General features: G+C 62.9%; 204 protein-coding genes, 5 tRNA genes, 2 pseudogenes and 1 riboswitch (1 of these 212 only partly in view). Of the genes and pseudogenes, 98 read left to right on the forward strand and 113 right to left on the reverse strand.

From position 1 onward, the window contains the following. Positions 1-96: 96 nt before the first annotated feature. From pdxJ to HU719_RS19880, 11 genes are all read right to left on the reverse strand, one after another. Positions 97-819, reverse strand: a complete 723-nt coding sequence (gene pdxJ / locus HU719_RS19830) for a pyridoxine 5'-phosphate synthase (RefSeq protein ID WP_189659857.1) — start codon at positions 817-819, stop codon at positions 97-99. Between the two features lie 61 nt (positions 820-880). Next, positions 881-1,564 carry a DNA repair protein RecO gene (gene recO / locus HU719_RS19835; RefSeq protein WP_186520742.1) on the reverse strand — a complete coding sequence of 228 codons (684 nt, stop codon included), beginning with the start codon at positions 1,562-1,564 and terminating at the stop codon, positions 881-883. Positions 1,565-1,638: 74 nt separating this feature from the next. After that, positions 1,639-2,154, reverse strand: coding sequence for a DUF2878 domain-containing protein (locus HU719_RS19840; protein ID WP_186536571.1), 516 nt, complete (start codon positions 2,152-2,154; stop codon positions 1,639-1,641). Positions 2,155-2,156: 2 nt separating this feature from the next. After that, positions 2,157-3,416 (reverse strand): SAM-dependent methyltransferase, encoded by a 1,260-nt coding sequence (locus tag HU719_RS19845; protein WP_186536572.1) that lies wholly within the window; start codon positions 3,414-3,416, stop codon positions 2,157-2,159. Continuing rightward, positions 3,391-4,203 (reverse strand): DUF1365 domain-containing protein, encoded by an 813-nt coding sequence (locus HU719_RS19850; RefSeq protein ID WP_186536573.1) that lies wholly within the window; start codon positions 4,201-4,203, stop codon positions 3,391-3,393. The genes HU719_RS19845 and HU719_RS19850 overlap by 26 nt, the downstream gene beginning before the upstream one ends. Continuing rightward, positions 4,200-5,447, reverse strand: coding sequence for an NAD(P)/FAD-dependent oxidoreductase (locus HU719_RS19855; RefSeq protein ID WP_186520706.1), 1,248 nt, complete (start codon positions 5,445-5,447; stop codon positions 4,200-4,202). The genes HU719_RS19850 and HU719_RS19855 overlap by 4 nt, the downstream gene beginning before the upstream one ends. A 3-nt stretch (positions 5,448-5,450) precedes the next feature. After that, positions 5,451-6,203 (reverse strand): SDR family NAD(P)-dependent oxidoreductase, encoded by a 753-nt coding sequence (locus HU719_RS19860; RefSeq protein WP_186536574.1) that lies wholly within the window; start codon positions 6,201-6,203, stop codon positions 5,451-5,453. Next, positions 6,200-6,622: a nuclear transport factor 2 family protein gene (locus HU719_RS19865; RefSeq protein ID WP_186536575.1), complete on the reverse strand. Its 423-nt coding sequence runs from the start codon at positions 6,620-6,622 to the stop codon at positions 6,200-6,202. The genes HU719_RS19860 and HU719_RS19865 overlap by 4 nt, the downstream gene beginning before the upstream one ends. 252 nt (positions 6,623-6,874) lie before the next feature. After that, positions 6,875-7,768: an SMP-30/gluconolactonase/LRE family protein gene (locus tag HU719_RS19870; RefSeq protein ID WP_186536576.1), complete on the reverse strand. Its 894-nt coding sequence runs from the start codon at positions 7,766-7,768 to the stop codon at positions 6,875-6,877. A 16-nt stretch (positions 7,769-7,784) separates the two neighbouring features. Further along, positions 7,785-8,606, reverse strand: coding sequence for an NAD-dependent epimerase/dehydratase family protein (locus tag HU719_RS19875; protein ID WP_186520710.1), 822 nt, complete (start codon positions 8,604-8,606; stop codon positions 7,785-7,787). A gap of 67 nt (positions 8,607-8,673) precedes the next feature. After that, the gene (locus tag HU719_RS19880; protein WP_186520711.1) at positions 8,674-9,399 is read right to left on the reverse strand and encodes an oligogalacturonate-specific porin KdgM family protein; all 726 of its coding nucleotides are present in this window, start codon (positions 9,397-9,399) and stop codon (positions 8,674-8,676) included. Positions 9,400-9,745: 346 nt separating this feature from the next. Here HU719_RS19880 and HU719_RS19885 point away from each other — a divergent pair, with 346 nt between their 5' ends. The 9 genes from HU719_RS19885 to HU719_RS19925 all read left to right on the forward strand — a co-directional run bounded on the left by HU719_RS19885 (position 9,746) and on the right by HU719_RS19925 (position 20,369). After that, positions 9,746-10,900 (forward strand): mandelate racemase family protein, encoded by a 1,155-nt coding sequence (locus tag HU719_RS19885; protein WP_186536577.1) that lies wholly within the window; start codon positions 9,746-9,748, stop codon positions 10,898-10,900. A 70-nt stretch (positions 10,901-10,970) separates the two neighbouring features. Continuing rightward, complete coding sequence (locus HU719_RS19890; RefSeq protein ID WP_186536578.1) at positions 10,971-12,581, forward strand: ABC transporter substrate-binding protein; 1,611 nt, start codon at positions 10,971-10,973, stop codon at positions 12,579-12,581. 51 nt (positions 12,582-12,632) lie between these two features. After that, a complete protein-coding gene (locus HU719_RS19895) occupies positions 12,633-13,670 on the forward strand; it encodes an ABC transporter permease (protein WP_186520714.1) in 1,038 nt (345 codons plus the stop codon). A gap of 195 nt (positions 13,671-13,865) precedes the next feature. Beyond that, the gene (locus HU719_RS19900) at positions 13,866-15,476 is read left to right on the forward strand and encodes an ABC transporter substrate-binding protein (protein ID WP_186536579.1); all 1,611 of its coding nucleotides are present in this window, start codon (positions 13,866-13,868) and stop codon (positions 15,474-15,476) included. A gap of 61 nt (positions 15,477-15,537) precedes the next feature. Further along, on the forward strand, positions 15,538-16,452 hold the full coding sequence (locus HU719_RS19905; RefSeq protein WP_186520716.1) for an ABC transporter permease: 915 nt from the start codon (positions 15,538-15,540) through the stop codon (positions 16,450-16,452). Between the two features lie 11 nt (positions 16,453-16,463). After that, on the forward strand, positions 16,464-17,303 hold the full coding sequence (locus HU719_RS19910; protein ID WP_186520717.1) for an ABC transporter ATP-binding protein: 840 nt from the start codon (positions 16,464-16,466) through the stop codon (positions 17,301-17,303). A 10-nt stretch (positions 17,304-17,313) separates the two neighbouring features. Beyond that, positions 17,314-18,090 (forward strand): ABC transporter ATP-binding protein, encoded by a 777-nt coding sequence (locus HU719_RS19915; RefSeq protein ID WP_186536580.1) that lies wholly within the window; start codon positions 17,314-17,316, stop codon positions 18,088-18,090. Between the two features lie 87 nt (positions 18,091-18,177). Further along, the gene (locus HU719_RS19920; protein ID WP_186536581.1) at positions 18,178-18,546 is read left to right on the forward strand and encodes a 5-carboxymethyl-2-hydroxymuconate Delta-isomerase; all 369 of its coding nucleotides are present in this window, start codon (positions 18,178-18,180) and stop codon (positions 18,544-18,546) included. Between the two features lie 41 nt (positions 18,547-18,587). Then, positions 18,588-20,369 carry a glycosyl hydrolase family 28 protein gene (locus HU719_RS19925; protein WP_186536582.1) on the forward strand — a complete coding sequence of 594 codons (1,782 nt, stop codon included), beginning with the start codon at positions 18,588-18,590 and terminating at the stop codon, positions 20,367-20,369. A 157-nt stretch (positions 20,370-20,526) separates the two neighbouring features. On the opposite strand, the gene HU719_RS19930 is transcribed toward HU719_RS19925, so the two are convergent. Beyond that, the gene (locus HU719_RS19930) at positions 20,527-21,270 is read right to left on the reverse strand and encodes a FadR/GntR family transcriptional regulator (protein ID WP_186536583.1); all 744 of its coding nucleotides are present in this window, start codon (positions 21,268-21,270) and stop codon (positions 20,527-20,529) included. Between the two features lie 97 nt (positions 21,271-21,367). On the opposite strand from HU719_RS19930, the gene HU719_RS19935 reads away from it, so the two are divergent. The 5 genes from HU719_RS19935 (at position 21,368) to HU719_RS19955 (ending at position 24,450) form a co-directional block, all read left to right on the forward strand. Continuing rightward, complete coding sequence (locus HU719_RS19935; RefSeq protein WP_186536584.1) at positions 21,368-22,066, forward strand: FadR/GntR family transcriptional regulator; 699 nt, start codon at positions 21,368-21,370, stop codon at positions 22,064-22,066. A gap of 103 nt (positions 22,067-22,169) precedes the next feature. After that, on the forward strand, positions 22,170-22,703 hold the full coding sequence (locus HU719_RS19940) for a DUF3455 domain-containing protein (RefSeq protein ID WP_186536585.1): 534 nt from the start codon (positions 22,170-22,172) through the stop codon (positions 22,701-22,703). Between the two features lie 99 nt (positions 22,704-22,802). After that, positions 22,803-23,351 (forward strand): sigma-70 family RNA polymerase sigma factor, encoded by a 549-nt coding sequence (locus HU719_RS19945; protein ID WP_186536586.1) that lies wholly within the window; start codon positions 22,803-22,805, stop codon positions 23,349-23,351. Further along, a complete protein-coding gene (locus tag HU719_RS19950; protein WP_186536587.1) occupies positions 23,348-24,049 on the forward strand; it encodes an anti-sigma factor in 702 nt (233 codons plus the stop codon). Before HU719_RS19945 ends, HU719_RS19950 begins: the two co-directional genes overlap by 4 nt. A gap of 107 nt (positions 24,050-24,156) precedes the next feature. Next, complete coding sequence (locus HU719_RS19955) at positions 24,157-24,450, forward strand: hypothetical protein (RefSeq protein ID WP_186520726.1); 294 nt, start codon at positions 24,157-24,159, stop codon at positions 24,448-24,450. A gap of 64 nt (positions 24,451-24,514) precedes the next feature. On the opposite strand, the gene HU719_RS19960 is transcribed toward HU719_RS19955, so the two are convergent. Beyond that, positions 24,515-26,368 (reverse strand): ABC transporter ATP-binding protein, encoded by a 1,854-nt coding sequence (locus HU719_RS19960; RefSeq protein ID WP_186536588.1) that lies wholly within the window; start codon positions 26,366-26,368, stop codon positions 24,515-24,517. A 175-nt stretch (positions 26,369-26,543) separates the two neighbouring features. Between HU719_RS19960 and metE the strand changes: the two genes are divergently transcribed. The 5 genes from metE (at position 26,544) to HU719_RS19985 (ending at position 33,758) form a co-directional block, all read left to right on the forward strand. Further along, positions 26,544-28,841 (forward strand): 5-methyltetrahydropteroyltriglutamate--homocysteine S-methyltransferase, encoded by a 2,298-nt coding sequence (metE, locus tag HU719_RS19965; protein ID WP_186536589.1) that lies wholly within the window; start codon positions 26,544-26,546, stop codon positions 28,839-28,841. A 119-nt stretch (positions 28,842-28,960) separates the two neighbouring features. Beyond that, positions 28,961-29,587 (forward strand): glutathione S-transferase family protein, encoded by a 627-nt coding sequence (locus HU719_RS19970; protein ID WP_186536590.1) that lies wholly within the window; start codon positions 28,961-28,963, stop codon positions 29,585-29,587. Positions 29,588-29,657: 70 nt separating this feature from the next. Then, complete coding sequence (locus HU719_RS19975) at positions 29,658-30,173, forward strand: sigma-70 family RNA polymerase sigma factor (RefSeq protein WP_186536591.1); 516 nt, start codon at positions 29,658-29,660, stop codon at positions 30,171-30,173. After that, complete coding sequence (locus HU719_RS19980) at positions 30,170-31,117, forward strand: FecR domain-containing protein (RefSeq protein WP_186536592.1); 948 nt, start codon at positions 30,170-30,172, stop codon at positions 31,115-31,117. Before HU719_RS19975 ends, HU719_RS19980 begins: the two co-directional genes overlap by 4 nt. Before the next feature lie 256 nt (positions 31,118-31,373). Then, positions 31,374-33,758, forward strand: a complete 2,385-nt coding sequence (locus HU719_RS19985) for a TonB-dependent receptor (protein WP_186536593.1) — start codon at positions 31,374-31,376, stop codon at positions 33,756-33,758. A gap of 321 nt (positions 33,759-34,079) precedes the next feature. Here HU719_RS19985 and HU719_RS19990 read toward each other — a convergent pair whose 3' ends face one another. The 4 genes from HU719_RS19990 to HU719_RS20005 form a co-directional block, all read right to left on the reverse strand. After that, on the reverse strand, positions 34,080-35,078 hold the full coding sequence (locus HU719_RS19990; RefSeq protein WP_186523205.1) for a transketolase family protein: 999 nt from the start codon (positions 35,076-35,078) through the stop codon (positions 34,080-34,082). Next, on the reverse strand, positions 35,075-35,923 hold the full coding sequence (locus tag HU719_RS19995; protein ID WP_186537376.1) for a transketolase: 849 nt from the start codon (positions 35,921-35,923) through the stop codon (positions 35,075-35,077). The genes HU719_RS19990 and HU719_RS19995 overlap by 4 nt, the downstream gene beginning before the upstream one ends. A gap of 20 nt (positions 35,924-35,943) precedes the next feature. After that, the gene (locus tag HU719_RS20000; RefSeq protein ID WP_186523201.1) at positions 35,944-37,242 is read right to left on the reverse strand and encodes an MFS transporter; all 1,299 of its coding nucleotides are present in this window, start codon (positions 37,240-37,242) and stop codon (positions 35,944-35,946) included. A 75-nt stretch (positions 37,243-37,317) separates the two neighbouring features. Then, positions 37,318-38,067, reverse strand: coding sequence for an SDR family NAD(P)-dependent oxidoreductase (locus HU719_RS20005; RefSeq protein ID WP_186523200.1), 750 nt, complete (start codon positions 38,065-38,067; stop codon positions 37,318-37,320). 193 nt (positions 38,068-38,260) lie between these two features. Here HU719_RS20005 and HU719_RS20010 point away from each other — a divergent pair, with 193 nt between their 5' ends. Then, complete coding sequence (locus HU719_RS20010) at positions 38,261-39,181, forward strand: LysR substrate-binding domain-containing protein (RefSeq protein ID WP_186537375.1); 921 nt, start codon at positions 38,261-38,263, stop codon at positions 39,179-39,181. A gap of 108 nt (positions 39,182-39,289) precedes the next feature. Here the strand turns inward: HU719_RS20010 and HU719_RS20015 are convergent, their stop codons facing one another. After that, positions 39,290-40,561, reverse strand: a complete 1,272-nt coding sequence (locus HU719_RS20015; protein WP_186537374.1) for a carbohydrate porin — start codon at positions 40,559-40,561, stop codon at positions 39,290-39,292. Positions 40,562-40,685: 124 nt separating this feature from the next. Continuing rightward, positions 40,686-43,091 carry a glucose/quinate/shikimate family membrane-bound PQQ-dependent dehydrogenase gene (locus HU719_RS20020; RefSeq protein WP_186537373.1) on the reverse strand — a complete coding sequence of 802 codons (2,406 nt, stop codon included), beginning with the start codon at positions 43,089-43,091 and terminating at the stop codon, positions 40,686-40,688. A 296-nt stretch (positions 43,092-43,387) separates the two neighbouring features. On the opposite strand from HU719_RS20020, the gene HU719_RS20025 reads away from it, so the two are divergent. Continuing rightward, positions 43,388-44,287, forward strand: a complete 900-nt coding sequence (locus HU719_RS20025) for a LysR family transcriptional regulator (protein WP_186537372.1) — start codon at positions 43,388-43,390, stop codon at positions 44,285-44,287. 105 nt (positions 44,288-44,392) lie between these two features. After that, positions 44,393-45,607, forward strand: a complete 1,215-nt coding sequence (locus HU719_RS20030; protein ID WP_186537371.1) for an MFS transporter — start codon at positions 44,393-44,395, stop codon at positions 45,605-45,607. Positions 45,608-45,983: 376 nt separating this feature from the next. Here the strand turns inward: HU719_RS20030 and HU719_RS20035 are convergent, their stop codons facing one another. From HU719_RS20035 to HU719_RS23980, 6 genes and pseudogenes are all read right to left on the reverse strand, one after another. Beyond that, positions 45,984-46,841, reverse strand: a complete 858-nt coding sequence (locus tag HU719_RS20035; RefSeq protein ID WP_186520669.1) for a CAP domain-containing protein — start codon at positions 46,839-46,841, stop codon at positions 45,984-45,986. A 303-nt stretch (positions 46,842-47,144) separates the two neighbouring features. Further along, a complete protein-coding gene (locus tag HU719_RS20040) occupies positions 47,145-47,756 on the reverse strand; it encodes a cell wall hydrolase (protein WP_186537010.1) in 612 nt (203 codons plus the stop codon). Between the two features lie 48 nt (positions 47,757-47,804). After that, positions 47,805-48,722 (reverse strand): AEC family transporter, encoded by a 918-nt coding sequence (locus HU719_RS20045; protein ID WP_186520671.1) that lies wholly within the window; start codon positions 48,720-48,722, stop codon positions 47,805-47,807. Between the two features lie 132 nt (positions 48,723-48,854). Next, a complete protein-coding gene (locus tag HU719_RS20050) occupies positions 48,855-49,718 on the reverse strand; it encodes a LysR substrate-binding domain-containing protein (RefSeq protein ID WP_186520672.1) in 864 nt (287 codons plus the stop codon). A gap of 121 nt (positions 49,719-49,839) precedes the next feature. Then, positions 49,840-50,595 (reverse strand): methyl-accepting chemotaxis protein, encoded by a 756-nt coding sequence (locus tag HU719_RS23975; RefSeq protein WP_437179694.1) that lies wholly within the window; start codon positions 50,593-50,595, stop codon positions 49,840-49,842. Positions 50,596-50,697: 102 nt separating this feature from the next. After that, positions 50,698-51,987, reverse strand: a pseudogene (locus HU719_RS23980) (methyl-accepting chemotaxis protein); the annotation flags it as partial. Positions 51,988-52,244: 257 nt separating this feature from the next. Here HU719_RS23980 and HU719_RS20060 point away from each other — a divergent pair. After that, the gene (locus HU719_RS20060) at positions 52,245-53,564 is read left to right on the forward strand and encodes a Na+/H+ antiporter family protein (RefSeq protein ID WP_186537008.1); all 1,320 of its coding nucleotides are present in this window, start codon (positions 52,245-52,247) and stop codon (positions 53,562-53,564) included. Between the two features lie 10 nt (positions 53,565-53,574). On the opposite strand, the gene HU719_RS20065 is transcribed toward HU719_RS20060, so the two are convergent. From HU719_RS20065 to HU719_RS20110, 10 genes are all read right to left on the reverse strand, one after another. Then, entirely contained in the window at positions 53,575-54,576 is a 1,002-nt protein-coding gene (locus HU719_RS20065; protein WP_186537007.1) for a FecR family protein, read from the reverse strand. A 127-nt stretch (positions 54,577-54,703) separates the two neighbouring features. Further along, positions 54,704-55,267 carry an NUDIX hydrolase gene (locus HU719_RS20070; protein ID WP_186537006.1) on the reverse strand — a complete coding sequence of 188 codons (564 nt, stop codon included), beginning with the start codon at positions 55,265-55,267 and terminating at the stop codon, positions 54,704-54,706. Between the two features lie 2 nt (positions 55,268-55,269). Beyond that, positions 55,270-56,022 (reverse strand): GntR family transcriptional regulator, encoded by a 753-nt coding sequence (locus tag HU719_RS20075; protein WP_186520677.1) that lies wholly within the window; start codon positions 56,020-56,022, stop codon positions 55,270-55,272. An 88-nt stretch (positions 56,023-56,110) separates the two neighbouring features. Further along, a complete protein-coding gene (locus HU719_RS20080; RefSeq protein WP_186520678.1) occupies positions 56,111-56,500 on the reverse strand; it encodes a carboxymuconolactone decarboxylase family protein in 390 nt (129 codons plus the stop codon). A 209-nt stretch (positions 56,501-56,709) separates the two neighbouring features. Further along, complete coding sequence (locus HU719_RS20085) at positions 56,710-57,195, reverse strand: flavin reductase family protein (protein ID WP_186537005.1); 486 nt, start codon at positions 57,193-57,195, stop codon at positions 56,710-56,712. Between the two features lie 15 nt (positions 57,196-57,210). Continuing rightward, entirely contained in the window at positions 57,211-58,692 is a 1,482-nt protein-coding gene (locus HU719_RS20090; protein ID WP_186537004.1) for an aldehyde dehydrogenase, read from the reverse strand. Then, positions 58,689-59,522 carry an alpha/beta fold hydrolase gene (locus HU719_RS20095; RefSeq protein ID WP_186537003.1) on the reverse strand — a complete coding sequence of 278 codons (834 nt, stop codon included), beginning with the start codon at positions 59,520-59,522 and terminating at the stop codon, positions 58,689-58,691. Before HU719_RS20095 ends, HU719_RS20090 begins: the two co-directional genes overlap by 4 nt. 68 nt (positions 59,523-59,590) lie before the next feature. Then, on the reverse strand, positions 59,591-60,187 hold the full coding sequence (locus HU719_RS20100) for an amino acid synthesis family protein (protein ID WP_023535107.1): 597 nt from the start codon (positions 60,185-60,187) through the stop codon (positions 59,591-59,593). Between the two features lie 224 nt (positions 60,188-60,411). Then, the gene (locus tag HU719_RS20105; protein ID WP_186537002.1) at positions 60,412-61,452 is read right to left on the reverse strand and encodes an LLM class flavin-dependent oxidoreductase; all 1,041 of its coding nucleotides are present in this window, start codon (positions 61,450-61,452) and stop codon (positions 60,412-60,414) included. 92 nt (positions 61,453-61,544) lie between these two features. Further along, positions 61,545-62,030: a flavin reductase family protein gene (locus HU719_RS20110; RefSeq protein WP_186537001.1), complete on the reverse strand. Its 486-nt coding sequence runs from the start codon at positions 62,028-62,030 to the stop codon at positions 61,545-61,547. A 319-nt stretch (positions 62,031-62,349) separates the two neighbouring features. Between HU719_RS20110 and HU719_RS20115 the strand changes: the two genes are divergently transcribed. Then, entirely contained in the window at positions 62,350-63,750 is a 1,401-nt protein-coding gene (locus HU719_RS20115) for a purine-cytosine permease family protein (protein WP_186537000.1), read from the forward strand. A 148-nt stretch (positions 63,751-63,898) separates the two neighbouring features. Here HU719_RS20115 and HU719_RS20120 read toward each other — a convergent pair whose 3' ends face one another. Continuing rightward, entirely contained in the window at positions 63,899-65,524 is a 1,626-nt protein-coding gene (locus tag HU719_RS20120) for a methyl-accepting chemotaxis protein (protein WP_186536999.1), read from the reverse strand. Positions 65,525-65,903: 379 nt separating this feature from the next. Here HU719_RS20120 and HU719_RS20125 point away from each other — a divergent pair, with 379 nt between their 5' ends. Beyond that, positions 65,904-66,536 (forward strand): LysE family translocator, encoded by a 633-nt coding sequence (locus HU719_RS20125; RefSeq protein WP_186536998.1) that lies wholly within the window; start codon positions 65,904-65,906, stop codon positions 66,534-66,536. A gap of 111 nt (positions 66,537-66,647) precedes the next feature. Continuing rightward, entirely contained in the window at positions 66,648-68,822 is a 2,175-nt protein-coding gene (locus HU719_RS20130; protein ID WP_186536997.1) for a response regulator, read from the forward strand. Between the two features lie 3 nt (positions 68,823-68,825). Here the strand turns inward: HU719_RS20130 and pbpG are convergent, their stop codons facing one another. Then, positions 68,826-69,752 (reverse strand): D-alanyl-D-alanine endopeptidase, encoded by a 927-nt coding sequence (gene pbpG, locus HU719_RS20135; protein ID WP_186520688.1) that lies wholly within the window; start codon positions 69,750-69,752, stop codon positions 68,826-68,828. 360 nt (positions 69,753-70,112) lie between these two features. After that, positions 70,113-70,475: a hypothetical protein gene (locus HU719_RS20140; RefSeq protein ID WP_186536996.1), complete on the reverse strand. Its 363-nt coding sequence runs from the start codon at positions 70,473-70,475 to the stop codon at positions 70,113-70,115. Positions 70,476-70,639: 164 nt separating this feature from the next. Here HU719_RS20140 and HU719_RS20145 point away from each other — a divergent pair, with 164 nt between their 5' ends. Continuing rightward, positions 70,640-71,461 (forward strand): shikimate 5-dehydrogenase, encoded by an 822-nt coding sequence (locus HU719_RS20145; RefSeq protein WP_186536995.1) that lies wholly within the window; start codon positions 70,640-70,642, stop codon positions 71,459-71,461. A gap of 7 nt (positions 71,462-71,468) precedes the next feature. Here HU719_RS20145 and HU719_RS20150 read toward each other — a convergent pair whose 3' ends face one another. The 3 genes from HU719_RS20150 to HU719_RS20160 all read right to left on the reverse strand — a co-directional run bounded on the left by HU719_RS20150 (position 71,469) and on the right by HU719_RS20160 (position 72,899). Further along, on the reverse strand, positions 71,469-71,711 hold the full coding sequence (locus tag HU719_RS20150) for a hypothetical protein (protein WP_186536994.1): 243 nt from the start codon (positions 71,709-71,711) through the stop codon (positions 71,469-71,471). Positions 71,712-71,806: 95 nt separating this feature from the next. Then, positions 71,807-72,334, reverse strand: coding sequence for a lactoylglutathione lyase (gloA, locus tag HU719_RS20155; protein ID WP_186520692.1), 528 nt, complete (start codon positions 72,332-72,334; stop codon positions 71,807-71,809). 202 nt (positions 72,335-72,536) lie between these two features. Beyond that, the gene (locus HU719_RS20160; protein WP_186520693.1) at positions 72,537-72,899 is read right to left on the reverse strand and encodes a histone-like nucleoid-structuring protein, MvaT/MvaU family; all 363 of its coding nucleotides are present in this window, start codon (positions 72,897-72,899) and stop codon (positions 72,537-72,539) included. 396 nt (positions 72,900-73,295) lie between these two features. On the opposite strand from HU719_RS20160, the gene cobF reads away from it, so the two are divergent. Both cobF and HU719_RS20170 read left to right on the forward strand, forming a co-directional pair. Next, positions 73,296-74,045 (forward strand): precorrin-6A synthase (deacetylating), encoded by a 750-nt coding sequence (gene cobF / locus HU719_RS20165; protein ID WP_186537427.1) that lies wholly within the window; start codon positions 73,296-73,298, stop codon positions 74,043-74,045. A gap of 221 nt (positions 74,046-74,266) precedes the next feature. Further along, positions 74,267-75,838 (forward strand): TerC family protein, encoded by a 1,572-nt coding sequence (locus HU719_RS20170; protein WP_186520696.1) that lies wholly within the window; start codon positions 74,267-74,269, stop codon positions 75,836-75,838. Here HU719_RS20170 and rarD read toward each other — a convergent pair. After that, on the reverse strand, positions 75,801-76,688 hold the full coding sequence (gene rarD / locus HU719_RS20175; protein ID WP_186537426.1) for an EamA family transporter RarD: 888 nt from the start codon (positions 76,686-76,688) through the stop codon (positions 75,801-75,803). The genes HU719_RS20170 and rarD overlap by 38 nt on opposite strands. A 33-nt stretch (positions 76,689-76,721) precedes the next feature. After that, a complete protein-coding gene (locus HU719_RS20180; protein WP_186537425.1) occupies positions 76,722-78,308 on the reverse strand; it encodes an EAL domain-containing protein in 1,587 nt (528 codons plus the stop codon). Between the two features lie 307 nt (positions 78,309-78,615). On the opposite strand from HU719_RS20180, the gene hppD reads away from it, so the two are divergent. Beyond that, on the forward strand, positions 78,616-79,692 hold the full coding sequence (hppD, locus tag HU719_RS20185; protein ID WP_186537424.1) for a 4-hydroxyphenylpyruvate dioxygenase: 1,077 nt from the start codon (positions 78,616-78,618) through the stop codon (positions 79,690-79,692). 356 nt (positions 79,693-80,048) lie between these two features. Here hppD and HU719_RS20190 read toward each other — a convergent pair whose 3' ends face one another. The 11 genes from HU719_RS20190 to HU719_RS20240 all read right to left on the reverse strand — a co-directional run bounded on the left by HU719_RS20190 (position 80,049) and on the right by HU719_RS20240 (position 93,389). Then, positions 80,049-84,221, reverse strand: coding sequence for an autotransporter domain-containing protein (locus HU719_RS20190; RefSeq protein WP_186536006.1), 4,173 nt, complete (start codon positions 84,219-84,221; stop codon positions 80,049-80,051). Positions 84,222-84,328: 107 nt separating this feature from the next. Further along, on the reverse strand, positions 84,329-84,871 hold the full coding sequence (locus HU719_RS20195; protein ID WP_186536004.1) for a GNAT family N-acetyltransferase: 543 nt from the start codon (positions 84,869-84,871) through the stop codon (positions 84,329-84,331). After that, positions 84,868-85,392, reverse strand: a complete 525-nt coding sequence (locus HU719_RS20200; protein ID WP_186536003.1) for a phage tail protein — start codon at positions 85,390-85,392, stop codon at positions 84,868-84,870. Before HU719_RS20200 ends, HU719_RS20195 begins: the two co-directional genes overlap by 4 nt. 29 nt (positions 85,393-85,421) lie before the next feature. Next, positions 85,422-85,982 carry a phage tail protein gene (locus HU719_RS20205; protein ID WP_186519848.1) on the reverse strand — a complete coding sequence of 187 codons (561 nt, stop codon included), beginning with the start codon at positions 85,980-85,982 and terminating at the stop codon, positions 85,422-85,424. Between the two features lie 23 nt (positions 85,983-86,005). Continuing rightward, positions 86,006-86,557 (reverse strand): phage tail protein, encoded by a 552-nt coding sequence (locus HU719_RS20210; RefSeq protein WP_186519841.1) that lies wholly within the window; start codon positions 86,555-86,557, stop codon positions 86,006-86,008. A 703-nt stretch (positions 86,558-87,260) separates the two neighbouring features. Continuing rightward, the gene (locus tag HU719_RS20215; protein ID WP_186536002.1) at positions 87,261-88,592 is read right to left on the reverse strand and encodes an MFS transporter; all 1,332 of its coding nucleotides are present in this window, start codon (positions 88,590-88,592) and stop codon (positions 87,261-87,263) included. A 185-nt stretch (positions 88,593-88,777) separates the two neighbouring features. Beyond that, positions 88,778-89,218, reverse strand: a complete 441-nt coding sequence (locus HU719_RS20220; RefSeq protein ID WP_186536001.1) for a hypothetical protein — start codon at positions 89,216-89,218, stop codon at positions 88,778-88,780. A 145-nt stretch (positions 89,219-89,363) separates the two neighbouring features. Continuing rightward, entirely contained in the window at positions 89,364-89,930 is a 567-nt protein-coding gene (locus tag HU719_RS20225) for an START domain-containing protein (protein ID WP_225917348.1), read from the reverse strand. 130 nt (positions 89,931-90,060) lie between these two features. Continuing rightward, positions 90,061-90,897 (reverse strand): bifunctional allantoicase/(S)-ureidoglycine aminohydrolase, encoded by an 837-nt coding sequence (locus HU719_RS20230; protein WP_186519833.1) that lies wholly within the window; start codon positions 90,895-90,897, stop codon positions 90,061-90,063. 133 nt (positions 90,898-91,030) lie between these two features. Beyond that, on the reverse strand, positions 91,031-92,395 hold the full coding sequence (locus HU719_RS20235; protein ID WP_186536000.1) for an LLM class flavin-dependent oxidoreductase: 1,365 nt from the start codon (positions 92,393-92,395) through the stop codon (positions 91,031-91,033). Between the two features lie 13 nt (positions 92,396-92,408). Next, positions 92,409-93,389, reverse strand: a complete 981-nt coding sequence (locus HU719_RS20240; protein ID WP_186519828.1) for an aliphatic sulfonate ABC transporter substrate-binding protein — start codon at positions 93,387-93,389, stop codon at positions 92,409-92,411. A gap of 204 nt (positions 93,390-93,593) precedes the next feature. On the opposite strand from HU719_RS20240, the gene HU719_RS20245 reads away from it, so the two are divergent. Then, positions 93,594-94,487: an NHL repeat-containing protein gene (locus tag HU719_RS20245; RefSeq protein ID WP_186519826.1), complete on the forward strand. Its 894-nt coding sequence runs from the start codon at positions 93,594-93,596 to the stop codon at positions 94,485-94,487. A gap of 140 nt (positions 94,488-94,627) precedes the next feature. Next, positions 94,628-95,440 carry a substrate-binding periplasmic protein gene (locus tag HU719_RS20250; protein WP_186535998.1) on the forward strand — a complete coding sequence of 271 codons (813 nt, stop codon included), beginning with the start codon at positions 94,628-94,630 and terminating at the stop codon, positions 95,438-95,440. Positions 95,441-95,450: 10 nt separating this feature from the next. On the opposite strand, the gene HU719_RS20255 is transcribed toward HU719_RS20250, so the two are convergent. Beyond that, entirely contained in the window at positions 95,451-95,729 is a 279-nt protein-coding gene (locus HU719_RS20255) for a hypothetical protein (RefSeq protein WP_186519822.1), read from the reverse strand. A 194-nt stretch (positions 95,730-95,923) separates the two neighbouring features. Here HU719_RS20255 and HU719_RS20260 point away from each other — a divergent pair, with 194 nt between their 5' ends. Continuing rightward, positions 95,924-98,008, forward strand: coding sequence for a putative bifunctional diguanylate cyclase/phosphodiesterase (locus HU719_RS20260; RefSeq protein WP_186535996.1), 2,085 nt, complete (start codon positions 95,924-95,926; stop codon positions 98,006-98,008). A 14-nt stretch (positions 98,009-98,022) separates the two neighbouring features. On the opposite strand, the gene HU719_RS20265 is transcribed toward HU719_RS20260, so the two are convergent. From HU719_RS20265 to HU719_RS20290, 6 genes are all read right to left on the reverse strand, one after another. Further along, the gene (locus HU719_RS20265) at positions 98,023-98,286 is read right to left on the reverse strand and encodes a DUF1652 domain-containing protein (RefSeq protein ID WP_186535993.1); all 264 of its coding nucleotides are present in this window, start codon (positions 98,284-98,286) and stop codon (positions 98,023-98,025) included. A 253-nt stretch (positions 98,287-98,539) separates the two neighbouring features. Beyond that, positions 98,540-99,187 carry a DUF1345 domain-containing protein gene (locus HU719_RS20270; RefSeq protein ID WP_186535991.1) on the reverse strand — a complete coding sequence of 216 codons (648 nt, stop codon included), beginning with the start codon at positions 99,185-99,187 and terminating at the stop codon, positions 98,540-98,542. A 71-nt stretch (positions 99,188-99,258) separates the two neighbouring features. Then, on the reverse strand, positions 99,259-100,413 hold the full coding sequence (locus tag HU719_RS20275) for a cysteine desulfurase family protein (RefSeq protein WP_186535989.1): 1,155 nt from the start codon (positions 100,411-100,413) through the stop codon (positions 99,259-99,261). A 171-nt stretch (positions 100,414-100,584) separates the two neighbouring features. Next, positions 100,585-101,064 (reverse strand): DUF2269 family protein, encoded by a 480-nt coding sequence (locus HU719_RS20280; protein ID WP_186535987.1) that lies wholly within the window; start codon positions 101,062-101,064, stop codon positions 100,585-100,587. Position 101,065: 1 nt separating this feature from the next. Further along, on the reverse strand, positions 101,066-102,193 hold the full coding sequence (locus HU719_RS20285; RefSeq protein WP_186535985.1) for a saccharopine dehydrogenase family protein: 1,128 nt from the start codon (positions 102,191-102,193) through the stop codon (positions 101,066-101,068). Positions 102,194-102,287: 94 nt separating this feature from the next. Then, positions 102,288-103,214, reverse strand: a complete 927-nt coding sequence (locus HU719_RS20290) for a LysR family transcriptional regulator (RefSeq protein ID WP_186535983.1) — start codon at positions 103,212-103,214, stop codon at positions 102,288-102,290. 139 nt (positions 103,215-103,353) lie between these two features. On the opposite strand from HU719_RS20290, the gene HU719_RS20295 reads away from it, so the two are divergent. The 6 genes from HU719_RS20295 to HU719_RS20320 all read left to right on the forward strand — a co-directional run bounded on the left by HU719_RS20295 (position 103,354) and on the right by HU719_RS20320 (position 108,486). Continuing rightward, entirely contained in the window at positions 103,354-104,580 is a 1,227-nt protein-coding gene (locus HU719_RS20295) for an acyl-CoA dehydrogenase (protein WP_186535982.1), read from the forward strand. 376 nt (positions 104,581-104,956) lie between these two features. After that, positions 104,957-106,279, forward strand: a complete 1,323-nt coding sequence (locus HU719_RS20300; RefSeq protein ID WP_186535980.1) for a PAAR domain-containing protein — start codon at positions 104,957-104,959, stop codon at positions 106,277-106,279. Continuing rightward, on the forward strand, positions 106,272-106,670 hold the full coding sequence (locus HU719_RS20305; protein WP_186535978.1) for a hypothetical protein: 399 nt from the start codon (positions 106,272-106,274) through the stop codon (positions 106,668-106,670). The genes HU719_RS20300 and HU719_RS20305 overlap by 8 nt, the downstream gene beginning before the upstream one ends. A 597-nt stretch (positions 106,671-107,267) precedes the next feature. Further along, on the forward strand, positions 107,268-107,780 hold the full coding sequence (locus tag HU719_RS20310; protein ID WP_186535977.1) for a GNAT family N-acetyltransferase: 513 nt from the start codon (positions 107,268-107,270) through the stop codon (positions 107,778-107,780). Continuing rightward, a complete protein-coding gene (locus HU719_RS20315) occupies positions 107,780-108,070 on the forward strand; it encodes a hypothetical protein (protein WP_186535975.1) in 291 nt (96 codons plus the stop codon). Before HU719_RS20310 ends, HU719_RS20315 begins: the two co-directional genes overlap by 1 nt. A 110-nt stretch (positions 108,071-108,180) precedes the next feature. Further along, entirely contained in the window at positions 108,181-108,486 is a 306-nt protein-coding gene (locus tag HU719_RS20320; RefSeq protein WP_186535973.1) for a hypothetical protein, read from the forward strand. Between the two features lie 169 nt (positions 108,487-108,655). Here the strand turns inward: HU719_RS20320 and HU719_RS20325 are convergent, their stop codons facing one another. The 7 genes from HU719_RS20325 to HU719_RS20355 all read right to left on the reverse strand — a co-directional run bounded on the left by HU719_RS20325 (position 108,656) and on the right by HU719_RS20355 (position 115,476). Then, on the reverse strand, positions 108,656-109,090 hold the full coding sequence (locus HU719_RS20325; protein ID WP_186519786.1) for a pseudoazurin: 435 nt from the start codon (positions 109,088-109,090) through the stop codon (positions 108,656-108,658). A gap of 16 nt (positions 109,091-109,106) precedes the next feature. After that, on the reverse strand, positions 109,107-109,895 hold the full coding sequence (locus tag HU719_RS20330) for an ABC transporter ATP-binding protein (protein ID WP_186535972.1): 789 nt from the start codon (positions 109,893-109,895) through the stop codon (positions 109,107-109,109). Then, a complete protein-coding gene (locus HU719_RS20335; protein WP_186535971.1) occupies positions 109,892-110,908 on the reverse strand; it encodes a FecCD family ABC transporter permease in 1,017 nt (338 codons plus the stop codon). Before HU719_RS20335 ends, HU719_RS20330 begins: the two co-directional genes overlap by 4 nt. Continuing rightward, the gene (locus HU719_RS20340) at positions 110,905-111,918 is read right to left on the reverse strand and encodes an ABC transporter substrate-binding protein (RefSeq protein WP_186535970.1); all 1,014 of its coding nucleotides are present in this window, start codon (positions 111,916-111,918) and stop codon (positions 110,905-110,907) included. Before HU719_RS20340 ends, HU719_RS20335 begins: the two co-directional genes overlap by 4 nt. A 125-nt stretch (positions 111,919-112,043) precedes the next feature. Then, positions 112,044-112,241, reverse strand: a riboswitch (cobalamin riboswitch). Positions 112,242-112,314: 73 nt separating this feature from the next. Continuing rightward, positions 112,315-113,481 carry an acetyltransferase domain-containing protein gene (locus HU719_RS20345; RefSeq protein WP_186535968.1) on the reverse strand — a complete coding sequence of 389 codons (1,167 nt, stop codon included), beginning with the start codon at positions 113,479-113,481 and terminating at the stop codon, positions 112,315-112,317. Positions 113,482-113,629: 148 nt separating this feature from the next. Next, positions 113,630-114,829: a nicotinate phosphoribosyltransferase gene (gene pncB, locus HU719_RS20350; protein WP_186519776.1), complete on the reverse strand. Its 1,200-nt coding sequence runs from the start codon at positions 114,827-114,829 to the stop codon at positions 113,630-113,632. Continuing rightward, the gene (locus tag HU719_RS20355) at positions 114,826-115,476 is read right to left on the reverse strand and encodes a nicotinamidase (protein WP_186535966.1); all 651 of its coding nucleotides are present in this window, start codon (positions 115,474-115,476) and stop codon (positions 114,826-114,828) included. Before HU719_RS20355 ends, pncB begins: the two co-directional genes overlap by 4 nt. 143 nt (positions 115,477-115,619) lie before the next feature. Here HU719_RS20355 and HU719_RS20360 point away from each other — a divergent pair, with 143 nt between their 5' ends. From HU719_RS20360 to HU719_RS20375, 4 genes are all read left to right on the forward strand, one after another. After that, on the forward strand, positions 115,620-116,321 hold the full coding sequence (locus HU719_RS20360) for an NUDIX hydrolase (protein WP_186535965.1): 702 nt from the start codon (positions 115,620-115,622) through the stop codon (positions 116,319-116,321). A gap of 239 nt (positions 116,322-116,560) precedes the next feature. Next, entirely contained in the window at positions 116,561-117,421 is an 861-nt protein-coding gene (locus tag HU719_RS20365) for an RNA ligase family protein (protein WP_186519770.1), read from the forward strand. Positions 117,422-117,435: 14 nt separating this feature from the next. Beyond that, a complete protein-coding gene (locus HU719_RS20370) occupies positions 117,436-118,581 on the forward strand; it encodes an AAA family ATPase (RefSeq protein WP_186519768.1) in 1,146 nt (381 codons plus the stop codon). A 185-nt stretch (positions 118,582-118,766) separates the two neighbouring features. Further along, positions 118,767-119,723, forward strand: coding sequence for an AraC family transcriptional regulator (locus HU719_RS20375; protein ID WP_186519766.1), 957 nt, complete (start codon positions 118,767-118,769; stop codon positions 119,721-119,723). Between the two features lie 54 nt (positions 119,724-119,777). On the opposite strand, the gene HU719_RS20380 is transcribed toward HU719_RS20375, so the two are convergent. Then, positions 119,778-120,227, reverse strand: a complete 450-nt coding sequence (locus HU719_RS20380; protein WP_186519764.1) for a GNAT family N-acetyltransferase — start codon at positions 120,225-120,227, stop codon at positions 119,778-119,780. Positions 120,228-120,352: 125 nt separating this feature from the next. On the opposite strand from HU719_RS20380, the gene benA reads away from it, so the two are divergent. The 7 genes from benA to catA all read left to right on the forward strand — a co-directional run bounded on the left by benA (position 120,353) and on the right by catA (position 126,613). Beyond that, complete coding sequence (benA, locus tag HU719_RS20385; protein ID WP_186519762.1) at positions 120,353-121,711, forward strand: benzoate 1,2-dioxygenase large subunit; 1,359 nt, start codon at positions 120,353-120,355, stop codon at positions 121,709-121,711. Continuing rightward, complete coding sequence (gene benB / locus HU719_RS20390) at positions 121,708-122,193, forward strand: benzoate 1,2-dioxygenase small subunit (protein ID WP_186535963.1); 486 nt, start codon at positions 121,708-121,710, stop codon at positions 122,191-122,193. Before benA ends, benB begins: the two co-directional genes overlap by 4 nt. Positions 122,194-122,263: 70 nt before the next feature. After that, on the forward strand, positions 122,264-123,274 hold the full coding sequence (benC, locus tag HU719_RS20395; RefSeq protein ID WP_186519758.1) for a benzoate 1,2-dioxygenase electron transfer component BenC: 1,011 nt from the start codon (positions 122,264-122,266) through the stop codon (positions 123,272-123,274). A gap of 116 nt (positions 123,275-123,390) precedes the next feature. Next, positions 123,391-124,149, forward strand: a complete 759-nt coding sequence (locus tag HU719_RS20400) for a 1,6-dihydroxycyclohexa-2,4-diene-1-carboxylate dehydrogenase (RefSeq protein ID WP_186535961.1) — start codon at positions 123,391-123,393, stop codon at positions 124,147-124,149. A 61-nt stretch (positions 124,150-124,210) separates the two neighbouring features. After that, on the forward strand, positions 124,211-125,332 hold the full coding sequence (locus HU719_RS20405) for a muconate cycloisomerase family protein (protein WP_186536008.1): 1,122 nt from the start codon (positions 124,211-124,213) through the stop codon (positions 125,330-125,332). 26 nt (positions 125,333-125,358) lie between these two features. Beyond that, the gene (gene catC, locus HU719_RS20410) at positions 125,359-125,649 is read left to right on the forward strand and encodes a muconolactone Delta-isomerase (RefSeq protein WP_186535960.1); all 291 of its coding nucleotides are present in this window, start codon (positions 125,359-125,361) and stop codon (positions 125,647-125,649) included. Between the two features lie 37 nt (positions 125,650-125,686). Beyond that, on the forward strand, positions 125,687-126,613 hold the full coding sequence (catA, locus tag HU719_RS20415) for a catechol 1,2-dioxygenase (protein ID WP_186535958.1): 927 nt from the start codon (positions 125,687-125,689) through the stop codon (positions 126,611-126,613). Between the two features lie 73 nt (positions 126,614-126,686). On the opposite strand, the gene HU719_RS20420 is transcribed toward catA, so the two are convergent. The 3 genes from HU719_RS20420 to HU719_RS20430 form a co-directional block, all read right to left on the reverse strand. Continuing rightward, a complete protein-coding gene (locus tag HU719_RS20420; protein WP_186535956.1) occupies positions 126,687-128,468 on the reverse strand; it encodes a thiamine pyrophosphate-requiring protein in 1,782 nt (593 codons plus the stop codon). A 164-nt stretch (positions 128,469-128,632) separates the two neighbouring features. Further along, a complete protein-coding gene (locus HU719_RS20425) occupies positions 128,633-129,565 on the reverse strand; it encodes an RHS repeat-associated core domain-containing protein (protein ID WP_186535954.1) in 933 nt (310 codons plus the stop codon). A gap of 150 nt (positions 129,566-129,715) precedes the next feature. Next, complete coding sequence (locus HU719_RS20430; protein ID WP_186535952.1) at positions 129,716-131,140, reverse strand: aminotransferase-like domain-containing protein; 1,425 nt, start codon at positions 131,138-131,140, stop codon at positions 129,716-129,718. A 423-nt stretch (positions 131,141-131,563) separates the two neighbouring features. Between HU719_RS20430 and HU719_RS20435 the strand changes: the two genes are divergently transcribed. Continuing rightward, complete coding sequence (locus HU719_RS20435) at positions 131,564-132,973, forward strand: amino acid permease (RefSeq protein ID WP_186535950.1); 1,410 nt, start codon at positions 131,564-131,566, stop codon at positions 132,971-132,973. Between the two features lie 496 nt (positions 132,974-133,469). Here the strand turns inward: HU719_RS20435 and HU719_RS23985 are convergent, their stop codons facing one another. The 3 genes and pseudogenes from HU719_RS23985 to ptaA all read right to left on the reverse strand — a co-directional run bounded on the left by HU719_RS23985 (position 133,470) and on the right by ptaA (position 136,706). Then, positions 133,470-134,249 carry a methyl-accepting chemotaxis protein gene (locus HU719_RS23985; RefSeq protein WP_422631672.1) on the reverse strand — a complete coding sequence of 260 codons (780 nt, stop codon included), beginning with the start codon at positions 134,247-134,249 and terminating at the stop codon, positions 133,470-133,472. 123 nt (positions 134,250-134,372) lie between these two features. Continuing rightward, positions 134,373-135,422: pseudogene (locus HU719_RS23990) on the reverse strand (cache domain-containing protein); the annotation flags it as partial. 195 nt (positions 135,423-135,617) lie between these two features. Further along, entirely contained in the window at positions 135,618-136,706 is a 1,089-nt protein-coding gene (gene ptaA / locus HU719_RS20445; RefSeq protein WP_186534992.1) for a pyoverdine biosynthesis transaminase PtaA, read from the reverse strand. Positions 136,707-136,889: 183 nt separating this feature from the next. Between ptaA and HU719_RS20450 the strand changes: the two genes are divergently transcribed. Further along, positions 136,890-137,333: a hypothetical protein gene (locus HU719_RS20450; protein ID WP_186534991.1), complete on the forward strand. Its 444-nt coding sequence runs from the start codon at positions 136,890-136,892 to the stop codon at positions 137,331-137,333. Between the two features lie 191 nt (positions 137,334-137,524). Here HU719_RS20450 and HU719_RS20455 read toward each other — a convergent pair whose 3' ends face one another. From HU719_RS20455 to HU719_RS20465, 3 genes are all read right to left on the reverse strand, one after another. Next, positions 137,525-138,310 (reverse strand): sulfite exporter TauE/SafE family protein, encoded by a 786-nt coding sequence (locus tag HU719_RS20455; RefSeq protein WP_186521010.1) that lies wholly within the window; start codon positions 138,308-138,310, stop codon positions 137,525-137,527. A 141-nt stretch (positions 138,311-138,451) separates the two neighbouring features. Next, positions 138,452-140,338: a methyl-accepting chemotaxis protein McpA gene (gene mcpA, locus HU719_RS20460; protein ID WP_186537321.1), complete on the reverse strand. Its 1,887-nt coding sequence runs from the start codon at positions 140,336-140,338 to the stop codon at positions 138,452-138,454. Positions 140,339-140,472: 134 nt separating this feature from the next. After that, complete coding sequence (locus HU719_RS20465; protein WP_186537322.1) at positions 140,473-141,360, reverse strand: LysR family transcriptional regulator; 888 nt, start codon at positions 141,358-141,360, stop codon at positions 140,473-140,475. Positions 141,361-141,463: 103 nt separating this feature from the next. Here HU719_RS20465 and HU719_RS20470 point away from each other — a divergent pair, with 103 nt between their 5' ends. Continuing rightward, positions 141,464-141,892 carry a PACE efflux transporter gene (locus tag HU719_RS20470; RefSeq protein ID WP_186521007.1) on the forward strand — a complete coding sequence of 143 codons (429 nt, stop codon included), beginning with the start codon at positions 141,464-141,466 and terminating at the stop codon, positions 141,890-141,892. Between the two features lie 54 nt (positions 141,893-141,946). Here the strand turns inward: HU719_RS20470 and HU719_RS20475 are convergent, their stop codons facing one another. From HU719_RS20475 to folD, 5 genes are all read right to left on the reverse strand, one after another. After that, complete coding sequence (locus HU719_RS20475; RefSeq protein ID WP_186521006.1) at positions 141,947-142,633, reverse strand: GntR family transcriptional regulator; 687 nt, start codon at positions 142,631-142,633, stop codon at positions 141,947-141,949. 15 nt (positions 142,634-142,648) lie between these two features. Then, positions 142,649-143,350: an FCD domain-containing protein gene (locus HU719_RS20480; RefSeq protein WP_186521005.1), complete on the reverse strand. Its 702-nt coding sequence runs from the start codon at positions 143,348-143,350 to the stop codon at positions 142,649-142,651. 73 nt (positions 143,351-143,423) lie between these two features. Further along, on the reverse strand, positions 143,424-144,737 hold the full coding sequence (locus HU719_RS20485) for a C4-dicarboxylate transporter DctA (protein ID WP_186521004.1): 1,314 nt from the start codon (positions 144,735-144,737) through the stop codon (positions 143,424-143,426). A gap of 419 nt (positions 144,738-145,156) precedes the next feature. After that, entirely contained in the window at positions 145,157-149,992 is a 4,836-nt protein-coding gene (locus tag HU719_RS20490; protein WP_186537323.1) for a dermonecrotic toxin domain-containing protein, read from the reverse strand. A 147-nt stretch (positions 149,993-150,139) separates the two neighbouring features. Continuing rightward, positions 150,140-150,994 (reverse strand): bifunctional methylenetetrahydrofolate dehydrogenase/methenyltetrahydrofolate cyclohydrolase FolD, encoded by an 855-nt coding sequence (folD, locus tag HU719_RS20495; protein ID WP_186521003.1) that lies wholly within the window; start codon positions 150,992-150,994, stop codon positions 150,140-150,142. A 231-nt stretch (positions 150,995-151,225) separates the two neighbouring features. Here folD and HU719_RS20500 point away from each other — a divergent pair. The 11 genes from HU719_RS20500 (at position 151,226) to HU719_RS20550 (ending at position 160,963) form a co-directional block, all read left to right on the forward strand. Then, a tRNA-Arg gene (locus HU719_RS20500) sits at positions 151,226-151,302 on the forward strand. Between the two features lie 34 nt (positions 151,303-151,336). Next, a tRNA-His gene (locus HU719_RS20505) sits at positions 151,337-151,412 on the forward strand. A gap of 55 nt (positions 151,413-151,467) precedes the next feature. Next, positions 151,468-151,552, forward strand: a tRNA-Leu gene (locus tag HU719_RS20510). 37 nt (positions 151,553-151,589) lie between these two features. Continuing rightward, positions 151,590-151,665, forward strand: a tRNA-His gene (locus HU719_RS20515). 212 nt (positions 151,666-151,877) lie between these two features. Then, a complete protein-coding gene (locus tag HU719_RS20520; protein ID WP_186520035.1) occupies positions 151,878-152,177 on the forward strand; it encodes a DUF6388 family protein in 300 nt (99 codons plus the stop codon). Positions 152,178-152,509: 332 nt separating this feature from the next. After that, positions 152,510-153,820, forward strand: a complete 1,311-nt coding sequence (gene tig / locus HU719_RS20525; protein WP_186536068.1) for a trigger factor — start codon at positions 152,510-152,512, stop codon at positions 153,818-153,820. A gap of 91 nt (positions 153,821-153,911) precedes the next feature. Further along, positions 153,912-154,553, forward strand: a complete 642-nt coding sequence (gene clpP, locus HU719_RS20530) for an ATP-dependent Clp endopeptidase proteolytic subunit ClpP (protein WP_186520033.1) — start codon at positions 153,912-153,914, stop codon at positions 154,551-154,553. Positions 154,554-154,662: 109 nt separating this feature from the next. Continuing rightward, entirely contained in the window at positions 154,663-155,946 is a 1,284-nt protein-coding gene (gene clpX / locus HU719_RS20535) for an ATP-dependent Clp protease ATP-binding subunit ClpX (RefSeq protein WP_186520032.1), read from the forward strand. Positions 155,947-156,100: 154 nt separating this feature from the next. Beyond that, positions 156,101-158,497 (forward strand): endopeptidase La, encoded by a 2,397-nt coding sequence (gene lon / locus HU719_RS20540; RefSeq protein ID WP_186520031.1) that lies wholly within the window; start codon positions 156,101-156,103, stop codon positions 158,495-158,497. Between the two features lie 153 nt (positions 158,498-158,650). Continuing rightward, positions 158,651-158,923 (forward strand): HU family DNA-binding protein, encoded by a 273-nt coding sequence (locus HU719_RS20545; RefSeq protein WP_186520030.1) that lies wholly within the window; start codon positions 158,651-158,653, stop codon positions 158,921-158,923. 180 nt (positions 158,924-159,103) lie between these two features. After that, positions 159,104-160,963, forward strand: a complete 1,860-nt coding sequence (locus HU719_RS20550; protein WP_186536069.1) for a SurA N-terminal domain-containing protein — start codon at positions 159,104-159,106, stop codon at positions 160,961-160,963. A 60-nt stretch (positions 160,964-161,023) separates the two neighbouring features. Here the strand turns inward: HU719_RS20550 and HU719_RS20555 are convergent, their stop codons facing one another. Then, positions 161,024-162,064, reverse strand: a complete 1,041-nt coding sequence (locus tag HU719_RS20555; protein ID WP_186520028.1) for a patatin-like phospholipase family protein — start codon at positions 162,062-162,064, stop codon at positions 161,024-161,026. Positions 162,065-162,218: 154 nt separating this feature from the next. Between HU719_RS20555 and HU719_RS20560 the strand changes: the two genes are divergently transcribed. From HU719_RS20560 to HU719_RS20570, 3 genes are all read left to right on the forward strand, one after another. Further along, entirely contained in the window at positions 162,219-162,497 is a 279-nt protein-coding gene (locus HU719_RS20560; protein WP_186520027.1) for a hypothetical protein, read from the forward strand. 14 nt (positions 162,498-162,511) lie between these two features. Further along, positions 162,512-163,279, forward strand: coding sequence for a CHAD domain-containing protein (locus HU719_RS20565; RefSeq protein ID WP_186536071.1), 768 nt, complete (start codon positions 162,512-162,514; stop codon positions 163,277-163,279). An 81-nt stretch (positions 163,280-163,360) separates the two neighbouring features. Beyond that, positions 163,361-164,158: an acyl-CoA thioesterase gene (locus HU719_RS20570; RefSeq protein WP_186536073.1), complete on the forward strand. Its 798-nt coding sequence runs from the start codon at positions 163,361-163,363 to the stop codon at positions 164,156-164,158. An 11-nt stretch (positions 164,159-164,169) separates the two neighbouring features. Here HU719_RS20570 and HU719_RS20575 read toward each other — a convergent pair whose 3' ends face one another. The 3 genes from HU719_RS20575 to HU719_RS20585 all read right to left on the reverse strand — a co-directional run bounded on the left by HU719_RS20575 (position 164,170) and on the right by HU719_RS20585 (position 166,994). Next, on the reverse strand, positions 164,170-164,538 hold the full coding sequence (locus tag HU719_RS20575) for an Mpo1-like protein (protein ID WP_186520024.1): 369 nt from the start codon (positions 164,536-164,538) through the stop codon (positions 164,170-164,172). Between the two features lie 96 nt (positions 164,539-164,634). After that, a complete protein-coding gene (locus HU719_RS20580) occupies positions 164,635-166,101 on the reverse strand; it encodes a methyl-accepting chemotaxis protein (RefSeq protein WP_186520023.1) in 1,467 nt (488 codons plus the stop codon). An 86-nt stretch (positions 166,102-166,187) separates the two neighbouring features. Next, the gene (locus HU719_RS20585) at positions 166,188-166,994 is read right to left on the reverse strand and encodes a TatD family hydrolase (RefSeq protein ID WP_186536075.1); all 807 of its coding nucleotides are present in this window, start codon (positions 166,992-166,994) and stop codon (positions 166,188-166,190) included. A 122-nt stretch (positions 166,995-167,116) separates the two neighbouring features. Here HU719_RS20585 and HU719_RS20590 point away from each other — a divergent pair, with 122 nt between their 5' ends. From HU719_RS20590 to HU719_RS20600, 3 genes are all read left to right on the forward strand, one after another. Further along, positions 167,117-168,556, forward strand: a complete 1,440-nt coding sequence (locus HU719_RS20590) for an MltF family protein (protein ID WP_186536077.1) — start codon at positions 167,117-167,119, stop codon at positions 168,554-168,556. A 114-nt stretch (positions 168,557-168,670) separates the two neighbouring features. After that, on the forward strand, positions 168,671-169,105 hold the full coding sequence (locus HU719_RS20595) for a DoxX family protein (protein WP_186536079.1): 435 nt from the start codon (positions 168,671-168,673) through the stop codon (positions 169,103-169,105). A gap of 233 nt (positions 169,106-169,338) precedes the next feature. Continuing rightward, the gene (locus tag HU719_RS20600) at positions 169,339-169,647 is read left to right on the forward strand and encodes a hypothetical protein (RefSeq protein ID WP_186536080.1); all 309 of its coding nucleotides are present in this window, start codon (positions 169,339-169,341) and stop codon (positions 169,645-169,647) included. A gap of 78 nt (positions 169,648-169,725) precedes the next feature. On the opposite strand, the gene HU719_RS20605 is transcribed toward HU719_RS20600, so the two are convergent. The 5 genes from HU719_RS20605 to glcD are packed head-to-tail and all read right to left on the reverse strand — an operon-like array spanning position 169,726 to position 176,127. Next, positions 169,726-171,903 (reverse strand): malate synthase G, encoded by a 2,178-nt coding sequence (locus HU719_RS20605; protein ID WP_186536082.1) that lies wholly within the window; start codon positions 171,901-171,903, stop codon positions 169,726-169,728. A 34-nt stretch (positions 171,904-171,937) separates the two neighbouring features. Then, positions 171,938-172,342, reverse strand: coding sequence for a heme-binding protein (locus HU719_RS20610; protein WP_186536084.1), 405 nt, complete (start codon positions 172,340-172,342; stop codon positions 171,938-171,940). A 9-nt stretch (positions 172,343-172,351) separates the two neighbouring features. Next, the gene (glcF, locus tag HU719_RS20615) at positions 172,352-173,569 is read right to left on the reverse strand and encodes a glycolate oxidase subunit GlcF (RefSeq protein ID WP_186536086.1); all 1,218 of its coding nucleotides are present in this window, start codon (positions 173,567-173,569) and stop codon (positions 172,352-172,354) included. Positions 173,570-173,575: 6 nt separating this feature from the next. Beyond that, complete coding sequence (gene glcE / locus HU719_RS20620; protein WP_186536088.1) at positions 173,576-174,628, reverse strand: glycolate oxidase subunit GlcE; 1,053 nt, start codon at positions 174,626-174,628, stop codon at positions 173,576-173,578. Then, positions 174,628-176,127 (reverse strand): glycolate oxidase subunit GlcD, encoded by a 1,500-nt coding sequence (gene glcD / locus HU719_RS20625; RefSeq protein ID WP_186536090.1) that lies wholly within the window; start codon positions 176,125-176,127, stop codon positions 174,628-174,630. The genes glcE and glcD overlap by 1 nt, the downstream gene beginning before the upstream one ends. Positions 176,128-176,389: 262 nt before the next feature. Here glcD and glcC point away from each other — a divergent pair, with 262 nt between their 5' ends. Continuing rightward, complete coding sequence (gene glcC / locus HU719_RS20630) at positions 176,390-177,169, forward strand: transcriptional regulator GlcC (protein WP_186536092.1); 780 nt, start codon at positions 176,390-176,392, stop codon at positions 177,167-177,169. A gap of 11 nt (positions 177,170-177,180) precedes the next feature. Here the strand turns inward: glcC and greB are convergent, their stop codons facing one another. From greB to HU719_RS20645, 3 genes are all read right to left on the reverse strand, one after another. After that, entirely contained in the window at positions 177,181-177,678 is a 498-nt protein-coding gene (gene greB / locus HU719_RS20635) for a transcription elongation factor GreB (protein ID WP_186536094.1), read from the reverse strand. Between the two features lie 81 nt (positions 177,679-177,759). Continuing rightward, positions 177,760-180,267: an ABC transporter permease gene (locus HU719_RS20640; RefSeq protein ID WP_186536096.1), complete on the reverse strand. Its 2,508-nt coding sequence runs from the start codon at positions 180,265-180,267 to the stop codon at positions 177,760-177,762. Next, a complete protein-coding gene (locus HU719_RS20645) occupies positions 180,267-180,950 on the reverse strand; it encodes an ABC transporter ATP-binding protein (RefSeq protein ID WP_186520010.1) in 684 nt (227 codons plus the stop codon). Before HU719_RS20645 ends, HU719_RS20640 begins: the two co-directional genes overlap by 1 nt. A gap of 10 nt (positions 180,951-180,960) precedes the next feature. On the opposite strand from HU719_RS20645, the gene HU719_RS20650 reads away from it, so the two are divergent. From HU719_RS20650 to HU719_RS20660, 3 genes are all read left to right on the forward strand, one after another. Beyond that, positions 180,961-181,566, forward strand: a complete 606-nt coding sequence (locus tag HU719_RS20650) for an arylesterase (RefSeq protein WP_186536098.1) — start codon at positions 180,961-180,963, stop codon at positions 181,564-181,566. A 58-nt stretch (positions 181,567-181,624) separates the two neighbouring features. Next, positions 181,625-181,924 (forward strand): hypothetical protein, encoded by a 300-nt coding sequence (locus tag HU719_RS20655; RefSeq protein ID WP_186520008.1) that lies wholly within the window; start codon positions 181,625-181,627, stop codon positions 181,922-181,924. A gap of 87 nt (positions 181,925-182,011) precedes the next feature. Further along, on the forward strand, positions 182,012-182,989 hold the full coding sequence (locus tag HU719_RS20660) for a L,D-transpeptidase family protein (protein ID WP_186520007.1): 978 nt from the start codon (positions 182,012-182,014) through the stop codon (positions 182,987-182,989). 119 nt (positions 182,990-183,108) lie between these two features. On the opposite strand, the gene oprI is transcribed toward HU719_RS20660, so the two are convergent. Beyond that, positions 183,109-183,360, reverse strand: a complete 252-nt coding sequence (gene oprI, locus HU719_RS20665; RefSeq protein WP_003259780.1) for an outer membrane lipoprotei OprI — start codon at positions 183,358-183,360, stop codon at positions 183,109-183,111. A gap of 503 nt (positions 183,361-183,863) precedes the next feature. Here oprI and HU719_RS20670 point away from each other — a divergent pair. Further along, positions 183,864-184,145, forward strand: coding sequence for a GNAT family N-acetyltransferase (locus HU719_RS20670; RefSeq protein WP_110994199.1), 282 nt, complete (start codon positions 183,864-183,866; stop codon positions 184,143-184,145). A 61-nt stretch (positions 184,146-184,206) separates the two neighbouring features. Here the strand turns inward: HU719_RS20670 and HU719_RS20675 are convergent, their stop codons facing one another. Further along, on the reverse strand, positions 184,207-185,283 hold the full coding sequence (locus HU719_RS20675) for a 3-deoxy-7-phosphoheptulonate synthase (protein ID WP_186520006.1): 1,077 nt from the start codon (positions 185,281-185,283) through the stop codon (positions 184,207-184,209). 159 nt (positions 185,284-185,442) lie between these two features. Continuing rightward, positions 185,443-185,874: a PilZ domain-containing protein gene (locus HU719_RS20680; RefSeq protein WP_186520005.1), complete on the reverse strand. Its 432-nt coding sequence runs from the start codon at positions 185,872-185,874 to the stop codon at positions 185,443-185,445. A gap of 110 nt (positions 185,875-185,984) precedes the next feature. Between HU719_RS20680 and HU719_RS20685 the strand changes: the two genes are divergently transcribed. The 3 genes from HU719_RS20685 to cysB all read left to right on the forward strand — a co-directional run bounded on the left by HU719_RS20685 (position 185,985) and on the right by cysB (position 188,617). Further along, positions 185,985-186,932, forward strand: coding sequence for a putative 2-dehydropantoate 2-reductase (locus tag HU719_RS20685; protein ID WP_186536100.1), 948 nt, complete (start codon positions 185,985-185,987; stop codon positions 186,930-186,932). Positions 186,933-187,019: 87 nt separating this feature from the next. Continuing rightward, positions 187,020-187,517 (forward strand): universal stress protein, encoded by a 498-nt coding sequence (locus tag HU719_RS20690; RefSeq protein WP_186536101.1) that lies wholly within the window; start codon positions 187,020-187,022, stop codon positions 187,515-187,517. Between the two features lie 125 nt (positions 187,518-187,642). Then, positions 187,643-188,617, forward strand: a complete 975-nt coding sequence (cysB, locus tag HU719_RS20695) for an HTH-type transcriptional regulator CysB (RefSeq protein ID WP_186520002.1) — start codon at positions 187,643-187,645, stop codon at positions 188,615-188,617. 64 nt (positions 188,618-188,681) lie between these two features. On the opposite strand, the gene HU719_RS20700 is transcribed toward cysB, so the two are convergent. The 5 genes from HU719_RS20700 to rloA all read right to left on the reverse strand — a co-directional run bounded on the left by HU719_RS20700 (position 188,682) and on the right by rloA (position 194,150). Next, positions 188,682-189,416: a phosphoadenylyl-sulfate reductase gene (locus HU719_RS20700; RefSeq protein WP_186536102.1), complete on the reverse strand. Its 735-nt coding sequence runs from the start codon at positions 189,414-189,416 to the stop codon at positions 188,682-188,684. A 92-nt stretch (positions 189,417-189,508) separates the two neighbouring features. Next, entirely contained in the window at positions 189,509-190,852 is a 1,344-nt protein-coding gene (pabB, locus tag HU719_RS20705) for an aminodeoxychorismate synthase component I (protein WP_186536103.1), read from the reverse strand. A gap of 240 nt (positions 190,853-191,092) precedes the next feature. Further along, positions 191,093-192,073 carry an alpha-L-glutamate ligase-like protein gene (locus tag HU719_RS20710; protein ID WP_186519999.1) on the reverse strand — a complete coding sequence of 327 codons (981 nt, stop codon included), beginning with the start codon at positions 192,071-192,073 and terminating at the stop codon, positions 191,093-191,095. Next, positions 192,073-193,608 carry an osmotic stress tolerance membrane protein RloB gene (gene rloB, locus HU719_RS20715; RefSeq protein WP_186519998.1) on the reverse strand — a complete coding sequence of 512 codons (1,536 nt, stop codon included), beginning with the start codon at positions 193,606-193,608 and terminating at the stop codon, positions 192,073-192,075. The genes HU719_RS20710 and rloB overlap by 1 nt, the downstream gene beginning before the upstream one ends. A 5-nt stretch (positions 193,609-193,613) precedes the next feature. Next, entirely contained in the window at positions 193,614-194,150 is a 537-nt protein-coding gene (gene rloA / locus HU719_RS20720; RefSeq protein ID WP_186519997.1) for a retropepsin-like aspartic peptidase RloA, read from the reverse strand. 286 nt (positions 194,151-194,436) lie between these two features. On the opposite strand from rloA, the gene HU719_RS20725 reads away from it, so the two are divergent. The 5 genes from HU719_RS20725 (at position 194,437) to prpF (ending at position 201,248) form a co-directional block, all read left to right on the forward strand. Beyond that, a complete protein-coding gene (locus HU719_RS20725; protein ID WP_186536105.1) occupies positions 194,437-195,153 on the forward strand; it encodes a GntR family transcriptional regulator in 717 nt (238 codons plus the stop codon). Next, positions 195,150-196,040, forward strand: a complete 891-nt coding sequence (gene prpB / locus HU719_RS20730; RefSeq protein WP_186519995.1) for a methylisocitrate lyase — start codon at positions 195,150-195,152, stop codon at positions 196,038-196,040. The genes HU719_RS20725 and prpB overlap by 4 nt, the downstream gene beginning before the upstream one ends. A gap of 84 nt (positions 196,041-196,124) precedes the next feature. Continuing rightward, a complete protein-coding gene (gene prpC / locus HU719_RS20735; protein ID WP_186536107.1) occupies positions 196,125-197,252 on the forward strand; it encodes a bifunctional 2-methylcitrate synthase/citrate synthase in 1,128 nt (375 codons plus the stop codon). Between the two features lie 164 nt (positions 197,253-197,416). Then, entirely contained in the window at positions 197,417-200,005 is a 2,589-nt protein-coding gene (gene acnD, locus HU719_RS20740) for a Fe/S-dependent 2-methylisocitrate dehydratase AcnD (protein ID WP_186536112.1), read from the forward strand. 52 nt (positions 200,006-200,057) lie between these two features. Next, on the forward strand, positions 200,058-201,248 hold the full coding sequence (gene prpF / locus HU719_RS20745; RefSeq protein WP_186536109.1) for a 2-methylaconitate cis-trans isomerase PrpF: 1,191 nt from the start codon (positions 200,058-200,060) through the stop codon (positions 201,246-201,248). A gap of 487 nt (positions 201,249-201,735) precedes the next feature. On the opposite strand, the gene acnB is transcribed toward prpF, so the two are convergent. Then, a complete protein-coding gene (gene acnB, locus HU719_RS20750) occupies positions 201,736-204,345 on the reverse strand; it encodes a bifunctional aconitate hydratase 2/2-methylisocitrate dehydratase (protein WP_186535604.1) in 2,610 nt (869 codons plus the stop codon). Between the two features lie 402 nt (positions 204,346-204,747). Between acnB and HU719_RS20755 the strand changes: the two genes are divergently transcribed. Then, positions 204,748-205,215 carry a DUF1289 domain-containing protein gene (locus tag HU719_RS20755; RefSeq protein ID WP_186516992.1) on the forward strand — a complete coding sequence of 156 codons (468 nt, stop codon included), beginning with the start codon at positions 204,748-204,750 and terminating at the stop codon, positions 205,213-205,215. Between the two features lie 129 nt (positions 205,216-205,344). Here HU719_RS20755 and queD read toward each other — a convergent pair whose 3' ends face one another. Further along, a complete protein-coding gene (gene queD, locus HU719_RS20760; RefSeq protein ID WP_110972230.1) occupies positions 205,345-205,701 on the reverse strand; it encodes a 6-carboxytetrahydropterin synthase QueD in 357 nt (118 codons plus the stop codon). A 54-nt stretch (positions 205,702-205,755) separates the two neighbouring features. Continuing rightward, positions 205,756-206,835: a patatin-like phospholipase domain-containing protein gene (locus HU719_RS20765; protein WP_186516993.1), complete on the reverse strand. Its 1,080-nt coding sequence runs from the start codon at positions 206,833-206,835 to the stop codon at positions 205,756-205,758. 178 nt (positions 206,836-207,013) lie between these two features. Between HU719_RS20765 and HU719_RS20770 the strand changes: the two genes are divergently transcribed. The 5 genes from HU719_RS20770 (at position 207,014) to HU719_RS20790 (ending at position 211,014) form a co-directional block, all read left to right on the forward strand. Then, a complete protein-coding gene (locus HU719_RS20770; protein WP_186535551.1) occupies positions 207,014-207,322 on the forward strand; it encodes a PepSY domain-containing protein in 309 nt (102 codons plus the stop codon). Continuing rightward, positions 207,322-207,636: a PepSY domain-containing protein gene (locus tag HU719_RS20775; protein ID WP_186535552.1), complete on the forward strand. Its 315-nt coding sequence runs from the start codon at positions 207,322-207,324 to the stop codon at positions 207,634-207,636. Before HU719_RS20770 ends, HU719_RS20775 begins: the two co-directional genes overlap by 1 nt. Further along, complete coding sequence (locus tag HU719_RS20780; RefSeq protein ID WP_186516996.1) at positions 207,637-208,305, forward strand: response regulator transcription factor; 669 nt, start codon at positions 207,637-207,639, stop codon at positions 208,303-208,305. Further along, positions 208,302-209,621: an ATP-binding protein gene (locus HU719_RS20785; protein ID WP_186516997.1), complete on the forward strand. Its 1,320-nt coding sequence runs from the start codon at positions 208,302-208,304 to the stop codon at positions 209,619-209,621. Before HU719_RS20780 ends, HU719_RS20785 begins: the two co-directional genes overlap by 4 nt. A 235-nt stretch (positions 209,622-209,856) precedes the next feature. Beyond that, on the forward strand, positions 209,857-211,014 hold the full coding sequence (locus HU719_RS20790; protein WP_186535553.1) for an HPP family protein: 1,158 nt from the start codon (positions 209,857-209,859) through the stop codon (positions 211,012-211,014). On the opposite strand, the gene HU719_RS20795 is transcribed toward HU719_RS20790, so the two are convergent. After that, positions 210,988-211,854, reverse strand: coding sequence for a LysR family transcriptional regulator (locus HU719_RS20795; protein WP_186517000.1), 867 nt, complete (start codon positions 211,852-211,854; stop codon positions 210,988-210,990). The genes HU719_RS20790 and HU719_RS20795 overlap by 27 nt on opposite strands. A gap of 351 nt (positions 211,855-212,205) precedes the next feature. On the opposite strand from HU719_RS20795, the gene HU719_RS20800 reads away from it, so the two are divergent. Beyond that, positions 212,206-214,095 carry a propionyl-CoA synthetase gene (locus HU719_RS20800; protein ID WP_186535554.1) on the forward strand — a complete coding sequence of 630 codons (1,890 nt, stop codon included), beginning with the start codon at positions 212,206-212,208 and terminating at the stop codon, positions 214,093-214,095. Positions 214,096-214,321: 226 nt separating this feature from the next. Here HU719_RS20800 and zapE read toward each other — a convergent pair whose 3' ends face one another. Together zapE and HU719_RS20810 are read right to left on the reverse strand one after the other, a co-directional pair. After that, positions 214,322-215,380: a cell division protein ZapE gene (gene zapE / locus HU719_RS20805; RefSeq protein ID WP_186535556.1), complete on the reverse strand. Its 1,059-nt coding sequence runs from the start codon at positions 215,378-215,380 to the stop codon at positions 214,322-214,324. 95 nt (positions 215,381-215,475) lie between these two features. Further along, entirely contained in the window at positions 215,476-215,718 is a 243-nt protein-coding gene (locus HU719_RS20810; RefSeq protein WP_186517058.1) for a hypothetical protein, read from the reverse strand. Between the two features lie 303 nt (positions 215,719-216,021). On the opposite strand from HU719_RS20810, the gene HU719_RS20815 reads away from it, so the two are divergent. Further along, a tRNA-Gln gene (locus tag HU719_RS20815) sits at positions 216,022-216,096 on the forward strand. A 59-nt stretch (positions 216,097-216,155) separates the two neighbouring features. On the opposite strand, the gene HU719_RS20820 is transcribed toward HU719_RS20815, so the two are convergent. From HU719_RS20820 to HU719_RS20830, 3 genes are read right to left on the reverse strand one after another with little or no spacing between them, the layout of a single operon-like run. Continuing rightward, entirely contained in the window at positions 216,156-218,537 is a 2,382-nt protein-coding gene (locus HU719_RS20820; RefSeq protein WP_186535558.1) for a hybrid sensor histidine kinase/response regulator, read from the reverse strand. A gap of 10 nt (positions 218,538-218,547) precedes the next feature. Further along, complete coding sequence (locus tag HU719_RS20825; protein WP_186517060.1) at positions 218,548-219,009, reverse strand: response regulator; 462 nt, start codon at positions 219,007-219,009, stop codon at positions 218,548-218,550. A 14-nt stretch (positions 219,010-219,023) separates the two neighbouring features. After that, a complete protein-coding gene (locus HU719_RS20830) occupies positions 219,024-221,270 on the reverse strand; it encodes an ATP-binding protein (RefSeq protein WP_186535560.1) in 2,247 nt (748 codons plus the stop codon). A gap of 267 nt (positions 221,271-221,537) precedes the next feature. Between HU719_RS20830 and HU719_RS20835 the strand changes: the two genes are divergently transcribed. The 7 genes from HU719_RS20835 (at position 221,538) to HU719_RS20865 (ending at position 227,860) form a co-directional block, all read left to right on the forward strand. Then, the gene (locus tag HU719_RS20835; RefSeq protein ID WP_186535562.1) at positions 221,538-222,065 is read left to right on the forward strand and encodes a Csu type fimbrial protein; all 528 of its coding nucleotides are present in this window, start codon (positions 221,538-221,540) and stop codon (positions 222,063-222,065) included. A gap of 24 nt (positions 222,066-222,089) precedes the next feature. Then, on the forward strand, positions 222,090-222,623 hold the full coding sequence (locus HU719_RS20840) for a Csu type fimbrial protein (RefSeq protein ID WP_186535605.1): 534 nt from the start codon (positions 222,090-222,092) through the stop codon (positions 222,621-222,623). A gap of 17 nt (positions 222,624-222,640) precedes the next feature. After that, on the forward strand, positions 222,641-223,174 hold the full coding sequence (locus tag HU719_RS20845) for a Csu type fimbrial protein (RefSeq protein ID WP_186535564.1): 534 nt from the start codon (positions 222,641-222,643) through the stop codon (positions 223,172-223,174). Between the two features lie 3 nt (positions 223,175-223,177). Then, the gene (locus tag HU719_RS20850; protein ID WP_186535566.1) at positions 223,178-223,681 is read left to right on the forward strand and encodes a Csu type fimbrial protein; all 504 of its coding nucleotides are present in this window, start codon (positions 223,178-223,180) and stop codon (positions 223,679-223,681) included. A gap of 37 nt (positions 223,682-223,718) precedes the next feature. Next, positions 223,719-224,495 (forward strand): fimbrial biogenesis chaperone, encoded by a 777-nt coding sequence (locus HU719_RS20855; RefSeq protein WP_186535568.1) that lies wholly within the window; start codon positions 223,719-223,721, stop codon positions 224,493-224,495. Positions 224,496-224,564: 69 nt separating this feature from the next. Beyond that, complete coding sequence (locus tag HU719_RS20860; protein ID WP_186535569.1) at positions 224,565-226,898, forward strand: fimbria/pilus outer membrane usher protein; 2,334 nt, start codon at positions 224,565-224,567, stop codon at positions 226,896-226,898. Continuing rightward, a complete protein-coding gene (locus tag HU719_RS20865) occupies positions 226,898-227,860 on the forward strand; it encodes a Csu type fimbrial protein (protein ID WP_186535570.1) in 963 nt (320 codons plus the stop codon). Before HU719_RS20860 ends, HU719_RS20865 begins: the two co-directional genes overlap by 1 nt. A 270-nt stretch (positions 227,861-228,130) precedes the next feature. Here the strand turns inward: HU719_RS20865 and HU719_RS20870 are convergent, their stop codons facing one another. After that, positions 228,131-228,330, reverse strand: the 3' portion of a protein-coding gene (locus HU719_RS20870) for a M14 family metallopeptidase (protein ID WP_186535571.1). Its footprint extends 949 nt past the window's final position; the window shows 200 of its 1,149 coding nt (coding positions 950-1,149); its start codon lies beyond the right edge, outside the window — the gene reads right to left on this strand; the stop codon is at positions 228,131-228,133.

A 228,330-nucleotide genomic window follows, 5' to 3' on the forward strand; every position in this document is an offset into this window, starting at 1 on the left:
CCAGCCTGCGATGAGGCCAGCACAGGCTTGCGCGAAACAGTGCCCAACCGGGCGTAGGGGCGAGCTGGCTCGGAGTGCCGAACCAGCACGAGGTGATCAGCGCGAAGCGGCGATGATCAGGGCTTTCATTTCGGCGACTGCCGCCTTGAAGCCGACAAACAAGGCATGCGCCACCAAGGCGTGGCCGATGTTCAGCTCATTGATGCCTTTGATTGCCGCCACCGCCTCGACGTTGTGGTAGTGCAGGCCATGGCCGGCGTTCACGATCAGGCCCTGGCCGACGCCAAAGGCGACGCCATCCTTGATGCGCTGCAGCTCTTCTGCCACCTCGGCTGGCGTTTCGGCATCCGCGTAACGCCCGGTGTGCAGCTCGATAGCCGGCGCACCCACGCGGCGCGAGGCTTCGATCTGGCGCTCGTCAGCATCGATGAACAGCGACACTTCGGCGCCGGTGCGCGCCAGACGCTCGACGGCAGCCTTGATACGCGCCTCTTGGCCAGCCACGTCCAGGCCACCTTCGGTGGTCAGCTCCTGGCGGGTTTCCGGCACCAGGCAGATGTGCGCAGGGCGGACCTTTTCGGCGAAGGCCATCATCTCTTCGGTGACGCCCATCTCGAAGTTCATGCGCGTTTGCAACACGTCCTTGAGCAGCAGTACATCACGTTCCTGAATATGCCGGCGGTCTTCACGCAGGTGCACGGTAATGCCGTCGGCGCCCGCCTCTTCGGCGTCCAGCGCAGCCTTGACCGGATCAGGGTAACGCGTGCCGCGTGCCTGGCGCAGGGTGGCCACGTGGTCGATGTTGACGCCAAGAAGCATGCGGTTGCTGTGAGTCACGAAAGGCTCTCCTGATAGTTGAGCCACACAGCATACGTCGTGATCAGCGCTTGCGAAACAGTTCCCGGCTGACCAGCGGCTTGGGCCCCAGGTGCACCGCCAGCGCCTGGCGCATCAGGCGCTTGGCCGCAAGCAATGCACCGGGGGCGGCCCAGTCCGCGTCAGCCAATGCCAGCAGCTCGGTGCCCTTGAACAACCCGGGCTGAAACAGCTCGACCCGCTCAAGCCCGGCATCGACCAGCAACCGGTACAGGCCATCGGCAACCACCGGGGCATCATTGACGTCATGGTGCAGGGCAAAGGCGTAGCCCAACTCGTCCAGCAGCCGCCATTCGAACGCACGCAGCAGCGGCTCCAACGGGCGACCGGCAGCCAGGGCCTGCAAGGTCAGGGTGTAATGCTCGAACAGCGCCGGGTACGGCGCCTCCGCTGGCAGCAGGCGCATCAGCAACTCATTGAGGTACAACCCGCTGAATAGTGCATCGCCATGCAGCCAGGCGGCGATACCGCTGCTGTCCATACGGCCGACGTTCTTCAGCTCCCCTCGCCCGCGCAGCTCAACCTCAAGCGGCACGAATGGGCGCACCAGGCTACCGCCCTTGCCCCGCGCCCGGCGCAGCACCGCCCGTACCCGCCCCTGGGGGGTGAGCAAGTCCACCAGCGCGCTGGTTTCCTTGTAGGCGCGGCTGTGCAACACGTAGGCCGGCTGGGGGGTGGGTTGGTCCATGCGAAATCACTCGGGGCCAGAAAGAACTGTGGGAGCGGGCTTGCCCCGCGATTCGGCCAGCAGCCAGAGTGATGCTATCGCGGGGCAAGACCGCTCCCACATTCGCGACCAGACCCCACCTTCGCCAGCCAAGGCAACCCCAGCGCCCACAAAGGCGCCAGCAGCAAGCCGGTGCCCATCGCCCCCAGCGGCAACTCAACCCCTGCCAGGCGCGCGCCGGCCAGGTAGGCCAATGGCCCACCCACCAACCCCGCCAGCGCGCCGCACCACGGCACGCGGCCGGCCCAGGCCAGGCTGTGGCGCATGCCGCAGGCAAGCACCAGCCACATCAATGCCAGCCACAGCGGCAGCGGCCAGGCCTCGAATACGAACACCCCCAGCAGCCCGAGCAGGCTATCGGCAATACACCCCAGCAACGCCACGCGTAGCAGCGCCCACACCTCTTCGCGGGGGGTCGGGCACAGCCACAGGTGCAGTGCCAGGCCGACAGGAATCACCAGCAACCAGGCCGGTGTACGCGCCCCGAGCACGCAGGCCCACCAGCCGGCTTGCAGCCACAGCGCATTGCCGACCAGCCATGCCCGGCCCACGCTTATGCACCCGGCAGCGCAGCGCGGCGAGCGTGTGGCGCGGCCCACAGTAACTGCGCAACGCCGATGGCACGCTCTTCAAAACCGCCCTGGCAATAACACAGGTAGAACTCCCACAGCCGCTGGAAGCTGTCGTCGTAGCCAAGCTCGGTCAGCGCCGTGCGCGCCGTGCGCAGGTTGTCGCGCCAATGGCGCAGGGTGCGCGCGTAGTCCTGGCCGAAGTCTTCCAGGTGCACCAGGTTCAGCTCGGTCTGGCGGCTGGCGGTGTCCAGCAGCACGCTCAGCGAGGGTAGGGCGCCGCCTGGGAAGATGTAGCGCTGGATGAAGTCCACCGAGCGACGCGCCTGGGCATAGCGCTGATCGCGGATGGTGATGGCCTGGATCAGCATCAGCCCGTCAGCCTTGAGCAACGCCGCACATTGGCGGAAGTAGGTGGGCAGGTAGCGGTGGCCAACGGCCTCGATCATCTCGATCGACACCAGCTTGTCGAAGCGCCCCTGCAAATTGCGGTAGTCCTCGCACAGCACGGTGATGCGCTGCTCAAGGCCCAGCGCCTTGACCCGCGCCAAGGTGTGCGTGTACTGCGCCTGCGAAAGCGTCGTGGTGGTCACCCGGCAGCCGAATTGGCTGGCGGCATGGATGGCCAGGCTGCCCCAGCCGGTGCCGATTTCTATCAGGTGGTCCTCGGGCTTGAGTTCAAGCTTTTCGCAGATGCGCTGCAGCTTGTTCAGTTGCGCGTGTTCAAGGCTTTGCTCGGCGCTTTCGAACTGCGCTGCCGAGTACATCATGGTCGGGTCGAGCAGGCGCTCGAACAGCGCGTTGCCCAGGTCGTAATGGGCAAGGATATTGCGCCGCGAGCCACGCTGGCTGTTGCGGTTGAACCCGTGCAGCAGGCGCAGCGCCGGGCGCCCCAGGCGGGCCAGGCCGCCTTCCATGGCATCGAGCACATCGAGGTTGGCGACGAACAGCCGGGTCACCGCGCCCAGGTCCGGGCTGTGCCAGTAGCCGTGGATATACGCCTCGCCGGCCCCGATGGAGCCGTTGCTGGCCACCAGCCCCCACAGCGCGTCGTCCAGCACCTGCACCTCGGCTTGCAGTGGGCTTGCGGCGTCGCCGAAGCTCAGGGTTTCGCCCTGGCAAAGCAGGCGCAGGTGGCCATGGCGCAAGCGTTTGAGCTGAGCGATGACGGCGCTTCGGCCCAGCCCGCCGAGCAACGGGCTCAGGCCTGCCGACTTGCTAACGCTCAGGGTGTTGTTGGGCATTGTCGAGTTCCTCGTTTGCGGGGTGGCCCAGCGCCAGGTTGCCCTGGGTCGGGGTGTGGTCGTGCACGGGAGTGCGTTTGAGCAGCAGGCGCAGGGCCTGCCAGTAAATGGCCGAAACGGTGCGCAGGCTGGCCCAGGGAAATGCCAGCACATGCCTGTGTAGTGCCGTGCGGTCCAGCGGCTGGCGTTGCAGTGCCAGGTCGGCCTGGAACACCTTCGCGCCGTCGCGCCAGTTCTGCATCTGGATGCGCACGTGCGGCCCTTCGAGGGCGAAGCGCAGGCGGTACTGCATGTCCACAGGCAGAAACGGCGAAACGTGGAACGCCTTGGCCATGGCGAACGGCTGGTCCAGGTTGCCCTGCACCGGCAGCACATAGTGAAAACGCTCGCGCCACGGCGTGTTGCGCACCTCCAGCAGAATCGCCGAAAGCTGGCCGTGCAGGTCGTGGCAGAAGTAGAAGCTCACCGGGTTGAACGACAAGCCCCAACAGCGCGGCTGGGTCAGCAGGTGCACGGCGCCTTCGCAGGCTTGCCCGGTGGCCTCGGCCACCAGTTGCCGCGCGGCGTCGGCCAGGCTTGTGCCGCTGCCAGTCAGGGCTGGCAGGTAGTCGCGTTCACGCAGGCTCATCGGCGCCCAGCGCGAGCGCCCCAGCCAGCGTGACAGGCGCAACAGCGCCGGCCACTCGTCCAGGTGCAGGTACAGCATGGCGGTGCGGTAACGGAAGGCGTGGGGGCGTGGTGTCAGGCGTTGATGGCTGACCCAGCCGTGGCACAGGCTGCTGTTCACAGCTGTTCCCCAAAATGCTCGGCCACTTGCAGGGCACTAAGCACGCCGTCTTCATGGAAACCATTGCCCCAGTAAGCGCCGCAGTAGTAGCTGTGTTGCTGGCCTTGCAACTCGGCGTGGCGGGCCTGGGCGGCGAGGGCCGGCAAGCTGTACTGGGGGTGTGCGTATTCGAAGCGGGCGAGGATTTGCGCCGGGTCTATCTGCGCGGTCTGGTTGAGGCTGACGCAGAAGGTCACCGGCGCCTCGATGCCTTGCAGGATGTTCATGTTGTAGGTCAGCGCGGCGGGTGCTTCATCGCTGCCGCCCAGGCGGTAGTTCCAGCTGGCCCAGGCCTTGCGCCGCTTTGGCAGCAAGCGTGTATCGGTGTGTAGCACCACATCGTTGGCGGCGTACTGCAGTGCGCCGAGCACCCCACGCTCCTGGGCGCTGGGCGCCTCCAGCAAAGCCAGCGCCTGGTCGCTGTGGCAGGCGAACACCACGCTGTCGAAACGTTCGCTGCCTGCGGCGCTGTCGAGGGTGACGCCGCCTTCATCACGGCTTACTCGGCGCACCGGGCATGACAGGCGGATGCGCTCTGCAAAAGGCTTGCACAGCGGCTCGATGTAGCTGCTCGAACCGCCCTCGATCACCCGCCATTGCGGGCGTTGGTTGACCGACAACAAGCCGTGGTTACGGCAGAACCGCACGAAGAACTGCAATGGGAAACCGAGCATGCCGAGCGGCGCCATGGACCAGATCGCCGCGCCCATGGGCAGGATGTAGTGGTCGATGAAGCGCTTGCCGTAACCCTGCGCCAGCAGGTAGCTGCCAAGGGTTGCGTCAGGGCTGATGCGTTGGTTGTCGAGGTCTTCGATCACCTGGCGGTTGAAACGCAGGATGTCGCGCAGCATGCCCCAGAACGCCGGGCTGAGCAGGTTGCTGCGCTGGGCGAACAGGGTGTCGAGGTTGTGGCCGTTGTATTCCAGGCCGCTGCGCGGGTCGTGCACCGAAAAGCTCATTTCGGTTGGTCGCGTAGGCACCTTGAGCTGGTCGAGCAGGCGAATGAAGTTCGGGTAGGTCCAGTCGTTGTAGACGATGAAACCGGTGTCGACCGCATAGGCCTGGCCGCGCACCTGCACCTTGACGGTGTGGGTGTGGCCGCCGATGCGCGCGTCGGCCTCGAACACAGTGACTTCATGCTTACGTGACAGCAGGTGAGCGCAGGTCAGGCCGGCGATGCCGCTGCCGATAATGGCGATACGCATGGTTTATTCCTGGGAATTGCGGGCCAGACGCTGGCCCAGTTTCAGCCGCCAGCGCCCCGGCAGCGCGCCAAGCAGGCGCAATACCAAGGTGAACAGGGCCGGGAAGTTGATTTCCAGCGGTCGCCGCTGCAGGCGCGCGGCGATGTGCCGGGCGGCGCGCTCGGCGCTCCACAGTTGCGGCATGGCGAAGTCGTTGCGCTGTGTCAGTGGCGTATCGACGAAGCCTGGGTTGATCAGGGTGACGTCGATGCCCTCCTTGATCAGGTCGATGCGCAGCGACTCCAGCAGATAGCGCAGCGCCGCCTTGGACGCACCGTAGGCGCCGGCGCGTTGCAGCGCGAGCCAGGTCACCGAACTGCTGGTGACCGCCAAGTGCGGCCGCTGGCCTGCCCGCAACAGCGGCAGGGCGGCGGCGATGCAGTGGCTGGCGCCGAACAGGTTGGTGCGCAGCACCCGCTCCAGCAGCGCGGTATCGAGCTGGCCGGGTTCGAAGTATTCGCAGGTGCCGGCATTGAGCACCACCAGGTCCAGCGCGCCCCATTGCTCTCGAATATGCTCGGTGATGGCGGCGACTTGCTGCGGGTCATCGATATCGCCGACGGCCAGCAGCACCTGCTCCGGATAGCGTGCGGCCAGGTCCAGCAGCGGCTTGGCCCGGCGTGCGCTGAGTGCGACGTGATGGCCCTGTTCCAGCAGCAGGAGCGCCAGTGCCGCGCCGATACCGCTACTGGCGCCGGTCAGCCAGCAGCGGCTCATGCCAGCCTGCCTTTGAGCCAGCGAATGGCGCTGCCCATCACTGGCACATGCTCGTACAGCAAGGCGCCGGCGTCGTAGTAGTCCTGGTGAAAGTGCACGCGCTCGCGCCACTGCAGGTGGCTGCAGCCTTGCACGCTGATCGCGCGTCCGCTGTTCAGCCGCGGGTGGCTAAACTGCAAGGTCCAGCGCAGGTAGCCGTGGCCGGGGGCGATTTCGTCAGCGCCTTCGAACTGGTAGCTGATATCGCGGGCGTTGGCGTAAAGCTCGGCGAAATATTGGTGCAGGGCAGGGAGGCCGCTGAGCCGGTGCAGTGGGTCGCGGAAGGTGATGTCGTTGCTGTATAGCTCGGCCAGCCGGTCGAGGTTATTCGCGTCGAGGGTGGCGAAGCGTTCGGCGAAGGTTTGCAGGTAGGTGGACATGCTTTAGGCCTGTACAACGCTTGATTGTTGTACAGGTATAGCGCACGGCTTACCGGAAAGCTATACAGGGGATGGTTTTTGTATAGATTTTGATTCTGCCCGCTGCGCACGCGGTCAGGGTGTAGGAGCGGCCTTGTGTCGCGAAAGGGCTGCGCAGCAGCCCCGGTGATTGTGCGTGAGGGTGAGATCTTGGGGCTGCTACGCAGCCCTTTCGCGACACAAGGCCGCTCCTACACCGCGTCGCTGGGGGTTTCAGCCCCGTACCATCGGCTCCGGCAGCCCTTTGACACCAGGGTTCAATGCAAACACCCCGCCTGCCAATGGCTGATCCCGCAGATCCACCCCTTGAGGGCGAATCGAGGTCACAAACAGCGTATCGAGCTGCGGCCCACCAAACGCACACATGGTTGGCTTCTTCACCGGCAATTCCAGCGTCCGGTCCAGCTTCCCCTCGGGGGTAAAGCGCAGCACCTGGCCCGAGTCGATGGCGCAGATCCAGTAACAGCCCTCGGCATCCACTGCCGCCCCGTCCGGCCGGCCGGGGTGCGCGTTCATATCGACGAACACCCGGCGATTGTGCGGGGTGCCGCTGTCGATGTCATAGTCGAACGCCCAGATCAATTGCACGTTGGGGTGCGAGTCACTCAGGTACATGGTCCTGCCATCCGGGCTGAATGCCAGTCCATTGGGGACTGTAAGCCCGGTTAGTTGTGCCTGCAGCATTGGCACGGCGCCATCCAGGCCTTGCTCATGGCGATACATTGCACCTGCTTGCTCACCCCCCATGCTGGTTTGCAGGGTGCCGGCCCAGAAACGCCCCTGCCGGTCGCAACGCCCGTCATTGAACCGCATACCCGGCAGGGCGTGTTCGACAGCGGCGCATTTTTCGGCGTGCAGGCGCCCGTCGGCTTGCGGCGTGAGCTTGAAAATTCCGCTTTGCTGGGCTCCCAGCCAGTGCCCCTCCGGGCTGCGCGCAATGCAGCCGAGCATTTCATCGGCAGTCCAGTAGCTGAAATGACCGTCCAACTGCCAGCGATGCAGACGTCCGGCCGGGATGTCGACCCAGTACAGGGCGTTTTCCTGTGGCTGCCATACCGGGCTCTCGCCCGTGGCATTACGGGCATTGATGATCAGTTCGGCGTTCATCGGGTGCTCCTTGTGGTCAGTCGCCGAACGGGCCGGCAGCAGTGAAGGCGCCGCCTTGCAGGCGGGCGGTGGCGTCGTCGGCGGCAGCCTGGGGCTGTTGCTCGAGCTGTGTGCGAAAACGCTCCGAGCTGTCCTGTGGGTTGAAGCCAAGGTGGGCTGCGTAGCGGTTGCTCCACCACAGGTCGCGGTTGGCCGACACGCCATAGACCACGGTGTGGCCAACGTCTTCGGCCAGCAGGGCGCGCTCCACCAGGTGAGCGAGGTCGGCATAGCTGAGCCAGGTCGACAACATGCGCAGGTTGCGCGGGGCGGGGAACGAGGAGCCGATGCGCAAACTCACGGTTTCGATGCCATAGCGGTGGTAATAGAAGGTCGCCAGGTCCTCGCCGTAGGCCTTCGACAGCCCGTAGTAGCAGTCCGGGCGGCGCGGGGAGTGGGCGTCGACCAGTTCGTCCTGCGGGTAGAACCCGGTGACGTGGTTGGAGCTTGCGAAGACCACGCGCTTGATGCCGTGTTTGCGCGCGGCTTCATAGATATGGAAAGTGCCGACGATATTGGCCTGCAGAATCTCTTCGAACGCACGCTCGGTGGAGATCCCGCCCAGGTGCACGATGGCATCCACGCCTTCTGCCAGTGCCAGCACGCCGGCCTTGTCGGCCAGGTTGCAGCTGATGACTTGTTCATGGTCGCCGGCAGGTGGCGCCATGGCGCTGATGTCAGAGGCGCGCACCACATTGGCGTGGGCCTGCAACGCTTCACGCAGAATTTGCCCAAGGCCGCCGGCAGCGCCAGTCAGCAGCAGGCAGTTGAAGGGTTTTGCAGTGGGAGTCTGGGGCACGGTAAAACCTTGTCATTAATTGAAAGAACAACACCGGGCACGTTTCAAGTTGCCCGGTGACGGTGGCTTACATGAAGTTGTACTGCACCCCGATACGCCAGCGAGCCTGGCGGTCATCGGTGGTGGAGTTGACTTTGATATCCCCCACTTCCATGAACGGCGCCCATGCTTTGTTGAGCTTGTACTTGACGATCAAGTTCTGCTCGTAGTCGCTTTTCTTGTTGTCGTAGCGGATATAGTCGGTATCGAAGTAGATGTACTGATACTCGAAGGCCCAAGGGCCTTTGGGGGTATAGCCGAGCCAGCCTTCCAGGCGCGTAGTGTTCTGGTTGTCCTTGGCGCGGTCATCTTTGCTGCGGTCGATCTGGTCGCGGTCCAGGCTACGTGCGTCGTGGCGCACGCGGGTGGCGACGTACCAGGTGTCGCTGATCTTGTAGTTGTACTTCAGGCCGAACTTGTAAGTGGTCGCATCCTTGGAGCTGTCCATCTGGAAGGCGGGGGTCAGCGTCGACTTGGGGCTCAACTTGTAGTTGTAGTCCACAGTGAATTCATGGCCATTGTTGACAATGTTGTCGTACGCGACGTCTTCCCGGTCGCCGGCAGTCTTGTATTTGATCTCGGCGGCAAAGCCCAGCCCATTATCCTTGCGGTAATTGAGCTTGATGCGGTCGGAGTGAATGCTGTCGTCTTCGGTAAAACCGTGTCGGTAGTTGATGCTGGCCGAGTCTGCGCAAGCGTAGAAGGACAGGCCGAGCGTACTGACGGCAATGAGGCGGCGGAGTGTGTTGTTCATGCGATCTTCTTTTTTTGTTTTTGTTGAGGACGTTATGAGGCGTGTGGCGAAGGGTGTCGGTGTGGGTGAGGTCGCTCCGTGATTTTTCGAATAAGTTATCGTACGACTTTGCGGCTGTCTACGATTTCTTTGAATGTTGTCTGATCACTTGGAGTGATGGCTCTAGAATAAGCATTTCGAGTGCTGTGTGGTCTGGTGATTGTGGGTGTCGAACGCTGTGTAGCACAAAAATACGGCCTCTAAATCAGTTTTAAAGAGGTGCTTTTCAAAAGTTGTATGATGACGTAGGATCCTTCCCAGAGCGTGACTCCCTCGCCACAAATCCAATAAGAAGGCACAGACGTCCATGATCATCACCGCTGTAAACGTGCAGATTTTTTCCTACCCCACACGCCGCGCCGTAGACAGCGCCGGCCATGCCCACCCCGGCGACGTGACCCAGGCCAAGATGGCGCTGCTGCGCATTCGTACCGAATGCGGCCACGAAGGCTACGCGTTGGGCGCCCCCGAACTGATCCGCCCCTATGTCCTCGACAACTTCGTGCGCAAGGTACTGGTTGGCGCCAACGCCTTCGACCGCGAAAAAATCTGGCATGACCTGGCGCACTGGCAGCGTGGCAGCGCCAGCCAGCTCACCGACCGCGCCCTGGCGCTGGTGGAGCAGGCACTGTGGGACTGGGCCGGGCGCAAGCTCGGCGTGCCGGTGCACAAGTTGATTGGCGGCTACCGCGATAAGGTGCCGGCCTATGGTTCCACCATGTGCGGCGATGAGCTGCCGGGCGGGCTGTCTACCCCTGAGGAATACGGCCGCTTCGCCGAAACTCTGGTCAAGCGCGGCTATAAAGCCATCAAGCTGCACACCTGGATGCCGCCGGTGTCGTTCGCCCCAAGCGTGGCCATGGATATCAAGGCCTGCGCCGCAGTGCGCGAGGCGGTTGGCCCGGACATCGCACTGATGATCGACGGCTACCACTGGTACAGCCGCACCGAAGCGCTGACCATCGGCCGGGCCCTGGAAAAGCTCGACTTCGCCTGGTTCGAAGAACCCATGATGGAAGACTCCGCCGAGAGCTACGCCTGGCTTGCCGGCCAGCTGGATATCCCGGTGCTGGGCCCGGAAAGCCTGGGTGGCAAGCACCTGAGCCGGGCCAGCTGGGTGAAGAACGATGTCTGCGATATCCTCCGTGCCGGGGTGGCCGGGGTGGGGGGTATCGCGCCGTGCCTGAAGGTTGCGCACATGGCCGAATCATTCGGCATGGATTGCGAAATCCACGGCAACGGGGCGGCGAACCTTGCCGTGGTCGGCGCCATCAAGAACTGCACTTGGTACGAGCGCGGCCTATTGCACCCATTCCTCGACTACGACGAGGTGCCGGCCTACCTCAAGCGCCTGGTCGACCCGATGGACCAGGACGGTTTCGTGCACCTGTCGAGCCTGCCGGGCCTGGGTGAAGACATCGACTTCGACTACGTCGAGACCAATACGCTGCAGAGCTTCTGATTCGTGTCATGGCGGTGCGCGGGTTCGCGCACCGCCCGAGAGTCCAATAACTATAAAAAGGCTATCTCACATGAGCGTTCTTCCCACAGTCTGGGCGGGGGTCCTGGCCGCATCGCTGGCGCTGGCCCCGGTCTCTGCTGCATTCGCCAAAACCCCGGCCGACCAGCTGATCGTCGGCATGAGCATGATCAACCTGTTGTCCCTGGACCCGGCTGCCGCTACCGGGCTGGATGTCTCGGAGGTCAACGCCAACCTTTACGACATGCTGCTGGTGCAGGATGTGCGCCAGCCCGACAAGCTGGTGCCGGCGCTGGCCGAAAGCTGGCAGGTCAGCGACGACCGCAAGACCTTGACCTTCAAGCTGCGCCAGGGCGTCAAGTTCCAGTCCGGGAACCCGCTGACTGCCGAAGACGTCGCCTGGTCGCTGCAGCGTGTGCTCAAGCTCAACCTGGCCCTGGCTTCGACCTGGAAAGCCTACGGCTTCACCGCAGGCAACGCCGCGCAAACCCTGCGCGCCGTCGACGAGCACACCTTCGTGGTCGAGCTGCCGCGCCCAACCGACCCGCAACTGGTGCTCAACACCCTGGCCACCTCGCCCAGCGCGTTCATCCTCGACCGCAAAGTGGTGCAGCAGCACCAGAAGGGCGATGACATGGGCGGCGCCTGGCTGACCACCCACGCCGCCGGCAGCGGGCCGTTCATCCTCAAGGACTGGCGCGCCAACGACGTCATCCTGATGAACCGTTTCGACGGCTACTGGGGCGGCCCGGCCAAGCTCAAGCGCATTGTCATGCGCAACATGACCGAGTCGCAGTCGCTGCGCCTGATGGTCGAGCGCGGCGACCTGGACCTGGCCAAGGGCATGTCGGCGCCCGATATCGAAGCGCTGGAGAAGTCAGACAACGTTCGCACCCAGACTGTACAGCGCGGCACCTTGTATTACGTGGCGCTGAGCGTAAAGAACAAGCCCTATGACGATGTGCGGGTGCGCAAGGCCGTGCGCTCGCTGATCGACTATCAAGGCATCAACCAAACCGTGATGCCGCACTATGGCCAGCTTAACCAGCGCCCGCTGCCGCTTGGCCTGCCGGCGCGCCTGGATGACCCGGGTTACACGCTGAACGTCGCCGAGGCGAAAAAACTGCTGGCTGAGGCCGGCTACCCGAACGGTTTCAAGACCACCATTCGGGTGCTCACAGAGCCGCCGTTCATCAATATTGCCTCCAGCCTGCAATCGACCCTGGCCCAGGCCGGCATCCAGGCCACCATCGTTACTGGCACCGGCAACCAGATCTACGGCGCCATGCGCGAACGCAGCTTCGACATGCTGGTCGGGCGTGGCGGCGGCGGGGCCGAGCGCCATCCGCATTCGAGCCTGCGCACCCTGGTGTACAACCCGGACAACCGCGACGAAGCCAAGCTGAGCAACTTCCAGGGCTGGCGCACCTCGTTCTACAGCCCGGAGCTGAACAGCCTGATCGAGCAGGCTGAGGTCGAGCCTGACAAAGCCCGTCAAATGGCCCAGTACCAGCAGATCCAGCAGACCCTGGACACCCAGGTGGGCGCGATTCTGCCGATTTCGCAGATGACCGACACCGTGGTGCTGTACCACGACGTGCAGGACTACCAGGGCCATACCGCCGCCACCACGCGTTACAAAGACGTCTACAAGTCGCGTTGAGGGGTCGGGGCTCGCCCCGCACCCCGGTGACCGCTTTTTCAGGAGCCCGTTATGTTTGCTTCGACTGCCTCTGTGCTGGGTACTCGCGTGTCAGGTACCGCCCGCAGGGCCGGCACGGTCATGGTGACCCTGCTTGGCCTGCTGGCGCTGACCTTTTTCATTGGCCGGGTGATGCCGCTGGACCCGGTGCTGGCTGTGGTCGGCCCCGACGCCGATAGCTCCACCTACGACCAGGTGTACCGGGCCATGGGCCTGGACAAGCCGATCTGGACCCAGTTCGGCCTGTACCTGAATGACCTGCTGCACGGCGATTTTGGCAACGCGCTGCTGACTGGCCACCCGGTGCTGGATGACATCAGGCGAGTCTTCCCGGCCACCATCGAGCTGGCCACCCTGGCGATTCTGTTCGGTGTGCTGATCGGCCTGCCGCTGGGTGTGGTCGCAGCCAGTAACCAGGGGCGAATTGGCGACCATGTGGCGCGGGTCATCACCTTGTTTGGCTACTCCACGCCGATTTTCTGGGTCGGCATGATGGGCCTTCTGGTGTTCTACGCCTGGCTCGGTTGGGCAGGCGGGGCAGGGCGCATCGACCTTGCCTATGACGGCATGGTCGATGAGGTCACCGGCCTGTTGCTGATCGACACTGCGCTTGCCCGCGATTGGGATGCCTTCAGCAGCGCGCTGCGCCATATCGTGCTGCCGGCGCTGATTCTGGGCCTCAATTCGGTGGCTTACATCAGCCGCATGACCCGCAGCTTCATGCTCGAACAGCTGTCCCAGGAATACATCATCACCGCACGGGTCAAGGGCCTGTCGCGCCGCCAGGTGGTGTGGAACCACGCGTTTCGCAACATCCTCGTGCAGTTGCTGACTGTGGTCGCCCTGGCCTACGGCTCGCTGCTCGAAGGTGCGGTGCTGATCGAAACCGTCTTTGCCTGGCCGGGCTTCGGCCAGTACCTGACCAGCAGCCTGATGCTTGGCGACATGAACGCGGTGATGGGCTGCGTGCTGGTGATCGGCCTGATCTTCGTGGCGCTGAACCTCATCAGCGACGCCCTGTACAAGGTCTTCGACCCAAGAACCCGCTGACGGATCGGGGTTGCCCTGTAGGAAGCTGGATAGCGTGGGAGCGGGCTTGCCCCGCGATAGCGGTGGTGAAGGTGACAGGAGTCATCGCGGGGCAAGCCCGCTCCCACGCTAACCGGTCAACGTTGATGCTATCGGCCTGGTGCCGTGAAGGGGCGCAAAGCGGCGCCCACTGAATAATAAAAAAAGGATGCCCACATGAAGTCAATATTCCCGCCGCTGCGCACCGCCTTGCTCGGCACTGCGCTGCTGCTCGGCCCGCTGGCCGCCGTGCAGGCGAAAACCCCGGCCGATCAGCTGATCGTCGGCATGAGCATGGTCAACCTGTTCTCCATCGACCCGGCCAACGCGCCGGGCCTGGATGCCTCGGGGGTCAATGCCAACCTGTACGACACCCTGATCAAGCGCGACAACGGCAGCCCCGACAAGCACCTCGGGCAACTGGCCGAGCGCTGGACGGTGAGCGACGACGGCAAGCAGATCACCTTTTACCTGCGCCCCGACGTCAAGTTCCACTCCGGCAACTTGCTCACCGCCGAAGACGTCGCCTGGTCGCTGTACCGGGTAATGAAACTCAACTACGGCCTGGCCACCACCTGGAAGGCCTATGGCTACAGCAGCGAAAACATCCAGCAACTGATCCGCGTCGTGGACGCCCATACCCTGGTGGTGGAGCTGCCGCAGCCGACCGACCCATTGCTGGTGATCGACTCGCTGGCGGTATCGCCAAGCGCCGTGGTGGTGGACCGCCAACAGGTGCTCAAGCATGAGAAGAACGGCGACCTCGGGGCGGCGTGGCTGGTCACCAACGAAGCCGGCAGCGGCCCGTTCACCTTGAGCAAATGGAGCGCCAACGATGCGCTGGTGATGACCCGTTTCGACGGCTACTGGGCCGGCCCCGCCAAGATGAAGCGGGTGCTGGTGCGGCACATGACCGAGTCGCAGTCGCTGCGCCTGATGCTCGAACGGGGCGACCTGGACCTTGCCTACGGCATGGCGGCGCCCGACATCAAGGCCATCGAAAGCTCGGACAAGCTGCAGGTGCAGGCGCTGCAACGCGGCACCATGTACTACGTGGCCATGAGCATGAAACAGCCCGAGTTCGCCAACCAGAAAGTCCGCGAAGCGGTGCGCAACCTGATCGACTACAAGGGCCTCGACGAGCAGGTCATGCCGCACTACGGCAAGCTCAACCAGCAGCCGATGCAGCTTGGGCTCCAGGCGCGCCTGCCGGACCCTGGCTACAAGATGGATGTCGCCAAGGCCAAGGCATTGCTGGCCGAAGCCGGCTATCCGCAGGGCTTCACCACCACCATCCGCACGCTGTCCGAGCCGCCATTCATCGATATTGCCGCACGCATGCAGTCGACCCTGGCCGAAGGTGGCATCAAGGCGCAAATCATCACCGGCACCGGTAACCAGGTGTACGGCGCCATGCGCGCACGCAACTTCGACATGATCGTTGCCCGCGGCGCCGAGCGCTATCCGCACCCGTACTTCAGTCTGCGCACGTTCGTGTACAACCCCGACAACAGCGACAGCGCCGGGTTGCCCAACTTCCAGGGCTGGCGCGCCTCGTTCTACAGCCCACAGCTCAACACCTTGATCGACCAGGCCGGCGTCGAACGGGACGCCGGCAAGCGCCTGGCGCTGTATCACCAGGCGCAGGAGCTGTACGACAAGCAGGTCGGGCCGATCATGGTGGTGTCGCAGATGACCGACACCGCGGTGAGTGCCGTCGACATCAAGGGCTTTACCGGCGATGACGCCGAGGCCACCCGTTACCTGGGCGTCTACAAGCAGCGCTGAGCACCACCGGCGGTGCCTGCGGGCACCCCGGTGGCCATGATTTCACCTTGAGAACATGCCGATGATTGCCAACATGTCTTCTACCGAAACTGCCGCCAAGCGGCCGCAGGATACACCCAGCTCAAGCCTTGAGGCGCTGGGCAAGAGCAGCCTGCGCGTATTGCGCCTGCTGGTGCGCAACCCGATGACCCTGGCCGGTTTGCTGGTGGCCCTGCTGCTGATCGTGGTCGCCGCCTTCGCGCCGTGGATCGCCACCCACGACCCGGTGGTGCAGAACCTTGCCAACGCGCTGCAAGCCCCGGGCGCTGCGCACTGGTTCGGCACCGACGAATATGGCCGCGACATCTTCAGCCGGCTGGTCTATGGCGCCCGCATCACCCTTTACATCATTGCCCTGGTGACCATCATCGTCGGCCCCATCGGGCTGTTCATCGGCACCGTCTCGGGCTATTTCGGCGGCGTCATCGACACTGTGTTCATGCGCATCACCGACATCTTCATCTCGTTCCCAAGCCTGGTGCTGGCGCTGGCGTTCATTGCGGCCCTTGGCCCTGGCCTGGAACATGCCGTGGTGGCCATCGCGCTGACCTCCTGGCCGCCAATCGCGCGCCTGGCGCGGGCCGAAACCCTGTCGCTGCGCAAGGCCGATTTTGTCGTGGCGGTAGAGCTGCAAGGCGCATCGTCGAGCCGCATCATCCTTCGCCACATCGTGCCGATGTGCCTGTCGTCGGTGATCATCCGCCTGACCATGAACATGGCCGGCATCATCCTCACCGCCGCCGCCCTGGGCTTTCTCGGCCTCGGCGCGCAGGCACCGCTGCCGGAGTGGGGCGCGATGATCTCCACCGGCCGGCGCTACATGCTCGAGTGCTGGTGGCTGGTGGCAGTCCCCGGGGCTGCGATCATGCTGGTGAGCCTGGCGTTCAACCTGCTGGGCGATGGCCTGCGGGACATTCTCGACCCGCGTAGCGAATAACCGGAGGCCCTATGTCAACGCCAAAGATCCATGTCGATTCGCTCAACGTGCGCTTCGTCAACGGCAAGAAAGTGATGCACGCGGTGCGCGATGTGTCGTTCAGCCTGGGCCAGGAAAAACTCGCCATCGTCGGCGAGTCGGGCTCGGGCAAGTCCACCGTCGGGCGCAGCCTGCTCAAGCTGCACCCGGCCAGCGCGCAGATTACGGCCAAGGCCATGCAGTTCGGTGATGTCGACCTGCTCGGCGCCGGCGAACGGGCCATGCAGAAGATTCGCGGCCAGCGCATCTCGATGATCATGCAAGACCCTAAGTATTCGCTTAACCCGGTGGTAAAAGTGGGCGAGCAGATCGCCGAGGCGTACCTGGCGCACCACAAGGCCAGCCGCAGCGAAGCCCGTGAGCGGGTGCTGCTGATGCTGGAAAAGGTCCATATCCGCGACCCCAAGCGGGTCTACAACCTGTATCCCCACGAGGTCAGCGGCGGCATGGGCCAGCGCATCATGATCGCCATGATGGTGATCACCAACCCTGAGGTGATCATTGCCGATGAGCCTACGTCGGCACTGGATGTGTCAGTGCGCCAGCAGGTGCTCAGCGTGCTTGAAGAGTTGGTGGTCGAGCAGCAGATGGGGCTGATCTTCGTCAGCCACGACCTGAACCTGGTGCGCAACTACTGCGACCGGGTGCTGGTGATGTATGCCGGGCGGGTGGTCGAGTCGCTGGCTGCCTGTGACCTGCAATACGCCGAACACCCCTATACCCGTGGCCTGTTGGCCGCCTTGCCAAGCATGGACAACCGCCGCGCGCGCTTGCCGGTGCTGCAACGCGACCCCCTGTGGCTGACCTGCTGAGGTAACCGAGATGTCCATGATCCAAGCACATGCATTGAACCTGAGCTTTGGCCTTGGCGCCGGGCTCAACCAGGTGTTGCACGACGTCAACCTGAGTGTCGAGGACGGCGAATCGTTCGGCCTGGTCGGCGAGTCCGGCTCGGGCAAGACCACGGTGCTGCGCTGCCTGGCCGGGCAGTATCGGCACTGGAGCGGGGCGCTGAGCATCGGCGGGGTGCCGTTGCAGCACAAGCTGCCCAAGGAGCACTTTCGCAAGGTGCAGATGGTGTTCCAGGACCCGTATGGCTCACTGCACCCACGCCATACCATCGACACCGCGCTGCGCGAGCCATTGATCATCCATGGCCTGGACGAGCGCGATGACCGTATCAACGACATTCTGCTGAAGGTCGGGCTCAATGACAGCTTCCGCTACCGCTACCCGCACCAGTTGTCAGGCGGGCAGCGCCAGCGTGTGGCGATTGCCCGCGCACTGATTCTGCAGCCACGGGTGTTGTTGCTCGACGAGCCCACCTCGGCGCTGGATGTGTCGGTCCAGGCCGAGATCCTCAACCTGCTGGCTGACCTGCGCCAGCGCGAGAAACTCACCTACCTGATGGTCACCCACGACTTGGGCGTGGTCAGCCACCTGTGTGACAAAGTGGCGGTGATGCAGCAGGGGCGCATTGTCGAGCGCCTGGACAGCCAGGCGCTGAGCCAGGACCTCGCCAGCCATGAATACACCCGCATGCTGGTGCAAGCTAGCCGTGACTTCAGCGCCGAGACGCCCATGGCCGCCCGCGCCTGACCCATCGCCGGTAAACCTGCCCCCACAACCGTTGCTATGGCATCAGTGGGCGCGGGCTTGGCCAACCCAGATCACCAAGGACCCCTCATGCCCCACTGCACCATCGATTGCCCCACCACCCTGGCCCAGCGGGTAGGCGAACAAACGCTGCTGAGCACCGTGCACGACGCCATCGACGCCAGCGGTCTGTTCCAGCCCGGCGAAATCAAGGCCCGCCTGAATACCTTCAGCCATTACCGCTGCGGCGCCGGCCATGATGATTTTGTCCACATCGCCCTGCATGTGCTGGGCGGGCGCACCGAGCAGCAGTGCCGCAGCCTCGGCATGGCAGTAGTGGCGGCGCTGGTGGCGTTGCTGCCCGAGGTCAAGGCGCTGTCAGTGGATGTGCAGGAGATGCCCCGCGAAACCTTCGTCAACCGCCGTCAGTACCTTGAGCATCAAGGGCTGAGCGCCTGACGCCACGCATTGGTTCAAAACAACAACAAGGAAGACCCTGCATGCGCAACCCGACACTTCTCGCCACCCTGGCCATGACCTGCAGTATGCCGCTGTGGGCGGTACAAGCCCCGGTCAAGGTCCAGGTGCCAACTCTGGCCTACGATGATCAGCAGATCATCCTGGTGTGGGAAAAGCCCGCCAACCACGCCGATATCGTCGACTACCATGTGTACGCCAATGGCAAGTTGCTGGGCAGCAGCAACACCAACAACGGCGAGGTCTCGCCGGCCAAGCCGTACATCGATCGCTTCTACCAGCAGGACGTGCACAACTTCCACCACCGCATCGCCATCCACAGCTACACCGCCCAAGGCCTGAAGCCCGACACCGAATACCGCTTCACCGTGCGTTCGGTGGACCGTAACGGCAAGGAGTCTGCACCAAGCGCGGCCGTGGCTCAGCGCACCACCCCGGTGCCGGCGCTGTTCGATGTGAAGCGCTACGGCGCCAAGGGCGATGGCAGCACCCTCGACACCGCCGCAATCCAAAGCGCCATCGATGCCTGCAGCGTGGGCTGCAAGGTGTTGCTGCCGGCCGGTACCTACAAAAGCGGGGCGCTGTACCTGAAGAGCAACATGACCCTGGAAATCGCCGAAGGCGCGACCTTGCTTGGGTCTGAACGGGCCGAGGACTACCCGCGCGACGGTTATATCCAGTACCCGTATTCCACCACCGTACGCCCGGCGTCGCTGATCAACGCCTTGCCCCGTGACCCACGCAAGCACCAGGCGTTCGAGAATATCCGTATCGTCGGCAAGGGCACCATCGACGGCAACGGCTGGAAGCGCAACGCCGATGTGCGCGACGAGCGCGGCCAGCCACTGCCGTTCTACCTGCCCAGTGACAACACCCGCTATATGCACGATGGGGTGCTGGCCAAGGCGCAGGTCGAGCGGGCGGTGGCCGAAGGCATGAACGTCAAGGACGCCTATGGGCAGATGCGCTCGTCGTTGATTACCCTGCGCGATGTGACCAACGTGTTCTACGGCGGCTTCACCGTGCTCAACCCGGCGTACCACGGCATCATGAACCTGGAAACGCGCAATGTGGTGCTGGCCAACACCACCCACAAGACCTACGACGCCAACAACGGTGACGGCATCGAGTTCGCCAACAGCCGGGGCGCGATGGTGTTCAACAACTTCTTCGATACCGGCGATGACTGCGTCAACTTTGCCGCCGGCACTGGCGCCGATGCGGTGCATCAGAAAGCCCAGGAAGATGCGTGGATCTTCAACAACTACTTCCGCAAGGGCCACGGCATGGTGGTTGCGGGCAGCCACACCGGGGCGTGGATTCAGAACATCCTGGCCGAGGACAATGTGTCGGATGGCACCGATGCCGGCCTGCGCATGAAAAGCACCAACTTCATGGGCGGCGGCGCACGGCATGTGACCTTCCGCGATTCGGCGATCCGCAACACGGTCAAGCAGGCGTTCATCTTCACCCTGGACTACAACGACCCCAACGCCAAGCTCGATTACAAGCGCTCGACGGTGGCGGGGCAGTTCCGCGATATCAACGTCAGCGACGTCAGCGTGGAAAACGCAGGCACGGCGGCAATCGAGGTCAAGGGTGACAGCCAACAAAATGCCTTCCACCAGGGCCTGGTGTTCGAGCGGGTACGCTTCAGTGGGCCGGCGCCGGTGAAGATCGAGGGCTTGAAGGATTCACGCTTCGACAACCTGCGCTTCAGCGAAACTACCGGCGCCAATCCATGGCAGGTGAGCAATAGCCAGGGGTTGGCCTTCAGCGATGTAGAGCCTGCGCCCAAGCCCTGAGTGAAATGCGCCAGCCTGTTGTGGCCTCATCGCAGGCTGTCGCCAGCTCCCACAGGGACCGTGCACAGCCGCGATATTGAGGCCTGGCTCAGATCACTGTGGGAGCTGGCGCCAGCCTGCGATTGGGCTGCAGCGCAGCCCCATGGGCCGATCTGCCTTACTCCCCGTAGAACGCCTGCACCTGCTGCGCCTCGCGCAGGCGCATGCGGCTGTTGCTCAGGTGCAGGTACATCGCGGCGCGTGCGGCATCTACCTGGCGGCTGGCGATGGCATCGAAGATCTGCTGATGCTCCACATTGATGCCCGCCAGGTAAGTGCTGCGGCTGCTTTGCCCGGTGTAGGCCGAGTTCATGCGGGTACGCGGGATCATCTTGGTGCCCAGGTGCTTCATGATGTCGATCAGGTACTGGTTGTCCGCCGCCTTGGCGATCTTCAGGTGGAACTGAAAATCGGCATTGGTGGTGCTGCCGGACTTCTCCGGCCCCTGCATCAACGCCTCCAGCGCCTGGGCGAGCTCTTCGAGCGCCTGCGGCGTCGCGCGCTCGGCGGCCATGCCGGCGGCCTGTACCTCAAGGCTCAGGCGAAACTCCAGCAAGTCGAGTACATCTGACAACAGGCCAATGGTGGCCGGGCCTACGTTGAAGCTTTCTGGCGCCGGCATATCGAGCACGAAGGTGCCGACACCATGGCGCGTCTCAACCAACCCGGCAGCCTGCATGCGCGACAGTGCCTCGCGCACCACCGAGCGGCTGACGCCTTCGGCCCGGATGATCGATGCTTCAGTGGGCAACTTGTCGCCGCGTTTGAGGGTGCCTTCACGCATGCGCTGGGCGAAGCGTTCTACCAACTGCTCGGCGAGGCGACGGGGCTTTTGCAGGGCGCTAGGGGTTTGATCCGGCATTGTTCTGCTCGAGTGTGAACAATGGCCAGTATAATGGCTTTTTTGCGTAAAGCTGCGGGTATAATCGAGCATCTTCCTGTATCGATGGCCTTTTGCAATGCCAGCAGCGACCCCCGATAGACGTCTTAATCTCGCCCAGCAGCTTGTCCACGACCTGTCGCAGCAGATCCTTGCCGGCGAGCTGCCAGCGGGCACCAAGCTGCCCACCGAAGATGCCTTTTCCAAGGCGCGAGGGGTCAGCCGCACGGTGGTTCGCGAAGCCATGTCACGGCTGCAGGCAGAAGGGCTGGTGGAAACCCGGCGCGGTATCGGCACCTTTGTGGTCGACGCCATTCCGGCCGGCGATTTTCAGGCCGCCAGCCCCGGCAAAGGCAGCGCTTATAACGCCGTGGCCATCATCGAACTGCGCCTGTGCCTGGAAGTGGAAGCGGCGGCCATCGCTGCCCAGCGTGCTGGCGCCGAACAGTTGCAGGCCATGCGCGCCGCGCTCGATCAGGCCCACGACCCGCAGCAAGCGCCTTGCACCCGCACCGACTTTGCGTTTCATCTGCAAATAGCCCAGTGCACGGGTAACAGCTTCTTCATCGACAGCATGACCCACCTGGGCAATACCCTGGTGGCGGCGGGTGAGCAGGCGGTGCCGGCGTTAGGTGATGCCATGCAGGTGCGCGAACGTGAGCAGGTATACAGCGCGATTGCCCGCAAGGACGCCGACGCTGCGCGCGCGGCGATGCGCCTGCACCTGACCAATTGCCTGGGCCGTGCACGCGCGGTGGTAGAGGCCGGCAACAGCTGATTGCGCAGCCCGAAAACTTTTTTGCATCCAGTTGGGCTGCTGGCGGGTAGTGATAGTCAGGCGGTGTATTACCGCCTCACCCTAACTTGCCAGGAGTTTCGCGATGACCCGCACATTCGCCCCATACCTGCTCGCTACCGGTTTGCTCGTTGCGCTCGCCCAGCAAAGCGCCCACGCCCAGGCCGCCGTGCCGGATGCGGTCAAAGTACCGGAAGGGCACAAGATCATGCTGGAAACCGTCGGGGTCGGTGAGATCACCTACGAATGCCGCGACAAGGCCAATATGCCCGGCCAGACCGAATGGGTCTTCGTCGGCCCCAAAGCCGTGCTCAACGACCGCAGCGGCAAGGCCGTGGGCGATTACTTCGGCCCGCCTGCCACTTGGCAGGCCAAGGACGGCTCGAAGGTCACCGGCACGCAGCTGGCCGTAGCGCCTGCGGCCAAGGCCGACTTGCCGTACCAACTGGTCAAGGCCAACCCGGCCGAGGGCAAGGGCGCGATGCAGGGCGTAAGCTACATCCAGCGCCTGGCGACCAAGGGCGGGGTAGCACCCGCGAGCGGCTGCACAGCGCAGAGCAAGGGGACGCAGCAGGTGGTCAAGTATCAGGCTGACTACGTGTTCTGGGCGGCCAAGTGACGGCGTTGGCCACTGCGCGCTGATTAATCATCTACGCTCCTCGGCATGCCCCGGCGCAACCGCCGGGGCATCAGTTGCCGCCCAAGGAGTGTGCGCGTATTGAACCTGCCGGCCCCCCCATTTGATTTCCAGGTATGCCTGGCTGCCTGCGCGCAGGGCGACCGGCGAGCGTTGCAGGCACTTTATGACCACGAGGGCGCGCGTCTGCTTGGCGTTGCACGGCGTATCGCCCGGGATCACGCCACCGCCGAAGACATTCTGCACGATGCGTTCATCCGCATCTGGACGGGCGCCGCCAGTTTTGACCCAGCGCGCGGTTCGGCACGAGGCTGGGTCTACAGCATCACCCGCCACCTGGCGCTGAACTTTGTACGCGACACCCGGCGTGAAACGCCATTGGATGACCACGAGGTAACGGCTGTGGCCAGTCTTTTCGCAGGCTTTGACGAGCCTCAGTTGTGGACGGGCTCTGCGCGCATAAACCGCTGCGTCGAGCAACTGCAACCGGCGCCCCAGCGCTGCATCCTGCATGCCTATGTCGATGGTTGCAGCCACGCTGAGATCGCCGGTTTGCTGGGCGCGCCGCTAGGTACGGTCAAAGCCTGGATCAAGCGTAGTCTGCAGGCCCTGCGCGAGTGCATGGCATGAACCAGGGTTCTGCAAGCAAAGACCCCGAAGCGTTGCAGACGCTTGCGGGCGAGTATGTGCTGGGCACCTTGGCGGCTGACGAGCAGGCCGAGGTAGTGCAACGCCTGGCCCACGACCCTGCGTTGCAGGCCGCTGTCGATGCCTGGGAGCAGCGTTTGTTGCCGCTTGCCGAGCATGCCGCGCCGCAGCCCCCCAGCCCGCGGCTGTGGAGCCGTATCGAGCGCAGCCTCGGCCATCAGCAGCAGGTGCCGCGCACGCCTTGGTGGCAGCGCCTGGCGCTGTGGCAGGGCGCAAGCGCCGCAGGGCTTGCTGCCAGCCTGCTGCTGGCGGGTTTGCTGCTCACCCAGCAAGCTCCGGCGCCGCGTTATCTGGTGGTGCTGGTGGCGCCTGGTGACAATGCCGCCGGCTGGGTCGTGCAAGCCAGTGATGCGCGCAACATCGAGCTGATTCCGCTGGGCCAGGACCAGGTGCCCGAAGGCATGGTGTTGCAGTTCTGGACCAAGGGCGAGCAGTGGCGGGCGCCGGTATCGCTGGGGTTGGTCAAACCTGCGCAGCAGTATCGGGTACCGCAGCAGGATTTGCCGCCCCTGGAGCCGAACCAGCTGTTCGAGCTCACCCTGGAGAAAGCAGGTGGCTCGCCAACTGGAAGGCCGACTGGGCCGGTGAAGTTTATTGGTCGGGCGTTGAAAGTGATTTGAAGCGAGCGTTGCTTGCTTGACGGGGAACAGGCGCCACGCCAACATCGCCCGTTTGCGCCATTGCTGCTGCGATGGTTGTTCAACGCCGCCAATAAGTGAAAGGACTCATGATCCCCGACAACCACCCCTGCATTGTGTTCGTACCCCCGCTCAGGGTTGTGCTCCAGCGCGCCGAACAGGAAAAGGGCGCACCGCTTGTGGAAGCGGAAGTGATCCAATTGTGCAACAAGGCCATGTGCATGACCGTGCCGTTTTCGGCCGGCGTGGAGATGGTCCACGAACTGGGTTACGTCGATGTCGTGCCCGAGGACTGCTGGAAAGACTGGCAGCGGCATCGCAGGCAGATCAACGGCGAGCCGGAACCGGGTTTGTGGACGTGGTTGCGTGGGCTATTCAAGTAAGCCACCGCTTGTAGGAGCGGCACGCGGCCGCTCCTACAAAGATCTGTGAAGTCCGAATACACCGCTATTCAACGCCCTCAACCACCCCTTGGTCCTCGCCCAGAAACCCACCACTCTGGTGCTGCCACAGCCGCGCATAAGTACCATTGCGGCCCAGCAGTTCGGCATGGGTGCCTTGCTCGATGATGCGCCCTTCATCCATGACGATCAGCCGGTCCATGGCGGCGATGGTCGACAGCCGGTGGGCGATGGCGATCACCGTCTTGCCTTGCATCATTTCGTCCAGGCTCTCCTGGATCGCCACTTCGACCTCCGAATCCAGCGCACTGGTGGCTTCGTCCAGCAGCAGAATCGGCGCGTTCTTGAGCATTACCCGGGCAATGGCGATGCGCTGGCGCTGGCCACCGGAAAGCTTGATGCCGCGCTCACCGACCAAGGTGTCGTAGCCGCTGTGGCCCTGTTTGTCGCTGAGCTGGTTGATAAACCCATCGGCCTGAGCGTTGGCGGCGGCGCGCTGGATCTGCGCATCGGTGGCGTCGGGGCGGCCGTAGGCGATGTTGTCGCGGATCGAGCGGTGCAGCAGCGAGGTGTCCTGGGTGACCATGCCGATAGCGCTGCGCAGGCTGTCCTGGGTGACGTCGGCAATGTTCTGCCCGTCGATGCGAATACTGCCGCTGTCAACGTCGTAGAAACGCAGCAGCAGGTTGATCAGCGTCGACTTGCCAGCGCCTGAACGGCCCACCAGCCCGACCTTTTCGCCAGCGCGAATAGTCAGCGAAAGGCCATCGAGCACCTGGCGCTCACCGTTGTAGTTGAAGCTCACGTTGTCGAACTGCACGGCCCCGCCACGGGTTTCGAGCAAGGCTGCGTCTGGCTTGTCCTGCACCTTGGGGCCGCGGGTGAGGGTCTGCATGCCGTCCTGCACGGTGCCGATGCTTTCGAACAGCGAAGTCATCTGCCACATGATCCAGTGCGACATGCCGTTGATGCGCAGGGCCATGGCAGTGATTGCCGCCACCGCACCGGTGCCGACCTGGCCCTGGTGCCACAGCCACAAGGCGTAGCCGCCGGCGCCCATGATCAGGCCCACCACCAGCGCCTGGTTGACGATTTCGAACTGGCTGACCAGGCGCATCTGGCGAAAGCCGGTGAGCTTGAAGTCTTCCATGGCCGCGCGGGCGAAATGCGCCTCGCGCCTTGAGTGGGAGAACAGCTTCACCGTGGTGATGTTGGTGTAGGCGTCAGAAATACGCCCGGTCATCGACGAGCGCGCGTGGGCCTGCTCCTGGCCGACCTTGCCCAGGCGCGGCACGAAATACAGCATGGCCAGGCCGAACAGCGCCAGCCAGGCAAGAAACGGCAGCATCAGTTTGAGCGCAAAGCCGCCGGCCAAGGCAATGATGGCAATGAAATACACGCCGATGCCCGGAATGATCTCGATCATCGTGAACAGCACTTCACGCACGCCCAGCGCCGTCTGCATCACCTTGGTGGTGACGCGCCCGGAGAACTCGTCGGAGAAGAACGACAGGCTCTGGCGCAGCATCAAGCGGTGGAAGTCCCAGCGCAGACGCAGCGGCAGGTTGATCGCCAGCACCTGGTGCTGAACCATGGTGCGCAATGCAACCAGGGCAATGCTGACTACCAGCACGATACCGATGCCCCACAGCACCCGCTGCTCCTGGCCATCGGCCGCGCCGCCGGCCTGCCAGGTGGACAGCAGGTCGACTACCTGGCCGAGAAAGGCGAACAGCCAGGCCTCGTACACCGACACCGCAGCACTCAGCAGCGCAAAGGCGAGGATATAGCCGCGCGCTCCGCGGGTGCAGGCCCACAGGAAGCGAAACAGCCCCATGGGCGGCGGCGGGGCCTCGTCGGGTGGGAAGGGGTCTAGCCGTCGTTCAAAGGCGCCAAGCATCAAGGTCTCCGGATTGATCAGGGGATGGGCGACAGGATAGCAAGATGCGATTTGCAACACTGCGCTTGAACATGAGCAAAACTACGATTGCTATCAAATAATATGAGTTTGTCTCATTAGAAAGCTTTGCAGAGAATGGTCGCCATTGAATGACTCGATGGAGCGACAGAACAACATGGCACTGGCACACAACCTCGGTTTCCCACGTATTGGCGCCGACCGCGAACTGAAAAAAGCCCTTGAGGCCTTCTGGAAGGGTGAACTGGACGAAGCTGGTTTGCGCCAGGTTGGCCGTGAACTGCGGGCAAGCCACTGGCAGGCGCAGAAGGACGCCGGCATCGAGCTGCTGCCGGTTGGTGACTTTGCCTGGTACGACCAGGTGCTGACCCATTCGTTGACCTTCGGCGTGGTGCCGCAACGCTTCCAACGCCCCGAAGGCGCCAAGCCGACGCTGCAAACCTTGTTCGACATGGCCCGTGGGGCCAACGACACCGACGGTTGCTGTGGCGGCGCCCATGCGCAGGAAATGACCAAGTGGTTCGATACCAACTACCACTACCTGGTGCCAGAATTCAGCGCCGATCAGCACTTCGCCCTGAGCTGGGAGCAACTTTTCGAAGAGGTCGACGAAGCCCATGCCTTGGGCCATGCGGTGAAGCCGGTGATCATTGGCCCGCTGACCTACCTGTGGCTGGGCAAGAGCAAAGGTGCGGGCTTCGACAAGCTCGAATTGCTCGACCGCCTGCTGGCGCTGTACGACGAAATCTTCAACCGCCTGGCAACCCAGGGTGTGGAGTGGGTGCAGATCGATGAGCCGATTCTGGTACTCGACCTGCCGCAGGACTGGAAGAACGCCTTCGAGCGAGCCTACAACATCCTGCAGCGTGCGCCGCTGAAAAAGCTGATCGCCACCTACTTTTGCGGGCTCGAAGAGAACCTTGGCCTGGCCGCCAATCTGCCGGTCGATGGCCTGCATATCGACCTGGTGCGTGCGCCTGAGCAGTACCCGACCATTCTCGACCGGCTGCCGGCCTACAAAGTGCTGTCGCTGGGCCTGGTCAATGGCCGCAGCATCTGGGCCTGTGACCTGGAAAAGGCCGCCGATGTGCTGCGCCACGCCGCCGAGCGCCTGGGCGAGCGGCTGTGGGTGGCGCCGTCCTGCTCATTGCTGCACAGCCCGGTGGATCTGGCCCGCGAAGACAAGCTTGATGCCGAACTGCAAAGCTGGCTGGCCTTTGCCGTGCAGAAGTGCCAGGAGGTTGCCGTGCTGGCCAAAGCCGTCAATCAGCCTGAAGCGCCCGATGTACTGGCAGCGCTTGCCCGCAGCCGCGCCGTCCAGGCTAGCCGTGCGGCGTCGCCGCGCATTCACAAGCCTGCCGTGCAAGCGCGCGTGGCTGCCATCAAGCCGGCTGACAGCCAGCGCAACTCGGCCTTCGCCCAACGCATCGCCAAGCAGCGCGCCGGCCTGAACCTGCCTGCCTTCCCGACCACCACCATTGGCTCGTTCCCGCAGACCACGGCGATTCGCCTGGCGCGCCAGGCGTTCAAGCAAGGCAAGCTGACCCTGGGCGACTACACCGAGGCGATGCACAGCGAGATCCGCCACGCCGTCAAGATTCAGCAAGACCTGGGGCTGGACGTGCTGGTGCATGGCGAGGCCGAGCGTAACGACATGGTCGAGTACTTCGCCGAGCAACTCGATGGCTATGCGTTCACCCGCTTTGGCTGGGTGCAGAGCTACGGCTCGCGCTGCGTCAAGCCTGCGCTGATCTTCGGCGACCTGAGCCGCCCGAACGCGATGACCGTAGAGTGGATCCGCTACGCCCAAGGCCTGACCGACAAAGTCATGAAAGGCATGCTGACGGGGCCAGTAACCATGCTGATGTGGTCCTTCCCGCGCGAGGATGTGAGCCGTGAGGTGCAAGCCCGGCAACTGGCCCTGGCGATTCGCGACGAGGTGGTGGACCTTGAGGCCGCCGGCATCCGTATCGTGCAGATCGACGAAGCGGCGTTTCGCGAGGGCCTGCCGCTGCGTCGCAGCGCGTGGCCAGCCTACCTTGAGTGGGCCACCGAAGCCTTCCGCCTGTGCGCCTCGGGGGTGCGTGACGAAACCCAGATTCACACGCACATGTGCTACAGCGAATTCAACGATGTGATCGAGTCCATCGCCGCCATGGATGCGGACGTGATCACCATCGAAACCTCGCGCTCGGACATGGAGCTCTTGGAGGCGTTCGAGAAGTTCGACTACCCCAACGAGATTGGCCCAGGGGTGTATGACATCCACTCGCCACGGGTGCCGAGCAAGGACGACATGGTCAAGCTGCTGACCAAGGCAGCGCAGCGCATTCCAGCCGAGCGCTTGTGGGTCAACCCTGACTGCGGCCTCAAGACCCGGGCCTGGCCTGAGACGGAGGCTGCGTTGGTGAACATGGTTGCCGCAGCCCGCACATTGCGCGCGACACTGCTGTAAAGCCTGGGGGCGTTTCGGTTTTATTGCGCCAAGCCTGCATTGACCCTTTAACACCCGACGTGGTCTGCTGGCATGGCTGCACTAAAACCGAATGAGCCTTCAAAGGAAGATGAAGATCCATGTCCGAGTTCAAACTGCATTGCTTCGCTGAATCGGGTAACGCCTACAAGGCAGCCCTGATGCTTGAACTGACGGAACAGGACTGGGATCCGGTGTTCGTCGATTTCTTCAACGGCCAGACCCGCGAGCAGAGCTGGCGCGAGCAGGTCAACGAGCAGGGTGAGGTGCCGGTGCTCGAACATGCCGGCCAGACCTTGACCCAATCCGCGCTGATTCTTGAGTACCTGGCCGAACACACCGGCCAGTTCGGCGCGCGCGATGCGGCAGAAAAACGCGAAATCTGGCGCTGGATGCTGTTCGACAACCACAAGTTCACCGCCTACTACGCGGCGCTGCGCTTTATCTATTGCCTCAAAGAATCCGGTGAAACCGACGTTACCCGCTTCCTGCGCGAGCGGGCCACGGCCGCCTATCGCATCGTCGATGCCCATCTGGCAAACACGCCTTTCATGGTCGGTGGGCGTTTGACCATCGCCGACCTGTCGCTGGCAGGCTACGTTTTCATGCCTGAAGACACTGGCATTGCGCTGGAGGAGTTCGTCCACATCGAGGCCTGGAAGGGCCGAATCAAAGCGCTCAAGGGGTGGCAGCACCCTTACGACTTGATGCCAGGCGTCGCGCTCTGAGCCCACTTGGCACACGCGCGACAACAAATTAGAATCAGTCGCATTTACGTCAAGCGCGTGTGCCTTCCTGATGACCAACCCTTGCGCGGCCAGTAATACCCCGGTCGATGCCCTCTATCGCGAACACCGTAGCTGGCTGCAAAGCTGGCTGCAGCGGCGTTTGGGCGACAGCTGGGCTGCCGCCGACCTGACCCAGGATACGTTCTTACGCGTGCTCGCGGCTCAGCAGGCGCGCACCTTGCCCAGCCTGCGCGAGCCGAGGGCGTATCTGCTGACGGTCGGCCGGCGCTTGCTGGTCAACCATTACCAACGCCGTGACCTTGAGCGGGCCTATCTGGAAGCGTTGGCCAACCTGCCCGAGGCGCAGGTGCCGTCGCCTGAGCAACGCTGGCTGCTGCTGGAAACCTTGCAGGCCCTCGATGAGCTGCTCGACGGCCTGCCGCGCCCCGTGCGCCGGGCGTTTCTCTGGTCGCAACTCGAAGGCCTGGGTTACGCCTGCATTGCCGAGCGGCTGCAGGTCAGCGAGCGGACGGTCAAACGCTACATGGCCCAGGCCTACGAGCACTGCCTGCTGGTGGACCTTTGAGCGGCGCCTCGTCCGCCCGGCAACTGGCCCGCGAAGCGGCGCAGTGGCTGGCGCTGCAGGATAGCGGGGCCTTCAGCGCCGAGCAGGCCGCCGAGCTGGGCCGTTGGCGCCAGCGCAGCGCGGCCCATGAGGCGCTGTGGCAAAAGGCCGAAATGCTCCGCCAACGCTTTGCCGAGGTGCCCGCGCCGCTGGCCGCCGCCTGCCTTGACCGGCCCATGCTCGACCGCCGCCGGCTGCTTGGCCAGGCGCTGGCGTTGGGCAGCTTGGCGCCGCTCGCCTGGTTGGGTTACCGGCAACTGCCGGTGGCCAACTGGCGCGCCGACTTGCGCACCGCTACCGGCGAGCGTCGCGGCCTGACGCTGCCCGATGGCAGCTATCTGCAACTGAACACCGCCACTGCCGTGAACCTTGATTTCGAGCAGGGCCGCCATGTTTTGCAGCTGCTTGAGGGTGAGATTGCGGTGCAGGGCAGGGGGCCTTTGCAGGTACATACCGGCCAAGGCCTGGTGCGGTCTTGGGGGGCGAATTTCTGCGTGCGGCTGGACGCGGGGTTGTGTGTGGTTTCGGTCAGCCGCGGCGAGGTCGAACTGGTGCCGCAGGCAGGGCACAGCAGGCGCCTGGCGGCTGGCCAGCGGGGCCAATTTTCCGCAGGTGGTATACGCGCTACCGAGGCGTTCGATGCCTTGGTGCCCGGCTGGCAACAGGGCTTGCTGATGGCCGACAACCAGCCGTTGGGCGAACTGCTGCGCGAGCTGCGCCGGTACCGGGCTGGCCTGCTGCGCTGGGACCCGGCGCTGGAGCGGTTGCGGGTTACGGGCACGTTCCAGTTGGATGACACCGATCGCATCTTCGCCCTGTTGGCCGCCAGTTTGCCGTTGCAGGTGAGTTACCGCACGCGCTATTGGGTGTCGCTGGCGCCCGATCCTGAGCGCGTGGCCTCGTAACCCGCAATCGCTGGGCAGCTTGGGAGGCCCAATGATTTTGCGCAGTTCCGCACTGGCCTCATCGCAGGCTGTCGCCAGCTCCCACAGGGTTTGAGTCAGGCACCGATTTCGCAGTCCGGCGCAGTCTTGGTGGGAGCTGGCGACAGCCTGCGATGAGGCCGGTGCAGATCACCGGCAAAAAAATCCGCAACCCCCGTCCCCTTTTTCCAACTCGCTTGTCATTCAGGGCATAACTTCCTCAACAAGAGCATTCCGGATGTCCCTGCCCACGCTTTTTCGCCCCCTGTCCACGCCATTGCTAGTGATCGCCCTGGGACTGCCAGGTACCGTCTGGGCCGAGGATGCCAGCCAGCGCCGCTTCGATGTGCCCGCCGGCAGCCTGGCCAGCGCGCTGACCCGTTTCGCTGGCCAGGCCGGGGTCAGCCTGTCGGTGGACCCGGCGTTGGTAGCAGGGCGCAGCAGCACTGGCCTGCGCGGTGACTTTGCCGTGGAAGAGGGCTTTCAGACGCTGCTGCAAGGCTCGGGCTTGCAATTGGTACCTGCCGGGCAGGGCAGCTACACCCTGATGCGCCAGGCACAGCCTGCCGACGGCGCCCATGAGTTGCCTAGCACAACCATCAATGGCGAAGGTGTCGGTCTTGCCAGCGATGCCTATGCCGGCGGCCAGGTGGCCCGGCGTGGCAACCAGGGCCTGCTGGGGGAGCGCGACTTCATGGAGACGCCGTTCAACATGACTTCGTACACCAGCGAAGCCCTGCAGAACCAGCAGGCGCGGACCCTGGCCGATGCCGTGGCCAACGACCCCTCGGTGCGCACCACCAACCCATCGGGCGGGCGCTTCGAGCAGTTTTCGGTACGCGGCTTCAGCCTCTACAACAGTGACGTCGCCTACGGCGGGCTGTATGGCGTGCTGCCGACCTACTCGATCGACATGGAAATGGTCGAGCGGGTGGACATTCTCAAAGGCCCCGGCGCCTTGCTCGGCGGCCTGGCGCCCAACGGCAGCGTGGGCGGTGGGGTGAACATCGAGCCCAAGCGCGCGGGTGACACGCCCCTGACGGAGTTCACCGCGCTGTACGCCTCGACCGGCCAAGGTGGCGGGCACCTCGATGTGGGGCGGCGTTTTGGCGAAGACCAGCGCTTTGGCCTGCGCCTGAATGCCTTGCGCCAGTCCGGCGACACCGAATGGGACCATCAAAGCCTGGAGCGTGAAGCAGCGGTGTTGGGCTTTGATGTGCGCGGCGAGCGTACCCGGCTGTCGCTGGATGTCGGCCGACAGGAGCGAGATGTCGATGGCACCATGGAACGCGTGGGCCTGGCCCGTGGCTTGAAGGTCCCGGATGCCAAGGACGTCCACCACAACTTTGCCCAGCCCTGGACCTACGCGCGGGCCAAGGACACTTTCGGCGCCTTGCGTGGCGAATACGATGTCAGCGACAACTGGATGGTCTACGGCGCGGTGGGCGCCCGCAAGGGCGACTACGATTTCATGCGTCACGCCGTGGTGCTGAGCAACGATGCGGGGCGTTTCAGCGTGACTCCGCGGGCATTCCAGCGCGAGGAAGATGTACGCACCGCCACTGTGGGCGCGCGTAGCTGGTTCAACACCGGGGCTGTCGGCCACACCCTGAACATGAGCCTGAACCGCTTCGAGCTGACCTTTGACAACACCGGCGCCAGCTACGCCTCCGGGGTCAGCAACCTGTACGACCCGGTCACGCTGCCGGCCCCAGCCCGCGTGACCGACCCGGACGACCCTACCCACACCGAAACCGTGCTTTCCAGCGCAGCCCTGGCCGATACCCTGAGCTTTGCCGACGACACTGTGCTGCTGACCTTGGGTGTACGCCTGCAGCGGGTCGAGGTGGACAGCACCACGGCCGGCAAACCCAAGCCGGGTTACGACGAACGCGCAACCTCACCGGCCATGGGCCTGGTGTGGCGCACCACCGAGCAGTTGTCGCTGTACATGAACTACATGGAAGGCCTGACCCAAGGGCAGACCGCCGGGGAAACCACCGCGAATCAGGGCGAAATATTCGCACCGTTTCGCAGCAAGCAGCTTGAAGTGGGTGCCAAATATGACATGGGCCGTTTCAGCACCACGCTCAGCGTGTTCCGCATCGAGCGGCCGATGTACTACACCGACAGCCAGAACTTCTTGCGCGACGATGGTGAGCAGCGCAACCAAGGGGTGGAGCTGAACCTGTTTGGTGAACCGCTGGATGGCGTGCGGGTGCTGGGCGGCGCCATGCTGCTCGACGCCACGCAGACGCGCACCAACGGGGGCATCAACGACGGCAAGCGGGCGGTGGGCGCGCCAATCGTCAATGCCAACCTGGGCGTTGAATGGGATTTGCCGGCGGTGCAGGGGCTGACCTTGACTGCGCGGATGATCCATACCGGCAGCCAGTACCTGGACGTTGCCAACACCCAGAAGCTCGATGCGTGGCAGCGTTACGACCTTGGGGCGCGCTATGCGCTGAAGTTGGGCGACAAGGACGTGACATTGCGCGCCAGTGTGGAGAATGTCTTGGACAAAACCTACTGGGCGTCGGCTAACGTGCCGGAGGGGACGGCTACCGGGATGACCCTGTCGACGCCGCGTACCTGGCTGGTCTCGGCGACGGTCGGGTTTTGAGGAAGGCCTGCTGATGGTTGGTGATTTCGATGTGGCGAGCGGGCTTGTCCCGCGTTGGGCTGCGCAGCAGTCCTGAAAACCCAAGGGGCTGCTGCGCAGCCCAACGCGGGACAAGCCCGCTCGCCACAACTCGCTATCATTTCCCAAAGGATTGGTTCCAACCAGCAATGTTGCGGGTTAGCAGGGCCTGCGATGAGTCCACCACAAGCTTGCGCAAAAACCATGGAATCTCCCGCGCTGCCGCGGTTCTATGCGCAACGCGGGCGATGTAGGAGCGGCCTTGTGCCGCGATGGGCTGCAAAGCAGCCCTGGATTACTCAATCACAGCCAACCCTTGATCTGCTGCACCACCGCCTCGGTGGAGATCCCATAACGATCGTGCAGCGTCGGCAGCGCGCCGGCATCAAGGAAGGCGTCGGGCAGGGCGATCTGGCGGAAGGTCGGGGTCACGCCGTTGCGCAGCAACACACCGGCCACAGCTTCCCCCAGGCCGCCGACAATCGAGTGGTTCTCGGCCGTGACCACCAGGCGCCCAGACTTGCGCGCCTCGGCAATGATCGTCGCTTCGTCCAGCGGCTTGATGGTCGGCACGTGCAGCACCGACACATCCACGCCATCCTTGTGCAGCAGGTCCGCCGCCTCCAGGGCGCGCATGGTCATCAGCCCGCTGGCGATCACCAGCACATCACGCCCGCCACGCAGCACCTGCGCCTTGCCCAGTTGGAACTTGTAGTCATAGCGATCCAGTACCAGCGGCACATTGCCGCGCAACAGGCGCATGTAGACCGGCCCCTGATGCGCTGCGATGGCCGGCACCGCCTGTTCGATCTCCAGTGCGTCGCACGGGTCGACGATCATCAGGTTGGGCATGGCGCGCATGATCGCCAGGTCATCGGTGGCCTGGTGGCTGGGGCCGTAGCCGGTGGTCAGGCCCGGCAGGCCGCAGACGATCTTGACGTTGAGGTTCTCTTCGGCAATTGCCATGCAGATGAAGTCATAGGCCCGGCGCGAGGCGAATACCGCATAGGTGGTGGCAAACGGGGTCATGCCTTCGCGGGCCATGCCCGCGGCTGCGCTCATCAGCAGCTGTTCGGCCATGCCCATCTGGTAGAAACGCTCCGGGTGCGCCTTGGCGAAGATGTGCAGGTCGGTGTACTTGGACAGGTCGGCGCTGAGCCCGACGATGTCCTGGCGCTGCGCGGCCAGCGCGGCCAGGGCATGGCCGAACGGCGCCGGCCGGGTGGGTTGGCCCTCGGCGGCAATGGAGGCGATCATCGCCGAGGTGGTCAGGCGTTTTTTGCCGGTGGTCTGGCTGTTCATGCTTGGCTCCCGGAGTCCAGTGCTTGCAGGGCAAGCGCCCATTCGTTTTCGTCGACGCGGATGAAGTGGGTCTTGTCGCGGTTTTCCAGAAACGGCACGCCTTTGCCCATGCGCGTGTCACAGATGATCACCCGCGGCTGCGCAGCGGTGTGCGCACGGGCCTGGTCGAAGGCCTGGACCAGCGCATCGAGGTCGTTGCCATCGACCCGCTGCACATACCAGCCAAAGGCCTGCCAGCGCTCGACGATGGGCTCAAAACCCAGGACCTCCTGGCAATGGCCGTCGGCCTGCTGGTTGTTGACGTCGACGATGGCGATCAGGTTGTCCAGTTTCCAGTGGCTAGCGGACATCACCGCTTCCCAAGTCGAACCCTCGTTCAGTTCGCCATCGGACAACAGGTTGTAGACCCAGCTGTCCGAGCCCTTGCGCTTGAGCCCAAGGCACGCGCCGACGGCAATGCCCAGGCCCTGGCCAAGGGAGCCGCCGGTTATTTCCATGCCCGGGGTGTAGGTGGCCATGCCCGACATCGGCAGGCGGCTGTCGTCACTGCCGTAGGTTTCCAGTTCGTCCTCGGCAATCACGCCGGCCTCGATCAGCGCTGCGTAGAGGGCGATGGCGTAGTGGCCGATAGACAGGTAGAACCGGTCGCGCTGTTCCCATTCAGGATTGGCCGGGTCCATGCGCAGGGCGTGGAAGTAGGCCACCGCCAGCAGGTCAGCGGCGCCCAGCGCCTGGCCGATGTAACCCTGGCCTTGCACCTGGCCCATGCGCAGGGCATGACGACGAATGTTGTGGGCGCGCACAGCCAGAGGCCGCGCACCCGGGGTAACGGGTACGGCATTCATAAGGGTGACTCCTTGGGGAATTAACGGTTGACCAGGCTGGCCGGTACACGCATGACCAACAGCGCGCCGAACACCAGCACGCCGGTGATCAGGTACATGCCGACGGCGTTGCTGCCCAGGCTGCTGGTGACCCAGCCGATCAAAAATGGCGAGCAGAACCCGGCCAGGTTGGCAAAGCTGTTCACCGCTGCGATGCCGGCTGCCGCCGACACGCCGCCGAGCAAGGTAGTGGGCAGCATCCAGAACAGCGATGAGGCCGAGAGGATGCCGGCTGCGGCCAGGCACAGGCTGAGGATCGACAGGCTCAAGTGGCTGGCGAACACCGCCGCCAGGCTCAAGCCCAAGGCGCCCGCCAGCATCGGAATTGCCAGGTGCCAGCGGCGTTCACGATGGCGGTCTCCGCTGCGCCCGGCCAGCAACATGGCGACGATTGCGCAGCAGTACGGCAGGCTGGTGAGCAGGCCGATGTGCAGCGGTTCACTGACCCCGGCATTGCGCACCAGGGTGGGCAGCCAGAAGGTAATGGCGTACTGGCCCATGACCACGCAGAAGTAGATACCCGCCAGCAGCCACAGGCGTCGGTCGCGAATGAAATCGCCGACCGAACCGTGCTGCACCTTGTGCTTGTCGTCCTCGGCCAGTTCCTTGCGCATCAGGGCTTTTTCATCGGCAGTCAGCCAGGTGGCCTGGTCGACGCCATCCTTGAGGTAGCTGAGCACCAGGAAGCCCACCAGTACGGTTGGTATCGCCTCCAGCACGAACATCCACTGCCAGCCCGCCCAACCGTGCACACCGGCAAAGCGCTCCATGATCCAGCCCGACAACGGCCCGCCGACCATGCCCGATAGGGGGATGGCGATGAACCACAGGGCGGTCATCTTGGCCCGGCGGTAGGACGGGAACCAATAGGTCAGGTACAGCAGCAGGCCAGGCGCCAGGCCTGCTTCGGCAACACCGAGGAAGAAGCGCAGCACGTAGAACTGCCAGGCCGTCTCGACGAAGGCGAACAGCGCCGAGATGATGCCCCAGGTGATCATGATGCGGGCGATCCAGCGCCGAGCGCCGACCTTGTGCAGCACGATGTTGCTCGGCACTTCGCAGAGGAAATAGCCAATGAAGAACATCCCGGCGCCCAGGCCGTAGACGGTTTCCGACAGCGCCAGGTCGTCCATCATCTGCAGCTTGGCGAAGCCGACGTTGACCCGGTCAAGGTAGGCGCACAGGTAGCACAGCATCAGGAACGGCATCAGCCGCCAGGCTGTCTTGCGATAGGCAGCGCTGCGCGCGGTGGCGGCCGCGTCGAGAGTGAGGGTGGTCATGTCGATCTGATCTCTTGTTGTTATCGATTGCCCCGCCCAGGCGGGGCTCAGATGCGAAACATCGGGCTGTTGCGATCAGTGGATCAGCATGCCCCCGTTCACGTCCAGGGTGATGCCGGTAAGGTAGCTCGACAGGTCGCTGGCCAGGAATAGCGCCGCGTTGGCAACGTCGCGCGCCTCGCCCAGGCGGCCCAGGGGAATACCTTCGATAATCGCGTGGCGGCGTTCGTCCTGCAGCAGACCGCCGGTGATATCGGTGTGGATCAGGCCTGGGGTGATGGCGTTGACCCGCACATTGTCAGGGCCAAGTTCGCGCGCCATGGCCTTGCCCAGGCCCAGTACGCCGGCCTTGGCGGCGCTGTAGTGCGGGCCGCCGAAGATGCCGCCGCCGCGCTGCGCCGAAACCGACGACATGCAGATGATGCTGCCGCTGCGTTGGCTGCGCATGGTCGGGATCACCGCCTGGGACATCAGCAGGGTGCCGCGCAGGTTGACGTCGACGATGCGGTCGAAGTCTGCGTTGGTGATGTCCAGGGTTTTCACCGGCTGGGTGATGCCGGCGTTGTTGACCAGCACATCGATGCGGCCGAACTGCGCCAGTACCTGAGCTACGGCATCGCGGACCTGGGCCTGGTCGGCGACGTTGGCGGCCAGGCCCAGGTGGCCTTCGCCAAGTTCGGCGGCGGCGCTGCGGGCGGCGTTGAGGTCAAGGTCGAGGATAACCACTTTGGCGCCGTGGGCGGCGAACGTCTGGGCAGTGGCGCGGCCAATGCCGCGGGCAGACGCTGCGCCGGTAACGATTGCAATCTTGCCTTCGAGTAGCATGGGAGTGCTCCGGGTGATTGTTTTTATGGGCGGTCCAGGCAGAACCGTTGGCCACAGCTTGGTCTGGGCGAGAGGGGCGGGCAACGACGTGGGCTTCAGCCTATGCTGAAAAAAATTCAGTACTGGGCAGTTGCGTGCGATCACGGCACAGTAACGCGCCACGCTTAAGGCCACGGAACCCGCAGGTAGACCGATGAATCACCACCCTGGCAACAAACCCTTGCAGCTGCCACCGCTGAAAGCGATTCAGGCCTTCGAGCAAGCGGCGCGGTTTGGCAACGTCGCACGCGCTGCCGAACAACTGAACCTGACCCCGTCAGCCGTCAGCCATCAGATCGCCAACCTGGAGGCGCTGATCGGCCGCCCGCTGTTTTTACGCAGCGCCAAGGGCGTGCAATTGACCCCGGCTGGCGAGCAATACCTGCGTGAGGTCAGCGGCTTGCTGCAAAACCTGGCCAGTGCCACCGAGCGCGCCGGCAGCGCCGTGGGGTTCGATTGCCTGCGTCTGCACTCGGCGCCAAGCTTCGGCTTGCTGTGGCTGCTGCCGCGTCTTGAGCGGTTTCGCCTGAGCCACCCGGATATCCAGATCAACCTGTCGTGTTCGTACGAGTCGTTGCATTTTGGGCGTAACCAGATTGACCTCGATATCCGCCATGGCTACCCCAACTGGCCGAGCCTTGAGGTGCGTACCATTCGCCATGAGCAGGCGACGGTGCTGGCATCACCGGCGCTGCTGGCGCGCCAGCCGATCGCGCAACCGGCTGACCTGCTCGGGCATAACCTGATTCTTTCGGAAGCGGCGCTGGTGCAGTGGCCGCAGTGGTTTGCCCAGCAGGGCGTGTCGTTACCGCAGGCGCCGTATGCGCTGAGCTTCGACCGTTCGTACATGAGCCTTGAGGCGGCCAGCCACGGCTATGGGCTGGCGCTGGAAAGCTCGTTGCTGGCCCAGGACTATATCGAGCGCCGGCAGCTGCAGCCGGTGTTCGGTGCCGAGCGAGCCAGCCCGGTCAGCGCCCACCATCTGGTGTTCCCGCGCGGGCATGCAGAGTTGCCGCGGGTGCGGCGGTTTCTGGACTGGATGCAAGGGCAGTTGGGGCATGACTTTAGTTATTGAATAGCTCGGGGCTGCTTGCGGCGCGCAAAGCAGGTTGGCGCATGCCTGTAGGAGCGGCATTGCGCCGCGATGGGCCGCAAAGCGGCCCGAAAAGACAGCGGTGCTGGCTTAGAAACTGGCCTTGACCTGCAGCCCGAGCACCAGCGCATTGTCGATGTCCTTGCCGGAAAACGCCCCCGGCTCGACGATGTACTGCACGTCCGGGCGCAGGTTCAGCCAAGGCGTTGCCTGGTAGCCGTAGCTCAACTCGATCAGCTGCTCGGCGCCATCGATGTTGGGGAACGGTTGCCCTGCATCGAACGCCGCCTCTTGCAGCACGTCGCGACTGCGCGGGTTCTGCACGGCGCGGCCATAGCCCAGGGCCACGGTGTCGCGGGGGCGGTTGGCGAACGGCTTGTACAGCACAACGCCTGTGCCATACCACTTGGTGAACGGCGAGGCCGCTTCACTGGAGGCCGAATACTGGCCAAAGGCATGCAGGCTGCGCCCCGGCATGGCCGGGTCGTTCCACACCGCCTGGTCGATCAACAGGTAATGGCCGCCCCGGCCAGCGACTTCCTTGCTGCTGCCGATGCGTTTGACGTTGGAGCTGTCGTAGTAGTAGCCCAGCTTGTACTCACCCGCAAGCTCCGCCAGGCGCTTGTACACCAGCTCCACCGGCACCACGGTGCCGGTGGTGTGCTTGGGGCCAAGGTGCCAGGCACGGCTCGAATTGCCGTTGCTTTGCGGGTCGACATTGAACGCCGCTACGCGCAGTTGCCAGGCCGGCGAAAAGTCGTATTTGATCCGCCCGCCGAGGTGGGCGTTGGGGTAATTGGTCCAGCCGCTGCCACCGGACATGTTCAGTGGGTGGCCGCAGAACCCGGCGTTCATGAAGTTGCACAGGATGCCGCTGTCCAGGCCGCCCAGGTCGTTGCCCATGGCCATGTAGCCGAGCTTGACGTTGAGTGCCGGCGTGAACAGGGTGCGTTCGTAGCTCAGTTCGGTCAGGCGGGTGTACAGGCCACCGTAGTTTTCCTGGATCGGCAGGCGGTTGCCCACCAGTTCTTCGGAGGCGCTGTTGCCGCGGCGGTCGTTGATGGTCAGCTGGACCTTGCCGGCGTTGTCCAGGCCGTACAGTTTGGACAGGTCGAACTGCACGCCCAGCTTGATGTTCTGCGAATAGCGCGCCGAGCGGTGCAGGCCGCCGTGAGCGTTGTAGGCGGTTTCGCCACTGTAGTCGCCGGTAACTTTGACGCCGTCTTGTTCGAGCTGATGGCGCAGGCCGCTCCAGTCGCCGGTAAGGGTGTCGCGGGTCAGCAGGTCGGTGTCGGCGAAGGCGCCGGTGCTGGCCAGGGCCAGCAGCAGGGCAGTGGGGGTAAGGCGAATTGCGGATGGCATTGCTAAGTCTCGTCGAATCGTTCAGGGCCTCTTCGCGTGCAAGCCAGCCCCCACAAGCACCGCGCCATTGCAAAGGCAGTGCACATCCTGTGGGAACGGGCCTGCCCCGCGATGGCGTCGTCGCTTACGGCAGTGCGTAAGAAATCACGTAGTCGCCACGGTCAGTCGACTGGCGCGCACCACCAGCGGTGATCACCACATACTGCTTGCCGGTTTTCGGCGAAACATAGGTCATTGGGCCGCCTTGGCTGCCAACTGGCAGGCGGGCCTTCCAGATTTCGCTGCCGTTGCTGCTGTCGTAGGCGCGCAGGTAGAAGTCCTGGGTGCCGGCGATGAACACCAGGCCGCCTTGGGTCGAGAGCGTGCCGCCCAGGGTTGGCAGGCCGATCTTGATCGGCAGGTGCATGCGGATGCCCAGGGGCCCGGTGTCCTCGACGGTGCCGACCGGGACCTGCCAGGCGATCTGGCGGGTCTTCATGTCAATGGCGGTAAGGGTGCCGAATGGCGGCGCCTGGCACGGGATGCCGGCCACCGACAGGAAGCGGTTCTTGTTCACCGCGTATGGCGTGCCTTGGAGCGGTACGGCGCCCATACCGGTGTTCAGCGCTTCACCACCGCCGGCAGCACTGCCTTTGTTCTGCGACGGGATAATCTGGATCCACAGGCCCAGGCGCATGTCGTTGACGAAGATGAAGCCATGCACCGGGTCGGTGGACAGGCTGCCCCAGTTCATGCCGCCCAGCGAGCCTGGGAAGCTCAGCGACAGGTCGGTGCCGGGCGCAGTGTACAGGCCGTCGTAGCGCATCTTCTTGAAGTCGATACGGCACAGCAACTGGTCATACGGGGTGGCGCCCCACATGTCCGACTCGGTCAGGGTCTGTGCGCCGATCTGCGGCATGCCGACCGATTTCGGCTGGGTTGGCGAGTACGGCTCGTTGGGGATGTTGCTTGGCTTTACCGGCACTTCGTCGACCTGGGTCAGCGGCTTGCCAGTGGCGCGGTCGAGCACGTAGATCTGCCCGGCCTTGGTGCCGATCACCACCGCAGGGACGGTCTGGCCGTCATCCTTGGTGAAGTCGATCAGGCTGGGCTGCATCGGCAGGTCGAAGTCCCAGAGGTCGTTGTGCACGGTCTGGTAGACCCACTTCTGGTTGCCGGTGGTGGCGTCCAGGGCCAGCACCGAGGCGCCGTAGGTGTGGTCCAGCTGGTTGCGCTCGACACCATAAATGTCGGTGGACGAGGAGCCCATCGGCAGGAACACGGTGTTCATCGCCGGGTCGTAGGACATCGGCGCCCAACTGTTCGGGGTGCTGCGCACGTAGGTGCTGTCGCCCTCAGGCGCGCTGCGCTGCTCTGGGTTGCCTGGGTCGAATGCCCAGCGCATTTGCCCAGTGATCACGTCGAAGCCACGGATCACACCGCCTGGCATGTCGGTCTGGACGTTGTCGGCCACACGCCCGCCAACCACCACGGTGGTGCCGGCGATCAGTGGGGCGGACGACAGCTGGTAGTAGGAATCGGGCACGTTACCCAGCCCGGCCATCAGGTTGACCTGGCCATTGTCGCCGAAGCCCTGGCAGAACGCGCCGGTGTCGGCATCGACGGCAATCAGGCGGCCGTCGATGGTGTTGGTCAGCAGGCGGCGCTGGCAGTTGGCGCCAGCGGCAACCGCTGCGCCGGTGACCGGCGAGCTGTTTGGTTGAGTGGGCTGGGCCAGCGGCGCGGTAGCGTCGAAGTAGGCCATGCCGCGGCAACGCTGCCAGACCTTGGACTGGGCGTTGATCGCGTTCTTCCACAGCTCTTTGCCGGTGTCGGCATCGAGGGCGATGAGGTTGTTGTGCGGGGTGCAGATGAACACCTTGTCGCCCACCTGCAGTGGGGTCAGCTGGTCCTCGGCGCCGTTGCCGTCGCTGATCGCCACGTCACCGGTATGGTAGGTCCAGGCCACCTTGAGCTTGTCGACGTTGCCACGGTTGATCTGGTCCAGCGCCGCGAAGCGGCTACCGCCCTCGGTGTTGCCGTAGTGTGCCCAGTCCTTCTGTTCCTTGCCGGCCTCGACCGGGGTCAGCCCGGGGCCTTTACCGGTGGGGGCGACGCTTGGGTGGGCGACGAACATGTTGCCCACGGCAACCACCAGCGCCACGGCCAGTACAGCGGCAACGCCATAGGCGCTACGGCCGCGGTTGCCGGCAAGCTGCGGGTAGACCAACGCCACGACCATGCCGATGGCGGCAAACATGAACAGGCGCGAGAACAGCGGCCAGAACACCAGGCCTACGTCGGCCAGGGCCCAGATCAGCGTACCGAGCAAAAAGGCTGCATACAGCCAGGCACCGGCTTTTTTGCGCCGCGCAATGAGAATGCCGGAAATGGCCATGGCCAAGCCGCCGACCAGGAAGTACCAAGAGCCGCCAAGGCCTGCCAGCTTGATACCGCCAGCGGCCAGGAGCAGGCCGAGCAGGGCGACGATAACGCCCAGGCCGACCAGGATGATTGTGCAGGCGCCAGAGGCGCGCGGGTTGTCTTTCATGCCAAGGATCTCGCAGGTGGAATGCGCCGGAGTTTAAACGCTTAGCAAGCTAATTAACAAGTTGGTACATTTTACTTCGGGACTGATTGTCGCAGGGCGGAACTACTGATTACGTTGCTAAAAGTGTAGATCTGCTTGGCTAGCGGTACGAAAAGCACTGTTCGTTTATCGAACGAAAAATTGCGGGCTTGCGACCTTGGTCCAGGCCCGCTGCGTTAAACCGGCCTTGGCCTGTGCAGTTGATTCCCGGCCTGGTTTGTAGGAAGGTTTCGGGCTTTGCCCCCACGGACGTTCACATGGACAAGCTGCTCGCGATCAAGGCGTTCATGGCCACGGTCGAAGCCCAAGGCTTTTCGGCGGCTGCGCGCCGGCAGGGTGTTGCGACCTCGTCGGTGACGCGCCTGGTCGATGCGCTGGAGGCGCAGTTGGGCGCGACCTTGCTCAACCGCTCGACGCGCCAGGTCAGCCTGACCGAGGCGGGCGCCAGTTATTACCAGCGTGCGCGGGACATTCTCGAGGCCCTGGCCGAAGCCGACGCGCGGGTCGGCGACCGTGGCGAAGAGCCTGTCGGGGTGTTGCGGCTGTGCTTGCCGGTCGAGTTCGGCCGGCGAGTCATTGCGCCGCACCTGGGCGGGTTTCTGGCGCAGCACCCCGGCCTTGAACTGGACATCGACCTCAGCGACCGCTTCGACGACCTGCTCGATGGCCGCTATGACTTGACCATCCGCCTGGGCGAGCCGGCACCCAGCGATGAGCTGGTATGCCGGCCGCTCGGGCGCTTCGAGCGCTGGCTGGTGGCAAGCCCTGGCTACCTTGCGCAACGCCCAGCGCTTGAGCACCCCAGGCAACTGGCAGATTGCGCCTGCCTGCGCTTTCGTTACGGGCAGTCGGCCCGGCCTTGGCGCTTGCGCGGTGATGGCCAGGACGTGGAGCTGGATGTCAGCGGCCCGTTGCGCAGTGCCAATGCCGACCTGCTGCGCGAAGCGGCCATCGCCGGCACCGGCGTGGCCTTGCTGGCCGACTGGCTGGTACGCGAAGACGTTGCGGCAGGGCGCTTGCAGCGGCTGTTCAGCGATTGGGAAGTCAGCCCGGGGGCCGCCAGTGCGACGATCAATGCGTTGTACCTGCCCAACCACCGGGGCTCGCGGCGGGTAATGGCGTTTGTGAAGTTCTGCGAGGCGCTGCTGAAGCGCTGAGCGTTGCGTACAGCGCAACGGCCTGTTGCGCTATGGCTGGATTCTGCGCAACGCCCGCTTGCGCGACCATGGCAGCACTTTCCCCGTCCACCGAGGCTAACTGTGATGAATTCTTCAACCGCTGCCGCGCAGCCGTCGGCCCAGGGCCTGAGCCGCGCCCTGGTGACGCTGCTGGCGTTCTGTTGCGGCGCCATCGTCGCCAATATCTACTACGCCCAGCCGATAGTCGGGCTGATCGCACCTGACCTGGGGCTGAGCCCCGAGCACGCCAGTTGGATCGTCTCGCTCACCCAGCTTGGCTATGCGCTGGGCTTGCTGCTGCTGGTGCCGCTGGCAGACCTGGTGGAGAACCGTCGGTTAATGATCGCCACGGCGGTGCTGGCGACCGTCAGCTTGCTACTGGCCGGCACCAGCGGTCATGGGCAGGGGCAACTGTTTCTCGGCTATGCGTTGCTGATCGGCTTCAGTTCGGTAGCGGTGCAAATGCTGATCCCGCTGGCGGCGCACCTGGCGCCTGAGCAGCAACGTGGCCGGGTGGTGGGCAATATCATGGGTGGGTTGCTGCTGGGCATCTTGCTGGCGCGGCCGCTGTCGAGCCTGGTGGCGGACCATTTTGGCTGGCGCGCGGTGTTTGTCGGGGCTGCGGGTGTGATGTTGGCGATCATCGTGTTGCTGGCTCTGACCCTGCCGCGCCGTGTGCCTGAACACAAAGCCAGCTATGCCGGGCTGATGGCGTCCTTGCTGGTGCTGCTGCGCCGTTACCCGGTGTTGCGCCAGCGTTCGCTGTACCAAGCGTTGATGTTCGCAGCCTTCAGCCTGTACTGGACCGCCGTGCCGCTGGCGCTTGCCGGTGAGCATGGGCTGTCGCAAAGCCAGATTGCGCTGTTTGCCTTGGTGGGGGCGGTGGGCGCAGTGGCAGCGCCGCTGGCAGGGCGCCTTGCCGATGCCGGCCACGCGCGGCGCGGCTCGTTGCTGGCGATGGCCCTGGCCCCTTTGGCCCTTCTGCTGGGGCTGAGCGCGCCGGGGGCTGGAGTGATCGGGCTGGCCCTGACCGGGGTGCTGCTGGATTTTGCCGTGCAGATGAACATGGTGATCGGGCAGCGTGAGGTCTATGCCCTGGACCCTGCCAGCCGTGGGCGGCTTAATGCGCTGTACATGACCAGCATCTTCCTCGGTGGTGCGCTGGGCTCGGCGATGGCCAGCGCGGTGTACAGCCAGTTTGGCTGGAGCGGTGTGGCGATGCTGGGGGCAGGGCTGCCGGCGCTGGCGCTGGCGTTGTTTTTGCTGGTTTCGCTGCGCGGTGGGCGCACAGCCTGCTGATTTACATCAGAAGTGGGGGATTCCGTGGTTTTGTACGACCCTGCACCGGCCTCATCGCAGGCTGGCGCCAGCTCTCACAGAATGTGGCTTGTCGCTATATCGGTGCCGTTTACGCGGTCAGTGTAGGAGCGGCCTTGTGTCGCGAAAGGGCTGCGAAGCAGCCCCAGGATCTGAGCAACCACCAGAATCGCTGGGGCTGCTTCGCAGCCCTTTCGCGACACAAGGCCGCTCCTACACAATCAAAAGCGACTTGCCCGAAACCATAGAATCTCCCACAGGAATTGAGTCAAGTGCCAATATCGCAGCTGACCCGGTCCCCTGTGGGAGCTGGCGCCAGCCTGCGATGAGGGCGGAACAGGCCTGCACAGTTATCTGCCTATTGCGCGGTGCCGAACAAGCCGGTCCAGTAGATCCCGGCATCGCTTTTCGGGTCCACGGCGTAGGCGGCACCCAGTTCGCGGTAGTCGGGGTTCATCAACGTGGCGCAGTGCCCAGGGCTGGCCAGCCAACCATCGACCACCTTGCGCGCGCTGTCGCGGCCCGCTGCGATGTTTTCGCCGATCTGCCGGTACTGGTAGCCGGCAAGCTCGGCGCGGTCGCCTGGGGTGCGGCCGTCGCGGTCCAGATGGTCGAAGAAGTTCTGGTTGGCCATGTTGCGGGTGTGGTTGGCGGCAACACCGGCCAGCGTGGTGTTCCAGGCAAGCGCCGGGGCGGCCGGGAAGGGTTGCCCACCGCACTGGCGCGGTACGTTACGTGCGGCGTTCACCTCTTGCAGCAGCTTCTGGCCTTCGGCCTGCCAGTCGCCCAGGCGCCCACTGAGCAGCGGCCGGGCGAGCACGATACGCCAGTCGCGGCCCTCTTGGCTGACGCCGATATCGACAAACTGCGGGTCGAGCACCACCTGGCAAAAACTCTCTTCGATGGCTTTCATGGCGGACTTGGCATCACGCGGCCCGGACAGGCTGATGGCCTGGACGTTGACCATGGGGTAGGCCGCCCGGCTCATCGCTTGTTGCAGGTCGCGGGTGCCCTCTGGCGACAGCGCCAGGCGGTTATCGCTGTTCAGCGGAGGCAGCTCCAGCGACGCTTCGCCCGCACAGCCCTGTGCCTGGCTGCGGTAGCTGTTGATCGTATCGATCAGTTGCGTCTCTTCGCCGGTCATGGCCTGGGCAGCGGCCGAGGCGAGCAGGCCCAGCGACACACCTAAGAGGCAGGCAACGGATGGGACGCGCATGTGAATCTCCCTGTAACTGGCAGCGTCGGGTTGTGCGCTGCCCATCCTACACAAGCACCGAGCGTTTGGCCCGGCGTTGTGCAGTCCCCATGAAGAACCGTCGTACGGAAGGTTCACGGCAAAAGAGGGGGTAGACCAGGGTGGATCGAAAAAGTGCGATGGACCGTGATCAATTGGCCCCATCGTTTGAACATTCCACCAGGTCGGGCGGTGTTGCGCACCGCTGTCTCAAACAGTCGACCGTTGGGGCTGCAGGCTGTTCCGTTGCGCTTGCGCGGGGTTGGCACTAAAGCCGGCAAGACATCAACGTGCCAAGGCCGGGTTGGGCTTGTAGAACAGAAAGTGCGTGGTCTGCGCCGTGCGCCGGTAGGCCTTGATCCAATCGGGCTTTACGCTGCGGTCATGGAAGTACAGCGCGCCGCCGGTAGGGTCCTTGAGCTGCTGGTTCAGCGCCTTGCGCGCGATCTCCTTGGCTACCGTGTAGCGGTCGGTCTCTTCGACCTGGTCTGGGCGGCCATCGCACCACCAGGAAAACTGGCAGCTCTTGCTCTCGACACCCTGCTTGACCACACCGCAGATGCTGTCCGGGAACCCCTCATGCCCTAGCCGGTTGAGCACCACACTGGCTACCGCACTCATATCGCGCTCATCGGCACCTTTGGCCTCCCAATAGATGGTCCGCGCCAGGCAGGTAATGCTGTCGTCCATCGGCGCCTGCCCAACCGGGTCAACTGCCTGAACCTCTGTCGGCGTCAGGGTTTCCTGTTTTTTTGGCGGCGGTGCGTCCTGCACCACTTTCTCCTCCAGCACCTGTGCCTTGTCTTCGGCAACGGCGGCCTTTTGGCTGTCAGCCGCCGCGATAGAGCCTGCAAACAGGGCCAGGGCAACGCCAGACAGTAGCAGAGAGAGACGCATGATCAGGTATCCGCAAGGTTGGGTGCGTGTGAGTTTAGCCGCCTCGCTTCAATTGAGCGTCAACGTCAGCATTAAAGGCAACGTCGCCGCCGCCAGCACCGTTTGCATCGCGATGATGGTTGCCATCAATGGTGCATTGCCGCCCATCTGCCGCGCCATGACATAGGACGACGAGGCGGTCGGCAGCGCCTGGTACAGCACCGCCACCACTGCGGCCTGGCCGCTGAGCCCAAGCATACGGCACAAGCCCCAGGTGGCCAGGGGCATCACCAGAAACTTGAACAGCGAAGCGGCCAGCATGGGCTTGACCTGTTGCCCAAACCGCGCGCCGCCCAGCGCTGCACCGACACACAGCAGACCCATGGGCAGTGCCGCCTTGCCCAGCGCACCGACCGTGGGCTCCAGCCCTGCCGGCAGGCCTAAGCCTGTGACCCGCAACAACATGCCCAGGCCGCAGCCGATGATCAGCGGGTTGGCGAAGATCGCCCGCACAATTGTGCCTGGCGAGCTATGGCGGGCGCTGAAGCGGGCGAACACCAGTACGCACAGCAGGTTCACCAGCGGCACGATGGCCGCGTTGGCCACCGCCGCCAGGGCGATCCCGGCGCTGCCGTAGAGGCCAAAGGCAAGGGTGGCGCCGATGTAGTTGTTGAAGCGAATGCCGCCTTGGAACACTGAGGTAAAGTCGGCGCCGTCGTGGTTGGCAGCGCCCTGGTACAGCACCAGCAGCACTGCGCCGAGCAGCGTCGAGAGCACCAGCACGCCGACCATGCCGAATATCGGTACACCTTCAAGGTTGGCGGTGGCCATGCCGTGCACGAACAGCGATGGCAGCAGCACGTAGTAGCTCAGCCGCTCGGCGCCTGGCCAGAAGGTCTCGGCCAGAAAACCGCGCAGCCGCAGCCAGGTGCCTAAGGCGATAAGGAGAATGATCGGGACGAGGGTGGTTAGCAGCAGGTCAAGCATGGGCGACGGTCCGTGGTCGGGTACCGGCACAGGGTAGCGTAGGGGAATGAGCAGAAAAAACGCTGTTTTCTGCATTTACCGTTGAGAAAAAATCAACCCTCGCAGAGTCGTTCACAAGCGGCCAGGCCGCGCCTACGCCCCGAGCGCGGTTCTCAGCACCGCGCTCAAATGCCGGCGCTGGCTCTTTTCGTGCTCCAGCAATACCACCCGGCGGGTCAGCTGCGGTTCGCCGAAGGGCAGGATGGTCGCCGCCGGAAGCCGCTGCAGGTCATCATCACTGACCGGGATCACCGCCACGCCCAGGCCCATCGCGGCCATGTGTGCCAGCGCCTCCTGGCTGTCCAGCTCCATCTGCTCGCTGACCTGCAAGCGCTGACGGCGCAGCTCCTGCTCGATCTGCCGGCCAGCCCAGGCGCGCTTGTCAAAACGCAGGAACGGCAGGTTGGCCAGTAGCTCCGGCAGGCTTTGGCCGGCATGCTCGGAGCTGGCGATGGCCCAGAATCGATCCTCGAACAAGGCGGTGTACTGCAAGCTCTGCGGGTAGGGGCTTACCGGTTCGGTGGTAATCGCCGCGTCCAGCTCGCCGTCTTCGACGCGCCTGGCAAGCTCGGCAGACATACCCGACACCACGCTTACGTGCAGCAGCGGATGGTGCGCCTTGATCCATACCAGCGCCTTGGGCAGGCGCCGCGCCAGGACGGTGTGAATCGCGCCGATACGCAGCCGCCCGCGCAGGCTCGGGCCGCTGGCAAGGGTGTCGGCCAGCTCGTCGTAGGCGGCCAGGATGCTCTCGGCGCGAGCCACTGCCAGTTGCCCGGCTTCGGTCAGCACCACTTGGCGCCGGCTACGGTCGAACAGCGCGACCTGCAGTTCGTCCTCCAGCGCCTTGATGTGCAGGCTGACCGCTGAGGGCGTGAGGCTGAGCAAGTCGGCGGCACGGGCGAAGGTGCCGTGGCGGGCAATGGTGACCAGGGTGCGCAAGGCTTTGAGGGACACGGGCAGCGGCTCCGCAATGAGCTGTTCGCAACATTGTCCGGGGCCTCTGCCGGGCTGGCAAGCAGAGGGGCAGGGAAGTGCTGCCCCGCCTGAGCGGGCGCAGCACGCGCCGGGCGTTGGATCAGACGCGGAATTGATCCATCAGCCCCTGCTGCTGGTTGGCCAGGCTGTTGAGCGACTGGCTGACCCGCGCCGACTCGTTGGCCTGGCCAGACAGCGACTCGGTGACATCGCGGATGGTGGCGACGTTGTGGTTGATCTCCTCGGCCACCGCGCTTTGCTCCTCGGCAGCGCTGGCAATCTGCAGGTTCATGTCGGTGATCACCGTCACGGCCTGGCCGATGCGCTGCAAGGCGGTGACCGCCTGGCCAACCTGCTCGACACCGCCCTGGGCCTGGCGGTGGCTGCTGTCCATGGCACCTACCACTTCCTGGGTGCCCGCTTGCAGGGCTTCGATGACCTGGCGGGTTTCCTCCACCGACTCCTGGGTGCGACGGGCCAGGTTGCGGACTTCGTCGGCGACCACGGCAAAGCCGCGCCCGGCTTCACCGGCGCGGGCGGCTTCGATGGCTGCGTTGAGGGCCAGCAGGTTGGTCTGTTCGGCAATCGAGCGGATCACCTCAAGCACTGAACCGATCTTCTCGCTGTTGAGTGCCAGCCCTTCGACCTGGCCCATGGCGGTGCTCATGTCGGCAGCCAGCGCGCCAATGCGCGTGGTGGTGTGGTCGATGACCGCCAGGCCCTCGCGGGTGGCCAGGTCGGCTTCGCGCGCGGCCTGGGCTGCCTGGGCGGCGCTGCGCGCGACATCCTGGGCGGTGGCGCTCATTTCGTGGGAGGCAGTGGCCACCTGGTCGACCTGGCGGTACTGCTGCTCCATGCCGGCGCTGGTTTCAGCGGCAATAGCGGCGGACTGGTCGGCGGTACTGCGCGCCGCCTGCACCGAACGTTTCACGTCGGCGATGATCGGCTGCAGCTTGTCGAGGAAACGGTTGAACCAGCCAGCCAGCTCGCCCAGTTCGTCGTGTTTGTCGTATTGCAGGCGGCGGGTCAGGTCGCCTTCGCCGCTGGCGATGTCCTTGAGCATGGCGGCAACGCCGAGAATCGGCCGGGTTACCGTGCGCGCCATCAGCCACACCAGTAACAGGCCGAGAATCGCCGCGCCAAGGCCCAGCCCCAGTTCCAGCAGGGTGCCGCTGGTATTGAGCGCATCCAGCTCCTGCTTGAGCGCGTCAGCGGGGCCCGTGAGCACGCTGTCCGGCACCTGCAGTAAAACGCCCCACGGTTTGGCGCCTGGGATCGGCTCAAAGGCCGCCAGCACTTTCAACTGTTGCTGATGGTGCAGCACCTGCAGCTTGCCGTCAGCCAGCTTGCGCACCAGTTCAGCGCCTTGGGCGCTGTCGACCTGGTCGAGGCGCTGGGCCAGTTTGTCGGCGTCGGCGCTGTAGCCTGCCAGCAACCCGACTGGGCTGAGAATGCCGACGGTGGTGCGGCCTTGGTACAGGCTGCGGCTGGCCGATTCGCTCAGGGCTTGCAGGCTGTTGAGGTTGATGTCGATGGACAGCGTGGCGATTACCTTGCCGTCGCTCTTGAGCGGGAAGACGATGCTGGTCATCAGCACGCGCTGCCCGTCGATGTCATAGAAGTAGGGCTCTACCACGCATACCTGCCCGGTGCTGCGCGGGCATACCCACCACGTGTTGGCTGGCTGGCCGCTGGGGCCGACCTCGGTATTGGCCATGTCCAGTTCAGGCAAGGCCATCGAGGTCAGTTGGCCGGCACGCGGTTGTGACCAGTACAACGCGAAGCGGCCGGTTTCGTTGCTGCCAAGCGCCGCCTGCCCGGCGAACAGCGTGTCCTTGCCATCCAGCGCACCGGGCTCGAACACCAGCGACAGCCCGAGCAGGTCGGGGTTGGCCTGCAGGGCGGCGCGCACCTGCGCGGTCATGTCCTGGCGCAGATCGTAGGCGTCGAGAAAGCGCTTTTCTGCCTGCTCGCGCAGGAACAGCACTTGGCGGGCGAAGCCTGCACCGTACTGATAGGCGTCCATGAACTGGCGACGGATATTCAGTGCCTGCACCTCGCCCTGGGCTTCGATACGCGCCTGGGCCGATTCACCCAGCATCTTGGTGCTGCTGGCCTTGACCAGGTCGGAGCTGTGGTCCATGCGGTACAGCGACAGGCCGACCAGCAAGGTGACGATGCTGGCCAGGCACAGCCCGGCCAGCAGGGTGATTTTCCATTGAATCGAGAGTTGTCGCAGCGCAGGCATGGGGGCAAATCCCTTCTGATAATTTTTAATGCTGCCGATTGTATCGGCGATGCTCGGTTTTTCTTGATTGAACGTTCAATCAGTTCTCTGCGACTTTGGTCTCGTCCTACAACAAAGCGCGACGGATACGGCTTTGACATCTGTTATTTCGTGCTTCAGAGTGTGCGCCCTTCATAACAAGATCCCCCTGTCCCGGCCGCTGCCTGTGTGCAGCCTGGCGCCGGACGCTTTTCTTTTGTCTGTCGAACGAGGTTTTCATGAATGCAGTGATAGCTGCGGTAGGGCTCATGCTGATCATGAGTTTGTCCCGCGTGCATGTGGTCATCGCGCTGATTGTCGGTGCCATGGCCGGCGGCCTGGTGGGCGGGCTGGGCATCGAGGGCACCCTGAAAGCCTTCAACGGTGGCCTGGGCGGTGGTGCGACGGTTGCGCTGTCCTACGCATTGCTGGGCGCTTTTGCCGTGGCGATCGCCAAGTCGGGGCTGGCCCACGCGCTGGCCGATTGGATGTTGGCCAAGGTCGACCGTCAGGGGGCGCAAAACGCGCGCATGGTGAAATGGCTGATCATCGGCCTGATGCTCCAAGTGGCGGTGGCGTCGCAGAACGTGCTGCCGATTCATATTGCGTTCATCCCGTTGCTGATCCCGCCGCTGCTGTACGTGATGACGCGCCTGCGTATCGACCGGCGGCTGATTGCCTGTGTGGTGACCTTCGGCCTGATCACCCCGTACATCTTCCTGCCGGTAGGTTTCGGTAATATTTTCCTCAACGAAATTCTGCTGGCCAACGTCAGCCGCGCAGGCGTCGATGTCAGTGGCGTCAATGTCACCCACGCGATGGCCATTCCGGCTGCAGGCATGCTGTTCGGCCTGCTGGTAGCGGTGTTCATCAGCTACCGCAAGCCACGCGACTATGACCTGGAACGGGTCGAGCAGGTCGAGCAGGTGAGCATGCAGTACCAGCCACGCACCTTGCTGGTGGCAGCCCTGGGCATCGTCGTCGCCTTTGCGGTGCAGCTATGGCTGGGTTCGATGATCATTGGCGCAATGGTCGGCTTTCTGGTGTTCTCGCTGTCGGGCATCGTGCGCTGGAAAGACAGCGACGACGTGTTTACCGAAGGCATGAAGATGATGGCGATGATCGGCTTCATCATGATCGCCGCCTCAGGCTTTGCCGAGGTGCTCAAGGCGACGGGCGAAGTGAAGGGGCTGGTCGAGGCGTCGGCGCAGTGGATCGGCCACAGCAAGGGCGTGGGTGCGCTGCTGATGTTGCTGGTGGGCCTGCTGGTAACCATGGGGATCGGTTCGTCGTTCTCCACCGTGCCGATTCTGGCGGCGATCTTCGTGCCACTGTGCGTGCAGCTTGGTTTTGACCCTATTGCCACGGTATGCATTGTCGGCACCGCCGGGGCATTGGGCGACGCGGGGTCGCCCGCTTCGGACTCAACCCTGGGCCCCACCTCGGGCCTGAATGTCGATGGGCAGCACCATCACATCTGGGACACCGTGGTGCCCACCTTCATCCACTACAACCTGCCACTGCTGGGCTTTGGTTGGTTGGCGGCGATGATGCTGTAACGCGCGCGGGTCAGCCGCGGCTGGGCGGCGGGACGATGCGATTGAGGACGGTGCTGCCGTCCTTGCTGCGGGTGAGGTACACCGGCAATACCTTGGGCAGCGTATCGACCAGCCGGGCAACTTCACGGGTGTTGTAGATGCCGCTGATGCGGATGCGCGCGGTGCTGTCATCCGCCAGCAACAGCGGCTTTTCGAGGTAGCGATTGATCACAGGCAGTGCCTGACGCAGGCTCAGGTTGTCCAGTACCAGCTTGCCACTGCGCCAGGCGAGCGCGTTGTCATAGTCGTCGCTTTGCGCCAGGTGCGGCTCGAAGTCGCCCATTTGGTAGGTGGCCTGCATGCCTGGGCCCAGGCGGTAGCCGCCGCTGTCACCGTCACTGCTGACCAGCACCGAGCCTTCGACCAGGGTCACCTTGACCTGGTCATCGTACTTCCACACGTTGAACTGCGTACCGGTCACCCGTGTCTGGCCGTTGCCGGCACGGACGATGAAGGGGTGGCTGCTGTCGTGCGTCACCTTGAAGAACGCCTCGCCCTTGATCAGCGTGACGCGGCGCTCGTCCTTGAAATTGAAGTAGCGCAGTTCGCTGTGCAGGTTCAAGTCGACGCGGCTGCCGTCGTTCAGTTGCACCTGCTGCAATTGATCGCCGGTCTGGAAATGCTGATAACTGCTCGGCAGCCAGTTCTGTTCCCAGCCAACCCAGCCGGCCAGCGGCAGGGCCATCAGTGCGATTGCTGCTGCTGAGGCCAGCGGCCGCCAGTTGCGCGTGCGGGCCTTGCGCCGAGGGCTGAGCGCGACGACATTGTGTTCGCGGGGCAGCAGGTCTGCGGTTTGCCAGATTTCCAGCATTGCCTGGTATTCAGCGGCGTGACGCGGGTCGGCTGCCAACCACTGACTGAACGTTGCCCGTTCTGCGGCCGAACAATCGTCGGCATGCAGGCGCATGCACCAATGCGCCGCGGCATCGGTAATGGCATCGTCTTCGCTGAGGGGGTGGCGGTCCTGATTCATTACGGCTCCCGGTTTTGCCGCATTCTACCCTCGGGCGGGGCATTCCGAGAACGGATTAATGGCGAATGACTATCAATTGACTGCATTTTCCTCGTGGATGCGCATGGGTCTTATTGGGACTTGCGCGTCAACGAATGAAGTGCACCTTGCCGGTGTCGTCATTGCCCATGTAAATGCCGTAGACCCCCGCCTGGCGCTCGAGGATATAGCGCTCGAGAATCTGCCGAATGGCCGGGTAATAAATGTCATCCCACGGAATCTCGTCAGGCTCGAAGAACTTGTAGGCCAGCGTCTCGGCCCCGTACTGGCCGGTCTCTTCGGTTACCACCGCGCGGAAGATGATGTAGACCTCGCTGATCTTCGCCACGCTGAAGATCGAGTAGGGGCAGACGATGTCGGCGCGTACGCCGCTTTCTTCCCACACCTCGCGCAGCGCCGCCTGCTCGGTGGTCTCGCCGGCTTCCATGAACCCGGCCGGTAGCGTCCAGGTGCCTGGGCGCGGCGGGATGGCGCGCTGGCACAACAGGTACTTGCCATCACGTTCGATGATGCACCCGGCGATGATCTTTGGGTTGATGTAATGGATGTAGCCGCAACCGGTGCAGTGCAGGCGCTCGTGGGTGTCACCGGTGGGCACGCCCCGGGCCAGTTCCTTGGTGCAGTGCGGGCAGTAGCGCGGGGCGGTGGGCATGGTCAGCGGCCTATGCGAGGGTCCTTGAGGGGCAGGGGAGCGACGATTTCGCGGACCTTGGCGTTGTCGTCCTGCTTCTGACGCAGGTATTCCAGTGCCACCTTGGCTGCAGCGCGCACGTGGTCGACCGAAGCCTGGTGCGCCGCCAGCGGGTCGCCGCCCTTGATCGCCTCGACCATTTTTTCCATTTCGCGGTTGCTCGCGCCGCGGCGGTTTTCCTGCGAGACCGAGGTCGCACGCAGGTAGCTGATGCGGGCCTGCAACTGGCGTAGCTGCTGGGCTGCAACCTGATTGCCGGAGCCTTCCAGAAGCACGTCGTAGAAGCCTTGTACCGAATCGAGTACTTGCGCCAGTTCGCCTTCTTCGAGCGCTTCGCGGTTCACTTCAAGGGCGCGTTCCAGGGCACGGATGTCCTTGCTCTTGGCGTTGAGGGTGAACAGCTGGACGATCAGCCCTTCGAGCACGCAGCGCAGCTCATAGATGTCGCGGGCGTCTTCGAGGGTGATGATGGCCACCCGCGGGCCCTTGGCGTCGGCGAACTCCACCAGGCCTTCGGACTCGAGGTGGCGCAGGGCTTCGCGCACCGAGGTGCGGCTGACGCCGAGGCGGTCGCAGAGGTCGCGTTCGACCAGGCGGTCGCCGGGCAGCAAATGGAAGTTCATGATCGCGCTGCGCAGTTTGTCGAGCACGATTTCGCGGAGCGTGACGGGGTTGCGGTTGACCTTGAAGCTGTCGTCGAGTGGCTGGCGTTTCATCAGGTGCGCTCTTTATGAGGCTGTTGCGCCAACATCGCGAAGGGCCACGAACCGTGGCGCTCCATGCAGTGGTTCGAACAGCCCGGTGTTAACGGGTGGGCTCTGCATCGGCCTCGGCGAACGCTTCGCGGGCCAGGCGGAAACTGTCCACCGCCGCAGGTACGCCGCAATATATGCCGACTTGGAGCAGGATCTCGCGAATCTGTTCACGGCTCAGCCCGTTACGCAATGCGCCGCGAATGTGCAGCTTGAGCTCGTGGGGCCGGTTGAGCGCGGAAATCATGGCCAAGTTTATCATGCTGCGCTCTTTGAGCGACAAGCCATCGCGGCCCCAGACATGGCCCCAGCAATACTCGGTGACCAGCTCCTGCAGCGGCTTGGTGAACTCGTCGGCGTTCTGGATCGAGCGGTTGACGTAGTCTTCGCCGAGCACCTGGGTGCGGATGGCGAGGCCTTTTTCGTACTTCTCGTTGCTCATGGGCCGGGTTCCTGCGTAGGTTGAATAAAAATGGGGGCCGCAACCGGGGGTGAGGGGGTGTGTGCGACCCCCGAAAAATGTGGGGCTGCTGTGCAGCCCATCGCAGGCTGGCGCCAGCTCCCACAGGTAGTGCATACCTCAAAGGCAATGAAATGCCTGTGGGAGCTGGCGCCAGCCTGCGATGGGGCGCACAGCACCCCCGGCGGTAGTCAGCCCAAAGGTGGCAATGCGCCGAGCTTGCCGCGATGGTAGACCATCGGCGTCACCGGCTGCTCTGGCAACACCAGGTTCTTCACCGCGCCGACGATGATGGCGTGGTCACCGCCGTCGTATTCGCGCCACAGCTCGCACTCGATGATCGCCGTGGCCTTGGTCAGCAGCGGGTTGCCCAACTCGCTGAGCTGCCACTCGATCCCTTTGGCCTTGTCCTTGCCTTTACCGGCGAAGGCGTAGGCCTCGGCGGTCTGCTCGGCTGACAGCAAGTGGATGGCGAACTGCTTGCTGTCACGCAGGATCGGGTAGGTGTCGGAGGCATAGTTGGGGCAGAACAACACCAACGCCGGCTCGATCGACAGCGCACTGAAGGCGCTGGCGGTGATGCCGACGATGGCGCCGTCGGCATCCAGCGTGGTGACCACGGTGACACCGGACGGGAACGAGCCCATCACGTCTTTGTAGATGCCTGGTTCGATCATTTTGGCTGCACCTCGTTAACGCATCACGAACGGGTCGGGCATCGGCGCTGTGGACAGGTTGATCCACACCGTTTTCAGCTCGGTATAGGCAAGCACCGAATCGATGCCACTCTCACGGCCATAGCCGCTGTTCTTGAAACCGCCGATGGGCGCCATGGCCGACACCGCACGGTAGGTATTGACCCAGATGATGCCGGAGCGCACGTCACGGGCCAGGCGGTGGGCGCGCCCCAGGTCGCGGGTCCAGATGCCGGCTGCCAGGCCGAACTGCGAGTCGTTGGCCATATCCAGCGCCTCTTGCTCGGTCTTGAAGCGGATCACCGCTGCCACTGGGCCGAACACTTCTTCCTGCATGATGGTCATCGAGTTGCTGTCGCACTCGAACAGGGTCGGCTCATAGAACCAGCCGTCCCCCTCGACCTCGGCACGCTTGCCGCCCATGTGCAGCTTGGCGCCTTCTGCCTTGGCGGCGGCCACCAGGCCTTCGACCACCGCCAGTTGCTGTGCGGTGGCCATCGGGCCCATTTCGCTGGCGTCGTCCTGCGGGCTGCCGATGCGGATGCGCTTGGCGCGCGCTACCAGGCGTTCGACGAACTCATCGAAGATCTCGTCCTGCACCAGCAGGCGCGAGCCCGCCACGCAGCTTTGCCCGGAGGCGGCATAGATACCGGCCACCGCACCGTTGATGGCGCTGTCCAGGTCGGCGTCGGCGAAGATGATGTTCGGCGACTTGCCGCCCAGCTCCAGCGACAGCTTGGCGAAGTTTTCGGCGCTGCTGCGCACCACATGGCGAGCCGTGGCGGCGCCGCCGGTGAAGGCAATCTTGCGCACCAGCGGGTGGCGGGTGAGGGCGGCGCCAGTGCTTGGGCCGTAACCGGTGACCACGTTGACCACGCCAGGCGGAAAGCCCGCTTCGAGCGCCAGGCGGGCCAGTTCGAGGAGGGTCGCCGAGGCATGCTCGGAAGGCTTGAGCACGATGGTGTTGCCGGCGGCCAAGGCTGGGGCGAGCTTGATTGCGGTCAGGTACAGCGGGCTGTTCCACGGGATGATCCCGGCCACCACGCCGATCGGCTCGTGCACGGTGTAGGCGAACAGGTCCGGCTTGTCCAGGGGCAGGGTGCCGCCTTCGAGTTTGTCGGCAAGGCCTGCGGTGTAATGGAAGAACTCCGGCAGGTAGCCGACCTGGCCGCGGGTTTCGCGGATCAGCTTGCCGTTGTCACGGCTTTCGAGTTGGGCCAGGTGCTCTTTGTTTTCGGTGATCAGGTCACCCAGACGGCGCAGTAACTTGCCCCGGGCGGTGGCGGTGATGCTGCGCCAGGCTTTGCTTTCGAAGGCGCGCTGGGCCGCTTGCACGGCCAGCTCGACATCGGCCTCGCCGGCGTCTGGCAGTTGCGCCCACGCCTGGGCGGTGGCCGGGTTGAGGCTGTCGAAGGTCTTGCCGCTCTGGGCATCGAGCCACTGGCCGTCGATGCACATCTGGAAACGAACGAGGGTCATGCAACAATCCCCTTGGCGGATTCGGTGAGGGTGCGGGCTTGGGCGAGGAAGTCGAGCAGCATCTTGTTGACTTCGCGCGGTGCTTCCACCGGCATCATATGCCGTTGCTCGGCCAGCACCACGCTGTGCGCGCCAGGGATTCTGGCAGCGAGCTGGCGGGTCATGGCCGGGGTGGAGCCGGCGTCGAGCTCGCCGGTGGCGATCAATGTCGGCACCTGGATACTGCCCAGATCATCGGCGCGGTACATGTCCTGGGTGGCGAACAGAGAATAGGTGGTGTGGTAGCCCTGCGGGTCGTTGCCGGCCAGGATCTGGCGGATGGCAGCTACCTGGGCCGGGTTGGCGGCCTTGTACTCGCGGCTGAACCAGCGGTCCAACGCGGCGTCGACGTTGGCGTCGGGGCCTTGTTCCAGCGCCTGCGCCGCACGGGCGATGACGCCTGCGCTTTGCTCTTCGGTGCGCTGGAATACGCTGTTGAGCACCACCAGCGCAGCCAGACGCTGCGGGTAGTTGAGGGCAAAGGCACGGGCCACGAGACCGCCCATGCTGAACCCGATCACCGTCGCCTGGGCGATTTGCAGGTGGTCAAGCAGTTCGGCCAGTTGTTCGGCGTAGCCTTCCAGCGGCGTGTCGGCGGCTGGCATCGGGCTTTGGCCATGGCCGAGCATGTCGTAGGCGATGACGCGATAGTCGTTGGCAAGGCCGACGATCTGCCCGCCCCACATTTCCTTGTTCAGGCCCACGCCGTGGATCAGAACCACGGGCTGGCCCTGGCCGTGGACGGTGTAGCTGGTCCCGGCCGGTGTACGTTCAGCGACAGGCTGAATCATGGAGGGCGCTCCTTGAAGGTCGGGCGCGGCGGGTATGCACGCCACGCCCAGGCCCGTCTTGGTTATTGTTATTGAGCGTTGGCTTTTTCGGCAGCCAGTTCTTCCAGGTCGATGTAGCGGTTACCGATGCGCGGGTGCAGACGGCCGCCGTCGGCGGCGCCCAGGACCACGACGATTTCGTCAGCGCGCGGGGCGTCTTCGATCTGCATTTCCAGGGTGATGTAGTGCGAGCGCAGGCCTTCGTCGTCCTTCTGCATCATCGGGATCTGGATTGAGGTGCCCGGGCCGCCGCGCTTGTTGGTGAAGCTCAGGTAGCTCTTGGCCTGTACGGCTTCCCGGTAGTGGTTGCCAAAGCGCAGGGTGTGGATCACTGCAGAGGCGTGTTCGATTTCGCCGTCGGCGCCGACCACCGCAGCTTTACCATAGGCCTCGATCTTGTCAGCGCCGCCGATGGCGGCGGTCAGGCGCTCGACCATCAGCGCACCGAGCTCGGAGCAGTGGGCACGGATTTCCGGCTTCAGGTCGTCAACGAAACCGCGCCCAGCCCATGGGTTTTTGATCACCACGGCCAGGCCGACCATGGTCACTGGCTTGTCGGTGGCCTTGCCGCCTTCGATGCGGGTTTCTTCGGAGTAGGTGACGATTTTGCGGATTTCGAAACTCATGGGGGGCTCCTAAGTAGGGTTATCAGCTCTTGTTGTCTGATGGTATACCATAATATTTGTTGTGCAAGACCCGACTGAAAAATTGTTTCGTCGGGGGACGAAAGGTCGGCTGATGCCTTGAAATACGGGCTTTCTGTATTGGCGCGCAGCGCGGGGTAAGCCTAAAAAAGCCCGCTCTCACGGGAGAGCGGGCTGGGTCCTGCAATCAATCAGGCAAAGGGAATTCAGGCGAACGCCGGCACCACTTCCTTGATGAACAGCTCAAGCGATTTTTTCTTCTCTGCGTGCGGCAGGCTGTTGTCACACCAGAAGCTGAACTCGTCGACGCCAAGCTCTTGGTAGTACTTGATACGCGCGATGATTTCTTCGGGGGTGCCGATCATGGTGTTCTTGCGGATGTTGTTCAGGTCGAACGCCGGCACTTCGGCAAATTTCGATTCAGGGCTTGGCTCGAGGAAGCCATTGACCGGGGTGGTCTTGTTGCCGAACCAGGCATCGAATGTGCGGTAGAAGCGCGCGATAGCCTGGGCGCCGACCTTCCAGCCTTCAGGCTCGGATGGGCTGTGCACATGGGTATGGCGCAGCACCATCAATTGTGGGCGTGGCACATCCGGATTGTTGTCCAGCGCGGCCTGGAACTTGTTTTTCAGGTCCAGCACTTCTTCATCGCCTTTCATCAATGGCGTGACCATGACGTTGCAGCCATTGGCCACGGCAAAGTTGTGTGAGTCTGGGTCGCGGGCGGCGATCCACATCGGCGGTACGGCGTTGAACGGCTTCGGCACGCTGGTGGACGTGGGGAATTTGTACACTTCGCCGTCATGGGCGTAGTCGCCTTCCCACAGCTTGCGCACCACCGGCACCATTTCGCGCAGCGCCTTGCCGCCGTCGGTGGCTGGCATGCCGTTGGCCATGCGGTCGAACTCGAACTGATAGGCGCCGCGGGCCAGGCCCACTTCCATGCGGCCATTGCTGATGACGTCAAGCAGGGCGCATTCGCCTGCTACGCGGATCGGGTTCCAGAACGGCGCAATGATGGTGCCGGCGCCCAGGCGGATTTTCTCGGTGCGGGCGGCAAGATAGGCCAGCAGCGGCATCGGGCTCGGCGAGATGGTGTACTCCATGGCGTGGTGTTCGCCGATCCACACGGTGCTGAACCCGCCGTCTTCGGCCATCAGGGTCAGCTCGGTCAGGTCTTCGAACAGTTGGCGGTGGCTGACCTGTTCATCCCAACGTTCCATGTGCACGAACAACGAAAATTTCATGGGGCATTTCCTCGGAGCTTGTTGTTGTCGCCTGCCGGGCAGGCTTTGGAGTTCGCCACAGGCACCTGGGCGCCTGCTTGTAGAAGAAGGGCTCAGGCGAAGGCGGGCAGGCTGGCCATCTTGCCGCGGCAGTAGATCATCGGGCTCGGCGCTTGCTCAGGGATGATCAGGTTGTGCACCTTGCCGACCATGATGGCGTGGTCGCCACCTTCGTATTCACGCCACAGCTCGCACTCGATGACGGCGGTGGCGCCGGCCAGGATCGGGTTACCCAGTGCGGACAGCGTCCACTCGATGCCGACGGCCTTGTCCTTGCCCTTTTTGGCAAACGCGTAGGCCTCGGCTTGCTGTTCACCGGAAAGCAGGTGAATGGCAAAGCGCTTGTTCTTCATCAGTACAGGATAGGAGTCGGAGCTGTAGTTGGGGCAGAACAGCACCAGCGGCGGGTCCATCGACAGGGAAGAAAAAGCGCTGGCGGTCAGGCCGACGATCGATCCGTCGTCGTCCAGGGTGGTGATGACGGTCACGCCGGAAGGGAAGGAGCCCAGGACGTTCTTGTAGACAGTTGCGTCGATCATCGTGTGTACCTCGCAAAGGCGGCGGTGGTCCGCTGTTTTTATCGTTGATGTGTCTGATGGTATACCGTAATACCTATTTTGCAAGTGGAATTTTCGCCCGCTCCAAATACACGATGAACGGCTGCAGGCCACGAATACCGGGGCTTTCAGCGCAAAGACGTTTGGTTGGGCTGGCTGCGGAAACGGATCAGCTAGCGTTTTTTAATACGGAGCAGTGTTGTCAAAAACTTGGAATACCATAATATGGTCTTCAGCTGAGAGGCCGCCCTGGATGCGGTTTCCTTACAACGATAAAAACGACCTTTCGAGCTGAATTCCTATGTCTCAACCGTCTTCGCAGCACCAGTTTGTCGAGAATCACACGGTCGATTACGTGCCACCTGCCGAGCGCCACGGGAAGGCGCGCGACCTGTTCACCCTCTGGTTCAGTACCAACATCGCGCCGCTGCCCATCGTCACGGGGGCCATGGTGGTGCAGGTGTTTCACCTGAATTTGCTGTGGGGCTTGGTGGCCATTGTGATTGGCCACCTGCTGGGGGGCGTGGTCATCGCCCTGGCCTCGGCACAGGGGCCGCAGTTAGGGATCCCGCAGATGGTCCAGAGCCGTGGCCAGTTCGGGCGCTACGGGGCGCTGCTGATCGTGTTTTTCACAGCGCTTATCTATGTTGGCTTCTTCATCTCCAACATCGTGCTGGCCGGCAAGTCGATCCATGGCATTGCCCCGGGCGTGCCGATGCCTAGCGCCATCGTGATCGGCGCCTTGAGCGCCACTGCCATTGGCGTGATCGGCTACCGCTTTATCCATACCTTGAACCGCATTGGCACCTGGGTGATGGGTTCGGCGCTGCTGGCCGGCTTCATCATGATGTTTGTCCAGGACCTGCCGGCTGACTTCTATACCCGTGGGGCGTTCAACCTGTCGGGCTTCGTTGCCACGGTTTCGCTGGGCGTTATCTGGCAGATCAGCTTTTCGCCGTACACCTCTGACTACTCACGCTACCTGCCGCGTGAAATCGGCATCGCCAAGCCGTTCTGGGCTACGTACTTCGGCGCAACCCTGGGCACCATCCTGTGCTTCAGCTTTGGTGCGATAGCGGTGTTGTGCGTGCCGCAGGGCACCGATGCCATGGCCGCGGTCAAGCAGGCCACCGGCTGGCTGGGGCCGATCCTGATGGTGTTGTTCCTGCTTAACATCATCAGCCACAACGCCCTTAACCTGTATGGGGCGGTGCTGTCGATCGTCACGGCCATCCAGACCTTCGCCGCGCAGTGGACGCCCAGCATCAAGGTGCGTGTGGTGTTGGCTGCGATCATTCTGCTGGGCTGCGGCATGGTTGCGCTCAATGCCTCGGCGGACTTCATCGGCCAGTTCATCGGCCTGATCCTGGCGCTGCTGCTGGTACTGGTGCCGTGGGCATCGATCAACCTGGTGGATTTCTACCTGATCAAGAAGGGCGAGTACGACATTGCGTCGATCTTCCGGGCTGACGGCGGCATCTACGGTCGTTTCAACCACCACGCGATCATCGCCTACGCCTGCGGCATCCTGGTGCAGTTGCCGTTCGCCAACACGTCACTGTATGTGGGGCCGTATTCGAACATCGTTGAAGGGGCTGACCTTTCGTGGCTGTTCGGGCTGCTGGTGACTGTGCCGCTGTATTATTGCCTGGCTACGCGCAGCAAGCCGCTCAAGGTGGGTAGGCCCGTTGCGGTGAAGTAGTGGGCCAAGCGATGCCGTTTCACTCGGTCAGTGCAGGAGCGGCCTTGTGCCGCGAAAGGGCTGCGAAGCAGCCCCAACGTTTGTTCACCACGCTGATATCTCCGGGGCTGCTACGCAGCCCTTTCGCGGTGGTTTCAGCATCTGCAGATCAAACCTTGAACTGCGCCACCATGCCGTTCAGTTCAACCGCCAGGCGCGACAGGTCCTGGGCTGCGGCGCTGGTCTGGTTCGCCCCCGCCGAGGTCTGCATCGCCAGGTCGCGGATGTTGACCAGGTTGCGATCCACTTCACGCGCCACTTGCGCCTGTTCTTCCGAGGCACTGGCAATGACCAGGTTGCGCTGGTTGATCGAGGCGATGGCCTCGGCAATCAACTCCAGCGCCTCGCCTGCGCCTTGCGCCACTTCCAGGGTGCCGCTGGCGCGGCCTTGGCTGCTGTGCATGGCGCTGACGGCACGCTCGGTGCCGGTCTGGATGCCACCGATCATTTGCTCGATCTCGGCAGTCGATTCCTGCGTACGGTGGGCCAGCGCACGAACCTCGTCGGCAACCACGGCAAAACCACGGCCAGCCTCGCCCGCACGGGCAGCTTCGATGGCAGCGTTGAGCGCCAGCAGGTTGGTCTGCCCGGCAATCGAGCCGATTACATCAAGCACACGGCTGATCTCGTTGGCGCTGGTGGCCAGTTGTTCGATTTCGCCAGAGGTGCCTGTCACGTCATTGACCAGCAACTGAATCGAGCTCAGCGCTTGGTTGACGCGCTCGCGGCCATCGCGGGTGGTCTGGTCGGCGCCCTTAGAGGCGTCGGCAGTGCTTACTGCGTTGTTGGCGACTTCTTCGACGGCGGCAGTCATCTGGTTGACTGCGGTAGCCGCCTGGTCGATCTCGGCACTTTGCTGGTGCAGGCCGCGGCTGGTGTCTTCGGTGACGCTATGCAGCTCTTCGGACGCCGATGCCAATTGGTCGGAGGAGGCGGCGATCTTGCGGATGGTGTCGCGCAGGTTGCCCTGCATGCGGCTCAGCGAGCGCAGCAGCATGCCCGGCTCGTCACGGCCGCTCACTGCGATTTCCTGGGTCAGGTCGCCAGTGGCCACGCGCTCGGCAACGGCAACGGCGTCGGCCAGCGGCACGACGATGCTGCGGGTCAGCAGCGTGGCGATGGCAGCCAGGGCGAGCAGGATAACGGCCAACGACACGATGATCACGCCGAACGCCTCGTCGGCCACATCGCTGCTGCGTTGGGATGCGTCTTCGGCACCTTCGCCGTTGTAGCTGATGAGTGCGCTCATGGCTTTCATCATGGTGTCGGCAAGCTGCGTGAGGGGGCCGCTGATCTTGGCTTTGGCATCGGGAATGCGGCCGGCGGCGATGTCTTTGACCACGTCCTGTTGCAGGACATAGTAGTTGTCATAAGCAGCCTTGAAGGTATCGAACAGGGCCCGGCTCTGCTCGCCGACTACGGTCTGCTCATAGTCTTTGAGGCCTTGCTTGAGCTCCTCGTTGACGCGCCCGAGCAGGGCGATATTACGGTCGCGCTCGGTGGTGTCGTCGTCCATGGCGCTGCGCAGTGCGACTGCACGGGCACGGCCCAGGTTGGTGCTGATTTCGCTGAGCGTGATGACCGCAGGTACCCAAGTCTCTCGGATTTCGTCGGTGGCGCTGTCCATGCGCTTGGTCTCGTACAGCGCCAGTAAGCCCATGGTCAGCACCAGGACGCCCAGCAGTGCAAACACGCTGGCAGCCCTTGAACCGATTTTCATATTCCGTAATTGCATGAGTGCTCCTTGACGGTGTGCGTTGCAGGCGTCAAGAGCATGGTCGTGAGGGCTGGCGATGGTGCCAGGCTCTCGATGCGCTGCGAAATTAGGTTGGTCCTCACCCGGTGTTGTATTTTTGACGCCAATAATGGCACGGTGCCGGTATGGTTGACCAGACGTTCAATGTAACAACTCGTACATACAATTCCGTCACAATTTGACGGAACTGTCAGCTTTGAATGCGTGAGGCGGCGGCGCTGTTGGGGTACACCGTTTTTGGAGCGCTGTTGAGTTGGCAGGGCTTCGGAAAATTAATTGTCGCGCAAGGTTTCGCTCTTTTAACTCTGCAATTTGCGGATACACTCGGTCGCACTTCCCCCTCACATGGATGTGTCTGATGCCGGAATTCGCCAACCTGACGGCCTTCGCCTTGATTTGCCTGGGCATGGTGCTGACCCCTGGGCCGAACATGGTTTACCTGATCTCGCGCTCTATCTGCCAAGGGCGCGGCGCCGGGCTGATTTCGCTCGGTGGCGTGGCGTTGGGCTTCGTCATTTACATGGTGTGTGCGGCGCTGGGCATTACCGCATTGGTGATGGCGGTGCCGTTGGCGTATGACACCCTGCGCATCGCCGGGGCGCTGTACCTGCTGTACCTGGCCTGGCAGGCGCTGCGCCCGGGTGGCCGCTCGCCGTTCCAGGTTCGTGACTTGCCCGCCGACAGCCCGCGGCGCCTGTTTGCCATGGGTTTGCTGACCAGCCTACTCAACCCGAAAATCGCAGTCATGTACCTGTCGCTGATGCCACAGTTCATTGAGCCCGGCCATGGCAGCGTGCTGGCCCAGTCATTGGCGCTGGGCTGCACACAGATCGTCATCAGCGTCACGGTCAACGCGCTGATTGCAACGATGGCCGGCTCCATCGCGGTATTTCTCGGCGGTCGGCCGGTGTGGCAGCAAGTGCAACGCTGGTTGATGGGGACCGTACTGGCAGGCCTTGCCGTGCGCATGCTGACCGAAGCCCGACGGTAAACCCCCCATCCGGTACAAAGTCTGAAAGCCAGTGGAACATCTGCCTGCGGTCGATTTCATATCCAGTGATGGATGGCAATCTGACCGGGGCCACTGATGGTTTTGCAGCACATGAAATCAGTCCAGCACACAGGTTCACGCAGCGGCATTCCAACGTTCTTCAACACGGGCGGGGCGGTTTGTGGCTTGCTGCAAAATATGGACTGGAGCGCCTCGCCGCTAGGCGATCCACAGGGCTGGTCGGCGGGACTGAAAGCGGTGATGACCACGCTGTTGCCGGCCCAGGCGCAAATTGTGCTGTTCTGGGGGCCGCAGTATGCCGCGCTGTACAACGATGCCTATGCGCCCAGCATCGGCCACAAACACCCGCATGCCTTAGGCCAGCCAGCGCATATCCATTGGCGTGAACTGTGGGACGATCTGGAGCCGCTACTGCGTGGCGTGCGTGAAACCGGCCAGACCTTTTCCGCGCAAAACCGGCCTTTCTACATAGAGCGTCACGGCCTGGGTGAAACGGTCTATTTCGATGTGTCCTATTCCGCCGTGCGCGAAGCCGACGACACCGTAGGCGGCGTATTGTGCATCGTCAATGAAACCACTGAGCGCGTGCGTTTTCAGCGCCGCCAGGCGTTTTTGCTCGAGCTTGGGCAGACCTTGCCAAGGCTCGGCGCCGCCGAGCGCATCGGCGACCACGCGGCGCGCCGGCTCGCCGAAGAGCTGGGCGCGGCACGGGTGTGTTTCGGCGAGGACCTGGGCGAAGGCCAGAAGGTGCGTATTGCTCATGAGTGGGCGGCCGACACCCCGTCCATCTTGGGCGATCACAGCTACGCAAGCTTTGACCCGACCCTTTACGACGTGCTCAAAACCGGTCAACAGGCGCGCCGTAATTACGCCGAAGACGAACCGCGCTCGCCGGCGCTGCAGGGCTTGGGCGGTGTGCTGCATGTGCCGGTAATGCGCGCCGACCGGCTTGAAGCAATGCTGGCCGTGCACTACAAGCAGCCCCGCTTGTTCGTCGAAGACGAGTGCCTGCTGGTTGAAGAAACCGCCAAGCAGGTGTGGGCCGCCATTACCCATGCCCGTGCCGAGCGCGCTTTGCACATGCTCAACGAGCGGCTTGAGGAGCGGGTGGCGGACATGCTCGCCCAGCGCGAGGCGTCCATGCTACAGCTGCATGAAGCGCGCAAGATGGAGATGATCGGCCAGCTTACCGGCGGCATCGCCCACGATCTGAACAACATGCTTACGCCGATCATTGCCTCGCTGGAGTTGGTCCGTCGGCAGTCGGACAAAGAGCGCACCGTGCGCCTGATCGATGGTGGCCTGCAGGCGGCCGAGCGGGCGCGCAACCTGGTTGGGCGCCTGCTCAGCTTCGCCCGGCGTCAGACCCTGAAACCACAACCCGTGGCGCTGGCGCTGCTGGTCGAAGAGATGCACGAACTGATGGCCCGCTCACTGGGCCCGACCGTCAGCCTGCAAGTGTGTATCGACCCGGCATTGCCAGCGGTGCTGGTCGACCCGCACCAGCTGGAGCTGGCACTGCTCAACCTGGTGATCAATGCCCGCGACGCCATGCCCGAAGGGGGCAAGCTGACTATCGCTGCTGGGCTGGATGGTGATGGGCCGGCGCTGCCGGAGGGGCTGGTGGCGGGCAAGCAAGTGTGGCTGCAGGTGGCTGACAGTGGCGGCGGCATGAGCGATGAAGTGCTCGGGCGCTGTATCGAGCCGTTCTATTCCACCAAAGGCGTTGGCAAGGGCAGCGGGTTGGGCCTACCCATGGTGCAAGGCTTGGCGGTGCAGTCCGGTGGCGGCTTTGCCATCTGCTCGCGGGTCGGCGAAGGCACTGAAGCGACGCTTTGGCTGCCGACCAGCGCGACCGGGCTGCCCAGCTCCGAACCATCGCCGGTGCAGGCCCCCAGGGCACAAGGCCCGATAAAGGTGCTGCTGGTGGATGACGAGGCATTGGTGCGCCAGGCGACGCTTTTGCAGTTGCGTGACTTGGGCTACGAAGTGGTCGAGGCCGACTGCGCCGCGCGGGCGCTGGCGCTGGTGGAGCAGGGTTGGGTGCCGGACGTGCTGGTGACCGACCACGTCATGACTGAGATGACCGGCGTACGCTTTGCCCAGCGCCTGCGTGAACGGATGGCTGGCTTGCCGGTGCTGATCATCACCGGCTACGCCAACCTGACCCCGCGCGAGCTGCACGGGTTCGAAGTGCTACGCAAGCCGTTCCGCCAGGATGAACTGGCGCAAAGCCTTGCGCACCTGCTCGCCCAGAAAGGCTAGGCTTCAGTCTTGAGCCACCCGCGTACCTTTTTGACGGTCGGTCTTGTATTGCATGGCCACCGCAGGTGCAGGCTTGGCGCTGCCGGTTTCAAGCCATTGGCGCATGCGGCTGGCATCGGCAAAGTGGGTGTACTTGCCGAACGCATCGAGAATCACCATCGCTACCGGCCGGTTGTCCATTTTGGTCAACAGCACCAGGCAGTGACCGGCTTCGTTGGTAAAACCGGTCTTGGTCAGCTTGATGTCCCAGTTGCTTTTGTTCACCAGGTGGTCGGTGTTACGGAAGCCCAAGGTGTAGTTGGGCTTGCGGAACGCTACAGTTTTTTCGCGGGTAGTCGACAGCTCGCTGAGCATTGGGTACTTGCGCGAAGCCATCAGCAGCTTGGCCAAATCCTGGGCGGTGGACACGTTCAGGGTCGACAGGCCCGTGGGCTCGACGTAACGGGTACGCGTCATGCCCAGGCTGCGGGCCTTGGCATTCATCGCCTTGATGAACGCGCCGTAGCCGCCTGGGTAGTAGTTGGCCAAGGTGTTGGCGGCGCGGTTTTCGGAGGACATCAAGGTGATCAGCAGGGTCTCGCGGCGGTTCAGCTCACTGCCCAGCCGCACCCGCGAATACACGCCTTTCATTTCGGGGTTGTTGGCGATGGTCATGCTGAGCATTTCGTCCATGGGCAGCTTGGCGTCGAGCACCACCATTGCCGTCATCAGCTTGGTCACCGAGGCGATGGGGCGCACGCGGTCCGCGTGGCTGGCGTACAGCTCCTTGTTGGTGCTGAGGTCGATCAACAGGGCGCTGCCGGACGCCAGGTGCAATTTACTGGGGTCGCGTTGGGCCTGGGCCGGGGGTTGTGCAGCAGCGGTCGACGGGAGGGTCGCAGTACCTGTGAGCAACAGCAGCAGGCTGAGGATGGACAGGGTAGTTTTCACGTTGAGGCTCACTAAATGGTGGTATGTCGTTGGCTGTGCAAGGGTTTTCCCCCAAAAACCGGTGCATTCTGGAGTATGGCCCAGCGCCTGTCGATTGCTCGTTGATGGGCGTCGTCGATATGAAAAAAGCTTCATGCTGGATCGGTTCCGCAGCAACCGTTCGTCGTTTTGGCAGGCAAAAAAAGCCCGCCGAGTAGGCGGGCGAACAAAGGGCGTAGGGAGCACCCACAACAACAGATTCGGGGTTGCCAACAACCGCTGCGGCGGCTGCGTTGAACATGGCGCCCACTTTAAAGCGCAGGCGCCATGCGGTGAAATCGATGCCTTCGATAGTGGTCATTGATTTCTTTGTGGTCCGCCTCACCAGCGCGGCGGGCCGTAGTAGCCAGGGGGTGGGCCGTAGTAGCGGTGATAGACCGGCGGCGGCGCGGGTACATAGCGTTCCACGACATACGGCTGTGGCTGGTAGTACACCGGCGGTGGCGGCGGCTGTACGTAAACCGGTTGTTGCACATACACCGGCTGCTGCACATAAACCGGCGGTTGTTCGACGTACACCGTGCGGTCACGCCCGCCGCTGACGGCAGCACCCACCACGGCACCCACCACAGCGGCGCCAATCACCGGGCCTGGGCCACCCCAGCGCCCACCGTGGGCAGCCGCCGGGCCGCTGATGGCCAGTGCGCCGACCAGCAGGGCGATTCCAGGGATGAGACGATTCATGATCATTCCTCGCAAGACAGCCCCACGTTCGGGGCCTGATTACTATGACCGCGCCCAGCGTCAACTGCGCACAGGGCAACGGTAAAGGTTGTGTAAGGGGCGACCGGCGGTTGCCTCTGGTACGCTGGGGTCAAACGCTTCAGCCGTTACATGAGGAACAGCAGATGAGTATCAGCCCCAGCCGGGACACGGTCCTGTGCATTTCATTGGCCGGGCGCCCCGGCACCTTCGGCGTGCGCTTCCACAACCACCTGTATCAACAGCTTGGGCTCGATTACTACTACAAGGCCATGACCACCCAGGACTTGCCCGCAGCCGTGTCTGGCATCCGGGCGCTGGGCATTCGCGGTTGCGGGGTATCGATGCCATACAAGGAGGCGTGCATGGCGTTGGTCGATGAAATCGACCCTTCCGCAGCGGCCATCGAGTCGGTGAATACGCTGGTCAATACCCATGGCCACCTCAAGGCCTACAACACCGACTATCTGGCGGTGCGCCAACTGCTGGCACAGCGCCAAGTCGATCCGGCCACGGCGTTTGCCCTGCGCGGCAGCGGCGGCATGGCCAAGGCGGTGGCCAGTGCCCTGCGCGACGCAGGCTTCACTGCGGGCACCATTATTGCCCGCAATGAGCAGGCCGGCCGCCAACTGGCTGATACGTGTGGTTATCGCTGGTTGCCAGACCTCGGTGACTTGGCGCCGCCCATGCTGATCAACGTCACCCCGATCGGCATGGCAGGTGGCCCAGAGGCGGATCAGTTGCCGTTTGCCGATACAGCGATAGAAGCGGCCGAGTGGATATTCGATGTGGTGGCCATGCCGGCGCGCACGCCGTTCATCCAGCGCGCCGAGGCGTTGGGCAAGCCGGTGATCACCGGGCTTGAAGTCATTGCCTTGCAGGCGCTGGAGCAATTCGTGCTGTACACCGGCGTACGCCCCAACCGCGAGCAGGTTGACGCAGCGGTAGCGTACGCACGGCAGATTTGAGAGCGCCTCAGCCCTGGGCGGGCGCTTGATCCAGTTGCCGATCGACCAGCGCCCGGCCATGTGCTAACGACACCCGCTGGGCGTTGTCCAGGTCACTGAAGAATTTCATCGGCATCGACATGCGCTTGCTGGTGTGGCCATGCGGATCGGTGATCAGGCAACCGGCGGCATAGGGCAGGGGAGAGTCAGGGTGTGGCATCACGCTGGCGGTGATGGTGTGGTCGCGGTACTCACAGTGCAGGGATTGCATCGTCCTTACCTCGCTGTGGCTTGGAAGGGGAGTTACCTTCGTATACCACGGCGTGGGGCCGCAGGGGCGCGGCCCGACGAACGTATGGGCTGAGGTTAGCCCTTCAGCTCGCTCGGCTGGATCACTTCTACCCAATAGCCGTCCGGGTCCTTGATGAACGCCAGGTGGTTCATGCGGCCGTCCTGCAGGCGCTTCTGGAAGGGCACACCGAGCGCCTCGAAGCGGGCGCAGGCTTCACGCACGTCAGGTACCGAAACGCAGATGTGGCCAAAGCCGCGTGGGTCGCTGTTGCCGTTATGGTAGGCAAACTCGGGGTCGTTTTCGCTGCCATGGTTGTGGGTCAGTTCCAGCACGCCAGGGATCGACTTCATCCACTGGTGGCGTGCAGCGTCGTCGGCAGGGATCTGCGCGGGGTCTACCAGGGCCAGGAAGTACAGGCTGAAGGCGGCCTCCGGGAAATCGCGCTTGTCGACCAGGCGAAAGCCCAGGACGCGGGTGTAGAAGTCCAGCGACTTGCTGATGTCCTTGACCCGCAGCATGGTGTGGTTGAACACGAACTGTGCAGTCGCGGTGTCTGGCTGGGCGGTGACGCCGGGCAGGCTATTGAGGTCTTGCAGGCTCATGGGTACTCCAGAATCAGGCTTAAAACAGATGGACCATGATACGGAAGTGAGCCTTGCGCGCAAATGAAAACGCCCTGCACGAGGGCAGGGCGTTGGAATTAGAGGCCCGCGTGTGCGGGCGCGTGATGGGGTCGCTAGTCCGTTAGCTGGGTTTATAGTGATACAGCCCTTGTGAAAAAACTGTGAACTTCATGTCGAGGTTTCATCCACGTACCCAGCTTTCCACTTTTTGTGCGCCGTACTGCTGTTTCCAGGCTTTCAAACCGCGGTGGTTACCGCCTTTGGTCTCGATCCGCTCACCCGTGTGTGGGTTCTCGTAAACCTTGACCACGCGTGCGCGCCGTTGCTGTTTGGCCGCAGGTGCCGGGGCTCGGCTGGTGGCCTTGGGGTCGAGGATGGCGATGATCTCGCGCAGGCCCTTGTCGTACTGTTTCATCAGCGCGACGAGTTTTTTCTCGAACTCGATCTCACGCTTGAGCCCGGCGTCGTTCTTCAGGGTTTCAAGTTGTGCCATCTGTTCCTGGAGCGCTTTTTCAGCGGCACGAAATTCTGCAAGTCTGGACACTGTGAGTACTCCTGAAAGTCTGCGTGGCATGGCGTGACGAACATCGGTAATTGCGTTTAACGTTAACCACGGGTGGGGGACTGCTGTTCGTTGAGGGTCAGTGTAGTAGCCACTTGCAATAGGGTAAACCGCAAACCCAAGTTTGTTTGTACGGAACTTTTACTGTTTCCTGCACGTTGTTTCAGTTGCCATTGAGCGCAAGCGTGCGCCGTGCTCCGCTGGGCCCGACGCGCTGCCACCAGCCGCCGCATTCTGCGCAGCGGTGCGTGCGATATGGAAAATTCGGGTTATCTTCAGGTATAACTTCGTGCTGTTCGGATCGGGGCCAGCCCCTTTGCCGTTAGCGCTTTCAAGTTGGCGTCTGCGGCAAACATCCGGAAAACAATGAGGCCCTGCATGAAACAACTATTGTTGATTGGCATTGGCCCAGGTGACCCTCGGCAGGTGACCTACGAGGCTGTAGAGGCCATGCAGCGCGCAACGGTGTTCTTCGTCCTCGACAAGGGCGCAGCCAAGAACGAACTGCTGCAATTGCGCAAGACGATCCTCGCCCGCTATGTGCCCCAAGGCGACTATCGGCTGATACAGGTGCAAGACCCGCAGCGCGATGCCGATGCGCCAGATTACGCCGGCGCGGTTAACGCCTGGCATCAGCAGCGCGCTGCATTGTACGCGCGGTTGCTGGAGCAGGAGCTCGCCCCAGGCGATATCGGTGCTTTCCTGCTGTGGGGCGAGCCTGCGCTGTACGACAGCACCTTGCGCATTCTCGATCGGGTGCGCGCAGGCGGGGTCGCACTGGCGCTGACGGTGATTCCGGGCATCAGCAGCGTGCAGGCGCTGGCGGCACGCCATCAAGTGCCGCTGAACCGCATCGGCGAACCGTTGACGATCCTTCCCGCACGGCGCCTCGCCGAGCTTGAGTCGGTGGACAACGTGGTGGTGATGCTCGATGGCCACTGTGCCTTTGCCGCATTGGATGACCCTGGCCTGCACATCTACTGGGGCGCGTATATCGGCAGTCCCGATGAAGTGCTGATCAGCGGTCCGCTGCAGGCGGTGAAGGCGCGCATCGTGCAAGTGCGCGAGCAACTGCGACAGCGCAATGGCTGGATCATGGATACCTATCTACTACGCCGCGGGGTTTGACGCGGCGGCTGCGCGCTGTACCCGGCAGCAGGTGCCCAAGGCACCTGCTACAGGTTTTGTAATATTTTCCCGCTGTGAGGAAAACCTGCTTCGATTGTAGGATCACCTTCCCAAATTTCTATCCAGGTACACATGAGCACCTTTTCGGAGCCCCCCAGTTTCTGGCCGTTCTGGCCATCCTCCCCGCGTCTGCGTGACGCATTCCCAGTGAGTACCCGCTAATGGAATGGCTAGCCGACCCCACGGCCTGGCTGGGCCTGTTGACGTTGATCGTCCTCGAGCTGGTGCTGGGCATCGATAACCTGGTGTTCATCGCCATTCTGGCTGACAAGCTGCCACCCCATCAGCGCGACCGAGCGCGGATCATCGGCCTGTCGCTGGCGCTGATCATGCGCCTGGGCCTGCTGGCGAGCATTTCGTGGATGGTGACGCTGACCGCGCCGCTGTTCGAGGTGTTCGACAAGAGCTTCTCTGGCCGCGACCTGATCATGCTGTTCGGTGGTGTGTTCCTGTTGTTCAAGGCCACCATGGAGTTGCACGAGCGTTTGGAAGGCCATGCGGCGCAATCCACAGGCGCTGTCCGCCATTCAGCGTTCTGGCCTATCGTTGCGCAGATTGTGGTGCTCGATGCGGTGTTCTCGCTGGATGCGGTGATAACCGCCGTGGGCATGGTCGAGCACCTGTCGATCATGATGATCGCGGTGATCTTCTCCATCGGCATCATGATCGTGGCCAGCAAGCCGCTGACCCGTTTCGTCAACGAACACCCCACAGTCATCATGCTGTGCCTGGGCTTTTTGATGATGATCGGCTTCAGCCTGACCGCAGAAGGCCTGGGCTTCCATATCCCCAAAGGCTACCTGTATGCGGCCATTGGCTTCTCGCTGTTGATCGAGCTGTTCAACCAACTGGCCCGGGCTCGACGCAAGCGCAGCGTGCAGCAGCATCGGCCGCTGCGTGAGCGTACCGCGCATGCCGTGCTGCGCCTGATGGGCGGGCGCCGTGTCGAGGCGGATGAGGTGGGCGAGGAAATTGCCGACCTGGTCGAAGGCGGTGGCGAACAGGTGCTGTTCGACCGGCGCGAGCGGGTGATGATCAGCGGCGTGCTGAACCTGGCCGAGCGCCCGATTCGCACGGTAATGACTGCGCGTACCGACGTTGACGTGATCGACCTGTCGCAGCCGACCGAGGCCATCACCCAGGTGCTGGTCAACTCGCCTTACTCGCGCTTGCCCTTGCTGCGCGATGGCCACAGCGACGAACCGCTGGGCTTCGTGCACAAGAAGGAGCTGCTCAAGGAGCTGTTGGCCGGCAACACGCCGGACCTGGAAACCTTGGCCCGCACGCCGCTGAACCTGCTGGAGAGCTTCAGCATTCTCAACGCGCTGGAGCAGATGCGCGGGCAGTCGACGCACATTGCGTTCGTGGTCAACGAGTTCGGTGATTTCACCGGCATGCTGACCATGACTGACATCCTGGAGTCGATTGCCGGCGAGCTACCTGATGCCAGCGAGGTCGAAGGCCCAGGTGTAGTCGAAGAGGAGGGCGGGTTCGTGGTCAGCGGCGCGCTCAACCTTGCCCAGGTGCAGGCGCGCACCGGCTTTGTCGCCCGAGCCACCGAGGACTACCAGACCCTCGCGGGCCTGGTGATGAGCCTGCTCGACCGCCTGCCGATCATCGGTGACCGCCTGGCCTGGAACGGCTGGACCTTGACCGTGGTTGCCGTGGAGGAGCGCCGGGTACGCCAGGTGCGCCTTACACAGGGCGCCGACGTTGACGCAGCAGGTGCCTGAAGCCTTCAAGCACCAGCACCAGCACCGCGGCCCAGATTGGCAGATACGTCAGCCACTGGTCCGCGGCGATGGTTTCACCCAGCAGCAGCGAGACGGCCACCAGCAACACTGGCTCGACGTAGCTGAGCAGGCCGAACAGGCTGAACGGCAGCATGCGGCTGGCCAGCACGTAGGCAATCAAGGCGCCTGCGCTGATCGCCCCGAGCAGCGGGATCAGCCCGTACAAGCCTGGGTGCTGGGCCACGTCGGCGGCTGACAGCGGCCCCTGAATGACAAAGTACAGCGCCCACGGCAACAGCAGGGTCATGTCGCACCACAGCCCGCCAAGGTGGTCGGTGCGGCAGCGGCGGCGCAACACGAAGTAGATCGGGTAGCCGATCATTACTACCAGGGTTTCCCAGGCAAAACTGCCGTGCTGATACAGCTCGTGGCCAACCCCTGTGGCCGCACAGGCGACCGCCACGGTCTGCATGCGGGATAGCCGCTCGCCATACACCAGCCGCCCGGTCAGCACCATGGTCAGCGGCAGCAGGAAATACCCCATCGAGACTTCCAGGCTGCGCCCGTGCAGCGGCGCCCACAGGAACAGCCACAACTGCACGCCCATCAGCCAGGACGTACCAAGCATGCCCAACAACAGGATGCGGTTCTGCCGCACCCGCCCGAGCAGCTCGCCAACCCGCTTCCAGTCTTTGGACACCAGCATGAACAGCGTCAGGCACGGCAAGGTCAGCAGCGTGCGCCAACCGAAGATCTCCTCGCCATCGAGCGGGGCCAGGAATGAGGTGTAGTAATACATCACAGCGAACAAACAGGACGCCATGACGGATGTCGCAATGCCTTTTGACACGAATGCCTCGAAAACCGGAAGTGAGCGGATGGGTCAGCCGCGCATGATCTCAGGGGGCGCAGTATGCGGCAACCGGGCACTGCCTGGGCGTGCTGCAAGCGCCAGCAACAGTTCGTCCAGCGGCATCGGCCGGGCGAACAGGTAACCTTGCTGGAAGTCCACCTTGTAGCGCGCCAGGTAGTCGCGCTGCACCGCGGTTTCGACGCCTTCGGCGACAATCCCCAGGGCCAGCTTGCCCGACAGCTCGATGATGCTGTCGAGAATGTGCTGCGACAGCGCGTCACCGCCGATCATGGCGACAAAGCTCTGGTCGATCTTCAGGTAGTCGACCTTGAACTGGCGCAGGTAGTTGAGGCTGGACTGGCCGGTACCGAAGTCATCCAGCGCAATCATTACCCCTATGTCGTGGAGTTTTTCGAACAGCTCAAGGGTGATGGGCGTCGGCTCGATCAGCTTGCGTTCCGTCAGTTCAAGGGTGAGCACCACGCGCCCTGGCGCAAAGTGCTGAAGGAAGGTTCGGCAGTCATCGAGCAGGCCCAGGCTGCGGCAGTGGTCGGCGGTAATATTGATGGCAACATGGAAACCGTCTTCAAGCAGCGCGGCATGCGGCGCCAGGGCCTGGGCGGTGTTGAGCATCAGGGCGCGGGTCATGGCGACGATCTGCCCGCTGTGCTCGGCATAGGGGATGAACAGGTCGGGCCGCACCAAGCCTTCGCGCGGGTGCCGCCAGCGCATCAGCACCTCGACCCCGGCCCAGCGGTAATCACCCTGGCGCACCACCGGCTGGAAGTAGGGCAGAAATTCCCCGGCCTGCAGCGCCCGGTCAAGCTCGGCGCGCGGCGAATTGGCGCGGCGGATCTGCCAGCGGCACGCAGCCCCCGCCAGCGCGCCAAGCATCAACAGCAGGCCAAGCATCGCCGGGTAGCGCGCGAGGAATAATTCGCCAGCCTTGCCTGCGGCGTAGCCTGCATGGACGCTGAACGGGTAGCGGCTGGAACTCACGGTGACCGGCGCGCTGTCGGCAATCGGCGGGGTGCCGTTGTGCACCCGGCCCTCGCTGCCCATCCAATGGTCGCCCACTTGCACCTGAAGCTGCACATCCTTGCCGATCAGGCGCAAGGCGCTCAGCAGGTGGCGCCCGTCTACCGTGGTAATTGCGCCACGCGAGCCTTGGCTGGCGCGATACACCATGAGGGCCTGGCCTGGCGTGACGGTGTTGCCGTCCATCAGCCACAGCTTGCCATCGGTGTAGTCGCGGGCATGCACCGGCTCGTCGAAATCGCCATACAGCGACGAGCAATACAGCGTGTTGTGGTCGAACAGGTTGGTCGAGCGCACGAAGGGGTTGCGCGTGACCTCGATGCGCAGCGCCAACTGCACGTCGCTGCAGGGCTGCCCGGCCTTGGGCAGCAACTGCTCGGCGGCTGCGGCCAGGCTGTCGAGGATGGTTTCGATGTGCCGGCTCACCTCCAGCGCAGTCGCCTGGCTTGCGCTGCGCATTTCGCGCCCGGTCTGCCAGTTCATGACCGCAAGGCCACCTAACAGCGGAATGACAGCCACCGCCCAGGGCAACAGGGTACGCCAGCTCCAGCGGGCAGGGCGGTGACGGGTAAGGGGCATGGCAGGCTAACCTGTAAAAGCGGCTCGGTTCGCTAAGGATAGCCGTTTGTCGGGGAAGCCTTGTAACTAGAGCGCGACAAAGCAATTTACGCCCTGTAGAATCGGGTTACGAATAAAACAATAAGGCCCCTCGGTATTCGATGGGCCAAGCCTGCCTGGAAGGTCTCCATGACAAACCCTGGGTCCAAGCTGATCATTGGCGCCTACCTCGCCAGAAGCGTGCGCGGCATCCCCTGTTCACCCCCTGTGCAAGACGGCATCGCAACTGCTCGATAACCGTTTTTTTTGCAGCACAGAGGACACGAACATGGCAGATATCTTTGAAAACCCGATGGGCCTCGAAGGCTTTGAATTCATCGAATTCGCATCGCCCACCCCAGGCGTGCTGGAACCTGTTTTCCAGATCCTCGGTTTCACCAAAGTGGCAACCCACCGCTCCAAGGATGTACACCTGTATCGCCAGGGCGGCATCAACCTCATTCTGAACAACGAACCTAAAAGCATCGCTTCGTACTTTGCCGCCGAGCATGGCCCGTCGGTATGCGGCATGGCGTTCCGCGTGCGCAACGCCCACGAAGCCTATGCCCGCGCGCTGGAACTGGGCGCACAGCCGGTCGAAATCGAAACCGGCCCTATGGAGCTGCGCCTGCCCGCAATCAAAGGTATCGGTGGTGCGCCGCTGTACCTGATCGACAGGTTCGAGGAAGGCAGCTCGATCTACGACATCGACTTCAACTTCATCGAGGGCGTTGATCGCAACCCGGTCGGTGCGGGCCTGAAGATCATCGATCACCTGACCCACAACGTGTACCGTGGGCGCATGACCTACTGGGCCGGCTTCTACGAAAAACTGTTCAACTTCCGCGAAATCCGCTACTTCGACATCAAGGGCGAGTACACCGGCCTGACCTCCAGGGCCATGACGGCCCCAGATGGCATGATCCGTATTCCGCTCAACGAAGAGTCGTCCAAGGGCGCCGGGCAGATCGAAGAGTTCCTCATGCAGTTCAACGGCGAAGGCATCCAGCACGTGGCCTTCCTCACCGATGACCTGCTCAAGACCTGGGATGCCCTGAAGGGCATCGGCATGCGCTTCATGACCCCGCCACCGCAAACTTACTACGAGATGCTCGAAGAGCGTCTGCCAGGCCATGGCGAGCCGGTCGACCAGTTGCAGGCGCGCGGTATTCTGCTCGACGGTGCTTCTGAGTCGGGCGACAAGCGTCTGCTGCTGCAGATTTTCTCCGAAACCTTGCTGGGGCCGGTGTTCTTCGAGTTCATCCAGCGCAAGGGTGACGATGGCTTTGGTGAAGGCAACTTCAAGGCGCTGTTCGAGTCGATCGAGCGCGACCAGGTACGTCGTGGGGTGTTGAACGTCGAGTAAGCCGCGTCGGGCCTCATCGCAGGCTAGCGCCAGCTCTCATAGAACAACCGCTAACTATCTGATTTACATGGATAACGTGGGAGCGGGCTTGCCCCGCGATAGCGATAGCAATGCCAACATCGCATCGCGGGGCAAGCCCGCTCCCACGGTGCCCAGTTCTCTGCGCGACAGCGCAGCCCGGAAGGGCTGGGTGATCTCCCACAGGGTCTGGGTCAATCCACAATATCGAGGCTGGACAAATTAACTGTGGTAGCCGGCGATAGCCTGCGATGGGGCCATCACAGGCGTGCTCAGGCGCAACCCTAATACCTCCAAAGGCAAGGCCCCCGAAGGGGCCGTCCCGCAAAGCTTGCGGATCAGAACTTGCCGTCCAGCCCAATGCGGAACATCTCATTGCGCTCGTTGGTGCCCAGCGCAGTCTTGTAGGAAACCCCCACACGCCAACTCCGGCCAAGGCTCAAGTCCAGCCCGGTATCCAGGTCCATGAAATTGGTGTCTAGCGGGTCTGGCGACAACCGGTACGTCACCCCGTCATTGCCCTGGTCTGCATACCGCATCCGGTAATCCTGGTTACGGCTGAAGTTGTGGCCCCAGGCCAGCCCGACCCGCGGCGTCAGCATGCCAAGCCGGGTTTCGATGTCGTATCCAGAGCGCACACCGACGAACGAGGTGAAGTAACGCAGCGTCTGCTCCTCGTAAGCCAGTGCCAACTCACCCCCGCCGCGCTCGCGGTAGGCATCGAGCCGGGTAAAGCTGCTGTTGACCCGCGCATAGGGCGCAAGCGACAACGCCCCGTGGCGATATTCGTAGCTTGCGGTGAGCGAGGCGAATAACTGGTCAGCATCGCGCGAGCCCTTGGCGTAGCCATTGGAGGGGTCTTCGGTCACGTAGCGGCGCGAATCGAAGCTGATCCGGTTGTAGCCCAGCAGCGCGTCGACATACACCTGCGACAGTGGGTTGACGCTCAGGTAGGCCGCCAGCCCCAGGGCATCGCCATCGCTACGCGAGTCATGCTCGCCGATGTCCGCGCGGTCGTTGCCGTAGCCAAAGCCCACGCCTACCACCGTCCTCGGCGACAGCCGGTAGTCCACGCCGGCGCTCAGGCCAAAGGTGGTAAAGCTGTTGTCCTGGGCGCCGCGAGCGCGGTTGGAGCCGGTGTTGACGAAGCCATCGGTCCAGTAGGCCAGTGCGTCTTCCCGGCACTCACCGGTGGTTGCGCGTGAGCTGTCCTTGTCCTGGCGACGTTTTTCATCGTCATCCGCATCGCGGCCCTTGCCGTTGCCTTCAAGCTCGTCGCGCAAGGCCCTGCCTAGCCCGCCAAGGCTGACATCTTCACGGCCGTGGCGCACGCTGGCATTGAACGAATTACGGTCGCAGGTGGGGCGGTGCAGTTGCTCCAGGCGGCGGTTGAAGTTGTCCATCTGCGTGCTGGCAAAGCGCTCGGCGGCGCGCGACTGCGCGTTCAGCAGGCCGATTACCTCCGGGTCTTTGGAGGGGTCGGGGCGCGATTGCACGGCAAAGGTGATGAAGCTGGCCACTGCGCCGCCGGCATTGCTCAGGCTGAAGGACACCACCGCAGCACCGGTAAACGCCGCGGCCGGGGTGAAGCTCAGGGTGAACGGGCCGGTCATGCGCGCGGTACCGGCCGAAGGCGGGCTGACTGACAACAGCGTCGCGCTGGTGAATGGGCCGCCGGTCGCGCCACGGGTAAGGTCCACGGTGGCACTTTGGCCGGCAACCACCGTTTCGCTGCTCGGCGGTACTACGACTGCCTGGGATTGCACCTGCAAGGTGTAGTTGCCGCTGCCGGTCGCACTGTTGCTATCGGTGGCGGTGATGGTGAAGCTGCTGGTGGCTGCGGTGGTCGGGGTGCCGCTTAGCATGCCGCTGGCAGCGTTGAGGCTCAGCCCGGGCGGCAGTGCACCACTGGTCACCGCGAAGGTGTAGGGCGTCGCACCGCCGCTGACAGTGAACGCCTGGGTGTAGGCAGTATTCAGGCTGGCATCCGGCAGGCTGGCGCTGGCGGGGGAAAGCGCCAAGGTTGGGGCCGTGACCGTAACGGTGACCATAGCTGGCGCAGATGTACCGCCTGGGCCGGTTGCGGTATAGCTGAAGCTGTCGCTGCCCGAAAAGCCTGGTGCGGGGGTATAGGTGATGGTGGTGCCGCTCGCCGAGGCTGTGCCATGGGTGGCAGTGCTGCTGATGGCCACGCTGGTGGTTGCGCCGCCGCTCAAGTTCAGGGTTACCGGGGTGGCCGAACTGTTGGCCGCCACCGTGGCGCTGGTCGAGCCTGCCACTGGCGCCGTGTTGCTCACCGTCCCTGAGTAAGACCTGGATGCCGTGAAGCCGTTGTCATCTGTGGCCGTTACGTTAAACGAGTAAGCCCCGGCTGTGGTGGGCGTCCCTGAAACGGTCGAGCCGCTCAGCGTCAACCCAGCCGGTAGTGTACCCGCAGTGATGGCGTAACCGTAAGGGGCCGCACCTCCGCTGGTGCCTAGGACTTGGTTGTAGCTTGTGCCGACAAGAGGAGCAGGCATTGTCGTCGGGCTTATAGAAAGGCTGGGGGCGGCGATTGTCATGTTGTAGATCTGACTGCCTGACGTGCTGTTGGCGTCGGTTGCTGTCACCATGAAGCTGAATGTCCCAGGTGCAATCGGGGTTCCACTCAACGCGCCGTTGCTTGCAAGGGTCAACCCCGTGGGCAACGCGCCTGCGCTGACTGCATAGCTGTAGCCACCGCTACCACCGCTCGCTGTCAGGGTTTGGCTGTATGCGTTGGCGTAGTTTGGGGTGGGCAGGGCACTCGGGCTGATGGTCACGCTCGGCGCTGCTACCGTCATCGTGTAGGCCCGACTTCCGCTGACGCCGTTGCCGTCAGTTGCGGTCACGGTGAAGTTGAAACTGCCGCCTGCTGTCGGGGTGCCGCTCAGGGCGCCACTGCTGGCAAGGGTCAAACCGGTGGGGAGTGAGCCTGCATTGACCGTATAGCTATAGCTACCGTTGCCCCCGCTGGTCGTCAGGTTCTGGCTGTAGGGGGTGATATAGCTTGGGTTGGGCAAGGAGACTGGGCTGATTGTCAGGGTTGGCGCACTGACTGTGATGCTCACTGTCGCCGGTGCCGAGGTACCGCTGCTGTTGGTGGCGGTGTAGGTGAAGGAGTCAGTGCCCGAATACCCGGGGTTGGGGGTGTAGGTGATCGACGTGCCGTTGGCTGTCGCGGTGCCATTGCTTGCGGCGCTGGCGACTGCAACGCTGGTGGCGGGGCCGCCGCTGAGGTTCAGCGTCACCGGGTTGCTGCCGGTGTTGGCGGCTACCGTCAAGCTCAACCCGCCAGCCACAGGTGGTGCGACGTAGGTAAAGGCATTGGTCAGCGTGGCTGTGCCGCCTGCAATAGTGGCAACGATGTTGACGGTGCCGGCAGCATGGGCCGGGGTGATTACCGTGACAGATGTCGGGCTGTTGACGGTCACCGCAGCGGCGGCATTACCGCCAAAGCTGACTGCCGTAGTGCCAGTGAGGTTGGTGCCGGTAAGGGTCACGCTAGTCCCGCCTGCGCTGGGGCCGGTGTTCGGGTTGGCTGCGCTCAACGTCGGTGGCGGCGTTACGTAGGTGTAGGCCGCAGCCAGCGAGGTGTTGCCGCCAGGGGTGGTGATGCTGACCGCAACAGCGCCGGCAGCATGGGCGGGGGTAGTGACTGTCACCGATGTACTGGAGTTGACCACCAGCCCGGTTGCGGCAACGCCGTCAAAGGTAACGGCCGTTGCTCCGGAGAGGTTGGTACCGGTCAGGGTCACGCTGGTGCCGCCTGCGGTGCTGCCGCTGTTGGGGTTGATACTGCTCAGGGTTGGCGCTGGGGTGACATAGGTATAGGCATTGGTCAGGGTGAATGTGCCCCCGGGCGTGGTGACGGTCACGTTGCTCGCACCCGCGGCATTTGCCGGTGTTGTCGCCGTGATGGTGGTGGCATTGACCACGATGATGTTTGTGGCGGCTGTGCCACCAATGGTGACCGCTGTGGCGCCGCTGAGGTTGGTACCGGTCAGGGTCACGCTGGTACCGCCTGCCGTGCTGCCGCTAGGGGGGCTGATGCCGGTGAGCGTCGGAGTGGCACTCGCCCCCACCTGCAGGGTGTAGGAGCCCACGTCGGCATCGAAATTATCATCAGCCACCGAGATGATTAAAGTGTAAGTCCCGGCAACGGTCGGGGTGCCCGACAGGGTGGTAGTGGTGCTGCCGGGTGACTCTGCGAGGGTCAGCCCCGCGGGCAGGCATCGCCGACTGGGGGTGTAGGAGGGGTCGTTCAGGTCGCACTCGTACCAGCCAGCGATGATGACGCCCCCAGTCGAGGCGGTGAAGCTTGTAGTGTATGGCTGGTTCAGAGCTGCCGGAGGCAGCGTACTGTTTTTGGCAGGGCTGACCAGGCTTGGCACGGCCTGGGCCTCGGCCGACAGCAGCGCGGCCAGGGTCAACAGGCACAGGGCCAGGAAAGAGCGGGCCCAATGGGCCATGAATGGGGTCGGTGCGTTCATGCTGCATCCTGCCGATGGACGATCACGCAGCACGTGTCGTTCGACGTGAATCGGGGACGCTTCGGGCGATGCCGAGCTGTCCATGCTTCCTTGCGTAGGTGGCAGTGCTAGTTCATGGCGGCGCTCCGTGGGAGGGCTGGCCTGTGCATCTGCAGATAGGCACCCTGGTCCTCTCCAGGCAGGAAGCCAAGGCGTGTGTAAAGCCGCCGTGCCGGGCTGAACGGTTCGACGCTCAGGCAGCAAGGTGTAGCCAGTTGGTCGGCCAGTGCCACCACTGCCTCAAGCACAAGGCTGCCCATGCCGCGGCCCTGCCATGCCGGCAGGAGGGCAATGTCGACCACCCGCAGCGATTGGTCCGCGCGCCATATGCAAAGCCGGCCTACAGGCTGGTTTTGCTGTACGACCACCAGAAAATCGGCTTGCGGATAATGCCGCTCATAATGCGCGCGCTGCATTTGCTCTTGCGCGTGCAGGAAGGCCAGGCGTTGTGCATCGCTCCATCCGGGCGCGGCGCTGACTTCCTGCCAGCGCCGGGCTACAAATAGAGCGCGCAGCAACGAGACATCCTCCCCGGTTTGCCTGCGCAAGCCGGGGAGGGGCAGGCTGGGGGTTGCGCCCAGCAGACTTTGCAGTGCGTCAAGGCAGCTCATGGGTGTGGTGGGTATATCCCTTGCACTGCGATGCAGTAAACCAGTGTCTGGTAGGGCTGCATGATGTTCATCGGCGCTGAACCGCCTGCCGGTGCCAGGGTCTCGGACGACAGTGAGGTATCGGCCGCCTTGTTGTAGAGGGTGACCCGGGTCGGTTGCGTCGGCACCACGTTGTTGGCAGGGGCGTTGATCGCGGTACTGGCGGTGACCGAAGGGATGACGTTCAGCCCGTGGTTATGTTGCGGCAGGTTGTTGACGTTCAGTTGCACCGTATCGGCGCCGGTGGGCTGGGCAAGCTGCCATGTGGTCCCGGTTTTCGATACACCGGCACCTACAGCGGCCCGCCCGTTGAGGTTGGGCAACTTGAATGTGTTGGCGCCGGCGCTGCCGTAGGCAAGGCCGATCACCGCATACAACACCGCGTTGGTCTGAATTGGCAATACCGTGCCGTCGCAGCGCATCCAGCCGCTGGGAATGTAGTTATAGGGGAACAGCCTGACTTCACCGACAAAGGGATCCATGGTAACTCCGTTACGAAAGGGGCTGATCGTTAGTTGAAGTCCGGGAAATAACCATCCAGGCAGATGATGTAATTGATCGCCAGGGCCCCCATCAGGTTGCTGCGTGTTGCCGCGGGTGCACCTGCGGCCATCACTGCGTTAGGGTTCAGCGCTACGGTCGCAGTCGGCGGGGCGGGGGGCGGGTTGACCGGTTTGGCGTACAGGCCTGTCACCACCTGGGTTTTGGTGAAACTCGAGAGCAGCAGCGTAGGCCCGGGTGTCGGAGTGGTGGCGACGGCACTGGTGGTGGTAAACCCATGGCTGTGGGCCGGCATGTTGTTGCTGGTGACCGGCACCGTTTCGGTACCGCCGAAGCTCGCAAGGGGGCGGTTGCTCAAGCCGGCTCCTTGGCCTTGGCCCACCGGGATGCGACCGCGCAGGTCCGGCAGGGCGAATGTCGTGCGGCCGTCACCGCCATAGAGGCTGCTGATCAATGCAAACAGTGCGGGGCTCTGATTGACTTGTAACAGGCTGCCGTCGCAAAAGCGCCAGCCTTGGGGGGCGTAGTTACCGGCAAACAGACGAATCTCACCTACGTAGGCATCTGACATGGAAAATGCTCCAGTAAGTTGGGTCAAGGGCGGGGTGGGAAGATGCCAATGGAGGCGATGCAATAGCTCAGCGTCAGGAACGGCTGCATGTTGGCCATGGGCGCCCCTTCACCTGCGGAATCGACCACCATGGGGTCCAGCGTCACCGCGCTCCCGCTCTTGACGGCATATACCGGCTGCGACAGCGCTTTGCCGTCGACGGTCGCCGAGGCGGAGAAGAAGCCGTTGGCCGGGCTTGCCTGGTTTTCTTTCTGAGTACTGGCTGCCACCTGGTGGGTGTGTGTGGGCATTTGCGCCAGGGTCATGCTTATCGCTTCGTTGCCACCCTTGCTGCCCAATGGGTGCACATCCAAGGCAGGGCTTGGCGAGGCGACATCGTTGCGGGAAATTGCGACGCGGCCGCTTAGATCAGGCAGGCCGAAGGTGGTTACCCCATCGCCGCCGTAGGTGACGCCGAGTAAGGTAAACAAGACTTGGTTGGTGTTGATAGGTAATAACTGGCCATTGCACGGTAACCAGCCTCTGGGAATGCGACCAAAAGCAAAAAGGCGAACTTCGCCAACGAACGGTTCCATGACTCAATCTCCGTTTCAGGTATAAACATCAGGCACACGGCAGGCCTGCAAACGCGCGCAGGGCTGCATAATCGAAAACGACTGATAATTAGTTCAACCTTGGAAGAATGTGGTGTCCCTTGCGTGGGCGCCGTCCATTCCCTGGACTCCATGATGTGTCGGCCATACGCAGAAGGGCGGCCGTGCAGCGGAGATTGGATTGGATCCTAGCGTGAGATGATGGGGAATTGCCATCACTTTTGTAGGGTTAAGCTCAATTATTGTTTAAAAGATTTCCGTGGCAGGTTTTGATGCCTTTCATTTGGCGTCATAAACCCGTTATGCAATAAGGAATTGGCATAAAGAATGACGACGAGGCCGCAGCGTGCAGGCTGCTTTAAAAACTCAATGGCCCGGCAAGCCATTGTTTTGTCTTAAACAGGCGGGTTGAGTTGATGTTATTTAATGCGTAATTGCGACGGTGTCTCAACTGTAAGGGCGGCAAGGTATTACTGCCCCTACAGTTACTCAGTTGCTTGGGGCTTGTGCTACAACAGGCCACGAGCGCTTAGGCTCTTTCTGAAATGTATCTGCACTCGCCCATAGTGCGTTGAAACGGGGCTCGGAATGCTCATGTACTCCAGTACAGTCGAGCGCGACCCCGGCCGTTCCTCGCCCCGTTTCGCCTTGTCTGGCCTTCGCGCAGACACATTTCAGACAGACCCTAGGCCGACTCTGCGTGGGCGGGCGTATCCGTCGATGGCTCATCATGCAGCGAAACCCGCGATGTCTCCGGCAACGCCAACCCGCCAACCAGTGCCAGCAGTGCAATCACCACTAGATAGAACGCAGGTGCCAGTCGGCTGCCGCTCATCTCGATCAGCCAGGTCGCCACCAGCGGTGCGGTGCCGCCGAACAAGGTGTAGGCCACGTTGTAAGTGATTGCCGAAGCGGTGTAGCGGCTGCGAGTTGGGAAGCACTCCGACAGCAACGCTGCAGTGACCACGCCGCTCATCAAGGCGCCAATGGCCAGCAGGACGACCCCCAGCAATGCCCCGCTCAGCGAGCCGGAGCTGGCTAGCCAGTAAGCCGGAAACACCGCCACCATTACCCAGATGCAGGTGACGCCGATGGCGCGCCGACGCCCGATGCGGTCGCTGAACGCGCCGGCCAGCGGGCAGCCTGCGGCGGCGAACAGCAGCGCCACCGTGGACACCAGCAGGGCCTGGGCGCGGCTCAACTGGCCGACGGTTTGCAGGTAGGTCGCAAAGTAGGTAGTGAACATGTAGAACGACAGCGCCGTCAGCGAGATGAACGCGCCGAGGTTACGGATGGTGCGGCCATGGTGGCGCAGGGTGTCGGCCAGCGGGGAATGGGCGTGTTGCTTGCCCTCGGCGATGGCTTGGCGGAACGCCGGGGTTTCCTCCATGCGCCAGCGCAGGTAGAGCCCCACCAGGCCAAGCGGGGCGGCTACAAGGAATGGCACGCGCCAGCCCCAGGTGTTCATCGCCTCGGCAGTAAGGCTGGCCTCAAGGCCGTAGGCAATCACCGCCGCGCAGGCAAATGCCGAGAACGTCGATACCGGCACGAAGCTGCCATAGAACGCCCGTTTGTTCTGCGGGGCGTGCTCCATCAGGTAGGCGCAGGCGCCCGCATATTCGCCCCCGGCAGAAAAGCCCTGCAGGCAGCGCGCGAGGGTGAGCAGTACCGGCGCCAGTACGCCGATGCTGGCATAGGTTGGCAGCAGGCCGATCAGGGTGGTGGAGCCGGCCATCAGCAGAATGGTCAGCGACAGGATGCGCTTGCGCCCAAGGCGGTCGCCCAGGGCGCCAAACACGATGCCGCCCAACGGGCGCAGGGCGAAGGCCACAGCGAACACCGCGAAGGTTTTCAGCAGGCCGACGCTTGCGCTTTGCCCCGTGAAAAACTGGCTGGCGATCAGCGTGGCGAGGAACCCGTACACGGCAAAGTCGAACCACTCGACGAAATTACCGATGGCCGAGGCGGCGATCACCCGGCGCAGGGTGGTAGGTGATACCTCATGGGGGGTGGACATGGATGTGCTCTCCGAAGGACTTGGCAGCCAGGACTGATGCGGCACACTCGGGGGCGCCGTCGTTGTTGTTCACCCAGTAGAGCGGCTGGGCGCAGGCTGCGCATTGTCGAGGGCGACATTGGCATTTGCCCGAGCGTACGAGGGCCGCTGGTCAGTCTGCGCTGGCCGGTTTCGAGCGCTTGTAATCAAGTTGCAGATAGCCTTGCGCCAAACCGATCGGCGAATATCAGCGGTGCCTTGATTTCAGTCTGGCGCCGCTCATCGAGCAAGGTCTCAGGGGGCGCTGGGAATTCTGTCGCCAGGCACCGCTGTTGCACGAGCTGGAGCAATGCCGACAAGCGCGGTGCGTTTGGCCCTGTGATGTCGGTCTGGCGCATCGGCCTGGCAACGCAGGCCAGAGGCCGCCCGGTGCGGTCGAGGGTGAAGGTGAGCACCACCAGACCCCTCAACCCGACCGTGCTGACGATTTGCATGTTACGCACCAGGATGTATTGCACGTTTTCCTGAAAGCGCAGTTCAGAAACCGCTTGCGCGCTGGCCTTGGGTGATGATGCGCAGCCGGATGTCAGCAGGATGCCGAGTGTCAAGGAAGCGATTAGAACGCGTGAACGCAGCGGGAAAGACATGTCATGGCCCAAGTGGGAGTTGCCGAGTGGGCAGGATCTCCCGCTGGGACGCGATGTAACAGGTCACGGTTTCCCATACAAACGTGGGACGTTTCCTAACGACAGAACCGCAGGACAGCGCCTGGGCCTGCAGGCATCAAGGGCCTCACGGCTGACGCTGCGCTACAGCCCTTAGCGTGCGCAAGGTCACCACCGGCGCATCGACCACGAAACGGTTGGCCAGCCAGCCAGGCACATCGCCAGCTGGGTCTGCTCGCAACTGGTAGGTCACTTCAGTCTCGCGCTCGCCCAAGGGCTTCATGATCCACTCGCCAGCCAGCCGCTGAACGCGGATTCGCCCCTTTTCCTCAGGGATTTTGCCGGGGTCGGCGCTCAGGTGACGCACCAGAGTGCCGTCATCCAGCCGCTCGGTAGTCACCTTGAGTACCATGTCGCGGGGCTGTGTGGGCCACGGCAGGTCGGTGGTGAGGTAAATCCAGGTCGCGTCCCCGTCGACCTCGAGCAAACGCATCTGCGCGCAGGCATATAGCCATTTGCAGGCCACCCGCAGGTTCTCTTGCAGGTCGCTAAGCGTGCGCACACTCGCCTGCATGGTGCTGACGCCACGAAACTGTTTATACGCCGAACCCTCCACGGCGCTCAGGTACACCCGGATGCCCTCGCGGTCATAGGCCAGGTTCCAGCTGTCGGCGGCCCGCAGAGGCGGTGCCATTAACAGTACAAAGCAAGCCATCAGGTGTGGCAGGCGCATGGTCGTGGCCCGGTGGCAGTTAATAGCTGCAAGTATGGCCACAAACACAAAGCCCGCCATGCAGGCGGGCTTCGTTTACATCAACCGGGGCTCAACGCTGAGGGTTGAGGGTCAGGTGCACATGGCGGTTGACGTCTTTGTACAGCAGGTAGCTGAACGGGCCTGGGCCGCCGGAGTAGCAAGCCTGCGGGCAGAAGGCACGCAGCCACATGAAGTCACCGGCCTCGACCTCGACCCAATCCTGGTTCAGGCGATAAACCGCCTTGCCTTCCAGCACGTACAGGCCGTGCTCCATGACGTGGGTTTCGGCAAACGGAATCACGCCGCCTGGCTGGAAGGTCACGATATTCACATGCATGTCGTGGCGCATATCGGCCATGTCGACGAAGCGGGTGGTCTTCCAGCAACCTTCGGTGCCTGGCATCTCGATGACGGTGGCGTTGTCGCGATGGGTGACGAACGACTCCGGCAGCGGCAGGCCTTCGACCTTCTGGTAGTGCTTGCGCAGCCAGTGGAAGGTGACATTGGCCTTGCTGTTGTTGCGCAGGCTCCAGTCGGCGCCCGGCGCCAGGAAGGCATAACCACCCGGGACCAGCGTGTGGTGCTTGCCTTCGACGGTGATGTCGATTTCGCCTTCGACGACGAACAGCACCGCTTCTGCGTTGGCGTCCATCTCTGGGCGCTCGCTGCCGCCTTCTGGGGCGACTTCAACGATGTATTGCGAGAACGTCTCGGCAAAGCCGGTCAGCGGACGGGCGATGACCCACATGCGCATCTTGTCCCAGAACGGCAGGTGGCTGGTGACGATGTCACGCATCACGCCCTTGGGGATCACGGCATAGGCTTCGGTGAACATGGCACGGTCAGTGAGCAGCTCGGTCTGAGCTGGGTGCCCACCGTGGGGGGCGAAGTAGGATGGTTTCGACATGAACGGTCTCGACTTGTTGTTCTCTCCCCATTGCCTTGGACCACACCGGCCGGTGCGTGCAGGGGATGCCCGGACAGCATAAGAGCCGTAGCGCAGCATCCACAAATTAAATGTTGAAATACTCGGTATTCACTTACTGAATGTGCACATTACGCCCCACATGGGCCTGCGGCAGTTTATCGCCCTTGCCAAACAGTTTGTGGCGCAGGCTGCCGTCGGCGTAGGCCGTCGGGTAGCGGCCTCGGTGCTGCAGCTCTGGTACCAGCAACTCGACCACCTGGGCGAGGTCGTCCGGCTGCACGGCATAGGTGAGGTTGAAGCCGTCGATGCCGGTTGCATCCAACCAATGCTCCAACTGGTCGGCAACGTCGCTGGCGCTGCCCACCAGCACCGGGCCGCGGCCGCCCAAGCCTATGAACTCGGCGGCTTCGCGCACGCTCCAGCGGCGGTTGGGGTCGGCAGCGGTGAAGGCTGCAAGGGCGGCGCGGCCGGCATCGTTCTCGATATATTCGATTGGCGCATCGGGGTCCAGGCCTGCGAAGTCGATACCGGTCCAGCCTGAGAGCAGCGCCAGGGCTGCATCCAGATCGACATAGCGCCGATACTCGGCAAAGCGTGCCTCGGCTTCGCTGCGTGTGGCACCGACGATCAATAGCGCCTGGGCATAGATCAGCACCTCGTCACGCCCGCGCCCGACCGCCTCGCAGGCTTGGCGGATGCCGTCGGCATAGCGGCGCAGCACCGTTGGCGTCGGGCCGCTGATAAATACGCATTCGGCATGCCGCGCAGCGAACTGCTGGCCCCGCGCCGAGGCGCCGGCCTGGAACAATACCGGCGTGCGCTGCGGCGAAGGTTGGCACAGGTGCATGCCCGGCACCTGGAAGTGCTCGCCGTGGTGGTTGATAGGGTGCACCCGCGACGGCTCGATATAGCGCCCGCTGTCGCGCTCCAGCAGCACGGCATCGTCGTCCCAGCTGCGCTCCCAGAGTTTGTACAGCACCTGCAGGTATTCCTCGGCCAGGTCGTAGCGCTGGTCGTGGCCCAGTTGACGCACCTGGCCCAGATTGCGCGCGGCGCTGTCCAGGTAACCGGTGACGATGTTCCAGCCCACTCGGCCGTTGCTCAGGTGATCGAGCGTGGACATGCGCCGGGCGAAGGGGTACGGGTGCTCGTAGGTCAACGAAAAGGTCACGCCAAAGCCCAGGTGTTCGGTCACCCCGGCCATGGCTGGGACCAGCAGCAGCGGGTCGTTGACCGGCACCTGAACGCCGCCGCGCAGGGCCGCGTCAGGGCCGCCTTGATAGACATCGTAGATGCCCAGCACATCGGCAATGAACAGCGCATCGAACAACCCGCGCTCTAGCAGGCGGGCAAGGTCGGCCCAGTAATCCAGGCGGTTGAACTGTACGCTGGTGTTACGCGGGTGGCGCCACAGGCCGGGCGACTGGTGGCTGGCAGCGTTCATGCTGAAGGCGTTGAAGCGGATCGGGCGGGGCATCCAGGCGTTCCTCTTACGGCAGCACGGCGGTGGGGTAGACCGCCTCGGCGACGTTGAGCTTGCGCGGGATCAGCCCCAGGCCCTGGAAGGTATCGGCCAGTTTCTGCTGCTCGGCGATGATTTGCGGGGTGATGGCCACGGCGTTGTAGTTGCGTCGCTCGCTGGCCACCTCCAGCACGCTGGCGTTGATGCCCAGTTGCGGCGCCAGGAGGGTTGCGACTTCGCCGGGCTTGGCGTTGGCCCATTGGCTGACCTTGCTCAGCTCGCTGAAGAAGGTCTTGAGCAAGTCGCGGTGCTGGTCGGCAAAGCTTGCGGTGGACAGGTAGAAGGTGCGGTTGTTGGACAGCCCGCTGCCGTCACGCAGGTTTTTAAGCCCCGGCTGGCTTTCTGCTGCGGCCAGGAACGGGTCCCACAGCGTCACGGCTTGCACGCTGCCAGACTGCAACGCGGCTACCGCATCGGCGGCGTTGTTGACGTAGGCGGGGGTGATGTCTTGGTAGCTGAGGCCGGCTTGTTCGAGGGCTACCGCCAACAGGTACTGGGCGTTCCAGCCACGGCCGGTGGCCACGCGCTTGCCTTTGAGGTCTTCGACCTTGTTGATGTGGTCCTGCTCGCGTACCACCAGGCCGATGCCGCGCGGGTAGGGCTGCTCGGCTGCCAGGTAGACCACAGGCTTGCCCGCGGCCTGGGCGAATACCGATGGCGCGTCGGCGGCGTGGCCCAGGTCGATGGCGCCCGTACTCAGGGCTTCGAGCAACTGCGGGCCTGCCGCGAACTCGTGCCAGCTGACTTTCACCCCTTGCGGTGCCAGCGCTTTTTCCAAGGCGCCGCTACCCTTGAGAATGTTGATGCTGTTGAACTTCTGGTAGCCGATGCGCAGGGTCTTGGCATCGTCGGCAACGGCGCTGGACCATGGAATCAGGGCACTGGCAACGCTGGCCAGCAGGCCGCCGATCAGCAGGCGGCGCAGGGGAGAGAAGGCACGGGCAGGCACGGTGAAACTCCTTTGCGAGGTAACGGGATGTGCATGCAGCGTACGTAGCGGGCAGGGCAATGTTCAATTTGTTTATGCGTATTAGTTAGATTGTTTTGTTCTTTTTATATCCTTTTGTTTAATTAAGGCTCGCGCGTATACCCCCACGACATTTTTTTCACATCGGCTTGTTAGCATCGCCGGCATATTTTCTGGAGCCCAACAATGATGCATGTCTTGCGCACGCGCACTTTTCGCGTGGCCGTGGCCACTGCTGCCGGCCTGGTCGCCTGCGCGTTGGGTTTCTTTGCCTGGCAGTCGTTCTACCCCGTCCAGGCAAGCGACGGTTGGGGGGTGCAGGTGCTGCACGACTCGGTCGACAAGGCCGCCTCCCTGCTGCCTGAGCGCGACGGCAGCCTGCTGGTCAGCCGCGAACTGAACAGCGGGCGCGGCAGTATCTTGCGCATCACCGCAGGCGGCGACCGGGTGGTGGTGGTCGATGGCCTGTCCAAACCTGATGGCATGGTGGCCGTGGCCGGCGGCTGGGCGTTCAGCCAGGAGGTCGGCGGTGCGCCAGTCAGCGTCTCGCGCAATGGCCAGGTACGCATGTTGTTCCAGGGCAATAACGTGCAGGGCCTGTTCAATGACGGCGACTATCTATACGCCATCGAAGACCGCAAGGGCGATGGCCGGTTGCTGCGCTATGACTGGCGCACTGCGCAGCTTGACGTGCTGCGCCAAGGGCTGAGCGAAACCGAAGGCCTGACCCGCTGCATCGATGGGCGCCTGCTGTACACCGAAAAGGCCAATGGCAAGGTGCGTGCGTACAACCCCGAGGGCACCGACCCAGTGGTGGTCGATGGCCTCAACAACCCGACATTTCTGTTCTGCGACCAGCGCGGTTTGTGGATCAGCGAAGACTCCACCCACCGTGCGCGGCTGCTGCGCATTGCCGGCGATGGCTCGCGGCACACGGTCTTGAGTTTTCTCAAGGCGCCGCAGGCCATCGTTGCGGACGGTCAAGGCGGCTATCTGGTGGCCGAAGGCGGGCGTGACCGCGTGCTGCGCCTGACACCATCGACACCGGTCGATGTGGCTACGCTGAGCCCCCGCGAGTGATTCGGCTCGGTTAGGCACAAACATCCGAACGAATGCGTGGCTAATGGCCATTTCTGGTGCACACTGTGTGTTCGCCGGTGAACCCGGCTCACCTGTTTGCCTGCCTTTACCCACTACCTAGCGGTAGCGCGAGGATCGCAATGAGCGCACGGAGTTTGTGCCAGTGGATGGGACTGACGCTCGCCATTATCTGGCTGCCCGCAGTAGCTTCGGCGCAGCCTGCTTGCCAGCAACTGACGGCCACCGGCAACCCTGAATACCCGCCTTATCTGTGGCGGGACCCACATGACCCCCGGCACTTGATCGGCGCCAATGCCGACCTGTTGCGCCATGCCGCCGACGAACTCGGTCTGGTGGTGGACGTGGTTTATGCCGGGCCTTGGTCACGGGCACAGGAGGAAGTGGCAAGCGGGCGCATCGACATGATGGCCGGCTATTTCCGGACCCAGGCGCGTGAACAACTGATGGACTTCATCAGCCCGCCATTCCTGTTCAATTCGAGCGTGGTGTGGGTGCGTGAGGGCGAGGCATTGCGCTACAGCGACTGGGCCGATCTGCAAGGGCTGCGCGGCGGAACATTGGTCAACAACAGCCACGGCGAGGCGTTCGATGATTACGCCCGGCAACACTTGAACCTTGAGGCTGTGCCGACCGCCACCCAGGCGTTCGAAAAACTATTGCTCAAACGCAATGACTACGTGGTTTTCGAGCGCTACCCCGGCATGGCGCTGGCCCGCCAGTTGGGCAAGGAGAAGCTGTTGCAGGTGGTGGAACCGCCGGTATCGAGCGAAGGCATGTACCTGGCGCTGTCGCGCAAGTCGGCGTGCAACGAAGCGGCGCTGCGTGAAAAGCTCGCGGGCAAGATGCAGGAGCTGGCGAGCGGGCCGCTGCCTGAACAACTGCTGGCGCAAAACCTTGAGCGCTGGCAGCGCCAGCATCAGGAGGGGCGTTGAGCGCGCGAGCCTAGCTTTTGCACTTGGCCACCACCACCTGGCAGGTTTTCGGTGACCCGCCAGAGCGCCCCGCGTAGCGCATGCAGCTATCCATCGACTTGCGGCTGGCAGCGGCCAGGGTTGGGCCAAAGGCCAAGCCACCTTCGCCGCTGCTGGGCAGCGCCTTGGCGTAACAGTTCGAACCTTGGGCTGAATAGCGTGCAGATTTGCCTGAGCAGCCGGTCAATACCAGGCCGAGGGCGAGCAAGGTCAGCGGGAGCAGATAACTGCGGGCAATGTTGGTGCGCATGGCAGCCCCCTGGTGCGGGTGTGTAGTTCAGATTAGACGTGCGCCGCGCAGGGTACACCAATCCGATGCTGGCAAAATGTGTCGATGCGGCCAGCTGTAATCATTTTGCCAGCACTAAAACCGTGCGTTTCCCCAACGCTTGCGTACAATTGGGCGATTTTCAGGCCTTTCCTGGCCTACCCGCGGACGTGCCCATGCTGATCGGTAGCTATTCATCCTCACTCGTGTTGATCTCGTTGCTGGTGGCCATTCTTGCCTCCTACACCGCACTGGACTTGACCGGGCGTATTGCCACGGCCAAAGGGCGGGCGGTGTATCTGTGGATGCTCGGCGGGGCGCTGGCCATGGGCATGGGCGTCTGGTCCATGCACTTTATCGGCATGCTCGCGTTCAGCCTGCCAGTGGGCCTGGGCTACGACACGACCCTGACGGCGCTGTCACTGCTGATTGCGGTGCTTTCCTCGGGGTTTGCCTTATGGCTGGTAAGCCAGCCACGCCTGCCGTGGTTGCAGTTGGGGTTGGGCGCCTTGGTGATGGGCGCAGGCATTGCCTGCATGCATTACATGGGCATGGCGGCGCTGCGCATGCAGCCAGGCATCGACTACGACCCATCGCTGTTCGGCACGTCCCTGGCCATTGCCGTAGGCGCTTCGGCAGCGGCGTTGTGGATTGCCTTCCGGCTCCGCCAGCAGACGGCCTATGTGCGGCAGATTCGCGGCGCAGCGGCGGTAGTGATGGGCGTTGCCATCGTCGGCATGCATTACACCGGCATGGCCGCTGCCAACTTCCCCGTCGGCAGTTTCTGCGGCGCGCTGCCCGATGGGCTTGCCGGCGATGGGCTGGACTACCTGGTGCTGATCACCACCCTTGCGGTGCTGGCCGTGGCGCTGCTCACCTCGGTTCTGGATGCCCGCTTGGACGCGCGCACCGCCGAGCTTGCCCGCTCACTCACCCAGGCCAACCAGGAGCTGACCCAGCTGGCGTTGCACGACATCCTCACCGGGTTACCCAACCGGACCCTGCTGGCCGACCGTATCGACCAGGCCATGGCCCGGGTTGCCGAGCAGGGCGGCTGCTTTGCGCTGATGTTCATCGACCTGGATGGCTTCAAACCGGTCAACGATGCCTTTGGCCACCATGTGGGCGACCAGTTGCTGACGGCCGTAGCCAGCCGCCTGCGCGGCCACCTGCATAGCCAGGACACCTTGGCCCGCATAGGTGGTGATGAATTCGTGCTGCTGGTGCGTTTGCAGGAGCCGGACGACGCCATGGGTGTTGCGGTCAAGCAGGTGAACCTGGTGGCCAAGCCGTTCCGGGTGGCCGAGCATGACCTGCAGTTGTCGGCAAGCGTTGGCATCGTGCTGTATCCAGGCAACGGCATGGACCAGCACGAGCTGCTGCGCAATGCCGACGCTGCCATGTACCACGCCAAGAACGCCGGGAAGAACGGCTACCGGTTCTTCGATACCTCGATGAACAACAACGCGCGCCAGCAGCTGCAACTGCTGCACGATCTGCGCGCAGCGCTGCACAACAATGAATTCCGCCTGCATTACCAACCCAAGTTCGACGCCGTGAGCTGTGAGCCTATCGGTGCAGAAGCCTTGTTGCGCTGGGAGCACCCACAGCACGGCCTGATGGCCCCGGACCGATTTATTGGCCTGGCCGAAAAAACCGGGCTGATCATCCCGCTTGGCGACTGGGTGCTGGCCGAAGCATGCCGGCAAATGCGTCAGTGGATGGACGAGGGCTACGGTGAGTGGCGCATTGCGGTGAATCTGTCTGCGATCCAGTTCTCCCACGCGGGCTTGGTTGATAGCGTGGCCCAGGCCCTTGCCCAGAACGGCCTGCCAGCCAACCGCCTGACCCTGGAAATCACCGAAACCACGGCCATGCGGGATGCCGATGCCAGCCTTGCGGTGTTGCAGCGGTTGTCGGACATGGGCGTTGACCTGTCGATCGACGACTTTGGCACCGGCTATTCAAGCCTGATGTACCTCAAGCGCCTGCCCGCTAATGAGCTGAAGATCGACCGCGGTTTTGTGCGCGACCTGGAACAGGATGGTGACGACGCAGCGATTGTCTCGGCCATCGTCGCATTGGGCCAGGCGCTGGGGCTGCGGATTGTCGCAGAAGGTGTCGAAACCGACGGCCAGCAGGAATTCCTGACCCGGCTGGGCTGTGATTCGCTGCAGGGTTATCTGTTAGGTCGGCCGGTGCCGGCCGAGCAGTTCATGGCCAAGCTTGACGCCAGGGGCGGGGTCGAGCTCAGGCAGTAAATTGCTGGTGCGGCTCAAACCGCATCGCGCAATACCGGCAAGCCCAGGTTGAAGGTGTCCATTTCGGCTTCTACCGCCTCGATGATGCGTTCGACGTCGGTGGCGGCCATGATTGCCGCGCAGGGGATGCCGGCAATCGCCAGCAAGGTTTCGCCGCTGGCGCGGTCGAACAAGCGCACGATCATGCTGCGCGGGGCATCCATGGTGGCTTCGAAGCCAAGCGGATGGAAATGCCAGCGCATCACCTGGCAGGCGTTGGGAAATGTCATCTTGTTCATGCCAGCCTCCTTGTTCACGGGTGGAACGCGGTGATTCGACGACTTTTAAGTAAACCGGGCCTTGCCTGGCCCCTCGGGAGCTAACCATAGCACCCGCAACGGCTACGATCCGGGGAAAATATTACCAATGTGCCAATGCATGACGGCGGTCACACAGCCGCCTGGCTGTGCGGCCCCGGTGTGCCGGTGAAGCAAACGTTTTCCAGTGGCTGGGTATTGTCAGAAGCGCGCAGAACTTTCGGACCGGCGGCACTCAGCCGAGTAGACCAGCGGCAATATTGATGGTGAAACCCAGGATGGCGGTGTTGAACACAAAGCCCACCAGCGAATGGGCAAGCACCACACGGCGCATGCCCCGGCCGCTGATGCCCACGTCGGAGGTTTGCACGGCGACACTGATGGTGAATGAGACATAGTGGAAGTCCCAGTAATCGGGGTTTCGTTCGCCGTCTGCGAAGCGCAACGGCGGCTCGTGCCGATCATCCGAGTAGAACAGGCGGGCGTAATGCAGGCTGAAAATGCAGCCGATCAACAGCCAGGACCCCGCGATGGTAAGCCCCGTGTACAGGTAGTGCAGCACCAGCGCGCTGCCATCGAGCCCGCGGCTGGACACCAGTTGCAGTGTGACCGCCGCAAGGCTGGCAATCGCAGCGATGCTGACGGTGAACAGCACCAGGCCTGCGTTCTCGTCTTCGATACGCGCCACTTTGCGCACCTTCTCGGGGGTGGCGCCGACGCTCAGCCACAACACCATCAGCAGATACAGCCAGACCCCGAGGTTCCAGCCAGCCAGGATGCGTTGCACCGTGTCGGGTGTGGGGATAAGCCATACGCCCAACAGCCCGACTAGCGTGGCGATGCTGAGGCGAGGGTGGGTGCGGGTCAGGTGATGGAAGGCCATGCGTGCTCTTGAGTCAGGCGGATGCTGCAACTGTAGCCCAGTCGCAGCCAAAACTACCTGCTGCTGTCACATCACCACAACGCCAAGGCCGCCGCACCGACTACCCGCTCGAACGCAGCAATCGCCCGGTCCACGTCGGCCTGTTGGGTATAACGCCCAACGCTCACCCGCACGCTGTTACGCGCACGCTGCTCGCCGATGCCCAAGGCTAGCAACACATGCGACGCGGCATTACTGGCCGAGTTGCAGGCCGAGGTGCTAGACACCGCCAGATCCCCCGCCAAAGCCCGGCTGTTGAACCCCGGGCTGTCGATATACAGGTTGAGCGTGTGCGGAACCCGCTGCGCAGAGACTGTGTTCAAGCTGACCCCAGGCAAAGCCAGCAGGCCATCGCGCAGGCGGCTAGCCAAGGCTGCGATTCGCTGATACTCGGCATCCCCCGGCCGCCCGGCAAGGGCAAAGGCGCTGCCCATGCCAACGATCTGATGGCTGGGCAGGGTGCCTGAACGCAGCCCGCGCTCGTGCCCGCCGCCGTGCATCTGGGCGCGCAAGCCGTCACGGGCGCGCGGCCCCACATACAGTGCGCCGATGCCCTTAGGCCCGTAGACCTTGTGCGCCGAGAACGACATCAGGTCTACCGCCTGGCGCGCCAGGTCGATAGTGACCTTACCCACTGCCTGTGCAGCATCCACATGCAGCAACGCGCCGTGTGCCCGCAGCAACTGGCCGATGGCTGCGAAATCGGTAATGGTGCCGAGCTCGTTGTTGACCGCCATCAGCGACACCAGCCGCGTATCGGCCCGCAGCGCCGCTTGCACCACCTCAGGCTGGATCAGCCCCTCGGCATCGGGCGCCAGGCGCGTCACCGCCCAGCCCTGGCGTTCCAGTTCTGCGGCGGTGTCCAGCACCGCTTTGTGCTCCAGCTGGCTGGTGATCAGGTGCCCGGGCTGTTTGCAGCCCTGGGCGATGCCCTTGAGAGCGAGGTTGTTCGATTCGGTGGCGCCCGAGGTCCACACCAGGTCGTCCGCTTGCGCCCCGATTTGCTCTGCGACCTGGCGCCGCGCCTGGTCGACCGCTTCGCGTGCAGCTTGCCCGTATGCGTGGCCGCTGGAGGCGGGGTTGCCGAAATTGGCCTCGCGGCCCAGGCAGGTGAGCATGGTTTCGATGACCCGGTTGTCGACCGGAGTGGTGGCGGCGTAATCGAAGTACAGCGGGGCAGTCGTCATATCGGGCAGGTCCGTGCAGGGAGGCCGTTGTTCGGCCTCCATGAACCGCATGCTAAAGGGCCGCTGCGGCGAAGGTTTCCTCTTCTTACCGTACGTCGGGCATCATTCAGAAATAACGTTTCGCCATTAGCTTATGACAGAGAAAAAAATTCTCCTGCAAGCGGCTTGCGGTCAAAACCACTGCCAGGGGGCCTGTTTGCTGACCATTACCAGCACCATCAGGAACATGCCGGCAAACCCCGCCACGCCCATCCACAGCCACCACCGATACAGCCGCGCGTATGCCGCAGGCAGCGCTGCGTGGGTGCCTGCGGCGGCAGCGGCCATTGCCTGCATGCGTTTTTGCAGCATCAGCACCGGTAGCCATAGCGCGCCGACGCCGAAGAAGATCAGCAGCGCGGCCAATAGCCAGCCCACCGTCCAATCCATGCCGGTTAGCCGCACCATGGCAAACCCGGTCAGCAGTTGCACAAACCCAGCGGGCGTAGTGATCCAGGCATCGAAACGCACCACCATGCGCGCCACCGCCGCGATCACCCGAGCATCGCCAGTGCGATGGGCTGCGATCAGGTACAGGTACGACCCCATGCCAAAGCCGAACAGAAACACAGCCGCAATGACATGCAGATATTTGAGCAGGACGTAATCCATCTCAGCTGCGGCCCTGCTGGAAATCCAGGCTGTAGCGAAGCTGATGGGGCGCGCCGATGGCGGCCAGGTACTCGGCCACGCTGATTTCGCCGACACAGGGGCGGGCGCCTGGTTGCGGGCGGTAGCCGGCCAGCACCTTGGCCATCAACGCCACCGACGCGCAGCTTGGGATTTGCGGGCCTTTGTCATCCAGCGCGGTCACCTGTGCGTGCATGTGCAGCGGCTGGCCTTGCGGGTCGAGGCCACGCACGCGGATGTACATCGCGCTCTTGCCGTCGCCCAGCCGCTCGCAATACACACCCAGGCGGTGCAGGCGGCGGGCCCACGGCAGCGGGTCACGCACCAGCCCCAGTTTTACCAGCAAGGCCAGGGCGGCGTTGGCCACCCCGCCGGCCATCAGCCCGGCGCCGGCCTTGAATGCAAGCGTACCGGCGCCGTAACGGCGGGCGAAGATGTCCATGTCGGGCACATCGACATTGTTCAGCAGCCGCCAGCCCAGGCCTGGCAAGTGCCGCAGTTGCAGGCCCAGCCAACCATCGACGCTGCACGGCTGGCCATCGCGCCACTGCGGGATGGGCCGCCCGGCATAGGCCAGCACGCCTTCGATGGTAGAAAGGCCAGGCATCTTCGCCGACGAACTGATGCCATGCTCGATCGCCTCGATCTGGCTGAAGCGGTGCCGCTGTTCGTCGATGATCGCCGACGACAGGCTGGGCACTGAGCTGCAGCCGCTGAGCAGTGCCACGCCGGCCTCGCGCGCCTGTGCATCAAGCTGGGTGATACCGTTGACGAACACCCGGCAGTCGGCAAGGTCGCAGTAGTTCGCCCCTGCCTCTATGCACGCCTGGGCGACGCTGTAGGGCTGGCGCTGGAAAGGCCCGCCGGTATGGATTACCCAGTCGATGCCCAGCTCACGCAGGGCTGCCGCGAACCCTGGCGCCATGGCATCGCCGCACCAACTGCCGTGCAAGGCCGCAGCGGGGCCAGCGAGCTGTTCGCAGAGGTTTTTCAGGGAATTGGCATTGCGCCCGGCGACGATCAGTTGCACGCCTGGCATCGGGTTCAGGTGCCGGCAGATGATGCGCCCGAAGTTGCCGTAGGCGCCGATCACCAAGATCCTTATGGGCATGCTGCATTCCTTGTGCGGGGGAGGACTCACGCCCTGGACCAGGGCCGCGCAAAGGTTACCTAAAGCACCTGGCAATGCAACCTGCCCAAGCGCCTCAGGCGCTGGCCAAGGCCTGTTGCTCCTGCGCAGCCACTCGTTCGCACAGTTCGATGATCTGCTCGCGCATCCAGCGGTTGGCCGGGTCCTGGTCGGTGCTCTCGTGCCAGTACAGGTGGGTTTCCAGTGCCGGTACCTCGACCGGCAGCGGCTGATGGCGCAACTGGTGGCGCCGGGCAAAACGTTCCGGCACGGTCATTACCATATCGGTCTGTTGCAGTACCTGCGAGGCCATCAGGTAATGCTGCGAACGCAGCGCCACGCGGCGCTGCACGCCCATCTTGCCCAGCGCCAGGTCAACATAGCCCAAGCCATTGCGCCGGCTCGATATATGGATATGGGTCATGCCCAGGTAGCTGTCCAGCGTCAGCTTGCTGTCGGCCAGCGGGTGGCCGGGGCGCATGGCGCACACGTAACGGTCCTGCATCAGCCTGACGTGGCGGACTTGAGGGTCGGTGTTCAGCGGTGCGTCCACGGCAAAGTCCAGGCGCCCAGCGGCCAGCTCCTTGGTGGTTTCACGGCGCTTGCATGGGAAACTCTCGATCACCAGGGTCGGGGCCAGGCGCCGCAGGCGCTGGAACAATGGGGGCAGGATCACCGCTTCGGTCAGGTCAGTCATGCTGATGCGGAAGGTCTTGTTGGCCTGTTGCGGGTTGAAAATGCGGCTTTCCTGCACCGAGGTGCGCAGCAGGGCTAACGCGTTGCGTACCGGGCCGATGATGTTCTGCGCCATGGGCGTCGGCACCATGCCTTGGGCGGTACGCACGAACAGCGGGTCATTGAAGGTCTCGCGCAAGCGCGACAGGGCATTGGACACCGCCGGCTGGGTGATGCCGACGATCTGCCCGGCGCGGGTCAGGTTGGCTTCGGTGTAGATGGCGTCGAAGACGATGAACAGGTTGAGGTCGACCTTGCTGAGGTTCATGGCGCCGCTCGTTGTTGGAATTATTGCCGGATCATATATCGGTTATGAATGTTTATACACGCAGAAAATAGGCTAGGTGGATTGAGCATGCCTGTTCTAGGCTGCGTCCATGTTGCCCACAGACTGGAAGGTAGCCCCGATGGATTTCGCCTATTCGCCCAAGGTGCAGGCACTGCGCGAGCGCGTCAGTGCGTTCATGGACGCCCACGTATACCCGGCAGAGCCGGTATTCGAGCGCCAGGTAGCCGAGGGTGACCGCTGGCAGCCCACGGCGATCATGGAAACGCTCAAGGCGCGCGCCCGTGACGAGGGGTTATGGAACCTGTTTCTGCCTGAGTCGGAATATGGCGCAGGGCTGACCAACCTGGAATACGCCCCGCTGGCCGAAATCATGGGCCGCTCGCTGTTGGGGCCGGAGCCGTTCAACTGCTCGGCGCCGGACACCGGCAATATGGAGGTGCTGGTGCGTTATGGCAGCGAGGCACAGAAACGCCAATGGCTGGAGCCGCTGCTGCGCGGCGAGATCCGCTCGGCGTTTGCCATGACCGAACCTGAGGTGGCGTCTTCGGACGCAACCAATATGGCTGCGACGGCGGTGCGCGACGGTGACCAGTGGGTGATCAACGGGCGCAAGTGGTGGACTTCCGGGGCCTGTGACCCGCGTTGCCAGGTGATGATTTTCATGGGCCTGTCCAACCCGGATGGCCAGCGCCACGCGCAGCATTCGATGATTCTGGTGCCCCGTGACACCCCGGGGGTGACCATCGTGCGCCCGCTGCCCGTGTTCGGCTACGACGATGCTCCCCATGGCCATGCCGAGGTGTTGTTCGAGAATGTGCGGGTGCCGTATGAAAACGTGATCCTGGGCGAGGGCCGAGGTTTCGAGATCGCCCAAGGCCGCCTTGGGCCTGGCCGCATCCACCACTGCATGCGCTCGGTGGGCATGGCCGAGCGTGCGCTGGAGTTGATGTGTAAGCGCTCGGCGCAACGCAGTGCCTTCGGCAAGCCGTTGGCGCGCCTTGGGGGCAACATCGACAAGATCGCCGACTCGCGGATGGAAATCGACATGGCGCGGCTCTTGACCCTCAAAGCGGCGTACATGATGGATACGGTGGGTAACAAGGTGGCGCGCAGCGAGATTGCGCAGATCAAGGTAGTGGCGCCCAACGTTGCACTCAATGTCATCGACCGGGCCATTCAGATGCATGGTGGGGCAGGGGTGAGCGGTGACTTCCCGCTGGCTTATATGTACGCCATGCAGCGCACCCTGCGCCTGGCCGATGGGCCGGATGAGGTGCACCGCGCAGCTATCGGCAAATATGAGATTGGCAAGTATGTGCCCAAGGAGATGTTGCGCGGGGATTAGCGTCAGAGCTGGTGGTTCGGCTCGGTCTGCGGGCCTCATCGCAGGCTGGCGCCAGCTCCCACAGAAACCTGAGCCAGACCCGGATATCGCCACGACTCCCTATCATTTCCCACAGGATTGGGTCCAACCAGCAATGTTGCGGTTGAGCACGGCCTGCGTGGGAGCTGGCGCCAGCCTGCGATGAGGCCAGTGCAGGTTGTGTAAAACCATGGAATCTCCCACAGAATTCATTCTCCGCCAGGCTGCGCTATCCAGACTTGCCCAGCAGTTACCCATTCCTGACTTGTTGTAAGCCTATTCCCAAACCCCTGATCCTTGCATTTCCATCCCCCTGAGAGCTGTTAGCTTCCCGTGCTTTGCACAGGAAGGCCTGCACATGAGCCGCGTCAATATCGAGGGGAAGGGCCAGGCGCTGGACAGTGATATCACCACCACCGGTGCGCGATGCATTGCCAGCAACCCCGGCTATAGCAGTGACGGCCATCAGGTGCTGCGCAAAGGCGATGCCACCAGCGAGTGCCCAGGCTGCGGTCAAGTGGGTACGGTGGTGGAGGGCATCCCTTGGTTTACCTACGGCGGTCGTGAGGTCTGCGTCGACGGCGCGCTGGTCGCCTGCGGCTGCCCTCCAGGCAGCAACCGAGTCATCGCGCCGCTGGGCGGTGCTTCACTCCCTGCGCAAGCCGTGACGGCCTCCGGCACAGAGTCAGGTGCACTGCAGCCGGGTTTCTATATCGTCCCGCGCAGCATGTCCGGCCCGCAGGTGCTGGCTGAGGTCCTCGGGCATGACCCATTGCTGCCCATCAGCCGCGTGCAGCGGCTCAACCCCACCTTCGATCAAGGTTTCAAGGCTGGCGAACTATTCGTCCTGGGTGACCCCGACAACGCCAATGCCTGCACGCAGGAAGAAGCGCACCTGATGGCGGCCGCAGCACGTGCGCGCGACGCGCTGGCGATTCTCGATGAGCAGGAAGCCAACTTCATGATGGAGCATATCGGCGAAATTGCGGGTGTTTTGAGTGGGGCAAGCCTCTCGATGGGTGTCGGACGTGACATGCTTGCAAGCGGCCTTGGTCGGGTGGAAGACACGCTAAAGGGTATCGAGCTGCTACATCAGCGCGAGTTTTCTGCACATGGGAGATTAAACAGCCCGCAGTTCTTTGAATCGCGACGGTTTTTGTATCAGCAACTGGACGCTCAATTACGCAGCGCGTTTCTGGATAAGTACCTCACGCTAGGTGGGCATGAGCGCTTACGCAAGGGGTTAGGTATTTCCACCAAGAGTCTAGTGCATCACTGGATTAAAGCAGGAACGCCTGGTTCGATACCGGGTTATACGACGCATTTGGATGAGGTCGCCAGGACAGCAAAATATTTGAAAGCGGGTGCATTTGTAGCGATTGGATTAGGCGCGGGCTCGTCGTATTTGAAAGTAGTGGAGGCTTGTCAGGCCGGTGAAACCAACAGTTGTAAAAGGGTGCGGTTTATAGAGGTCGGTGGTTTTTCCGGAAGCGTGGCCGGAGGTGCTGCGGGCGGTAGCATTGGGGGGTTAGCAGTCAAGGCGATCTGTAATTTCGGCGTCGTGGGTAAAGCCATATGTGGGATAGCCGTTATCGGTGCAGGCTCTTTCGGAGGCACCAAGGCTGGGAGTTTCGTCGGAGAGTGGGCGGGTGATTTATTATATGAGGCCAATTATGATTGACCTTGTTGCATGGCCTGCGAGCGTGCGGTTATTCATTGTGCTGCTGCCCTTCACATTTCTGATTATCGGTACGGCAACTCAAGCATTCATCGCCCATTCTAGATACTTCAATGCGCTGCGACGCGCCTTTCGGCGTAGTAGCGGTTTTGAGGATGAAATTAACTGCTGGGGGGCCTCGACGCTGAGGTCGCGTATATTGGTGGTCAGCGCCATGAGCCTTGCCGTTATCTATCCATCGCTCGGCATTCGCCACGGGTGGTTGAGCGTTGAGGACAGCGAAGAATTCCCTCGGCGGCTGAGATGGATATTGTTAATCAGTACCTGGAGCCTGCTGCTGGGTTTTTTGATCCTGGGAATACTCATCGCCTTCGTGAAAGTGACCAACACGTGATGCTCGGGCGCTTCATACATGTTTCGTTTGATCTTGCTCGCAGGATTCTCCTCGAGCCGTCGTTATCTAACGGCCGGAGAGGTGATATTTGAGCGTCTTTATGATTAGTCTGGTCTATTCGGCCACTGCATGTCAGCTCTTCATCCTATCTGCCAAGCTCTTCATCTTGTTTGCAGGTATGTCGCTCCATCTGTATGCTGCAACTTCGGCGCAATTTGAGTTGATGTGCAATGCGCTGCGGAGGAGCGAGTGCCTATGCGCGGAAATAAAAGCCGCCGGCGCTTCCACATTGTACATTCGTAGCATGAGAGTGAGCATAATGGCGGCTGTGTTGCTGTGGCCGAAGTTCTTTATTAGCCGCGGGGAACTAGATGAGGATGATTATCTCGATTTTCCGCGCGGTCTTGCAATGCGCATAAGAATAGCTTGGTACCTCATGACTATTGCGACAGCATGGATCTTGCTCGCCAGTTAATCCTTCGATCGGCATGTACCAAATTTCATGTTGGCTGGTAGGTCGTAGACTGGGCGGTCCGATTTGCGCTCATCGACCCGCTACGGTAGAACATCCCCACACCCAGCAACCAGCCCAAATGCATGCCAACCTGGACCATCGCCCCCGTCAGCCGAGCCGCCACTGCCGCAACCGTGCGCTTCATCGACAGTGCCCGACGCGGCCTTTTTCCACTGCTCGCCAGCTCCCCCATGCCTGCGGACCTGGCCACCTTCAACGAAACGTATATCGACGGCCCCGGCCATTTTCTGGTTGCCCACGACGACCATGGCGAGCTCATCGCCGGCATCGGCTATCTGCCGTACGATCATCGCTTTGCGCAACTGGACTATCACACGTGCAAAACGGTGGAGGTCGTGCGCCTGTTCGTCGCCCCTGGCTACCGCCGCCACGGTTTGGCAGCCGAGCTGTTCGCCGAATTGCGCGAGCATGCGCTGCAGGCAGGCGTTGAATGCTTGTACCTGCACACCCATCCGTTCCTGCCGGGGGCGATCCGCTTCTGGGAGCGGCAGGGCTTTACCACCGTCGATGTCGAAAGCGACCCGGTCTGGCAGACCACGCATATGCAATGTGTGCTCTCGGCGCAGGCCTGCTGATGAAAAAGACACTTGTGCTGGTCGCTGCATTGCTTGCCGCCGTGGTGCTCAAGCTTGGCTATTACACCAGTTACGAAGACGAGGAAATCAAGACCACGTTCTTTATCAAACACGGGCTGACGCCGCGCCTGCAGTTCTTCAATATTTTTGCCAATGAAGGTGATGACAAACCGCTGTATCGGCTGCGCGCCGATGAGCGTGAGATGGTCATCGACTACTGCCGTTACCGCCTGGGCATTGAAACGCGCTTGCAACGCCAGGCTGAACTTGATGCTTGTAATGTCAGATAGAAGTCAGAAACTTCCTACCTATCAATCGGTTTGAGTAACACCGTGTATATTTTCAAACCGCCTAGGGTCGCTTACCGTCTTCTTTCCATACAACCAAAGGAAGACGCGCGATGCCAAACCTTGCTCTCTATAAAGTTAAACTGCTCGACGAATTCGAAGCCCGCACCGATGAATGGACCTTCGGCGATTTTGAACGCCGCTTGACCGAAGTCAATCGCCAAACCACTTATCAGGACGCCAAGGGCATCATTAACGCTGCCCATCGCCAGGGTCGATGGCCAATGACAGTGAAACGCTATTTGCTGACCAATTTCTCGGTGTTTGGCAATGTCAGTGGCGAGTTCAATCAGACATTCGGCGAGGTAAAGGCCAGCCTTACTCCTCAAGAAAAAGAGCAGTGGAAACTGAACCAATAAGGCGTTTAAGGCGATACAAGAAGGGCCGGTGATGCGCTGGCGCGTTGGCGTAAGCCCTCGCTCAGCCAAGCCACTTCACCACCGCTGCAGGGTGGACGCCGATCAGGCCAAGGATTGCCTGACGGCGCACACTTGCAGAACCGCCCACTGGGCGGCTGCACCACCCGCCTCAAGGCTGTGCCCGCAACTTCTCCAGTTGCGCAGCCAGGCGGCGCCTGGCACGGTCGGGCAGGGCTTCGGGGATCGTCGCCGCGCCGGGTTCGCCTACCTGTATCAGCATCACCATACCCATCGCCAGGTGAGGAATGCACTGGATGCCGTACAGACCTGGTGTTGCGAAGGTCTGCTCGAACGGCTGATTGATCTTGCTCTTGAATGCCACCGCGCCGTCCGGCAGCAGGCCCGCGATGCTGGCGGCGTTGTGCCCGGCCTGGGTGGGTAGAAACCGCACCGTGTCGCCAGGTGCGATACGCAGGTGGTCGGGCTCATACACCATGGCGCCATCAGCGCCGCGGTTCAACATCCTTACTTCATGCACTTCAGCTAGCGCGCCTGTGGCGGCGAATAGCGTGGTGAGCAGCAGGGCAGCAGGGCGCAGCAACATGGGCAGAACATCCTGTTCAGGGGGCGCGAAAACGCAGGATGCGCGCGCCATCGAATGGGTCGGTCAGGTAGTGGGCCTGCACACCGAAAGTGCTCAGTAAACGCTCCGGGCTCAGTACCGCTTCTGGGGTGCCAAGCGCGACCAGGCGCCCTTTGTCGAGCACCGCCAGGCGGTCGCAGGTGAGCGCCTGATTGAGGTCGTGCAGCGCCACCAAGGTGGTCACCGGCAGCGCCTGAACTTGATGCAGAAGGCTCAGTTGGTGCTGAATATCGAGGTGGTTGGTCGGCTCGTCCAGCAGCAACAACTGCGGGCGTTGGGCCAGGGCCCGGGCGATGTGCACGCGCTGGCGCTCGCCACCGGACAGCTCGCGCCAGATGCGCGCGGCCAAGTGGCTGGCATCAGCGTCCGCCAGGGCTTGCTCGACAATGGCGCGGTCGGCCTTGCTGAACGGCGCCAGTGCCGACAGCCACGGTGTGCGGCCTAGCGCCACGGCGTCGTAGACACTGATGCTGTCCTGGGTGTCGGCCTGTTGCTCCACCAGTGCAAGCAACTGTGCGACGCGCCGGCGCGGTAGCTTGGCCAATGGCTCACCGAGCAGTTCCACGCTGCCGCTACTTGGCGTACGCAGCCCGGCGAGCAGCTTGAGCAAGGTCGATTTGCCCGAACCGTTGGGCCCTACGATGCCCAGGGTTTCGCCGGCTTTTACCGCAAGGTCGATGCCCTGCAAAACCTCGCGCCCACTCAGCCGCAAGCTCAAGCCCTGGCAGGCGAGCGGGGCGCTGACGATGGTATGCAGGAGGGTCATGGGCGGCCCCGGCGGCTGATCAGAATCAGTGCAAACACCGGTGCGCCGATCAGCGCAGTGACCACGCCCACCGGGATTACCTGCCCGCTGATCAGTGTGCGCGAAAGAATGTCAGCGACGATCAGAAACAGCGCTCCGCCGAGCGCACTGGCAGGCAGTAGGCGGCTATGCCCCGGGCCCAGCAGCAAGCGCAGGGCATGGGGGATAACCAGGCCGACAAAACCGATGGCGCCGACGATCGACACCATTACCGCCGTGACCAGCGCGGCACAACTGATCAGCAGCAGTTGCGTACGGCGCACCGGCACCCCGAGTGAGGCGGCGGAGTCGGCGCCAAAGGTGAAGGCATCCAGCGCGCGGCGGTGCCACAGGCACACCACCAGCCCCAGCAGGGCCACAGGTAGGGCGAGCCACACCGATGGCCAGCGCACACCGCTGAGGTTGCCCAGCAGCCAGAACATGATGCCGCGGGCCTGCTCGGCGGTAGCCGACTTGGTGATCAGAAACGCCGTAAGCGCGTTGAACAGCTGCGAGCCGGCAATGCCGGCAAGAATTACCTGGGCGTTGTTGTGGCTGCTGCCGCTGGCGCGCGCCAATAGTAAAACCAGCGCGAACGCCGCCAGGGCGCCGACGAAAGCACCACCAGACAATGACAGCAGCGTCCCACCCAAGCCCAGCAAACCAACTGCCACGGCGCCGGTCGATGCGCCGGCAGACAGGCCTAGCAAGTAGGGTTCGGCCAGCGGGTTGCGCAACAGCGCCTGCAGGATTACCCCGCAGGTGGCCAGGCCAGCGCCACAGGCGGCAGCCACCAGCGTGCGCGGCAGGCGGTAGTTCCAGATGATGCCGGCGTCTATCGGGTCGAGCACGTGGCCTGCCTGCCACAGGTGGTTGGCCAGCACCTGGGCGACCACCTCGAAGCTCAGGCGCGTTTCGCCGATTGCGATACCGGCCAGCAGCGCTGCCAGCAAGGCAAGCAGCGCGACGGCGCCAAGAGGAAGCAGGCGGTTCATGGTTGCGGCGCTTTACCGGTGGCGAAGGCCGTGGACAGGCGCTCCAGCCCAGGGAACAAGCGGATGCCGGCTTGCATGGCGTCAGCATCGAGCACTATTACGCGGCCGTTCCTGACCGCGTCCATGTTCTTTGCTACCGGGTCGGTATGCAGAAATTCAAGCTTCTTTTCGACGTCGTCGGCAGGGAAGCGGCGGCGGTCCATGCGCGCGATGATCAGCCAGGTTGGGTTGGCCTTGGCCAGCGTCTCCCAGCCCACGGTCGGCCACTCCTCGTTGGACTCGACCACGTTGCGCACGCCCAGGGTTTGCAGCATGAAATCGGCCACGCCCTGGCGGCCTGCTACATAAGGGTCCATCTCAAGGTCGGCGCTGGAGAACCAGAACAGCGCGCTGGTGGCGCTGAGGTCCTTGCCGGCAAGCTGCTGGCGAGCATGCTCAAGCTTGCCTTTGAGCTGGTCATTGAGGGCCACGCCCCGGGCCTGGACGTCAAAGATTGCTGCCAGCTCGCTGACGCTCTTGTAGATGCTGTCGATACGAAACGGCTGCAGACGGGTGCCGTCGGCGCCCACCAGATTGTCTTTGCCCTCGCAGTCCGATGGCAGCAAGTAGGTCGGGATTTCAAGCTCGGCGAACTGCTCGCGGGTGCCGACCACGCCCTGGGCGCCGACCATCCACTCGAACTGCACCGCCACCAACTGCGGGCGTTTGCCGACTACGGCCTCAAAGCTTGGATCGTTGTCCGCCAAACGCGGCACCTTGGCGTTCTGTTCGGCAAACTCGGGGAGTACATTGTTGAACCACAGCGAGGTGCCCGCAAGCTTCTCACCAAGGCCCAAGGCATAGAGCATTTCGGTGCCGGCCTGGCCGATGGTCACCGCACGCTCGGGGGCTTGGGCGAAGGTCTGCGGTACACCGCAGTTGTCGACGGTCAGCGGGTAGTGCGTGGCGCCAGCATGGGCTGCACATGCCAGCGACAGGCTGGCGAGCAGTGTGGCGAAACGGGGCAGCATGAGGGGCGATCTCCTATCGGGCTGTGTACGGCATGAACACACGGACAGGCATCGCAAGGCCCATTGCGGCCGGCAACGGACAGCACCCGCAAGGGGTGGAGATGGCCATCCCGGACACCCCGCCGGTTGGTGAATGTGCGCCGGCAGGTCTCCTGACTGGTGCGTCCTGGCCCTGCGCCAGCCTTCCCGGAGGTTCGCTCCAGTGGCATTGATGGCGCGGGCTCGGCACCTACAGTTGCGGGGGCAGTTCCCGTTGGCTTGCCACTGGCAAGCCGGGGATTCCCTGTTAGTTCCCTGGGGAAACCGGCGGACGGCATGGTAGACCATCAGCCGCCAGGGGGAAACGTTTTTGCTGCCCACATAAACCACAGCGCGGTGTAGGGGCAGATAGTGGCATTACAGATACTTGAGCCAGGCGATATCCCGCCGGCGAGCCTTCAACTGCGCGAACCAACGCACTGGCAGGTAAAGGGCAGCCGCCAGTACCACTGCCACCAGCCAAACCGCACTGATAGCCTCAAAACCGAAATACTCGCCACGGTTGAGCCCAAACAGCGCCACGCAGGCCAGGTACAACAGCTTCAGCACATACAGGTGCAGCAGGTAGAAGAACATGGGCGCCGCGCCAAACACTGTCAGCGCGTTGATCCAGCGGGTAGCCCCGGCTCGTTCGAAGCCGCGCAGCAACAACAGCCCACAGCCCAGCGTCAGGGTCAGAAACACCAGCGACGGCGGGTACTTGGTGATGTTGAAAAAGCTCATCACACTTTGCGTGACGTTCGCGTAGCTGCTCCATGGCGCTTCGCCGTAGCCATTGATCAGGCGCAGCAGCGCGAACCCAAGCAGTGCCGCGCTACCGGCCAGCAACAGGCGCTTTTGCCGGGCCCCTGTCTGGCTGGCACGGCCAAACCACGGCCCAAGGCCATAGCCTATGGCAATTACGCCAATCCACGGCAGCACTGGGTAGGAAGTGCGCAGGCGCAGGCTGTCGCAGGCTTGCAGCCAGCCACGGTCATGCAGGATGGCCCACGGCACGTGCAGTGCCGACTCAGGCCCAAAATGCAGGGCATCGAGCAGGTTATGCCCGGCAATGATCACTGTGCCCAGGGTGATGAGCGCAGCGCGCGGCAGCCACACCAGTACGGACAGGGCAATCATGCTGATGCCAATCGCCCAGATGACCTGCAGGTAGATCACCGTCGGCGGCAACTGGAAGGTCCAGGCGAAGTTGACCAGAGTGAATTCCAGCGCCACCAGAAACAGTCCGCGCTTGAACAGAAACGCCGAGACATCCCCACGGCCCTGGTACTTCTCGCCGTACAGCCAGGCTGACAGCCCTGTGAGCAGCACGAACACAGGTGCGCACAAGTGGGCGAGGGTGCGGCTGGCAAACAGACCGGGGTCGGTCAGTTCGACGTTCATCGGGTCGCTGACCTGATGGTGCATGAAGAACGTCTCACGCACGTGGTCGAGCAGCATGAAGAGAATCACCAGCCCGCGCAGGGCGTCAATGCTCTGCAGGCGCTGGGATAGCAGGGTAGGGGTGGCTGATGCGCTTGTCATGGAGGAGAGGTCACAGGCAGAAAGATCACGATAAGAAACGTTATCTTATAACCATGCACCTACCGATTCACAGCGTTTTTTGGACCTTCGAGCCCAAAGCTACAAGCTGCAAGAAAGCGCCAATCCGCTTTTGCTTGCAGCTTGCTCCTCACGCCACCTTGAACACATGCCGCAGATAGCTCACGAAATTCTCGTCCCGGCATTGGGTCTTGCCTGGGCTGTCGGAAATCTTGGCCACCGGGGCGCCGTTGCAGGCGGTCATCTTGATCACCATGTTCATCGGCGCCACACCCGGAATATCGCAGGTGAGGTTGGTGCCAATGCCGAAGCTCACGTGAATGCGGCCGCTCAGCGCCCGGTACAGCTCGAGCATCTTGGCGAAGTCCAGCCCGTCGGAGAAGATCAGCGTCTTGCTTTGCGGGTCGATGCCCAGGCGCTGGTAGTGGGCGATGGCTTTTTCGGCCCAGACCAGTGGGTCGCCGGAGTCGTGGCGCAGGCCGTCGAACAGCTTGGCAAAATACAGATCGAAGTCCTGCATGAACGCATCCATGCCGATGCAGTCGGTCAGGGCGATACCCAGCTGCCCGCGGTATTCGCGAACCCAGCATTCCAGCGCAGCAGCCTGGCTGTCGACCAGCCGCGGGCCGAGTTGCTGGTGCGCCATGAACCATTCATGGGCCATGGTGCCGATGGGTTTCAAGTCGTACTCGCGGGCCAGGTGTACGTTGCTGGTGCCGACGAAGCGCCCGGGGAAGTCCCGCTTGAGAATGTGCACCACCTCTTCCTGCACCCGGTACGAGAAGCGCCGCCGGGTGCCGAAGTCGGCCAGCTGCAAGCCGGCCAGTTCATCGGCACTGGCCTCGGCCTTGAGCCAATCAAGCTTCTGGTAGAGGCGTTCGCCGACCTGCTCGATGACCACATCGCGGTAACGGTAGCGGTTGCGCACCTCGCTGATGATCGCCAGCAACGGGATTTCGAACAGGATCACGTGCAGCCACGGCCCGCGCACGCGGATGGCCAGTTGCCCGGCATCGTCCAGGCCCACCTGCACGTAGCGCAGGTTGAAGCGGAACAGGCTGAGGAAGCGAATGAAGTCCGGCTTGATGAACGGGATCTTCTCAAGGTAGGCCAACTGGTCGAGGGTGACCGACAGCTCGCTCAACTGCTCGACCTGGTAGCGGATCTCGGCCAGGTACGGCGCCAGGTCTTCGTTGTTGCGGCAGCGGAATTCCCATTCCACTTCGGCGTTGGGGTAATTGTGCAGCACCGCCTGCATCATGGTGATCTTGTAGAAGTCGGTGTCCAGCAGGTTCTGAACGATCCGTGGGCCGAATACGCTGTCGGTCATGGGCGGGGCTCCTTGAGGGCGGTGAGTTGGGTGTCGAGCGCTTGTTCGTCGGCGCACAGGTAGATACCGGCGGCTTGCATCTCGCTGCATGCGGCGTTGGCGCCATCGGCACTCAGGGCGCGGCAGGCCGGCAGGTACAGCAGCACTTCGAAGCCCGCCCGGCGCAGTTGCAGGGCAGTGGTGCGCACGCAATAGTCCAGGGCCAGGCCGCCGACGATGATCGCCTGCACCTGCTGCACCTTGAGGTATTCGATGGCGCCGGTGGAGCGGCGTTCGGCCAGGTCGTGGTAGCAGGCGCCGTAGGGGTGCAGGTCTGGCTCCACGCCTTTCCAGACGAAGTAGTCGTAGTCGATGGGGGCGGGCAGGCCGGGCAGCAGCTCGAAGCCTGCGGTGCCGGGGACGCAGTGGCTGACCCAGGTCAGGTCGGCATTGGCCAGCGTCAGCGGTTGCAGCATTTGCCCGTGTTCGGCGACAGTCCAGGCCGCATTGGCTGGGTGGGCGTCCTTGCTGCCCAGGCGCAGGTCGGCGCGGCGGGCCATGGCGTTGAGCGCGGGGACGATCAGCTCGCCGCCAGGCACCGGCAGTTCCTGCGGGGCGTTGCTGGTAAAGCCGTTTTGGGCGTCAACATCGAAGCTTGCGATTTTCATCTGAGGGTCTCCCCGGCTGGAATGGGCACATAATCCATCTGGTGCACTAAGTGTGTCAAGGCCGTCCACCCAAATAATTTGTTGCTTGCCCTACTTAATTGCTCTGGTGGAATATAGGCAGGTTTTCAGAGTGGAGGCATCAAGTGAGCACAGCAGAAGTCCTGGCCAGCGTCGATATCGTTGCCCTGCGCCTGTCACCGCATAATCTGCGCCTTCAGGTGCTGCTGCATCAGCGCGAGCGTGAGCCGCATGCCGGGCAGTGGGCGTTGCCCGGTGTCATCGTCAATGGCCGCAGCGCCGATAGCAGCCTCGATGCCGCTGCTGCCCGCGCGTTGAGCGAAAAAGCCCTGGTGCAACCACGGCATCTGGAGCAAGTGGGGACCGAGGGCAATGCCGTGCGCGATCCGCGCGGCTGGTCATTGAGCACCTATTACCTGGCGCTGCTTGATCCGGACACGGCCCTGCAAAGCGAGCATCTAGCCTTTCACGACCTTGACAGCCTGTTGACCGGCAAGCAGGCGCTGCCGTTCGATCACCGGCTGTTGGTTGAGCGCGCTGCCGAGCGCCTGGCTGCCAAAAGCCTGTACACCAACTTGCCGCTGTACCTGGTGCCGGAGTGCTTCACGGTGCTCGATGCCCTGGCCGCGATGCAGGCGTGCCTGGGCCAGCCAGTTAATGGCACTTCGGTGCGCAAGCGCCTGGAGCGCATGAAAGGCGAGGGCTGGGTGGTCGATACCGGTGACAAGAACCAGCCGCGCCTGGGCCGCCCGCAGCAGTTGTACCGGCACACTCCGCGTGAGCCCCGTGGGTTCGTGTTTGACCGCAGCCTGCTCGCCGGCGGTTGAAACAGTCGATGCACATTTGCCCTTGACCTGGCCCTGCCAGTTGCTGTTGAATGCGCGCCTTCAAACCCCTGCAACCTTTTTCCAAGTGGTGAAGCCAGTGCCCTGCCTCAGCCAACACGCCTGATACCGACGACGGTCCATCTTGCCTGATGGCTGCCTGCGCCTGTGCGCGGCGGCGCTTCATCGCCATGCCTGCCTGATCCTGTCGTCGGTTTTTCCCAATTTCTGTGGAGAAACCCATGAACATGGATTTTCGTGCCGATGCGCACACCCTTGATCTGCTCAAATACCCCCGCACGCCGCACTTGCAAGGCTCACGCCTGCAGGATGGCGACACTGACGACGGCCAGGTCCGCTACAGCGCTCTGGCCGGTGCCTGGCTTGTGGTGGAAGAAAAACTCGACGGCGCTAACGCTGGCATCAGCTTTACCCAAGGTGGCGAGCTGCGTTTGCAATCGCGTGGCCATTACCTCACCGGAGGCGGGCGCGAGCGCCAGTTCAACCTGTTCAAGCAGTGGGCGGTAGCCCATGAACACTGGTTGCTCGAACGCCTGGAAGACCGCTTCGTGCTCTACGGCGAGTGGCTGCACAAGAAGCATTCGGTGTTCTACGACCGTCTGCCGCATTACTTCTGCGAGTTCGATGTCTGGGACCGGGCCAGGGGCCTGTTCCTGTCCACTGAAGCGCGCCGGCGCCTGCTCGATGGTGGGCCGGTGCTGTCGGTGCCGGTGCTGTATGAGGGGCCGGCCCCGGCGCGTTATGCCGATTTGATGGCACTGGTGGGCGACTCATTGGCCAAGAGCGCGCAGTGGCGCGAGGTATTCGCCCAGGTGGTGCAGCGCGAGGGCCTGGACCTGGCCCGCGCCTGGCGCCAATGCGATCACTCCAGCCGCATGGAGGGCCTGTACCTGAAGCTTGAAGACCACCAGCAGACCCTGGGGCGGCTCAAATGGGTACGGCAGGATTTTGTGCAGGCAATCCTTGATGCCGACCAGCACCATGCCAGCCAACCGTTCATCCCGAATCAACTGGCCGACGGCGTCGACCTTTACGCACCGAGCCTGTCCATGGACTGGCACGGCCCGCGCCGTGGCTACTGAAGGAGCATCCGGAAATGGATATTCGACACTTGCAACAACTGGTGCCCGCACCCGGGCACGACATGGACGCATCGGCGTGCCTTGCGGTTATCCCTGCGCTGGCTCGCCTGGCGGACACCCCGCAAGACCCGACCTACCACGCCGAGGGCGACGTCTGGATTCATACGCGCATGGTGGTGCAGGCATTGCTGGCGCAGCGCGCCTACCAGCAGGCCACGGCGGACCAGCGTTTTGTGTTGTTTTTTGCAGCCTTGCTGCACGACATCGCCAAACCCGATACCACCGTCATCGACCCCGAAACCGGGCGTATCGGCCAGCCCGGCCACTCCCGGCGTGGGGCGGTGGATGCGCGCTTGCTGCTGTGGCGGGCGGGCGTACCGTTCGCGTTGCGCGAGCAGATCTGCAGGATCATCGCGGTGCATCAGTTGCCGTTCTTCGCCCTGCAAGGCGACCGCAGCGGGCGCAGCGCGGAGTTCCTGCTGCACAAGCTGTCCTGGGAGCTGCCGGTCTGGATGCTGTGTGCCATTGCCGAGGCTGACATGGAGGGGCGGCACTTCAGTGGCAAAGCCGATGTGCTGACGGCCATCGAGGTGTGGCGCGAGCTGGCCGCAGAAGAAGGCTGCCTGCACGGGCCCCGTGCATTTGCCGATGACTACACGCGCATCCAGTACCTGCGCGGTGCGCGGGTGCATCCGGACTACTCGTTGCACCAACCCCAGGGCTCGCAGGTGCTGATGTTGTCGGGCCTGCCGGCCAGTGGCAAGGACACCTGGGCCGCCGAGCATCACCCGCAACTGCCGGTCGTGTCGTTTGACGACGCGCGGCAGGCGTTGGGCTTGCGCCATGGGCAGAACGAAGGGGCGGCGGCGCACTACGCCATTGACCGCGCCAAGGCCCTGTTGCGCGAGCACCGGCCGTTTGTGTGGAACTCGACGCACCTGTCGGCGCAGATGCGCAGCCGCACACTGGATTTGCTGTACGGTTATGGCGCGCAGGTGCAGATGGTGTACCTGGAGCGCCCGGAGGGCGAAATCATGCGGCGCAACCAGCGGCGCGACACCTCGCTGCGTAACGATGACATCCGCCGGATGCTGTTCAAGTGGGAGGTGCCGTTGCCCACTGAGGCGCACCAAGTGACTTACCAGGTGGTGACCGGGTGAGGGTAGCTGTTCGTTAATCGAACAGGCTTTTCGTCGGGTTCATTGCCTGAAGCTTCGCAAACTTCATACGATGCTGGTTATGTGCCCGCGGCCTCGGCCGCGGCGCAACGAATCTGACCGTGACCACAGGCCACAAGCCTAGTAGGAAACGGCACACAATAACGACGTCACCGAGTGCCTGCCTAATGGAAAGCCGTCTGCTAAGCGAAAGTAGTAGCGTGTTCCAGCACGCTGACCCCTATGCCGTGTCGGACTACGTTAACCGGCATGTAGGGAAGCACTGCATCGGCTTGTCTCATACCACTCATCCCCAGGCCAGTCTCAGCCATCGCAAACTTGCTGAGCTCGACCTCTGCCGGATCAGCTACGGGGGGAGCGTTCGCGTGACCTCCCCAGCCCTGGAAAACGTATACCACCTCCAAGTGCTGCTAAGCGGCAACTGCCTGTGGCGAAGCAGGGAGAAAGCGCATCACCTGGTACCTGGGGAATTGCTGCTCATCAACCCGGATGAGCAGGTCGACCTGACCTATTCCGCTGACTGCGAGAAGTTCATCCTTAAGGTGCCCATGCAGCTGGTTGACTCCATTTGCGACGAGCAGCGATGGGCGCGACCGGCTCAAGGGGTGAGGTTTACCAGGAATCAGTATCGGCTGGATGAGCTGGCGGGTTTTGTCCCGTTGCTGTCGATGATTTGCCATGAAGCGGAGGTTGTAGACTCTCTGCCTCGCGTTCAGTCCCACTACAGCCAAATCGTCGCCAGCAAGCTTTTGACGCTGCTCAGCACCAACATTCGGTACGAATGCCTCGGGAGTCCGAACAGGGGCCTGGCGCCGATTCTGGATTACATCCAGCGTAACCTGAAGCTCGAACTATCGCCGGATACCCTCGCTGCGCAGGCCTGCATGAGTGTGCGGTCGCTTTACGTGCTGTTTGAGCGGCATCTAGGGGTCACGCCTAAGCGCTATGTTCGCCAGCGCAAGCTTGAGCGGGTGCACGCCTGCCTGAGCGACAGAAGCTGCGCGGTTCGCAGTGTGACCGAGATCGCGGTTGAGTACGGGTTCACTCATCTTGGGCGTTTCGCCGAAACCTATCGCCAGCAGTTTGGCGAGTTGCCGTCGGAAACCGTCAGGAACAGCCGCTAGCCCATTAACAGACAAGCCCGTGTCGCATAAGTGGGTAAATAGTCTGGGCTAATCCTACAGCCGCTTCTCCATGACGATGGTGCGCTCCGCCCCATGAAACTCGTCGCGGATTTTTTGATAACCCAACGCGGTATAAAACCGTTCAGCTGTAATTGACGATGGCACACGTACAGCGCCAACTCCTGCGTGTGCAGCAGTTGTATGAATGACATCCATCAAATGCCGCCCGATACCGCCTTTCTGGTGAGCCGGGTCAACGAAAACACTTCTGACCACATCACCGTCGAGACCGGCAGTGCCAATAATGTTTTCGCCCAACAAGGCTACGAAGACCTTACGCTTCGTAAGCTGTGTGGTGATGGCGTCAGGAGAAAAGCTTTGCTCAACCTGAGCGATCACACCAGGCGGATAGTCCTGTGAATTTGATTCACGCAGGGCGGCAATGACTACGCGGCTTATCGCTACTGCATCTCTGCTCGTGGCGGGACGAATGTGACATTCCATGCTGAGCCCTCAATCCTACCGAATTAATGCAAGGAGTGGATATCACTGTGCAGCGAGTGGATATCTGAACGCAGATGCTCGCCCTAAGCTGGCCTGGCCTGACAATAACAATGGAGGCCCTGGCCATGTTCCTGGGATTCGACTACCTCAATGCCTTGCTCGAGGACGATCGCGAGAAGGGTGTCTACCGCTGCAAGCGGGAGATGTTCACTGACCCACGCCTGTTCGACCTTGAGATGAAGCACATCTTCGAGGGCAACTGGATCTATCTGGCGCATGAAAGCCAGATCCCGGAGAAAAATGACTTTATCACCCTGAACATGGGGCGCCAGCCGATCTTCATCGCGCGCAACAAGGACGGGGAGCTGAATGCGTTTCTCAATGCCTGTAGCCACCGCGGCGCCATGCTGTGCCGGCACAAGCGTGGCAACCGCTCCAGCTACACCTGCCCGTTCCACGGCTGGACATTCAACAACAGCGGCAAGCTGCTCAAAGTCAAAGACCCCAGCAGCGCGGGCTACCCTGCCAGTTTCAACTGCGAGGGGTCGCATGATTTAACCAAAGTCGCCCGCTTCGAATCCTACCGCGGCTTCCTCTTCGGTAGCCTCAACGCAGACGTCAAACCCTTGGTCGAGCATCTGGGCGAATCTGCCAAGATTATCGACATGATCGTCGACCAGTCCCCTGAGGGGCTGGAAGTACTGCGCGGCGCCAGCTCGTATGTTTATGAAGGCAACTGGAAACTGACCGCCGAGAACGGCGCTGATGGGTACCACGTAAGCTCCGTACACTGGAACTACGCCGCCACTCAGAATCAGCGCAAGCAGCGCGAAGCGGGCGATGAAATCAAGACCATGAGTGCAGGCGCCTGGGCCAAGCAAGGGGGCGGCTTCTACTCCTTCGACCACGGCCACCTGCTGCTCTGGACCCGCTGGGCCAACCCCGAGGACCGCCCGGCGTTCGAGCGTCGTGAGCAACTGGCACAGGACCATGGGCAGGCACGCGCGGACTGGATGATCCAGAACTCGCGCAACCTGTGTCTGTACCCGAACGTCTACCTGATGGACCAGTTCAGTTCCCAGATTCGTGTGGCGCGACCGATTTCCGTCAACAAGACCGAGATCACCATCTACTGCATCGCCCCGAAAGGCGAGAGCGCCGATGCTCGGGCAAAACGGATTCGCCAATACGAGGACTTTTTCAACGTCAGTGGCATGGCCACCCCGGATGACCTTGAAGAGTTCCGCTCTTGCCAGACCGGCTATGGTGGCGGGGCAGGCTGGAACGATATGTCCCGCGGGGCTGAACACTGGGTTGAAGGTGCAGACCAGGCGGCGCAGGAAATCGAACTCAAGCCTCTGATGTCTGGGGTGCGTACGGAAGACGAAGGCTTGTTCGTTCTGCAGCACAAGTATTGGCAGGACATGATGATCAAGGCGCTTGAGCACGAGCAGAAACTCATCCCTGTGGAGGCTGTGCAATGAGGCTTCATGAAACGGTCCGCGACTTCCTGTACCGCGAAGCACGCTTGCTGGATGACGCTCGGTGGGATGAGTGGTTGGAGCTGTATGCAGTCGATGCAAGCTTCTGGATGCCGTCCTGGGACGATGACGACACGCTGACCGAAGACCCGCAGAGTGAAATATCGCTGATCTGGTACGGCAACCGTGGCGGGCTTGAGGACCGTGTATTCCGTATCAAGACCGAGCGCTCGAGCGCAACCGTCCCGGATACACGCACCTCTCACAACATCAGCAACATCGAAGTTGTCGAGCACAGCAATGACGTGTGCAACGTTCGTTTCAACTGGCACACGCTGAGCTTTCGCTACAAGACCACTGACAGCTACTTCGGTACCAGCTTCTACACCTTGGATCTGCGCGGCGAACAGCCACTGATCAAGGCGAAAAAAGTGGTACTGAAAAATGACTATGTCCGTCAGGTCATCGACATCTACCACATCTGATACGAAGCAAGGCGAGTGTCCGCCCGCGTGCCTCGGCGCGCGGTGCTGGAACTCGCCCGCGAGGTGCAACATGAGTTTCCAGATCGCACTCAATTTCGAAGATGGCGTGACACGCTTCATCGAAGCCGGTGGCCACGAAACCGTAGCCGATGCCGCTTACCGCCAGGGGGTCAACATTCCGCTGGACTGCCGTGACGGGGCATGCGGTACCTGCAAGTGCAAAGCCGAATCCGGGCGCTATGACCTGGGTGACAATTTCATTGAAGACGCACTGAGCGAGCAAGAAATCGCCGAAGGCCTGGTGCTGACTTGCCAGATGCGCGCCGAAAGCGATTGCGTCATCAGCATTCCTGCGTCCTCACAGGTGTGCAAGCTGGAGCAAGCCCGTTACCAGGCAGTCATCAGCAGCGTCGAGCAGTTGTCAGAGAGCACCCTTGCGCTCTCTATCAAGGGCGACGCCTTGGCGCGGCTGGCATTCCTTGCGGGGCAATACGCCAACCTTCAGGTGCCAGGCACCGAACACTCGCGTGCTTACTCGTTCAGCACCTTGCAGAAGGATGGCCAGGTTAGCTTTCTGGTCCGCAACGTGCCGGGCGGCTTGATGAGTACGTTCTTGACCCGCGAAGCCAAGGTAGGCGACAGCCTGAGCCTGGTCGGCCCACTGGGTAGCTTCTACCTGCGCCCCATCCAGAGGCCACTGTTGCTGCTGGCGGGGGGGACTGGGCTTGCCCCGTTCACCGCCATGCTGGAGCGGATCGCCGAGCAGGGCAGTGATTTTCCGGTGCACCTGATCTATGGCGTGACCAACGATTTCGACCTCGTCGAGATCGAGCGTCTGGACCGGTTTACAGCCTGCATTGCGAATTTCACCTACGGCGCTTGTGTGGCGAACCCTGAAAGCCAGCACCCACTGAAAGGCTACGTGACCCAGCACATCGCACCGGCCCACCTGAATGAGGGTGACGTTGACGTTTACCTGTGCGGCCCGCCTGCCATGGTGGAGGCAGTCCACCGTTATATGGCTGAGCAAGGCCTTACCCCGGCCAATTTCTACTACGAGAAATTCGCAGCCGCATCCTGACCTTTGGGGGCTGTCATCGCGCGGGTGAAGGCAGCCCTCTTTTTTATTCGACGCTGTCATGGCGTCCTGGCGCGTGCTTCCTGGCGGTCATGCAGGAGGCGGCGAGGGAGAAGTGTATGAACCGATTTCAAGGCAAAGTCGCCTTGGTGACAGGCGCTGCCCAGGGAATAGGGCTGGCCGTTGCTCGGCAGCTCAAGGCTGAAGGGGCATTGCTCGTCGCAGTGGATCGCTCGGATCTTGTTCATGAACTGGCCGGCCCTGGTGTGCTCGCCCTGACGGCCAACCTGGAAGAGCATGAAGCGTGCAGTCGGGTAATGGCTGCGGCGGTAGAAGCATTCGGAAAACTGGATGTGCTTGTAAACAATGTTGGCGGCACGATTTGGGCCAAACCGTTCGAGCACTACGAGAAAGATCAGATCGAGGCGGAGGTACGTCGCTCGCTGTTCCCGACTTTATGGTGTTGCCATGCCGCTCTGCCTTACATGCTTGAACAGGGCTGCGGCGCGATCGTCAATGTCTCCTCCATCGCCACGCGAGGCGTCAACCGCGTGCCGTACGGCGCCGCCAAGGGCGGTGTCAACGCACTGACTTCGTGCCTTGCATTCGAGACAGCGGAGCGTGGGGTGCGGGTGAACGCAACGGCGCCAGGCGGTACTGAAGCACCACCGCGGCGCATACCGCGAAACAGCGAGCAGCAGAGCCAGGACGAGAAGGGTTGGTACCAGCAAATTGTCGACCAGACCCTCAGCAGTAGCCTGATGAAGCGCTATGGCAGCATCGATGAGCAGGTGGGCGCGATTCTGTTCCTGGCGTCGGACGATGCCTCTTACATCACCGGCGTCACGCTTCCAGTGGGGGGAGGGGATTTGGGGTAGCGGCGAAGCGCAAGCGCCGGGCACATCAAACCATCATCTCTCTGACCAAACGGACTTCACCATGACCTACCCAACAATCGACAGGCTCGATGCCATCATTGTCGACCTTCCGACCATTCGCCCGCACAAGCTCGCCATGCATACGATGCAGAAGCAAACCTTGGTGGTGCTGCGCCTGCGCTGCAGTGACGGTGTAGAAGGCATCGGCGAGGCAACCACCATTGGTGGGCTTGCCTATGGGTACGAGAGCCCGGAAGGCATCAAAGCCAACATCGATGCGTACCTTGCTCCGGCGTTGCTTGGCCTGCCTGCTGGCAACATCAACGCTGCGATGCAGAAACTGGACAAACTGGCCAAGGGCAACACCTTTGCCAAGTCAGGTATCGAGACTGCACTGCTCGACGCGCAAGGCAAGCGTCTTGGGCTGGCAGTCAGCGAGCTGCTCGGCGGCCGTGTGCGCGATAGCCTGGAAGTTGCGTGGACCTTGGCCAGCGGCGATACGGCCCGCGATATCGCGGAAGCGGAACATATGCTTGAAATTCGCCGTCACCGCGTTTTCAAGCTCAAGATTGGCGCGAACCCGCTCGAACAAGATCTCAAACACGTCATTTCAATCAAACGCGCGCTGGGCGAGCGCGCCAGCGTGCGGGTCGATGTCAACCAGTACTGGGACGAGTCACAAGCCTTCCGGGCTTGCCGGCTGCTCGCTGACAACGGCATCGACCTTATCGAACAGCCCATTTCACGCATCAACCGTAGTGGCCAGATCCGGCTCAACCAAAGCAGCCCAGCGCCCATCATGGCCGATGAATCCATCGAGAGTGTTGAAGATGCCTTCAGCCTGGCAGCCGACGGTGCGGCCAGCATCTTTGCACTGAAGATCGCCAAAAATGGCGGGCCTCGCGCAGTACTGCGCACTGCGCAGATCGCACAGGCCGCCGGCATTGCTCTGTATGGCGGCACGATGCTCGAGGGCTCGATCGGCACCCTGGCCTCTGCCCATGCCTTTCTGACGCTGCGCCAGTTGACCTGGGGGACCGAGCTTTTCGGGCCACTGCTGCTGACGGAAGAAATCGTCAACGAGCCTCCTGTTTACCGGGACTTCGAGCTGCATGTCCCTCGGACACCGGGGCTTGGCCTGAGCCTGAATGAAGAACGCCTGGCGCGTTTCTGCCGGCATTGATGCTGATCTGCAAGGAGAAAGAACAGATGCTTTTCCACGTAAAGATGACCGTGAAGCTCCCCGGCGACTTGGACCCGGCACAGGCCGCCAAGCTCAAGGCCGACGAGAAAGACCTGGCGCAACGCCTGCAGAGAGACGGCACCTGGCGACACCTGTGGCGTATTGCGGGGCAGTACGCCAATTACAGCGTCTTCGATGTGCCGAGCGTTGAAGCGCTGCACGACACCCTCATGCAACTGCCGCTGTTCCCTTACATGGACATCCAGGTCGAAGGCCTTTGCCGCCACCCATCGTCCATCCACAGCGATGACCGCTGAGCTGCGATCCAACCAGAACAAGACGAGGCACCCGATCATGACCGTGAAAATTTCGCAATCTGCCGAGACCCAAAAGTTCTTCGACGAGGTAAGCGGGTTTGGCAACACCGACGGAAACGCCCGCATCAAGACCATCATCCACCGCGTTCTGCAGGGCACCGCGCGGTTGATCGAAGAGCTCGAGGTCACCGAGGATGAATTCTGGCATGCCGTCGATTACTTGAACCGCCTGGGCGGCAAGGGCGAGGCGGGCTTGTTGGTAGCAGGCCTGGGGCTCGAGCACTTCCTTGATTTGCTCCAGGACGCCAAGGATGCCGAGGTTGGCCTTACGGGCGGCACCCCACGTACGATTGAGGGCCCTCTGTACGTAGCAGGTGCTCCGCTCGCCGAAGGGCAAGCGCGGATGGATGATGGCAGTGAAGACGGCAGCGCAACCGTGATGTTCCTTGAAGGGCAGGTGCTCGACCCGCAGGGCAAGCCCCTGGCCGGAGCCACTGTCGACCTTTGGCATGCCAACACCCGTGGCACGTACTCGTTCTTCGACAAGAGCCAGTCGGACTACAACCTGCGTCGGCGTATCGTCACTGACGCGCAAGGCCGCTATCGCGCGCGTTCGATCGTGCCTTCTGGCTACGGTTGCGACCCGCAAGGCCCTACTCAGGAATGCCTGGATCTGCTGGGCCGTCATGGCCAGCGGCCGGCGCATGTGCACTTCTTCATTTCTGCGCCGGGCTACCGCCACCTGACCACTCAAATCAACCTTTCGGGTGACAAGTACCTGTGGGACGACTTCGCCTATGCGACGCGAGAAGGGCTGGTGGGGGAAATCGTGTTCCGCGAAGACGGCGCTCGCGGCGTGCCTGGCCGCTACGCTGAACTGACGTTTGATTTCCAGTTGCAAAATGCCGCTGACAGCGGTGCTGAACAGCGCAACGCTCGGCCACGTGCGCTTCAAGAGGCATAAGCCCAGCGCTCCCCCCTCTTGCATGCCTTGTTTCACGCTGCTTGCAAGAGGGGGAAGGGTTCCGATGGCACGGTCAGCCCGGCAACACCGATTTGAGCACCTGCTTGGCGGTTTGCACGATTACCCCAGCTTGGTCCGGGTCACCCTTGAGCAGGGTGCCGGCGAACTTCTTCGCCTGCTCAAGCTTGATGTGCGGCGGTAAAGGCGGCACGTTGGGGTCTGTCTTGAACTCGATCAATACCGGGCGATCTGCCGCCAGCGCTCGCTCCCAGGCGGGGCCCACGTCCTCTTCGCGGTCGACGAAAATACCTTCCAGGCCAATGGATATTGCAAACAGGTGATACGGCACGTCAGGGATTGACTGCGACGCCTCGAACTTCGGGTCGCCTTCCATCACCCGCTGCTCCCACGTCACCTGATTGAGGTCCTCGTTGTTGAATACCGCGCAGATCCACCGTGGATTTTCCCACTGCTGCCAGTATTTGGCCACTGTGATCAGCTCGGCCAGGTTGTTCATCTGCATGGCGCCGTCGCCCACCAATGCCACCACCGGGCGCTGGGGGTGGGCGAACTTGGCGGCGATGGCGTAGGGCACCGCCGCACCCATGCATGCCAGGCCGCCCGACAGCGAGCATTGCATGCCCTCGCGGATTTGCAGGTCGCGGGCGAACCAGTTGGCGCAGGAGCCCGAGTCACTGGTAATGATGGCGTGGTCTGGCAGGCGTGGCGACAGCTCGTGTACCACACGTTGCGGGTTGATCGGCTCGGCCTTGGCCAGAGCGCGCTTGTGCACGGTTTTGTCCCAGCGCGCGCGCCAGCCTTCTACCTTGCGCCGCCAGCGCCGGTCGTCCTTGTGTTCGAGCAGCGGCAGCAGCGCTTGCAGGGTTTCGCCGGCGTCGCCGGTGAGGTTGACCTCCATCGGGTAGCGCAGGCTGAGCATGTCTGGCTGCAGGTCTATCTGTACGCCGCGCGCCTGGCCCTCCTTGGGCAGAAACTCCGAATAGGGGAAACCCGAGCCGATCATCAGCAAGGTGTCGCACTCGTTCATCAACTGGTAACTGGGTTCGGTGCCGAGCAGGCCAATTGCGCCGGTGACCCACGGCAGGTCATCCGGCAACACAGCCTTGCCCAGCAGCGCCTTGGCCACACCGGCGCCCAGTTTTTCTGCGACAGCCCGAACCTGTTCACTGGCTTGCAACGCACCTGCCCCCACCAGAATTGCCACCTTGCGCCCGGTATTGAGCACATCGGCTGCGCGTTGCAGATCCGCCTCGAAAGGCACCACGTGCGGCTTGCTGTAGCCGACGCCGGAGTGCACAGTGCCATGGGCCCTCGCCGGTTCGCTGTAAGGCAGGTCTTGCAGGTCGTTGGGCAGAATCACTGCCGTCACGCGGCGTTCGCCGACGGCGGTGCGCACTGCGCGGTCCAGCAGGTGACGCACCTGCGAAGGGGTGGACGCTTGTTGTACGAACGCACCCGCTACGTCCTTGAACATCGACACCAGGTCGAGTTCCTGCTGGTAATGGCCACCAAGCGCTGCCCGCGCCTGCTGGCCGACGATGGCCAATACCGGTTGGTGGTCCATGCGCGCATCGTAAAGGCCGGTGAGCAGGTGCGACGCGCCAGGGCCAGAGGTGGCGATACACACGCCTAGCTCGCCGGTGAATTTGGCGTGGGCGCTGGCCATGAACGCAGCCATCTCTTCGTGGCGGGCCTGGATGAACTGGATCTTTCCGTTGGCGCGGCTCAGCGCGCCGAACACGCCGTTGATGCCGTCGCCTGGGTAGCCAAATATGCGCCGCACGCCCCACTCGTACAAACGTTCCACCAGAAAGTCGCCTACCGTACCCGTCATCACCTGCTCCCAGTCATTGATCGATAGGGGTCTGGACTGGGCGGGGTTGGCGAAAGTTTCACTGGGTTGGCTGGGCTAGGTGATTCTGCTGCTTACCGCATGACGCCAGCAGATCGAGTGCTTGCGTTGCAAGGTCCTGCCCTTGGTCTGATACACCAACGCATTTATTGATTAGGGGCATCGTTTTTTCTAATGCCGTCCGCGCGTTGGGATGGGTAAAAGGTTTTCGGTTTGTATGAAAATGTCGAATAACCAGGATCTCCAGGGTTGCTCGGATTTTCTGTAAAGATCCGATGCTCAATTCGGGTTAGCCCGGCAGGCAGAGAGGGACCCGGGGTCTCCGTGAGGAAGGCGCGTACGTTACCTTCATACCCTTCCACCGGAATTGAAAGGAGGTCAGAGACCGCTTGCGCGTATGAGATCTTGCCATTATCGACTTGCGCTGTTTTACAGCTACAAAGCGACAGATGGGTATAGTTATGTGGATTTACCCCGGAGTCTTTCAATCGTGTTATTAGCTGCTGCGGCGTTAGCGGGGTGTCGTCGATATAAACGTAGTTACCGTCCCCGTGAGCGTCTAGGATCAACTGTTTCATCCCGCTGCTGTCTCGTTTGCGAAAAATCATCGCATCTGGCGCGATTCTCTGGCCGAGGCCTTCGTAAAGCAATGTCTTCACATGGCCGGAATTATCCTGGTAATTGATGGGGTCATTGCCCACAAAATTATAAGCGTTGAGACCGCCAGCTTTGAATGGGGAAAGATTGTCAGCGCTGAGGAATCTCATTAATGTAGGACTATAAGCCCGATATCCGTTTCCTAACAGATAACAACCTGATGTAGCGTCATATTTGGTACCGTTGAAACCGGTCAAATCAACGGCGCAGGCTGAGCTGAAGCCATACGGAGTATAGCTGGTAAGTTGCGTCATCGTTGGGCTTAGCCGAAGCGTGATGGAGTGATGTGGGTCGGTGCCCGCCAGCAAGGTTGAAGCGTTCTCCATGATCGCCAGGGTTCGGTGCGAAACCCGGAAACACGTAAAATGGCTGTCACTATCGAGAAGGGTAAAGATTGTCCCAGCCGAATAGAAGTAACGCATGGCCCTGCCTCAGGTTTTAAGTGCGCGACTGATGATATCTAAGTTTAGAAACGCTATCGGCATGTGCAACTATCACATTTGATAGTTGCAGGAATCCATTACTGTCGATGGGCAGAGTCGAGCACTACGGTAACACCAGTGCTGACATCATCAGAGCCCCCCGCGCTTCACATGCTTGACCAGCACTTTTTCCAACAGCTCCCACATGGCAGGGTCGGTGCTGAACGCCACGTTGAAGCGCATCCACCCGGTCGCTTTGGCATCGACCATGAACAACTGGCCGGGGCCGAGCATGATGCCTTTCTCCAAGGCGTCGTCCAGCAGCGCAGCGCTGTCTGGGATGGCTGGGTGGCGGGTCCAGACGTACATGCCTTCGTCGGACTCGGTGAACAGCTCGAAACCGAGCCGGTGCAAGTGGCGTCCCACCTCCTGGTGCGCCTCCGCCAGGCGTTGGCGCAGGCGCTTGAGGTGCTTGCGCCAGCGCCCGTCGATGATCGCGGCATAGACCACGCGCTCCATCACCTGGGAGGTGGTCAAGCCTGAACGCATTTTCAGGTGCACCAGTTGCTGGGTCAGTTCAGGGTTGGCCAGCAGGTAGCCGACCCGCACGTTGGGCGAGATGCTTTTCGAATAGCTGCCCACGTACACCACCTGCTGCAGGTGGTCGAGGCTGGCAAGGCATGGCAGCGGGTCTGCGATCATGTCGGCGTAGAGGTTGTTCTCCACCAGACGGAAACCATGCTGGCTGGCCAGTTGCAGCAGCCGATGCAACTGCGCCAGCGGGGTGCGCGAGCAGGTCGGGCTGTGCAGGTGCGGCTGGGTAAAGAACGCGGTAGGGCGGTGGTGGGCGAGCAGGCGTTCGAGGTGGTCCAGGTCGTAGCCGGCCGGGGTACGCGGCACGCCAACCAGGGTTGCGCCCTGGGTGCGCAGGATGCTCATCAGGTTGGGGTAGCCGGGGTCGTCCACCAGCACCACGTCACCTGGGCGAACCAGGGTTCGCACCGCCAGGTCCAAGGCCTGGCTGGCGCCGTGGGTGAGCATTAATTGCGCCGGGTTGGCGACGATCGACAGGTCCTGTTGCAGGTTCTGCGCAGTCAGTGCGCGCAGCTCTGCCAGGCCCATGGGGTCGCCATAGCCCGACAGCTCCAGCGGGCTGCCGGCGACTTGGCGCAGGCCGCGGCGCAGGCCTTCCTCGTACATCCATTCATTGGGCAACCAGCCGCAGCCGGGCTTGAACGGCAGTTGGCGGATCTCGAAGATCTGTTGCAGATACCACTCGGAGTTGAATGTCGGGCGCGAGGTGTCGGTGTCGACGTTCTGGCTTTCTATCAGTTCGTTGGCAGCACGATTGACGAAGAAGCCTGCATTGCCCTTGCTCACCAGCAAGCCCTGGGCGACCAGGCGGTCGTACGCCTCCACCACGGTGAAGGTGCTTACCGAGTAGGTGGCGGCGAATGCGCGGATCGACGGCACCTTCGCGCCAGGTTTGAGGGTCTGGTTGTCGATCAGTTGGCGCAACCCGTCAATGATCTGGTTGACCAGCGGGGTAGGGGATTCAGGGTGTAGCTGGAACATTCGGGTGCCTTCGGGGTGCGTAACGCCAAGCGCCTGCGGGGGTGTATTGCATTGGCAGCCTGTACAGTGCAGTGCGGATTTCATGCCACTGTGCATGGCTCTCTGCGTCAGACATTTTTACATTACGTGTCAGATATCTCCAACACAGCGCGTACCAGCGTCATGAATAATCATAAAATCGCCGCTTCACCGTCGAGGTTCGCCTCGAAACTTCTTTCTGCCGGTCGGCCTTCATTGGCCTGGCCCCAGCATGGTTCTGCACGTTCAGAGGGCGACTTCTGACCGCGTGAGCAGGCCGCCATGGATGGCCTGCGTGTGCTGCGCACACCTCCCTGCCCGCATTTGCACTGTACAGGTGAGACCGATAGCCATCGGGGTTTCACAGTTTTCCTTGGATAAAAAGAAGCACGGGGTACATAACTGATGGACGCAACATCCACATCCACCACCGCGAAAGGCGAGCACGAGAGCAAACTCAGTGCCTCGCTCAAATCGCGCCACCTGACGATGATGTCGATCGCCGGTGTTATCGGCGGCGCACTGTTCGTCGGCTCCGGCAGCGTCATCCACAGCGCAGGCCCAGCAGCCGTGCTGGCTTACCTCGCTGGCGGCATCCTGGTGGTGCTGATCATGCGCATGCTGGGCGAGATGGCGACCTCTTCGCCGGACACCGGTTCGTTCTCCACCTACGCTGACCGCGCCATTGGCCGCTGGGCCGGTTTCACCATCGGCTGGTTGTACTGGTGGTACTGGGTGATCCTGATGGCCTGGGAAGCCTACGTGGCGGGCAAGATCCTGCACGGCTTCTTCCCCGACGTCAGCGTCAACGTGTTCGTGCTGGCCACGACGCTGCTGCTGATCACTGTCAACTTCTTCAACGTCAAGCACTACGGCGAGTTCGAGTTCTGGTTCGCCTTGATCAAAGTGGTGGCGATTGTCTGCTTCCTGGTGGTGTGCACCGCTGCAGTGATGAACGTCTGGCAGTTCGGCGAGGTGCGCGGCATCACGCACTTGACGGCTGAAGGCTTCATGCCCAACGGCATCTCCACGGTAATCGGTGCGTTGCTTGGGGTGATGTTCGCCTTCCTGGGGGCTGAAATCGTCACCATCGCGGCGTCCGAAGCCAAGGACCCGGCTGCACAGATCGTCAAGGCTACCAACTCGGTAGTGTGGCGCGTGTGCCTGTTCTACGTGGGTTCGATCTTCCTGATCGTCTGCCTGGTGCCTTGGAACGACCCGCACCTGGGCGTCTCGGGCTATGGCGCCTACCGTCGGACGCTGGAGCTGCTGGGTGTGCCGTATGCCGAGCTGCTGATGAACTTCGTGGTACTGACCTCGGTGAGCAGTTGCTTGATCTCCGGGCACTACACCGCTTCGCGCATGCTGTTCTCGCTGTCCCAGCGTGGCGATGCGCCATCGTTGTTCAAGATCACCCGTGCAGGCACCGGGGTGCCGGTTTACGCGATTCTGGGTTCTTGTGCGGTCGCTGTGGTGTGTGCGCTGATCAACTTCAGCGAGACACTGCGCCCTAAAGACGTGCTCGATACGCTGATGAACACCACGGGCATGATTGCGCTGCTGGTGTACTTGGTGATCGCCTGCTCGCAACTGCGCATGCGCCGCAAGCTGATTGCAGAAGGCAAGCAGGTGCAGCTGAAGATGTGGCTGTTCCCCTGGCTGACCTACCTGGTAATCGCGTTTATCGTCGCTGCCCTGGTGACCATGGCGTTTATGCCTGACTACCAGATTCTGGTGATCTCGACTGGCATTGCTGCGTGTGTGGTGGTGGCGATGGGTGTGGTGCACCAGATCCGTAGCGCCAAGCGTCTTTAAGCGTTAGCGTGACCTAAAGCGGTCGGGCCCTTGGCGGGGCCCGGCCGTTTTTGCGTTCAAGGTTGGATGTCTATCACATCCAGCACCGTGGGCTTGCGGTTCGGGCAACTCGACTCGGCCTGCCGGCCCCATCGCAGGCTGTCGCCAGCTCCCACACGGACCGCGCAAAGTCGCGACATTGCGGGCTTGCCCAGATGACTGTGGGAGATTCTATGGTTTTGTACAAGCCTGTTCCCGCCAGACATATTTCCTCTGGTGGCGAGCGGGCTTGCCCCGCGTTGGGCTGCGTAGCAGCCCCTTGGGTTTTCAGGGCTGCTGCGCAGCCCAACGCGGGACAAGCCCGCTCGCCACAACGCTCTATCATTTCCCACAGGATTGGCTCCAACCAGCAATATTGCGGTTGAACATGGCCTCTGTGGGAGCTGGCGGCAGCCTGCGATGAGGCCACCACAAGCTTGCACAAAACCACAGAATCTCCCACAGCATTGTCACAGGCTTATGATTTGAAGCGCCCGACCAGCCCGTTCAGCTCATCCGACAGCTGTGCCAGGCGCCCGGAGTCGGACTGCGCCGAGCTGGCAAGGCCTTCAACCAGGCGCGCTTCGTCGTAGATCTGCTGGATGTGGCGGTTGATCTCTTCAGCCACGCTGTGCTGCTCCTCGGCGGCGGCAGAAATCTGCAGGTTCTGGTCGCGAATCTCGTTCACCGACAGCTGAATGCCTTCGAAGCTGTCGCGCGCGCTTTCGATGGACGAGACGCTGGCGCGTGACAGGTCCAGGCAGCTGTCCATCTTTTGTGAAACCTCCTGGGTTTTGCTACCCAGGGTGTTGAGCAATTGGTCGATCTCGCCGGTGGAGTCGGAGGTGCGCTTGGCCAGCGCGCGGACTTCGTCTGCCACTACCGCAAACCCGCGGCCCTGGTCGCCTGCGCGAGCGGCTTCAATGGCGGCGTTGAGCGCCAGCAGGTTGGTCTGCTCGGCGATGGCGCGGATGGTGCCCAGAATCTGGTTGATGCTGCGGCTGCCTTCTTCCAGCTCGACCATGGCCTGGGAGGATTCGCTCAGGCGCAGGCCGAGGCGGTTGACGTTGTCGGTGGTGGCGACGATCTGCTGCTTGCCTTCGGCCACACGGCGGTGGCCATTTTCAGCGGCATCGGCGGCGCTGCTGCAAGAGCGCGCGACTTCGTTGGCAGTGGCGACCATCTCGTTGAAGGCCGTGGACACAAGCTCCACCGCCTCGCGTTGACGGCCGGCTGCTTCGTTCATGTCGCCGGCCATGGCGCTGTTGGCCTGCGAGGCTTCGTGCAGGTTGGTGGAGGCCGCACCAATACGCTGGATCAACTGGCGGATGGCGGCGAGGAACTTGTTGAACCAGCCGGCAAGCTCGGCGGTTTCATCACGGCCTTGCACCTGCAGGTCGCGGCGCAGGTCGCCTTCGCCTTCGGCGATCGATTGCAGGCCGACACTGACCTGGTTGATCGGCTTGACGATAACCCGCGAGAACGCGGCAGCCAGCAGGGCGAAGACCAACGCCAGCACAATCACGATCAGGACGATGGTGTAGGTCATGCTGGTGGCGGCAGCCATCACTTCGTTGTATTCGATCAGCCCGACAAAACGCCAGCCCAGGCCCGGCGAGGTCCACACGTTGGCCATGTAGCGGACGCCGTCGATCTCGACGTCGGTCGAGCCCTGGGTGGTGGCGGCCAGTTGCGCGTAGGGTGCGCCGAGGTCCTTGAGCTGCTTGAAGCTGTGCCCGGCGTCGCGCGGGTCGACCAGTACGGTGCCGTCTTCGATCAGCATTACATAGCCGCTTTCGCCCAGCTTGATGCTCTTGATCAGTTCGGTGAGGTTTTTCAGCGAGACGCTGACCACGAACACGCCGCGTGGCTTGCCGGCCGGGTCCAGCAGTGCGCGGGCGGTGCCCACCAGCGCTACGTCGTCTTTGTCGTAGTAGTACGCAGCGGTGCGCACGGTCTTGTCCGGGGTGGCCATGGCTGCCTTGTACCAAGGGCGGGCGCGCGGGTCGTATTTGGCCAACTGCGGGTCATCGGGCCATTTGGCGTAGGTGCCGTCTTCCAGGCCGATGGAAAGAATGGCCGCAGCGGGGTGGGTGGTGCCGTAGCGGGCAAAGGCGTCGATGACCTGTTGCGCGGCTGCTGGCATCGGCAGTTTGGCTGCGTCTGGGCCGGTGTAGTCTTTAAGTGTACTGACCGAATTGTATACAGGATCCTTGGCCATTTGATCGACGTTTTGCAGCGTGCCGTCGAAGAACTGCCGCATGTTGCCGTCGATCTGGCGGATTTCACGGGTACTGCCATCGACGAACTGGTCGACCGCGTCGCTGCGGATACTCACTACCGAAATACCGCCAACCAATGCGACCGGGATAAACGCCACGAGCACGAAGGCCAGCACTAATTTATTTTTTATTTTCATTGCGACACCCATCCGTGAAAGTGAAGGAACGCATGGCCGTTTCGGTGGAGGGGTGGCCACTTGCTATGCCTACTGTTTCGGCGGGTTGAATATAAACCTTTAGGAGAAAATTCGTGTACAGGAATTAACAGGATTGTCTTGAATTTGCTGTAGAAGCCAGAAGGGCCGCAACGCGGCCCCTGTTTCAGTGGGTTTCAGTGATGGCCGTCAGCCGGCCGTAACTTTGGCAAACGCCTCGCGAAAACGCCGCATGTCGGCCTCATCACCCACGCTTACGCGCATCCAGTTTGGCCAGCTTGGCCACACCCTGCCCACGAGTACCTGCTCCTGGGCCAGGCGCTCTACCACCGGCTGTGCAGGGCCGCGCAGGTCAATCATGAAGCAGTTGGTCTGCGATGCCGTGCAGCGCCAGCCGCGCTCACCGAGCCAGGCAATGGTGTGGTCGCGCAGGCGGGCGTTGTCACGCTTGCGCTGCGGCGCAACCTGCGGGTCTTGCAGGCTGGCCAGTCCTGCCAGCAGGGTAGCGGCGGGGGCCACGTTATCGCCGTCGTACACCTCAAGTTTTTGCAGCAGCGGCGCCTGCCCGATGGCCAGGCCCAGGCGTGCGCCGGCCATGCCGTAGAGTTTGGAGAAGGTTTGCAGCACCAGCAGCTCGGGGTGCTCCTTGACCAGATCGACACAGCTTTGCGCGTCGCTGAAATGAATGTAGGCCTCATCGACCACCACCACGCTGCCTGCGGGCTTGTGCGAGAGCAGGCGTTCAATGTCGCGGCGCGGGGTGAGGGTGCCGGTGGGGTTGTTGGGGTTGCACAGGTAGATCATGCCGGGGTTGCTGTCGGCACCCAGCATGGCGTCGACGTCATGGGCGTGCTGCGGGTTCAGTGCGACGGCGCGCACTGCTGTGCCCCGGGCGTGTGCGGCGTCGCTCGGCGCTTCGTAGGAGGGTTCTGCCAGCACCAGGCTGCGCGGGCCGGTAAAGGCCATCACTGCATGCTGCAGCGCAAGTTTCGAGCCGCAGAATACCTGCACCTGGTCGGCTTGCAGGCCTTGCTGCTCGGCAAACAGGTCGATCAGCCGGTACTGCGCCTTGTACGGGTAGCGCCCGCTCTGCGCGATGCCGTCCTGCATTGCCTTGCGCGCGGCGGGGCATGGGCCCCAGGGGCTTTCGTTGAAATTGATTTGCACAGGGCCTGCATTGCGGGCCGCAGGCGGGGCCTCGCCGGCCCAGCTCAGTTGGCCGAGAAACGGCAGGGCTATGCCCAGGCCAACCAGCGAGCGACGTGAGAGATCGGTCATGCTGCAACTTCCTTGTTGTCGTTGGATTAAACAAGGAACGAGGCAGCGGCAAGCTGATTAAGGGTGGCAAAAAGCCGTTGCGTTGAGCGGCATGCAGTGAAGGGTTGAACTGTACGGCGTATCTGCAATCATTATCCGGCCCCCGGAGCGGGGTTTTTCCATTGATCGAACAGGAATCGCAGCATGATGCTTGCAGCAAAACGCAACTGGATGGCCCTGGCGCTGGGCCTTTTCATCAGCAGCCCATTGTTTGCAGCCGAGGCCGCACGGCCGGCGGTGGCGGACAAGGTAGACGCTTTCGAAGGTGAACGTGGAGTGCAGGTCTGGACGATGCGCGTCGGTGAGCGCTCGGCCAACGAGGCGCTGGTACAGATTGCTGGCGCCGATCACGATTGGGACAAGCGTATCCAGAAAATGCAGGTGGAGAAGACCGGCCGTGACGTGCGCTATGCCACCCAGGTGGACGGCAAGAAGTATGTCGTGCTGATCGTGCGTGGCAACTCGGGTGAACTCTATCTGCCAGGCCAGGACGGGGAAACCCCGCTGTACTACAGCGCGGGTCTGGCCCGCCAGAGCAACCCCGAGCACTTCCTGACCGATTACCTCGAGCAACAGTCCGCCAAGTAATCGGGCAGGACTATGGCCGTACACGAATGTGGCGGCTGGCGCGGTCGGTGCAGGAGCGGCCTTGTGTCGCGAAAGGGCTGCGCAGCAGCCCCGGCATTTTTTGCATTAAATCCGAGATATTGGGGCTGCTGCGCAGCCCTTTCGCGACACAAGGCCGCTCCTGCACTGCCGTGGAACCGGTAAGGGTTGGCTCAGAACGCCAGCTTGTACCCGATCAGCAGCAGCATCGCTGCCAGGCAAGGCCGCAGCACGCGGTCGGAGATGCGCCCGGTCAGGTGGCTACCCAGGTAGATCCCCGGCAACGACCCCAGCAGCAGGTAACCCAGCAGCGACCAGTCCATGTTGCCCATGCCGGCGTGGCCCAGGCCTGCGACCAGCGTCAGCGGTACCGCGTGGGCGATTTCGGTGCCCACCAGGCGGCGGGTGACCAGGAAGGGGTACAGCAAGAACAACGCGACGGTGCCCAGGGCGCCAGCGCCGATCGAGGTCAGGGTAACCATCACCCCCAGCACAACGCCTGTCACCACGGTGAGGGTGTTCAGGGTGCGGTCGCTGAGGTGGTAGTGGTCGCCGGCATGGCGGCTGGCGAAAGCTTGCAGGCGCGATTTGAACAGGATCGCCAGCGCAGTCAGGATCAGCACTACGGCCAGGCCTTGCTTGATGATTGCGTTCAGCGCCGAGGTATCGGTGTGCAGGGTGCTGAGAAACCACAGGGTCAGCGCCGCAGCCGGCACACTGCCGAGGGTCAGCCAGCCGGTGATCTTCCAATCGATGTTCTTGTTGCGCCCATGCACCCAGACGCCGCTGGCTTTGGTGATGGCTGCGTAGAGCAGGTCGGTGCCCACGGCAGTGGCGGGGCTGATGCCGAACCACAGCAGGATAGGGGTCATCAGCGAACCGCCGCCAACGCCGGTCATGCCGACGATGAAACCCACAACCAGCCCTGCAATGGTGAAACCGAAAGAACCTACATCCATACGCTACTCGACTGCCCAGCTTTGCCCGTTATCGGATGCAAGCAGCATATAGATTTTTTTATAGCCAAATAGACTTGTTCGTTATTAGGTTATAACCGGTCATGTCGGCATCGCGGGGCTGGCCCGCGATGCCGACCACGGTCAGATGCGGAAACTGCCGACCAGTTGTTTCAGGCGCCCGGCCTGCTGGCTCAGCGCATCGCAGTGGCGCAGCGTTTCGTTGAGGTTTTCCACCCCTTGCTGGTTGAGGGCATTGATCTGGGTGATGTCCAGGTTCAGGCTCTCGACCACGGCGGTCTGCTCTTCGGTGGCGGTGGCCACCGACTGGTTCATGCCGTCGATCTCGCCGATGCGCTGGGTAACGCTGGCCAGGCGTTCGCCGGCCTGGTTGGCAACCTGCACGGTTTGCTCGCTGGACACCTGGCTGGTGTTCATGGTGTGCACCGCCTCGCGCGAGCCCACTTGCAGGCTGGTGATCATGCGGTGAATCTCTTCAGCCGATTCCTGGGTGCGGTGGGCCAGGTTACGTACTTCATCGGCTACCACGGCGAACCCGCGGCCCGCTTCACCCGCGCGCGCGGCTTCAATGGCGGCGTTGAGCGCCAGCAAGTTGGTCTGCTGGGAAATACCCTTGATCACGTCGAGAATCTTGCCGATCTCGTCGGTGCTGGCATTGAGCGTTTCGATCTGTTGGCACGACTCGCTGATGCGCTGCGACAGGGCGGTCATGGAACTGATGGCCTGCTCGACCACGGTGCGGCCATCGTGGGCCTGGTCGCTGGCGCCGCTGGCGTGCTGCGAGGCATCGGCGGCGTTGCGGGCGATTTCCTGGGTAGCGGCGCCCAGTTCGTTGATCGCCGCGGCCACGCTGTTGGTGCGCATGCTCTGCTCTTCGGAGCCGGTAAGCGAGGCGTTGGATGCGCCTACGACTTTCTCGGAAAGGTCGTGCACCAGGCGGGTAGCCGAAGACACTTCGCTGATCGAGGCGTGAATACGCTCGACGAAGCGGTTGAATGAGCTGGCCAGTTCCCCGAATTCGTCGTTGTTCTGCACGGTCAGGCGGCGGGTCAGGTCGCCTTCACCTTCGGCGATGTCGCGCATGGCGCGGCCCATGGTGGTCAGAGGGCGCATCAGCACAGGGATCAGCAGGCCCAGCAGGCCGGCGATGGCAGCCACGGCCACGAGCATGGCAATAATGGCCGAGATACGGAACTGGCCGAGGGCTGCGTAGGCTTTGTCTTTATCGATCGACAGGCCGATGTACCACTTCGCTGAGGGCAGGCCTTTGACCGGGGCGAACGAGAGAATGCGTTCCTGGCCGTTCAAGGTTACATCCTGCAGGCCCGGCTCGATGCGCAGGGTGGTGCCTGGGTAGATGTCCTTGAGGTTTTTCATCACGTGGTCTTTGTCAGGGCTGACGATGACCTGGCCTTCGTGGTCGACCAGAAACGCATGGCCGATGCCGCCGAAGTCTACCGCGTTGAGAATCTCCACCAAGGTGTCCAGGCTCAGGTCGCCACCGACTACCCCGAGCAGTTCGCCGCCGCTGCGGGCCTTGACCGGGATGGCGATGGTGACCACCAGGCCACCGACCGACGCCTGGTAGGGCGGGGTCAGCAGGGTCTGGTTGGCGCTGACCGCCTGGGTGTACCACGGGCGCTGACGCGGGTCGTAGCCATCAGGCATCTTGGCGTCAGGGCGCTGGGTGAACAGGCCGGTGTTCTGGCCAAAATAAGTGAACTGGAAGTTGCTGGTCAGGGATGGTTGGTCAACCAACCCTGGTACGTTGCTGCCTGCTCCCTGCTGGCCGATATTCTGCGCGAGGTTTTCTAATACCAGAATGCGCCCGCTCATCCAGTTCTGCACGCTACTGGCTGTCTGCGCGCCTGCCTGGCGTACCGATGACTCGATATTCTGGCGGATGGTGTTGCGCTGCAGGTAGTCGTTGTAAAGCGTGAACAGGGCAAATGCCAGGACGACAACGCCGCAGGCACTGAGCAATATCTTGTGGCGGAATTTCAGGTTCATGTTTCGAGACCTTGGGCCAGAGGGTGGAGGGCGCCGCACACTTTTGGTGCGATGGGCAAACCCTGTCAACACGGTATCGGCGGCATCTGAAATTTGTTGATACACCGGCTGTCGCAATTTGTGACTGATATGCCCTAAATGTCACCCCGCTCGCACAGCAGCCTGACCAAGGCGCGCGCCGCCTGCCCAAGCGGCTGTTGTTTGCGCCAGAAAGCATGCACCGGAAGCTGCAATTCGTTGCGGGTATTGCCGAATTCCAGGCGCACCAGGCGGCCGTCTGCAATGAACGGGGCCACCCGCGACAAGGGTAAATCTCCCCAGCCCAGGCCAGCTTCGACCATTTGCACGGCCAGATCGAAGCTGTCGGTGCGCCAATGCGAGGTGCCGATCAGTGAGCGCGGGTCGCTCAGGGGCAGGTCGCGGCTGGCTATAAGTACCTGGCGTAAGCCAACCAGGTCCTCTAGATTGCGGATCCGCCCTTGGACAAGCGCCGGGTGCCCAGGCGACAAAATGGCCACCAGCGACTCCATGCCAACGTGCTGAAAGCTGCGCTGCGGGTCCACATGCAGGCCTGCAAAAGCCAGCGCCAAGGCGGCTCGGCCGCTGTCCAGCAGCTGCAATGCCTCTTCTTGGGGCGCTGCAAGCAGCTCGATATCCAGCAGCGGGTAGCGTTCGGCGAGGCGGCCGATGGCCGCAAGCAGCGGGCGCTGGTCGATGTCGGGCACGACGGCGATAGCCAGGCTGCTTTCAAGCCCTTGCGACAGCTCCAGGGCGTGCACTGCCAGCAAGCCCAGTTGCTCGGCTATCAAGCGAGCGTGTGGCTCAAGCGCCAGTGCCTGGGCGGTGGGCCGCACTTCCCGTGAGCCGCGCTCGAACAGGGCATAGCCCAGTTCGGCTTCAAGGTTGCCAATGGCCATGCTAATGGCTGAAGGCACCCGCCCCAATGCCCTGGCGGCGGCTGAAAACGAGCCTCGGTCGAGGACGGCAAGAAACAGTTCGATAGTGTCGCTGGACAGGTTCATGGCAAGTCTCCTTTCAGTAAATCTGAAAGCTGATGACTTTTTCTGTCAAGCGCATTGATGCAAGCTCGCCGCCTTTCGATGAACCTGTAGTAAAGGCAAACCCGTGCAAGGACTTAAACGCAAACTGGTCTACGTGACCTTCTATGAATTGATCGGCCTGTGCATGTCGACCTTGGGCCTGGCTTATTTGTCGGACACCCAGGCGTCGCACACCGGGCCCTTGGCGGTGATGATCACCACCATCGCCATGCTGTGGAACCTGATCTACAACACGTTGTTCGAGTACTGGGAGAGCCGCCAGGCCACGCGCGGTCGTAGCGTGGCGCGCCGGGTTGTGCATGCGGTGGGGTTTCAGCTGACCTTGGTGGTGTACCTGATCCCGCTGATTGCCTGGTGGCTGGGAATGACGTTGCTGGAGGCGCTGATGGTGGACCTGGCGTTCATCGTGCTGGTGCCGTGCTACACCTTTGCCTATAACTGGGCGTTTGACCGGGTGTTTGGCTTGCCAAGGTCGGCGCTGGCTGCGGCCTGAGGGGAGGGCACCGGCCTTGCGCCGCAAGGCGGCCCCTTTTTCAGCCAGGCCTGCTCAGCCCTGGCCCAGGTCAAGCTTGGCCTCGAGCCGATCAAGATGCTCATGCATCAACGCCAGCGCCGCCTCGCCGTTACCGCCCTCCACCGCATCGATGATCGCGGCATGTTCCTGCCAGGCGCAGTGCTCGCAGCACGGCGACTCGTAGCGGGCGATGATCAGCGAAGTCATTGGCACCAGGCCATTGAGAAAACGCGCCAGTGGCGCGTTGGCCGCCATTTGCGCAAGTTTCATGTGGAACTCACCGCCCAGGCGGATGGCCGTGCAGCGCTCGCCCTGTTCGTGGTGCTGGCGCTCGCGCTCGACCAATTGGCGCAACTGGCGGATCTGCGCTGGCCGGGCACGCTGCGTGGCCAGGCCAATCAACGTGGTTTCGGCCAGGCGCCGGGCGCTGAGCACCTGGCGGGCTTGCTGCGGGTCGGGGGCGGCCAAGTGTGCGGTGTGGCTTGGGCGCTGCACCACCACTTGCTGGTCGCAAAGGCGCCCGAGCACGCGGCGGATTACCGTGCGGCTGACGCCAAAGGCATTGCCCAGGGCTTGTTCAGGCAAGGCGCTGCCTGGTGGCAGACGCTGTTCGAGAATCGCGTCGAACAGCCGCGGGTAGATTTGCTCGGCCGACAGGCGGGTTTCGCCACTACCCAGCAGGGCAGGCAGGCGAAGGGCGGCTTGGGCGCTGGCGGTCATGGTCGCTCTCCTTTATTACGGGCCTGGGTGTTCGTCGGGAATATTCAGTGCGATGCCCATGCGCTCGCCTTCAGCGAGGATGTGGCGGCGCATCTGCAGGCTGGCCAACGCGCTGTTGCGCTCGCGGATGGCGCGCACCACCGCTTCGTTTTCGCGAAGCCGTGCTGCCAGGTGTTCGGGGGAATTGCGCAGCATGTCGGTGCTCTGCTTGAGGGCGTTGCCGGTCTGCTGTACCACGCTCTGGAAAATCGGGTTGGTGGTCAACGCGAACAAGGCTTCATGGAACGCAATGTAGGCATTGAACCCTGCTTCGCTGTCGGTGCTGTCCAAGGCTTCGCGCATGTCCATGAGGGTCAGGCGCAACTGGCCGATGTCCTGGCTGCCGGCCGATTGCGCGACCAGGCCGGCGATGAAGGGTTCGAGGGTGTAGCGCAGCTCCAGCACGTCGGCCAGGCTTGCCTGGGCCACCGTCTCCGGGGTTTGTGGGGGGGCAGCGTCGGCATCGAGCACCAGCACGCCTTTGCCGGGCATCGAACGCACCAGGCCCAGGGTTTCCAGCACGATTACCGCTTCGCGCAGGCTAGGTCGGCTGATACCCAACTGCTCGGCCAGCTCGCGCTGGCCGGGCAACATGTCGCCGCTGCGCCACTGGCCGCGGGCCAGGGCTTGGCGAAGTTTCTCCACCACTGAGTTGACTACGGTCGAAGAGCTGATCACGGGTCGCTCCTTGTTCGGCGCCGTCGGTTGTCGGGAAGTTGCCGGCCGACGCTTGGCGTCGGCCGGGCTTGGCTCAGAATTCCTGTTGATGGGCCGGGCCTTGTGGTTTGCGTGGCGCCGGGGCAAAGCCTGGCTTGTTGGCCAGCACGTTGTTGGCGCGCTCCAGGTCGATGTCTTTCTCCCAGCGGGCGATGGCCACGGTGGCCACGCAGTTGCCGATCAGGTTGGTCAGTGCGCGGCCAATACCCATGAACCAGTCGACTGCCAGCACCAGCACCAGGCCCACCACGGGGATCGCCGGCACTGCGGTCAGGGTCGCTGCCAGAATCACCAGCGCCGAGCCGGGGATGCCGTGGGCGCCTTTGGAAGTGACCAGCGACACCAGCAGGATGGTCAGCAGGTCGGTCATTGCCAGTGGGGTGCCGGTGGCGTTGGCGATGAACACGATTGCCAGCGTCAGGTAGATGGAGAAGCCGTCGAGGTTGAACGAGTAGCCGGTTGGAATTACCAGGCCCACGGTGGAGCTGCCGATGCCCAGATGCTCAAGCTTGCGCATGACCTGTGGCAGCACGGCATCCGACGAGGCGGTACCGAGCACGATGCTCAGCTCTTCACGCAGGTAGCGGATCAGCGGTAGCAGGCGCAGGCCAGAGATACGCATCACGGTGCCGAGGATGATCAGCACGAAGCCTGCGCAGGTCAGGTAGAACAGCGCCACCAGGCCGCCCAGATGCTGCAGCGACGACAGGCCATATTTGCTGGTGGTGAAGGCGATGGCACCGAATACGCCGATCGGTGCCAGGCGCACGATCATGCCCATGATGCGGAAGATCACATGGCTTAGTTCGTTGATCAGGCGCGAAATGCCCGAGGCCGATTCGCCCACCAGGTTCAACGCACTGCCGAACAGCACCGAGAACAGCAGCACTTGCAGGATGTTGTTGTCGGCAAAGGCGCCCACCACCGAGGTAGGGATCAGGTCCATGAGGAAGCCGGTGGTGCTATGGATGTGCGCGCCGCGGTCGGCCAGGGCGCCTGCGTCGGCGCTGGACAGTTGGTCGAGGTGAATGTTGGCGCCGGTACCGATGCCGCTGGTGAAGGCGAACACCAGACCGATCACCAGGGCCAGGGTGGTCAGCACTTCAAAGTAGATGACCGACTTCAGGCCGATGCGGCCGACCTTTTTCAGGTCGCCGGCACCAGAGATGCCGCTGACTACAACGCAGAACACGATCAGGCCGATCAGCATCTTGATCAGCTTGATGAAACCGTCACCGAGGGGTTTGAGTTGCAGGGAGAGTTCAGGAGCGCTCAGGCCGCAGACGACGCCTAAGGCGAGGCCGAGCACTACCTGGAGAAAGATCGAACGCGAACACCATTTGAGCATGGGAGGGATCTCTGGTCGGTGTCCTTGCCCCCCAGCCACACGGAGCGAAAGAGTGCAGGACTTAATTATTGTGGTCTTACCGGTTTGTTCACTGCGAGAGCCATAAAACTCCGAAATTTCTTACATTGCAAGATATTTTGGCCTTACCGGTCTGACCAGTTGTCGCGCGCTGATTTCCCCCCCCCAGCCGTTGGCCAAGCCTAAGGCTGGAGTCTGTATGAGGCTGCGCGGGTTCGTGTAGGAGCGGCCTTGTGCCGCGAAAGGGCTGCGCAGCGGCCCTCGGCGATAGTGGCGTGGAGCGCAAATCTTGGGGGGCGCTTCGCACCCCTTTCGCGGCACAAGCCGCTCCTGCAGGGGCCGTGCGAAGCCCGGCATCGGTGCCCTCACCGCTGGAGCCCAGCGGTGGGGGCAAGGCAACCTCAGGACGTAACCATCGCCTGCGCGGCCTGGTTATCCATCAACACGGTGGTAAGGGTCGCAACCAGCGTTCGCTCGGCATCGCGCCGGGCCCGCAGCATCACCCCGCCGACCCGGTCCAATGGGTTGGGTAGCATGTTGGCGTAGGGCTCTGCGGTAAGGTCATGCTGTTGCAAGATGCCATCGCTGCGCCAGCTCAGGCCGGGCACGTCGGCGACTTCGCTTTCCAATGCCGCCACCAGCGACTCAGGCACCGCTGGGCCGGTGTAGGGGCCGGTTGCGACCCCCGTGGTGGCGAGGGTGTCGAAGTACTCCGAGGCCGCCTCCCAGCTTTGCGCCTGTGCTTCGAACTCTTGCGGTGCCAGGCGGCGGAGCCAGGCCTGCCAGAAGCTCTGCTCTGCCGCCCACTGGCCGAGCCCCGCCAGGTTGGAGCTGGCCACGACGCCTTGGCTCAGGCGTTGCAAGGTGGCATCGCTCAGGCGAGCCAGGTACGCGAACATCATGCCGTCCGGCTGCGGCGGCAGGTGCAGCGACTGGCGCAGGTGGATGCGCGCATGCAAGGCCATTTCCAGTTCATCGAGCAGGTAATCCGGCTCGGTCAAGGACGTGTCGTCCAGGTCGTCGTCGGCGTGCAGCGGCGGGGCGGCAGCACGTGCGGCATCGTCGCTGGCGTCGGCCAGTGCGCGGCGCCGGGCCACGCGCGCCTGGTACAGCTCGCCGACACGGGCATCGAGCAGGCGCTGGCGATACAGGCAACCTGCTGTGCCTACCGCAGCGGCTTGGTCGGCATCCCCGGTGGCGGCCTGGCTGATGCCCTGCCACACCAGCACATCGGTTTCGATCTCGCTGAACAGCAGGCTGGCTTGGTCGACGCATTGCTGGCCGGCATCCTCGATCAGGTCGTTGATGTGTTGCATGACCTGGGCGCGGCCCCAAGGTGCCTGCGCCTCTTCAACGGCAAGCGTTTGCACCACTTGCTGCATGCGGGCCCTTACGCCCGTTGGGCTGCGGGCATAGTCTGCGGTGTCTGGCAGGCGCCGGAACAAATTATACAGCGGCTGCCAGGCAGGGGCCTGGGCCGTGGTCGTGAGGTGTTGGTGCAGTGACTGCGGCCATAGCTCGAGCGCCATGCCCCCGACTTCGGCCGGCGCGTTGAGCTGCAGGCCTGCACGCTCAAGGCGTTGCCAGGCTTCGGCGCTGAAGGGGTTGTCATTGAGGCTATAGGAAAAGTCCGCCTGGCCTTCGCGCACGCTTCGCGCGTAAGCCGATGCCTGCAAGTCGGGGGCATCGGTAATGTCGTTGCCGCTGAGGTCGAACCTGCGCATGTTCAGCGGTGTCTGGTCGAGCAGCGCCTCTAGCCCTGCGGGCCACTCGGCGATGCCGGTGTCTTCCAGGTCCAGCTGCTGCAAGTTTGTCCAGCCGGTCAGATCGGGCGCCAGCCCCAGCGGGTTTTCGTAGAGCGACAGAATTTCCAGCTGGTTGAGCCGCGCCAGTGCTGCCCGGGTCGCTTGGTTGAGGCTGATCTCGTTCTGGCCCAGGCTCAGGCCGCGCAGCGCCGGCCAGCGGGCCAGCGCTTCGAACTGCTCGACACTGAAATTCAGCGAGTTGAGGTCGGCTTGCAACGTGTCGAGCAGCGGCAAGGTTGCCAGGCGATCAAGCGCCGCGACGGGCAAGCCCTGAATGGCATCGGTCAAGTTGAGGCGCCTGAGACTGCGCAGGCGCACGATCACGCCCAGGTTGGAGTCATTGAGCTCTACAAAGTTTTCAGCAAGGTCCAGTGATTGCAGTTCATGCATCTCTGCAAGCGCCTCGGGGAGCACATGCAGGGTATTGTCCGCCAGGTCCAGGGCGCGCAGGCCTGGAAAAGCCTGCAAGAACGGTGCGAGCTCTGCGCCGGATGTGTCAGTCAGGCCGTTGAGCACCAACTGGCGCACGTGTGGCAGGCGCATGGGCAACCGGGGCAGGGCATCAAGCTGGTGCGCCTCGGCCATAAGGATCACATGGTCGAAGGTGCCGGTCGGGTCGTCGGGGTTTTCCCGGCGCCAGGCGCTGCGAATGCGCTGTGCCAAGCCTTCTCGGTTGCTGCGTCGAAGCTCCAGGGCGCCAAGGGCGACGCCTTCTGGGTCGTGGACCCAGCTCAGCAGGGCGCTGTCGAGCTGCTGGTATTCCTGGCGCAGTTGGTCAAGCAGGCGCGCGAATGCACCAGGCTCGCCACCTGCCTGGTGTCGCAGGCGCTGGCGCAGCAGTTCGCGGTCGCCCTCCGGGTTGGCCGGGAACAGCTGGTCGAACTGCTCGTCTGCCGTGAGGGCGCCATGCCCCCGGCCGCTCAAGCGGTAACCGATACGGCGCTCACCCGGCAGGCGGGTGGGCAGCCGGTACTGTGGGCGTACTGGTGCCATATGCAGGTCCAGGGCTGCCTTGCTGCGGTCGCTGGCTGCTTGCTCGAATAGGGCATCACGCAGTTCGGGCCCCTGATGAACCTGTACTTGCAGGGCGGTGCGCTCGCTGTCGGGCAGCGCCTGGAGTAGGGCGCGGTAGATATCATGTTCCCCGGACAGGGCTTCGCTCTGCTCGTCATACGGGACGTAGCTGTTGCCGTTGCGCACCAGTACCTTGGTCGGCAGCGTTTGTTCGCCCACCTCGGCCTTGAGCTCCCCTTTGAGCGTGCCTTCGCGCAGTTCCAGGCGGACTTCGCCGGCCCAGCCGGGCAGGCGTGCCAGGCTGTTAAACAGCAGGGTATCGCGGTCTGCTGCTGGGCCATCGTCATGGTAAAAACGTGCAAGTGCCCGGCTGATCCGCCCTTCGCGCAGGTGCAGGCGAGCGGTTTCGGCGATGCGTAGCGGCAGCCGGCCGGTGCGTTGCAACTGAGCAAGGTCCACGGGGCGGGCCTGGGCCAGTATCTCCCTGCGCGCGCGCAGGCTCAGCGATGGGAAGTCCTGCGCCAGTATGGCCGCCCCGGCTGGTTCCTGCTCCGCCAGGCCGGGCTCGATGCCGCCCAGCGCTTGCAGGCTATCGGCCAGCAGTGCCGGCAGTGGCTGGTGGTCTGCCGTTACCTTGCGCAGGGTTGCAGCATCGTAGCCGCTGCACCGCAGTGCTCGCTCAAGGGTGGCTTGATCCAGGCCTTCACTCAGCGGCCCCATGCGCTTCAGCAATTTTTCTGGCTGCCACGCGAGTGGGCGCTCGTGCTCCAGAAGCCAGGTGCCCTGGCCATTCCCCAGTAGCTTGGGGCGATGGCGCTGCCCGGCAACTTCGGCCAACTGCCAGGTGCCCTCTGGCGCTTGTTTGATCGGCGCGGCGCGGCCCTCGTGCAGCCACCAGCGCTCGTCCTCCCAGGTGTACAGCCCCTGGCCATCGGCGAGCGTCTGTGCGGGCCACGGCTGCGGCTGGGTAAAGGGCTTCAGCTCGCCGTGCCACAGTCTTTGCTGTTTGCCGCTGCCAGTCAGGTGCCAGTCGTGAAGAATGCCCTGGGGCTCGGCGAACTCTGCGGCGGCGCCCAAAGCGGCGAACTGCGCGAGGTTTTCGAACACATCGAACAAGTGTCCGATCGCAGCTTCGGCATCGCCTTCGTTGGCGGCGTGCACTCCTTCAAGAAACTCGTCGACCAGTTGCGCGCCGCCGGTAATCAACAGCGCCTCACCCAGCCCCGGTACGAACAGCCCGGCGACATTGAGCACCGTCAGCCCCACGCCCAGCCAACCTTCGATCCGTGCCAACTGGGCGGCGGCGTCGCGCTGGGCAACGGGTACCGCCAACGTGGCGGCATCTTGCAGGCGGCGTTCAACCTGTACCCTCGCGCTTTCGATGAATGCATCCTTGCGCCATGGAGTGGCGGTGATCTCCAGCAGGGCATTTTTGTCCAAGGTCTCCTGCCACAAGTCGGTAGGTGCTGGGAACGCGCGCTTGAGCCAGTGGATGTGCTCGCCGCGCTCAAGCACCGGTGGGGAGGGTTGCAGGGTGGCGTAGGGGTAGCTGGGGTAGAGGTTGGCACGCAGGCGCTCGGCAATGTGCGGCTGGTCGGCGTGGGCAATATAGCGGTTGAAGAACTCGCGCTCCGACTGCTCCCACAGCATGTCTGTCAGCGCGCGTGCCAAGGCCTGGCGGTTGGGGTACTGCCGAAGAGGCTGGCGCGGATGCCCGGGTAGGTACAGCAGGCATTCGGGGGTGTCTGCCTGGTCCAGTTGGATAATCATCGGGCCGCTCAGTGGCTTGCCATACAAACTCACGAAGCTGCATTGCAGTTGCTCCTGTGCGCTTGGGGCAAGGCCTGCCAGTACGGTATCAGCCAGCGTCTGACCGCGCGCCTCCAGGTGCCCCTGCAGGCGCGCCAGCAGCACATCGGCGCCGAAAGCGGTGCGGATTTGCTGGTGCAGCAGTTCTCGAAATGCGTCGGTATCGAGGTGGTCGGCCAGGTGATCGCGGTAGCGCTGGCCGAGGTTCAGGTTGCGTATGCCGCTGACGAAGGTCTTGGCGTCCTCAGCCGAGCGCTGCGTCCCACCGTTGCTGTCGTACAGCGTGATGGTGGCGTCTTCATCGAAGTTCTGCAGGGCTGCTTCGAACCAGCTGCGGGTTTGCGCACCTTCGGCGACTTGGCCCAGGTCGATGCCTGGCACAGGCACTTCTGGGTACCAGCGCGGCAACACCTCTTCGAGCAGCGGGCGGCAGTAGGCGTCGATGCCTTGCACGGGTTCAAGGGCTTCTCTCAAGCGGCGCATAGCGGCGTGGCTGCGTATGATGCGGCGCTTGAGGTCCTGGCGCTGCCCAGCGTTGGCGCTGGCAAGCCACTCAGGTAGGCGTTTGTGGATGAAGGCGAGGTGAGGGGAAAGCGGGGAGGGGGTCATCGCTGCAGCTCCTGAAGGTAGGGGCAGCGACGTTATCGGTATGTGGATGGCGTGCCGAAATGCATAGTTGCCACCCGGTAGCGGCTTTGTCGCAGGCAAAAAAAACGGCACCTGCCGAGGTGCCGTTTTCACAAGCAGCCGGTGTGCTTACTGGTGCAGCTCTTCAGCAGCGTACAGCGTGTTTTCCAGCAGGCAGGCGCGGGTCATCGGGCCAACGCCGCCGGGTACAGGCGTGATCCAGCCGGCGCGGGGCAGGGCGGTCTCGTAGACCACGTCGCCGACCAGCTTGCCGTCTTCCTGGCGGTTGATGCCAACGTCGATGACGATGGCGCCTTCCTTGACCCATTCACCCTTGACCAGCCCCGGCTTGCCAGCTGCGACCACCAGCAGGTCGGCGCGGCCAACGTGGCCGGCGAGGTCCTGGGTGAAGCGGTGGCAAACGGTGACGGTACAGCCGGCCAGCAGCAGTTCCATGGCCATGGGGCGGCCGACGATGTTGGATGCGCCGACGATCACGGCGTTCATGCCGTACAAGTCCTGGCCAGTGCTTTCCAGCAGGGTGATGATGCCCTTCGGGGTGCACGGGCGCAGCAGCGGGATGCGTTGCGCCAGGCGGCCGATGTTGTAGGGGTGGAAGCCGTCTACGTCTTTGTCCGGGCGGATGCGTTCGAGCAGCAGCGAGGCATCAAGGTGCGCCGGCAGCGGCAGTTGCAGCAGAATGCCGTCGACTGCCGGGTCGTCATTGAGACGGTCGATAAGGTCGGTCAAGGCTTGCTGCGTGGTATCGCTGGGCAGGTCGAACGCTTGCGAGATGAACCCGACTTCTTCGCAGTCCTTGCGCTTGTGCGAGACATAGACTTGGGAGGCCGGGTCGGTGCCGACCAGGATCACAGCCAGGCCAGGGGTGCGAAGGCCTTGCTGGCGGCGCTCGGCGACACGTTGGGCGATCTGCTTGCGCAGGTTGGCGGCGATCGCCTTGCCATCGATAAGGTGTGCAGTCATAGACGCGTGATTAACCATCGAGAAGTAAACATGAAGAAGCGCGCATTCTCGCACGACACGGCGCATGGGCAAAGGCGCGTGGTCGGGCAAATCTTCTAACCCCTTCAATAATTTAAATATTTTATAGAAAGGTGTTGACGAGGGCAGGGGGCGTCTATAAGATTCGCCGCACTTGTCGGGCACTGCCTGGCACGGGTTGGCAAAGTTGGTTTGCTCCAGCTGTACGCTTAAGCGCCCGTAGCTCAGCTGGATAGAGCATCCGCCTTCTAAGCGGATGGTCGCAGGTTCGAGTCCTGCCGGGTGCGCCATTAGGCCTGGGCAAGTAAGTAATATCGCAATATGGTGGGCGTAGCTCAGTTGGTAGAGCGCTGGATTGTGATTCCAGTTGTCGTGGGTTCGATTCCCATCGTCCACCCCAGATTTTGCAGAGGCGCCTCGATTGAACGATCTGGCGCCTTTGTTTTAAGTGTTATGCGGACGTGGTGAAATTGGTAGACACACTGGATTTAGGTTCCAGCGGCGCAAGCTGTAAGAGTTCGAGTCTCTTCGTCCGCACCATGTTTCTGTAAGGTTGTAAACGTAGCACCGCACTATGGTGGGCGTAGCTCAGTTGGTAGAGCGCTGGATTGTGATTCCAGTTGTCGTGGGTTCGATTCCCATCGTCCACCCCATATTTTCGAAGGCGCCTTGACCGTATGGTCGGGCGCCTTTGTTTTTTCTGTGTTGCGAAAATGCCGCTGCTAGCGGCATTTTTCGTTTTTGTCCGCTATTAATGTGCTGGGCGTCCCGGCTGTCGTCGCCCTCTGGTTGCGGCTCGATGAAAGCTGATAGATTTCAGGCGGTTGAATGTCTGGCTGTTCAGGTTGGCAGAGGATAACTGTTGATGATTGCAAAAGAAGCGCGCCAGGCACTGGCGCTGCAGCGTTTCGCTGAGCAGAACCCGCAGATGCTCGAGGAGATCCGTGAACTGGACGCCCGCGAGCAAGCCCAGCAGATCGAGTGGGCGTTCCAGGATGCTGCCGAGGGGCAGGGCCTGCAGCCTTGGGAATATGCGCTGCAGTTGATTGCCGAGTCGCCGGAGCAGTTGCAGGCCATGCGCCTGGAAACCCATCGCGAAGTGGCTGAAGCGTTGGGGCTGGCGTGGGAAGAATACTGCCAGTTCAATGAGATTGAACCGGAGTAAGGGGCGTGGCGCAGGGTTATCGCTACACCTGCGCAGCCATTTATGCGATTCCCTCGGCGATCCCCCTTGAAATCGCTGAAAATAATCCCATATCCCCGCTAGCTGTCGTTTGTTTGACAAGGTTTTACAACCGCGGGGCATTCACGCGGCCGCGCGGCCATTGTTCGAGCAGGCTCGACGCCACAGGGCGCGGGCCTTTCAGGGAAAACGACCGGCGTAGTTCGATGACCATCCGGGTGGGGTGACTTCTGGTGCGTGAGTCACTAGAATGCTCGCCCTTGATTCTGGAGTCGGGCTATCGCCGGCTAACGTCTGTGCAACGAGGAATATCCATGCAAGTTTCTGTTGAAAACACTTCCGCTCTCGAGCGCCGCATGACCATCGCCGTTCCGGCCGAGCGCGTCGAGAACGAAGTCAACAAGCGTCTGCAGCAGACTGCCAAGCGCGCCAAGGTTGCCGGCTTCCGTCCGGGCAAGGTGCCAATGAGCGTTATCCGTCAGCGCTTCGAAGCTGATGCCCGTCAGGAAGTGTTCGGTGACCTGGTTCAATCGTCCTTCTACGAAGCCATCGTCGAGCAGAAGCTGAACCCGGCTGGCGCTCCTGCCGTTGAGCCAAAATCGTTCGAAAAAGGCGGCGATCTTGAGTTCGTTGCCATCTTCGAAGTGTTCCCGGAGTTCACCGTTGCTGGTTTCGAGTCGATCGCCGTCGAGCGCCTGAGCGCCGAAGTGGCTGATGCTGACCTTGACAACATGCTCGAAGTGCTGCGCAAGCAGAACACCCGTTTCGAAGCCGTCGAGCGCGCCGCGCAGAACGACGACCAGGTCAACATCGATTTCGTCGGCAAGGTCGACGGTGAAGCCTTCGCTGGCGGTTCGGCCAAGGGCACCCAGCTGGTTCTGGGTTCCGGCCGCATGATCCCTGGCTTCGAAGATGGCCTGGTTGGCGCCAAAGCCGGTGAAGAGCGCGTTGTCAACGTGACCTTCCCTGAGGACTACCAGAACCTTGACCTGGCTGGCAAAGCCGCTGAGTTCACCATCACCGTCAACAGCGTTTCGGCCCCTGTGCTGCCTGAGCTGAACGAAGAGTTCTTCGCTCAGTTCGGCATCAAGGAAACCACGCTGGAAGGCTTCCGCGCCGAAGTTCGCAAGAACATGGAGCGCGAGCTGCGCCAGGCCATCAAGGCCAAGGTCAAGAACCAGGTAATGGACGGTCTGCTGGCCGCCAACCCGATCGAAGTGCCGAAAGCGCTGCTGGAAAACGAAGTCAACCGTCTGCGCGTTCAGGCGGTTCAGCAGTTCGGTGGCAACATCAAGCCTGATCAACTGCCGGTCGAGCTGTTCGAAGAGCAAGCCAAGCGCCGCGTCGTGCTGGGCCTGGTCGTCGCTGAAGTGGTCAAGCAGTTCGACCTGAAGCCTGACGAGGCTGAAGTTCGCAAGGTGATCGAAGAAATGGCTTCGGCTTACCAAGAGCCAGAGCAGGTCATCGCTTGGTACTACAAGAACGACCAGCAAATGAACGAAGTCCGTTCGGTTGTACTGGAAGAACAAGTTGTAGATACTGTTCTGCAGAAAGCGACTGTGACAGACAAGTCGGTTTCGTACGAAGAAGCAGTCAAACCAGCACAGGCTCCTGCCGCTGAGTAACTGGCTTCTCTCGTAAGAAACCTCCACAAGCCAGCCTTCGCGCTGGCTTGTGCGTATTCAAGCCATGACTATTTGGGAGTGAGCGCAGGACATGTCCCGCAATTCTTATATTCAGCAGAGCTCTGACATCCAGGCCGCAGGCGGCCTGGTCCCGATGGTTATCGAGCAGTCCGCCCGTGGCGAACGTGCCTACGACATCTATTCTCGCCTCCTCAAGGAGCGCGTGATTTTCCTGGTCGGCCCGGTAGAAGACTACATGGCCAACCTGGTGGTGGCGCAGATGCTGTTCCTCGAGGCGGAAAACCCGGATAAGGATATCCATCTTTACATCAACTCCCCGGGTGGCTCGGTGACCGCTGGTATGTCGATCTACGACACCATGCAGTTCATCAAACCGGACGTCTCGACCATCTGTATTGGTCAGGCGTGCAGCATGGGCGCCTTCCTGTTGGCGGCCGGTGCTGCCGGCAAGCGTCACTGCCTGCCGAACTCGCGGGTGATGATTCACCAGCCGTTGGGCGGCTTCCAGGGCCAGGCGACCGATATCGAGATCCACGCCCAGGAAATCCTCAACATCAAGGCGCGCCTGAACGAGCTGCTGGCCCACCACACCGGCCAGGATCTGGAAACCATCAAGCGCGACACCGAGCGTGACAATTTCATGAGCGCCAAGCGCGCGGCCGAGTATGGCCTGATCGACTCGGTTTACGACAAGCGGCAACTGGCATCCTGAAGCAATACGCCAGAGCGGGCAGGTGCATGACGCGCCTGCCCGCGGGCCTTGAAAAAGCCCGCGATTGCCTTCATCTTGTGTTTCAAGCCTACCGGATTGGATCGATCGAATGACTGACACCCGTAACGGCGAGGACAGCGGCAAATTGCTCTATTGCTCCTTCTGCGGCAAAAGCCAGCACGAAGTGCGCAAGTTGATTGCCGGCCCCTCGGTATTTATCTGCGACGAGTGCGTCGACCTGTGCAACGACATCATCCGTGAGGAGGTGCAGGAAGCCCAGGCCGAGAGCAGCGCGCATAAGCTACCTTCGCCGAAAGAAATCAGCACAATCCTGGACCAGTACGTCATTGGTCAGGAGCGCGCGAAAAAGGTGCTTGCCGTAGCGGTGTACAACCACTACAAGCGCCTCAATCAGCGTGACAAGAAGGGCGATGAGGTCGAACTCGGCAAGAGCAACATCCTGCTGATCGGGCCTACTGGCTCGGGTAAGACCCTGCTCGCCGAAACCCTTGCACGCCTGTTGAACGTTCCGTTCACCATCGCCGACGCCACCACCCTGACCGAAGCCGGTTACGTGGGTGAGGACGTCGAGAACATCATTCAGAAGCTGCTGCAGAAGTGCGACTACGACGTGGAGAAGGCCCAGATGGGCATTGTCTACATCGACGAAATCGACAAGATTTCGCGCAAGTCGGACAACCCGTCGATTACCCGTGATGTTTCGGGTGAAGGCGTGCAGCAGGCGCTGTTGAAGCTGATCGAAGGCACCGTGGCTTCCGTGCCGCCCCAGGGCGGTCGCAAGCACCCGCAACAGGAATTCCTGCAGGTTGATACCCGCAATATTCTGTTCATCTGCGGTGGCGCTTTCTCCGGCCTCGAAAAGGTCATCCAGAACCGCTCCACCCGTGGTGGTATCGGTTTCGGTGCCGAAGTGCGCAGCAAGGAAGAAGGCAAGAAGGTTGGCGAATCGCTGCGCGAAGTCGAGCCGGACGATCTGGTCAAGTTTGGCCTGATCCCCGAGTTCGTCGGTCGTCTGCCGGTGCTGGCAACCCTCGATGAGCTCGATGAGGCTGCGCTGATGCAGATCCTCACCGAGCCGAAAAACGCCCTGACCAAGCAGTATGCCAAGCTGTTCGAGATGGAAAGCGTCGACCTTGAGTTCCGCACTGATGCGCTCAAGGCCGTTGCTCGCAAAGCCCTGGAGCGCAAAACCGGCGCCCGTGGCCTGCGTTCCATCCTTGAGGGTGTATTGCTCGACACCATGTACGAAATTCCTTCGCAGAAGGAAGTCAGCAAGGTGGTCATTGACGAGAGCGTCATTGAGGGCACCTCGCAGCCGCTGTTGATCTACGAGAACAGCGAGCCGCAAGCCAAGGCCGCCCCCGACGCCTGATCGGGCAGGGGTAGCCAGTCAGAAAGGGGCCTTCGGGTCCCTTTTTGCATTTCATGGCCACGGCGCTTGTAATTTCAAAGGGCTGCCCCCACATTAGCCCTCAAGCACCATTTCCACAGGATTCCGGCCGCCAGGCCGTTGTAGAGGCGAAATCATGAAGACCACCCTCGACTTGCCTCTTTTGCCATTGCGCGACGTTGTCGTCTATCCGCACATGGTCATCCCACTGTTCGTGGGGCGTGAGAAGTCTATCGAAGCCCTAGAAGCCGCGATGACGGGCGAGAAGCAGATCCTCCTGCTGGCCCAGAAGAACCCCGCTGACGACGATCCAGGCGAAGACGCCCTGTACCGTGTCGGCACCATCGCCACTGTGCTGCAGCTGCTCAAATTGCCCGATGGCACCGTCAAGGTGCTGGTCGAAGGCGAGCAGCGCGGTGCGGTCGAGCGCTTTACCGAAATCGAAGGCCACATTCGCGCCCAAGTCAGCCTGATCGATGAAGTCGATGTTGCTGAGCGCGAGTCCGAGGTGTTCGTACGCACGCTGCTGTCGCAGTTCGAGCAGTACGTCCAACTGGGCAAAAAAGTCCCTGCCGAAGTGCTGTCTTCGCTGAACAGCATCGAAGAGCCGGGCCGCCTGGTTGATACCATGGCCGCGCACATGGCGCTGAAGATCGAGCAGAAGCAGGAAATCCTCGAGATCGTCGACCTGCAAGCCCGCGTCGAGCACGTGCTGGCGCTGCTGGATGCCGAAATCGACCTGCTGCAGGTAGAAAAACGCATCCGTGGCCGCGTTAAAAAGCAGATGGAGCGCAGCCAGCGCGAGTACTACCTGAATGAACAGATGAAGGCCATTCAGAAAGAGCTCGGCGATGGCGACGAAGGCCACAACGAAATCGATGAGCTGAAAAAGCGCATTGAGGCTGCTGGCCTGCCTAAAGACGCGCTGACCAAGGCCCAGGCCGAACTGAACAAGCTCAAGCAGATGTCGCCGATGTCTGCCGAAGCCACCGTGGTACGTTCGTACCTCGACTGGCTGGTGCAGGTGCCATGGAAAGCCCAGAGCAAGGTACGCCTGGACCTGGCCAAGGCCGAAGAAATCCTTGATGCCGACCACTATGGGCTTGAAGAGGTCAAGGATCGTATCCTTGAGTACCTCGCCGTGCAGAAGCGCGTGAAGAAGATCCGTGGCCCGGTGCTGTGCCTGGTTGGCCCGCCTGGCGTAGGCAAAACCTCGCTGGCCGAGTCGATCGCCACGGCCACCAACCGCAAGTTCGTGCGTATGGCGCTGGGCGGCGTGCGCGACGAGGCCGAGATTCGTGGCCACCGCCGCACCTACATCGGCTCCATGCCGGGCCGTCTGATCCAGAAAATGACCAAGGTGGGCGTGCGCAACCCGCTGTTCCTGCTCGATGAAATCGACAAGATGGGCAGCGACATGCGTGGCGACCCGGCGTCGGCGTTGCTCGAAGTGCTCGACCCCGAGCAGAACCACAACTTCAACGACCACTACCTGGAAGTCGACTACGACCTCTCGGACGTGATGTTCCTGTGCACCTCCAACTCGATGAACATTCCACCGGCGCTGCTCGACCGCATGGAAATCATCCGTCTGCCGGGCTACACCGAAGACGAGAAGATCAACATCGCAGTCAAGTACCTGGTGCCCAAGCAGATCAAGGCCAACGGCCTGAAGAAGGACGAGCTTGAGGTCGATGTCACCGCGATTCGCGACATCATTCGCTACTACACCCGCGAAGCCGGCGTGCGTGGCCTTGAGCGCCAGATCGCCAAGGTTTGCCGCAAGGTGGTCAAGGAACACACCGGCCAGAAGCAGGTGAAAGTGAAGGTTGCTGGCGAGCAGCTCGAGCACCTGCTGGGCGTGCGCAAGTTCCGTTACGGCCTTGCCGAGCAGCAGGATCAGATCGGCCAGGTCACTGGGCTTGCCTGGACTCAAGTCGGTGGGGAGCTGCTCACTATTGAGGCGGTGGTGATCCCTGGCAAAGGCCAGTTGATCAAGACCGGTTCGCTTGGTGACGTCATGGTCGAGTCGATTACTGCCGCTCAGACCGTGGTGCGTAGCCGTGCGAAAAGCCTGGGGATCCCAGCAGATTCGCACGAAAAGCGCGACGTTCACATCCATATGCCGGAAGGCGCGACCCCCAAGGATGGCCCGAGTGCAGGTATCGGCATGTGCACCGCGCTGGTCTCGGCCCTGACCCAGATTCCAGTCCGTGCCGACGTTGCCATGACCGGTGAAATCACCCTGCGTGGTCAGGTATTGGCCATCGGCGGGCTGAAGGAAAAACTCCTGGCAGCACACCGTGGTGGTATCAAGACGGTCATCATTCCTGAAGAGAACGTTCGCGATCTCAAGGAAATTCCGGAAAACATCAAACAGGATCTTCAGATCAAACCGGTCAAATGGATTGACGAAGTCCTCCAAATTGCGCTGCAATACGCCCCGGAGCCCTTGCCAGATGTGGCTCCTGAGATTGTCGCCAAAGATGAGAAGCGCGACGGCGATGCTAAGGAAAGAATTAGCACGCACTAGTAAGGTTTTCGTTTGGGGGCTTTGGTTGACAGATTTTTCGGGGCCTTGCTATAAAGCGGCACGCCATTGTCACCAGGCCAACGGACGCTCGTTTCATAAGCTTTTCATTACATACTTAGAAACAAACTCAATAGAGATATAAGGGGACTTAGAGTGAACAAGTCGGAACTGATTGACGCTATCGCCGCATCCGCTGACATCCCGAAAGCTGTAGCCGGCCGTGCGCTGGACGCAGTTATCGAATCCGTTCAGGGCGCCCTGCAAAAAGGCGACGATGTAGTCCTGGTTGGCTTCGGTACTTTCTCGGTCAAGGAACGCGCTGAGCGTACCGGCCGTAACCCGCAAACCGGCAAGGCGATCAAGATCGCTGCCGCCAAGGTTCCGGGCTTCAAGGCTGGTAAAGGCCTGAAAGACGCCGTCAACTAAGTCGTCTTTCAGCCGGCCCGGGCGCTGCCTGGGCCGACCGCGTGACTGCGGGTCGCAACCGTCCCCGCTGGCACGCTCGCTTCGAAAAGGCGCATCCACTGGATGCGCCTTTTTTCTATCAGGACTCTACCCACGCTCCGCGGTTGTCGACGCAGTGGTACAACCGTTTCTGGGGGACGCATGCTGCAGAATATTCGGGACAATTCACAAGGTTGGATTGCCAAGACCATTATTGGCCTGATTGTCGTGCTGATGGCACTGACTGGCTTCGAAGCCATTTTCCAGGCCGCAAGCCATAGCCAGGACGCCGCCAAGGTCAACGGCCAGACCATCAGCCAGAACGAGCTGAGCCAGGCTGTCGACATGCAGCGCCGCCAGCTGATGCAACAGCTGGGCAAAGACTTCGACCCGGCCCTGCTGGACGAAAAGCGCCTGCGTGAAGCAGCGCTCAAAGGCCTGATCGATCGCAAACTGCTGCTGCAGGGCGCTGAAGATGCCAAATTCGCCTTCTCCGAAGCCGCACTGGACCAACTGATCCTGCAGACGCCTGAATTCCAGGACAACGGCAAGTTCAGCGCTGAGCGCTTCGATGCCGTGATTCGCCAGATGGGCTATGGCCGCATGCAGTTCCGCGAGATGCTCGCCCAGGAAATGCTCATCGGCCAGTTGCGCACCGGCCTGGCTGGCAGCAGCTTCGTGACCGACAAGCAGATCGAGGCATTCGCTCGCCTTGAGAAGCAGACCCGCGACTTCGCAAGCGTGACCTTCAAGGCCGACCCGGCTGCGGTGAAAGTCACGGACGAGGAGGTCAAGGCCCACTACGACCAGCACGCCAAAGAGTTCATGACCCCAGACCAGGTTGTCATCGACTACATCGAGCTGAAGAAGGCGGCCTTCTTTGACCAGGTCAAGGTCAACGATGACGAACTCAAGGCGCTGTACGAGAAGGAAATCGCCAACCTCGGCGAGCAGCGCCGTGCTGCGCACATTCTGATCGAGGTCAACGACAAAACCACCGACGCCCAGGCCAAGGCCCGTGTCGAAGAGTTGCAGCAGCGCCTTGAAAAGGGTGAAGACTTCGCCAAGCTGGCCAAGGAATTTTCCCAGGACCCAGGTTCTGCCAACACCGGTGGCGACCTCGGCTTCGCCGGCCCAGGTGTCTACGACCCAGCCTTCGAAGACGCGCTGTACAAGCTGAACAAGGACCAGGTATCGGCCCCGGTGCGTACCGAATACGGCTACCACCTGATCAAGCTGCTGGGCGTAGAAGCACCTGACGTTCCAAGCTTCGCCAGCCTGAAGGACAAGCTCACCCATGAGCTGAAAACCCAGCAGGTCGAGCAGCGTTTCGTCGAGGCTACCAAGCAGCTCGAAGATGCGGCGTTCGAAGCGTCTGACCTGGCTCAGCCGGCTCAGGACCTGGGTTTGAAAGTGCATACCTCGGCGCCATTCGGCCGTGAAGGTGGTGAAGGCATCACTGCCAACCGTGCGGTGCTGCAGGCGGCATTCAGCGAAGAAGTGATGGACGAGGGCGCCAACAGCAACGGCATCGAGCTGGACCCGGAAACCGTGGTCGTGCTGCGCGTCAAGGAACACCGCAAGCCTGAGCAGATGCCGCTGGAGGCAGTGGCCAAGAACATCAGCGAGCACCTGGCCAAAGAGAAGGCGACTGCCGAACTCAAGGCCAAGGCCGACAAGCTGATCGCCGGCCTGCGCGATGGCTCGGTCAAGCCTTCCAGCCAAAACTGGAAAGTCCAGGAAGCGGTCACCCGCGGCCAGGACGGTATCGACCCTGCCGAGCTGCAAGCGGTGTTCCGCCTCGGCAAGCCTGAGTCCAAGGACAAGCCTGTGTATGGCAGCGTGGTTCTGGGCGATGGCAGCCTGGTTGTGGTGCAGCTCAAGGGCGTCAACGAAGGCGCAGCCGCTACCGATGAAGAGAAGCAGCAGATCCGCCGCTACCTCGCATCGCGTGCTGGCTCGCAGGACTTCGCGGCCTACCGCAAACTGCTTGAAAGCAGTGCCGATATCACTCGCTACTAAGTGGTACAGCACTAACCAGACAGGCCGCTTATGCGGCCTGTCTGGTTTTCTGCGCTCGCGTTAGCGGCGCACGCCCTCATGGGCATCGAGGGTGTCGCGGGCAATCTCCCGGCCCAAGGCGATCAGCTCCGGGGCTTTGTAGAACTCAAAGAACCGGCACACTCGCTTGGGCACGTTGATCAGCACATCGGGTGGGTAGCCGGCGATCTTGTACTGGGCGAGGGAGGTCTGCATGACCTCGAAGCTCTGGTTGATCAGGTCGAGCAGTGATGCCGGGCCTACGTTGTCGATGATGAACGAGCCGGTGGCCGACTTTGGCGCGCCGCCGCTTTCGGGGGCTGCGGCAGGCTGTTGGCTTTCGGGTTCTGCGCCCTCGGCCAGCCATGGATTGGGTGGTATAAGGCCCTCGGCACTGATTTCCTGGTCCAGGCGCATCAGTTGCTCCGCCGGTTTGCGGCGAAACGGCAGGTGCGAGCCAAGGGAGTTGATCAGCGAATCGAAGCGCATCTTGAACGCCGCCGGCCGCTCGATCACCGGCAGTTGGTATTGCTTCTGGTTAGTGGCGTTGAGGTTGACCGCGATGATCAGATCGCAGTGGCTGGAGACCACCGGCACGATGGGCAAAGGGTTGAGGATGCCGCCATCCACCAGCATTCGGTTGCCTTGAACCACCGGGGTGAACAGGCTGGGGATTGCCGCCGAGGCGCGCATGGCTTGGTGCAGGCAGCCTTCCTGGAACCAGATCTCCTGTTGGTTGGTCAGGTCGGTTGCTACCGCAGTGTAGGGAATGCGCAGTTCCTCAATGTTGATTTCGCCGACAATCTTGCGGATTTGTCCGAAAACCTTGTCGCCACGGATCGCCCCCAGGCGGAAGCTGACGTCGACCAGGCGCAATACGTCGAGGTAGTCCAGGCTTTCAATCCAGCTGCGGTATTCGTCCAGTTTGCCGGCGGCATAGATGCCGCCCACCACGGCGCCCATGGAGCAGCCGGCGATACAGGCAATTTCGTAGCCGCGTCGTTCGAGTTCTTCTATGACACCGATGTGCGCATACCCTCGGGCACCGCCCGACCCCAGTACCAGTGCTACACGTTTACTCATACGATTCCCCCAGGGTTATGCAACCATGGCCCACAATGCACCCATTGACGCCTGTGCTTCAATGTCGCCCGCGCTGGGCTACGCTGAGCAGGGCACTTTTGGCCTGTTTGATCGTCGAACGGCCATACCGTTTTCCTTCTTCGAGGTTACCCCAATGAAAGCCTGGATCGCCGTTCCTCTGATTGCCCTGGCCTTGGCTGGCTGCGCTGGCAAGACTGCCTACCGCGAAAGTTGCGCGACCCAGCTTGATGCTGCCTGGAAGGAACTGGACCTTGCCAAGGCCGAAGGCTTTGCGGGCGCTGTGAGTTACTCCAAGGCCTTGTCGCTGCTCACCGGTGCCAAGACCCAGCAGCAGTTCGAGGGCTACGAAAGCTGTACCGCCAAGGCTGAGAAAGCGCGCTTCTATATCCGTGAGTCCCGCGCCGGGCGTTGACCGAGGAGTGATGCATGGCTGCCATGCTCGATCACGTTGTATCGCAGGTGCTGACCTTGCATGTCCGCCTGTTGGCTTGCCGCGAGCGGCTGGCGGCTAATACCGACAGCGAGGCATTGCACGACCTGCGCATTGCGCTGCGGCGTTTGCGCAGCCTGCTGCGGCCACTGCGCGGGTTGCCCGGTGTAGAGCAGCTTGAGGAGGCAGCGAAGGCCTTGGGTACGTTGACCACCCCACTGCGTGACCGTGAGGTGCTCGCTGCCGAACTGGTCGGGCGCGGGCACCTGCAAGCGGGCCAACTGCGGCTACAGGGCAGGGCGGCGACCTTCGTCGGCGTGGCCTCCAGTGAGCAACTCAAGCGCGTGCTGCTGATCCTCGATGCCTTCCCGCTGTTTTTGCGTGCAGCAGAGCGTGAGGGCCTGGTCGAGAACCTGCGCGCGCGCATCGACAAGCGTCTGCAAAAACAGTGGAAGAAGCTCGCTGACGCGCTGCAAGACCCTGACCATGACCGGCATCGCCTGCGCCTGCTGATCAAGCGGGTGCGCTACGGCGATGAGGCGTACCCGCAACTTGATCACGCTGGCAACGAGCTGCAGCGGCTGCTGAAGAAGGCGCAGAGCGACCTGGGCGACTGGCACGACCGCTGGCAGTGGCTGCTACAGGTGCGCGAACACAGCGACCTGGCGCAATGCAAGCTGGGGTGGGAGCAGGAACTGGCGGCGGCCGAGGGAAAGTCTGATATCACCCTTGAGGCGCTGCACGAGGCGCTGGAGCGCCGATAGGCCTGCAATTGGCTGATATGCGGGGTGTGGGCTTGCAGGTGGATGGGTAAGATCGAGACTTTCGCCGTTGGAGCCAGCCCCATGAATTTCACTGAACTGCTTGGCGCAGCCCGTACTCAGCCGCACGCCATCAGCGTACCTGCCGACTGGGCCCAAGGCCGTGCTGTGTTCGGTGGGCTGATGGCGGCAATGCTGCACGAGGCCATGCGCCTGAAACTTGCTGATGAGCGCCCGGTGCGCTCGTTGGCCATCACGTTCGTCGGCCCGGCTGCCCCCGAGGTGCCGATCAGCCTTGAGGTTGAGGTGTTGCGCGAGGGCAAGGCGGTCAGTACGTTGCTTGGCCGGGCGGTGCAGAACGGCCAGGTAGTCACCGTGGTGCAGGGCAGTTTCGGTGTTGGCCGGCCGTCGGTGGTGGCCGTCGATGCGCTGCCTGCCGCGCCCCTCAAGCCGCTGGAGCAGGCTGCGCCAGAGCTTCCCTACATCAAGGGCGTCACGCCCGAGTTCATGCGCCATCTGGCGCTGCGCTGGGCGCTGGGCGGCTTGCCGTTCAGTGGTAACACGTCTCGGCAGATGGGCGGTTGGGTCAGGCTGCGCGATGTCGCGGCACAGCCACTCCAGGCAGCCCACGTGCTGGCGTTGGTGGACGCCTGGCCGCCGAGCCTGTTGCCGCATCTGCAACAGCCCGCAGCGGGTAGCACGCTGACCTGGACCATCGAATTCATTCAGCCTGCGCCGCCGTTGTCGACGCTGGACTGGTGCCGTTACGTGGTGGATACCGAGCATGCGCGCGACGGCTACGGCCATGCCGCAGCGGCGTTGTGGAGCGCTGACGGCGAGTTGGTAGCGCTGAGCCGCCAGACCGTTACCGTATTTGCCTGAAGCTCCGCCCTTCAGTGCCGGTGCTTGTGGCGCTCGCGCCAAGCCCGCCACCAACTGCCGCTCAGTAGAAACCTGGGGAAGGTAATGAACTGCTCGGTCAGCAGCCGCTGCACGGCGTCTTTGCGGTTGGCGAAGGGCTCGGGTTGCTCAGCTTCCAGTCGGTGCCCCTGGCGTTGCAGACCAAGGCCTGCAATCAGCGCGATGATGCCGACGGCGAACTGCACAAGGTCAAGGCCGAACAGCCCCGACAGCACCAGCAGGGCGCCAAGGATGAACAGCGGCACGGCGATCAGGTGCAGCACCAGGTTGGCCGGGTGCCGGTGGTTGTGGTGGTAGCCGCGCCATTGCCAGGCGGGTAAGTTAGGCAGTCGTTTGCTCATGGACAGTTCCTCACAGACATGCCCAAAGCTTAGTGCGGCCCCCCGTGGAGGGCCAATCGAGGCTGGCTATGGTGACCATAGGGGCCCGCTTGCGGCTCAGAGCTTGAGCTGACCGATCGCTTTGTTCAGCTCGCCGGCCAAGGTCGCCAGTTCGCTGCTGGTGGTGGCAGAGCCGACGGTCTGCTGTACCGTCTGCTCGGTAACGTCGCGGATGCTCACCACCGCGCGGTTCATCTCTTCCGCCACCTGGCTCTGCTGTTCGGCAGCCACGGCGATCTGCGTGTTGCTTTCACGCATCTGCGCAACGGCACTGGTGATTTCGAGCAGCGCCTCACCGGCTTCCTTTGCCTGGCGCACGCAGTCATCGGCCTTGTACGAGCTCTCCTGCATGAAGTCCACCGCATCGCGGGTACCGGCCTGCAGGTCGGAGACCATGGTGGTGATCTCGTCGGTGGAGGTTTGCACGCGCTTGGCCAGGTTGCGCACTTCATCGGCCACCACGGCAAAGCCACGGCCCAGATCACCCGCACGGGCGGCTTCGATCGCAGCGTTGAGGGCAAGCAGGTTGGTCTGTTCGGCAATACTGTGAATGACCCCGACCACGCTGTTGATCTTCTGGCTGTCTTCAGCCAGTTGGCGAATCATTTCGGCGGTTTGTTGCACGCCGCTGGACAGCCCCGAAATCGAATCCTGCACCCGGCTGACCACTGCCTGGCCACTACCGGCAAGGTTGTCGGCGCTCTGCGAGAGGTCGCGGGTGGCACCGGCATGCTGGGCGATGTGGTGCACGGTGGCCGTCATCTCGTTGATCGCCGTGGCAGCCTGGTCGGTTTCGCTCTGCTGGCCAATCATGCCGTGGCGCACTTCATCCATGCTGCCGGCCAGGCGCGCGGCACCTGAGTCGAGCTGCGCGGCGGTGCGGGCGACGGTGCTGACCACGCGGTGGTAGGTGGACTGCATGGCGTTGAAGGCGCCGGCCATCTGGCCCACCTCATCGCCACAGGCCAGCGGCACTCGCGCCGACAGGTCGCCGGTGCGTTCCACATGCAGCATCACATCCTTGAGGGTGTTGAGCTGGCTGAGCAGGAAGCGGATCAACAGTTGCGAGGCGCCGAGCATGGCCAGCATCAGGATCAGTACGCACACCGCGTAGTTGCTGAAGCGGTCAACGAAGACCTGGCTCAGGCTGGGCGTGTGGGCCAGCAGCGCAATGCGTTGGTCGCCCGCGCGCAGCACCTGCGCGCCGATCAGCGGGTTGTCGCCCAGCACGGAATCTGCCGGCAACTCGACCCAGCCTTGGGCGTCGCCGGGCAGGCCTGCGAGTGGTGGCTTCTGCCCGGCGTTCCAGGTGATCAGGTTGGGCTGGGCGGGCAGCGGTTGCCCGGCAGGCCAGGCAGCCAACAGTTGCGCCTGGGCCTGGGCCTGCGCCTGGGCGCCGGTAGCACGCGCCTGCTGCTCCAGGCTTACGGCGTAGAGCACCAGCAGCAAGGTGGTAACGAAGGCCACTGCGTTGACGGCCCAGAATTTGTACTTGAGGGAGATATTGCTAAGCCAGGCACCCATGGCAGGTCTTCTCTGAGTTGGCGAACGTATTATTGGCAAGGTGCCATCATTGTGCCTGCCTGCGATAAACACCTTGTTGATATGCGTCAAGAAACCACAGGCAGGCCAAAGAACGCGCGGGCGCAGGCGCTGGTATGGGCGGCCAGATGTTCGGCGGTTTCGCCGCGGTGGCGGGCTACTTCGTGCAGCACCTCGGGCAGGTAGGCAGGCTCGTTGCGCCCGTTTTTAGGCTTGGGGCGCAGGCTGCGCGGCAGCAGATACGGCGCGTCGCTTTCGAGCATCAGCCGCCCTTGTGGGATATTGCCCACAAGTGGGTGCAGATGAGTGCCGCGGCGCTCATCGCAGATCCAGCCGGTGATGCCGATGTGCAGGTCCATGTCGAGGTAGGCAAACAGCGCGTCGCGCTCGCCGGTGAAGCAATGCACCACGGCCGCCGGCAGATGGTCGCGGAAGGCTTTTACAATCGCCAGCAGGCGTTCGCTAGCGTCGCGCTCATGCAGAAACACGGGCAGGCCCAGTTCTGCGGCGAGCGTCAACTGCGCTTCAAGTGCTTTTTCCTGAAGCGGGCGAGGTGAGAAGTCGCGGTTGAAGTCCAGCCCGCATTCGCCCACAGCCTTGGCCCTGGGCTGTGCCAGCAGTTGGCGCAGTTGCCGTTCGCTGTCGCCGCTCCAGTGGCTGGCGTCGTGGGGGTGTACCCCGGCGGTGGTGAACAGCCGTTGGCCGTCGGCATCGAGCTGCTGGCAAAGCTCCAGGGCCTGCTCGCTGACATCCAGGCTGGTGCCGGTGAGTACCATCTGCACCACGCCCGCCTGCACGGCGCGTTCGACCACCGCTGCCTGTTGGTCGTGGAAACTGCTGTTGGTCAGGTTGACGCCGATATCGATCAGTTGCATGGTGCTACCTCGTGCCGCGGGGCGGTCAGCATAGCAAAAACCGCGAAAACGCGGAAAATTGAGCAACTTCAACGGTTTGCCGCAGCCATTTGCCGTCATTCATCACGGAACGATCACCGCGCATGCTGCACTCCCACCGCCCACGCCTCGCTATACCCCTGCTGTTGACACTGGCCTGCCTCGCTGTTGTCGGTGGGCTGTTTTCAGGCTCGGCGCATGCCCGCGAGCCCGGTCCGCAACAGCATGTCGCTGCCAGCCAGGCCCGCGACCTGCAGCAGATCCGCGCCAGCAAGGTGCTGCGGGTACTGGTCAATCAAAGCCGCAATAGCTCCGGTGAGGTCAAAGGGGAGCCGGTGGGCGTGGAGTATTACCGGCTGCGGGCCCTTGAGCATTCTCTTAATGCGCGGGTTGCGGACGGCCAGCAGCTCACGCTGAAAATCATCCCGCGTGCCAAGGAGCAGTTGCTGGGGGCGCTGCTGCGTGGCGAAGGCGACCTGGCCGCGCCCGGCGAGTTGCTCGACCCTTCGTTGGTGCAGGGCGCCCACGCCAGCGCGCCTGTGCTGGACCAGGTGCCACTGCTGCTGGTGGGGCGCAAGGGTGAACGCAGCTACAGCCGCGCCGACCAGTTGTCTGGCCGCACCATTGCGCTGACCAGCGCCAGTGCTGCGGGTGCGGCAATCCAGGTGATCAATCAGCAGTTGGCATTGCGCAAGCGTGCACCGATCAAAGTCGAGTGGGTCGACCCGACGCTTGCCGTGGAAGATGTGCTGGAGATGGTCCAGGCGGGGATCTACCCATTGACGGTGGTCGAGCGGCCTATTGCCCAGCGCTGGGCGCGGGTTATGCCGCGCCTGCGCCTGGACAGCAAAGTGCAGTTGGCGCAGCCGCAGGCGCTGCGCTGGTACGTGAGCAATGACGCGCCGTTATTGCAGGCGGCCGTGGACCGCTTCCTCGCGACCTACCGGGCGCCGGACAACCAGGACGCGGCCTTCGAGCGCATCTACCGCCGCCAGTACCGGGTGCACAACCCCTTGGCCCGCCAGGACCGCCAGCGCCTCGCGGCGGTACGCGCGGTGCTGCAGAAACACGGCGGCGAGCAGCAGATCGACTGGCTCAACCTTGCAGCCCTTGCGTTCAAGGAGTCGACCCTCGACCCGAAAGCCCGTGGCGCAGGCGGCGCCCATGGGCTGATGCAGATCACCCCGTCTGCCGCGCAGCGGGTCGGTGTGAGCAATATCAGTACGGTTGACGGCAACGTACAGGCCAGCGCGCGCTACCTGGCGCTGATCAGGCGCAAGTTCTTCGCCAGCCCACAGATCAACGAGCGCGAGCGCATGGCCTTCACCCTGGCCGCCTACAACCTGGGGCCAGAGCGCGTCCAGGCGATGCGCGCAGAGGCGCGTCGGCGCGGGCTCAACGGTAACCAGTGGTTTTTCCAGACCGAGCGTATCGCCATGGAGCAGGTGGGCATGGGGCCGGTGAGTTTCGTCAACAGCGTGAACAAGTATTTCCTTGCGTTCAACCGGGAGCGTGTTGCGTTAGAGCGAGTCGCCAAGCGCTGAAGTATCTATTTTATCGATGGTTACTACAGGGTTTTTGCGATTCTCTTATCTGGTGGTTTGATTATTATGGCGCTCATCCAAACCAACACCCCGCTTTGACAAGGAAGCATCACCATGAACAACACCCTCAAATCGCTGCTGAACACCCGCGCCGGCTATGGCCTTAGCGTCGTCCGCATTCTGGTCGGCATCATCTTCATGGCCCACGGCGCGCAAAAGCTGTTCGGCCTTTTCGGCGGCTACGGCCTTGAGGGCACCGGGCAGTGGATGGAAAGCATTGGCCTGGCGCCGGGCTACCTGATGGCGCTGCTGTCTGGCAGCGCCGAGTTCTTCGGCGGCCTGGCGCTGGTGGTGGGCTTGCTGGCCCGCCCGGCAGCCTTGGCACTGTCGGTGACCTTGGTGGTGGCGATCTTCTCGGTGCACATCGGCAACGGCTTGTTCATGTCCAACAACGGCTATGAATTTGCCCTGGCGTTGCTGGCCGGCAGCGTGGCAGTACTGATCGAAGGTGCTGGCCGGTTGTCGCTGGACCGTTTGCTCGCCCGCTGAAACACCGCTGTAACGCCTGGGCCTCAAGCTGCACCTTGTCGATTTCGATAAACGTGCGGCTTGAGGCTTGTATCTTCTGGCGTCGCCCTCTAGCATAACCCTTGCGCCGATTTAAACAGCTACTTGCGGGGCGCAGGGCAGGCCCCCCGGTGGGCCGTCCGAAATACCGCTAAAGCGCTGGTTTGGTGACGCCTCTCACCTGCCCGGCGGGATCAGCGAGGCGGAGAGACTCCATGAGTTGCCCACGTACCAGTGTCTATTTGACCCCATTGCCTGCAGACCAGGCTTCCCGTACCCCGCGCATCCTGCTCGGCGGCCAGCATCAACCCACGTTATTGCGCAACCTCGATGGTTTCTCCCGTCGCAAGGGCCAGGCGCGTGCATTCCTCATCCAGTTCTTTGAAACCTGCGCGCAGCTGTCGCAGTACGCCAACGACCGTTTTGACCTGGCCGTTATCCAGGCGCCGGCGGCGGCTGATGCTGCCGAAGTGATCGGCCAGCTCACCCGTATCGCCCGCCAGGGGCTGATCACACGGCGTTGAAAGGGGTTTCAGAGTGCGTCGTTCCGAGTTCGCCCGGTAACAAAGAGCCCGCTCAAACGGGCTCTATCGGGCAGCCGATCACCTGGCCGCTTTATATCGCAGGCGCCAGGCATGCAGCAGCGGCTCGGTGTAACCACTGGGTTGCTCGCGGCCCTTGAAGATCAGCTCACATGCGGCCCTGAATGCATGGGAACTGCCAAAGGCTTTTGCCATGGGCCGGTAGGCGGGGTCATGTTGATTCTGCTGGTCCACGACCTGCGCCATGCGCTCCAGGGTGTGTTGCACTTGAGTACCGCTGACGACGCCGTGGTGCAGCCAGTTGGCAATGTGCTGGGCGGAGATGCGCAGCGTTGCACGGTCTTCCATCAACCCCACATTGTGGATGTCGGGCACTTTGGAGCAGCCGACCCCGTGCTCGACCCAGCGCACAACGTAGCCCAGGATGCTCTGGCAGTTGTTATCGAGCTCAGACTGAATCTCAGCCGCCGACCACTGTCTGTCCGGGCTCACCGGCACGCTCAGCAAGTCGCGTAATAGCCCTGCGCGTTCGCTTTGCAGGTCGACACCCTCCAACGCGGTTTGCACCTGTTGAACATCCACCTGATGGTAGTGCAGCGCATGCAGGCTGGCGGCGGTGGGTGAGGGCACCCACGCGGTATTGGCTCCTGCTTTGGGGTGGGCGATTTTCTGCTCCAGCATGGCGGCCATCAGGTCCGGCATGGCCCACATGCCTTTGCCAATCTGCGCCCGCCCGCGCAGCCCGCTGGCAAGCCCCACCAGCACATTGTTGCGCTCATACGCTTGAATCCACGCGGTGCTTTTCATATCGCCCTTGCGCAGCATGGCGCCCGCTTCCAGGGTGCTGTGCATCTCGTCGCCGGTGCGGTCGAGGAACCCAGTGTTGATGAACACCACGCGATGGGCGGCTTGCTCGATGCAGGCTTTGAGGTTGACGCTGGTGCGCCGCTCCTCATCCATGATGCCCATCTTGACCGTGTGGCGCACCAGCCCCAGCAGGTCTTCGACGCGGCCGAACAGTTCATTGGCGAAGGCGACTTCCTGTGGGCCATGCATCTTCGGTTTGACGATATAGATGCTGCCGGTGCGCGAGTTGCGCTTGCGCTGCAGGTCATGCAGGGCTGCCAGGCAGGTCACCACAGCGTCCAGAATACCCTCAGGGATCTCCTCGCCAGCCCCATAGTGAATGGCCGGGTTGGTCATGAGGTGGCCCACGTTACGTACAAACAACAGCGACCGGCCGGGCAGGGTGACTTGCGCGCCCGCCGGGCCTTGGTAGGTGCGGTCGGCATTCAGCGTGCGGGTAAACGAGGTGCCTTGCTTGCTGACCGTTTCCGACAGATCGCCCTTCATCAGGCCCAGCCAGTTGCGGTACACCAGCACCTTGTCGTCAGCATCGACGGCGGCCACCGAGTCCTCGCAATCCATGATGGTAGTGATCGCCGACTCCATGATCAGGTCTTTCACACCTGCCTTGTCGGTCTTGCCGATCTGGCTTTGCGGGTCGATCTGCATTTCCACATGCAGGCCATGGTTCTTCAACACAATGGCTGTCGGGCTTGCAGCCTCGCCTTGATGGCCCACGAACTTTTCGGGGTTGACCAGGCCGGTGCTTGAGCCGTTCGCCAGGCTGATTTTCAGCGCCCCTTCAGCCACCTGATAAGCCACCGCATCGCTGTGTGAAGCCCCTTCGAGGGGGAAGCTCTGGTCGAGAAACGCTCGCGCATAGGCGACGACTTTGTTGCCGCGGGCTGGGTTGTAGCTGCCTTGCCGTTGTGCGCCGTCGTCTTCACTGATGGCATCGGTGCCATAAAGCGCGTCGTACAACGAGCCCCAGCGCGCATTGGCGGCATTGAGCGCGTAGCGGGCATTGCTCACCGGCACGACCAGTTGCGGGCCTGCCTGGGAGGTGATTTCGTGGTCGACATTGGCCGTGGCGACTCGCAGCTGCGCAGGTTGTTGCACGAGATAGCCGATGCCGTTCAAGAACTCGATGTAGGCCTGCATGTCGTTGATCGGGCCGGGATTGGCGCGATGCCAGGCGTCGAGCTGCGTCTGAATGCGCTCGCGTTCGGCCAGCAGGGCCTGGTTCTTCGGCGCCAGGTCATGGACCAGGGCGTCCAGGCCTTCCCAGAACTGCTCGGCCGAAATAGAAGTACCGGGCAACACCTCGTGCTCGATGAAGTGTTTCAGGTTTTCGGCTACGTGGAGCCGATGGCATGGGATACGGTTTGTCACGTCAGTTCTCCAGATGCTTTGGGCTTGCCCGGCGTCAGGCGTTGAGTGCGGCGATGCCTGCGGCGGCAACCTGCGCGTCCTGTTCAGCCTTGACCCCTGATACGCCAACAGCGCCGACCACTTGCCCCTGTACCAGCACCGGCAACCCTCCGTCCAGAGAGGTGAGCAGCGGGGCGCTGACAAACGCGAAACGCCCACCGTTGACCATCTCTTCGTAGCCCTTGGTGTCGCGCCGGCCCAGTGCGGAAGAGCGGGCTTTTTCGGTGGCGATGTAGGCTGCGACGGGCGCGCAGCCATCCAGTCGTTCGAGTGCCAGCAAGTGCCCGCCGTCATCGACGATGGCCACGGTCACTTTCCACTCATTGCGGTGGGCTTCTTCGCGTGCGGCGGCGAGTACGCGCGCGACATCGGTGTGTTCCAGAACGGCTTTCTGTTGCATGGGTATCTCCTAGGAAAGTGCCTCTTCAACCAGTTCGATCCAGTGCCGGACCGGCGTACGGCCGGCGCCATCCAGATGGGTCTGGCAGCCGATGTTGGCGGTTACGATGACGTCGGGGTTGCCGCTCTCCAGGGCGTTGAGCTTGTTGTCGCGCAAGCGTTGGGAGAGTGCTGGTTGAGTAATGGAATAGGTGCCCGCAGAGCCGCAGCACAGGTGGCTGTCTGGCACTGCGGTGAGGCTGAAGCCGAACCGGGTGAGCAGGCCCTCCACGGCACCATTGAGCTTCAGTGCGTGCTGCAGCGTGCAGGGGCAGTGGAAGGCCAGCCGCCGATCTGCCTGAACGCCCAGTTGCTCGATGGGCTCTGCACTCAGCACCTCGACAATGTCTTTGGACAGTGTGGTTACCCGCTGCGCCTTTTCGCAGTAGGCAGGGTCGTCTTTGAGTAGATGGCCATAGTCACGGACAAACGCGCCGCAACCGCTGGCGGTCTGCACGATTGCTTCTGCGCCGGCCTCGATCGCCGGCCACCAGGCGTCGATATTGCGCCGGGCCCGCTCAAGGCCTTTGTCCTGAGCGTTGAGGTGATAGTCAACGGCCCCGCAACACCCGGCCTGAGGGGCGGGCACCACGCCGATGCCGAGCTTGTCCAGCACACGAGCCGTAGCCGCATTTGTGTTGGGCGCAAGGGCCGGCTGAACGCAGCCTTCGAGCATGAGCACCTGGCGTTGGTGCTGGCGGGCAGGGCGCGGCTTGGCGGCCACCGCATGCCGGGGAAGTTTTGCCTGCAGTGACTCCGGCAACAGTGGGCGCAGTGCCATGCCCGCAGTCATCAGTGCCTTGAACAGCACAGGGCGCGGCACGACCATGCGCAAGCTGCGCCGCAATGCACGCTCGCCAAGCGGGCGCGGCACCTGCTGTTCGACCACTGCCCGGCCTATGTCCAGCAGGTTGTGGTACTGCACGCCGGAGGGGCAGGTGGTTTCGCAATTGCGGCAACTAAGGCAGCGATCAAGGTGTTGCTGGGTCTTTGCGGTGACTTCTTGCCCCTCAAGCACCTGCTTGATGAGATAGATCCGACCACGCGGGCCATCGAGTTCGTCGCCCAGCAATTGATAGGTGGGGCAGGTTGCCGTGCAGAACCCGCAGTGCACGCAGCTTCTGAGAATACGTTCGGCTTCGTCTGCGCGTGGTAGTTGCTTGGCACGTTCGCTCAGGTTGGTTTGCATGGCGCTTCATACCTCCGCGTACATTCGGCCAGGGTTGAAAATGCGCTGCGGGTCGAGCTGTTGTTTCAAGCGCTGGTGGTAGTGCAGCAGGGCCGCAGGCAGTGGGTGGAACGGCGTATCGGTCTCGCCATAGAGGGTCGCGTGGCCTCCGGCAGCGGCCACGATGCCGCGCACCTGGTCGTCGGCGGCGCTCGACAGCAACCAGCGCTGGGCGCCACCCCAGTCGATCAGCTGTTTGCCCGCAATATTCAGCGCTGGGCAGTGGTTGGGAACCGACAGCCGCCAGAGTGGTGTGGCCGAATGGAAGAAGGGCAACTGATGCTCACGCAGTTGCGCCCAGTAACTGCTGCACAGCGCTTCACCGCCCAGGCGGTCGCAGGCCGATTGCACCGAACCTTTGCCGCCTTCCAGGCGCAAGTAGAGGAAGCCGCCGTCGTGGCACGCGGCAGTGATGGGCATAGGTTGTTGGCCCCACGCCATTAGCTGTGTCAGTGCCTGATCGACGTCCATCTGCAGCTTGAGGCTGGCGCATTCGCGCGGTTTGGGCAGCACTTTGAGTGACACTTCAGTGAGCAGGCCCAGGCAGCCGAAGCTACCTGCCAGCAGGCGGGAAACATCGTAGCCGGCAACGTTCTTCATGACCTCGCCACCGAAGCGCAACAGCTTCCCGTGGCCGGTGATCACGCGCGTTCCCAGCACATAGTCGCGAGCCGAGCCGGCCCACGGGCGGCGCGGCCCCGATAGCCCGCAGGCAATCGCCCCGCCAATGGTTGCCGACGGGCCAAAGTGGGGCGGCTCGAAGGGCAGCATCTGGCCGTGGGTTGCAAGTGCGGCTTCTACTTCGTCCAGCGGTGTGCCCGCGCGGGCGGTCAGCACCAGCTCCGTCGGGTCATAGCTGACGATGCCGCGGTGTGGGCGGGTATCCAGTATCTCGCCGGTCACCTGGCGGCCTAGTGCGGCCTTGCTGTTACCGCCCTGGATGCGCAACGCGCCCCGCTCGTTGAGCGCTTGGTTGACCTGCTCCAGCAGGTGTGCGGTGTGGTCATGATCAGGTGCCATCAGAAACGCTCCAGTTCGGGGAAAGGCAGCTTTCCTTGATGGATATGCATCGAACCAAACTCGGCGCAACGGTGAAGCGTCGGGATGTTCTTGCCGGGGTTGAGCAGGCCGGCGGGGTCAAAGGCCGCCTTCACTGCATGAAACAGGGTGATTTCATCGCTGCTGAACTGGGCGCACATCTGGTTGATCTTTTCACGGCCTACGCCATGCTCCCCGGTGATGCTGCCGCCCACCGCGACGCACAGTTCGAGGATCCGCGCGCCCAGTGCCTCGGCGCGCTCCAGCTCACCGGGCTGGTTGGCATCGAAGAGGATCAGCGGGTGCATGTTGCCGTCGCCTGCGTGGAACACGTTGGCCACGCGCAGGCCGAACTGCGTCGAAAGCTCGTCGATGCCGCGCAGCACTGCGGGCAGCTCGCGCCTTGGGATGGTGCCGTCCATGCAGTAGTAGTCAGGCGAAATACGGCCGACCGCAGGGAACGCATTCTTGCGGCCAGCCCAGAAGCGCACCCGCTCGGCTTCATCGCGGGCTAGGCGCACCCGAGTGGCGCCGGCACGCTTGAGCACCTGCTCGACCCGTTCGCAGTCTTCGTGAACGTCGGCTTCTACACCGTCCAGCTCGCACAGCAACATGGCCGCAGCATCGGTTGGGTAGCCTGCGTGGATGAAGTCTTCGGCGGCTCGAAGCGACAGGTTGTCCATCATCTCCAGGCCACCTGGAATGATGCCTGCGGCAATGATGTCCGCGACCGCGCGGCCAGCCAGCTCGACGGAATCGAAGCTGGCCAGCAGCACCCGGGCCGCCTGGGGTTTGGGCAGCAGTTTCACGGTGACCTCGGTGACTATCCCAAGCATGCCTTCGGACCCTGTGAACAGCGCAAGCAAGTCAAAGCCTGGGGCGTCCAGCGCATCGCTGCCCAGGGTCAGATGCTCACCGTCGGCGGTCAGAATTTCGACCTTGAGCAGGTTGTGCACGGTCAGGCCGTATTTCAGGCAGTGCACGCCGCCGGCGTTTTCGGCGACGTTGCCGCCGATCGAGCAGGCAATCTGCGAGGAGGGGTCGGGGGCGTAATACAGCTGGTAGGGGGCGGCCGCCTGGGATATCGCCAGGTTGCGGACCCCGGGTTGAACCCTGGCAAACCGGCCTTCAGGGTTGATCTCGATGATCCGGTTGAAGCGCGCCATCACCAACAGGATGCCTTGCTCCAGCGGCAGCGCCCCGCCAGAGAGGCCGGTGCCTGCGCCACGGGCGACAACAGGCACTTGCAGCGCGTGGCAGAGCTTGAGGATGGTCTGCACCTGCTCCAGATGTTCCGGCAGCAGCACCAGCATCGGCACCACGCGGTAGGCGGACAGCCCATCGCATTCGTAAGGTTTGAGTTGCTCGGTGGTGTGCAGTATTTCCAGGTCGGGCAGGGCGGTTCTGAGCTGCTTGAGCAACTCGCCTCTGTCGACCTTGGGTAGCACGCCGTCAACGCGCTCGTCGTAGAGAATGTTCATGGTGCTCCCGTCTGTTCTTATTGTTATTTCACGGCGCTGCGCAGGCCCGACGCCAAAGCGGGGGCTTTGCAGGGCTCATTGAACCGAACACAGTGGAGCCTGCTGCGTTTGTGGCCGCTGCGTCGACTGGCTGTGAAACTGGTCCTACCACTTTCTTTGCAGGAAGGCTTTGCGAGGTGGATAACACTGAGGCTCGTGGGCTAGCATCGGCAGGCTCTCACTCACCAGCCAATAGCTGGTCCTACCAGTTCGGAGGTGGTTCGTGGATGACGTCCAGCAGGTCAAGCAGGCAAGGCCACAGGTTGCAGACCATGTGGCAGAGCGTATCGAGAAGCTCATCGTCGATGGCGTCATCAAGGTGGGCCAGGCATTGCCTTCCGAGCGGCGCCTGGTCGACAAGCTCGGTTGTTCCAGGTCTGCCTTGCGCGAAGGGCTGAGGATCTTGCGGGGCAGGGGCATTGTGCAAACGGAGCACGGCCGTGGCTCCTACGTCGCTGACCTCAGCGGCAGGGACAGCAATACGCCTTTGATGCACCTGTTCAGTTCGCAACCCCGCACCCTGTTCGACCTGCTGGAGGTGCGCGCCTTGCTGGAAGGGGAGGCGGCAAGGCTGGCCGCATTGCGTGCCACAGACATCGACCGGCTGCTGATCAAGCGCCGCTTCGAGGAAATGGCTGCAGCCCATGAGCTGAGCAAGCAGCACGACCCACGGGAGCAGGCGCGGCTGGACCATGCCTTCCACCGGGCCATCAGTGAGGCGTCACACAACCCGGTGCTGGTCCACACCCTGCAGACGCTGAGCGACCTGACGCTCAGTACAGTGTTCGCCTCGGTCAACAACCTGTATTGCCGGCCGGCGCAAAAGCGCCAGATTGATCGGCAGCACGCCAAGCTGTACCACGCCGTCATGGAGCAGTTGCCAGAGCAGGCCCAACGGGCGGCCAAAGACCATATCAACAGCATCCGCGACAACCTGCGCGAGATCGAGCAGGAAGAACAGCGGCTGGTGCGCGCCACGATGAGGCTGGAGGGCTGGAGCTGAAAGGTGGGTGCTTAGGCTTGCGTGTCGCCGACGGGCGATGAGGGGTACTCAATGCTCACCACAAACCAAACCGCTTCGCCCGTAGGCGTTTGCACAACAACCTCGTCACCCTCGTTTTTTTTCAGCAAGGCGCGGGCCATGGGTGAGTCGATTGAAATGTAGTCGTTGCGCCCGTAGATCTCGTCATAACCCACAACCCGAAACCGCTTGCGCTCTTCGTCCTCATTCTCGATTTCGACCCAAGCCCCAAAAAATACCCGTCCTTCCTGTTCTGGGGAGTAATCGACGACACGGATGTCTTCCAGGCGTTTGCGCAGGTAGCGGATCCGCCGATCGATCTCACGCAGAAGCTTCTTGTTGTACTGGTAGTCAGCATTCTCACTGCGGTCCCCAAGGGATGCAGCCCAGGTGACCTTCTGCGTGATTTCGGGCCGGTAGGTGTGCCAGAGATGGTCGAGCTCTGCTTTGAGCGCGGTGTGGCCCTCTCGGGTGATGATGTTGGTGGCCAACCTTTACTCCTACAGTTTCAGATGATGGCAAGTGCGGCAGACTAGCATGCCGCTTTGCTCATATATCGCCGTTGGCGTGTCTCAACCTTCGCGCAGTACCGTCAGTGGGCTGGCATTGAGCGCCCGGCGCGTACCAATTACCCCGGCGCCACCGACCAGCACGGCACCGGCCAGCGGCAGCAGCAACAGCCATGGGTGCGGTGCCCACTGTAAGGCGAAGGCATAGCGGTACAACGCCCAGGTGATCAGCTCGCAGCCAAGCGCCGCCAGTACACCGCTCACCGCCCCCAGCAGCCCGAACTCGATGCGCCTGGCTTTGACCAGCAGCGGCCGCGCCGCGCCGAGGGCGCGCAGCAGCGCACCTTGGCGGATGCGCTCGTCCAGGGTCGCCTGCAAGCCTGCGAACAGCACCGCAAGGCCTGCGGCCAGCACGAACAGCAACACGTATTCCACCGCCAACGTCACCTGGGCAAGGATGCTGCGCAGCTGCGCGAGCAGGGCATCGACCTGCAAGATGGTCACTGCCGGGAAGGTCCGTGACAGTGCCACCACTTCGGCGTCATGGCCCGATGCCAGGTAGAAGCTGGTGAGGTAGGTGGTGGGCAGGCCTTGCAGCGTGCCCGGCTGGAAGATCATGTAGAAGTTTGGCTGGAAGCTGTCCCAGTGCACCGTGCGCAGGCTGCTGACCCGGGCCTGGCGCTGCTGGCCCGCGATATCGAAGGTCAGCAGATCGCCCAGTTGCAGTTTCAGGCTCAGGGCCAGTTCTGCCTCCACCGAAACGCCGGGGATGGTGTCATTGGCTGGCGCCTGTTGCCACCAGGTGCCTGCGGTGAGCGCGTTGCCCGGTGGCAAGTCAGCGGCCCAGGTCAGGCTGAGGTCACGCTGCACGGCGCGCTCGCCGGTGGATTCCTTGCTTACAAGCTGCCGCACTGGCTCGTCGTTGATATGCGTGAGCCGCCCCGGTATCACCGGGTACAGCGGCGCCGACGTGGCGTTGATCCGGGCCAGGTGCTCGGCGAACGGCTGGCGATCGTCGGGCAGGATGTTCAGGGCGAAGTGGTTAGGTGCGTCCTTCGGCAACTGCGCCTGCCAGTTGTCCAGCAGCTCCGCACGCAGCAGGGCAACCAGGCCCATGGCCAGCAGAATCAGGCCAAAGGCCAGCGCCTGGCCGGCAGCGGCCAGCGGGTGGCGCAGCAACTGGCCAAGCCCCAGGCGCCACGCCAGCGGGGCACCGGCCAGCAATTGGCGCAGGCTACGCAAGCCGAGCAGCAGCAGGCCGCCGAGCACGAGCGCAGCGATCAGGCCGCCACCCAGCAGGGCGAAGGTGAGCAAAAGGTCCAGGCTCAGGCGCCACATGATCAGGCCCAGGGCAAACAGTGCGGCGCCATACACCAACCAACTGCTCGCAGGGATGGGCAGCAAGTCGCGGCGCAGCACACGCAGCGGTGGTACGCGGCCAAGGGCTGCCAGCGGCGGCAAGGCGAAGCCGGCCAGGGCCACCAAACCGGTGCCGATGCCGGCCAGCGCCGGGGTAATGCCGCCTGGCGGCACCTGGCTCGGCAGCAGGCCTTCGAGCAGGCGGAACAGGCCCAGTTGCGCCAGCCAGCCAAGCATCGCACCGCCCAGGGCTGCGACTGCACCCAGCATCGCCAGTTGCAGGCAGTACAGGCCCAGTGCCTGGTGCCGCGACAACCCAAGGCAGCGCAGCAGCGCACTGGCATCCAGGCGCCGGGCGGCATAACGGCTGGCCGAAAGCGCCACGGCGACCCCAGCCAGCAGCACGGCCACCAGGCTCGCCATGTTCAGGTAGCGTTCGGCCTTGCCCAGTGCGCCGCCGATCTGGCGGTTGCCATCGCGGGTGTCGAGCAGGCGTTGGTTGGCGGCCAGCGACGGTTCTGCCTTGAGGCGGTACTCGGCCAGTGCCTGCGGCTCGCCGCGCCACAGGTCGCGGTAGCTGACCCGGCTGCCGGGCTGAATCACCCCGGTGGCTTCAAGGTCGGCCAGGTTCATCAGCACCCGCGGGGTCAGACTATAGAAGTTGTTGGCACGGTCCGGCTCGTAGGTGAGCACGCGGCTCATGCGCAGGCTCTTCATGCCGACATCGATGCTGTCGCCAATCGACAGGCCCAGCGCCACCAGCAGGCGCGGTTCAACCCACACCTCGCCAGGTGCCGGCCCGCCGCCTGGGGTTTCGTTGGCAAACGGGGCAGGGGCGCTGCGCAACTCGCCGCGCAGCGGGTAGGCCGGGCCTGCGGCTTTGATGCTCGACAGTTGGATGCCGTTGTCGCCGCCGACCACGCTGGTGAACTCCACTACCTGGGCATGGCGCAGGTTCAGCGCGGCGCCGCTGGCGATTTGCTGTTCGCTGGCCGGCGCGCTGCCTTGCAGCACCAGGTCGGCGCCTAGAAATTCGCTGGCGCGCAGTTGCATGGCGCCGTTCAGGCGGGCGCCGAAGTAGCCGATGGCCGTGCTGGCCGCCACCGCCACCAGCAAGGCAAAGAACAACACGCGCACTTCGCTGGCGCGGATATCGCGTAACAGCTGGCGCAGGGCCAGGCCCCACAGGCGCAGGAAAGACAAGCGGGTCATCAAGGCTCCAGGGGCGCCACCAGGCGGCCGGCATCCAGGCGGATCTGGCGGTGGCAGCGCCGCGCCAGGCGTTCATCGTGGGTGACCAGCACCAGCGTGGTGCCGCGCTCCTGGTTCAGCTCGAACAACAGGTCGCTGATGCGCTCGCCGGTATGGCTGTCGAGGTTGCCGGTAGGTTCGTCGGCGAACAAGACGGCAGGTTGCGCGGCAAAGGCGCGGGCAATCGCCACCCGTTGCTGCTCGCCGCCTGATAGCTGGCGCGGGGTGTGGGTCAGGCGTTGGCCCAGGCCTACGCGCTCAAGCAAGCTGCGCGCGTGCTCACGGGCATCGCGGCGGCCGTCCAGCTCCAGCGGCAGCATGACGTTTTCAAGGGCGTTGAGGCTGTCGAGCAACTGGAACGACTGGAATACAAAGCCCACGTGCTCGGCGCGCACCCGGGCGCGCTGGTCTTCATCGAGGGGGCCGAGGTCCTGGCCGGCCAGTATCACCTTGCCGGCACTTGGGCGGTCCAGGCCGGCCAGCAGGCCCAGCAGGGTGGACTTGCCCGACCCCGAGGCGCCGACGATGGCCAGGCTGTCGCCTTGGGCAAGGTCCAGGCTCAGGGCATGGAGGATGGTCAGGTCACCTTCCGCGCTGGGGACCACTTTGCTAAGGTTCTGCGCAACGAGAATGCTTGGGCCCATGGAGAATCCAATGCGAATGTGGTGGTTGAGTGCCGGCCTGGCCTTGTGTTGCATGGCCCAGGCGGCTACGGCGGGAACCGTACTGGTTGTCGGCGATAGTATCAGCGCAGGTTTTGGCCTGGATACCCGCCAGGGGTGGGTTACCTTGTTGCAGCAGCGGCTGAAGGACGAGGGTTTTGATGACCAGGTGGTCAATGCCTCGATCAGCGGCGACACCAGCGCAGGAGGCCAGGCGCGCCTGCCGGCGCTGCTTGCAGCACACAAGCCGGCGCTGGTGGTGGTCGAGCTGGGTGGCAACGATGGGCTGCGCGGGCAGCCGCCACAGCAATTGCAACAAAATCTTGCTTCGATGATCGACCGTTCTCGCGCAGCGGGGGCCAAGGTGGTGTTGCTGGGCATGCGCCTGCCGCCCAACTACGGCCAGCGTTACACCACGGCGTTTGCCCAAGTCTATGAGCAGTTGGCCAGCCAGAAAAACGTCGCACTGGTGCCGTTCTTTCTGGAGGGCGTAGGCGGTGTTCCCGAACTGATGCAAGCCGACGGCCTGCATCCGGCAGCGGCTGCCCAGCAGCGCTTGCTGGAAAATGCCTGGCCGACGATAAAACCACTGCTGTGACGCTTTTATCGGGGGCCGCTTTCGGCTAATGTTGCGCCCCCCGATTCGAGTGCCCCCGATGCCCCGCCCCGCCTGGTCCCTGTACGCCTATCAACTGATCGAGCCTGACGAACAACTTGACCTGTTCGCCTGCCAGGAAGTGCGCGTGCATTTGGCTGCCCGCCAGCTGGAACTCGGTGTGCCGGTCGACCGCACCCTGTGCGGAGGGCTGCTGCCAGCGCAACCGCGCTGGTCGGCAGTGGAGCGCGCCATCTACCGAGACGAGCGCCTGTGCCCGCTGTGCAAGGCCATTCTCGACGCCCAGCGCCGTGGCATGCGCCCGGTGTGGCCGGAACTCTCGGCGCCTTTCATCATCTGAAACGCATGCACGCCGCCGACGCCTCCCGCTTGTTCAGGGCCGGGTGTACAATCGCTGTCTTGACTGATCTTTCAAAGGATTTACCGGATGTTGCCGCGCTTTCCTGCCGTCACCCGTCGCCTCTCCCTGGCCGCCTTGCTGGCGGCCGGCCCTGCTGTCGCGCTGGAACTGCCGTTGCCGCCACCCGGTGAAGACGTGGTCGGCCAGGTGCAGGTGATCAAGGCCAAGTACGAAGACACCTTCGCCGACATTGGCACCGCCAACGATTTGGGCTACCTGGAAATGATCGCCGCCAACCCCGGTGTCGACCCTTGGTTGCCGGGCGCTGGCACTGAAATCGTGCTACCAACCCGTTATATTCTGCCGCCAGGCCCGCGTGAAGGCATTGTCATCAACCTGGCCGAGTACCGCCTCTATTACTACCCGAAAGGGCAGAACGTGGTGCACACCTTCCCGTTGGGTATTGGCCGTGAAGGCTGGGGCTCGCCAATTGCCAATACCAAGATCACTGCCAAGACCCCGAACCCTACCTGGACGCCGCCTGCCTCGATTCGCGCCGAGCATGCCGCCGATGGCGACATCCTGCCTGCTGTGGTGCCAGCCGGCCCGGACAACCCGCTGGGGCCGTTCAAGTTCACCCTGGGCGTACCGGGTTACTTGATCCATGGTTCGAACAAGAAGTTCGGCATTGGCATGCGTACCAGCCATGGCTGTTTCCGCATGCTCAACAACAATGTGCTGACGCTGTCGAAGATGGTGCCAGTGGGTACGCCCGTTCGTATTATCAGCGAGCCTTACAAGTTTGGTGTCAGCGCTGGCAAGGTCTATCTCGAAGCCCACACGCCGCTGGATGACCAAGGCAATCCGTCGGTAGTTGACAAGCACACTGCGGTCATCAACGCGTTGCTCAAACGTGAAGACCTGGCCAACAACTTGCGCATGAACTGGGACATGGTTCGCGATGTGGTGGCGGCCGAAGATGGCATGCCAGTTGAAATCGCGGTGCCGGTCAATGGCAACGGTGCTGCGCCGGTGGTATCGAGCATTCCCGCCGAATTGCAGTAAGCCGCTTTACGCTGCGCCGGGGCCTGCCATAGTGCAGGCCCTTTTCGTTGGCGGTTACGACGGGCAATAAAAAAGCCGACCCACAAGTGGGTCGGCTTCTTAACAATCCGTAAGGATTATTACTTGCGGCTGGCTTTGTCCAGCATACGCAGAGCGCGCTCATTGGCTTCGTCAGCAGTTTGCTGAGCCTTCTGAGCAGCTGCCAGAGCGTCGTCAGCTTTGCGGTAAGCTTCGTCTGCACGAGCTTGGGCGCGAGCTGCTGCGTCTTCGGTAGCGGTCAGGCGAGCTTCGGTTTCTTTGGAGACGCTGCTGCAACCGGTAGCCAGAACTGCGGCCAGAGCCAGAGCAGAGAATTTCAGAACGTTGTTCATCGTGTTCCCCTTCAAGGACTTTCTATTAAAGAGCCATCTCTCGGAAAAGAGAAACTGGCCGGCGTACATAGTACCCATTACTTGTAGTAAGTAAACTGACAGAGCGCAAGAACTGCAAAAAAAATGCGGCTGCAGCCTGCCACCGGCGGGTGTTGCAGGCAATCTCGCCGCCACCTGTACGAACGCTGCAAGCGATTGTAGCAATGGAACTTTTTTCGTGAACTTAAGGTGACTTAAACTGTCTCTGTGCGTCATAGCCCTTAGACTATCCGGCTACTGTAGTACACCTGAAGCCTCTTTGTGAAAGCCCTGTCATTGCATTTTCATCGACGTTGCTTGAGCAATCCCGCTCCCGCCGCCTACTATTTGTAGGTGCTTCTGGGCAGAACGATGCACAAGGCGGGGTTGTCCAACGGCCAGAGGGTGGCGTAGAGGCTCTAGCGCCGGATAAAAACCACATCGGTAAGGCAAGGGTCTGCCACGAAGACCTGCGAGGAGTAGTGATGAGCGAAACGCTGACCATCCACCATGACCAGGCCGGTCATCAGTTCGAGACCAATGTGGACGGTCACCGGGCCTACCTGACGTACATGGACCTGGGCAAGCAGACGCTGGACATCTACCGCACCTTCGTGCCGAACGCCCTGCGTGGGCGCGGGATAGCCGCCGCACTGACCGAAAAGGCCCTCGAGTACGCCGAGCAGATGGGCTACACGGTGATCCCATCGTGCTCCTACGTTGAGCGCTACATGGAGCGCCAGCAGCGCCACTCAAGCAAAGCCTGAAGGCATTGCAGACACGAAAACGCCGGGCATTTGCCCGGCGTTTTCGTGTCTGCGTATAGCCTCAGCCGCGCTGGCGGTTAGGCAGTACGTCCTTGAGCTTGGCGCGCATGCTGCGCAGGGCTTTCTCGGTGGCAGCCCAATCGATGCAGGCATCGGTAACCGAAACGCCGTACTGCAGCTCGTCGAGGTTTTTCGGGATCGCCTGGCAGCCCCAGTTCAGGTGGCTTTCTACCATCAGGCCGATGATCGACTGGTTGCCTTCGAGGATCTGGTTGGCGACGTTCTCCATCACCAGCGGTTGCAGCGCCGGGTCCTTGTTGGAGTTCGCGTGGCTGCAGTCGACCATGATGTTCGGCTTGATCTTGGCCTTGGCCAGGTCCTGTTCGCAGAGCGCGACGCTGACCGAATCATAGTTGGGTTTGCCGTTGCCACCGCGCAATACCACGTGCCCGTAGGCGTTGCCCTTGGTGGTCACGATCGACACGCCGCCTTCCTGGTTGATGCCAAGGAAGCGGTGCGGCTTGGACACCGACTGCAAGGCGTTGATGGCAACGGTCAGGCCGCCGTCGGTGCCGTTCTTGAAACCGACCGCCGAGGACAGGCCAGACGCCATTTCGCGGTGGGTTTGCGATTCGGTGGTGCGTGCGCCGATGGCCGACCAGCTGATCAGGTCCTGCAGGTACTGCGGGGAGATCGGGTCGAGTGCTTCGGTGGCGGTGGCCAGGCCTTTTTCGGCAAGGTCCAGCAGCAGTTGGCGACCGATGTGCAGGCCATCCTGGATCTTGAACGAGTCATCCAGGTACGGGTCGTTGATCAGGCCCTTCCAGCCTACGGTGGTGCGCGGCTTTTCGAAGTACACGCGCATGACCAGGTACAGGGTGTCGGAAACTTCCTCGGCCAGGACTTTCAGGCGGTCGGCGTACTCGTGGGCGGCCTTGATGTCATGAATGGAGCAGGGGCCTACCACCACGAACAGGCGATGGTCCTTGCCGTCGAGGATATTGCGCACCACTTCGCGGCCAGCAGTCACGCTTTGCAGGGCCTTGGTGCTGAGGGGGATTTCCTTCTTGAGCTGATCGGGGGTGATCAAAGTCTCGTTGGAGGCAACGTTAAGGTCATCGATCTGTAAATCAGCCATCGTGTTACTCGTCAGGTCACGGGTGCCGGCCGCCAGCGATCCCCGTGCGGCCCAGCAGCAGATTGTTCGCAGCGGGGAGGCCGAACCTTAGCGCGTTAGCGGGAGTGCGACAATGGGCGGCGTCCCGTCGGCATGGGGTTTTTGCCGACAATTAGGGTTTCAGACGGGTCCGGCGCGCAGGCTGGCCTCGGAAAATGCCTCGGCATTGAGGGTGACCCACTGCGCCGCGAGCTGTTGCGTGGCGCTGTCGCCAAGCTGGCCGCTGGCGTGCAACTGGCAGTAATGGTGAATTTGGCAGACCTGCTCGCCCATGCGTGCACCAAACAGTGTCTCGCTGTCAGTGAACGCCACGCCCACCCGGTACCCCACGTCCAGGCGCTGGCACCAGGCAACGTAGCCGGGGTAGCGGGCGTCCACCCCTAGCGACGGAATCAGCACCTCGACCGCCGTGCCGCGGCGGTAGGCGCGTGCTTGCAGGCAGGCGATGCCACCGAGCCCCTGGGTATGCAAATGGCGGCGGTACAGGCTGGAGGAATGACGAAAGGTGAGTTCGACCGGAATGTCGTCAGGGTGGGCCAGGTATCGGGGCATGCGCGACTCCGTGTCGATTATTTGACCATTGTTAATGGCCAGTATAGTGAGGGCTCGAAAACCGGCTGATTTAGGTGTAGAAAAACGGACGAATGACGCAGGAGAAAAACATGGACCCTCGCAGCACTCGCATTGGCATCATTGGCACAGGTGCCATTGGTGGTTTCTACGGGCTGATGCTGGCCCGCGCCGGCTTCGACGTGCACTTCTTGCTACGCAGTGAGTACCAGGCCGTGCGCGAGCATGGCATCAGGCTCGACAGCGCCGTGCACGGCCAGGTGCACATGCCAGTCAACGCCTATGCCAACGCCGCCGACATGCCGCCCTGCGACTGGTTGCTGGTGGGCGCCAAAGCCACCAGCAATGAACAGTTGGCACCGCTTATCGTGCAAGCGGCGGCCCCCGATGCCAAGGTAGTGCTGCTGCAGAACGGCCTGGGGGTCGAGGAGCAATTGCGCCCGGCATTGCGTGCCGACCTGCATCTGCTCGGCGGTTTGTGCTTCATTTGCGTCAACCGCCAGGGGCCAGGGGACATTCGTCACCAGGCACTCGGGGCGGTCAACCTGGGCTACCACAGCGGCCCGGGCGGCGCCGATGCCGAGCAGGTGGTCGAGGAAGGTGCCGGGTTGTTCCGTGCTGCGGGCATTGATTCTCAGGCCATGGCCAACCTCGACCAGGCGCGTTGGCAGAAGCTTGTGTGGAATGTGCCCTACAACGGCCTTTCGGTGCTGCTCCAAGCCAGTACGACGCCGTTGATGGTCGACCCCGACAGCCGCGCCCTAATTGAGGCGCTGATGGCTGAAGTGGTCGAGGGCGCCAAGGCCTGTGGCCAGGTGCTGCCCGACGGCTACGCCGCGCACCTGCTCCGTGTCACCGAGCAGATGCCCGATTATTGGCCGAGCATGTACCACGACCACGCCCAGCAGCGCCCACTGGAGTTGCAAGCCATCTACGCCGAGCCCCTCAAACGGGCCGCTGCTGCCGGCTGCCAACTGCCACGCATGCAGGCGTTGTATCAGTCGCTGGCTTTCATGGACCGGCGCAGCCAGCCCAACTGAGAACGGCAGCGCCGGACGGCCGAGCGATGGCCAAAGGCGCTGCTAAGCTGAACCTTGCTCTGCCGAAACGGCAGTCGAGGAGGTCGAATGATCCGTTCCATGCTGTACGCAACCGACCTCGGTGTGTACGCGCCTTTTGTCTTGCAGCACGCGCTTGCCCTGGCGCGGACCTTCAGTGCAGAGCTGTATGTGATCCACGCCGTCGAACCCATGGGCCAGTTCGCCGAGTCCCTGCTGCAAAGCTACCTTGACGAGCAGACCCTCGACGCCCTGCATAGTGAGGGGGTGAACACGGTCATGGCCAATATCGAGCAGCGTGTCCTGGAAAACTTCCGCGATGAACTCGGCGAGGTGGCCGACCTTGCCCTGATTCGTGCGGTGCGCGTGCGCCAGGGCGACCCGGCCCAAGTCATCCTTGATCAGGCGCAGCGGCTGCAAGTCGACCTGTTGATTTTTGGCAGCCACGCCGCAGGGGCTGGGGTGGATGTGCCGATTGGCAGGACAGCCGTGAGGTTGCTGCAACTGTCGCCGGTGCCGGTATACATGGTGCCTCTGGCGCAGCACCTTGGGCGTAGGAAACTGTGACAAAGCCGGTAGGGCGCCGAGCGCAGTCGTAACAAAATAGTTCTAGATTTATTGCCGGAGCCACTAATATAGTTATAACTCGTCGCGGCCAGCTGCCGGTGACTCACCGTCTTTGAGGGATATCTATGAAGCTTCAACAACTGCGCTACATCTGGGAAGTGGCGCACCATGACCTCAACGTTTCGGCGACGGCGCAAAGCCTTTATACCTCCCAGCCTGGCATCAGCAAGCAGATCCGCCTGCTCGAAGACGAGCTGGGCGTCGAGGTTTTTGCCCGTAGCGGTAAGCACCTGACCCGTGTCACCCCGGCGGGTGAGCGCATTATCACGACCGCTGGCGAAATCCTGCGCAAGGTCGAGAGCATCAAGCAGATCGCCCAGGAATTCTCCAACGAGAAAAAGGGCACGCTGTCCATTGCCACCACTCACACCCAGGCACGTTATGCGCTGCCGCCGGTGATCAGCAACTTCATCAAGCAGTACCCGGATGTGTCCCTGCACATGCACCAGGGTTCGCCCATGCAGATCGCCGAAATGGCGGCTGACGGCACTGTCGATTTTGCCATCGCCACCGAGGCGCTGGAGCTGTTCGGCGACCTGATCATGATGCCGTGCTACAAGTGGAACCGTTGCGTGGTGGTGCCGCAAGGCCACCCGCTGACCAAGCTGCCCAAGCTCACCCTGGAAGCGGTCGCCGAATACCCGATTGTTACCTATGTATTCGGCTTCACCGGACGCTCCAAGCTCGACGAGGCTTTCAACCACCGCGGCCTGACCCCCAAGGTGGTGTTCACCGCAGCCGATGCCGACGTGATCAAGACTTACGTGCGGTTGGGCCTGGGTGTGGGCATCGTGGCCAAGATGGCGGTCGATCCCAAGCTGGACAGCGACCTGGTGTGCCTGGATGCCAGTGAGCTGTTCGAGGCCAGCATCACCAAGATCGGCTTCCGTCGCGGCACTTTCCTGCGTGGTTTCATGTGCGATTTCATCGAGAAATTCGCCCCGCACCTGACCCGTGAAGTGATGGCCAAGGCCATCCAGTGCCACAACAAACAAGAGCTTGAAGAGCTGTTCGAAGGCGTCGAACTGCCCGTGCACTGATCCAGCGCGCGCTGTACAGGAGCGGCCTTGTGCCGCCAAGGGCCGCAAAGCGGCCCCGCTTTCTTTACGCTTTGCTGATCAAATTGCCGGCATGCAGCCCGCATTCTTTCTGCGTCGCTTCTTCCCACCACCAACGCCCTTCACGCTCATGCTGGCGCGGTAATACCGGGCGCGTGCAGGGCTCGCAGCCGATGCTGATGAAGCCCCGCTCGTGCAGCGCATTGAATGGCAGCTCAAGCATGCGGATGTAACCCCAGACTTCCTCACTGCTCATCTGCGCCAGCGGGTTGAACTTGTACAGGGTGTGCTCTGGGGAGGAAAACGCAGTGTCGATTTCCAGTGCCGCTACCTGGCTGCGGGTGCCGGGGCTCTGGTCGCGGCGCTGGCCAGTGGCCCAGGCGCTGACGGTCGCGAGCTTGCGGCGCAACGGTTCGATCTTGCGAATGCCGCAGCACTCGCCGTGGCCGTCCTTGTAGAAGCTGAACAGGCCCTTTTCCTTGACGAACGGGTCGAGTTTGTCGCGGTCTGGGCTGAGCAGCTCGATAGGCAGGTTGTACTGCTCGCGCACCTGGTCAATGAAACGGTAGGTTTCCGGGTGCAGGCGCCCGGTGTCGAGGCTGAACACCTTGACCTGTTTGTTGAGTTTCCAGGCCATGTCCACCAGCACCACATCCTCGGCGCCGCTGAAGGAAATCCACAGGTCGTCACCGAAATGCTCGAAGGCGAGCTTGAGGATCTCCTGCGGGGATTTGCTGGCATAGGTCGCGGCCAGGGCGGCGACGTCGAAGGGTTGGCTCATCAGGCGGTTTCCATCGGGTGAGTGGCGCTGTGCGCTCGTAGTGCGCAGATGGTAACAAAAAATGGCGGGCCCACGGGCAGCTGCGCAGGCGCTTACAAGCCCTGCAGCGTCTCCATCAGTACCCGCACCTTGGCAATCGACTCTTCGTACTCGGCCTGCCAGCTGGAATCAGCCACCACCGCGCCGCCGCCCCAGCAACTGACGTGCCCCTCTTTGATCAGCAGGCTGCGGATGGCAATGGAGCTGTCCATTTCGCCGCGCACATCCACATACAGCAACGAGCCGCAGTACAGGGCGCGGCGGGTTGGCTCGAGTTCGTCGATGATCTGCATGGCGCGGATCTTCGGCGCGCCGGTGATCGAGCCACCGGGGAAGCTGTCGCCGATCAGTGTCAGTGCGTCCTTGCCCGGCGCCAGGCGGCCGGTGATGCTGCTGACCAGGTGGTGGACGTTGGGGTAGCTTTCCAGGCTGAACAGCTCCGGCACCTTGACCGAACCGATCTGGCAGGTGCGGCCGATATCGTTGCGCAACAAGTCGACGATCATCAGGTTTTCCGAGCGGTCCTTGGGGCTGGCCAGCAACTGAGCCGCGTTGCGGGCGTCCTCGTCCGGGTCTTGGGCGCGTGGGCGGGTGCCCTTGATTGGCCGGGTTTCTACCTCGCCCTGGCTGACGCGCACGAAACGTTCAGGTGAAAAGCTCAGTATTGCAGCGCCATCACCCAGCTGCTGATAACCCGAGAAGGGTGTGGGGCAGGCAGCACGCAGGGCCTGATAGGCATGCCAGGGGTCACCCTGGCAGGGCGCGCGAAAGCGTTGTGTGAGGTTGATCTGGTAGCAATCGCCGGCCTGGATGTAGTGCTGCACCTGGTCGAATGCCGTACGGTACTGCTCGGCAGTCAGGTCGCCCGCCATCGGCGCCAGCAGGCTGAATGCCGTGCGTTCGGGCAGGTGTTCGGCGCTGAAAAGCGTGATCAGGCGCAGGCGTTCGGCTTCGCTGAGCGCTGGGTGGAATACCAGCTGGCTGGTCTGTAGCTGGTGGTCCGACACCAGCGCCCAGGCGTACAGGCCAAGCTGCGCATCGGGCAAGCCTAGGTCGTCCGTGGCCAGCGCTGGTAATTGCTCCAGGCGGCGGCCGAAGTCGTAGCTCAAGTACCCGATCAGGCCGCCGGCGAATGGCAGCTCGATTGCATCCGGCAACTGCGCCTCGCCCAATGCAGTCAGCGCCTGGCGCAGGCGCTGCAGGTAGTCGCGGCCAGCTTCGCCCGTTTGTGCCTGCAACTGTTGCAGGGGCCAGGCGCTGAGCAGGTCGAAACGACCGCGCTCGGCGCCGGGGCGGGCGCTGTCGAGCAGGATCGCCCCCGGTTCACTGCGCAGGCGTGCGAAGTAGTGGGCGGGGTCGGCTTGGTAGGGCAGGGGATGGAGCGTACAGGTCGGCATCAGAATGGACGGCGATGAAAAAGCAAGGAGCGCGATTGTAGACCTGTGTAGGAAATGCGCCTAGCGCTGGGGCGACATTTGCATGCCAGCGATCACGCTGAGCGTGTAGGAGCGGCCTTGTGCCGCGAATGGAGTGCGAAGCGCCCCCTTGGATTTTTGCCTCTAGCGGGTATCGCCGGGGCCGCATAGCGGCCCTTTCGCGACACGAGGCCGCTCCTACAGAGAGAGCGTAACCGGCTATCAGTGCGGCACGACGTGGCCGAACAGGCCCTGAGCCACCTTGACCCGCTGCTCGGCATCTTCGCTGCGCCCTTCCTTGGCCAGCATTTCGATATGCGCCTCGATAGCGTGGGTGCGTTGGGTCAGGCCGCAGTCGTTGGCGATCTGGATGTTCAGGCCGGGGCGGGCGTTCAGTTCAAGGATCAGCGGCCCCTTGTCCTGGTCCAGCACCATATCCACACCGATGTAGCCCAGGCCGCACAGCTCGTAGCAGTTGGCGGCAAGCTTCATGAAGCCGTCCCAGTTCGGCAACTGCACGCCGTCCACCGCGTTAGTGGTGTCTGGGTGCTTGCTGATGATCTTGTTCAGCCAGGTGCCGCGCAAGGTCACGCCAGTGGCAAGGTCCACACCCACGCCGATGGCGCCCTGGTGCAGGTTGGCTTTGCCGCCGGATTGGCGGGTCGGCAGGCGCAACATGGCCATCACCGGGTAACCCATCAGCACGATGATGCGGATGTCCGGCACGCCTTCATAGCTGATGCTCTTGAAGATCTGGTCGGGCGTGACGCGGTACTCGATCAGCGCGCGGTCGCGGTGCCCACCAAGTGAATACAGGCCGGTGAGGATGCTGGAAATCTGGTGCTCGATTTCCTCGTGGCTGATGATCTTGCCCGACACCGTGCGGTAGCGGTCCTCGAAACGGTCGGCGATCACCAGGATGCCGTCACCGCCGGCGCCCTGGGCCGGCTTGATGACGAAGTCGCTGCGCCCACCAATGATCTCGTCGAGCTTGTCGATCTGCTTTTCGGTCTCGATCACGCCGTACATTTCCGGCACATGAATGCCGGCCGCCAGCGCGCGCTCCTTGGTGATGATCTTGTCGTCGACGATCGGGTACAGGTTGCGCTTGTTGTACTTGAGGACGTAGTCCGCGTTGCGCCGGTTGATGCCCATGATGCCCCGGGCTTCCAGGGCCTTCCACGTCTTGATCAGTCCGAACATCAGGCGTCAGCCTTCTTCAGGAATGCCTTGAAGCGCACGAGCTCGGTCAGGCGGTAGCCACGGTAGCGGCCCATCGCCAGCATGAAGCCCACCAGGATCAGCAGCACAGCCGGGAAGGTGAACACGAAGTACACAGCCTCTGGCACGGTCATCAGCAGGTGCGCCAGGGATGCGGCGAACAGGGTGCCGATGGCCACTTTCATGGCATGGCCACCACCACGTTCTTCCCAGGTGATCGACAGGCGTTCGATGGTCATGGTCAGAATCACCATCGGGAACAGTGCAACCGACAGCCCGCGCTCCAGGCCCAGCTTGTGGCTGAACAGGCTGATGGCGGCAATCAGCACCACCACGAAGGTCAGCACCACCGACAGGCGCGGCAGCATCTGCAACTTCAGGTGTTCAAGGTAGGAGCGTAGCGACAGCCCCAGCGCGGTAATCACCGTGAACAGCACGATGCCGAAGCCCAGCTGGGTTTCACGGAAGGCCAGGGCGATCAGCACCGGCGTGAAGGTGCCCAGGGTCTGGATGCCGATCAGGTTGCGCAGCACCAGGATCACCAGTACGCCGATCGGGATCATCACCATGATCATGAAGGTCTGCTGGGTCTGCAACGGCAGGCCGTACAGCGAGTATTCCAGAAAGTCCGCGTCAGTGTTCTCGTCGGTCAGCTTGGCCAGGCGGATGGCGTTCATCTCGCTGTTGTTCATGCTGAAGGTCACGCTGGCTTTCTTGCCGCCATCGACGCTGATCAGGTTGTCATCGCCGGTCCACCACAGCAGGCGGTCGTTTGGCAGGCCCTGCTCGCCGGTGTCCGGGTTGAAGTACAGCCAGTCGTTGCCATTGAAGCTGCGCAGCCACAGCTCAGGGGTTTGCGGGGTGTCGGCGACCAGGCGAATGGTGTGGACCTTTTCCAGCGGCACGTGGGCAATCGACAGCAGCAGGTCGATGACCTGGGCTTTTTTCATCGACGAAGTGTCACCGGCCAGCAGCAGCTTGACGTTGTCGTCGTTGAGGTTGTTGACGCGCTTGATGGTCTCGCCGACAAAAGTCTCGACGTCGGCCGAATGCTGGCGGATAGGCGCCATCAGTGCTTCGGCGGCGATCTTCTCGGGGCCCTCGACGGCCTGGCTGTCGCGGAAGGTCGGGCCTTTGATCTTGGTTTTTTCGGTGCTGTAGCGTTTGGTCAGCACCAGGCGGTAGTACAGCGTCTGGTTGCCGCTGGCGCGACGTGCCGACCAGGTGACCTTGCGGTTGCCATCGGCGCGGTTGATGCTGACACCATAGTTGTTGGAGATGAAGCTCTCGTTGAGGCTGACGTAGTCGCGGTTCAACGGCGGCACGAACATCTGCACCTTGACCGGGTCCTTGGAACTGGCGACGAACTCGACCTTGGCGTCGATGTTCCACAGGTCGTCGGTTTCGTCTTCGGTCACCGGGATGCCCAGAGCAAAGATCTGATAGGCCGTAATGGCAACGCCCAGCAGCACCAGTACGGTGATCAGGACTTTCAGGTGGAGGGTAAGAGAGCGCATCGGGATTACTCTGCTTTGGGAGCTTCGGTGGCGCAGGCAGGTTTGCCGGCCGCGTATTTTAGGCTTGGGTCGACCAGCGCATCCATGTGCTTGAGGGCCTCGGAGCCGATCAGCAGCGGGAACTGGAACGCGCTGCGGTCGGTGAGGTTGACCTCGATGGTGCGGCGGGTCTGGCCCATGCAGATGTCGAGTTCGATGACCGGGCGGGCAGTGTAGGCCTTGCCCGATTCGGCGTCGTAGTCCCCGGCGCGGCGTTTGATCTTGCTGACACGGGCCAAGGGGCGTTCGATGGGGTGCTTGTGTGCGGCGTCGATGGCCAGATAGAAGCGCACCCAGCTTTCGCCGTTGCGCTTGAAGCGCTTGATGTCGCGGGCACTGAGCGAGGCGGTCTTGGCGCCGGTGTCGAGCTTGGCCGCCACTTCAAGGTCCAGGTCGCCCAGGCGGGCGTACTCGTTCAGGCCATAGACGGTTTTTTCCGCAGCCGGGGCAAAGGCCGGCAGCAGAGCAAGGCAGAGCAGCAGTGGAGCGGGTATCAGTCTCATAATCCTGGCGCGTTGCTGTGCGGGTTTCTGGGCAAGGCGACTGGCCAAGCATCCTTTTTAGGGCTGTCGACAGTATGAAACGACGACAGTCACGCTATCCGTGCTCGCAAAGGAGCGCGGCATTCTATCACGCCGATGTGCCGGCGCCAGCGCGTCCGCGATCTGACCGCAGGTAGGCGGGGTAAGTTCGTTATTAGACGATTGTCGACAATATGCTTTTTGTCTTTGACTGACGGCCTCTAGTTAGCTAGTTTTGCCAGCAAGGATTCAAAAGGTGTCGACAATTATGCTCGAAGCAGCCCCCGTTACCGCACTGATGCAGGACGAAACCGAGACCCTCTCTGAGAACGTCTTCCGGCGCATCCAGGCTGCCATCGTCAAAGGCGAGATCGCCCCGGGCAGCAAAATCTCCGAACCTGAGCTTGCCCGCACCTACGGCATCAGCCGCGGCCCGCTGCGCGAGGCCATTCACCGCCTCGAAGGCCAGCGCCTGTTGGTGCGCGTGCCCCACGTCGGCGCGCGGGTGGTTTCACTGAGCCATGCCGAGCTGATCGAACTGTACGAAATCCGCGAATCGCTTGAAGGCATGGCCTGCCGGCTGGCCGCCGAGCGCATGAGCCAGGCCGCTATCGACGAGCTGCGCCATGTGCTCGATACCCATGAGCGCGACGCCGCGTTCCAGGCCGGGCAGGGCTATTACCAGCAGGAAGGCGACTACGACTTCCATTACCGGATCATCCAGGGCAGCGGCAACCAGACCCTCTACAAAATGCTGTGCGGCGAGCTGTACCAACTGGTGCGCATGTACCGCATCCAGTTTTCCAGCACCCCCAACCGGCCCCGCCAGGCGTTCGCCGAGCACCACCGCATTCTCGATGCCATCGAGGGGCGTGACGGCGAACTGGCAGAACTGCTGATGCGCCGCCATATCGGCGCGTCCAGGCGCAATATCGAACGCCACTTTCAAGGCACCGACAACAATAGCCCACGAGGTGATTCATGACAGTCAAGAGCACGCCCGGCCAACGCTTTCGCGAGGCGGTCGCCGCCGAACATCCGTTGCAGGTGGTCGGTACGATCAACGCCAACCATGCATTGCTGGCCAAGCGCGCCGGGTTCAAGGCCATCTACCTGTCTGGTGGTGGCGTAGCCGCAGGCTCGCTGGGCCTGCCTGACCTGGGCATCAGCAACCTCGACGACGTGCTCACCGATGTGCGGCGCATCACTGATGTCTGCGACCTGCCATTGCTGGTGGATGTCGATACCGGCTTTGGCGCTTCGGCGTTCAACGTGGCGCGCACTGTCCGTTCGATGTGCAAGTTCGGCGCGGCAGCCATTCATATCGAGGACCAGGTGGGCGCCAAGCGCTGCGGCCACCGCCCCAACAAAGAAATCGTCTCGCAGCAGGAGATGGTCGACCGCATCAAGGCGGCGGTGGATGCCCGTAGCGACGACAGCTTCGTCATCATGGCGCGCACCGACGCCCTGGCGGTAGAGGGCCTGAATGCCGCGCTGGACCGTGCGGCGGCCTGCGTCGAAGCCGGCGCCGACATGATCTTCCCTGAAGCGATCACCGAACTTGCCATGTACAAGACCTTCGCCGAGCGGGTGAAGGCGCCGATCCTGGCCAATATCACCGAATTTGGTGCAACGCCGCTGTACACCACCGAGCAGTTGGCTTCGGTCGACGTGTCGCTGGTGCTGTACCCGCTGTCGGCCTTCCGCGCCATGAACAAGGCAGCCGAGAACGTCTACACCGCGCTGCGCCGTGACGGCACGCAGCAGAACGTGATCGACACCATGCAGACCCGCATGGAGCTGTACGACGCCATTGGTTATCACGCGTTCGAGCAGAGCCTCGATGCGTTGTTTGCGCAGAAGAAAGGTTGAGTGAATGCCGGTGCGGGCCCTTCGCGGGGCCGCACCGAATCAGCCAGAAAGACTTCATAACAAATTCAAGAAAGGAGAAACCCCATGGCCGAAGCAAAAGTACTCAGTGGCGCAGGCCTGCGTGGCCAGGTGGCCGGGCAGACGGCGCTGTCGACCGTCGGCCAGGCTGGTGCCGGCCTGACCTACCGTGGCTATGACGTACGCGATCTGGCCGCCGCTGCCGAGTTTGAGGAAGTCGCCTATCTATTGCTGTATGGCGAGCTGCCAAGCGCTGCGGAACTGGCCGACTACAAGCACAAGCTCAAAGGCCTGCGCCAATTGCCCCAGGCGCTGAAAGAAGTGCTGGAGCGCATCCCGCGCGATGCCCACCCGATGGATGTGATGCGCACTGGCTGCTCGATGCTGGGCACCCTGGAGCCCGAGCTCACCTTCGACACCCAGCGCGACAAGACCGATCGCCTGCTGGCGCTGTTCCCGGCAGTGATGTGCTACTGGTACCGCTTCAGCCACCATGGCGTGCGCATCGATTGCAGCAGCGACGAGGACACCCTGGGTGGCCACTTCCTGCACCTGCTGCATGGCAAGAAGCCCAGCGACCTGCACGTCAAGGTGATGAACGTCTCGCTGATTCTGTATGCCGAGCACGAATTCAACGCCTCGACCTTCACCGCCCGGGTTTGTGCCTCGACCTTGTCGGACCTGTATTCGTGCATCACCGCCGCCATCGGCTCGCTGCGCGGCCCGTTGCATGGCGGCGCCAACGAGGCGGCAATGGCGCTGATCGAGCGCTTCAGCAGCCCGCAAGAGGCCACCGCCGAGCTGCTGCGCATGCTGGAGCGCAAGGACAAGATCATGGGCTTTGGCCATGCCATCTACAAAGAGTCCGACCCGCGCAACGAGGTCATCAAGGGCTGGGCCAGGCAGCTTGCCGATGAAGCGGGTGACACGGTGCTGTACCCGGTCTCCGAGGCCATCGACAAGACCATGTGGGAGCAGAAGCGCCTGTTCCCCAATGCTGACTTCTACCACGCCTCGGCGTACCACTTCATGGGTATCCCGACCGAGCTGTTCACGCCGATCTTCGTCTGCTCGCGCCTGACCGGCTGGGCCGCCCACGTGTTCGAGCAGCGCGCCAACAACCGCATCATCCGCCCGAGCGCCGAATATACAGGCGTCGAGCAGCGCAAGTTCGTGCCGATCGAGCAGCGTTGAGTCACCGGGCGCTGGGGCTGCTTTGCAGCCCTTTCGCGACACAAGGCCGCTCCTACAGGGGGCGCGCTTTTCTGTAGGAGCGGCCTTGTGTCGCGAAAGGGGCGCGCAGCGCCCCCAGTGGCCAGGCCTGCATACTGAATACCGTGACCGAGTCTGATAACTATATGAACAGCGCCTACCGCAAGCTCCTGCCAGGCACCGCCCTGGACTATTTCGATGCCCGCGCCGCCATTGACGCCATCCAGCCAGGCGCCTACGACCGGCTGCCCTATACCGCCCGCGTGCTCGCCGAAAACCTGGTGCGCCGCTGCAGCCCCGCCACCCTCGACGCCTCCCTGGGCCAGTTGATCGAGCGCAAGCGTGACCTCGATTTCCCATGGTTCCCGGCGCGCGTGGTGTGCCATGACATTCTTGGCCAGACCGCGCTTGTAGACCTTGCCGGCCTGCGTGACGCCATCGCCGACAAAGGCGGCGACCCGGCCCAGGTCAACCCGGTCGTGCCGGTGCAACTGATTGTCGATCACTCCCTGGCCGTCGAATGCGGCGGCTACGACCCGCAGGCGTTCACCAAGAACCGCGCCATCGAAGACCGGCGCAACGAAGACCGTTTCCATTTCATCAACTGGACCAAGCAGGCGTTCAAGAACGTCGATGTGATCCAGCCGGGCAACGGCATCATGCACCAGATCAACCTGGAAAAAATGTCGCCGGTCATCCACAGCGACCAGGGCGTGGCCTACCCGGACACCTGCGTCGGCACCGACAGCCACACCCCGCATGTCGATGCGCTGGGCGTGATCGCCATTGGTGTCGGTGGCCTGGAAGCGGAAAACGTCATGCTTGGTCGCGCCTCGTGGATGCGCCTGCCCGAAATCATCGGCGTCGAGCTGACCGGCCGCCTGGCGCCGAACATCACCGCCACCGACCTGGTGCTGGCGCTGACCGAATTCCTGCGCAAGCAGAAGGTGGTCGGGGCCTGGCTTGAGTTCCATGGCGCCGGCGCCAGCGCGCTGACCCTGGGCGACCGCGCCACTATTTCCAACATGGCCCCGGAATACGGCGCCACGGCGGCAATGTTCGCCATTGACCAGCAAACACTGGACTACCTCACCCTGACCGGGCGTGACGATGCCCAGGTGCAACTGGTCGAGACCTATGCCAAGTCGGCTGGCCTGTGGGCCGACAGCCTGGCCAACGCCGAATACGAGCGTACCCTGAGCTTCGACTTGGGTAGCGTGGTGCGCAACATGGCCGGCCCCTCCAACCCCCATGCGCGGGTTGCCACGGCCGACCTTGCTGCCAAGGGCATTGCCGGCCAGTGGCAGGAGGTGCCGGGGCAGATGCCCGACGGCGCGGTGATCATCGCGGCAATTACCAGTTGCACCAACACCAGCAACCCGCGCAACGTCATCGCTGCCGGCCTGATTGCGCGCAATGCCAACCAGCTTGGGCTGACCCGCAAGCCATGGGTCAAGTCGTCGCTGGCGCCGGGCTCCAAGACCGTGCAGCTGTACCTCAAGGAAGCGGGCCTGGAGCAGGAGCTGGAACAGTTGGGCTTTGGCATCGTCGCCTTCGCCTGCACCACCTGCAACGGCATGTCCGGGGCGCTGGACCCGGCGATCCAGCAGGAAATCATCGACCGCGACCTGTACGCCACCGCCGTGCTGTCGGGCAACCGCAACTTCGACGGGCGCATCCACCCTTACGCCAAGCAGGCGTTTCTGGCCTCGCCGCCGCTGGTGGTGGCCTATGCGATTGCCGGCACCATCCGTTTCGATATCGAAAAGGACGTGCTGGGTGTGGTCGATGGCAAGGAAATTCGCCTCAAGGACATCTGGCCCAGTGACGCCGAGATCGACGCCGTGGTGCGCGCTTCGGTCAAGCCCGAGCAGTTCCGCCAGGTGTACATCCCGATGTTCACCATCGAGGAGGACACCGGGCCGAAAGTGGCGCCGTTGTATGACTGGCGCCCTATGAGTACCTACATTCGCCGCCCGCCGTACTGGGAAGGCGCCCTTGCCGGCGAGCGCACGCTGCGTGGCATGCGCCCGCTGGCGGTGCTGCCGGACAACATCACCACCGACCACCTGTCGCCGTCCAACGCCATCATGCTGGACAGCGCTGCCGGGGAATACCTGGCGAAAATGGGCCTGCCGGAAGAGGACTTCAACTCCTACGCCACCCACCGTGGTGACCACCTGACCGCCCAGCGCGCCACGTTCGCCAACCCCAAGCTGTTCAACGAGATGGTGCACGACGCCCAAGGCAAGGTGCAGCAAGGCTCGCTGGCGCGTATCGAGCCTGAAGGGCAGGTGACGCGCATGTGGGAGGCCATCGAGACCTACATGGCGCGCAAGCAGCCGCTGATCATCATTGCCGGCGCCGACTACGGGCAGGGGTCTTCACGCGACTGGGCCGCCAAGGGTGTGCGCCTGGCGGGTGTCGAGGCGATTGCCGCCGAAGGTTTCGAGCGCATTCACCGCACCAACCTGGTGGGTATGGGCGTGCTGCCGCTGGAGTTCAAGCCGGGCACCGACCGCAATACCTTGCAGCTCGATGGCAGCGAAACCTACGACGTAGTCGGTGAGCGCACACCGCGTGCGACCCTGACGTTGCTGGTCACCCGGCGCAACGGTGAGCGCGTCGAGGTGCCGGTGACCTGCCGTCTGGATACCGCCGAAGAGGTGTCGATCTACGAGGCGGGCGGGGTGCTGCAGCGCTTTGCCCAGGACTTCCTGGAAGGCACAGCCTAATAGCCATTTGTGGGGGCGGGCAGGCCCGCTCCTGCGCAAAGGAACCTTCAACATGAGCCATGTGCCGCAAATCCGCATCCCCGCCACCTATATGCGTGGCGGCACCAGCAAAGGCGTATTCTTCCGCCTGCAAGACCTTCCGCCAGCGGCGCAAACCAAGGGCCCGGCCCGCGATGCGCTGCTGCTGCGTGTCATCGGCAGCCCCGACCCCTACGCCAAGCAGATCGACGGCATGGGCGGCGCGACCTCCAGCACCAGCAAGACGGTCATCGTTGCCCCCGCCAGCAAGCCCGGCCACGACATTGATTACCTGTTCGGCCAAGTGTCCATCGACAGCGCCTTCGTCGACTGGAGTGGCAACTGCGGCAACCTGTCCGCTGCCGTGGGTTCGTTCGCCATCAGCAACGGCCTTGTCGATGCCGGGCGCATTCCGCGTGATGGCATTGCCACGGTACGCATCTGGCAGGCCAATATCGGCAAGACCATCATTGCCCATGTGCCCATCACGAATGGTGAGGTACAGGAAACGGGTGATTTCGAACTGGATGGCGTGACGTTTCCGGCCGCCGAAGTGCAATTGGAGTTCCTCGACCCGGCCGCCGATGAAGGTGACGGCGGAGGCGCGATGTTCCCCACGGGCAACTTGGTGGATGAGCTGGAAGTGCCGGGTATTGGCACCTTCAAGGCGACGCTGATCAATGCCGGCATCCCGACCATCTTCGTCAATGCTGCCGATATCGGCTACACCGGCACCGAACTGCAGGACGCCATCAACAGTGACCCAGCGGCGCTGGCGCGGTTTGAGATGATTCGCGCCTATGGCGCGGTGCGCATGGGCCTGATTGAGCACATCGACCAGGCTGCAGGCCGGCAGCACACGCCAAAAGTTGCGTTTGTCGCAGCGCCAGCCTCGTACACGGCCTCCAGCGGCAAGCCCGTGAAGGCCGAGGATGTCGACCTGCTGGTGCGGGCGTTGTCGATGGGTAAGTTGCACCACGCCATGATGGGCACTGCGGCAGTGGCCATCGGCACGGCCGCGGCGATTCCGGGCACGCTGGTGAACCTTGCAGCCGGCGGCGGCGCGCGTAGTGCAGTGCGCTTCGGCCACCCCTCCGGGACCTTGCGGGTGGGTGCCGAGGCCAGTGGGGAGGGCGGACAGTGGACGGTCACCAAAGCCATCATGAGCCGCAGCGCGCGGGTGTTGATGGAAGGCTGGGTGCGCGTGCCGGGCGATAGTTTCTGACACGGTCAGGAAATCGCCGGGGCTGCTTTGCAGCCCATCGCAGGCTGCCGCCAGCTCCCACAGAGGCCATGTTCAACCGCAACCTTGCTGGTTGGACCCAATCCTGTGGGAAATGATAGACAGTTGTGGCGAGCGGGCTTGTCCCGCGTTGGGCTGCGCAGCAGCCCCTGGGGTTTTCAGGGCTGCTGCGCAGCCCAACGCGGGACAAGCCCGCTCGCCACAAAGGAGCTCGCCACAAGAAGATATGTCGGGCGGGAACAGGTTTGTACAAAACCATAGAATCTCCCACAGGTTGCGTCGCTTTTTGATTTTGTGGGAGATCACCCAGCCCTTCCGGGCTGCGCTGCCGCGCAGAGAGCTGGGCAGCGTGGGAGCGGGCTTGCCCCGCGATGGATGGCGTAGCCCTCGCGGCAATATCAAAGGCATAAAAAAGCCCCGGTTCTCACCGGGGCTCATTCTTACCGCTTGTCGCTAAGCCTGTAGCTGCTTAAGCCTGGACAACCGGGATGTTGGCGCTGGCTGCCGCCTCGCGGAACTCGGCGATCTGGTCGAAGCTCAGGTAGCGGTAGACGTCGGCAGACATGCTGTCGATGTCCTTGGCGTACTGCATGTACTCCTCGACGGTCGGCAGCTTGCCGATGATCGAAGCGACCGCAGCCAGCTCGGCCGAGGCCAGGTACACGTTGGTAGCATCACCCAGACGGTTCGGGAAGTTACGGGTCGAAGTGGAGACCACGGTAGAGCCGGTCTGCACACGTGCCTGGTTACCCATGCACAGCGAGCAGCCTGGCATTTCCATGCGCGCACCGGCCTTGCCGTAGATGCCGTAGTAGCCTTCTTCGGTCAGCTGGTGTGCGTCCATCTTGGTTGGCGGAGCCAGCCACAGACGGGTCGGGATACCGCCCTTGACCTTCTCCAGCAGCTTGCCGGCAGCGCGGAAGTGGCCGATGTTGGTCATGCACGAACCGATGAACACTTCGTCGATCTTCTCGCCCTGTACCGAAGACAGCAGGCGGGCGTCGTCCGGGTCGTTCGGCGCGCAGAGCACAGGCTCCTTGACGTCGGCCAGGTCGATTTCGATGATCTCTGCGTATTCGGCATCGGCGTCGGCCGACAGCAGCTCAGGGTTGGCCAGCCAGGCTTCCATGGCTTGTGCGCGGCGCTCCAGGGTGCGTGCATCGCCGTAGCCTTCGCTGATCATCCAGCGCAGCAGGGTGATGTTCGACTGCAGGTACTCGGCAACGGCCTTTTCCGGCAGCTTGATGGTGCAACCTGCTGCCGAACGCTCAGCCGAGGCGTCGGACAGCTCGAAGGCTTGTTCGACGGTCAGTTCGTTGAGGCCTTCGATTTCCAGGATGCGACCCGAGAAGGCGTTTTTCTTGCCTTTTTTCTCGACGGTCAGCAGGCCTTGCTGGATGGCGTAGTAAGGGATGGCATGGACCAGGTCACGCAGGGTGATGCCAGGCTGCAGCTTGCCCTTGAAGCGCACCAGGATCGACTCGGGCATGTCCAGCGGCATGACGCCGGTGGCAGCGGCGAAGGCGACCAGGCCGGAACCGGCCGGGAACGAAATGCCGATCGGGAAGCGGGTGTGCGAGTCGCCACCGGTACCCACGGTGTCAGGCATCAGCATGCGGTTCAGCCAGCTGTGGATGATGCCGTCGCCTGGGCGCAGCGACACGCCGCCACGGGTGCGGATGAAGTCTGGCAGGGTGTGGTGGGTGGTCACGTCGATCGGCTTTGGATAAGCCGCGGTGTGGCAGAACGACTGCATTACCAGGTCAGCCGAGAAGCCCAGGCAGGCGAGGTCTTTGAGCTCGTCGCGGGTCATCGGGCCGGTGGTGTCCTGGGAGCCGACGGTGGTCATCTTCGGTTCGCAGTAGGCGCCTGGGCGTACGCCCTGGCCTTCTGGCAGGCCGCATGCACGGCCGACCATCTTCTGCGCCAGGGTGAAGCCTTTGTTGGATTCGGCAGGCTGATCAGGCTTTTTGAACAGGTCGACTGGGCCCAGGCCCAGTTCGGCGCGAGCTTTATCGGTCAAACCGCGGCCAACGATCAGCGGGATACGGCCGCCAGCACGGACTTCGTCGAGCAGGACCGGGGTCTTGAGTTCGAAGTTGGTGACCAGCTCGTTGCTTTCGTGGCGGCGCACTTCACCTTTGTATGGGTACACGTCGATGACGTCGCCCATGGCCAGGTTGGTGCAGTCGAATTCGATCGGCAGGGCGCCGGCGTCTTCCATGGTGTTGTAGAAGATCGGGGCGATCTTGGTGCCGAAGCAGAAACCACCGGCGCGCTTGTTCGGCACGTACGGGATGTCGTCGCCGAAGAACCACAGCACCGAGTTGGTAGCCGATTTACGCGACGAACCCGTACCCACCACGTCGCCGACGTAGGCGACCGGGAAGCCTTTGGCGCGGACGGCTTCGATCTGCTTGAGCGGGCCAACCGAACCGGGTTGCTCAGGCTCGATGCCGTCACGGGCCATTTTCAGCATGGCCAGGGCGTGCAGCGGGATATCAGGGCGCGACCAGGCGTCCGGAGCCGGCGACAGGTCGTCGGTGTTGGTTTCGCCAGGCACCTTGAACACGGTCAGGGTGTATTTTTCGGCGATTGCCGGGCGCTTGGTGAACCACTCGCCGGCAGCCCAGGATTCCAGTACGGCTTGGGCGTGGGCGTTGCCCGACTTGGCTTTTTCGGCCACATCGTGGAAGGCATCGAACATCAGCAGGGTGTGCTTGAGCTGTTCGGCCGCGACGGCGCCCAGTTCGGCGTCATCCAGCAGCGCGACCAGCGTCTCGATGTTGTAGCCGCCCTGCATGGTACCCAGCAGCTCGGTGGCGTGCTTGCGGTCGAGCAGTGGCGAAGTGGCTTCGCCCTTGGCGATGGCAGAGAGGAAAGCGGCCTTGACGTAGGCAGCTTCGTCCACCCCTGGTGGAACGCGGTTGGTGATCAGGTCTACGAGGAAGGCTTCTTCGCCGGCCGGCGGGTTTTTCAGCAGCTCGACCAGGCCTGCGGTTTGTTCGGCGTTCAGCGGCTGGGGCACGATGCCCAGAGCGGCACGCTCTTCGATGTGTTTGCGGTAGGCTTCAAGCACAGTTATTACCCTCATCAGTGGTCCCTAAAGGGGGTCCGGGACGCTCATCCAGCATTCCTTGCACCCATGCGCAGCAACGGCTTTTTGAGCCGCAGGGCCAGGGTCGCAGAGAATCCTTACAGAAGCTGTTTTCAAAGTTTTACGCCTGTAGAACGGAAGGCTGATGAGGGGTTGGTACGGGGCAGGGTGCCTGGCCCGGACCAACGCCGTTCTACCGGATGAACTGTGCTCGTGACGCTTTGAAAACAGCTTCCAACGGACATTGTTGCCTTGAAAAGGCGGGTTGATTCTACGGTAAAAAATGCCCGATGGTAAGGCGGGGAAGATGACTTTAACGAGTGACCCTGGTTAGACAAAGGGCTAACATGGCCGCATGTTCCACCCCCAGACCGTTGTTTGCTCATGTCCAACCAGTCCATCAAGACCCCTTGTGTCGGCCTCTGCTCCACTGTCTACGGTGACCTGGTGTGCCGTGGCTGCAAGCGTTTTCACCATGAAGTGATCCACTGGAACGGCTACGACGACGAGCAGAAGCGCGCGGTGTGGCTGCGCCTGGAGCAACTGCTGGTGCAGGTGATGATGGCCAAGCTTGAAGTGTTCGACAAAGCGCTGCTGCGCCAGCAACTGGAAAACCGCTCGATCCGCTTCGTCGAGCATCAGTCGGTGTATTGCTGGGCATACCAGCTGATCGCCCGTGGGGCGCGCATGATCCGCGAACTTGAGGCCTACGGCATGGTGTTGCTGCCGGAGTTTCGCGATTGGGAGCTGCCGCAACTGCGCGATGCGATTGACCGCGAGTTCTTTTTGTTGTCCGAGGCACACTACCAGCGCTACATCGCCCCAAGCTTTCTGCGCGACGCCATGGGTTGAAGCTGATGGCCTCATCGCAGGCTGTCGCCAGCTCCTACAGGAACTGGGCAAGGCCTCAATTGTGCGACTGTGCGCGATCTCTGTGGGAGCTGGCGACAGCCTGCGATGAGGCCCATGCAGGCCGGTAAATCAGTCGCCGGTGTATTCGCAACCGCTGGTGCAGGTTTCGTGAATACGCACTTTCGAAAGCTCCGGCAGCAGCGGCTTGACCTGTTCCCAGATCCACTTGGCGATCACTTCGCTGGTAGGGTTTTCAAGGCCTGGGATGTCGTTCAGGTAATTGTGATCGAGCTGCTCGTAAAGCGGCTTGAAAATCGCCTTGATCTCGGAAAAGTCGCGGATCCAGCCGGTGTGCGGATCAAGCGGGCCAGTCAAGTGCAGGGCGACCTTGAACGAGTGGCCATGCAGGCGCCCGCATTTGTGCCCGGCAGGGACGTGCGGCAGGCGGTGGGCCGATTCGAAAGTGAATTCCTTGAAGATTTCCACGCTGTATGAACTCTGTGTGTAACGAAAATTGCGCGCAGTCTACCAGCATGCCCGCTACAAGGCTTGCAGCCGATCAGCCAACTGCCCGGTGGCAATCAGCTCCAGTAGCTCATCGCCCAGGCGCTGGCTCTCGGTGATGGCCTTGTACCAGTAGCGCTTGCGCCCGGCGGCATCGCCCATGAAACGCTTGAAATCGTTGCGGTCGGGCAACTTGCCGTAGGGTAGGGCGGCCAGATACTGCGGCGAGGGTGTGAGCAGCAGCACGTTGCGCAAACGCTCGGCGTCGCCACGGCGCCAGGGCAGGGCCTTGTCGAACCAGCCCGGCACCACTTTGTCGGTGAAGTGCGGGTACAGCACCAAGTCGTCGCCTGCGTAAGGCAGGTCGAGGTGGTAGTCGAGCAGGCCGCCATCGCGGTAGGTGCCGGCGCCTGCGCCGGGTATGTCACGCACGCCTTCCATCACCATCGGGATCGAACCCGAAGCCAGCAGAGCGTGGCGCAGGTTGGCAAGGTCCAGCGCCAGGCAGCGTGAGGGGAAATCGGTCAACGGCCCCAGCGGCGGCGCTGCGCGCTGGTCGTGCAGGATAACCCGCTCGAAGTGCCGGCCCAGGTTGGCGCGGCCCAGCAGGTTGCTGGCGATCACCGAACCCAGGCCCATGCCCAGGCGCCCGCGATGGTCGTGGGCCAAATGGCCGTGGCTTTTGACCACCAGAATATTCAGCCGATAGTGCGGGTTGGCCAGAATCTGCCCGTCGCGGCCTTGCAGCAAGTCATCGAGCATGCGCTGGCAGCTCTGGCTGATCTGCCGCGCAGTGACACCTTTGGCGAAGTCCTGCTCGGTATACAGCTCGCCAAGGCGGCGGATGCCGGCAACCGGGTTGTCGAGGCAGGCACTGGCAAAGCGCCAGGAGCCGATCGAAGCACCGATCAGCGCCCGTTGGCGTGGCGCCGAGGGCAGCCATTCACCGAACAGCGCCAGGTCAAGGCCCTGGATGCCCAGCGGCTTGGGCCCGCCTGCAGCACCCGGCAATACACCCACATCGCCAGCCTGCAAGCCACGCTCGCGGATCTGGCGCATGGCGCGTTGCCCGGCCTTGAGTGTCAAGGCGGGGTATTTGATATGGATGGCGGTCATGGCGTCTCTCGTGCCGGGCAGGTGCGCATTATAGAGCAACACCTGGGTTGGGCACGAAGGCCTGCGAGAGCGCCCGAGCCTGCGTTATCATGCACCCCGTTGTTTTCAGGTTGAATTAAGGACCCAGGGTTAATGTTGATTGCGTAGACAACTTCTAGCCCTCCAAGGAGAAACATTCATGAAAACGTTGACTGCCCTGTTCACCGCCGCTGCCCTGACCTTCGGTGCTACCGCTGCGTTCGCCAAAGACGTGCAACCCGATGAAGTGGTCAAGCTGGTGAACGCCAAGACCATCAAGTCCCTGGATGAGCTCAAGGCTACCGCCGTCGCCAAGCACCCAGGCGCCACCGTCACCGATTCGGAGCTGGAAGACGAATACGGTCGCTACATCTACAAAGTCGAGCTGCGCGATGCGCAAAATGTCGAGTGGGACGTTGACCTGGACGCCAAGACCGGTGAAGTCCTGAAGGACGCGCGAGACAACTGATGAACGCACTCCCGCGAGCGGCGCGCTACCTGGCTCTGGCCCTTGCGGCTGTGTGTTCGCTGGCGGCCGCCCGCGACCTGGACCAGGATGAGGCACTGGCGCTACGGCAAAAGGGCATCATCCTGCCGCTTGAGCAACTGCTTGAAGCCGCCCTGGGGCGTTACCCCGGGGCGCGCTTGCTTGAGGCGGAGCTGGAAGAAAAGCACAAGCGCTACGAATACGAAGTCGAGCTGCTCACCCCGCAGGGTGTGGTGCGCGAGATCAAGCTCGACGCCCGCACCGGTGCGTTGCTCAAAGACGAGGAAGACGACTGAATGCGCCTGTTGCTGGTCGAAGACAATGTGCCCCTGGCCGACGAACTCACCGCCGCCCTGCAGCGCCAGGGCTATGCCCTGGACTGGTTGGCCGATGGCCGCGATGCGGTCTACCAGGGCCAGAGCGAACCCTATGACCTGATCATCCTCGACCTCGGCCTGCCTGGCATGCCGGGGTTGGAGGTGCTCGCGCAGTGGCGCGCAGCCAAGCTGGCCACCCCGGTGCTGGTGCTGACCGCCCGTGGTTCATGGGCCGAGCGCATCGAAGGGCTCAAGGCGGGCGCTGATGACTACCTGACCAAGCCATTCCACCCCGAGGAGTTGCAACTGCGCATCCAGGCCTTGCTGCGCCGTGCCAAGGGGCTGGCCAACCAGCCGCGGCTCGAAGCGGCGGGGCTGCACCTGGACGAATCGCGCCAGTGTGTCAGCCGCGAGGGTGTCGATATCCAGCTGACTGCCGCCGAGTTTCGCCTGTTGCGTTACTTCATGCTGCACCCAGGCCAGGTGCTGTCCAAGAGCCACCTGGCCGAACACCTCTACGACGGTGAGACCGAGCGTGATTCCAACGTGCTCGAAGTGCACGTCAACCATCTGCGCCGCAAGCTCGGCCGCGCGGTGATCGAAACCCGTCGTGGCCAAGGTTACGTGTATGCCGGGAGTGCTGCGTGAAGTCGATCCAGGGGCGCCTGAGCCTGGGCCTGGTGGCGGTGCTGGTGGTGGTCGGGTTGTGCGTGGCGCAGCTGACCCTGTGGCTGTTCGAGGCCGGCCTGCAGCGCTACCTGGAAAGCGGCTTGCGCAAGGAAAGCGAGAACCTGCTGGTGGCGCTGGTGCGCGGCCCCAATGGCCTGCAACTGGATGAACGGCGTATTTCCTCGGCTTATCAACGGCCGTTTTCCGGCTACTACTTTCGCATCGACTTCGAGCAAGGCACCTGGCGCTCGCGCTCGCTGTGGGACTTGAACATGCCCAAACCGGCCAAGGCCGGGCTGGACGATGGGCACGAACTGGGCCCCGAAGGCCAGCATCTGCTGGCTTTTCGCGGTGATTACCGGCGCCTGGGCCAGGACATTTCCATCAGCGTGGCGCAGGACTATTCCCCGGTGCGCGAAGGTTTCCGGCGCATGCAGCAGGTTGGCCTGGGCATCGGCCTGGTAGCGCTGGTGCTGGTGCTGGTGCTGCAGCGCATCACCGTGACCCGCTCGCTGCGCCCGCTGGAGCGTGCACGCCTGCAGATCGCCCAGTTGCAGCAGGGCAAACGCTCGCAACTGGACGCCGAGGTGCCCAGCGAGCTGCAACCTCTGGTCGACCAGATCAACCACCTGCTGGCCCACACCGAAGACAGCCTGCGCCGCTCGCGCAATGCCTTGGGCAACCTTGGCCACGCCCTGAAGACGCCCCTGGCGGTGCTACTTAGCCTGGCGGCCAGCGAGCGCCTGCAAGGGCTGCCTGAGGTGCGCACGCAACTGCGCGAGCAACTGGAGCAGATCCAGCAGCGCCTGGCCCGCGAGCTCAACCGCGCACGCCTGGCGGGCGATGCGCTGCCTGGCGCGCAGTTCGATTGCGATGCCGAGCTGCCGGGCTTGATGTCGACACTGGGCATGATCCACGGCGAAGGGCTGCTGCTGGCTCGCGATGTGCCACCGGGCTTGCTGCTGCCGTGGGACCGTGAAGACCTGCTGGAGCTGCTGGGCAACCTGCTGGATAACGCCTGCAAGTGGGCCGACAGCGAAGTGCGTCTGGGTATTGCGCCAACCACCGAAGGCTATCAGTTATGGGTCGATGACGATGGCCCAGGCATCCCCGAGGGCCAGCGCTTGCAGGTGCTCGAGCGCGGCTCGCGGCTGGACGAGCAGGTCGATGGCCACGGCTTGGGGCTGGGTATCGTGCGCGACATCGTCGAAGCCTGGGGCGGGCGCATCGCGCTGCTTGAGAGCACTCTTGGCGGGTTGCGGGTCAGCATCGACCTGCCGCGCAAACACCATTGACTTGCAGGGCGGGCGCTATGGCCCGCCTCGATGCTGCAAAATAATTGCATCTCAAGCGCACTTTTTTGAATTAGCCGCCCCCACCGCCGCCCGGCACAATCGCCCCCACGAAACCTTTGGTTTCCATCCCTCCATGGACGGAACTCCTTGCGTTATTGCTCCGGCAATACGGGGCCCAGGCAAGCGGTGCTGGGCTTTCTTTTTCAACTAAAAAAAACACGACCCCATAATTTCGATGTCTGCCTCTCGTCCGCAAAGCCGCCTGCAGCGCTTGCTGCCGGCCCCTCTGAATAGCCCCCCAAAAGAATGGTTGCGCGCAGGCCTTGGCGCACTGCTCGGCCTGTTCCTGGCGGGTTACCTGTGTAGCCTGGCTTATGGCCCCTCGGTTGCCTTGCACTTGCTCGGCCCATTGGCCGCCTCGGCGGTGCTGGTATTTGCCGTACATTCAGGCCCATTGGCCCAGCCGTGGTCGGTGCTTGGCAGCTATGCCGTGGCCGGTGCCATAGGCCTGGCTATGCGCCAGGCTCTGGGCGGCGGCCTCTGGGTGGCCGCCGCCGCGTTAGGCATCGCCCTGGTGGTGATGTGCCTGCTGCGCTGCCTGCACCCGCCCGGTGGCGGTGTGGCGGCCAGTGCGGTGCTGGCTGACCCCGGGCTGGTTGCGCTTGGCGACCATCTGCTTGAGCCCGTGCTGCTCAACGCACTGGTGCTGGTGCTGGTGGCCGTGATGTACAACCGGCTGACCGGGGTGCGCTACCCCAAAGGCGTGCCCCCGCGTAAAGACGCGCACCACACCCACGACCCGCTGCCCAACGAACGCGTGGGCTTCAGCGGTGCGGACCTGGACCAGGCCTTGGAGGACATTGGCGAGTTCGTCGACGTGACCCGCGAGGAGTTGCAGCGGATCATCCTGGCCACCGAACAGCATGCGTTGCAGCGCAGCCTGGGCGGTATCACTGCGGGTTCGCTGATGTCCCGTGATGTGCAGTCGGCCAGCCCGGACACCACCTTGGAGCAGGCGTGGAAGATGCTCTCAGGCCATCATCTGAAAACCCTGCCGGTGCTCGACAACGGCCAGCTGGCCGGCATTGTCAGCCTGAGCGACCTGGTCGGCCCGGCCATGGCGCGCGGGCGGTTCAGCTGGCGGGGCGTGTTTGGCCGAAAGCCCGTGCGGCTTGGCCAGGTGATGAGCCGGCGGGTCGTCAGCGTGACCAGCCAGCACCCATTGGAGCGCCTGTTGCCGCTGCTTTGCGAGCAGGGCCTGCACTGCCTGCCGGTGCTTGATGAGGGCCGCTTGGTGGGGGTGATTACCCAAACCGACTTGATTGCCGGCCTGAAGCGGCATTTGCTCAATGCCGCAGGGCAGGCGTCAGATAACCGGGTCCCAGCGCTGTGACCAGTCGCTCTCGCCGGCTGCGATCAGCCGGCGCAGCACGCTGAAGGCCTGCTGCAACGCCTCGCTGTCGCGCTTGCGGGCGTACACCAAGAACGTTGGGTAGGTAAATTCCGGCGCATGCGGCACGCGCTCGAACACCCCGCTTTGCAGGTAGGCCTGGACCACGCGGGTGCGGAAGTAGCCACTGCCGCCTTGGTCGAGAATGAACTGCAGGGCCAACGGCCCGAGGTTGAAACTCAGCGCCGGGCGCGAGAGGTCGGGCAGGGCGGCATCGTGCTGGCGCCGGAAGGCTTCGCCCCAGTCGATATAGACGTAAGGGGCGGGGGCATCCACCCGGCGTATGCGGATCAGTTTTTCTTCCATCAACTGCTCGACCTGCAGCCCGGGGCCGTAGGTGGGCTGGTACACCAGCGCGGCGTCCAGCAGGCCCATCTCGACCTTGCGCAGCAGCGACTCGCCATCGCTGACTTCGCTGCGGATGGCATGGCTGGGCAGTTCGCGGTGCAGCGCGCTGACCCAGTCGAGCATCATCGGGTTGCCCAGGCTCACTTCCCCGCCCACATGCAGCACTTGCTGGCAGCCTTGCGGCAATGGCAGATCGCGCCGCGCCGCTTCCCAGGTTTGCACCAACTGGTTGGCATAGATGACGAACGCCTCGCCATCGCTGGTAAGGCTGGCGCCGCTGCGGTTGCGCACGAACAGCTGGCAGCCGAGTTGTTGTTCGAGGCGTTGCACGCGAGCGGTGATGGCAGTTTGCGATACGAACAGGCGCTCTGCCGCAGCGACAAGGCTGCCGCAGCGGACGATTTCGAGGAAGGTTCGGGCCTGTTCGATGTCCATGGCGCTGCTCGGTGGGGAGGGTTGCGTATTCTAAAGCGCTTTGCACCGAAATGGGGCTCTACCGGCGGGCCTGCCAACCGTTGATTCGGGTTGTTACGCCGGTTTGGCTGTAGGAGCGGCCTTGTGTCGCGATGGGGTGCGCAGCAGCCCCCAGGATCCAAGCCTTACGCAGAACCTCTGGGGCCGCTTTGCAGCCCATCGCGACACAAGGCCGCTCCTACACTTAAAGCTGCCACCAGCCCATGCAAATCTGCACAACCGTTGCGACTTAAGTCCGATGGCGGCGCGCCAACCCCGGTCCATACTCATCATTCGCCCTTCAATAACAACAAGTACCGGGTTGCGAAAACGATGACTTATCAGCACAGCTACACCCAGTCCATAGCCGACCCCGCAGCCTTCTGGAAAACCCAGTCAGACGCCCTGGCCTGGTACCAAAAGCCCACTCAGACCCTGCAGCAAAACCCCGACGGCACCCACCGCTGGTTCGAGGACGGCCGCCTGAACACCTGCTACCTGGCCCTCGACCACCAGATCGAGCAAGGCCGCGGCGACCAACTGGCGCTGATCTACGATTCGCCCGTCACCGCCACCCAACAGACCTACACCTATAACCAGTTGCGCGACGAAGTGGCGCGCCTGGCCGGCTTGCTCCGCAGCCTGGGCGTGGGCAAGGGCGATGGCGTGATCATCTACATGCCCATGGTCCCCCAAGCCGCCATGGCCATGCTCGCCTGCGCGCGCATCGGTGCCGTTCATTCAGTAGTGTTTGGTGGTTTCGCCGCCAACGAGCTGGCCCTGCGCATTGACGACGCCCGCCCTGCGCTGATCCTCACGGCCTCGTGCGGCCTGGAGTTCGACCGTGTCATCCACTACAAGCCCCTGGTGGACCGCGCCTTGCAACTGGCCCGCCATCAACCTCGCCACGTCCTGGTGCTGCAGCGCCCGCAGGCCCACGCCGAGTTGTTGCCGCAGCGCGACCTCGACTGGCAGCAGGCGCTGGCCACCGCCCAGCCTGTGGCTCCGGTGGAGCTGGCGGCAGGCGACCCGCTGTACATCATGTATACCTCCGGCACCACCGGCAAACCCAAGGGCATCGTGCGCGAAAACGGCGGCAACGCGGTGGCCCTGTGCTACGCCATGCGCCATATCTACGGCATGCAGGCGGGGGACGTCTGGTGGGGTATTTCCGACGTCGGTTGGGTAGTAGGGCATTCGCTGATCGTCTACGGGCCGCTGATGAGCGGCTGTACCACGGTGTTCTATGAAGGCAAGCCGATCCGCACCCCCGATGCTTCTGCGTACTGGCGCGTGGTGCAGCAGTACCAGGTCAACGCGCTGTTCTGCGCACCCACCGCCATGCGTGCGATCCGCAAGGAAGACCCTGAAGGCGAGCTGATCCGTGGCCACAACCTGAGCTGCCTGCGCCAGTTGTTCCTGGCCGGCGAAAAGCTCGACTCCAGCACCCACGAATGGCTTGAGCGGGTCAGCGGCAAGCCGGTGCACGACCATTGGTGGCAAACCGAAACCGGCTGGCCGGTGACTGCGCCCTGCGTTGGGCTGGAAGGTAGCGCCGCACGGCCTGGATCGAGCAACCGCGCGGTGCCTGGCTACCATGTGCAGGTGCTGGACGATGATGGCAAGGTGCTTGGCCCGAACCAGCAGGGTGCCATTGTCATCGCGCTGCCCTTGCCGCCTGGCTGCAGCCAGACCCTCTGGGGCGACCACGACCGCTATCTTGAGGCGTATCTGCACACCCACCCGGGCTACTATCACACGGGCGATGGTGGCTACCTGGACGACGAGGGTTTTGTCTACATCATGGGCCGTACCGACGACGTGATAAACGTCTCTGGCCACCGCCTGTCCACAGGCGAGATGGAAGACTTGGTCGCCCGCCACCCGGCGGTGGCCGAGTGTGCGGTAATCGGCGTGCATGATGACATCAAGGGCCAGGTGCCGCTGGCGTTGGTGGTGCTCAAGGACGGGCAGGGCATTGGCGAGGCGCAGTTGCAGTCCGAGCTTGCCGCCAGTGTCCGCGAGCATATTGGCGCGCTGGCCTGTTTCAATCAGGTGCGGCTGGTGAAGCGCTTGCCCAAGACCCGCTCGGGCAAGATTCTGCGGGCGGTGCTGCGCAAGATTGCTGATGGGCAGCCGTATATCCCGCCCTCAACGCTGGATGATCCGGCGGTGCTTGGGGAGATTGAAGGGGTGTTGGCCAACCTGGCGCGTGCGGGGTGAGGTTAGGTGCTCGCCTGTACCGGCCTCATCGCAGGCTGGCGCCAGCTCCCACAGGGATCTGAGCCAGGCTCGGATATCGCGGCTGACGCGGCCTCTGTGGGAGCTGGCGATAGCCTGCGATGAGGCCGCCCCGCGCTGGCACAAAACCCTGGAGTTTCCAACGCTGCCCAGTTCTCTGGGCGATTTCCTACAGTTGGCGGCGAAAAGCAGGCCAGCGTGGTGCCCCTCACGGCCCAACTTGATGTAGTTGTCCCAACCGGCTGCGGGTGCGCATCAGGTCGCCAATTGCGCCGCCCAGGCTGTCTGCCAACGGGCGTTTGCCAATCACCGTCACCTGGCGATCCTGGTCATACAGCACATCCACCAGGTTGACGAAACGCTGCTGGGCGGCCAGCGAGCATTCGGCCAAGTCGTCCAGGCCGTCGATGATCCAGTGCTGGTAACGCTCGGCCAGCGCCAGGTAGTCAATTACCGCGGTGGCCTGCTCGCACAGGTCGCTGAAGCTGAACATCACTTGCTGGCCATCTTCTGCCAGCACCCGCAACGGGCGTTTGTTGACCTCCAGCACTTTTGCCTCACTCGGCGGCAGTTGCAGTTCTGCACGCTGCTCGGCATCGCCTGGCCACACATAGTACCCCTGGGTAAAGCGCTGGTGCTCGCGGTTGGCCGGCAGGCTGCGAAAGTCGGTATCGCCGCCCACTTCCAGCACCTGCATGCGCCCGTGGATCAAGCGGATTACCGGCAGAAAACGCTCGTGGTACAGCGGGTTGGGGAGCAGGCCCTCAGGGGCGTAGTTGGAGGTCACCAGCAGAAACACGCCGCGTTCGAACAAGGCCGTGAACAGCCGCGTCAGCAGCATGGCATCGCCGATGTCATGCACATGGAATTCGTCGAAGCACAGCACCTGCACTTCACCCAGCAGTTCATCGAGCGTCGCCTCCAGGGCATCGTCCAGGGCGCGATGGCGGTGCATGCCCTGGTGCAGCCGGGCGAAGAAATCGTGAAAGTGCAGGCGCCGCTTTGCGCTAACCGGCACGGCCTGGAAAAAACCGTCGAGCAACCAGCTCTTGCCGCGCCCGACCGAGCCGTGCAGGTACAAACTGCACGCCTGGCCTTGTTCCAGCACAGCCAGTTGCGTGGCCATGGCGTCGATGACTAGGCGTTGGCCGTCGCTGAGCAAGTAGCCGCGGTCGCGGGCCTTGTCCTGAAAGTGCGTCAGCAGTGCGCTTGGCGCGGGCTCGCAAGTGCGCGCGCGGCGCAGCGGGGCAGGGATCCAGCTGGGCAAGGGGCAAGGTCCTCGGCGTGGGGGCAGCCTTGGATTCTGACCAATAGTGCAGACGCGGTGCAAGCCCACTCCCCAGCCAGCATTGCCAGCGCGGTTCAGCCCTTGCGCTGGAGCTGCCGGTCGATCATGTACTTCACGGCCAGCCTACGTTCCTTGAGGCGGCGCAGGTCCTCATCGACGAAGTTGCCCGCTGAAATAGCCTCGGCAGCCAGGACCTGATTGTCGATGTCGACATAGTCGTCTAGCAGGCGGTCGAGTTCCTTGTCCTGCTGACGGCGCTGTTGGACGATTTCACGGGGGTAGTGCAGGTCCTGATAAAGGTCGTGGGAAACTGGCATGGCGCCTCCTTGTGATGCGCAGGTTAAGGTCTACCTGATTGGAAGGGCCAAAGCCGATTGTGTTGAAGCGAGACGGAAAAAATACGACGAGCGGTACGCTGCCACCGCGAGTCAGCCGCAAGGAATCGCCGCTGCCAAAATACAGATGGACTAACTTGCTGTTTTTCTGCGTTTTTTTTAAGAAAAAGCTTTTCAACTGGAAAAGGCGCTGGTAAAGTTCGGCCCATTCCCGAGCTGCTCCACACGGAGCACTCGGTGAATTGTCAGATCGACAGTGCATCAGTCACTCGTCACATCCGATACAGGGGCGTCGCCAAGCGGTAAGGCAGCAGGTTTTGATCCTGCCATGCGTTGGTTCGAATCCAGCCGCCCCTGCCATTACTTAATCAGCAGTCAGTCTCCCAATCGCCTTTCGGCGATTTTTTTCGTTCTGCCTCTCAATTTTCCAGCAGCTCGGCCAATGCCTGGGCCAGCGCCTGCTCGTGCACGGGCTTTTGCAGCACGCGGCTATGCGGCAGGTTCAGCTCTTCAACCTCTGCGTACCCAGTCAGGAACACCACGGGCAGTTGCGCAAAGCGCTCGCGGGCCGCTTGGGCCAGCTGGGCGCCGGTGAGCCCTGGCATGGCGAAATCGGTGAATAGCAGGTCGATGTGCTCATCGAGCAGCTCCAGCGCCTGCGCGCCGCTGACGGCCTGGCGCACCTGATAACCCAGGCGGCCCAGTACATCGGCAATCATCTCGCGTACAGCATGGTCGTCGTCCACCAGCAATATCCGCTCGCCGCCGCCGCCACTGGCAAGGGGCCGTGGGGTAGGGGTTTCGGGGGCGCTGTCGCGGGGGCGGTGCTTGACCGACGGCAGGTAGACACTCACCTGGGTGCCGCGCTGCGGCGCCGTTTCGATACGTACCCCCCCGCCGGATTGCTTGGCAAAGCCGAACACCTGGGCCAGCCCCAGGCCTGAGCCTTTGCCAATATCCTTGGTGGTGAAGAACGGCTCGAAGACTTTGGCCAGCACCTCTTCACTCATGCCGCAACCCGTATCACGGATGCTCAGCACCACGTATTCGCCGGGCTCCGGGTCTTCCGGGCGGCGCGGGCGCATGTTCACCTGGGTGTTGCGGGTGGACAGGGTGAGCTGGCCACCATTGGGCATGGCATCGCGGGCGTTGATCGCCAGGTTGAGAATGATCATCTCGGTCTGGGTAGGGTCGGCCAGCGCGTGCCACAGGTTGCGGTCCAGATCCAGGCTTACCGCGATCCTGCCGCCAAGGGTGCGGCTAAGCAGCTCTTCCAGCCCGGACAGCGTACCGTTGAGGTCCACCGGCACCGGCTCCAGACGCTGCTTGCGCGAAAAAGCCAGCAACTGTGCAGTCAACTTGGCGCCGCGCTCGCCCGCTTCGCGGATATGCTGCAGCCGCTTGTCGGCCTTTTCGAGCTGGCCTCTTTGCAGGTCGCGTTCAAGGAAGCTGGCGCCGGTCAGGATCACCGTCAACAGGTTATTGAAGTCATGGGCAACGCCTGCGGTGAGCTGGCCGACGGCTTCGAGGCGTTGCATTTGCTGCAGGGCGGCTTCGACGCGCTCGCGTTCGGCAATTTGCTCGCGCAGGCGGGTGTTGGCCTGGGCCAGCTCCAGCGCTGCCTCGCGCTCGCTGGTTATGTCGCGGGCGACCACGTGCAGCAGGGCATCGTCCGGCACCACTACCCAGGACAACCAGCGCGGCTGGCCGTTGGCGTGCAGCACGCGGCCGACAAAGCGAGCGCTGGTGCGCCCGAGTGACAGCGCGGCGAGCTCTGCCAGCAGCACCTCCTGGTCGGGCTCGGGCAGCAGTTGCAACAGCGAGGCTTGCCCGAGGCGCTCAAGGCTGAAACCCAGGCTCGCCTCCCAGGCTGGGTTCAGCGCCACCGGCGTGAGGTCTTTGTTCAGTACCGCCAGCAAGTCCTGGGACAACTCCCAGGCACGGTCACGTTCGCGGGTGCGCCGTTCGACCCGCTCGCCGAGCATCTGGTTGAGCTGCTCCAGGGCGCGGGTGGCCTGGCGTTGCTGGTGAATATCCTGCAGCACCCCGGAAAACCGTACGCACTTGCCATCGACGAACTGCGTCTGTCCGGTGGACAGCAGCCAGTGAGGCTCGTAGCCCTCGGGCTGGGCAATGCGAAACTCCACGCGGTAGCGGCCATCGCTGTCGGGGCGCATGGCGTGCTCGACCATCTCGCGGACTTTGTCACGGTCTTCGGGGTAGATGCCGTCGTAGAACACATCAAGGGTCATGTGCGTATCGGCAGGCAGCCCGAACAGCATCTTGCAGCGATCATCCCACAGCAGCTCGCCCTCCTGCGGGCGAAACTCCCAGGTACCCATGCCGGCGGCGTCAATGGCGATGCGCGCACGCGCCTCGACATCGGCCAGCGCTTCTTCGGCGCGGCGCCGACGCTGGCGCTCGTGCACCTCGGTCAACGCCCGGCGCACGGCCTTGGGCAGCAGCGAGAGATTCTTTTTCAGCACATAGTCGGTGGCACCCAGGCGGATCATTTCCACCGCGTGCTCTTCGCCATAAATGCCGGAGAGGAAGATGAACGGCACCCCAGGGGCCTGGCGCTGGGCAATGGCCAGCACCTCGGCGCCGGAGGAACCTGGCAGCACGCAATCACAGAGAATCAGGTCAAAGCTGGCTTCACGCAGGGCGTGCTCGGCCGCCACATGGTCGAACACCAGTTTTGACTGCACGTGCAGGCCGCTGCGCTCGAGGCGCATCAGGATCAGCTCGGCATCCATGGTGCTGTCTTCGACCATGAGGATGTGCAACGGGGTTTGCTGCATGTTGCCCGCCTTACTGGTTGCCACGGCGGCTCAGGCGCAGCGAACCGGGTGGTGGCTCGTTGAGCACCGCCCAGAACACGCCGAGGTCGGAAATGGCGGTGACAAACTCCTTGAACTCCACCGGCTTGACCACATAGGCGTTGACGCCCAGCTCGTAGGCACGTTGCAAGTCGGGCTCCTCGCGCGAGGACGTCAGCATAACCACCGGGATACTGCGCAGCTCAGGCGTGGTGCGTACAAGCTTGAGCACCTCCAGGCCATCGACTTTGGGCAGTTTCAGGTCAAGCAGCATGACGGCGGGGTTGCCGTCGTCGCGGTCGGCATAGGCATTGCGGCGCAGCAGGTAGTCCAGTGCATCGGCGCCGTCGCGCAGCACGATGACTTCGTTGGCCAGCTGGCTACGCTCCAGCGCCACGAGGGTGAGTTCCAGGTCGCGAGGGTTGTCTTCGACCAGCAGGATAGGCTTGAGCATGGTAATCGGCGGCCTCAGGCTGTCGGTAATTGATGGGGCAGGGTGAAATGGAAACTGGCGCCCTGGCCGACACGGCCCTCGGCCCAGACCCGGCCGTCATGGCGCTCGATGATACGCCTTACACTGGCAAGGCCAATACCCGTACCCTCGAATTCTTCCATGCGATGCAGGCGCTGGAACACGCCGAACAGCTTGTCGACATAGGCCATGTCAAAGCCCACACCGTTGTCGCGCACGTACACCTCGGTCTCGTCGGCGTGTTGCACCGCGCCCACTTCGATACGCGCAGGGTCGCGGTCGCGGCTGTACTTGATGGCGTTGGCGATCAGGTTGTGCAGCACCATGTTGATGAAGGCCGGGTCTGCGTACACCTTGGGCAGCTGCGCCACTTCCCAGATAATAGTGCGCCCGGCGTAGTCAGGCGCCGTTTCGTTGCGGATCGCTTCGACCAGCGCATTGAGGTCAACATCCGACAGGCGCAGCGCCGAGCGGCCCATCTGCGAGAAATTCAGCAGGTTGTCGACCAGCGAGCCTGCAAACTGTGCGGCTTCCTCGATATGGCCCAGGAAGCGCTTGCCGCGCTCGGTCAGGTGCTCGCCCTCAAGCTCGTTGAGCAGTTCGCTGTAGCCCGCGATGTGCCGCAGCGGCGCGCGCAGGTCGTGGGATACGCTGTAGGAAAACGCTTCGAGCTCTTTGTTCGAGCGCTTCAGCTCGTTGGCCAGTTGCGCCAGTTCTTCAGCCTTGCGCAGGACGATGCCGAGCACGGCGTTGCGCAGTTCGGTAACCCCTTCGATGATCAGTGGCTCCCACGGTGCGCTGAAGTCGCGGACCTCTTCCCGCCAGCGTTCGAAGCTGTGCCGCGGGTTGAGCGTGCCTTGCGGGCCAATATGCTTTTCTGGCCGGCCGGCCCAATCGACTGTGCGCGCCTGCTCGTCGCGGAACCACACCAGGTAGTGCGAGTGGATCTGCGAGATGGCCACCGCCAGCACCCCGGCAGAATGCTCCGCGAGTTCCGGCAACACCTCGATGTCGCGGCGCACGTTGTCGGTGTGTAACACCAACTCGCCACTGCGCTGGCCCAGCCAGTGCACCAAGGCGTTTACCTGCGCTGCGGGCGGGGTGTGGCCGATCAGGTCGCAGCGTTCGGCACTGATGATCGCAGCGCCAGAGGCGCGGGCAAATTGCAGCATGACCTCGGGCTGTGCCAGCAGGCCATCGCTGACGCTGTCATGGTCGGCCATGGCGGCAAGCATGCGCACGATGTACTGGCGCAGGTCGAGCAGAAAACGGGTGCTGTCGTGGGCTTCCAGCGCTTCAAGCTGCAGCGATAGCACGTTGGCCAGCAGTTCGCAGGCGGTGCGGCTCTGGAAGTCCACCGCACGCGGCTGTTCGTGGTGGCACGACACCAGCCCCCAGAGCTTGCCGTCGACCACGATCGACAGCGACATCGAAGCCTGCGTGCCCATGTTGCGCATGTACTGAAGGTGCACTGGCGAGACACTGCGCAGGGTGGCGAAGCTCATGTCCAGTGGTTGGCCGGTGCGAGGGTTGAGCTCGGGGACCAGCGCTGCGGGCTGGTAATCGGCGTCTTCGATGACGCGGATGCGGTTGATGCAATACAGCTCGCGGGCCTGGCGCGGGATGTCCGACCCCGGGAAGCTCTGGCCCAGGTAGCTGGGGTAGCCGGGGTCCAAGGCTTCAGCCAGGACCTTGCCGGTGCCATCGGCATCGAAGCTGTAGGCTTTTACCCGGCCGAAACCTGTGATGCGCTTGATCTGCCGAACCGCCTGCTGCAGCAGTTCCTCGATGCCTTTGGCCTGGTGCACGGTGCTGACGAAAGCGCGCACCAGCGGATAATAGTCGCTGTGCTGCGAAACGCGCCGCGCACTGGGTTCGAATTCGACGATCAGCACCTGGTCATGGGCATGGGCGAGCACGCGCAGCGGTTCCTGGCAGGGGGCCTGCGGGTGCAGTTGCAGGTCGCCGATATGGAACGGAAACACCTCGTCCTCAGGCAGGTTTGCCAACAGCTCGCGCAGGTTGACGCCCTCGGCGAGTAAGGCCGGCAGCGCTTGGCCAAGCAGCGCCTGGGCAGGCTGGCCGAGCCATTGCTGGCTGTTTTCGCTGGCCTGAAGAATGCTCAGGTCGCTGTGGTCGAGCACCAACAGAAAACCTTGGGGCTGGATGCTGCCGGGGATCCGGATCGGTTCCTGGGCGCAGCGCTCGATGGCCTGTTCGAGCGAAGTCGGGGCATTGCTCAAGGGAATCTCCTGTGGGTCCGTCCATGCGCGGGGCAGGTACTTGTGTCGCGGTGCAAAGTATCAGAAGGCGGCCTGGATTGCCGGCTTATGGCTATTGGAGGGGCAGGAAGTTCAGGGGTTTCGTCCATTTTTCAATAAATTTTCTGCACCCCCGGTTACGCCGTTTAGCCCTTTTTATTAATGCCAAAGAGAGATATCCATCGCCCGGCCCTGATCAATTCCCACTGCTACGCTCAAATTCAACCTCTTCAGGGCAGGGTGTAAAAGGTGAAGGAGCGCTTAGTGGCCGGGTGTTTGGGCCTGTGTTTGAGCAGCAGTGCAATGGCAGCAGACTTTCTCGTCGATGTGCAGGTACGGGTGCAGCGCGGCTGCATGCTGGTCAATCAGCAACGTGATGCCGGTGCCCAAGCGCTAGGAGTGATCGACCTTGGCGCCGCCGCCCGCCTGGACGGCCCCGGTGCGCCGCTGGCCGGCGTGCTGTACAGCCCGCGGCCGCCACGCCTTGAGTGCAACCCCGATACCCCCTACCAGATTCGCGTTGACGGCGGCCTGCACGGCGGCGTCGGCCAGGTGCGTTACCTGGCCAGCACTGATCAGCGCGCCCAGCCTATCCCGTACCGCCTCTACCGCGATGCCGCCTGGCGCGAACCCCTTGAAGTGGGTGTCGCGCAGTCGGCGCGGGTGCCGGACAGCGGCTCGGTGGAACTGCCGCTGTATGCGCGTATCGACAAGATAGCGTGGGTGCCGCGGGCCGGGCTGTATGCCGACCTGCTCAAAGTCACCGTGACCTGGTAGGGAACCGCCATGCACAAGGAACGGCTGCAACGCACATCCCTTCTACTGCTGACCCTCGGCCCGCTGTTGCTACCGGGTGGCACTGTCCACGGCAGCAGTACCGGGTTCATCCAGGCGCAGTTGATCATCAGCGCCGCCTGCCAGATCAACAACAACCCCCAGCCGGCAACCCTCGGCAACCCAGGGCTGATCGACTTCGGCGCGCAAGGCCCGTCCTGGGAACAACCGCTGGCCGGCAAGGTGGACGACGCCGGCGGTGCAGGTGGCCTGCAGATCAGTTGCTCGCCCCAGGTGCGCGCCTTCACCGTGCGCATCGACGAAGGGCTAAACGGCGGCGACGGCGTGCGCCGGCTGAGCAACGGCCGCGAAACCATCGTCTATCAGTTGGCTGTCGACCCCGCTGGCAACAGCCGCTACGCCGTCGGCCAGGCGCGCACCTTCACCATCAGAGGCACCCAGCAAGTTCCCGTACCCATTTACGGCGTGGTGGTCGCGCAGCCGCGCGCGCTGCCGGCCGGGCTGTACCGCGACACCCTCAGAGTGACACTGGACTGGTAACACGCAAGGAGATCCCGATGCCCAAGCACTATTCTCGCTGCCTGCTCGCAGGCATGGCCCTGGCCCTGACCGCTCAGGTTCAGGCCGCCACCGTAACCGGCACCATCAGCTCGACCCTGACCCTTACCGCTGCGTGCCAGGTCAATGGCGGCTCCGGTAGCTCCGGGCTGAACTTCGGTACCCTCAGTTTCGGCACCCAGGATGCGCTGTTCACCACCGCCAACGGGCAAGTGCTCGGCGGCGGCGGTGGGGCGATGAGCATTTTGTGCTCGGCGGGCACCGTGCCGTCGATCCGCGTGCGCGCCGGGGCCCATGACGGCCAGTCCTCTGGAGGCACCCGCGCCCTGGCTGACGGTGCTGGCAACTATGTGCCCTACGATTTCTACACCGACACCGGGCGCACCCAGCCACTGGCCATCGACGGCACCATCACTTTGCCGACCAGCACCGGTGCTGCGCAGACCGTCAACCTGTACGGCCAAGCACGTGGTAAAGCGGGGCTGCCGGCAGGGGTGTACACCGACACAGTGGCGGTCGAGCTGAGTTTCTGAACCATGTGCAGCGCGCTTCGCCTGCTGCTTGCCGGGCTGGTGCTGATACCCGTGCAGGGCACCCAGGCGGTAACCGGCAGTACCTTCGAGGTATCTGCGACCATCAGCGCCGGGTGCCTGGTGGTGGGCGGGGTGACCACCTACGGGGTGCTCGATTTCGGGACCCGCTCGGCGCTGGCCACCGGAGTGGTTGGCACGTCGCTGGGCGGCACCACGGTGACCTTCCAGTGCACGCCGGGGGTTGGTCTGAGCATGAAGCTCGATGGTGGGCAGAACAGCGCCAGCGGCACCCGCAACCTCAAGCGCAACGGCGGTACCCAGCTACTGGCCTATCAGCTGTTCAGCGACGCCGCCTACAGCCAGGCGCTGGGTATTGGCACCAGTGCCACGGTCAGCTACAGCGACCCTACTGCCATCAAGCTGCCGGTCTATGGCCGCACCACCTTGCCCGGCAACTTGCCGGCTGGGACCTACACCGATGTTGTGCAAGTGACGGTGACCTGGTGAACCAGGCGCTGTAATCGACCAGATGAAGGAGAGCGGTATGCGGGCAGGCGCGAAACTGGCGCAAGGAATCATCGGGCTGTTGCTGCTGGCGAGTACGCCGGCCTTCGCCGCCACCTCGGTGTTGATCTGGCCGATCGACCCGGTGCTTGAGGCCGACCAGAAGGCCGGTGCGCTATGGCTGGAAAACCGCGGCAGCACGCCGGCCAGCCTGCAGGTGCGGGTGTTCGCCTGGCGCCAGGGCGAGTTCCAGGAACAGTTTCAGGCCCAGCGCGACATCATCGGCAGCCCACCGGTGGCCAATATCGCCCCGGGGCAGAAGCAACTGATTCGCCTGACCCGCACCGGCAACTCGCCAGCGGGGCAGGAGCAGGCTTACCGCATCATCATCGACGAGATCCCGTCACCCTTGCCCACCGACCCAGCAGCAGAGGGGCCCAAGGCTGCGATCCGTCTGCAGATGCGTTATTCGGTGCCGCTGTTCGTCTACGGCGATGGGCTGTGGGGCAAGGCCGACAGCGAAGGCAACCGCAGCGCCGAAGGCGTGGGCAAGCCGCAACTGAGCTGGCGCGCGGTGACGGTGCAGGGCAAACCCTATGTGGAGTTGCGCAACACCGGCCCGGTACACGCCCGGCTGACCGATGTGGTGCTGCAACAGGGCGGGCAGGAGCGGCCGCTGGTGGAGGGCTTGCTGGGTTACGTGCTGCCCGGCGCCAGCATGCGATGGCCGGTGCCCGCAGCGCCGGGCGCCGCTAGCGTGCTCAAAGGGCGGGTCAACGGCCAGGACGTGGCGCAGGCGATTCGGCAAGGGCAGTAATCCACGCAGTAGATGCACGTCAGGGGCCAGGGAGGACCCGGCAATGGCAGAGAATCGTGTGTGAGCTGGATGCGGGCAGCAACGCATCGAGTATGGCTGGGCCTGGCAGTGCTGGGGGTGGGCCTTGCGGTGGCCGACGAACTACCGCCACCGCCCGCCGAGAGTTCGGCCATTGCCGATGCCACGCTGTACCTGGACCTACTGGTGAACCAGGTGGGCAAGGCTGAGCTGGTGCCGGTGCAGCAGCGGGCAGGGCGCTTGTACCTGCCCAGCGAGGTGCTGCGCGAGGCCGGCGTGCGCTTGCCGGGTGACCCGCAAGGCGAGGTCGCCGTGGAAGACATTCCAGGCCTGCACGCCGACTACGACAGCCAGAACCAGCGCCTGCTGCTGCAGGTGCCACCGTCGTGGCTGCCGGACCAGCAAATCGGTGACCGCGGCCTGTACCCGGCCAGCGACAACCGCACCAGTTTTGGCGCCTTGTTCAATTACGATGCCTACCTCAACGATACCGACGACGGCGGGACCTACCTGGCTGCCTGGAACGAACTGCGTCTGTTCGACACCTGGGGCACGTTTTCCACCACCGGGCAGTGGCGCCAGTCGTTCAATGGGCCGCACAGCGAGACGCGCCAGGGTTTTCTGCGCTACGACACCACGTTTCGCTACACCGATGAACAGCGCCTGCTCAGCTACGAGTTGGGCGACGTGGTGACCGGCGCCTTGCCGTGGACCACCTCGGTGCGTGTGGGGGGCGTGCAATTGTCGCGCGACTTCGGCGCCCGCCCAGACCTGGTCACCTACCCCTTGCCGGCCTTTGCCGGCGAAGCGGCGGTGCCAACCTCGCTGGATCTGTTCATCAATGGCTACAAAAGCAGTACCACCGAGCTGCAGCCAGGCCCCTACACGCTAACCAACGTGCCGTTCATCAATGGCGCGGGTGAGGCCGTGGTCGTCACCACCGACGCCCTGGGCCGGCAGGTCTCAACGACCTTGCCGTTCTACGTCACCAGCAGCTTGCTGGCCAAGGGTTTGTCCGACTTCTCGATGGCCGCAGGCAGCCTGCGCCGTGATTACGCCGTGCGCGACTTTGCCTATGGCCCAGGGGTGGCGACTGCCAGCTTGCGCCATGGCCTGTCGGACTACTTCACTGTCGAAACCCATGCCGAGACGTCCGAGTCGCTGGCGCTCGGCGGCGTGGGTGGCAATCTGCGCGTCGGTACCTTTGGCGTGCTCAATGCTGCAGTGGCGCAAAGCCGCTTCGCCGGGGAGAGCGGCCAACAGGTGGCGCTTGGCTACCAGTACAACAGCCGGCGCCTTGGCTTCAATTACCAGCGCATCGAGCGCCGTGGCGAATACGCCGATCTGTCGCTGGTCGACAGCCCCTACACGCGCCTGAGCCGGCGCAGCGAGCAGGCTACCGTGAGCGTGAACCTGGACCGCTACGGCAGCCTGGGTGCGGGCTTCTTCGATATTCGCGCTGGCGACGGCTCGCGCACCCGGTTGCTGAACCTGAGCTGGAGCAAGCCCCTGTGGGGCAACAGCAGCCTGTACCTGTCGGCCAACCGCGATATCGGCGACAGCCAGTGGGCGGTGCAGGCCCAGGTGGTGGTGCCGTTCGATCTGCGCGGCACGCTCTCGTTCAGCGCCGAGCGCAGCAAGGACGGCCAGGACCTGCAGCGCGTCAACTACAGCCGCGCGGTGCCGGTTGGGGGTGGTGTCGGCTACAACCTGGGCTACGCCAGCGGCGGCAGCAGCGGTGCCTATCGTCAGGCCGACCTGACGTGGCGGCTGCAGTCGGTGCAGTTGCAGGCCGGGCTGTACGGCAGTAGCGAGCAGATGACGCGCTGGGCCGATGTCAGCGGCTCGTTGGTCCTGATGGATGCCGGAGTGTTCGCCGCCAACCGCATCGATGATGCCTTTGTGGTAGTCAGCACAGCAGGCTACGCCGATGTGCCGGTGCGCTACGAAAACCAGCTGGTTGGCCGTACCGACCGTAACGGGCACCTGCTGGTGCCGTACAGCAGCGGCTATTACCGAGGCAAATACGAGATCGACCCCATGGACCTGCCGGCCGATGTGCTGGCGCCGCAGGTTGAGCAGCGCGTGGCCGTGCGCCGCAACAGCGGTTACCTGCTGGAATTCCCGCTCAAGCGGGTGTTGGCGGCGAGCCTGGTACTGGTGGATGGCAAGCAGCAGGAACTCAAGCTGGGCAGCCGGGTGCTGCATCAGGAGAGTGGCAGCGAGGCGGTGGTGGGCTGGGACGGGCTGGTGTATCTGGAAAACCTGGCGCCAGACAACCATCTGCGGGTGGACAAGGCGGACGGTGGGCAGTGCACGGTGGCCTTCAGGTTGCCTGAAGGGCAGGGCCCGATCCCGCTGATCGGCCCGCTGGTGTGCCAGTGATGCGGCGCCTCGGGCTGGCCTTGCTGGCAGTGCTGTTGCCGGCGCCCGCGTGGGCCGCGTGCTCTGTGGTCAGCACCGCTGCGGCGGGGTTCGGCACCGTCAACTCAACCTTGGTGCGCACCACTGTGCAGAGCGCCTCAACCCCCAACGCCGGGCTGCGCTGCACCGGTTCGCTGCTGTCGCTGCTGGTCAGTACCGACCACATCTACGTCACCATCACCTCCACCAGCAGCGGGCTGGTGGCGCCGACGGGGGATGTCATCCCTTATACGATCTATGCCGACAGTGCGGCCAGCTACGCCATCACCCGCGGCACGCAGTTTGATCTGGCCCGCAATGGCGTGGCCGATGCGCTGGGTTTGCTCAGCGGCAACACGCCCAAGACCGCACCGTTGTATCTGAAGACGGTTATCGGCGCCAATGTCGCGGCGGGGGTTTATACCGAGACGCTGAACGTGGCTTGGGCGTGGAATTATTGCTCTGGCATTGGCCTTGGCAACGTTTGCCTTGGGCGGGATGTCGGGTCTGGCAACCAGACCGTCAGTGTCAGCCTGACCGTGAGTAACGACTGCCAGATCACCACCCCGAACATCAGCTTTGGCAGTGCGCCGGTGGTGGCCGGGTTCACTACGGTGAACCAGAGCTTGAGCCTGTCGTGCACCAAGGGCAGTGCCTACACCGTAGGCCTGAACGATGGGCAGAACGCTTTGGGTGGGCGGCGGCGGATGAAATCCGCCGCTGGCAATTACCTGGCCTACGACATTTTCAAGAGCGGCGGCACTACGCGCTGGGGCTCGGTTTCGGCGGCCCGGCGTGCAAGCAGCGATGCCGATGTAAACCCTGGCAACGGTAGTGGCATCGGTGCGCAGGTGTTCAATTACAACGCCCGAATTTACACCGACCAGCCCACTCCGCCGGCTGGCAGCTACCTCGACAATGTAGTGCTGGATGTGACGTTTTAAGCGATCGCCCAGCCCTTTGGGTTGCGCTATCGCGCAAAGAATTGGAGCTTGGGAGATTCTATGGTTTCAGGTAATTCGCTTTGACTGTGTAGGAGCGGCCTTGTGTCGCGAAAGGGTCGCAAAGCGGCCCAGGCGATATCAAGTTGAAGCACAGATTTTGGGGGCGCTTCGCACCCCTTTCGCGACACAAGGCCGCTCCTACAGAAACCGCGTCCAGGCGCGGTATTGATGCCAGGCGAGGGCCAGGCCAGCCTGTAGAACAAGTGGCTGCTAGCGCAGGTCGTCGACCATCTTGAGCAGCGTTTCAAGCACCGCCCCGGCCAGCGCCTTCGCGCGTGCGCCCGACCACTGTGCTACCGGCTCCGGCGCATCGTCATGGTCCTTGAACGGCATTTCCAGCGTCAGCGACAGGCAATCATAGGCCTGGCCCACGGCATTGCAGGCAAGGGTCATGTTGGCCTGGCCGGGCG

It is taken from the genome of Pseudomonas farsensis (assembly GCF_014268805.2).
GTDB classification, from domain to species: domain Bacteria; phylum Pseudomonadota; class Gammaproteobacteria; order Pseudomonadales; family Pseudomonadaceae; genus Aquipseudomonas; species Aquipseudomonas farsensis.

Excerpts from the sequence above, each read along its gene's own strand:
- pdxJ (WP_189659857.1), bottom strand. The coding sequence starts at position 819 with ATGCTTCTTGGCGTCAACATCGACCACGTGGCCACCCTGCGCCAGGCA.
- recO (WP_186520742.1), bottom strand. The coding sequence starts at position 1,564 with ATGGACCAACCCACCCCCCAGCCGGCCTACGTGTTGCACAGCCGCGCC.
- HU719_RS19845 (WP_186536572.1), bottom strand. The coding sequence starts at position 3,416 with ATGCCCAACAACACCCTGAGCGTTAGCAAGTCGGCAGGCCTGAGCCCG.
- HU719_RS19855 (WP_186520706.1), bottom strand. The coding sequence starts at position 5,447 with ATGCGTATCGCCATTATCGGCAGCGGCATCGCCGGCCTGACCTGCGCT.
- HU719_RS19860 (WP_186536574.1), bottom strand. The coding sequence starts at position 6,203 with ATGAGCCGCTGCTGGCTGACCGGCGCCAGTAGCGGTATCGGCGCGGCA.
- HU719_RS19865 (WP_186536575.1), bottom strand. The coding sequence starts at position 6,622 with ATGTCCACCTACCTGCAAACCTTCGCCGAACGCTTCGCCACCCTCGAC.
- HU719_RS19870 (WP_186536576.1), bottom strand. The coding sequence starts at position 7,768 with ATGAACGCCGAACTGATCATCAATGCCCGTAATGCCACGGGCGAGAGC.
- HU719_RS19880 (WP_186520711.1), bottom strand. The coding sequence starts at position 9,399 with ATGAACAACACACTCCGCCGCCTCATTGCCGTCAGTACGCTCGGCCTG.
- HU719_RS19885 (WP_186536577.1), top strand. The coding sequence starts at position 9,746 with ATGATCATCACCGCTGTAAACGTGCAGATTTTTTCCTACCCCACACGC.
- HU719_RS19890 (WP_186536578.1), top strand. The coding sequence starts at position 10,971 with ATGAGCGTTCTTCCCACAGTCTGGGCGGGGGTCCTGGCCGCATCGCTG.
- HU719_RS19895 (WP_186520714.1), top strand. The coding sequence starts at position 12,633 with ATGTTTGCTTCGACTGCCTCTGTGCTGGGTACTCGCGTGTCAGGTACC.
- HU719_RS19900 (WP_186536579.1), top strand. The coding sequence starts at position 13,866 with ATGAAGTCAATATTCCCGCCGCTGCGCACCGCCTTGCTCGGCACTGCG.
- HU719_RS19905 (WP_186520716.1), top strand. The coding sequence starts at position 15,538 with ATGATTGCCAACATGTCTTCTACCGAAACTGCCGCCAAGCGGCCGCAG.
- HU719_RS19910 (WP_186520717.1), top strand. The coding sequence starts at position 16,464 with ATGTCAACGCCAAAGATCCATGTCGATTCGCTCAACGTGCGCTTCGTC.
- HU719_RS19915 (WP_186536580.1), top strand. The coding sequence starts at position 17,314 with ATGTCCATGATCCAAGCACATGCATTGAACCTGAGCTTTGGCCTTGGC.
- HU719_RS19920 (WP_186536581.1), top strand. The coding sequence starts at position 18,178 with ATGCCCCACTGCACCATCGATTGCCCCACCACCCTGGCCCAGCGGGTA.
- HU719_RS19925 (WP_186536582.1), top strand. The coding sequence starts at position 18,588 with ATGCGCAACCCGACACTTCTCGCCACCCTGGCCATGACCTGCAGTATG.
- HU719_RS19930 (WP_186536583.1), bottom strand. The coding sequence starts at position 21,270 with ATGCCGGATCAAACCCCTAGCGCCCTGCAAAAGCCCCGTCGCCTCGCC.
- HU719_RS19935 (WP_186536584.1), top strand. The coding sequence starts at position 21,368 with ATGCCAGCAGCGACCCCCGATAGACGTCTTAATCTCGCCCAGCAGCTT.
- HU719_RS19940 (WP_186536585.1), top strand. The coding sequence starts at position 22,170 with ATGACCCGCACATTCGCCCCATACCTGCTCGCTACCGGTTTGCTCGTT.
- HU719_RS19950 (WP_186536587.1), top strand. The coding sequence starts at position 23,348 with ATGAACCAGGGTTCTGCAAGCAAAGACCCCGAAGCGTTGCAGACGCTT.
- HU719_RS19955 (WP_186520726.1), top strand. The coding sequence starts at position 24,157 with ATGATCCCCGACAACCACCCCTGCATTGTGTTCGTACCCCCGCTCAGG.
- HU719_RS19960 (WP_186536588.1), bottom strand. The coding sequence starts at position 26,368 with ATGCTTGGCGCCTTTGAACGACGGCTAGACCCCTTCCCACCCGACGAG.
- metE (WP_186536589.1), top strand. The coding sequence starts at position 26,544 with ATGGCACTGGCACACAACCTCGGTTTCCCACGTATTGGCGCCGACCGC.
- HU719_RS19970 (WP_186536590.1), top strand. The coding sequence starts at position 28,961 with ATGTCCGAGTTCAAACTGCATTGCTTCGCTGAATCGGGTAACGCCTAC.
- HU719_RS19975 (WP_186536591.1), top strand. The coding sequence starts at position 29,658 with ATGACCAACCCTTGCGCGGCCAGTAATACCCCGGTCGATGCCCTCTAT.
- HU719_RS19985 (WP_186536593.1), top strand. The coding sequence starts at position 31,374 with ATGTCCCTGCCCACGCTTTTTCGCCCCCTGTCCACGCCATTGCTAGTG.
- HU719_RS19990 (WP_186523205.1), bottom strand. The coding sequence starts at position 35,078 with ATGAACAGCCAGACCACCGGCAAAAAACGCCTGACCACCTCGGCGATG.
- HU719_RS19995 (WP_186537376.1), bottom strand. The coding sequence starts at position 35,923 with ATGAATGCCGTACCCGTTACCCCGGGTGCGCGGCCTCTGGCTGTGCGC.
- HU719_RS20000 (WP_186523201.1), bottom strand. The coding sequence starts at position 37,242 with ATGACCACCCTCACTCTCGACGCGGCCGCCACCGCGCGCAGCGCTGCC.
- HU719_RS20005 (WP_186523200.1), bottom strand. The coding sequence starts at position 38,067 with ATGCTACTCGAAGGCAAGATTGCAATCGTTACCGGCGCAGCGTCTGCC.
- HU719_RS20010 (WP_186537375.1), top strand. The coding sequence starts at position 38,261 with ATGAATCACCACCCTGGCAACAAACCCTTGCAGCTGCCACCGCTGAAA.
- HU719_RS20015 (WP_186537374.1), bottom strand. The coding sequence starts at position 40,561 with ATGCCATCCGCAATTCGCCTTACCCCCACTGCCCTGCTGCTGGCCCTG.
- HU719_RS20020 (WP_186537373.1), bottom strand. The coding sequence starts at position 43,091 with ATGAAAGACAACCCGCGCGCCTCTGGCGCCTGCACAATCATCCTGGTC.
- HU719_RS20025 (WP_186537372.1), top strand. The coding sequence starts at position 43,388 with ATGGACAAGCTGCTCGCGATCAAGGCGTTCATGGCCACGGTCGAAGCC.
- HU719_RS20030 (WP_186537371.1), top strand. The coding sequence starts at position 44,393 with ATGAATTCTTCAACCGCTGCCGCGCAGCCGTCGGCCCAGGGCCTGAGC.
- HU719_RS20035 (WP_186520669.1), bottom strand. The coding sequence starts at position 46,841 with ATGCGCGTCCCATCCGTTGCCTGCCTCTTAGGTGTGTCGCTGGGCCTG.
- HU719_RS20040 (WP_186537010.1), bottom strand. The coding sequence starts at position 47,756 with ATGCGTCTCTCTCTGCTACTGTCTGGCGTTGCCCTGGCCCTGTTTGCA.
- HU719_RS20045 (WP_186520671.1), bottom strand. The coding sequence starts at position 48,722 with ATGCTTGACCTGCTGCTAACCACCCTCGTCCCGATCATTCTCCTTATC.
- HU719_RS23975 (WP_437179694.1), bottom strand. The coding sequence starts at position 50,595 with ATGGAGCAGCAGTACCGCCAGGTCGACCAGGTGGCCACTGCCTCCCAC.
- HU719_RS20060 (WP_186537008.1), top strand. The coding sequence starts at position 52,245 with ATGAATGCAGTGATAGCTGCGGTAGGGCTCATGCTGATCATGAGTTTG.
- HU719_RS20065 (WP_186537007.1), bottom strand. The coding sequence starts at position 54,576 with ATGAATCAGGACCGCCACCCCCTCAGCGAAGACGATGCCATTACCGAT.
- HU719_RS20070 (WP_186537006.1), bottom strand. The coding sequence starts at position 55,267 with ATGCCCACCGCCCCGCGCTACTGCCCGCACTGCACCAAGGAACTGGCC.
- HU719_RS20075 (WP_186520677.1), bottom strand. The coding sequence starts at position 56,022 with ATGAAACGCCAGCCACTCGACGACAGCTTCAAGGTCAACCGCAACCCC.
- HU719_RS20080 (WP_186520678.1), bottom strand. The coding sequence starts at position 56,500 with ATGAGCAACGAGAAGTACGAAAAAGGCCTCGCCATCCGCACCCAGGTG.
- HU719_RS20085 (WP_186537005.1), bottom strand. The coding sequence starts at position 57,195 with ATGATCGAACCAGGCATCTACAAAGACGTGATGGGCTCGTTCCCGTCC.
- HU719_RS20090 (WP_186537004.1), bottom strand. The coding sequence starts at position 58,692 with ATGACCCTCGTTCGTTTCCAGATGTGCATCGACGGCCAGTGGCTCGAT.
- HU719_RS20095 (WP_186537003.1), bottom strand. The coding sequence starts at position 59,522 with ATGATTCAGCCTGTCGCTGAACGTACACCGGCCGGGACCAGCTACACC.
- HU719_RS20100 (WP_023535107.1), bottom strand. The coding sequence starts at position 60,187 with ATGAGTTTCGAAATCCGCAAAATCGTCACCTACTCCGAAGAAACCCGC.
- HU719_RS20105 (WP_186537002.1), bottom strand. The coding sequence starts at position 61,452 with ATGAAATTTTCGTTGTTCGTGCACATGGAACGTTGGGATGAACAGGTC.
- HU719_RS20110 (WP_186537001.1), bottom strand. The coding sequence starts at position 62,030 with ATGATCGACGCAACTGTCTACAAGAACGTCCTGGGCTCCTTCCCTTCC.
- HU719_RS20115 (WP_186537000.1), top strand. The coding sequence starts at position 62,350 with ATGTCTCAACCGTCTTCGCAGCACCAGTTTGTCGAGAATCACACGGTC.
- HU719_RS20120 (WP_186536999.1), bottom strand. The coding sequence starts at position 65,524 with ATGCAATTACGGAATATGAAAATCGGTTCAAGGGCTGCCAGCGTGTTT.
- HU719_RS20125 (WP_186536998.1), top strand. The coding sequence starts at position 65,904 with ATGCCGGAATTCGCCAACCTGACGGCCTTCGCCTTGATTTGCCTGGGC.
- HU719_RS20130 (WP_186536997.1), top strand. The coding sequence starts at position 66,648 with ATGAAATCAGTCCAGCACACAGGTTCACGCAGCGGCATTCCAACGTTC.
- HU719_RS20140 (WP_186536996.1), bottom strand. The coding sequence starts at position 70,475 with ATGAATCGTCTCATCCCTGGAATCGCCCTGCTGGTCGGCGCACTGGCC.
- HU719_RS20145 (WP_186536995.1), top strand. The coding sequence starts at position 70,640 with ATGAGTATCAGCCCCAGCCGGGACACGGTCCTGTGCATTTCATTGGCC.
- HU719_RS20150 (WP_186536994.1), bottom strand. The coding sequence starts at position 71,711 with ATGCAATCCCTGCACTGTGAGTACCGCGACCACACCATCACCGCCAGC.
- gloA (WP_186520692.1), bottom strand. The coding sequence starts at position 72,334 with ATGAGCCTGCAAGACCTCAATAGCCTGCCCGGCGTCACCGCCCAGCCA.
- cobF (WP_186537427.1), top strand. The coding sequence starts at position 73,296 with ATGAAACAACTATTGTTGATTGGCATTGGCCCAGGTGACCCTCGGCAG.
- HU719_RS20170 (WP_186520696.1), top strand. The coding sequence starts at position 74,267 with ATGGAATGGCTAGCCGACCCCACGGCCTGGCTGGGCCTGTTGACGTTG.
- HU719_RS20180 (WP_186537425.1), bottom strand. The coding sequence starts at position 78,308 with ATGCCCCTTACCCGTCACCGCCCTGCCCGCTGGAGCTGGCGTACCCTG.
- hppD (WP_186537424.1), top strand. The coding sequence starts at position 78,616 with ATGGCAGATATCTTTGAAAACCCGATGGGCCTCGAAGGCTTTGAATTC.
- HU719_RS20190 (WP_186536006.1), bottom strand. The coding sequence starts at position 84,221 with ATGAACGCACCGACCCCATTCATGGCCCATTGGGCCCGCTCTTTCCTG.
- HU719_RS20195 (WP_186536004.1), bottom strand. The coding sequence starts at position 84,871 with ATGAGCTGCCTTGACGCACTGCAAAGTCTGCTGGGCGCAACCCCCAGC.
- HU719_RS20200 (WP_186536003.1), bottom strand. The coding sequence starts at position 85,392 with ATGGATCCCTTTGTCGGTGAAGTCAGGCTGTTCCCCTATAACTACATT.
- HU719_RS20205 (WP_186519848.1), bottom strand. The coding sequence starts at position 85,982 with ATGTCAGATGCCTACGTAGGTGAGATTCGTCTGTTTGCCGGTAACTAC.
- HU719_RS20210 (WP_186519841.1), bottom strand. The coding sequence starts at position 86,557 with ATGGAACCGTTCGTTGGCGAAGTTCGCCTTTTTGCTTTTGGTCGCATT.
- HU719_RS20215 (WP_186536002.1), bottom strand. The coding sequence starts at position 88,592 with ATGTCCACCCCCCATGAGGTATCACCTACCACCCTGCGCCGGGTGATC.
- HU719_RS20220 (WP_186536001.1), bottom strand. The coding sequence starts at position 89,218 with ATGTCTTTCCCGCTGCGTTCACGCGTTCTAATCGCTTCCTTGACACTC.
- HU719_RS20225 (WP_225917348.1), bottom strand. The coding sequence starts at position 89,930 with ATGGCACCGCCTCTGCGGGCCGCCGACAGCTGGAACCTGGCCTATGAC.
- HU719_RS20230 (WP_186519833.1), bottom strand. The coding sequence starts at position 90,897 with ATGTCGAAACCATCCTACTTCGCCCCCCACGGTGGGCACCCAGCTCAG.
- HU719_RS20235 (WP_186536000.1), bottom strand. The coding sequence starts at position 92,395 with ATGCCCCGCCCGATCCGCTTCAACGCCTTCAGCATGAACGCTGCCAGC.
- HU719_RS20245 (WP_186519826.1), top strand. The coding sequence starts at position 93,594 with ATGATGCATGTCTTGCGCACGCGCACTTTTCGCGTGGCCGTGGCCACT.
- HU719_RS20250 (WP_186535998.1), top strand. The coding sequence starts at position 94,628 with ATGAGCGCACGGAGTTTGTGCCAGTGGATGGGACTGACGCTCGCCATT.
- HU719_RS20255 (WP_186519822.1), bottom strand. The coding sequence starts at position 95,729 with ATGCGCACCAACATTGCCCGCAGTTATCTGCTCCCGCTGACCTTGCTC.
- HU719_RS20260 (WP_186535996.1), top strand. The coding sequence starts at position 95,924 with ATGCTGATCGGTAGCTATTCATCCTCACTCGTGTTGATCTCGTTGCTG.
- HU719_RS20265 (WP_186535993.1), bottom strand. The coding sequence starts at position 98,286 with ATGAACAAGATGACATTTCCCAACGCCTGCCAGGTGATGCGCTGGCAT.
- HU719_RS20270 (WP_186535991.1), bottom strand. The coding sequence starts at position 99,187 with ATGGCCTTCCATCACCTGACCCGCACCCACCCTCGCCTCAGCATCGCC.
- HU719_RS20275 (WP_186535989.1), bottom strand. The coding sequence starts at position 100,413 with ATGACGACTGCCCCGCTGTACTTCGATTACGCCGCCACCACTCCGGTC.
- HU719_RS20280 (WP_186535987.1), bottom strand. The coding sequence starts at position 101,064 with ATGGATTACGTCCTGCTCAAATATCTGCATGTCATTGCGGCTGTGTTT.
- HU719_RS20285 (WP_186535985.1), bottom strand. The coding sequence starts at position 102,193 with ATGCCCATAAGGATCTTGGTGATCGGCGCCTACGGCAACTTCGGGCGC.
- HU719_RS20290 (WP_186535983.1), bottom strand. The coding sequence starts at position 103,214 with ATGAACCTCAGCAAGGTCGACCTCAACCTGTTCATCGTCTTCGACGCC.
- HU719_RS20295 (WP_186535982.1), top strand. The coding sequence starts at position 103,354 with ATGGATTTCGCCTATTCGCCCAAGGTGCAGGCACTGCGCGAGCGCGTC.
- HU719_RS20300 (WP_186535980.1), top strand. The coding sequence starts at position 104,957 with ATGAGCCGCGTCAATATCGAGGGGAAGGGCCAGGCGCTGGACAGTGAT.
- HU719_RS20305 (WP_186535978.1), top strand. The coding sequence starts at position 106,272 with ATGATTGACCTTGTTGCATGGCCTGCGAGCGTGCGGTTATTCATTGTG.
- HU719_RS20310 (WP_186535977.1), top strand. The coding sequence starts at position 107,268 with ATGCCAACCTGGACCATCGCCCCCGTCAGCCGAGCCGCCACTGCCGCA.
- HU719_RS20315 (WP_186535975.1), top strand. The coding sequence starts at position 107,780 with ATGAAAAAGACACTTGTGCTGGTCGCTGCATTGCTTGCCGCCGTGGTG.
- HU719_RS20320 (WP_186535973.1), top strand. The coding sequence starts at position 108,181 with ATGCCAAACCTTGCTCTCTATAAAGTTAAACTGCTCGACGAATTCGAA.
- HU719_RS20325 (WP_186519786.1), bottom strand. The coding sequence starts at position 109,090 with ATGTTGCTGCGCCCTGCTGCCCTGCTGCTCACCACGCTATTCGCCGCC.
- HU719_RS20330 (WP_186535972.1), bottom strand. The coding sequence starts at position 109,895 with ATGACCCTCCTGCATACCATCGTCAGCGCCCCGCTCGCCTGCCAGGGC.
- HU719_RS20335 (WP_186535971.1), bottom strand. The coding sequence starts at position 110,908 with ATGAACCGCCTGCTTCCTCTTGGCGCCGTCGCGCTGCTTGCCTTGCTG.
- HU719_RS20340 (WP_186535970.1), bottom strand. The coding sequence starts at position 111,918 with ATGCTGCCCCGTTTCGCCACACTGCTCGCCAGCCTGTCGCTGGCATGT.
- HU719_RS20345 (WP_186535968.1), bottom strand. The coding sequence starts at position 113,481 with ATGACAAGCGCATCAGCCACCCCTACCCTGCTATCCCAGCGCCTGCAG.
- pncB (WP_186519776.1), bottom strand. The coding sequence starts at position 114,829 with ATGACCGACAGCGTATTCGGCCCACGGATCGTTCAGAACCTGCTGGAC.
- HU719_RS20355 (WP_186535966.1), bottom strand. The coding sequence starts at position 115,476 with ATGAAAATCGCAAGCTTCGATGTTGACGCCCAAAACGGCTTTACCAGC.
- HU719_RS20365 (WP_186519770.1), top strand. The coding sequence starts at position 116,561 with ATGAACATGGATTTTCGTGCCGATGCGCACACCCTTGATCTGCTCAAA.
- HU719_RS20370 (WP_186519768.1), top strand. The coding sequence starts at position 117,436 with ATGGATATTCGACACTTGCAACAACTGGTGCCCGCACCCGGGCACGAC.
- HU719_RS20375 (WP_186519766.1), top strand. The coding sequence starts at position 118,767 with ATGGAAAGCCGTCTGCTAAGCGAAAGTAGTAGCGTGTTCCAGCACGCT.
- HU719_RS20380 (WP_186519764.1), bottom strand. The coding sequence starts at position 120,227 with ATGGAATGTCACATTCGTCCCGCCACGAGCAGAGATGCAGTAGCGATA.
- benA (WP_186519762.1), top strand. The coding sequence starts at position 120,353 with ATGTTCCTGGGATTCGACTACCTCAATGCCTTGCTCGAGGACGATCGC.
- benB (WP_186535963.1), top strand. The coding sequence starts at position 121,708 with ATGAGGCTTCATGAAACGGTCCGCGACTTCCTGTACCGCGAAGCACGC.
- benC (WP_186519758.1), top strand. The coding sequence starts at position 122,264 with ATGAGTTTCCAGATCGCACTCAATTTCGAAGATGGCGTGACACGCTTC.
- HU719_RS20400 (WP_186535961.1), top strand. The coding sequence starts at position 123,391 with ATGAACCGATTTCAAGGCAAAGTCGCCTTGGTGACAGGCGCTGCCCAG.
- HU719_RS20405 (WP_186536008.1), top strand. The coding sequence starts at position 124,211 with ATGACCTACCCAACAATCGACAGGCTCGATGCCATCATTGTCGACCTT.
- catC (WP_186535960.1), top strand. The coding sequence starts at position 125,359 with ATGCTTTTCCACGTAAAGATGACCGTGAAGCTCCCCGGCGACTTGGAC.
- catA (WP_186535958.1), top strand. The coding sequence starts at position 125,687 with ATGACCGTGAAAATTTCGCAATCTGCCGAGACCCAAAAGTTCTTCGAC.
- HU719_RS20420 (WP_186535956.1), bottom strand. The coding sequence starts at position 128,468 with ATGACGGGTACGGTAGGCGACTTTCTGGTGGAACGTTTGTACGAGTGG.
- HU719_RS20425 (WP_186535954.1), bottom strand. The coding sequence starts at position 129,565 with ATGCGTTACTTCTATTCGGCTGGGACAATCTTTACCCTTCTCGATAGT.
- HU719_RS20430 (WP_186535952.1), bottom strand. The coding sequence starts at position 131,140 with ATGTTCCAGCTACACCCTGAATCCCCTACCCCGCTGGTCAACCAGATC.
- HU719_RS20435 (WP_186535950.1), top strand. The coding sequence starts at position 131,564 with ATGGACGCAACATCCACATCCACCACCGCGAAAGGCGAGCACGAGAGC.
- HU719_RS23985 (WP_422631672.1), bottom strand. The coding sequence starts at position 134,249 with ATGGCCGGCGACATGAACGAAGCAGCCGGCCGTCAACGCGAGGCGGTG.
- ptaA (WP_186534992.1), bottom strand. The coding sequence starts at position 136,706 with ATGACCGATCTCTCACGTCGCTCGCTGGTTGGCCTGGGCATAGCCCTG.
- HU719_RS20450 (WP_186534991.1), top strand. The coding sequence starts at position 136,890 with ATGATGCTTGCAGCAAAACGCAACTGGATGGCCCTGGCGCTGGGCCTT.
- HU719_RS20455 (WP_186521010.1), bottom strand. The coding sequence starts at position 138,310 with ATGGATGTAGGTTCTTTCGGTTTCACCATTGCAGGGCTGGTTGTGGGT.
- mcpA (WP_186537321.1), bottom strand. The coding sequence starts at position 140,338 with ATGAACCTGAAATTCCGCCACAAGATATTGCTCAGTGCCTGCGGCGTT.
- HU719_RS20465 (WP_186537322.1), bottom strand. The coding sequence starts at position 141,360 with ATGAACCTGTCCAGCGACACTATCGAACTGTTTCTTGCCGTCCTCGAC.
- HU719_RS20475 (WP_186521006.1), bottom strand. The coding sequence starts at position 142,633 with ATGACCGCCAGCGCCCAAGCCGCCCTTCGCCTGCCTGCCCTGCTGGGT.
- HU719_RS20485 (WP_186521004.1), bottom strand. The coding sequence starts at position 144,737 with ATGCTCAAATGGTGTTCGCGTTCGATCTTTCTCCAGGTAGTGCTCGGC.
- HU719_RS20490 (WP_186537323.1), bottom strand. The coding sequence starts at position 149,992 with ATGACCCCCTCCCCGCTTTCCCCTCACCTCGCCTTCATCCACAAACGC.
- folD (WP_186521003.1), bottom strand. The coding sequence starts at position 150,994 with ATGACTGCACACCTTATCGATGGCAAGGCGATCGCCGCCAACCTGCGC.
- HU719_RS20520 (WP_186520035.1), top strand. The coding sequence starts at position 151,878 with ATGATTGCAAAAGAAGCGCGCCAGGCACTGGCGCTGCAGCGTTTCGCT.
- tig (WP_186536068.1), top strand. The coding sequence starts at position 152,510 with ATGCAAGTTTCTGTTGAAAACACTTCCGCTCTCGAGCGCCGCATGACC.
- clpP (WP_186520033.1), top strand. The coding sequence starts at position 153,912 with ATGTCCCGCAATTCTTATATTCAGCAGAGCTCTGACATCCAGGCCGCA.
- clpX (WP_186520032.1), top strand. The coding sequence starts at position 154,663 with ATGACTGACACCCGTAACGGCGAGGACAGCGGCAAATTGCTCTATTGC.
- lon (WP_186520031.1), top strand. The coding sequence starts at position 156,101 with ATGAAGACCACCCTCGACTTGCCTCTTTTGCCATTGCGCGACGTTGTC.
- HU719_RS20550 (WP_186536069.1), top strand. The coding sequence starts at position 159,104 with ATGCTGCAGAATATTCGGGACAATTCACAAGGTTGGATTGCCAAGACC.
- HU719_RS20555 (WP_186520028.1), bottom strand. The coding sequence starts at position 162,064 with ATGAGTAAACGTGTAGCACTGGTACTGGGGTCGGGCGGTGCCCGAGGG.
- HU719_RS20560 (WP_186520027.1), top strand. The coding sequence starts at position 162,219 with ATGAAAGCCTGGATCGCCGTTCCTCTGATTGCCCTGGCCTTGGCTGGC.
- HU719_RS20565 (WP_186536071.1), top strand. The coding sequence starts at position 162,512 with ATGGCTGCCATGCTCGATCACGTTGTATCGCAGGTGCTGACCTTGCAT.
- HU719_RS20570 (WP_186536073.1), top strand. The coding sequence starts at position 163,361 with ATGAATTTCACTGAACTGCTTGGCGCAGCCCGTACTCAGCCGCACGCC.
- HU719_RS20575 (WP_186520024.1), bottom strand. The coding sequence starts at position 164,538 with ATGAGCAAACGACTGCCTAACTTACCCGCCTGGCAATGGCGCGGCTAC.
- HU719_RS20580 (WP_186520023.1), bottom strand. The coding sequence starts at position 166,101 with ATGGGTGCCTGGCTTAGCAATATCTCCCTCAAGTACAAATTCTGGGCC.
- HU719_RS20585 (WP_186536075.1), bottom strand. The coding sequence starts at position 166,994 with ATGCAACTGATCGATATCGGCGTCAACCTGACCAACAGCAGTTTCCAC.
- HU719_RS20590 (WP_186536077.1), top strand. The coding sequence starts at position 167,117 with ATGCTGCACTCCCACCGCCCACGCCTCGCTATACCCCTGCTGTTGACA.
- HU719_RS20595 (WP_186536079.1), top strand. The coding sequence starts at position 168,671 with ATGAACAACACCCTCAAATCGCTGCTGAACACCCGCGCCGGCTATGGC.
- HU719_RS20600 (WP_186536080.1), top strand. The coding sequence starts at position 169,339 with ATGAGTTGCCCACGTACCAGTGTCTATTTGACCCCATTGCCTGCAGAC.
- HU719_RS20610 (WP_186536084.1), bottom strand. The coding sequence starts at position 172,342 with ATGCAACAGAAAGCCGTTCTGGAACACACCGATGTCGCGCGCGTACTC.
- glcF (WP_186536086.1), bottom strand. The coding sequence starts at position 173,569 with ATGCAAACCAACCTGAGCGAACGTGCCAAGCAACTACCACGCGCAGAC.
- glcE (WP_186536088.1), bottom strand. The coding sequence starts at position 174,628 with ATGGCACCTGATCATGACCACACCGCACACCTGCTGGAGCAGGTCAAC.
- glcD (WP_186536090.1), bottom strand. The coding sequence starts at position 176,127 with ATGAACATTCTCTACGACGAGCGCGTTGACGGCGTGCTACCCAAGGTC.
- HU719_RS20640 (WP_186536096.1), bottom strand. The coding sequence starts at position 180,267 with ATGACCCGCTTGTCTTTCCTGCGCCTGTGGGGCCTGGCCCTGCGCCAG.
- HU719_RS20645 (WP_186520010.1), bottom strand. The coding sequence starts at position 180,950 with ATGGGCCCAAGCATTCTCGTTGCGCAGAACCTTAGCAAAGTGGTCCCC.
- HU719_RS20650 (WP_186536098.1), top strand. The coding sequence starts at position 180,961 with ATGCGAATGTGGTGGTTGAGTGCCGGCCTGGCCTTGTGTTGCATGGCC.
- HU719_RS20655 (WP_186520008.1), top strand. The coding sequence starts at position 181,625 with ATGCCCCGCCCCGCCTGGTCCCTGTACGCCTATCAACTGATCGAGCCT.
- HU719_RS20660 (WP_186520007.1), top strand. The coding sequence starts at position 182,012 with ATGTTGCCGCGCTTTCCTGCCGTCACCCGTCGCCTCTCCCTGGCCGCC.
- oprI (WP_003259780.1), bottom strand. The coding sequence starts at position 183,360 with ATGAACAACGTTCTGAAATTCTCTGCTCTGGCTCTGGCCGCAGTTCTG.
- HU719_RS20670 (WP_110994199.1), top strand. The coding sequence starts at position 183,864 with ATGAGCGAAACGCTGACCATCCACCATGACCAGGCCGGTCATCAGTTC.
- HU719_RS20675 (WP_186520006.1), bottom strand. The coding sequence starts at position 185,283 with ATGGCTGATTTACAGATCGATGACCTTAACGTTGCCTCCAACGAGACT.
- HU719_RS20680 (WP_186520005.1), bottom strand. The coding sequence starts at position 185,874 with ATGCCCCGATACCTGGCCCACCCTGACGACATTCCGGTCGAACTCACC.
- HU719_RS20685 (WP_186536100.1), top strand. The coding sequence starts at position 185,985 with ATGGACCCTCGCAGCACTCGCATTGGCATCATTGGCACAGGTGCCATT.
- HU719_RS20690 (WP_186536101.1), top strand. The coding sequence starts at position 187,020 with ATGATCCGTTCCATGCTGTACGCAACCGACCTCGGTGTGTACGCGCCT.
- cysB (WP_186520002.1), top strand. The coding sequence starts at position 187,643 with ATGAAGCTTCAACAACTGCGCTACATCTGGGAAGTGGCGCACCATGAC.
- HU719_RS20700 (WP_186536102.1), bottom strand. The coding sequence starts at position 189,416 with ATGAGCCAACCCTTCGACGTCGCCGCCCTGGCCGCGACCTATGCCAGC.
- pabB (WP_186536103.1), bottom strand. The coding sequence starts at position 190,852 with ATGCCGACCTGTACGCTCCATCCCCTGCCCTACCAAGCCGACCCCGCC.
- HU719_RS20710 (WP_186519999.1), bottom strand. The coding sequence starts at position 192,073 with ATGTTCGGACTGATCAAGACGTGGAAGGCCCTGGAAGCCCGGGGCATC.
- rloB (WP_186519998.1), bottom strand. The coding sequence starts at position 193,608 with ATGCGCTCTCTTACCCTCCACCTGAAAGTCCTGATCACCGTACTGGTG.
- rloA (WP_186519997.1), bottom strand. The coding sequence starts at position 194,150 with ATGAGACTGATACCCGCTCCACTGCTGCTCTGCCTTGCTCTGCTGCCG.
- HU719_RS20725 (WP_186536105.1), top strand. The coding sequence starts at position 194,437 with ATGCTCGAAGCAGCCCCCGTTACCGCACTGATGCAGGACGAAACCGAG.
- prpB (WP_186519995.1), top strand. The coding sequence starts at position 195,150 with ATGACAGTCAAGAGCACGCCCGGCCAACGCTTTCGCGAGGCGGTCGCC.
- prpC (WP_186536107.1), top strand. The coding sequence starts at position 196,125 with ATGGCCGAAGCAAAAGTACTCAGTGGCGCAGGCCTGCGTGGCCAGGTG.
- acnD (WP_186536112.1), top strand. The coding sequence starts at position 197,417 with ATGAACAGCGCCTACCGCAAGCTCCTGCCAGGCACCGCCCTGGACTAT.
- prpF (WP_186536109.1), top strand. The coding sequence starts at position 200,058 with ATGAGCCATGTGCCGCAAATCCGCATCCCCGCCACCTATATGCGTGGC.
- HU719_RS20755 (WP_186516992.1), top strand. The coding sequence starts at position 204,748 with ATGTCCAACCAGTCCATCAAGACCCCTTGTGTCGGCCTCTGCTCCACT.
- HU719_RS20765 (WP_186516993.1), bottom strand. The coding sequence starts at position 206,835 with ATGACCGCCATCCATATCAAATACCCCGCCTTGACACTCAAGGCCGGG.
- HU719_RS20770 (WP_186535551.1), top strand. The coding sequence starts at position 207,014 with ATGAAAACGTTGACTGCCCTGTTCACCGCCGCTGCCCTGACCTTCGGT.
- HU719_RS20775 (WP_186535552.1), top strand. The coding sequence starts at position 207,322 with ATGAACGCACTCCCGCGAGCGGCGCGCTACCTGGCTCTGGCCCTTGCG.
- HU719_RS20780 (WP_186516996.1), top strand. The coding sequence starts at position 207,637 with ATGCGCCTGTTGCTGGTCGAAGACAATGTGCCCCTGGCCGACGAACTC.
- HU719_RS20790 (WP_186535553.1), top strand. The coding sequence starts at position 209,857 with ATGTCTGCCTCTCGTCCGCAAAGCCGCCTGCAGCGCTTGCTGCCGGCC.
- HU719_RS20795 (WP_186517000.1), bottom strand. The coding sequence starts at position 211,854 with ATGGACATCGAACAGGCCCGAACCTTCCTCGAAATCGTCCGCTGCGGC.
- HU719_RS20800 (WP_186535554.1), top strand. The coding sequence starts at position 212,206 with ATGACTTATCAGCACAGCTACACCCAGTCCATAGCCGACCCCGCAGCC.
- HU719_RS20810 (WP_186517058.1), bottom strand. The coding sequence starts at position 215,718 with ATGCCAGTTTCCCACGACCTTTATCAGGACCTGCACTACCCCCGTGAA.
- HU719_RS20820 (WP_186535558.1), bottom strand. The coding sequence starts at position 218,537 with ATGCAGCAAACCCCGTTGCACATCCTCATGGTCGAAGACAGCACCATG.
- HU719_RS20825 (WP_186517060.1), bottom strand. The coding sequence starts at position 219,009 with ATGCTCAAGCCTATCCTGCTGGTCGAAGACAACCCTCGCGACCTGGAA.
- HU719_RS20845 (WP_186535564.1), top strand. The coding sequence starts at position 222,641 with ATGCCCAAGCACTATTCTCGCTGCCTGCTCGCAGGCATGGCCCTGGCC.
- HU719_RS20850 (WP_186535566.1), top strand. The coding sequence starts at position 223,178 with ATGTGCAGCGCGCTTCGCCTGCTGCTTGCCGGGCTGGTGCTGATACCC.
- HU719_RS20855 (WP_186535568.1), top strand. The coding sequence starts at position 223,719 with ATGCGGGCAGGCGCGAAACTGGCGCAAGGAATCATCGGGCTGTTGCTG.
- HU719_RS20860 (WP_186535569.1), top strand. The coding sequence starts at position 224,565 with ATGCGGGCAGCAACGCATCGAGTATGGCTGGGCCTGGCAGTGCTGGGG.
- HU719_RS20865 (WP_186535570.1), top strand. The coding sequence starts at position 226,898 with ATGCGGCGCCTCGGGCTGGCCTTGCTGGCAGTGCTGTTGCCGGCGCCC.